Annotated in this window: 177 protein-coding genes, 3 tRNA genes and 1 pseudogene (1 of these 181 running past the window's edge); 132 read left to right on the top strand and 49 right to left on the bottom strand. The window is 65.5% G+C overall.

Features of this window, described 5'->3' with window-relative positions; translation table 11 throughout:
• The first annotated feature begins 420 nt into the window (after positions 1–420).
• The 3 genes from QX070_RS17855 to QX070_RS17845 all read left to right on the top strand — a co-directional run bounded on the left by QX070_RS17855 (position 421) and on the right by QX070_RS17845 (position 1,272).
• Positions 421–714: a BrnT family toxin gene (locus tag QX070_RS17855; RefSeq protein WP_315738306.1), complete on the top strand. Its 294-nt coding sequence runs from the start codon at positions 421–423 to the stop codon at positions 712–714.
• A 4-nt stretch (positions 715–718) separates the two neighbouring features.
• Positions 719–919: a hypothetical protein gene (locus QX070_RS17850; RefSeq protein WP_315738305.1), complete on the top strand. Its 201-nt coding sequence runs from the start codon at positions 719–721 to the stop codon at positions 917–919.
• Between the two features lie 200 nt (positions 920–1,119).
• On the top strand, positions 1,120–1,272 hold the full coding sequence (locus QX070_RS17845) for a hypothetical protein (protein ID WP_315738304.1): 153 nt from the start codon (positions 1,120–1,122) through the stop codon (positions 1,270–1,272).
• A gap of 267 nt (positions 1,273–1,539) precedes the next feature.
• On the opposite strand, the gene QX070_RS17840 is transcribed toward QX070_RS17845, so the two are convergent.
• Together QX070_RS17840 and QX070_RS17835 are read right to left on the bottom strand one after the other, a co-directional pair.
• Positions 1,540–2,448, bottom strand: a complete 909-nt coding sequence (locus tag QX070_RS17840) for an amino acid ABC transporter substrate-binding protein (RefSeq protein ID WP_315738303.1) — start codon at positions 2,446–2,448, stop codon at positions 1,540–1,542.
• 172 nt (positions 2,449–2,620) lie between these two features.
• Positions 2,621–3,520, bottom strand: coding sequence for a LysR family transcriptional regulator (locus QX070_RS17835; protein WP_315738302.1), 900 nt, complete (start codon positions 3,518–3,520; stop codon positions 2,621–2,623).
• A 129-nt stretch (positions 3,521–3,649) separates the two neighbouring features.
• Between QX070_RS17835 and QX070_RS17830 the strand changes: the two genes are divergently transcribed.
• Complete coding sequence (locus tag QX070_RS17830) at positions 3,650–4,282, top strand: RraA family protein (RefSeq protein ID WP_315738301.1); 633 nt, start codon at positions 3,650–3,652, stop codon at positions 4,280–4,282.
• Between the two features lie 110 nt (positions 4,283–4,392).
• On the opposite strand, the gene QX070_RS17825 is transcribed toward QX070_RS17830, so the two are convergent.
• Positions 4,393–4,731, bottom strand: coding sequence for a hypothetical protein (locus QX070_RS17825; RefSeq protein WP_315738300.1), 339 nt, complete (start codon positions 4,729–4,731; stop codon positions 4,393–4,395).
• A gap of 318 nt (positions 4,732–5,049) precedes the next feature.
• On the opposite strand from QX070_RS17825, the gene QX070_RS17820 reads away from it, so the two are divergent.
• Entirely contained in the window at positions 5,050–5,244 is a 195-nt protein-coding gene (locus QX070_RS17820) for a hypothetical protein (RefSeq protein ID WP_315738299.1), read from the top strand.
• 329 nt (positions 5,245–5,573) lie between these two features.
• Here QX070_RS17820 and QX070_RS17815 read toward each other — a convergent pair whose 3' ends face one another.
• The 3 genes from QX070_RS17815 to QX070_RS17805 form a co-directional block, all read right to left on the bottom strand.
• A complete protein-coding gene (locus QX070_RS17815; protein WP_315738298.1) occupies positions 5,574–6,857 on the bottom strand; it encodes an O-acetylhomoserine aminocarboxypropyltransferase in 1,284 nt (427 codons plus the stop codon).
• A gap of 226 nt (positions 6,858–7,083) precedes the next feature.
• The gene (locus QX070_RS17810) at positions 7,084–7,668 is read right to left on the bottom strand and encodes a CoA-binding protein (RefSeq protein ID WP_315738297.1); all 585 of its coding nucleotides are present in this window, start codon (positions 7,666–7,668) and stop codon (positions 7,084–7,086) included.
• Positions 7,669–7,985: 317 nt separating this feature from the next.
• Positions 7,986–8,807: an enoyl-CoA hydratase gene (locus tag QX070_RS17805; protein WP_315738296.1), complete on the bottom strand. Its 822-nt coding sequence runs from the start codon at positions 8,805–8,807 to the stop codon at positions 7,986–7,988.
• 84 nt (positions 8,808–8,891) lie between these two features.
• Between QX070_RS17805 and QX070_RS17800 the strand changes: the two genes are divergently transcribed.
• The 3 genes from QX070_RS17800 to rpsI all read left to right on the top strand — a co-directional run bounded on the left by QX070_RS17800 (position 8,892) and on the right by rpsI (position 10,427).
• Complete coding sequence (locus QX070_RS17800) at positions 8,892–9,320, top strand: PaaI family thioesterase (protein WP_315738295.1); 429 nt, start codon at positions 8,892–8,894, stop codon at positions 9,318–9,320.
• Positions 9,321–9,478: 158 nt separating this feature from the next.
• Positions 9,479–9,943, top strand: coding sequence for a 50S ribosomal protein L13 (rplM, locus tag QX070_RS17795; protein ID WP_315711511.1), 465 nt, complete (start codon positions 9,479–9,481; stop codon positions 9,941–9,943).
• A gap of 1 nt (position 9,944) precedes the next feature.
• On the top strand, positions 9,945–10,427 hold the full coding sequence (rpsI, locus tag QX070_RS17790; RefSeq protein WP_172109671.1) for a 30S ribosomal protein S9: 483 nt from the start codon (positions 9,945–9,947) through the stop codon (positions 10,425–10,427).
• Between the two features lie 95 nt (positions 10,428–10,522).
• Here rpsI and QX070_RS17785 read toward each other — a convergent pair whose 3' ends face one another.
• A complete protein-coding gene (locus QX070_RS17785; protein WP_315738294.1) occupies positions 10,523–12,622 on the bottom strand; it encodes a LamG-like jellyroll fold domain-containing protein in 2,100 nt (699 codons plus the stop codon).
• A 390-nt stretch (positions 12,623–13,012) separates the two neighbouring features.
• Here QX070_RS17785 and QX070_RS17780 point away from each other — a divergent pair, with 390 nt between their 5' ends.
• From QX070_RS17780 to QX070_RS17765, 4 genes are all read left to right on the top strand, one after another.
• Complete coding sequence (locus tag QX070_RS17780) at positions 13,013–14,230, top strand: GGDEF domain-containing protein (RefSeq protein ID WP_315738293.1); 1,218 nt, start codon at positions 13,013–13,015, stop codon at positions 14,228–14,230.
• Between the two features lie 68 nt (positions 14,231–14,298).
• Positions 14,299–14,601 (top strand): antibiotic biosynthesis monooxygenase family protein, encoded by a 303-nt coding sequence (locus tag QX070_RS17775; protein ID WP_315711517.1) that lies wholly within the window; start codon positions 14,299–14,301, stop codon positions 14,599–14,601.
• 35 nt (positions 14,602–14,636) lie between these two features.
• On the top strand, positions 14,637–15,185 hold the full coding sequence (locus tag QX070_RS17770) for a phosphohydrolase (RefSeq protein ID WP_315738292.1): 549 nt from the start codon (positions 14,637–14,639) through the stop codon (positions 15,183–15,185).
• Between the two features lie 161 nt (positions 15,186–15,346).
• On the top strand, positions 15,347–16,516 hold the full coding sequence (locus tag QX070_RS17765) for a M20 aminoacylase family protein (RefSeq protein ID WP_315738291.1): 1,170 nt from the start codon (positions 15,347–15,349) through the stop codon (positions 16,514–16,516).
• A gap of 18 nt (positions 16,517–16,534) precedes the next feature.
• On the opposite strand, the gene QX070_RS17760 is transcribed toward QX070_RS17765, so the two are convergent.
• Positions 16,535–17,683 carry an AI-2E family transporter gene (locus tag QX070_RS17760; protein ID WP_315738290.1) on the bottom strand — a complete coding sequence of 383 codons (1,149 nt, stop codon included), beginning with the start codon at positions 17,681–17,683 and terminating at the stop codon, positions 16,535–16,537.
• A gap of 234 nt (positions 17,684–17,917) precedes the next feature.
• Here QX070_RS17760 and QX070_RS17755 point away from each other — a divergent pair, with 234 nt between their 5' ends.
• From QX070_RS17755 to QX070_RS17745, 3 genes are all read left to right on the top strand, one after another.
• Positions 17,918–18,688, top strand: a complete 771-nt coding sequence (locus QX070_RS17755) for a gamma-glutamyl-gamma-aminobutyrate hydrolase family protein (RefSeq protein ID WP_315738289.1) — start codon at positions 17,918–17,920, stop codon at positions 18,686–18,688.
• A gap of 83 nt (positions 18,689–18,771) precedes the next feature.
• Positions 18,772–19,380 (top strand): hypothetical protein, encoded by a 609-nt coding sequence (locus tag QX070_RS17750; protein WP_315738288.1) that lies wholly within the window; start codon positions 18,772–18,774, stop codon positions 19,378–19,380.
• Positions 19,381–19,414: 34 nt separating this feature from the next.
• Positions 19,415–20,014: a hypothetical protein gene (locus QX070_RS17745; protein WP_315738321.1), complete on the top strand. Its 600-nt coding sequence runs from the start codon at positions 19,415–19,417 to the stop codon at positions 20,012–20,014.
• Positions 20,015–20,440: 426 nt separating this feature from the next.
• On the opposite strand, the gene QX070_RS17740 is transcribed toward QX070_RS17745, so the two are convergent.
• The 3 genes from QX070_RS17740 to QX070_RS17730 form a co-directional block, all read right to left on the bottom strand.
• Entirely contained in the window at positions 20,441–20,833 is a 393-nt protein-coding gene (locus QX070_RS17740; protein ID WP_315738287.1) for a hypothetical protein, read from the bottom strand.
• A 219-nt stretch (positions 20,834–21,052) separates the two neighbouring features.
• Positions 21,053–22,462: a type I glutamate--ammonia ligase gene (gene glnA / locus QX070_RS17735; protein WP_315738286.1), complete on the bottom strand. Its 1,410-nt coding sequence runs from the start codon at positions 22,460–22,462 to the stop codon at positions 21,053–21,055.
• 222 nt (positions 22,463–22,684) lie between these two features.
• The gene (locus tag QX070_RS17730) at positions 22,685–23,023 is read right to left on the bottom strand and encodes a P-II family nitrogen regulator (RefSeq protein WP_009027873.1); all 339 of its coding nucleotides are present in this window, start codon (positions 23,021–23,023) and stop codon (positions 22,685–22,687) included.
• A gap of 539 nt (positions 23,024–23,562) precedes the next feature.
• On the opposite strand from QX070_RS17730, the gene QX070_RS17725 reads away from it, so the two are divergent.
• Entirely contained in the window at positions 23,563–25,062 is a 1,500-nt protein-coding gene (locus QX070_RS17725; RefSeq protein ID WP_315738285.1) for an NAD(P)H-hydrate dehydratase, read from the top strand.
• Between the two features lie 10 nt (positions 25,063–25,072).
• On the opposite strand, the gene QX070_RS17720 is transcribed toward QX070_RS17725, so the two are convergent.
• A complete protein-coding gene (locus QX070_RS17720) occupies positions 25,073–26,065 on the bottom strand; it encodes a zinc-dependent alcohol dehydrogenase family protein (RefSeq protein WP_315738284.1) in 993 nt (330 codons plus the stop codon).
• A 104-nt stretch (positions 26,066–26,169) separates the two neighbouring features.
• On the opposite strand from QX070_RS17720, the gene QX070_RS17715 reads away from it, so the two are divergent.
• Positions 26,170–27,030: a LysR family transcriptional regulator gene (locus tag QX070_RS17715; RefSeq protein WP_315738283.1), complete on the top strand. Its 861-nt coding sequence runs from the start codon at positions 26,170–26,172 to the stop codon at positions 27,028–27,030.
• Between the two features lie 14 nt (positions 27,031–27,044).
• Here the strand turns inward: QX070_RS17715 and QX070_RS17710 are convergent, their stop codons facing one another.
• On the bottom strand, positions 27,045–28,127 hold the full coding sequence (locus tag QX070_RS17710) for an enolase C-terminal domain-like protein (protein WP_315738282.1): 1,083 nt from the start codon (positions 28,125–28,127) through the stop codon (positions 27,045–27,047).
• Between the two features lie 27 nt (positions 28,128–28,154).
• Positions 28,155–29,459 (bottom strand): multicopper oxidase family protein, encoded by a 1,305-nt coding sequence (locus QX070_RS17705; RefSeq protein WP_315738320.1) that lies wholly within the window; start codon positions 29,457–29,459, stop codon positions 28,155–28,157.
• Between the two features lie 174 nt (positions 29,460–29,633).
• Between QX070_RS17705 and QX070_RS17700 the strand changes: the two genes are divergently transcribed.
• The 7 genes from QX070_RS17700 (at position 29,634) to QX070_RS17670 (ending at position 37,733) form a co-directional block, all read left to right on the top strand.
• Positions 29,634–29,718, top strand: a tRNA-Leu gene (locus tag QX070_RS17700).
• A gap of 171 nt (positions 29,719–29,889) precedes the next feature.
• Entirely contained in the window at positions 29,890–31,248 is a 1,359-nt protein-coding gene (gene tig, locus QX070_RS17695; RefSeq protein ID WP_315738281.1) for a trigger factor, read from the top strand.
• A 298-nt stretch (positions 31,249–31,546) separates the two neighbouring features.
• Positions 31,547–32,179, top strand: a complete 633-nt coding sequence (locus QX070_RS17690) for an ATP-dependent Clp protease proteolytic subunit (RefSeq protein WP_315738280.1) — start codon at positions 31,547–31,549, stop codon at positions 32,177–32,179.
• A gap of 443 nt (positions 32,180–32,622) precedes the next feature.
• The gene (gene clpX, locus QX070_RS17685; protein ID WP_012044595.1) at positions 32,623–33,897 is read left to right on the top strand and encodes an ATP-dependent Clp protease ATP-binding subunit ClpX; all 1,275 of its coding nucleotides are present in this window, start codon (positions 32,623–32,625) and stop codon (positions 33,895–33,897) included.
• A 327-nt stretch (positions 33,898–34,224) separates the two neighbouring features.
• Complete coding sequence (lon, locus tag QX070_RS17680; RefSeq protein WP_315738279.1) at positions 34,225–36,648, top strand: endopeptidase La; 2,424 nt, start codon at positions 34,225–34,227, stop codon at positions 36,646–36,648.
• A gap of 185 nt (positions 36,649–36,833) precedes the next feature.
• Positions 36,834–36,910 (top strand) — tRNA-Val (locus tag QX070_RS17675).
• 337 nt (positions 36,911–37,247) lie between these two features.
• On the top strand, positions 37,248–37,733 hold the full coding sequence (locus QX070_RS17670) for a cyclic nucleotide-binding domain-containing protein (RefSeq protein WP_315738278.1): 486 nt from the start codon (positions 37,248–37,250) through the stop codon (positions 37,731–37,733).
• Here QX070_RS17670 and QX070_RS17665 read toward each other — a convergent pair.
• Positions 37,672–38,499: a metallophosphoesterase gene (locus QX070_RS17665; protein WP_315738277.1), complete on the bottom strand. Its 828-nt coding sequence runs from the start codon at positions 38,497–38,499 to the stop codon at positions 37,672–37,674. The genes QX070_RS17670 and QX070_RS17665 overlap by 62 nt on opposite strands.
• A gap of 206 nt (positions 38,500–38,705) precedes the next feature.
• On the opposite strand from QX070_RS17665, the gene QX070_RS17660 reads away from it, so the two are divergent.
• Complete coding sequence (locus QX070_RS17660) at positions 38,706–39,308, top strand: hypothetical protein (RefSeq protein ID WP_315738276.1); 603 nt, start codon at positions 38,706–38,708, stop codon at positions 39,306–39,308.
• A 64-nt stretch (positions 39,309–39,372) separates the two neighbouring features.
• Positions 39,373–40,230, top strand: a complete 858-nt coding sequence (locus QX070_RS17655; RefSeq protein WP_315738275.1) for a class I SAM-dependent methyltransferase — start codon at positions 39,373–39,375, stop codon at positions 40,228–40,230.
• A gap of 6 nt (positions 40,231–40,236) precedes the next feature.
• Here the strand turns inward: QX070_RS17655 and pepT are convergent, their stop codons facing one another.
• Entirely contained in the window at positions 40,237–41,493 is a 1,257-nt protein-coding gene (pepT, locus tag QX070_RS17650; protein ID WP_315738274.1) for a peptidase T, read from the bottom strand.
• A gap of 475 nt (positions 41,494–41,968) precedes the next feature.
• Here pepT and QX070_RS17645 point away from each other — a divergent pair.
• Positions 41,969–42,045 (top strand) — tRNA-Asp (locus QX070_RS17645).
• 190 nt (positions 42,046–42,235) lie between these two features.
• On the opposite strand, the gene QX070_RS17640 is transcribed toward QX070_RS17645, so the two are convergent.
• A complete protein-coding gene (locus QX070_RS17640) occupies positions 42,236–42,433 on the bottom strand; it encodes a hypothetical protein (protein ID WP_315738273.1) in 198 nt (65 codons plus the stop codon).
• Positions 42,434–43,042: 609 nt separating this feature from the next.
• On the opposite strand from QX070_RS17640, the gene QX070_RS17635 reads away from it, so the two are divergent.
• From QX070_RS17635 to mtnK, 21 genes are all read left to right on the top strand, one after another.
• Complete coding sequence (locus tag QX070_RS17635) at positions 43,043–43,408, top strand: NADH-quinone oxidoreductase subunit A (RefSeq protein WP_008964559.1); 366 nt, start codon at positions 43,043–43,045, stop codon at positions 43,406–43,408.
• Entirely contained in the window at positions 43,405–43,989 is a 585-nt protein-coding gene (locus QX070_RS17630; RefSeq protein ID WP_284418856.1) for a NuoB/complex I 20 kDa subunit family protein, read from the top strand. The genes QX070_RS17635 and QX070_RS17630 overlap by 4 nt, the downstream gene beginning before the upstream one ends.
• An 11-nt stretch (positions 43,990–44,000) precedes the next feature.
• Positions 44,001–44,606: an NADH-quinone oxidoreductase subunit C gene (locus tag QX070_RS17625; protein ID WP_315738272.1), complete on the top strand. Its 606-nt coding sequence runs from the start codon at positions 44,001–44,003 to the stop codon at positions 44,604–44,606.
• A gap of 14 nt (positions 44,607–44,620) precedes the next feature.
• Positions 44,621–45,817, top strand: a complete 1,197-nt coding sequence (locus QX070_RS17620; RefSeq protein ID WP_315711546.1) for an NADH-quinone oxidoreductase subunit D — start codon at positions 44,621–44,623, stop codon at positions 45,815–45,817.
• Positions 45,817–46,776 (top strand): FkbM family methyltransferase, encoded by a 960-nt coding sequence (locus tag QX070_RS17615; protein ID WP_315738271.1) that lies wholly within the window; start codon positions 45,817–45,819, stop codon positions 46,774–46,776. Before QX070_RS17620 ends, QX070_RS17615 begins: the two co-directional genes overlap by 1 nt.
• A 14-nt stretch (positions 46,777–46,790) precedes the next feature.
• A complete protein-coding gene (gene nuoE / locus QX070_RS17610; protein WP_315738270.1) occupies positions 46,791–47,402 on the top strand; it encodes an NADH-quinone oxidoreductase subunit NuoE in 612 nt (203 codons plus the stop codon).
• On the top strand, positions 47,399–47,614 hold the full coding sequence (locus tag QX070_RS17605; RefSeq protein WP_315711550.1) for a hypothetical protein: 216 nt from the start codon (positions 47,399–47,401) through the stop codon (positions 47,612–47,614). The genes nuoE and QX070_RS17605 overlap by 4 nt, the downstream gene beginning before the upstream one ends.
• Positions 47,615–47,636: 22 nt before the next feature.
• Positions 47,637–48,962, top strand: coding sequence for an NADH-quinone oxidoreductase subunit NuoF (nuoF, locus tag QX070_RS17600; protein WP_315738269.1), 1,326 nt, complete (start codon positions 47,637–47,639; stop codon positions 48,960–48,962).
• Positions 48,963–49,065: 103 nt separating this feature from the next.
• Positions 49,066–51,135: an NADH-quinone oxidoreductase subunit NuoG gene (gene nuoG, locus QX070_RS17595; RefSeq protein WP_315738268.1), complete on the top strand. Its 2,070-nt coding sequence runs from the start codon at positions 49,066–49,068 to the stop codon at positions 51,133–51,135.
• A gap of 10 nt (positions 51,136–51,145) precedes the next feature.
• Positions 51,146–52,216 carry an NADH-quinone oxidoreductase subunit NuoH gene (gene nuoH / locus QX070_RS17590; protein ID WP_315738267.1) on the top strand — a complete coding sequence of 357 codons (1,071 nt, stop codon included), beginning with the start codon at positions 51,146–51,148 and terminating at the stop codon, positions 52,214–52,216.
• Between the two features lie 7 nt (positions 52,217–52,223).
• Positions 52,224–52,712: an NADH-quinone oxidoreductase subunit NuoI gene (gene nuoI, locus QX070_RS17585; RefSeq protein ID WP_006611003.1), complete on the top strand. Its 489-nt coding sequence runs from the start codon at positions 52,224–52,226 to the stop codon at positions 52,710–52,712.
• 9 nt (positions 52,713–52,721) lie between these two features.
• Complete coding sequence (locus QX070_RS17580; RefSeq protein WP_315738266.1) at positions 52,722–53,360, top strand: NADH-quinone oxidoreductase subunit J; 639 nt, start codon at positions 52,722–52,724, stop codon at positions 53,358–53,360.
• A complete protein-coding gene (gene nuoK / locus QX070_RS17575) occupies positions 53,357–53,665 on the top strand; it encodes an NADH-quinone oxidoreductase subunit NuoK (RefSeq protein ID WP_284418728.1) in 309 nt (102 codons plus the stop codon). The genes QX070_RS17580 and nuoK overlap by 4 nt, the downstream gene beginning before the upstream one ends.
• A gap of 65 nt (positions 53,666–53,730) precedes the next feature.
• Positions 53,731–55,803, top strand: coding sequence for an NADH-quinone oxidoreductase subunit L (nuoL, locus tag QX070_RS17570; RefSeq protein WP_315738265.1), 2,073 nt, complete (start codon positions 53,731–53,733; stop codon positions 55,801–55,803).
• On the top strand, positions 55,800–57,308 hold the full coding sequence (locus QX070_RS17565) for an NADH-quinone oxidoreductase subunit M (RefSeq protein ID WP_315738264.1): 1,509 nt from the start codon (positions 55,800–55,802) through the stop codon (positions 57,306–57,308). Before nuoL ends, QX070_RS17565 begins: the two co-directional genes overlap by 4 nt.
• A 29-nt stretch (positions 57,309–57,337) precedes the next feature.
• Positions 57,338–58,765 carry an NADH-quinone oxidoreductase subunit NuoN gene (gene nuoN / locus QX070_RS17560; RefSeq protein WP_315738263.1) on the top strand — a complete coding sequence of 476 codons (1,428 nt, stop codon included), beginning with the start codon at positions 57,338–57,340 and terminating at the stop codon, positions 58,763–58,765.
• On the top strand, positions 58,766–59,569 hold the full coding sequence (locus QX070_RS17555; RefSeq protein ID WP_315738262.1) for a biotin--[acetyl-CoA-carboxylase] ligase: 804 nt from the start codon (positions 58,766–58,768) through the stop codon (positions 59,567–59,569).
• The gene (locus QX070_RS17550; protein ID WP_315738261.1) at positions 59,570–61,240 is read left to right on the top strand and encodes a ribonuclease J; all 1,671 of its coding nucleotides are present in this window, start codon (positions 59,570–59,572) and stop codon (positions 61,238–61,240) included. It abuts the gene before it with no gap.
• A 45-nt stretch (positions 61,241–61,285) separates the two neighbouring features.
• Positions 61,286–61,690 (top strand): methylmalonyl-CoA epimerase, encoded by a 405-nt coding sequence (gene mce, locus QX070_RS17545; protein WP_315738260.1) that lies wholly within the window; start codon positions 61,286–61,288, stop codon positions 61,688–61,690.
• Positions 61,691–61,705: 15 nt separating this feature from the next.
• On the top strand, positions 61,706–61,981 hold the full coding sequence (locus QX070_RS17540) for a DUF1467 family protein (RefSeq protein WP_315738259.1): 276 nt from the start codon (positions 61,706–61,708) through the stop codon (positions 61,979–61,981).
• Positions 61,982–62,083: 102 nt separating this feature from the next.
• Positions 62,084–63,385, top strand: coding sequence for an S-methyl-5-thioribose kinase (gene mtnK, locus QX070_RS17535; protein ID WP_315738258.1), 1,302 nt, complete (start codon positions 62,084–62,086; stop codon positions 63,383–63,385).
• A 231-nt stretch (positions 63,386–63,616) separates the two neighbouring features.
• On the opposite strand, the gene QX070_RS17530 is transcribed toward mtnK, so the two are convergent.
• The 3 genes from QX070_RS17530 to QX070_RS17520 are packed head-to-tail and all read right to left on the bottom strand — an operon-like array spanning position 63,617 to position 67,204.
• Positions 63,617–64,654: an ABC transporter permease gene (locus QX070_RS17530; protein WP_315738257.1), complete on the bottom strand. Its 1,038-nt coding sequence runs from the start codon at positions 64,652–64,654 to the stop codon at positions 63,617–63,619.
• A 10-nt stretch (positions 64,655–64,664) separates the two neighbouring features.
• Positions 64,665–66,170, bottom strand: coding sequence for a sugar ABC transporter ATP-binding protein (locus QX070_RS17525; protein ID WP_315738256.1), 1,506 nt, complete (start codon positions 66,168–66,170; stop codon positions 64,665–64,667).
• Between the two features lie 11 nt (positions 66,171–66,181).
• Positions 66,182–67,204: a sugar ABC transporter substrate-binding protein gene (locus tag QX070_RS17520; RefSeq protein WP_315738255.1), complete on the bottom strand. Its 1,023-nt coding sequence runs from the start codon at positions 67,202–67,204 to the stop codon at positions 66,182–66,184.
• Between the two features lie 37 nt (positions 67,205–67,241).
• Between QX070_RS17520 and QX070_RS17515 the strand changes: the two genes are divergently transcribed.
• The 10 genes from QX070_RS17515 (at position 67,242) to QX070_RS17470 (ending at position 78,151) form a co-directional block, all read left to right on the top strand.
• Positions 67,242–68,246 carry a metallophosphoesterase family protein gene (locus QX070_RS17515; protein WP_315738254.1) on the top strand — a complete coding sequence of 335 codons (1,005 nt, stop codon included), beginning with the start codon at positions 67,242–67,244 and terminating at the stop codon, positions 68,244–68,246.
• A gap of 533 nt (positions 68,247–68,779) precedes the next feature.
• A complete protein-coding gene (locus tag QX070_RS17510) occupies positions 68,780–69,145 on the top strand; it encodes a DUF2946 family protein (RefSeq protein ID WP_315738253.1) in 366 nt (121 codons plus the stop codon).
• 138 nt (positions 69,146–69,283) lie between these two features.
• Positions 69,284–69,802 carry a copper chaperone PCu(A)C gene (locus QX070_RS17505; RefSeq protein ID WP_315738252.1) on the top strand — a complete coding sequence of 173 codons (519 nt, stop codon included), beginning with the start codon at positions 69,284–69,286 and terminating at the stop codon, positions 69,800–69,802.
• A gap of 39 nt (positions 69,803–69,841) precedes the next feature.
• Positions 69,842–70,309: a DUF2946 family protein gene (locus QX070_RS17500; RefSeq protein WP_315738251.1), complete on the top strand. Its 468-nt coding sequence runs from the start codon at positions 69,842–69,844 to the stop codon at positions 70,307–70,309.
• A gap of 91 nt (positions 70,310–70,400) precedes the next feature.
• Complete coding sequence (locus tag QX070_RS17495) at positions 70,401–72,791, top strand: TonB-dependent receptor family protein (protein ID WP_315738250.1); 2,391 nt, start codon at positions 70,401–70,403, stop codon at positions 72,789–72,791.
• Positions 72,792–72,799: 8 nt separating this feature from the next.
• On the top strand, positions 72,800–74,026 hold the full coding sequence (locus QX070_RS17490; protein WP_315738249.1) for a sialidase family protein: 1,227 nt from the start codon (positions 72,800–72,802) through the stop codon (positions 74,024–74,026).
• Positions 74,023–74,520: a TlpA disulfide reductase family protein gene (locus tag QX070_RS17485; protein WP_315738248.1), complete on the top strand. Its 498-nt coding sequence runs from the start codon at positions 74,023–74,025 to the stop codon at positions 74,518–74,520. Before QX070_RS17490 ends, QX070_RS17485 begins: the two co-directional genes overlap by 4 nt.
• Before the next feature lie 209 nt (positions 74,521–74,729).
• Entirely contained in the window at positions 74,730–76,064 is a 1,335-nt protein-coding gene (gene proS, locus QX070_RS17480; RefSeq protein ID WP_315738247.1) for a proline--tRNA ligase, read from the top strand.
• Positions 76,065–76,158: 94 nt separating this feature from the next.
• Positions 76,159–77,442: a lipoprotein-releasing ABC transporter permease subunit gene (locus QX070_RS17475; RefSeq protein WP_315711581.1), complete on the top strand. Its 1,284-nt coding sequence runs from the start codon at positions 76,159–76,161 to the stop codon at positions 77,440–77,442.
• Between the two features lie 7 nt (positions 77,443–77,449).
• Positions 77,450–78,151 (top strand): ABC transporter ATP-binding protein, encoded by a 702-nt coding sequence (locus QX070_RS17470; protein WP_315738246.1) that lies wholly within the window; start codon positions 77,450–77,452, stop codon positions 78,149–78,151.
• A 12-nt stretch (positions 78,152–78,163) separates the two neighbouring features.
• On the opposite strand, the gene QX070_RS17465 is transcribed toward QX070_RS17470, so the two are convergent.
• On the bottom strand, positions 78,164–79,243 hold the full coding sequence (locus QX070_RS17465; protein WP_315738245.1) for a zinc-binding alcohol dehydrogenase family protein: 1,080 nt from the start codon (positions 79,241–79,243) through the stop codon (positions 78,164–78,166).
• Positions 79,244–79,381: 138 nt separating this feature from the next.
• On the opposite strand from QX070_RS17465, the gene QX070_RS17460 reads away from it, so the two are divergent.
• Entirely contained in the window at positions 79,382–80,152 is a 771-nt protein-coding gene (locus QX070_RS17460; RefSeq protein ID WP_315738244.1) for a helix-turn-helix transcriptional regulator, read from the top strand.
• 250 nt (positions 80,153–80,402) lie between these two features.
• On the opposite strand, the gene QX070_RS17455 is transcribed toward QX070_RS17460, so the two are convergent.
• Entirely contained in the window at positions 80,403–80,540 is a 138-nt protein-coding gene (locus tag QX070_RS17455) for a hypothetical protein (RefSeq protein ID WP_315738243.1), read from the bottom strand.
• Positions 80,541–80,597: 57 nt separating this feature from the next.
• On the opposite strand from QX070_RS17455, the gene QX070_RS17450 reads away from it, so the two are divergent.
• Positions 80,598–81,371 carry an outer membrane protein gene (locus tag QX070_RS17450; RefSeq protein WP_315711586.1) on the top strand — a complete coding sequence of 258 codons (774 nt, stop codon included), beginning with the start codon at positions 80,598–80,600 and terminating at the stop codon, positions 81,369–81,371.
• Between the two features lie 107 nt (positions 81,372–81,478).
• Here the strand turns inward: QX070_RS17450 and QX070_RS17445 are convergent, their stop codons facing one another.
• On the bottom strand, positions 81,479–81,814 hold the full coding sequence (locus tag QX070_RS17445; RefSeq protein WP_315738242.1) for a DUF3551 domain-containing protein: 336 nt from the start codon (positions 81,812–81,814) through the stop codon (positions 81,479–81,481).
• Positions 81,815–82,083: 269 nt separating this feature from the next.
• Here QX070_RS17445 and QX070_RS17440 point away from each other — a divergent pair, with 269 nt between their 5' ends.
• The 20 genes from QX070_RS17440 to lpxB all read left to right on the top strand — a co-directional run bounded on the left by QX070_RS17440 (position 82,084) and on the right by lpxB (position 107,364).
• Entirely contained in the window at positions 82,084–82,797 is a 714-nt protein-coding gene (locus QX070_RS17440) for an outer membrane protein (protein WP_315738241.1), read from the top strand.
• A 464-nt stretch (positions 82,798–83,261) separates the two neighbouring features.
• Entirely contained in the window at positions 83,262–86,792 is a 3,531-nt protein-coding gene (gene dnaE, locus QX070_RS17435) for a DNA polymerase III subunit alpha (protein WP_315738240.1), read from the top strand.
• Positions 86,793–86,962: 170 nt separating this feature from the next.
• Entirely contained in the window at positions 86,963–89,272 is a 2,310-nt protein-coding gene (locus tag QX070_RS17430) for a caspase domain-containing protein (RefSeq protein ID WP_315738239.1), read from the top strand.
• A gap of 180 nt (positions 89,273–89,452) precedes the next feature.
• Positions 89,453–90,745, top strand: coding sequence for a serine protease (locus QX070_RS17425; RefSeq protein ID WP_315738238.1), 1,293 nt, complete (start codon positions 89,453–89,455; stop codon positions 90,743–90,745).
• Positions 90,742–91,704, top strand: coding sequence for an FHA domain-containing protein (locus QX070_RS17420; protein ID WP_315738237.1), 963 nt, complete (start codon positions 90,742–90,744; stop codon positions 91,702–91,704). The genes QX070_RS17425 and QX070_RS17420 overlap by 4 nt, the downstream gene beginning before the upstream one ends.
• 226 nt (positions 91,705–91,930) lie before the next feature.
• A complete protein-coding gene (locus tag QX070_RS17415; protein WP_315738236.1) occupies positions 91,931–92,314 on the top strand; it encodes a hypothetical protein in 384 nt (127 codons plus the stop codon).
• A gap of 154 nt (positions 92,315–92,468) precedes the next feature.
• Positions 92,469–93,461, top strand: coding sequence for a 30S ribosomal protein S2 (locus tag QX070_RS17410; protein WP_315738235.1), 993 nt, complete (start codon positions 92,469–92,471; stop codon positions 93,459–93,461).
• A 128-nt stretch (positions 93,462–93,589) separates the two neighbouring features.
• A complete protein-coding gene (gene tsf, locus QX070_RS17405) occupies positions 93,590–94,513 on the top strand; it encodes a translation elongation factor Ts (RefSeq protein ID WP_315711597.1) in 924 nt (307 codons plus the stop codon).
• 72 nt (positions 94,514–94,585) lie between these two features.
• Positions 94,586–95,302: a UMP kinase gene (gene pyrH, locus QX070_RS17400; RefSeq protein ID WP_315738234.1), complete on the top strand. Its 717-nt coding sequence runs from the start codon at positions 94,586–94,588 to the stop codon at positions 95,300–95,302.
• A 159-nt stretch (positions 95,303–95,461) separates the two neighbouring features.
• Positions 95,462–96,025: a ribosome recycling factor gene (gene frr / locus QX070_RS17395; protein ID WP_315738233.1), complete on the top strand. Its 564-nt coding sequence runs from the start codon at positions 95,462–95,464 to the stop codon at positions 96,023–96,025.
• Positions 96,026–96,037: 12 nt separating this feature from the next.
• Positions 96,038–96,796, top strand: a complete 759-nt coding sequence (locus QX070_RS17390; RefSeq protein WP_315738232.1) for an isoprenyl transferase — start codon at positions 96,038–96,040, stop codon at positions 96,794–96,796.
• Positions 96,793–97,659 carry a phosphatidate cytidylyltransferase gene (locus QX070_RS17385; protein WP_315738231.1) on the top strand — a complete coding sequence of 289 codons (867 nt, stop codon included), beginning with the start codon at positions 96,793–96,795 and terminating at the stop codon, positions 97,657–97,659. The genes QX070_RS17390 and QX070_RS17385 overlap by 4 nt, the downstream gene beginning before the upstream one ends.
• A gap of 40 nt (positions 97,660–97,699) precedes the next feature.
• A complete protein-coding gene (gene dxr / locus QX070_RS17380) occupies positions 97,700–98,923 on the top strand; it encodes a 1-deoxy-D-xylulose-5-phosphate reductoisomerase (RefSeq protein WP_315738230.1) in 1,224 nt (407 codons plus the stop codon).
• Positions 98,924–98,962: 39 nt separating this feature from the next.
• Complete coding sequence (gene rseP, locus QX070_RS17375) at positions 98,963–100,114, top strand: RIP metalloprotease RseP (protein ID WP_315738229.1); 1,152 nt, start codon at positions 98,963–98,965, stop codon at positions 100,112–100,114.
• 174 nt (positions 100,115–100,288) lie between these two features.
• Positions 100,289–102,835 (top strand): outer membrane protein assembly factor BamA, encoded by a 2,547-nt coding sequence (gene bamA, locus QX070_RS17370; protein ID WP_315738228.1) that lies wholly within the window; start codon positions 100,289–100,291, stop codon positions 102,833–102,835.
• 117 nt (positions 102,836–102,952) lie between these two features.
• Positions 102,953–104,020 carry a UDP-3-O-(3-hydroxymyristoyl)glucosamine N-acyltransferase gene (gene lpxD, locus QX070_RS17365; RefSeq protein ID WP_315738227.1) on the top strand — a complete coding sequence of 356 codons (1,068 nt, stop codon included), beginning with the start codon at positions 102,953–102,955 and terminating at the stop codon, positions 104,018–104,020.
• Positions 104,020–104,478, top strand: coding sequence for a 3-hydroxyacyl-ACP dehydratase FabZ (fabZ, locus tag QX070_RS17360; RefSeq protein WP_284418776.1), 459 nt, complete (start codon positions 104,020–104,022; stop codon positions 104,476–104,478). Before lpxD ends, fabZ begins: the two co-directional genes overlap by 1 nt.
• A gap of 29 nt (positions 104,479–104,507) precedes the next feature.
• A complete protein-coding gene (gene lpxA / locus QX070_RS17355; protein WP_315738226.1) occupies positions 104,508–105,317 on the top strand; it encodes an acyl-ACP--UDP-N-acetylglucosamine O-acyltransferase in 810 nt (269 codons plus the stop codon).
• A gap of 5 nt (positions 105,318–105,322) precedes the next feature.
• On the top strand, positions 105,323–106,180 hold the full coding sequence (locus QX070_RS17350; RefSeq protein WP_315738319.1) for an LpxI family protein: 858 nt from the start codon (positions 105,323–105,325) through the stop codon (positions 106,178–106,180).
• Between the two features lie 26 nt (positions 106,181–106,206).
• On the top strand, positions 106,207–107,364 hold the full coding sequence (gene lpxB, locus QX070_RS17345; protein WP_315738225.1) for a lipid-A-disaccharide synthase: 1,158 nt from the start codon (positions 106,207–106,209) through the stop codon (positions 107,362–107,364).
• On the opposite strand, the gene QX070_RS17340 is transcribed toward lpxB, so the two are convergent.
• Positions 107,365–108,603 carry a GAF domain-containing sensor histidine kinase gene (locus QX070_RS17340; protein WP_315738224.1) on the bottom strand — a complete coding sequence of 413 codons (1,239 nt, stop codon included), beginning with the start codon at positions 108,601–108,603 and terminating at the stop codon, positions 107,365–107,367. It abuts the gene before it with no gap.
• A 169-nt stretch (positions 108,604–108,772) separates the two neighbouring features.
• On the opposite strand from QX070_RS17340, the gene QX070_RS17335 reads away from it, so the two are divergent.
• Positions 108,773–109,105 carry a response regulator gene (locus tag QX070_RS17335; RefSeq protein ID WP_315738223.1) on the top strand — a complete coding sequence of 111 codons (333 nt, stop codon included), beginning with the start codon at positions 108,773–108,775 and terminating at the stop codon, positions 109,103–109,105.
• A 120-nt stretch (positions 109,106–109,225) separates the two neighbouring features.
• Here the strand turns inward: QX070_RS17335 and gltA are convergent, their stop codons facing one another.
• Positions 109,226–110,530 carry a citrate synthase gene (gene gltA / locus QX070_RS17330; protein WP_315738222.1) on the bottom strand — a complete coding sequence of 435 codons (1,305 nt, stop codon included), beginning with the start codon at positions 110,528–110,530 and terminating at the stop codon, positions 109,226–109,228.
• Positions 110,531–110,833: 303 nt separating this feature from the next.
• Positions 110,834–112,258, bottom strand: coding sequence for a glutamate--tRNA ligase (gene gltX, locus QX070_RS17325; RefSeq protein WP_315738221.1), 1,425 nt, complete (start codon positions 112,256–112,258; stop codon positions 110,834–110,836).
• A gap of 136 nt (positions 112,259–112,394) precedes the next feature.
• Here gltX and QX070_RS17320 point away from each other — a divergent pair, with 136 nt between their 5' ends.
• Positions 112,395–114,083 (top strand): glutamine--tRNA ligase/YqeY domain fusion protein, encoded by a 1,689-nt coding sequence (locus QX070_RS17320; RefSeq protein WP_315738220.1) that lies wholly within the window; start codon positions 112,395–112,397, stop codon positions 114,081–114,083.
• A 21-nt stretch (positions 114,084–114,104) separates the two neighbouring features.
• Here the strand turns inward: QX070_RS17320 and QX070_RS17315 are convergent, their stop codons facing one another.
• Positions 114,105–114,317 (bottom strand): hypothetical protein, encoded by a 213-nt coding sequence (locus QX070_RS17315; protein ID WP_315738219.1) that lies wholly within the window; start codon positions 114,315–114,317, stop codon positions 114,105–114,107.
• Between the two features lie 139 nt (positions 114,318–114,456).
• Between QX070_RS17315 and QX070_RS17310 the strand changes: the two genes are divergently transcribed.
• Positions 114,457–116,748, top strand: a complete 2,292-nt coding sequence (locus tag QX070_RS17310; RefSeq protein WP_315738218.1) for a ComEC/Rec2 family competence protein — start codon at positions 114,457–114,459, stop codon at positions 116,746–116,748.
• On the opposite strand, the gene QX070_RS17305 is transcribed toward QX070_RS17310, so the two are convergent.
• From QX070_RS17305 to QX070_RS17285, 5 genes are all read right to left on the bottom strand, one after another.
• Positions 116,703–116,921, bottom strand: a complete 219-nt coding sequence (locus QX070_RS17305) for a hypothetical protein (protein WP_409998063.1) — start codon at positions 116,919–116,921, stop codon at positions 116,703–116,705. The two genes, QX070_RS17310 and QX070_RS17305, sit on opposite strands and share 46 nt — an antisense overlap.
• 223 nt (positions 116,922–117,144) lie before the next feature.
• Entirely contained in the window at positions 117,145–117,585 is a 441-nt protein-coding gene (locus QX070_RS17300) for a hypothetical protein (protein WP_315738216.1), read from the bottom strand.
• A 258-nt stretch (positions 117,586–117,843) separates the two neighbouring features.
• The gene (lexA, locus tag QX070_RS17295; protein WP_172109545.1) at positions 117,844–118,542 is read right to left on the bottom strand and encodes a transcriptional repressor LexA; all 699 of its coding nucleotides are present in this window, start codon (positions 118,540–118,542) and stop codon (positions 117,844–117,846) included.
• Between the two features lie 206 nt (positions 118,543–118,748).
• Positions 118,749–119,960, bottom strand: a complete 1,212-nt coding sequence (glp, locus tag QX070_RS17290) for a gephyrin-like molybdotransferase Glp (RefSeq protein WP_315738215.1) — start codon at positions 119,958–119,960, stop codon at positions 118,749–118,751.
• A 232-nt stretch (positions 119,961–120,192) separates the two neighbouring features.
• On the bottom strand, positions 120,193–121,146 hold the full coding sequence (locus QX070_RS17285; protein ID WP_315738214.1) for a LysR family transcriptional regulator: 954 nt from the start codon (positions 121,144–121,146) through the stop codon (positions 120,193–120,195).
• Between the two features lie 84 nt (positions 121,147–121,230).
• On the opposite strand from QX070_RS17285, the gene QX070_RS17280 reads away from it, so the two are divergent.
• Positions 121,231–122,163, top strand: a complete 933-nt coding sequence (locus QX070_RS17280; RefSeq protein ID WP_315738213.1) for an MBL fold metallo-hydrolase — start codon at positions 121,231–121,233, stop codon at positions 122,161–122,163.
• Positions 122,164–122,175: 12 nt separating this feature from the next.
• Positions 122,176–123,165 (top strand): alpha/beta hydrolase, encoded by a 990-nt coding sequence (locus QX070_RS17275; RefSeq protein ID WP_315738212.1) that lies wholly within the window; start codon positions 122,176–122,178, stop codon positions 123,163–123,165.
• 26 nt (positions 123,166–123,191) lie between these two features.
• Here the strand turns inward: QX070_RS17275 and QX070_RS17270 are convergent, their stop codons facing one another.
• The 3 genes from QX070_RS17270 to QX070_RS17260 form a co-directional block, all read right to left on the bottom strand.
• Positions 123,192–123,851: a hypothetical protein gene (locus QX070_RS17270; protein ID WP_315738318.1), complete on the bottom strand. Its 660-nt coding sequence runs from the start codon at positions 123,849–123,851 to the stop codon at positions 123,192–123,194.
• Positions 123,852–124,595: 744 nt separating this feature from the next.
• Positions 124,596–125,225, bottom strand: a complete 630-nt coding sequence (locus QX070_RS17265) for an HAD family phosphatase (RefSeq protein WP_315738211.1) — start codon at positions 125,223–125,225, stop codon at positions 124,596–124,598.
• 45 nt (positions 125,226–125,270) lie between these two features.
• Positions 125,271–126,407 (bottom strand): alpha-hydroxy acid oxidase, encoded by a 1,137-nt coding sequence (locus tag QX070_RS17260; protein ID WP_315738210.1) that lies wholly within the window; start codon positions 126,405–126,407, stop codon positions 125,271–125,273.
• 420 nt (positions 126,408–126,827) lie between these two features.
• Here QX070_RS17260 and QX070_RS17255 point away from each other — a divergent pair, with 420 nt between their 5' ends.
• Positions 126,828–128,162, top strand: a complete 1,335-nt coding sequence (locus tag QX070_RS17255) for a S41 family peptidase (RefSeq protein ID WP_315738209.1) — start codon at positions 126,828–126,830, stop codon at positions 128,160–128,162.
• A gap of 241 nt (positions 128,163–128,403) precedes the next feature.
• Here the strand turns inward: QX070_RS17255 and QX070_RS17250 are convergent, their stop codons facing one another.
• The 5 genes from QX070_RS17250 to QX070_RS17230 form a co-directional block, all read right to left on the bottom strand.
• A complete protein-coding gene (locus tag QX070_RS17250) occupies positions 128,404–131,115 on the bottom strand; it encodes an EAL domain-containing protein (RefSeq protein WP_315738208.1) in 2,712 nt (903 codons plus the stop codon).
• 152 nt (positions 131,116–131,267) lie between these two features.
• Positions 131,268–131,762 (bottom strand): cyclic pyranopterin monophosphate synthase MoaC, encoded by a 495-nt coding sequence (gene moaC, locus QX070_RS17245; protein WP_315738207.1) that lies wholly within the window; start codon positions 131,760–131,762, stop codon positions 131,268–131,270.
• A gap of 2 nt (positions 131,763–131,764) precedes the next feature.
• Positions 131,765–132,583: an indole-3-glycerol phosphate synthase TrpC gene (gene trpC, locus QX070_RS17240; protein ID WP_315738206.1), complete on the bottom strand. Its 819-nt coding sequence runs from the start codon at positions 132,581–132,583 to the stop codon at positions 131,765–131,767.
• 15 nt (positions 132,584–132,598) lie between these two features.
• Complete coding sequence (trpD, locus tag QX070_RS17235) at positions 132,599–133,612, bottom strand: anthranilate phosphoribosyltransferase (RefSeq protein ID WP_315738205.1); 1,014 nt, start codon at positions 133,610–133,612, stop codon at positions 132,599–132,601.
• Between the two features lie 20 nt (positions 133,613–133,632).
• Positions 133,633–135,546, bottom strand: coding sequence for a peptidylprolyl isomerase (locus tag QX070_RS17230; RefSeq protein ID WP_315738204.1), 1,914 nt, complete (start codon positions 135,544–135,546; stop codon positions 133,633–133,635).
• Between the two features lie 222 nt (positions 135,547–135,768).
• Here QX070_RS17230 and tpiA point away from each other — a divergent pair, with 222 nt between their 5' ends.
• Complete coding sequence (tpiA, locus tag QX070_RS17225; RefSeq protein WP_315738203.1) at positions 135,769–136,521, top strand: triose-phosphate isomerase; 753 nt, start codon at positions 135,769–135,771, stop codon at positions 136,519–136,521.
• 32 nt (positions 136,522–136,553) lie between these two features.
• Here the strand turns inward: tpiA and QX070_RS17220 are convergent, their stop codons facing one another.
• Together QX070_RS17220 and QX070_RS17215 are read right to left on the bottom strand one after the other, a co-directional pair.
• Positions 136,554–137,081 (bottom strand): GNAT family N-acetyltransferase, encoded by a 528-nt coding sequence (locus tag QX070_RS17220; RefSeq protein ID WP_315738202.1) that lies wholly within the window; start codon positions 137,079–137,081, stop codon positions 136,554–136,556.
• 2 nt (positions 137,082–137,083) lie between these two features.
• Positions 137,084–137,650 carry an XRE family transcriptional regulator gene (locus QX070_RS17215; RefSeq protein ID WP_315738201.1) on the bottom strand — a complete coding sequence of 189 codons (567 nt, stop codon included), beginning with the start codon at positions 137,648–137,650 and terminating at the stop codon, positions 137,084–137,086.
• A gap of 210 nt (positions 137,651–137,860) precedes the next feature.
• Between QX070_RS17215 and secG the strand changes: the two genes are divergently transcribed.
• The 7 genes and pseudogenes from secG to QX070_RS17180 all read left to right on the top strand — a co-directional run bounded on the left by secG (position 137,861) and on the right by QX070_RS17180 (position 145,406).
• Positions 137,861–138,244, top strand: a complete 384-nt coding sequence (secG, locus tag QX070_RS17210; RefSeq protein WP_315738200.1) for a preprotein translocase subunit SecG — start codon at positions 137,861–137,863, stop codon at positions 138,242–138,244.
• Between the two features lie 167 nt (positions 138,245–138,411).
• Positions 138,412–140,043 (top strand): CTP synthase, encoded by a 1,632-nt coding sequence (locus tag QX070_RS17205; protein WP_315738199.1) that lies wholly within the window; start codon positions 138,412–138,414, stop codon positions 140,041–140,043.
• 81 nt (positions 140,044–140,124) lie between these two features.
• Positions 140,125–140,451, top strand: coding sequence for an NIPSNAP family protein (locus QX070_RS17200; protein ID WP_315738198.1), 327 nt, complete (start codon positions 140,125–140,127; stop codon positions 140,449–140,451).
• 117 nt (positions 140,452–140,568) lie between these two features.
• Positions 140,569–141,435, top strand: coding sequence for a 3-deoxy-8-phosphooctulonate synthase (gene kdsA, locus QX070_RS17195; protein WP_315738197.1), 867 nt, complete (start codon positions 140,569–140,571; stop codon positions 141,433–141,435).
• A pseudogene (locus QX070_RS17190) lies at positions 141,435–142,646 on the top strand (MFS transporter). Before kdsA ends, QX070_RS17190 begins: the two are co-directional and overlap by 1 nt.
• A gap of 908 nt (positions 142,647–143,554) precedes the next feature.
• Positions 143,555–143,836 carry a YrhB domain-containing protein gene (locus tag QX070_RS17185; RefSeq protein ID WP_315738196.1) on the top strand — a complete coding sequence of 94 codons (282 nt, stop codon included), beginning with the start codon at positions 143,555–143,557 and terminating at the stop codon, positions 143,834–143,836.
• A 994-nt stretch (positions 143,837–144,830) separates the two neighbouring features.
• Positions 144,831–145,406 (top strand): hypothetical protein, encoded by a 576-nt coding sequence (locus QX070_RS17180; RefSeq protein ID WP_315738195.1) that lies wholly within the window; start codon positions 144,831–144,833, stop codon positions 145,404–145,406.
• A gap of 22 nt (positions 145,407–145,428) precedes the next feature.
• On the opposite strand, the gene QX070_RS17175 is transcribed toward QX070_RS17180, so the two are convergent.
• The gene (locus tag QX070_RS17175) at positions 145,429–145,734 is read right to left on the bottom strand and encodes a hypothetical protein (protein ID WP_315738194.1); all 306 of its coding nucleotides are present in this window, start codon (positions 145,732–145,734) and stop codon (positions 145,429–145,431) included.
• Between the two features lie 28 nt (positions 145,735–145,762).
• Positions 145,763–146,239, bottom strand: coding sequence for a preQ(1) synthase (gene queF / locus QX070_RS17170; protein ID WP_315738193.1), 477 nt, complete (start codon positions 146,237–146,239; stop codon positions 145,763–145,765).
• Between the two features lie 158 nt (positions 146,240–146,397).
• Here queF and eno point away from each other — a divergent pair, with 158 nt between their 5' ends.
• The 32 genes from eno to QX070_RS17010 all read left to right on the top strand — a co-directional run bounded on the left by eno (position 146,398) and on the right by QX070_RS17010 (position 178,372).
• Complete coding sequence (gene eno / locus QX070_RS17165) at positions 146,398–147,681, top strand: phosphopyruvate hydratase (RefSeq protein ID WP_315738192.1); 1,284 nt, start codon at positions 146,398–146,400, stop codon at positions 147,679–147,681.
• 39 nt (positions 147,682–147,720) lie between these two features.
• The gene (locus QX070_RS17160) at positions 147,721–148,863 is read left to right on the top strand and encodes a zinc-binding dehydrogenase (protein WP_315738191.1); all 1,143 of its coding nucleotides are present in this window, start codon (positions 147,721–147,723) and stop codon (positions 148,861–148,863) included.
• Positions 148,864–148,982: 119 nt separating this feature from the next.
• Complete coding sequence (locus QX070_RS17155) at positions 148,983–149,978, top strand: MBL fold metallo-hydrolase (protein WP_315738190.1); 996 nt, start codon at positions 148,983–148,985, stop codon at positions 149,976–149,978.
• 264 nt (positions 149,979–150,242) lie between these two features.
• Positions 150,243–151,412, top strand: a complete 1,170-nt coding sequence (locus tag QX070_RS17150; RefSeq protein WP_315738189.1) for a serine hydrolase — start codon at positions 150,243–150,245, stop codon at positions 151,410–151,412.
• Positions 151,413–151,560: 148 nt separating this feature from the next.
• Positions 151,561–152,118 carry an NADPH-dependent FMN reductase gene (locus QX070_RS17145; RefSeq protein ID WP_315738188.1) on the top strand — a complete coding sequence of 186 codons (558 nt, stop codon included), beginning with the start codon at positions 151,561–151,563 and terminating at the stop codon, positions 152,116–152,118.
• Positions 152,119–152,264: 146 nt separating this feature from the next.
• The gene (locus QX070_RS17140; RefSeq protein WP_315738187.1) at positions 152,265–153,056 is read left to right on the top strand and encodes an aldolase; all 792 of its coding nucleotides are present in this window, start codon (positions 152,265–152,267) and stop codon (positions 153,054–153,056) included.
• 64 nt (positions 153,057–153,120) lie between these two features.
• Positions 153,121–153,438, top strand: a complete 318-nt coding sequence (locus QX070_RS17135) for a septum formation initiator family protein (protein ID WP_315738186.1) — start codon at positions 153,121–153,123, stop codon at positions 153,436–153,438.
• Positions 153,439–153,636: 198 nt separating this feature from the next.
• Positions 153,637–154,659, top strand: a complete 1,023-nt coding sequence (gene pdhA, locus QX070_RS17130) for a pyruvate dehydrogenase (acetyl-transferring) E1 component subunit alpha (protein WP_315738185.1) — start codon at positions 153,637–153,639, stop codon at positions 154,657–154,659.
• A 29-nt stretch (positions 154,660–154,688) separates the two neighbouring features.
• The gene (locus QX070_RS17125; protein WP_315738184.1) at positions 154,689–156,086 is read left to right on the top strand and encodes a pyruvate dehydrogenase complex E1 component subunit beta; all 1,398 of its coding nucleotides are present in this window, start codon (positions 154,689–154,691) and stop codon (positions 156,084–156,086) included.
• 12 nt (positions 156,087–156,098) lie between these two features.
• Complete coding sequence (locus QX070_RS17120; RefSeq protein ID WP_315738183.1) at positions 156,099–156,404, top strand: DUF5076 domain-containing protein; 306 nt, start codon at positions 156,099–156,101, stop codon at positions 156,402–156,404.
• A gap of 2 nt (positions 156,405–156,406) precedes the next feature.
• Positions 156,407–157,762, top strand: a complete 1,356-nt coding sequence (locus QX070_RS17115; protein WP_315738182.1) for a pyruvate dehydrogenase complex dihydrolipoamide acetyltransferase — start codon at positions 156,407–156,409, stop codon at positions 157,760–157,762.
• A 39-nt stretch (positions 157,763–157,801) separates the two neighbouring features.
• On the top strand, positions 157,802–158,041 hold the full coding sequence (locus QX070_RS17110; protein WP_315738181.1) for a hypothetical protein: 240 nt from the start codon (positions 157,802–157,804) through the stop codon (positions 158,039–158,041).
• 32 nt (positions 158,042–158,073) lie between these two features.
• Positions 158,074–159,495, top strand: a complete 1,422-nt coding sequence (gene lpdA, locus QX070_RS17105) for a dihydrolipoyl dehydrogenase (protein WP_315738180.1) — start codon at positions 158,074–158,076, stop codon at positions 159,493–159,495.
• Between the two features lie 137 nt (positions 159,496–159,632).
• On the top strand, positions 159,633–160,874 hold the full coding sequence (locus tag QX070_RS17100; protein ID WP_315738179.1) for a threonine synthase: 1,242 nt from the start codon (positions 159,633–159,635) through the stop codon (positions 160,872–160,874).
• A 91-nt stretch (positions 160,875–160,965) separates the two neighbouring features.
• A complete protein-coding gene (locus tag QX070_RS17095) occupies positions 160,966–161,937 on the top strand; it encodes a tripartite tricarboxylate transporter substrate binding protein BugD (protein WP_315738178.1) in 972 nt (323 codons plus the stop codon).
• Between the two features lie 234 nt (positions 161,938–162,171).
• Positions 162,172–163,896, top strand: a complete 1,725-nt coding sequence (gene ilvD / locus QX070_RS17090) for a dihydroxy-acid dehydratase (RefSeq protein WP_315738177.1) — start codon at positions 162,172–162,174, stop codon at positions 163,894–163,896.
• 103 nt (positions 163,897–163,999) lie between these two features.
• On the top strand, positions 164,000–164,716 hold the full coding sequence (locus QX070_RS17085) for a tetratricopeptide repeat protein (protein WP_409997702.1): 717 nt from the start codon (positions 164,000–164,002) through the stop codon (positions 164,714–164,716).
• Positions 164,717–164,757: 41 nt separating this feature from the next.
• A complete protein-coding gene (locus QX070_RS17080; protein ID WP_315738175.1) occupies positions 164,758–165,234 on the top strand; it encodes a GNAT family N-acetyltransferase in 477 nt (158 codons plus the stop codon).
• A gap of 199 nt (positions 165,235–165,433) precedes the next feature.
• Positions 165,434–166,483 (top strand): substrate-binding domain-containing protein, encoded by a 1,050-nt coding sequence (locus QX070_RS17075; RefSeq protein WP_315738174.1) that lies wholly within the window; start codon positions 165,434–165,436, stop codon positions 166,481–166,483.
• Between the two features lie 99 nt (positions 166,484–166,582).
• A complete protein-coding gene (locus QX070_RS17070; protein WP_315738173.1) occupies positions 166,583–167,821 on the top strand; it encodes an ABC transporter substrate-binding protein in 1,239 nt (412 codons plus the stop codon).
• A gap of 65 nt (positions 167,822–167,886) precedes the next feature.
• On the top strand, positions 167,887–168,753 hold the full coding sequence (locus tag QX070_RS17065; protein WP_315738172.1) for an ABC transporter permease subunit: 867 nt from the start codon (positions 167,887–167,889) through the stop codon (positions 168,751–168,753).
• Positions 168,753–169,802 (top strand): branched-chain amino acid ABC transporter permease, encoded by a 1,050-nt coding sequence (locus QX070_RS17060; RefSeq protein ID WP_315738171.1) that lies wholly within the window; start codon positions 168,753–168,755, stop codon positions 169,800–169,802. Before QX070_RS17065 ends, QX070_RS17060 begins: the two co-directional genes overlap by 1 nt.
• A 1-nt stretch (position 169,803) precedes the next feature.
• Positions 169,804–170,532 carry an ATP-binding cassette domain-containing protein gene (locus tag QX070_RS17055; RefSeq protein ID WP_315738170.1) on the top strand — a complete coding sequence of 243 codons (729 nt, stop codon included), beginning with the start codon at positions 169,804–169,806 and terminating at the stop codon, positions 170,530–170,532.
• Positions 170,529–171,230: an ABC transporter ATP-binding protein gene (locus QX070_RS17050; protein WP_315738169.1), complete on the top strand. Its 702-nt coding sequence runs from the start codon at positions 170,529–170,531 to the stop codon at positions 171,228–171,230. The genes QX070_RS17055 and QX070_RS17050 overlap by 4 nt, the downstream gene beginning before the upstream one ends.
• Before the next feature lie 83 nt (positions 171,231–171,313).
• Positions 171,314–172,828: an amidase gene (locus QX070_RS17045; RefSeq protein WP_315738168.1), complete on the top strand. Its 1,515-nt coding sequence runs from the start codon at positions 171,314–171,316 to the stop codon at positions 172,826–172,828.
• Positions 172,828–173,130, top strand: a complete 303-nt coding sequence (locus QX070_RS17040) for a putative quinol monooxygenase (RefSeq protein ID WP_315738167.1) — start codon at positions 172,828–172,830, stop codon at positions 173,128–173,130. The genes QX070_RS17045 and QX070_RS17040 overlap by 1 nt, the downstream gene beginning before the upstream one ends.
• A gap of 218 nt (positions 173,131–173,348) precedes the next feature.
• Positions 173,349–173,798, top strand: coding sequence for an urease accessory protein UreE (gene ureE, locus QX070_RS17035; protein WP_315738166.1), 450 nt, complete (start codon positions 173,349–173,351; stop codon positions 173,796–173,798).
• Entirely contained in the window at positions 173,791–174,468 is a 678-nt protein-coding gene (locus QX070_RS17030; protein ID WP_315738165.1) for an urease accessory protein UreF, read from the top strand. The genes ureE and QX070_RS17030 overlap by 8 nt, the downstream gene beginning before the upstream one ends.
• Before the next feature lie 11 nt (positions 174,469–174,479).
• Complete coding sequence (ureB, locus tag QX070_RS17025) at positions 174,480–175,178, top strand: urease subunit beta (RefSeq protein ID WP_315738164.1); 699 nt, start codon at positions 174,480–174,482, stop codon at positions 175,176–175,178.
• A 4-nt stretch (positions 175,179–175,182) separates the two neighbouring features.
• Positions 175,183–176,889, top strand: coding sequence for an urease subunit alpha (gene ureC, locus QX070_RS17020; RefSeq protein WP_315738163.1), 1,707 nt, complete (start codon positions 175,183–175,185; stop codon positions 176,887–176,889).
• Positions 176,886–177,530 (top strand): urease accessory protein UreG, encoded by a 645-nt coding sequence (ureG, locus tag QX070_RS17015; RefSeq protein WP_315738162.1) that lies wholly within the window; start codon positions 176,886–176,888, stop codon positions 177,528–177,530. Before ureC ends, ureG begins: the two co-directional genes overlap by 4 nt.
• Positions 177,527–178,372, top strand: coding sequence for an urease accessory protein UreD (locus QX070_RS17010; RefSeq protein WP_315738161.1), 846 nt, complete (start codon positions 177,527–177,529; stop codon positions 178,370–178,372). Before ureG ends, QX070_RS17010 begins: the two co-directional genes overlap by 4 nt.
• On the opposite strand, the gene bla is transcribed toward QX070_RS17010, so the two are convergent.
• The 4 genes from bla to styA all read right to left on the bottom strand — a co-directional run bounded on the left by bla (position 178,327) and on the right by styA (position 182,225).
• Positions 178,327–179,190, bottom strand: coding sequence for a class A beta-lactamase (gene bla, locus QX070_RS17005; RefSeq protein ID WP_409997697.1), 864 nt, complete (start codon positions 179,188–179,190; stop codon positions 178,327–178,329). The two genes, QX070_RS17010 and bla, sit on opposite strands and share 46 nt — an antisense overlap.
• A gap of 21 nt (positions 179,191–179,211) precedes the next feature.
• Positions 179,212–180,003 (bottom strand): exodeoxyribonuclease III, encoded by a 792-nt coding sequence (gene xth, locus QX070_RS17000; protein WP_315738159.1) that lies wholly within the window; start codon positions 180,001–180,003, stop codon positions 179,212–179,214.
• 430 nt (positions 180,004–180,433) lie between these two features.
• Positions 180,434–180,961, bottom strand: a complete 528-nt coding sequence (locus QX070_RS16995) for a flavin reductase family protein (RefSeq protein WP_315738158.1) — start codon at positions 180,959–180,961, stop codon at positions 180,434–180,436.
• A 16-nt stretch (positions 180,962–180,977) separates the two neighbouring features.
• Positions 180,978–182,225: a styrene monooxygenase subunit StyA gene (styA, locus tag QX070_RS16990; RefSeq protein WP_315738157.1), complete on the bottom strand. Its 1,248-nt coding sequence runs from the start codon at positions 182,223–182,225 to the stop codon at positions 180,978–180,980.
• A 95-nt stretch (positions 182,226–182,320) separates the two neighbouring features.
• Here styA and QX070_RS16985 point away from each other — a divergent pair, with 95 nt between their 5' ends.
• The 3 genes from QX070_RS16985 (at position 182,321) to QX070_RS16975 (ending at position 187,311) form a co-directional block, all read left to right on the top strand.
• A complete protein-coding gene (locus QX070_RS16985) occupies positions 182,321–183,226 on the top strand; it encodes a LysR family transcriptional regulator (RefSeq protein ID WP_315738156.1) in 906 nt (301 codons plus the stop codon).
• A 267-nt stretch (positions 183,227–183,493) separates the two neighbouring features.
• The gene (locus QX070_RS16980) at positions 183,494–184,234 is read left to right on the top strand and encodes a metallophosphoesterase family protein (protein WP_315738155.1); all 741 of its coding nucleotides are present in this window, start codon (positions 183,494–183,496) and stop codon (positions 184,232–184,234) included.
• A 761-nt stretch (positions 184,235–184,995) separates the two neighbouring features.
• The gene (locus tag QX070_RS16975) at positions 184,996–187,311 is read left to right on the top strand and encodes an ATP-binding protein (RefSeq protein WP_315738154.1); all 2,316 of its coding nucleotides are present in this window, start codon (positions 184,996–184,998) and stop codon (positions 187,309–187,311) included.
• 15 nt (positions 187,312–187,326) lie between these two features.
• Here QX070_RS16975 and erpA read toward each other — a convergent pair whose 3' ends face one another.
• Positions 187,327–187,668, bottom strand: coding sequence for an iron-sulfur cluster insertion protein ErpA (gene erpA, locus QX070_RS16970; RefSeq protein ID WP_315711699.1), 342 nt, complete (start codon positions 187,666–187,668; stop codon positions 187,327–187,329).
• Between the two features lie 110 nt (positions 187,669–187,778).
• Between erpA and QX070_RS16965 the strand changes: the two genes are divergently transcribed.
• From QX070_RS16965 to QX070_RS16955, 3 genes are all read left to right on the top strand, one after another.
• On the top strand, positions 187,779–188,945 hold the full coding sequence (locus QX070_RS16965) for a deoxyguanosinetriphosphate triphosphohydrolase (protein WP_315738153.1): 1,167 nt from the start codon (positions 187,779–187,781) through the stop codon (positions 188,943–188,945).
• An 8-nt stretch (positions 188,946–188,953) separates the two neighbouring features.
• The gene (gene argS, locus QX070_RS16960; RefSeq protein ID WP_315738152.1) at positions 188,954–190,750 is read left to right on the top strand and encodes an arginine--tRNA ligase; all 1,797 of its coding nucleotides are present in this window, start codon (positions 188,954–188,956) and stop codon (positions 190,748–190,750) included.
• A 95-nt stretch (positions 190,751–190,845) separates the two neighbouring features.
• On the top strand, positions 190,846–191,709 hold the 5' portion of the coding sequence (locus tag QX070_RS16955; protein WP_315738151.1) for an SPOR domain-containing protein. Its footprint extends 672 nt past the window's final position; only the first 864 of its 1,536 coding nucleotides appear in the window; its start codon is at positions 190,846–190,848; the stop codon falls past the right edge of the window.

Below are 191,709 nucleotides of genomic sequence, written 5' to 3'. Positions count from 1 at the left end.
GCCCCGCGTTGACCGTTTCTTTCGAATGCCCATCGCAACCTCCTCATCGAGTGTTGCGACGACCAATTGAATCCACCACCCGGCCTTCCCCGCGCGATGGTTTTAACGCTTATACGCGATCTCCCCGGGGACCGGGCTGTCTTGCCCCCGTCATCTCGCGCGATGCGTTGAGCACCGACACGAGACTTAGCGCCAGCGTCGGGGCGCCAGGACCACGCGACTTCGCCGTCCGTGACGGATCGCTCGTCCGCGCGAACTTTCGTCCGCGCACGGCCCGCCACGTCCACCGCATTCCTGCCCTACGCAACTGGACGATCCGGAAGCGCCCCTCGGCCGGACAGGAACAAAAAGAGAACATAAACTGATTTGCGTCGTTTGGCAAGCGTGGCGTGTCGCGGACATCGCCGGGTGGGGCGGACCATGCAATTCGAGTTCGATTGGGATCCGGCCAAGGCAGAGAGCAATCTGCGCAAGCATGGCGTTGCCTTTGAGCGGGCGATGAGCATCTTCAGCGATCCGTTGGCGCTCTCGCGTCTCGATGACGGATCTGGCGCAGGCGAGGAACGATGGGTTACGATGGGACGCAATATTGCGCACGAGCTACTGCTGGTCGTGCATACGTACACGGAGCTATCGGCAGACCGCGCAGCGATCCGCATCATTTCTGTCCGTCGCCCGACCCGGCGCGAAATCCGCTCCTACGAGAATGGGTGATCCGATGAAGGATGAATACGATTTCTCGAACGCCGAACGCGGCAAGTTCTTTCGCAAGGGCGCGCGAATGCTGCCTCCGGTGCATCTCGAGCCTGATGTGCTCGATCACCTGACCGGGCTGGCCAGCGCGCGGGGCGTATCGTTGACCGAATTGGTCAACACGCTTCTCAAGGAGGATATTGAGCGGATCGAGGCTGCGAAATAGCTCTTTGGGAGCTTCTGCGAGCACCTCGTGATGCCTTCGCGACCAGACTTCCGCGACACGGTTCGGGCGCGCGCGGACCGTGATCCGGCGTTCGCGAGGCGTTGTTCCAGGAAGCCGTGAGTGCGCTGCTGCGCGGAGAGGCCGATGACGGCCGCGCCGGCCTGCGTGCGTAAATCGACGCAACGATCGGCTTCGAGGCGTTGAGCAACGCGCTCGGGCGGCCGTCGAAGAGCCTGATGCGCATGTTAGGGCCATCCGGCAATCCCACGGCCGAGAACCTGCTTGGCGTGATCGGCGTGTTGCAGGCAGAGACAGGCGTGCAGCTCGACGTGCGCGTCGTGGCCGCGGAGTGAGTTACTGGCGCGCGGATCAACAAGATCACAGCTGCTCTCAACCAATGAAGAACGAATACGACTTCTCGAACGCCGAGTGCGGCTCGTCGTTGGACGAACTGGTCGCGACGCTCCTCAAGGAGGAGATCGCGCGGATCAAGGCGGCGAAATAGATATCAGGAGCGCCGCCGCCGCTGATCTTGGCAATAGCCGAGGGCCGTCCGTCGCAGGCGACTGCGGCGGATGAGGCTATCTCCGCCGTTGCTGTTGGCACGGATATCGCGAGCTTCAATCGGGCGCATACGCGTCCGGGTCGGGACTGCTGCTGGGCGACTTGAACGCGGCGCGTAAGGGGGCCGGCATCGGGTAGTTGAAGTTGATCCCGGTCGGCGGCACGGGTGACTCGAACCACTTCTTGTAGAGCGCCTCGATGGCGGGGCTCTGATAGAGCTCGGCCGTGACGCGATCGGCGATGGCCTTGAACGGCGCATCGTCCTTGCGCAGCATGATGCCGAAAGGTTCGGGCTTGGAGAATGCGTCGCTGCTGATCATGTACGCCGCCGGGTCCTTCGACCGCGCGATGGCGACCGCGAGCTGGACGTCATCGAGCACATAGGCCTGAGCCCGGTCGGTCTCCAGCATCAGGAACGCTTCGGCCTGGTCCTTGGCCGGCACGATGTTGATGCCGAGCTTGCGTTCGACATTGACCTTGTTCAGCTGTGCGATGTTGGTCGATCCAGCGATCGCGACGGCCGTCTTTCCCCTGAGGTCGTCGATCGTCTGGAGCGAGAGCGACTTCTTGGCCGCAAAGCGTGTGGCGCTGAGAAAGTGCGTATTGGCAAAGGTCACGAGTTTCTGGCGTTCGGCGTTGTTGGTAGTGGAGGCGCACAAGAGGTCGATCGTGCCATTCGTCATCAGCGGTATGCGATTGGATGACGTCACCGGAACGGTTTCGATCGTGAGGTTAGGAAGCCCAAGCTCCTTTTTGACCGCATCCGCGATCCGGGCGCAGATGTCGAGCGCGTAGCCCACCGGCTTCTGGTTGCCGTCGAGATAGCTGAACGGCACCGACGATTCCTGGAAGCCGATCGATATCCTGTTCGTCTCCTTGACCTTCTGGAGCGTGCCCGTCAGTTCCTCGGCGCCGGCGGCGTTTGCAGCGAGCGCTGCCGTCAGCAGAAGTCCCCAAATGCGCATCAAAGCCTCTCCTCGCAGCAATCCTCTTTGCGCGTGCAGCGTTGCACGCGCAGCGGCGATGCAGCCTCGCTGCGTCCGGCCTGGATGAAAAGGGATAAAACCGCCTTCTTTCTCATTCCTGGAGGTGATGGATCGCCGCGCCGGGCGTCGTCGCCGGGTTCACCTGCCCTGTCTAACCTTCGAGTTGACGGCCGAAATCGCAGGTCTGGCGCGCCAGATCCGCTACGGCGGCCGCGAAGGCCGAGGGTCTGTCGTTGCGATACATGGCCGCATAGGGCACGGCCGGCAGCGTCGGCTTGACCGGCAGGATGACCAGCTTCTTCTGCTCGAAGAGAGGACGAAAACAGCGTTGCGGAAGATAGCTGATGCCGAGGCCGGCCACGGCGAGCCCGACCAGCGCAGTCAGATTGTCGACCGAGATGGCGCGCTTGAAGGAGACGCCGTTGGCCGCGAGCCATTTGTTGACGAAGAGGCCGGAGCCCGAGCGACGGCCCTGCATCAGAATCGTATGATGACCAAGCTCGTCGAAATCGAGGCTCCGGCGCGTTCTGACCAGGCCGGGGCGCGCCGTCCACACGTTCTGCACTTCGGCAAGCCGCAGCGACGTCACCTCCGGGTCAGAGAAGACGTCCGGGATGACGACGAGATCGAGGCTGCCCTCGATCAGCCGATCGTAGAGGCTTCGGGAGGTTTCGACTTCAGGCTCGATCATCACCGCCGGATGGGCTTCGCGAATGGCCGAAACCAGACGCGGCAGCCATGTCAGCGCTGACAGCTCCGTCGCCCCAAGCCGCAGACGGCGCGCCGGTGACTGCCGGCCGTCCTTCAACTCCAGGATCTGGTCCTGCAACGCCAACATCTGTCGGCCAAGAGCAAGGATCTGCTCGCCACGTTCGGTCAGACGAGCCCCGCGCTGGCTGCGATCGAACAGCGGAACGCGCGCTGAGGCCTCGAGCTCCTGGATGCGCTTCGAGATCGCCGATTGCGTCGTGTTCAGCTTGGCTGCGGCGCGTTCGAACGTGCCGAGCTCCGCGATCCAGTTCAAAGCTTCTAGCTGCTTCAGGGTGACCATGTTCGCATTCAAAAAAGAGATGGATCGATATCTCCATTTATCGGTTTTCTGAATTCAAGACGAGTCCTACACCGCCGAGGCGGGGCGCCATCGAGCGACGCTCTGGACTGTGCAAGACGGGGAGCGAGAATGGGTGAGGGACAAGCGCAGCCTGGTGCGCCGATCGATGCGGCGGTCGTCGCCGCGTTCAAGAGCGTTTCCACGGCCGTGATCAGCGACAACCTTCAGCGGTTGCCTGGTGCAGCCAGTCTACGGCCATTCTATACGGGCTCGCCGATGGCCGGGATCGCGCTGACCGTGAATACGGCGCCGGGGGATAATCTCTTCATTCATCGCGCGCTCGATCTTATTACGCCTGGCGACGTCCTCGTCGTCAATGGCGGCGGCAACGAGACGCGGGCATTGGTCGGCGAGATCATCGCCGCCATCGCGAGGGAACGCGGCGCGGCCGGGATTGTCGTCGACGGTGCGATCAGGGATTCCGGCGTGCTGATGAATTCCGACTTCCCCGTGTTCGCGCGTGCGGTCAATCACCGTGGCCCCTACAAGAACGGTCCGGGTACGATCAACGTGCCGGTGTCGATTGGCGGCATGATCGTCACGCCAGGCGATATCGTGGTTGCCGACGCCGACGGAGTGGTCGCTTTCGCGCCGGCGATCGCATCCGAACTGCTCGAGTCCGCCCGCGCGCAGGAGCAGCGTGAAGCCGAAATCCTGGCGAGCATCCGCGCGGGGCGCTATGGCGGTGCCTACGCAAAATAGGCGTCTATTGCGGTCATCCGTACGAGCCTTGGCGGTATGCGGACCTCGTCCTTGTCGTCCCGGATGTCGTTTCGCTCATCCGGGCTACTTGCATGCCAACGGCACCCCGCTCAGCAATACCCATACACGCCGCAGGCATAAGGCAGGCGGAACATGTAGTTGGTGTAGCCTTCGCCGCCGTAATAGGGGCCCTGGTAGTCGTAGGAGAAGGCGCGGCCGTAATAGCCGGGCAGCTCCTGGCGGCCGAACAGCAGCGGCGTCGAGGGCCACATCGGGGAGATCAGCGAGTCCTGGTCCCTGACGACGACGACCGTCGGCGGCGGCGCTCTCACGGCGCGGCGGGCCTTGATGTGCACGATCTTGTCGTGGACGGCCGGCAGGTCGGCTGCGAGCACGACGCCGTTCGCCGCGATGGCCGCCAGCAGCATCATGATCACCAACGTTCGCATCCTGCTCTCCTCGACTTCTGTTCGGGTGGCGTCGGCGCTTCGCGATACATCCACCGCTGCTTTCACGCGGGTCCGGAAGGCGATTCCACGGGCGGCAGGATGAGCCGGGTATGGTTAACGAAATCCTTCCGGCATCCGACAGTTGGCTGCAATCATCCGTAGAAGGACGGGCATTTTCAGCTTTTGTTAAGTTCTGCGGGTGCAAGCTTACTGCTGCCGGCGATTTTGAAGGTCGGCCGAATGCAGCCCGGCCGCTGCGTCCGGGCGCGAAAATCTCTGCTGCATTTCATCAGAGTCTCAGACCAGAAGGTTTCGAGCATGTCGGTGATCATGTTTTCGGCGTCGGCGCGCCAAAATCTCCAATCACGGACCGGCTCAGTCAACGCTGAACTCGCTGCCATCGACGAGGGCGCCGCAGGACTGCAGGCGCTGTCGGCAAGCCGGCTGATCGCGGCCTCCGCGCTGCCTCTGGCCCGCCAGATGCACGCGCGCCTGTTGCAGCTGATGAGATGATCACCTGGAGTTAACGAGGGCGCGGTCCGAGAAGCCGGCAACGGCCCGGCCGTGGGACGAAGGAGAGCGCGGAAGCCCAGGGGGCCGCCCGCGCTCTCTTTGTTTTCGGGGCCGCTTGCTGTCTCAGCCGTCAGTTACTCGTCATGCGCGGGCTTGTCCCGCCTGCGGGGCCGAAGCCCCTTCGGCGCGGCGACGGCCCGCGCATCCACGTCGTCATTGCCGGGGCGAAGACGTGGATGGCCGGGACAAGCCCGGCCATGACGTGGTGAGAGATGCGCTCGTCACGCCGCACGCCGATGCGCGGCGCGATCCGTAGAGCGAAACGCGCCTTACGCGCTCAGCGCCTGCTCGAGGTCGGCGATCAGGTCTTCCTTGTCCTCGATGCCGACGGAGATGCGGACGATGTCGGGGCCGGCGCCGGCCTTGATCTTGGCGGCGTCGTCGAGCTGGCTGTGCGTGGTCGAGGCCGGGTGGATCACCAGCGAGCGGGTGTCGCCGACATTGGCGAGATGCGAGAACAGCTTCAGGTTCGACACCAGCTTGACGCCGGCGTCGTAGCCGCCCTTGAGCGAGAAGGTGAACACGGCGCCGGCGCCCTTCGGGCAGTATTTGCGCGCCAGCGTATAATACTTGTCCTCGGGCAGGCCGGCGTAGTTCACCGAGGCGACCGCCGGATGGCGGTTGAGAAATTCTGCGACCGCCTTGGCGTTGTCGCAATGCTTCTGCATGCGCAGCGGCAGGGTCTCGATGCCGGTCAGGATCATGAAGGCGTTGAACGGCGACAGCGCCGGTCCGAGATCACGCAAGCCCAGCACGCGGCAGGCGATGGCGAAGGCGAAATTGCCGAACGTCTCGTGGAGCCGGATGCCGTGATATTCGGGTCGCGGCTGCGTCAGCATCGGATATTTGTCGCCGCTGCCGGCCCAGTCGAAGGTGCCGGCATCGACGATGACACCGCCGATCGAGTTGCCGTGGCCGCCCAAGAACTTGGTCAGCGAGTGCAGCACGATGTCGGCGCCGTGATCGATCGGGCGGATCAGATAGGGCGAGGCCAGCGTGTTGTCGACGATCAGCGGCACGCCCGCCTTGCGCGCCACCTGCGCGACCGCCTCGATGTCGGTGATGGTGCCGCCGGGATTGGCGATCGACTCGATGAATACAGCCTTGGTGCGTGGGCTCACCGCCGCCTCGAAGCTCGCGACGTCATCGGTGTCGGCCCACACCACGTTCCAGCCAAAGCTCTTGAACGCATGCGTGAACTGGTTGATCGAGCCGCCATAGAGTTTTCGCGCGGCGATGAACTCGTCGCCGGGGGACAGCAGCTGCTGCAGCGCCACGACCTGCGCGGCATGGCCAGAGGCCACGGCCAGCGCGGCGGTGCCGCCCTCGAGAGCTGCGACGCGCTCCTCGAGCACGGCGTTGGTGGGGTTGCCGATGCGGGTATAGATGTTGCCGAACGCCTGCAGCCCGAACAGCGAGGCGGCGTGGTCGGCATCGTTGAACACGAACGACGTGGTCTGATAGATCGGCGTCGCCCGCGCGCCGGTGGTGGGATCAGGCTGGGCGCCGGCGTGAACGGCGAGGGTGGCAAATCCCGGGGCACGGTCGGTCATGATGTTTCCTCTTGGCTTGATCCCTCGCGCAGCGGCGCCGGCTGATGCAGGGATCGATGATGGGAGACGGTGTCGATAGCGCGCCGTCGTGCGCCTCCGCGTCATCCCGGCGGAGGACATTTGCCACCGGGCAAGATGCCGTCAAGGCTGGCGGCGATAATCAGTCGGATTTGAAATGCGTTGCTGTGTCGCGCCGTCGTCGCGACACGATCCTTTCGCAGATGCGTCAGGAGGGATCGCTTCTGTCCTTCGCGGCGCGGTCGGCCGCTGCCGTCGTGCCGCCGCCGACGCTGGTGCGGTTTAGCGACAGCCGCATGCCCTGGGTCGGGATCGGCGCGCGCTTGGCGCTGATGGTGCGCGAGTTGACACCCATCCAGGAGATCTCCGACGACAGCCGGCCATATTCGATCTTGGGGCAGCGATTCATGACGACCTTCAGCCCAGCGGCCTCGGCCTTTTCGGCCGCCGCATCGTCACGCGCGCCGAGCTGCATCCAGATCACCTTCGGCAAGGGCTGCAGCTTCAGCGCCTCGTCGACCACGGGCATGATGTGCTGCGAGCTGCGGAAGATGTCGACCATGTCGATGGGACGGCCGATGTCGGCGAGCGAGGCGACGAACGGCCGGCCCATCAGGCTCTTGCCGACATGGCCGGGATTGACCGGGATCATGTCGTAGCCGCGCTGCACCAGATATTTGAAGGCGAAGAAGCTCGGCCTGATCTCGGACGGCGAGGCGCCGACCATCGCGATGACCTTCACGCCGTTGAGGATGCCGCGGATGTAGTCGTCGGGATAGGTGTCGTGATTCATGGGGGCACGTTTCTATTAGTTATATCGGGCATCGTCATTCCGGGGCGCCCGAAGGGCGAACCCGGAATCCCGAGCTGAGTTCAGCAATCTCGAGATTCCGGGTTCGATGCTTCGCATCGCCCCGGAATGACGAAGTTATTGATGCCGTCATTGCGAGGGAGCCAACGGGTCCGCGCGAACGCGCGGCCCGATGACAGGCTCCGCGACGAAGCAATCCAGGGGCTCGGGTGGAACTCTGGATTGCGTCCGCCTTCGCCTTGCAGGCTTCGGCCGACACGCCGCTGCGCTCGCAATGACGGAGGAGAGAGCGGCGGGCGTCACTCATCCCGCCAGGTCGGAGTCCGCTTCTCGATGAAGGCGCCGATGCCTTCTTCCGCGTCGCGGGCGAGCATGTTCTGCGTCATCACCTCTGCCGCATAACGATAGGCGTCGGCAAGGCTCATCTCAGCCTGGCGGTAGAATGCTTCCTTGCCGAGCTTGATTGTATAGGCGGATTTGCGCGCCACTTGTTGTGCCAGCGCAATCGCCGCGTCGCGTTCCGTTCCGGCTGCGACCACGCGGTTGACGAGGCCGATGTCGCGGGCGCGTTCCGCCGGAACCGGCTCGCCGGTCAGCAGCATCTCCATCGCCTGCTTGCGGGGCACGTTGCGCGACAAGGCCACCATCGGCGTCGAGCAGAACAGGCCGATGTCGACGCCGGGCGTCGCGAACGACGCGCGCTCGGAGGCGACGGCGAGATCGCAGCTGGCGACCAGCTGGCAGCCGGCTGCGGTGGCGATGCCCTGCACGGAGGCGACGACGGGTTTCGGCAGATGCACGATGGCCTGCATCATCGCGCTGCAGGCGTTCATGAGCTTGGCGAAGAAGGCGCGGCCGCGATCGGCATCGCTGCGACGGGCGGTGAGCTCCTTGAGGTCATGGCCGGCGCAGAACGCCGGGCCGTTGGCCGCGATCACCACGGCGCGCACGGCCTTGTCGGCACCGATCTCGGCCAGGGCCTGATGCAGCTCCGCGATCAGCGGCTCCGACAGGCTGTTACGCTGCGCCGGGCGGTTCAGCGTCAGCACGACAACGGGGCCGACCATCTCGCGCATAAGGATCGGCGCGTCGGCAGCATTGGCGAGGGCAGGGGCGGACATTGCGATTTCCGGTTGGCGATTTCCGTTTGGGCGCTGGATCGCGGCTAATGTAACAGAAGGCAACGCGACAGAGCAGGGGGAGACATGACGGCGAAGATGAGCATCGCGGAACTCGAAGCGTTCCTGCACGCGGAATTTCCCCAGGCCTTCCGCACCGGCGGCGACATCAGCATCGAGAGCGCCGACGGCCGGAGCTGCCGGATGCGCCAGCGCTTCAACGAGCGCATGCTGCGTCCCGGCGGCACGGTCTCCGGGCCCACCCTGATGGCGCTGGCCGACTTCGCGATGTACGTGGTGCTGCTGTCGGCGATCGGCCCGGTCGGTCTTGCCGTGACCACGAATCTCAACATCAACTTCCTGCGCAAGGGCGCGGCCGGCGCCGACGTGCTGGCCGAGGCGCGGCTGCTCAAGCTCGGCAAGCGGCTGGCGGTCGGCGAAGTCACGCTATTGTCAGGGGAATCGCCTGATCCGATCGCCCACGTCACGGCCACCTATTCCATTCCGAATGCGTGAGGTTTTCGAGGGTATTATTGCACCATATTTATAACCTCATGTTTTCGTTGGCGTAATTTTGCGCCGATGGCGTTGACGAATGCGGGGCGCTTCTCTAGAAGCTGCGACCAGTCCGGCGCGTCATCCGCGCCGCATTCTCCCTGTCACGGATATCTCTCATGAAAACCTTTTCGGCAAAGCCGGCCGAGGTCCAGAAGAAGTGGGTCGTGATCGACGCCAAGGGTCTGGTCGTCGGCCGTCTCGCTACGCTGGTCGCCATGCGGCTGCGCGGCAAGCACCTCCCGATCTACACGCCGCACGTCGACTGCGGCGACAACGTCATCATCGTCAATGCCGCGCACGCCGTCCTGACCGGCCGCAAGCGCGAGCAGAAGGTGTACTACAAGCACACCGGCTATGTCGGTCACGTCAAGGAGCGCACCGCGCGCCAGATCCTCGAGGGTCGCTTCCCCGAGCGCGTGATCGAGAAGGCCATCGAGCGCATGATCCCGCGCGGGCCGCTCGGCCGCGTGCAGATGGGCAATCTGCGTGTCTATGGCGGACCCGATCATCCGCACGAGGCGCAGAACCCCGAGAAGATCGACATCGCCAAGTTGAACCGCAAGAACACGAGGGCCGCATAAGATGGCCGAAAGCATCCAGTCTCTCGATCAGCTGTCGCAGCTCAAGGGCGCCGTCACGGCTCCGGACGCTCCGAAGTATGAGAAGAAGGTCGACAAGTTCGGCCGCGCCTATGCCACCGGCAAGCGCAAGGACGCGGTCGCCCGCGTCTGGATCAAGCCGGGCTCCGGCAAGGTCACCGTCAACACCCGCGACATCGAGGTCTACTTCGCTCGTCCGGTGCTGCGCATGATGATCGAGCAGCCGATGGTCGTCGCCGCCCGCAAGGGCCAGTACGACGTGATCTGCACGGTCGCCGGCGGCGGCCTGTCCGGCCAGGCCGGTGCGGTCCGTCACGGCCTGTCCAAGGCGCTGACGAATTTCGAGCCGGAGCTGCGCGGCGTCCTCAAGAAGGGCGGCTTCCTGACCCGCGACTCGCGCGTCGTCGAGCGTAAGAAGTACGGCAAGGCCAAGGCCCGCCGCTCCTTCCAGTTCTCGAAGCGCTGATCTCCTGGCTCCGGCTCCGTCCGGATCCATCAGCTTCAAATACGAACGGGCGCCCTCGCGGGCGCCCGTTTTGCTTTGCGTGAAGCCTGTGCGGATCAGGCGCTGGCGCGGCGCGCCGTCAGCCATTGGTTCGGTGCCAGCGGCTTCGACACCACGCGGACCTCGCCGATGCTGCCGATGAAGCCGTCCGCCGGTGAGCGATCCCACCAGCCGCAGCCGAGTGCCCAGGGCTGGCTCGCCGCAACGCTCGCGAGGCCGTTGCCGCCGATGACGCTGCGCACGACCGGCGCGCCCTCGATGTAGAGCACGGTCGAATTGTCCTTGGGATCGTTGACGATCGCGAGGTGGTACCAGGTGTTCAGCATGATCTCGCCGGACCAGTCGGTCTGCGGCTGCTGGGTCGAACTCGACGGCACGATCTCCCACTGCACCTCGCGCAGGTTCGAGATCGCAAACAGGATCGGCGGCGATTCCGGGTCGCCGCCGGCATAGCCGGGCAGCCAGCCGCGGTTGCCGAAGCGGGTGAGGATGTTGCACCAGGCGTGGTCGCTGGCTTTCCAGTTCGGATCGATCTTGATGAAGGCTTCGACGGTATAGCCGGATGCGAACGTTGCCGCGTTGATCGGCGCGTTGGCCGCGGTCGTGAACCAGCTGAAGCGGCCGGCGCCCTGCTTGGTCGTGTTGAGGAACTGCATGCTGCCCGGCGCCGAGGACAGGCGATGCTTGTCGGCGGTGAAGGCGACGTCAGCGACCTGGGCGGCGCCCGTGAGCGAGGCGCGCTGCATCGGGTTGGCGGCGGTGAGGTCCGGCAGTGCAGTGCCGGCGGCCACCGCCTTGCCGATCGCCGACGAGGCGATCCGCCAATGCGCAACCGTCTCGGCGATCAGCGGATAGTCCTGCTCGTTCGCCGGCGGCACCACCACCGGCTCGGGTGCCTCGGTGTAGTTGGCGTAGAGATCCTGCTTGACGCGCGGCAGGATCGGCGTGCCGGCGAAGGCCGGCAGATGGCAGAAATTGGTGAAGCGGGCGAAGCGGCGGCGGAAGTCGATGGGAATGGTGAACTCGTGATTGTCCTCGGTCAGCCAGGCGCGGTCGAACTGCTTGAGGCTGTCCTTCGGCTTCGCGACCACCCACGGTGAGAACGAGGCGACATCGATCTTGTTGCGGGTGAAGTCGAACTCGTAGAGCCGCATCAGGCCGTTGCCGCCCTGATAGGCCATCTGATAGTCGACCACCATCTGGTGGACCGGATTGTGGAAGTCGTTGATCTTCGTCAGCAGCGCGCCGCCATGATAGTGGCCGTTGAGGGTCATGAAGATCTGGTCGTTGCTGCGGATCAGCTTGTCCCAGAGATACTGGCCGTAGGCGACCTCAAGCGGGCTCGTGCCGTCATTGGCGATGTTGAGCAACTGGTGATTGGCGAGGATGACCGGCAGCATCGGATGGCGCGCGATCATGCTGCGCGCCCAGGCGATGGCATCATCCGAGGCGCGCCAGGACAGCGACAGCACCATGAAGCTGACGCCACAGGCGTGGAACACATGCGCCTCGTGCCAGCCGCTCGGATGCCGCTCCAGGAAGGTCCGCTGCTTCGCCGCGCGGCTGGTCGGAAACCATGAGAGATAGGGCTCGGATGAACCGCGCTGCGCATCGGTGCCCACGCTCTGGCTTGCCGCGCTTTCGAACTCCAGCGCCGACAGTACGTCGTGATTGCCGGCGAGCACCGAATAGGGCCGGCCGGCGTTCTCGAGCAGCTTCATCGCGGCGTCGGCGACCGCCCATTGCTGCGGATGCTTGGACTGGTCGACGACGTCGCCGAGATGGATGGTGAACGGGATGTGATACTTCGCGGCGTTGTCGACGATGAACTGCGTCTGCGCCGGATAGGGCGTGCTGCCATATTGGCGCTGATAGGACTGGCCTTCCTCGGACGTCGCATAGCGCGAGTAGAACTGCGTATCGGGGAGGACGGCGAGCGCGAAGCTGGTGGTGACGTGATGGTGGTGATGATGCATGCGCCAATGCGCGTGCGCCGCCTGGCCGGGCAGCAGGCTGGCGCCGAGGCCGAGCGCCGAAACGCCCATCGCGTTGCGCAGCAGCGTGCGGCGGTCCACGCCCTGCACCGGCTCCGGACCGCGCGACGGATGATGGCCTGCGGCCGGCTTGTTGTTCGATGAATCGTCGTCGAAAGACATCGTCGTCCCCACCTCGAGCGGCGGATCGCGCCGCGGTCGGGACGTGTTAGGGAGAGATGATCTCAAATTTGAGAAGGTTTCTTATCGTTTCGATGAGTGTTCGCCGCAGGACGGGAAACCATTGATTCCGCACGCGGGGGCGCACAACTATCAATGAAGGGGTGTGTGCCGTGTGCAATCTGGGCGGGCGGTCGCGCGGATTGCCTCGGCATTTTTGAATCCTGTTTGCAGATTTCTTGCGCAGCAATTTGTTGACGAGTTGCGCCGGGCTTTTCGAGAAAACTTGGCATCCCAGGCAAACCTCTTTCCAACAAACCGCCCGCTAGGTTGATCGCGATAAGGCCGCGCTAACCCTGAATTCCCGCGCCGCCGCAGCAACCGAGGTGATCGATGGCGCTTGATAGCATGACGCTCGACATCGTAGCGACCATGGTCGCGGCGCTGCTTGGCGCCATGTTGCTCCATTTCGGTCGACAGGAGAACACGCCGGCGCTGCGCTGGTGGGGGGCGGCCTATATTCTCGGCGCCGTCGCGATCGCGCTGTGGACGTTGATCGGCGAGCTCTATGGTGAGGTGGTGTCGCTGTTCCTGAGCTCCATCGGTCTGATCGCCACCGCCATGGTGTGGAATGCCGCGCGCGTGTTCCACGGCAAGCCGCCGAGCGTGCTTGGGCTCGTGCTCGGCGCGACGGTCTGGATCGCCAGCGGCATGCTGCTCGATGCGTCGGCGCAGGCGCTGCGGCTGACGATCGGCGCCGCGATCGTCGTGATCTACGCCATGCTGACCGCGGCCGAGCTGTGGCAGGAGCGGCGGCGGACCTTGCACAAGCGCTGGCCGGCGCTGATCGTGCCGGTGATGCACGGCTTCGTCCTGATGCTGCCGATCCTGCTCGGCAACATGCTGCGCGATTCCGACGGCGCCTTCGCCGCGGCCTGGGTCACGATCTTCTCGATCGAGCTCGTGCTCTATGCGGTCGGCACCGTGTTCGTGATCTTCATGCTGGTGTCCGAGCGCATCGTCAGCGCCCACAAGCGTGCGGCGACCACCGACCCGCTGACGGGCCTGCTCAACCGCCGCGGCTTTGCCGAGTCCTCCGCGCAGCTCATCGAGCGCGAGGCGCGCGAGCAGCGCCCAGTCAGCGTGCTGATCTTCGACATCGATCATTTCAAGTCGATCAACGACCGCTTCGGCCACGCCGAGGGCGACGAGGTCCTGAAGCTGTTCGCAAACGTCGTGGTCAACAATCTGCGCCTCACCGATCTCTCGGGGCGGATCGGTGGCGAGGAGTTCGCAGCACTTTTGCCCTGTTCGATCGAAGAGGCCATGGTCGCCGCCGAGCGTGTCCGTGAGGCGTTCGCGGCCTCCGGCGTGGTGTGCGAGGACAAGCCGGTCGACACCACCGTCAGCATCGGTGTCGCCGGCGGGCCGGGCGGGACCGATCTCGACGTGCTGCTCGCGGCCGCCGATACCGCCCTCTACAAGGCCAAGCGTTCCGGGCGCAACCGGGTCGAAGCGTCGGCGGAGCTGCCACTGTCGCTCGACCGCTACCGCCGCCAGCGCGCCGCTGCCAGCCTACCGCAGTCGGGACAGGCGGTGTTGTCCAGCTGAGGCGCGGCTTTCGCTCTCCCGAGGTCTGGGCTAGACAAGCGGCCCACACCAGGGGAGGCCGACAGAACATGATCACGGAAATCGCCCAGATCGACGTCAAGCCGGGCACGGAGAAGGATTTCGAGGCCGCGGTCGCGAAAGCACGCGCTGCTTTCGGCCGCTCCAAGGGCTTTCACGGCTTCGAGCTGCACAAATCGATCGAGAAGCCGCAGCGCTACCGCCTGATGGTGAAGTGGGAGACGCTCGAAAACCACACGGTCGATTTCCGCGGCTCGGAGAACTTCACCGAATGGCGCGGCCTGGTCGGGCAGTATTTTGCCAATCCTCCGGATGTCGAGCACACCGAGACGGTGCTGACTTCGGCCGGCTGAGGCCGCGCCAGCGCTGCTCGCCGCGGAACACCATCATGACGCATGACGATCTGGTCGAAGCCTACGCTGCCGCCGGACGGCACTACCATGATCTTCGCCACGTCCGGGACTGCCTGGCCCAGCTCGATCGCGTCGCGGATCTCAGCGTCCGCGACCGCGAGATCCTGACCCTCGCGATCTGGTGGCACGACGTCGTGTATGATCCCACGCGCTCCGACAATGAGGAGCAGAGCGCCATCCTTGCCGAGCGTCACGTCGCGCCCGAGCTGCGCGACGAGGTCGGACGCCTGATCCCGCTGACCCGGACGCACGACGTCGCGCCCGGCGATCGGCTGGGCGCGCTGCTCGTCTCGATCGATCTCGCCATTCTCGGCACCGATGAGGCCGGCTACGACGCCTATGCGGATGCGATCCGGCGCGAATATGCGCACGTGCCGGACGACGCCTACCGCGCCGGGCGCGCGGCCGTGCTGGAGCGGTTCGCGGGGCGCCCCGTGATCTATCCGGATGCGGGCTTTGCCGCTGCCCTCGACCAGAAGGCGCGGGCCAACCTCGCGCGCGAGCTGAGCGATCTTCGATCATAGGCAGGATCAGCTCAGGCATTTCGAGCGGCCGCATCGCTGCGGCAATGCAGCCTGCGCAGCATCGCATGAGCGAATGTGGCTTGTCTTTTGCTGCGGCTCGACATGCAATGAGATGACATGCGCGTCGCCATGGCGTGCTCCTCATTTTCTGGAACTCCGTCATGCCGATCATCAACCGCGCCGCCGAGCTGGCGGAAGACGCCAAGGTCTGGCGCCGCGATTTCCACCAGCATCCCGAGCTGCTCTACGAGGTGCATCGGACGGCCGCGCGTGTCGCCGAGCTGCTGGCCTCGTTCGGTGTCGACGAGGTCGTCAGCGGTATCGGCAGGACCGGCGTCGTCGGCGTCATCCGCGGGCGCGAGCCGTCGCAGCGTGTGATCGGCCTGCGTGCCGACATGGACGCGCTGCCGCTGCAGGAGATCAGCGACATCCCGCACAAGTCCACGATTCCGGGCCGGATGCACGCCTGCGGCCATGACGGCCACACCGCGATGCTGCTGGGCGCGGCGCGCTATCTCGCCGAGACGCGCAACTTCGCCGGCACGGCCATCGTCATCTTTCAGCCGGCCGAGGAGGGCGGGGCCGGTGGCCGTGCCATGGTCGAGGACGGCCTGATGGAGCGCTTCGGCATCGAGGAGGTCTACGGCCTGCACAACGCGCCGGGCCTGCCGCTCGGAACGGTCGCGACGCGCACCGGCGCCGTGATGGCCGCCGCCGACACCTTCGAGGTGCGCCTGAAGGGCCTCGGCGGCCATGCCGCGCGGCCGAACAAATGCGTCGATCCGATCATCGCCGGCGCGCAGATCGTGACCGCGCTGCAGACGATCGTGGCGCGCAACGTCGATCCGGTCGAAAGCGCGGTGCTGTCGATCACGCGCTTTCACGCGGGGACGACCGCCGACAACATCATTCCGCAGACCGCAATCATCGGCGGCACCGTGCGCACGCTCGACGAGGACATCCGCCGCTTGATGGACGAGCGCTTCAAGGGCCTCGTGACGGCGCTCGCGAGCGGGATGGGCGTCGAGGCGGAGATCGACTATGAATGGGGCTATCCGGTCGTCATCAATCACGCGGAGCAGACCGCGTTCGCAGCCGACGTGGCGCGCAGCGTCGTCGGGCCGGAAAAGGTCATCACCGATATGCCGCCCCGGCTCGGCGGCGAGGATTTCGCCTACATGCTGCAGGCGCGGCCCGGCGCGTTCGTCTTCATGGGCATCGGCGATGGGGCCGGCGTGCATCACCCCGAGTATGATTTCAACGACGACGTGATCCCGCACGGGATCAGCTATTGGGCCAAGCTCGTCGAGACCGCGATGCCCGCCGGCTGACCGGGCTCTGACCGGGCCTCAGATCGCGGCCGCGGCGTCCTCGGTGCGGCGGTCGCTCTTGAAATAGTCGATCATGACCTTGGCGATCGCCATCAGCGGCAGCGCCAGGGTCAGGCCCCAGACGCCGAACACGATGCCGAGCAGGATCTGGAACGCAAACAGCGTGGCCGGCGGGATGTCCAGCGCCTGGCGCTGGATCAGCGGCGTCAGCACGTAGCTCTCCATCGCGTGCACGCCGAGGAACAGCACGAAGGCGCTGACCGCCGCGACCCAGCCGGAGGCAAGGCTCGCCAGCACCACGATGACGCCGGCGATGATCGCGCCAACGGTCGGAATGAACGCCAACAGGCCGGCCTGGATCCCGAGGATGAACGAGCTCTGCACGCCGATGATGGCGAGGCCGATCCAGGTGACGAGGAAGACCGCGAACATCGTCGTGATCTGGGCGATCAGCCAGCGCTCCAGCGTGTAGCTGATGCGGTCCACGATCACGGTGGCCTGGTCGCGGTACTTCGCCGGCGCCAGGAAAAGCAATCCGCTGCGGTAGACGGCCGGCTGGGCCGCGAAGGCGAGTCCCAGGAACAGGACGATGAAGAAGTTGCCGACGGCGCTGACGGTGCCCAGCAGCAGCTTGAAGGTCTGGCTGACGATGGCGCCGCCGGAGGAGGCCAGCGCGCTCGGCGAGGGCAGGCCGCCCGGCAGGCCATGGGACGGCGTCTGGGTCGGTGTGGTCGAGCCGCCGTCAGGAGCTGATGTGGCCGTGCTCGCGGCGTTGAAGTCGAAGAAGCTGGTGTCGATGCCGTTGCGGTCGAGGAAGCCCTTGATGTTGCCGAGCTGCGACTTGATCGTATCGCTCAGCACCTTGGCCTGGTCCGCGATGGTGGTGCCGCCGAGGAAGACGATGCCGACGAGCACGGCCGCGAGCGCCAAGCAGACGATGACGAGCCGCGCCGGATGCGGCCAGGGCAGCACGCGGCCGAGCAGGCTGGTCATCGCGTTGAGCGCAACGCCGAGCAGCATGCCCGCGAACAGCAGGAAGATCGCAGCCGCGTAATACCAGGTGAAGGCCATGCCGGCCATGAACAGGGCTACCCCGATGCCGCCCACGGCAATGGCCCAGGCCAGGTCGCTGCGGGCCTGGAGGCGTGGGTCGGCGGGGGCGGTCATGAGGCATCCTCTGTGCTGATCGGCCCCCACACATTGGCGAAAACGGCTGGCGGATCAAGCGCAGGCTTGGGGAAGTGGGGCGCTGCAGGACGCTTGCGGGGGTGTCCGGAATTGGCATTGGGGACCCGCGTGGCCATATGTTGATCCTGCCGTGCGACGCAGGCATGATTTGTGCCTGCCGGACTGGCGGATGCGGCAGCCGAAGGCCGGACAAAAGGGAGAGAAACGAAAGCAATGAAACGTCCGGTGGTCGGCGTGATCGGCAACAGCCATCGCGTCGAGAATAGGTTCACCGTGCAGATGGTGGGCGAGCGCAACCTGAGCGCCGTGGCCGAGGTCGCGGGCGCGCTGCCGCTGATGTTTGCCGGCGTTCCCGAGATCACCGACATCGCCGCGCTGCTCGATGTCGTCGATGGCGTGGTGCTGACCGGCGCCCGCGCCAATGTGCATCCGACCCGCTTCAATACCGAGCCGAGCCTCAAGCACGAGCCCTACGACATCCACCGCGACGAGGTCGCGCTGCAGTTGTCGGAGGCCTGCGTCTCCAGAGGCATCCCGCTGTTTGGCATCTGCCGCGGCCTGCAGGAGATGAACGTCGCCTTCGGCGGCTCGCTGCATCCGGAGATCCGCGAGATTCCCGGCCGCATGAACCATCGCATGCCCCGGCTGGAGAATGGTGAGATCCATCCCGATCCGACCGTCATCTTCGCCGATCGCCACGAGGTCAAGCTGACGCCGGGCGGCGCCTTCGCCGGCATCCTCGGCTGCGACATTATCAAGGTCAATTCGCTGCATGGTCAAGGCATCCTGGAGCCGGGCGACCGCGTCGTGATCGAGGGCATCGCCGAGGACGGCACCATCGAGGCCATTCGCATCGCCGACGCGCCGAGCTTTGCGCTGGGCGTGCAATGGCACGCCGAATATGACCCGCAGAAGAACCCGATCAATCGCAAGCTATTCGAGGCGTTTGGGGCGGCGGTGAGGAAGCGGCAACTGTCCTCCTGAAGGCCGGGACTGAACCGGATTTCCGGCGCGGCAGACGAAGCTGCAGAGACGCCTCATCGTGAGCTCGTCACAAGGAAGCCCGGATGCGCCACGTCCTGACTGCTGCAGCTCTGCTCCTCGCCGCTCCGGCCTTCGCCCAGACCGCGCTGCCCATTGAAGGACCGATCACCTGCACGCTGCCCGTGGCGGCGACCGACACCGTGAAGAGTCTCAAGCAGCGCTACGGCGATGAGGCCGTGGTTCAGGATCTCCCCGGCGCCGAAGGCGAGACCTATAAGGGCCTCGTGCTGTTTCCGCGGGCGCTGGACCGGCGCATCGATGTCGCCTTCATCGACGACAAGATCGCGACGGTGTCCGGGCTGACCTTGCGCGACACGGCCAAGACCAGCCGCTGGAGCGTTGTGGGCATCACCATCGGCGCGAGCCTCGCCGCGGTCCAGAAGGCCAACGGCAAGCCGTTCGTCGTCTCAGGCTTCGGCTGGGACTATGGCGGCTTCGTCACCGACTTCAAGAACGGCGCGCTGGGACGCATCCTGCCGGGCGGCTGCTCGGTCACCGTGCGCTTCGGCAGGGACAAGGACCCACCGCGAGCGCTCTCGGGCGATGGCGTGAAGGTGTCGTCCGACAATCCGGCGCTCGTCAAATTCGCGCCCGTCGTCACGGAGATCGGCATCAATTTCGCCGCGAAGTGATGGCTTCATAGTCGCAGGACTGACCGGGATGAGCATGCGCCGAACGAGCTTGTTGTTGATGCTTCTGGCTGCGCCGGCGTGGGCACAGACCGCGCCGCCTGCCGATGGGCCGATCACCTGCACCTCGCCGGTGTCGGTCACGGACTCCGCCAAGAGCCTGATGCAGCGCTACGGCCAGGAGGCGGTGACAGACGACCAGTTGTTCACCGGGGTGGAGGACATCACTTATCAAGGCGTCGTGCTGTCGCCAAAAGCGCCGGACCGGCGTATCGAGATCGGCTTTGCTGACGAGACGATGCAGCGGGTGTCACGTCTCACCTTGATCGACTCCAAGACGAGTCACTGGAATGTTGCCGGCGTGACGCTCGGCTCGACCTTGGCCGAGGTGCAGAAGATCAATGGCAGGCCGTTTCTGATCCGCGAGTTCTTCACCGATGGTGGCGGCTTCGTTGTCGACTGGAAAGGCGGCACGCTGAGCCGTCCTTTGCCGGGTGGATGCTCCGTCAGCGTTCGCTTCGGCAGTGACGACCACGAGGGAAATCCGATCGGTGATCGCATCGCATCCGACAAGGCGGAGTTGTGCAAATGGGGACCGGTGGTCGAGCAGATCGTGGTGAGCTTTCCCGAGAAATAGCGGCTGAGTTGCGCCCTCGGGCCTCATGGTTCGAGACGGCGCGCGCACTTCTGTCGGATGATCTCATTGACTCACGGGCGCTCCTCACCACGAGGAGAAACCGCGGCCTTGCGCGCGACCTCCATCTCCTCATCCTTAAGGAGCTTGGCGATAGCCAAGCGTCTCGAAGGACGAGTCCCGTTGGATCATCGCAGATGAGCAGCCACCAACAAAAGGCGCCCGGTGAAGGGCGCTGGGGGCAGGGGTGGTGCGGCAAGATCTCCATCAGGAAAGCTTGCCGCATTTCTCGATAGCCACGACAACGCAGCGCTCGTCAATGGGCGCCGGTCGCAGGCGCGTCCGGCGGATTCTCCGAGAGTGGCCGTCTCCTACGGCCAAGCCCAATCCGTACAGCTCGTCCCGCGCGTGGCGAGAGCGCGGCTGCGATCAGGGCTTTGCGAGATGCCAGGCGTTGTTCAGGAAGCCGTCGCCTGTGATGTCGCCGGGCTTCTGATCCTTGGCGAAGGTGTAGAGCGGCTTGCCCTTGTAAGCCCACTGCCTGGAGCCGTCGTCCCGGGTGATGATGGTGTAGTTGGCGTCGGCCTTGTCGCTGGCTTCGGCTTTCAGGACCGGCCAGTTGGTCGCGCAGGGACCGTTGCAGGCTGATTTGCCGTCGACGTCCTTGTCGAACGTGTAGAGCGTCATGCCCTTGTTGTCGGTGAGGATGTCGCCCTTCGTGCTGCTGCCGCTCTTGGTTGGAGGCGCCGCGCTGGCGGACGAGATCGCCGCGAGTGAGATTGCGGCGGTCAGGAAGAGGCGCGAGATCGAAAGCTTGGTCATTCGAAATCTCCCAATGCATGTGGATCACAGGGATAGAAACTCATTCCGGCCCGATCTATTCCTTGCGCCTGTCCCTATTCGTCATTGGGCGGAATGTCGTACCGCCGTTCTGGCGCTCATGCCGGCCTTGGCATTCGCCAGCACGGCACTGCGACACCAACGAAAAGGGCGCCCCGCAAGGGGCGCCCTGGTGTCGTCATCCGCCGATCTTATCGGGCCTTAGCCCGAGTAGTACATGTCGAACTCGACCGGGTGCGGGGTCATTTCGAAGCGCTCGACCTCGGTCATCTTCAGCGCGATGTAGCTGTCGATGAAGTCGTCGTCGAACACGCCGCCGGCCTTCAGGAAGGCGCGGTCCTTGTCGAGGTTCTCGAGCGCCTCACGGAGCGAGCCGCAGACGGTCGGGATCTGCTTCAGCTCTTCCTTCGGCAGGTCGTAGAGGTCCTTGTCCATCGCCGGGCCCGGATCGAGCTTGTTCTTGATGCCGTCGAGACCGGCCATCAGCATCGCGGCAAAGCCGAGATAGGGGTTGGCGAGCGGATCGGGGAAACGGACCTCGACGCGCTTGGCCTTCGGCGAGGAGGTGTAGGGGATGCGGCAGGACGCCGAGCGGTTGCGCGCGGAGTAGGCGAGCAGCACCGGCGCCTCATAGCCCGGGACCAGACGCTTGTAGGAGTTGGTCGACGGGTTGGTGAAGGCGTTGATGGCCTTGGCGTGCTTGATGATGCCGGCGATGTAGGACAGGCAGGTCTCCGACAGGTCGGAATACTTGTTGCCCGCGAACACCGGCTTGCCGTCCTTCCAGATCGACTGGTGGACGTGCATGCCCGAACCGTTGTCGCCATAGACCGGCTTCGGCATGAAGGTGGCGGTCTTGCCGTAGATGTGCGCGACCTGGTGGATGCAGTACTTGTAGATCTGCATCTGGTCGGCCATCAGGGTCAGCGTGTCGAACTTCATGCCGAGCTCGTGCTGGGCGGAAGCGACCTCGTGGTGGTGCTTCTCGACCTTGACGCCCATGCGGGCCATGGCGCCGAGCATCTCCGAGCGCATGTCCTGCACCGAGTCCTGCGGCGGCACCGGGAAGTAGCCGGCCTTGGTGCGGATGCGGTGGCCGAGATTGCCGCCCTCATACTCGGTGTCGGAATTGGTCGGCAGCTCCGAGGAGTCGAGGCGGAAGCCGGTGTTGTAGGGCGAGGAGCTGTAGCGCACGTCGTCGAACACGAAGAACTCGGCTTCGGGACCGACGAACACGCTGTCGCCCACGCCCATCGACTTCACCATCGCCTCGGCCTTCTTGGCGATGCCGCGGGGATCACGGTTGTACGGCTCGCCGGTGGTCGGCTCGAGCACGTCGCAGGTGATGATCATGGTCGTTTCGGCGAAGAACGGATCGATCGTCGCGGTCACCGGGTCGGGCATCAGGCACATGTCGGATTCATTGATCGCCTTCCAGCCGGCGATCGAGGAGCCGTCGAACATCGTGCCTTCGGCAAAAATGTCTTCGTCGATCATGCTGACGTCGAAGGTGACGTGCTGCCACTTGCCCCGCGGGTCGGTGAAGCGGAGGTCGACGTATTTGACGTCGTTGTCTTTGATTGCTTTCAAGACGTCCTTGGCGGTCTTCATGAATACCCCTCTTGGCTTATAACGTCACGGCCCGGCGCGGGACGGCGTCCGCGGGTCATGCTCCATAGCCTCGTGCGGGGGCCAAGACAACATCGGAAACGGCAAAACGGCCGCGTGCAAGCGCCTCGCAGAGGACACTTGAGCTGCCGTAGGGGCTGCTGGCGCAGCAAACGTTCCGTGCGGGGCCTGGAGCGGACGGTCCGTTCCAGGCCTGCGGTCGGGCTAGATCGCGTCCAGTCCGGATTCTCCGGTTCGGATGCGGATGGCTTCCTCGATGTTGGACACGAAGATCTTGCCGTCGCCGATGCGGCCGGTCTGGGCGGCGCGGCGGATCGCCTCGATCGCGCGCTCGACCAGATCGTCGCCAATCACGATCTCGATCTTCACCTTGGGCAGGAAATCGACAATGTATTCGGCGCCCCGGTAGAGCTCGGCATGGCCTTTTTGCCGGCCGAAACCCTTCGCTTCGGTGACGGTGATGCCCTGAAGTCCCACTTCCTGAAGCGCCTCCTTCACCTCGTCGAGCTTGAACGGCTTGATGATGGCTTCGATCTTCTTCACTGAGCGCCTCCCGGGCATTCCGCTATAAACAACAGGTGGGTCATCGTCAGGCTGCGCGCACGCGCAGGTCGTTCGATCATTTCGTTACCGGGCCCGACACTCTCCGGCGGAGGCCCGGTGATTGACTGCCCGACTTGCCCCGTGCCGAAGTGGCTCCACAAAAGCAGGGTCTATGCCAAGTCGTTAACGGGCCCAAATCGAGCCGATAATCAGGCATTTCACGAGCACCCGACGATTCCCTCAAGGAACGTCTAGAATACCGGAGCCTTGAGATTAGGCAAACAGATCAAACGTTGTGCAGGTCTTGACGGCGGAGGCGGGCGCTGTCCGAAATGCCCAGGGAAAAGGCGACGTGCCGGGTTTCGTCGCGCCTTGCCAGATGTGCAGCGCCCTTGGAAGTTGCGGGCCGGCGCGGCAATAGGAAGCGCGGGATTCGCGCGCACCGGCTCCGAGGAACGGGGCGCCGACGTCCCCTGCGAGGCCATGGGGACGACATCAGGCTGCCGGCGCAAGACGGCGGCTGGAGACGAGAGCGGTTTATGGAAATCTTGACCACGAGCGAAATGGAGCGCGCCGACCGGCTGACGATCGCGGCCGGCACGCCGGGCTTTTCGCTGATGCTGAGTGCCGGACAGGCGGTGGCCGAGGCGGCCATGGACCTGGTCGAGACCGGGCCGATCGTGGTCGTGTGCGGGCCAGGCAACAATGGCGGCGACGGCTTCGTTGCCGCGGCCGAGCTCGCCGCGCAGGGCAGGGACGTGTCGGTCATCCTGATGTGCGAGCGCGACGCGCTGCATGGCGATGCGGCCTCCGCCGCCAAGGGCTGGAAGTTTCCGGTGCTGCCGTTCACGCCGCAGGCGATCGGCAAGCCGGCGCTGATCATCGACGCGCTATTCGGCGCCGGTCTTAGCCGGCCCGTCACCGGCGAGCCCCATGACGTCATCGCAGCGATCAACGGCAACGGCGCGCCGGTGCTCGCTGTCGACCTGCCGAGCGGCATCAACGGCACCACGGCTGCGGTGATGGGCATTGCGGTCCGCGCCACCGAGACGGTGACCTTCTTCCGCAAGAAGCCAGCGCACCTGCTGCTGCCGGGCCGCCAGCATTGCGGGCACGTCCGGCTCGCCGACATCGGCATCGATCCCCAGGTGCTCGCCGAGATCAGGCCGCAGGCCTTCGAGAACGAACCCGAACTCTGGCAGGGCCGCTTTCCCGTGCCTGTTATCGACGGCCACAAATACGCGCGTGGCCATGTGCTCGCGATGTCCGGCGACGTCGCCGCGACAGGCGCGGCGCGGATGGCCGCGCGCGCCGCGTTGCGGGCCGGCGCCGGTCTGGTCACGCTGGCCTCGCCGCGCGATGCGCTCGCGGTCAATGCGGCAGCGCTGACGGCGGTGATGGTGCGCGCCGCCGACACCGCGATCGAGTTCGGCGAGCTGCTCGGCGACAAGCGTTACAACACCTGCATCATCGGGCCCGGAACGGGCGTCAATGAGCGCACGCGCGACCTCGTCTTCACCGCGCTGTCGGCGCAGCGTCATCTCGTGCTCGATGCCGACGCATTGACGAGCTTCGCCGATGCGCCAGAGCGGCTGTTCGAGCAGATCAGGGCGATGGCCGAGGCGCAGATCGTGCTGACGCCGCACGAGGGCGAATTCCCGCGCCTGTTCTCGGATCTCAGCAACAAGCATCCCGGCCGCTCCAAGCTGGAGCGCGTCCGCGCGGCTGCCGCGCGCTGTGGCGCCGTGGTGCTGCTGAAGGGCGCCGACACGACGGTGGCCGCGCCCGACGGCCGCGCCGCCATCGCCGCCAATGCGCCGCCCTGGCTCGCCACCGCCGGTGCCGGCGACGTGCTCGCCGGCATCATCGCAGGGCTGCTCGCACAGGGCGTGCCGGCGTTCGAAGCCGCCACCATCGGCGTCTGGATGCATGGCGAGGCCGGCAACGAGGCCGGCCCCGGCCTGATCGCGGAGGATCTCACCGAGACCCTGCCGGCCGTGTTCAGGCGCCTCTTCGACCGGTTCGGCGTCGACTACTGATGCCGCGCCGTCACTCGAGCTCGACGACGATCTTGCCGGTCGCGCCGCCCGCGAGCGCGGCATAGGCGGCGTCGACCTCGGAGCGTGAGAAGCGGCGCTCGTCCATGCGTGGTGCGAGGTGACCCGCGTCCGCGAGCTTGGCGGCCTGGGCGAGGATGAAGCCGTGATGCTCGCGGCCTTCACCGGTCAACAGCGGCAACAGCGTGAACACGCCCGAATAGCTGGCAGCCTTGAATGACAGGGGCGCCAGCGCATGACTGCCCCAGCCGAGGGCGCTCACGACATGGCCGAAGCGGGCGACCGCATGGAACGAGGCGTCGAGCGCCGCACCGCCAGCGGTATCATAGACGACGTCGAAGCCGCGTCCGGCCGCATACTCTCGGACATACTGATCGACGCTCGTCGTGTGACGGTCGATCGGGGTGACGCCGAGCGCGCTGAGTTCCGCGCGCCGTTCGGCCGAGGCGACCACGAACACCTCGGCGCCGCGCGCCCGTGCAAGCTGTGCCGCGACACGTCCCACGCCGCCGCCACCCTGGACCAGAACCGTCTGGCCGCGGCTTACGGCGGCGCGGTCGACCAGTCCTTCCCAGGCCGTGATGGTGATCAGGGGCAGGGCGGCGGCCTCGCGCATGCCGAGCCGCGTCGGCTTGTGCGCAATCAGCCGGGCATCGACGGCGGCGAATTCGGCGAGCGATCCCTGGATGCCGCCGACACCGCCGGTCATGCCGTAGACCTCGTCGCCGGCCTTGAAGCCGGTGACGCCGGAGCCGACCCGCTCCACCGTTCCCGCGAGATCGATGCCGAGCACGGCGGGCAGAGGATGCCTCGCATGCGCAGCTTTGCCTGCGCGAATCTTCAAGTCGAGCGGATTGAGACCGCTGGCCGCGACGCGGACCAGCACCTCGCCCGGGCCGGGACTGGGGCGCGGCACCTCAGCGATCCGAAACGGCCCGTCCACCTCGTCCAAGACCACGGCGCGCATCGATTGATTGAAGGCCATCACAACACCTCGTTGCTGTTGGGTCTTGTGTGGCGACGTCGAAAGTGTTTGGAAATGGCCTTATTTGATATTGTCTCATTCAAAAATGAATGGGTGGTGCCGAGATGGATTGGAGCGATCTGCAGGTCTTCCTGGCAGTTGCGCGCGAGGGCACCCTGGGCGCCGCCGGCCGGCGGATCGGGCAGAGCCAGCCGACGGTCGGCCGTCGGTTGCGGGCGCTGGAGCGGAGTGTCGGCCAGACGCTGTTCCAGCGCACGACCACGGGTTTCGTCCTGACCGATGAAGGCGCCATGGTCCTGGCCCACGCCGAGCGGATCGAGGAGGAGACGCTTTCGATCGGGCGCAACCTCGGCGGCGGCGATCAGGGCCTCGACGGCACCCTGCGCATCGCCTGCTCGGACTGGTTCGGCCTGCACATGCTGTCGCCGGTGGTCGCGGAGTTCGCGCAATCGCATCCCCGCGTCATGGTCGAGATGTTGACGGATGCGCGGGTCTACAGCCTGGCACGGCGCGAGGCCGACATTGCCTTCCGGATCGCGTCGTTCGACGAGCCCGACGTGATCGTGCGCCGGCTCACCCACATCCGCTACGGCGTCTATCTCCAGACCGGTCGGCCGCAGCCTCGTCCCGGCGATGGCGAAGGCCACGACCTGATCACGATGGACAGCGGTTTTGGCGGGATGCCCGACGCGGTCTGGCTCTCACGCGTGCTGCCGGGGGCACGCGTCGGCATCCGAAGCAACAGCCGCGACGTTCAGGCGCGCCTGTGCGCGCTCGGCCGCGGCGTCGCCGTGCTGCCACGTCCGCTCGGCGATGCCACCCCCGGCATTTCCCGCATCGACCTCGGCGAAGAGCCGCCGGGACGCGATACGTTCGTCGGCTACCACCGCGATCTCAAGCGGCTGGCGCGGCTGCGCGCCCTGCTCGATCTCGTTGTGGCGCGCTTCGCCCGCGACACAATGTGAGCGCGGGCGCGCCGTCACGTCACCTGATACGTCGCGACCGCGCTCTCGTTCCAGGCGAGGCCGAGACCCGGACCTCGCGCGGTCACCTTGCCGTCGATGACCTGCAGCGGCTCGGCGAGGATGGCGCCGGCAAAGTCCAGCACCTCGAGCCAATGCGCGGTCGGCGTCACCGCCAGCACATGCGCGCTCGCTTCTGGCAGGATGTGGCTCGACATCGGGATCGAGGCCGCATCGGCTTGCCCGGCGACGTTGAGCCAGCCGGTGATGCCGCCGACCTTCATCAAATCGGGCATGATGAAGTCGGAGGCGCCGGTGGCGATCGCCTCGGCAAAGCCGCGCGGAAACCACCAGTTCTCGCCGGCCTGGATCGGGATCTCCGAGCGCTCGCGCACCCGGGCATGGCCGGAGAGGTTTTCCTGCGGCACCGGCTCCTCGATCCAGGTCAGGTCGTAGGCAGCAAGGCGCGTGATTCTGCGCGTGGCTTCAGTGGGATCGAGCGACTGGTTGAAGTCGAGCATCAGCGCCATGTCCGGGCCGAGCAGGGCGCGCAGGCCCTTGATCATCGCTTCGTCGGTCGCGAGATCGCCATGACCGCCCTTGGTCTTGATGGCGCGGAAACCGTGCTCGTCGCGCGCGGCGCGCAAGGTGCGCTCGTCGTCCTTGGCATCGAGCACGCCATAGCTGTCATAGGCCGGAATCGGTCGCGCGGTGCCGCCGAGCAGCTCGACCACGGGCTTGCCCGCGAGCTGACCGAGCGCATCCCAGAACGCCATGTCGAGACCTGAGACGGCCATGCCGACGAGGCCCTGCCAGCCGAGCAGGCGGAATTTGGCGTCCATAAGTTTCATCAGATCGAACGGGACCAGGGCTTGGCCTTTGAGCTCGCGGCCGATCTCCTCGACCAGATGCAGCAGCGGTTTCAACGCGAGCTTGGTGTAAGCGAACAGGTAGGAATGGCCGGTAACCCCCTGATCGGTTGCGACGTCGATCAGCACCAGCGGTCCGGAGTCGATGATGCCGAACGCGTTGCGCAAGGGGCGCTTCATGGGCGTGATCACGGCGCGTGCCGTGATCCCGGTGATGGCGGCAGTGGTCATGGGGACTGTTCCCTCAGGGTCGTTTCCTCACCGGATCTCATACCACCGCAGCAGGCGCGGCGCCGCCCAGTTGGTCGCCGTGCTCTCGACCAGGAATCGGCCTGATTGCTCGGCAAGGAATGCAATGCGCTGGGTCTGGCCGGCCTCCAGCGCCAGCGTGTCGAGCCAATAGGGCTTCCAGCCATCGTCGAGCCGGTCGAGCAACCGGAACGGCTGGCCATGAAGGTGGACCACATGGGTGCCGGCGCTCTTGTTTGCCAATGCCAGCACGACCGCTTGGCCGGCCTTGGCCTGGAAGGTGGGGGCGCCGGCGGCGTTGAACGCGGCGGGCGGTTGCCAGCCGGCGCCGTCGAGCGTGAGCTCGGCCCGAGCGGCGGTCCTCAGGTCCAGCTTGTCCGGCAAACCGTTCGAAGGCAAAGGCGGCGCCGGCGGCAACGGGGCGGCACGGAGCGGCGGCTCGCTGGACGCCACCAGCCGGGCGAGGGGACGCGGATTGCTGCCGTCGTGCAGCAGCACGGCCAGCGTTGTCTTGGCGGCGGGCATGTCGAGGAAGACGTCGGTGCGGCCGCCGGGCGGCAGCACCACCGCGCCGTTTCGAGCCAGGAAAGGCTCGGCCGGCTGGCCGTCGATGGCCATCACGCGGACGGCGTCGAGGTCGGCGATTTTGATCGCGATCAGAGCGCGTTGACAGCCATTGATGAACCTCAACCTGACCCGCGCATGGGTTCGCAGCGCGATCTCCGGCTGGATGTGCCCGTTGACGGTGTAGATGAGCTCGGTGTCTTGCGCTTCGGCTCCTGGCGCAACCGCGGTGCCGTCCGCCTTGAGCCTGAAATCCTCGACCAGGAAAATTTCGTCGCGGTCGACAGTTACCGTCGCGGCTTCGTCGACGATGACAGGGAGCGGCCGGATCGGCACGGCGTCGGCGAGCAGCCGCAGGTCGAGCAGGCCGGTCCCGGCGCGCGACGCCAAGGCTGGAATGGTGGCCCGGCCGCCGGGGCCGATCTCCGGCTGCGCCAGCAGCGGGGCGGGCAAAGTGAGGCCGCGGCTGGACAGCGCGGCCGGGATCGAAAGGCCATTCGAAAGGTCCAGATCGAGCGCCGTGCCGCGTGCGAGCCGGATCACCGGAGCCGGTGCAGCCAACCGCCATAGCGGGCTCGGTGAACGTCCCGGGCTCAGCGCGAGAGATTCGCCGCGAGCGTCCAAGGAAACCGAGATCCGGCCAGCGGCCGGAGCCGGGCGGGCAAACGAGGCCGCGCCGGCTGCGGCGAGGCCGCCGAGCAGGGCACGGCGGCTGAGCCCCTCGGACGGTTCCGTCATGCGACAAAACATCGTGCGATGAGGGGGATGCGGATCATGTTGTTTTCCCTTATCTGTGGGTGCGACACGGTCGATCGGCCTGCCGGTGGTGCTTTCGACAGCCCATTTTTTTGCTGCGGACGGTTTCGTGCGTGGTATAAGCCGCGCCGCCCGCGGCACCGCGGCCGGGCTATCGATGCAGTTCACGCGGGCGTGGCGGAACTGGTAGACGCGCTGGATTTAGGTTCCAGTGACGAAAGTTGTGGGGGTTCGAGTCCCTCCGCCCGCACCAAGCGCTTCTCCGGCGTTTGCCCCAAGTTTTACCGGCAGACCCGCCCTCTCGGACAGAGAAGCGGGGCCGCCGATCCCACCGGCGCAAAGCCTTTGCCGCGCGTCGTCCACAATTGAGTCAGATGTGTCCGGATCGCAAGGGTTCGGACCGAAGCGGAAGAAGATTGACGCCATGCAGGTCACAGAAACCTTGTCGGAAGGCTTGAAGCACGAGTTCCAGATCAGCGTTCCCGCGGCGGATCTCGACGCCAAGGCGGATGCCAAGCTGGTCGATCTCAAGGACAAGGTCCGCATCAACGGCTTCCGCCCCGGCAAGGTGCCGGTGGCGCATCTGAAGAAGATCTATGGCAAGTCGGTCATGGCCGAGACCATCGACCAGACCATCCGCGACACCAACACGCAGATCTTCACCGAGCGCGGGTTCCGCCTCGCCACCGAGCCGAAGGTGACGATGCCGACGGAGGAGGCCGAGGTCGAGAAGATCCTCGCTGGCCAGTCCGACCTGACCTACACCGTGGCCGTCGAGGTCGTGCCGACGATTGCGCTCGCCGACTTCAAGACCTTCTCGGTCGAGAAGCCCGTGGCCGACATCACCGACGCCGATGTCGACGAGGCGATCAAGCGCTTGGCCGATGCCAACCGCAGCTACGCCGCGAAGGCGGAGGGCGCGAAGGCCGAGAGCGGCGACCGGGTGAAGATCAACTTCAAGGGCACGATCGATGGCGTCGCCTTCGAGGGCGGCACCGGCGAGGGCATCGATGTCGTGATCGGCTCGAACACCTTCATTCCCGGCTTCGAGGACCAACTGATCGGTATCGGCGTCGGTGAGACCCGCACGCTCAAGGTGACGTTCCCGACCAACTATCTCAACAACGAGCTCGCGGGGAAGGCCGCGGAGTTCGAGACCACGGCGACCGCGGTCGAGGCTCCGGAGGACAAGGTGGTGGACGATGAGTTCGCCAAGACGCTCGGCCTCGAGTCGCTCGACAAGCTGAAGCAACTGATGCGCGACCGCCTCGCCGGCGAGTTCAGCCAGGCGACCCGCCAGCGTGTCAAGCGCGCGCTGCTCGACCGTCTCGACGAGACCCACAAATTCGATGCGCCGCCGTCGCTGATCGACGAGGAGTTCAACCTGATGTGGAACTCGGTCAAGGCCGAGATGGACTCCAGCGGCAAGACCTTCGCCGACGAGAACACCACCGAGGACAAGGCGAAGGAGGAGTACCGCACCATCGCCGACCGCCGCGTCCGTCTCGGCCTCGTGCTGTCGGAGATCGGCGAGAAGAACAAGATCACCGTGACCGACGACGAGGTCGGCCGCGCCGTGATGGAGCGCGCGCGCTCGATGCCGGGCCGCGAGAAGGAGGTCTGGGACTTCTATCGCAACAACCCGCAGGCGCTCGCGCAGCTGCGCGCGCCGATCTACGAGGACAAGGTCGTCGACTTCATCCTCGAGCTCGCCAACGTGACCGAGAAGAAGGTCTCCAAGGACGAGCTGTTCAAGGACGACGACAGCGACAAGGCGGCCTGAACAGGTCGCCCATCGTAGGGTTCGCGACATGAGCGCGTGATTAAGGTTGACCGGCGAAAGCGCCGGTCGGCCCGGTTCAGGCGCTGGCCGCCGCCGCGGGAATCAGCTTGAACAGCGCAATGACCTTGCTCGCGGCTGGCCAGGGGACCCGGTCTTGTCACCGGCGAATTGGTCCATATCTGTGAGCTCGGTCTTGAAGTTCTGCATCACGGGACACCTGTCCGTCGCTGCTCGTTGAAATGAGCCTCACCTGCGGCGGCCGGTCGTCTCAACTGCTGGTCCAACCCTTGGGTGATTCATGCGCGATCCCGTCGAAACCTATATGAACCTTGTGCCCATGGTGGTCGAACAGACCAACCGCGGTGAGCGCGCCTACGACATCTTCTCGCGCCTCCTGAAGGAGCGCATCATCTTCGTGACCGGTCCGGTGGAGGACGGCATGGCGACCCTGATCGTCGCGCAGCTCCTGTTCCTCGAGGCCGAGAACCCGAAGAAGGAAATCGCGATGTACATCAACTCGCCCGGTGGCGTGGTGACGTCGGGCCTCGCGATCTACGACACGATGCAGTTCATCCGTCCGGCGGTGTCGACGCTGTGCACCGGCCAGGCGGCTTCGATGGGCTCGCTGCTGCTCTGTGCCGGCCACAAGGACATGCGCTTCTCGCTGCCGAACTCGCGCATCATGGTGCATCAGCCGTCCGGCGGGTTCCAGGGCCAGGCGACCGACATCATGCTGCACGCCCAGGAGATCCTGAACCTGAAGAAGCGGCTGAACGAGATCTACGTCAAGCACACCGGCCAGTCTTACAAGGCGATCGAGGACGCCCTGGAGCGCGACAAATTCCTCACGGCGGAAGCGGCCCAGGAGTTCGGCCTGATCGACAAGGTTCTCGACAAGCGGCCGGAAGATCCGGCGGCGATGGGCAAGTGAGCCGTCCGTGATCGAGGCGGGGTCCGATTGACGGGCCTCGGAACGCAACAGCATCGCCTTTGCCGGCTCGGGCCGGCAAAGGTACCAAGGTGGGGTCCCAAAAGGGCCGCAACCCTGCCGTGCGGCCGGCAAATAGGCGTGGCAAACACGCAACGCTTCGCTGATTTCGCGTGTTCTTACCGTGTCAAGCCCCAAAATCACGGTAATGTCACGGTCTAGGGTCTGTGCTCCGATTAGCGAATTCTTGATAGTCGGATGACAGCATGATTGGCTAGAGTGTCCAGTTATGGATCGTGGGGGATTCGCGTAGGTCGTCGGTGCACGACGGGTGAAGAACAAGGTGTTAATTTTGGTACGAAATTTGCTCTTTCACCAGTCTGGTCCGGCCCGTGCCGGATCGGAACGAACGAGCGGACAAGAGCGAACCGCGGACGGAGACAGGAATGAGTAAGGTCGGCACGAGCGACTCGAAGAACACGCTATATTGCTCGTTCTGCGGCAAGAGCCAGCACGAAGTCCGCAAACTGATCGCAGGTCCAACCGTCTTCATCTGCGACGAGTGCGTCGAACTCTGCATGGACATCATCCGCGAGGAGAACAAGTCCTCGCTGGTGAAGTCGCGCGACGGGATTCCGACCCCGAAGGAGATCTGCAAGGTCCTGGACGATTACGTCATCGGCCAGAACCATGCGAAGAAGGTGCTCTCGGTCGCCGTCCACAACCACTACAAGCGGCTGAACCATCAGACCAAGCACTCGGACGTCGAGCTCGCGAAGTCGAACATCCTGCTGATCGGTCCGACCGGCTCGGGCAAGACGTTGCTCGCCCAGACGCTCGCCCGCATCCTGGACGTGCCGTTCACGATGGCGGATGCGACGACCCTGACCGAGGCCGGCTATGTCGGTGAGGACGTCGAGAACATCATCCTGAAGCTCTTGCAGGCGGCCGACTACAATGTCGAGCGCGCGCAGCGTGGCATTGTCTACATCGACGAGATCGACAAGATCAGTCGCAAGTCGGACAATCCGTCGATCACCCGCGACGTGTCGGGCGAGGGCGTCCAGCAGGCGCTGCTCAAGATCATGGAGGGCACGGTTGCGTCGGTTCCGCCGCAGGGCGGCCGCAAGCACCCGCAGCAGGAGTTCCTGCAGGTCGACACCACCAACATCCTCTTCATCTGCGGTGGTGCGTTCTCCGGACTGGAGAAGATCATCTCGGCGCGCGGCCGGTCGACCTCGATCGGCTTCGCCGCCCAGGTTCTGGCGCCGGAAGACCGCCGTACCGGCGAGATCTTCCGTCACGTCGAGCCTGAGGATCTCCTGAAGTACGGCCTGATCCCCGAGTTCGTCGGCCGTCTGCCGGTCGTGGCGACGCTCGAGGATCTCGACGAGAACTCGCTGAAGAAGATCCTGACCGAGCCCAAGAACGCGCTGGTGAAGCAGTATCAGCGGCTGTTCGAGATGGAGAACATCGAGCTCACCTTCGCCGACGAGGCGCTGGGCGCAGTGGCGCGCAAGGCCATCGAACGCAAGACCGGCGCGCGTGGCCTGCGGTCGATCCTCGAGAGCATCCTGCTCGAGACGATGTTCGACCTGCCGGGTCTCGAGGGCGTCGAGGAAGTGGTCATCTCGCGCGAAGTGGTCGAGGGCACGGCCCGTCCGCTCTACATCTACGCCGATCGGTCCGATCGTGCGGTGGAAAGCAGCGCCAGCGCGTGAGGCGCGCTGGCACGAGAGACAGAAGACCTCGATTTGTTAGATCGGCGATCGCTGCGGACATCATGTCCGCGGCATCGCAGCGTTTCAGCGTCCCGCCGCGTAAAGCCATTTTTGGCGGGTGTTTACCGATACTTGACACCCCCCGGGTCGATAGCCACCTAATGTCGCGTGGCGATACAAATCTCAATCCCGGGATTCGCCTCAACAACGATCCGAAACAAGCGGGCGATATCGACGCGTCAGTGATGTCCGGATCAGATCGCACCTTGTGGCGGTTGCGCACGATGGCGGACTGCGTGCAAGGGGGCTAAACAAAAGGAACAGGCCATGACGACCCCCAAACCCCGGCCGACCATCGTCTACGGCGAGAGCCACGCCTATCCGGTTCTGCCGCTCCGCGACATCGTCGTCTTCCCGCACAACATCGTTCCGCTGTTCGTCGGCCGCGAGAAATCCATCCGCGCGCTCGAAGAGGTGATGAAGAACGACGCGCTGGTGATGCTGGCGACGCAGAAGAACGCGTCCGACGATGATCCAGCTGCGGATGCTATCTACGAGACCGGGACGCTCGCCAGCGTGCTGCAGCTCCTCAAGCTGCCCGACGGCACTGTGAAGGTGCTGGTCGAGGGCCTGGAGCGCGCGCGCGTCGAGAAGTACACCGATCGTGCCGACTACTACGAAGCCACTGCCGTTGCGCTCGAGGATACCGACGCGAAGTCGGTCGAGGCCGAAGCGCTCGGGCGGTCCGTCGTGTCGGACTTCGAAAGCTACGTGAAGCTGAACAAGAAGATCTCCGCCGAAGTCGTCGGCGTCGTTCAGTCGATCACCGATTTCGGCAAGCTGGCCGACACCGTCGCCTCGCATCTCGCCGTCAAGATCGCCGATCGCCAGGGCATCCTGGAGACGCTGTCCGTCACCACGCGCCTGGAGAAGGTGCTGGGCCTGATGGAGAGCGAGATCTCGGTGCTGCAGGTCGAGAAGCGCATCCGCTCGCGCGTCAAGCGCCAGATGGAGAAGACCCAGCGCGAGTACTACCTGAATGAGCAGATGAAGGCCATTCAGAAGGAGCTGGGTGACGAGGACGGCCGCGACGAGCTCGCCGATCTGGAAGAGCGCATCAACAAGACCAAGCTCTCCAAGGAAGCGCGAGAGAAGGCGCAGCACGAGCTGAAGAAGCTGCGCCAGATGTCGCCGATGTCTGCGGAAGCGACCGTCGTGCGCAACTATCTGGATTGGCTGCTGTCGATCCCGTGGAACAAGAAGTCCAAGGTGAAGAAGGATCTGGAGGCCGCGCAGGCGGTTCTGGATGCGGATCACTATGGGCTGGAGAAGGTCAAGGATCGCATCGTCGAGTACCTGGCGGTGCAGTCGCGCGCCAACAAGCTGACCGGCCCGATCCTGTGCCTGGTCGGACCTCCCGGCGTCGGCAAGACCTCGCTCGGCAAGTCGATCGCGAAGGCCACCGGCCGCGAGTTCGTTCGCGTGTCTCTGGGCGGCGTGCGCGACGAGGCGGAGATCCGCGGTCATCGCCGGACCTATATCGGTTCGATGCCCGGCAAGATCATCCAGTCGATGCGCAAGGCCAAGACCTCGAACCCGCTCTTCCTGTTGGACGAGATCGACAAGATGGGCTCGGACTTCCGGGGTGACCCGTCGTCGGCGCTGCTGGAGGTTCTGGACCCCGAGCAGAACACGACGTTCAACGACCACTATCTGGAGGTCGACTACGACCTGTCGAACGTGATGTTCATCACGACCGCGAATACGCTGAATATTCCCGGCCCGCTGATGGACCGCATGGAGATCATCCGCATCGCGGGCTACACCGAGACCGAAAAGCTCGAGATCGCCCGCAAGCATCTGATCCCGTCCGCGCTGTCGAAGCACGGCCTGGATTCGAAGGAGTGGTCGATCGACGATGACGCGCTGCTGCTCGTGATCCGGCGCTACACCCGCGAGGCGGGCGTGCGTAACCTGGAGCGTGAGATTTCCACACTGGCCCGCAAGGCCGTGAAGGAGCTCATGATGTCCAAGAAGAAGTCGGTGAAGGTCACCGAGAAGGCCGTCGAGGAATTCTTGGGTGTGCCGAAGTATCGCTTCGGTGAGATCGAGAGCGACGATCAGGTCGGGATCGTGACGGGCCTGGCCTGGACCGATGTCGGTGGCGAGCTGCTGACGATCGAAGGCGTCATGATGCCCGGCAAGGGCAAGATGACGGTGACGGGCAATCTGCGCGACGTCATGAAGGAGTCGATCTCGGCGGCGGCGTCCTACGTCCGCTCGCGGGCGATCGTCTACGGCATCGAGCCGCCGATGTTCGACCGCCGCGACATCCACGTCCACGTTCCGGAGGGGGCGACCCCGAAGGACGGTCCGTCGGCGGGCGTCGCGATGGCAACCGCAATCATCTCGGTCATGACGGGCATTCCGATCCGTCACGACGTGGCGATGACCGGTGAGATCACCTTGCGTGGTCGCGTGCTGCCGATCGGCGGTCTGAAGGAGAAGCTGCTGGCTGCGGCCCGCGGCGGCATCAAGACGGTGCTGATCCCCGAGGACAACGCCAAGGATCTCACGGAGATCTCCGATGCGATCAAGGGCGGCATGGACATCATCCCGGTGTCCCGTCTCGACGACGTCGTCGCCCGGGCCCTGGTCCGCAAGCCGGTGCCGATCGTCTGGGAAGAGGACACCAAGGTGCCGGTGAAGGCCGACGGCGACGAAGCCGCCGGCGGCCTGACCGCCCACTGAGGTCCGAACTGATCCAAGGAAACGGCGCCCGTAAGGGCGCCGTTTTCGTTTGGGAGATCGAACCACTGACCCTTCGAGCGTGCGTGGTCTGCTCCCACCGTTCCCGCTGCGGCGGTTTCTCGCTGCCGCCGCGTGGTTCCGGCGTTGATTGAGGATCGGGCAGGGGGTAAAGAAGCGCGACGTGAGGGCGGCTAGCTCAGCTGGTTAGAGCATCTCGTTTACACCGAGAGGGTCGGGAGTTCGAATCTCTCGCCGCCTACCATTAGCATCCGCTGGGACGCACCCTCGCAATGGTGACGCTGCTATTGTCGTGCGCGTCGATTTTCCAAGCTGATGGCGATGCTCTCCAGAAGCGCGTTTGTGCGTCGGGTTTCATCGATCTGCTGCTCTCGTAGAGCTGAGCCACCTTGCCATCGAGCCTCGGCGGCTGAGCCAAACCCACGTCCCGATCACGATGATGGCGCCGCCGAGTGCTCAATTCGGACAGGGGTTTAAAATCCTTTGCGACAGCTGGTGCGAAGCGCCCGGACGATTTCGCGTGGCGATGAACCGTTCTTCGGCTAGCTTGGCGCGCGGAGTGAAACATCGCGGGCGAACCGATGACCGACTTCCTGCGCCACTGCACCGGCGGACATGAGCGCGCCATTCCGGCGGCCACCATGCTGCTCGAGGAGGGGCACAGCACCGGGCATCTCTACATCCTGCTCGAGGGGCGGCTGGAGGTGATCAAGGCCGGCGCCACGGTGGCGGTCGTGTCGGAGCCGGGCGCGCTGTTCGGTGAAATGTCGCTGCTGCTTGAGCAGCCGCACACGGCGACCGTGCGCGCCGCGGCGGATTGCCTGATCTACGAAATTCCCGACGCTCGGCGCTTCCTGGCTGAAAATCCCGAGGCGACGCTCGCGATCGCGCGCATGCTGGCGCAGCGCCTGAACGTCGCCAACAGCTATCTCGCCGACCTCAAGCGGCAATATGCCGGCCATGGCACCCATCTGGCGATGGTCGGCGACGTGCTGCAGAGCATGATCAACCTGCCGCCGCAGCAGGTTTCGCCAGGAACGGATCTGGAATCCGATCCACGACTCTGAGCCAGTCCGGCGCCGCCGTCACGGGCTGGGCCGGGCGTTGCAGCGGACCGGCGAGATCGACCCATTCGGCTTGCCCCGCCGCCAGCCAGAAGGCGCGCCCTTCATCGGTGTCGAGCACCATGTAGGCCGGCGGTCGCCCGGGCTGCCGTCCGGTGTTGAAGACCCAAGTCTCACCGACGCGATCGAGCCAGGAGCCGTCCTTGATGAACGGCGACTGGTGCACGTGGCCGGAGATCACCATTGCCGGGCGGTGCCGCGCGATGAAGCCTTCGAGCTCGGTGTCGCCGAAGAAGCGTTTGCCGCCCCAGCTCACCGGCGAGTTGGCCGGCGGCGCATGATGCACCCAGATCCAGCGGGCTGCGTCGCGCGTCGCGGCGGCATCGAGCTGGCGTCCGATCGCGGCCTTGACCAGCGGACCGTCCCACCATGGGCAAAGCGAGAACAGCGTATCGCCGATCAGGACGTCATCGCCGTCGGCCGCGATGCCGAGCTCGCGGACCGTCCCGATCCAGGCCGCGATCTTCTCGCCATCCGGGCTGCGCTCCTCCAGGTCATGATTGCCCGAGCAGATCATGACCCGCGTCTTGGCCGCCAGGAGCACGAGATATGTCTTCACGACCACGATCTGGGCGCGAATGTCGACGATCGAGGCGAGATCGAGCGCATCGCCGGCGAACACCACCGCATCAAAATGATCGGCAGCCGCCACCAGCCAGTCGAACTGCGGCAGCGAGTAATGAAGATCGGCAACGATGAGAGTGCGCATGTGGCTCCTGACGCGCCTGATCGAAGCAAGAGCGAGACCAGAACCAGCGAGACCAGAGGCTGTCCCGCTATTGCATTGCACTGCTGCGCTCGCCAGCAGGTCCGCGCGCATCTATCGATCCCTCGCCCGCGGCGGTATGATGGGGCCGTTTTTCAGCCGCGGCTGCCAATTGCGAGTGTCCCATGTCTCGTCGTCCGCGACCGCCCATGACTGTTTCCTTCGTCCGCACCGGCGAGCGCCGCTACGCGGTGCGCGCGACGCTCGGTGATGGACGCGCCCTCGAAATGAGCCCGGCGCCTGGCTTCGATCCCTGGATGCCGCATGATCTGCAACACTTCATCGTCGAAAAGCATCTCGGGATCGACGGCGCCGTGTTCGGGCGGCTCGCGGCCGGCGGCACGGCCGGGACTTTTCATTTGGTCCCGCATGCGACCTCGTCCCGCGAGACCGCGCGGCTGCGTCGCAGGCATGAGGCCAGGGACCAGCGCCTGATGCCGGAACGCAGCGAGGACTATGCCCGCTCCGAGCGCGCCACCTATGTGTGCTGGCAGGACTGGCTGCAGCAGGCTGACGATCCGGCGCTGCGGGCGCGCGGGGCCGAGATGGCGCCGTCGGCGCGCAGCCTGCTGGCTGGGATGTCAGCGGAGGAGCGCGCGGTCTACACGCCGGTGCGGCGCGACGCCATCCGACAGGAGTTCGCGCGGCTGAGCCGACGTTGGAGCGCTCTCGCCGTCGGCGAAAGTCTCTCCGAACCGTGGTCAGAACCGGCCCACTTTCTTCCGCGAGCGCATCGCGGCCTCGTGCCTTGACAGGACAGGCGGCTGCATGCGCCATGCCGGCTCTTGCGATGACCTCAATCAGACAGGGCACATCATGCAATTGCCGGCAGGGGACGAGCGCAACGCCGACCAGATCGCCTATTGGAACGGGCCGGGCGGCCAGCGCTGGTCCGATCGCCAGGAGGCGCAGGACATCCTGCTCGCACCGGTGTCGCAGATCCTGATCGACCGCATCGCGGCCAAGCCGGGTGATCGTGTGCTCGATATCGGCTGCGGTTGTGGCGGCCTGTCGATCGCGCTGGCCGGGCAGGTGGCGCCCGGCGGGCATGTGCTCGGGGTCGACATTTCCGCCCCGATGCTGGAGCGGGCGCGCGCGGTGGCGCCGGCCGGGCTTCCCGCCGAGTTCGTGCTGGCCGACGCGACCGTGCATCCGTTCGCGCCGGCGAGCTTCGATCTGCTGGTGTCGCGGTTCGGCGTGATGTTCTTCGCCGATCCGGTGGCGTCGTTCGCCAACATCCGCCGCGCGCTGAAGCCGGGCGGCCGGGTCGTATTCGCCTGCTGGCGCGAGCCGAAAGCCAATCCCTGGATGATCGCGCCGCTGCAGGCGGTCTATCGCCACGTCCCGAAGCTGCCAGAGATGGCGCCCGACGATCCCGGTCCATTTGCCTTCGCATCGGAAGCGCGGGTGACGCGCATCCTGGGCGAGGCCGGCTTCAGCGACGTCGCGCTGGAGGCACATGCGCTGTCGCTCGACGTCGCGATCGGCAAGGGGCTCGATGCGGCCGTACAATCGGCCTTCGAGATCGGCCCCGCCAGCCGCGCGCTGGAGGGGCATCCCCAGGAGACGCGCGATGCGGCGCGGCAGTCGGTTCGCGAGCTGCTGACGCAGTATGTACGCGGCGACAGCGTGACGCTCGCCGGCTCGATCTGGCTGGTGACGGCGCGCGCCTGACGGCGCTCAGGACTGCTCTTCCCAGATCATCGCCAGATGGACGATGGTCTGCACCGCCTTCTCCATGTCCTGGACGCTGACCCATTCGAGACGCGAGTGGAAGGCATGCTCGCCGGCGAAGATGTTGGGGCAGGGCAGGCCCATGAACGACAGCCGCGAACCATCGGTCCCGCCGCGGATCGATGTCCTGACCGGCGTCAGGCCGGCGCGGCGGATCGCCTCCTCGGCATAGGTCACGATCTCCGGATGCAGATCGATGACCTCCTTCATGTTGCGGTATTGCTGCCGAACCTCCATCCGGTAGCTCGAGCGCGGATAGTCCTTCAGGACGTCCCTGACGATGTCCTCGAGCAGCGCTTCCTTCTGCCGCAAGCCCTGCTCGCTGAAATCGCGCACGATGAAATCGAGCCGCGCCTGTTCGAGCGCGCCGGAGATCCCGACCGGATGCAGGAAGCCTTCCTTGCCCTCCGTCGTTTCCGGCGAGCAGCTATCCTTCGGGAGCCGCTCGATGATCGCAGATGCGATCTTGATGGCATGCTCCATCTTGCCCTTGGCAAAGCCGGGATGGGCGCTGACACCGTTGATGAGGATGGTGGCACCGTCGGCGGAGAAGGTCTCGTCCTCGATGTTGCCGGCGGTCTCGCCATCCATCGTGTAGCCGAAATCGGCGCCGAGCTTCTTCAGGTCGACCCGGTCGACGCCGCGGCCGATCTCCTCGTCCGGCGTGAACAGGATCTTGATGGTGCCGTGCTTGATCTGCGGATGGCTGATCAGGAACTGCGCCGCGTCCATGATCTCGGCGATGCCGGCCTTGTTGTCGGCCCCCAGCAGCGTGGTACCGTCCGTGGTGACGATGTCGTTGCCGATCTGGTCCCTCAACGCCGGATGCTCGGCGGCACGGATGATCTGGCTCGGGTCCTTAGGCAGCACGATGTCGCCGCCCTGGTAGTTGCGCACGATCTGCGGCTTCACGTCGGCTCCGGAGCAGTCGGGCGACGTGTCCATGTGCGAGCAGAAGCAGATCACCGGCACGGCCTTGTCGGTGGTGGCCGGGATGGTCGCATAGACGTAGCCGTGGTCGTCCAGATGGGCGTCCGAGAGGCCCATCGCCTGCAGCTCGGCTGCGAGCAACCGGCCGAGATTCTTCTGTTTGAGCGTCGAAGGGCAGGTCGGCGATGTCGGGTCCGACTGGGTGTCGATCACGACATAGCGGAGCAGACGCTCGGTGACGGAGTGGGTGTAGCTGCGAAGCGGATCGGACATGTGCACCACAAGGACAGGAGAGGGAACAATATGTTACCGTATGCATCGGTATACTAATATATCAGTTATTGCATGCCAGATACCAGGGTTCATCAGGCTATCAGTGGTTCCCCCGATCAAAGCGCATCCGCCGGCTCCTTTGCTGCGGAATGCGACGTCGCGACCCGCTGTGATCGGTACCGCCCGCCGGCGGCTGAATTGCGCGCTCCTGCGCGCGCATGGGACCTAAAGGATACCCAGTCCGGCGATTCGAAACTCATCTTCCTTTGCGGCCGTGCCGTTGCGGTCCCGAAGAAAAAAGACGGATCATCGACTTGGCCCATCATCATGCGCGATTTACGGCGGATGCCCGACGCCACTGAGAGAGACCGCGATTGACCGCTCATCAAGGACTTCGCACAGCTATCGGTTCATTGTCCTTGACTTCGAAACATCGCCCCTTTAAGTCGCACTCCTCCGCGGATTTCGCGATCACGCGGGAGTAGCTCAGTTGGTTAGAGCGCCGGCCTGTCACGCCGGAGGTCGCGGGTTCGAGCCCCGTCTCTCGCGCCATGTTTTCAATGGCTTAGCTTTCGATTTGATCCTTTGGCCGCCGCAAGCCGTGCGACCGCGTGATCTCTCCCCGGCCACCACCTGACGCTTCGCCGAACTGCAGGCGCTCCGTCGCTAATCTTTCCGATCGGGCACGAAAAAGGCCACCCAGCGGGTGGCCTGCGACCGCTGTCAGCAGCGGACCGACGGCTCAGCGCACCATCGAGTCGCTGGAACTCGTCACGGTCACAGGCTTGCCGGCCTTCACGACGTGCGATGCCGTCTGGCTGTAGTCCACATTGGCGCGGGTCGCGATACCGAAAGCGGTTACCGCGATGCCTGCGATCAGGGCAACGACGACGATCTTCAGGTGAGTCGATCGGTCTGCGGAATGCAGCGAGTGGTTCATGTCAGCCTCCCGGCGTCTCAGAGCGCCACTTTGTTGCCTGGACATGTACCTCCGCTTTGTTTCGATCCGGTTTCTTCGTTTCCTCAAAATGGTTTCATCGGTTGCAGTCGGAGCGCCGGCAATCGGGAGTATGCGGCCGGAGCCCGTGATCGGCACCCATGCCGGCATCGGCGGTGACCACGGCCGCGCCGGCCGCCGCAGGTGATCTTGATCCGGCGGCCCTTCGTGACCATCTGACGTGATAACGGACGCCTATCGGGTGACGGTCCAGTCGCCTTGCTTGGATCGCTCGATCGAACGCTGATCCGCATCTGTCTCCGACCCCGCCCAGCCTGCGCACGACGGCGTGCGTGCTCGCGATCGCTGATCACCTCAGCATCCCGCGCCGGTCCGTGCGACACCGTAATGCTGCGGGTCTGCAATGCGGCTCCTGCACGCGTCATCCGTGGCGCCGTGGCTCGGTGTGTCCAGGTTTCCGCAATGTGGGGAGGGATGACACCGGCGAGACGGCTTGTCTTGCGCGGCTTGGTGCGCTGCGCTAAGGCTTCGACCAATTCCAATGCAACGAATCTGCGGTTTGCACCGAAACCGCAGAGGAAAGTGGCGCCGATGACCGGCATCCTCCAGAACTATCTCCCCCTCGTCGTGTTCATAGGTGTCGCAGCCATCATCGGGGTGGTTCTGCTGATCGCGCCCTTCCTGGTCGCCTACCAGCAGCCCGATCCCGAGAAGCTCTCCGCGTACGAATGCGGCTTCAATGCGTTCGACGACGCGCGCATGAAGTTCGACGTCCGCTTCTATCTGGTGGCCATCCTTTTCATCATCTTCGACCTCGAAGTCGCCTTCCTGTTCCCCTGGGCAGTGGCATTCGGCAAGCTCGGCGCGGCCGGCTTCTGGTCGATGCTGGTGTTCCTGGCCGTGCTGACGGTCGGGTTTGCCTACGAATGGAAGAAAGGCGCGCTTGAATGGGATTGAGCCCGACCACGTCCTCGACCGGTCCGGTGATCGCACCGGCCCCGAAGGGCATTCTCGATCCCGCGACCGGCAGGCCGATCGGTGCCAACGACCCGTACTTCCTCGAGGTCAGGCACGAACTGTCGGACAAGGGATTCTTCGTTGCCACCGCTGACGATCTCATCACCTGGGCCCGCACCGGCTCCCTGATGTGGATGACGTTCGGCCTGGCCTGCTGCGCCGTCGAGATGATGCAGGTGTCGATGCCGCGCTACGACGTCGAGCGCTTCGGCTTCGCGCCGCGCGCCTCGCCGCGCCAGTCGGACGTGATGATCGTCGCCGGCACCCTGACCAACAAGATGGCGCCGGCGCTGCGCAAGGTCTACGACCAGATGCCGGAGCCGCGCTACGTCATCTCGATGGGGTCGTGCGCCAATGGCGGCGGCTACTATCACTATTCCTATTCGGTGGTCCGCGGCTGCGACCGCATCGTTCCCATTGATATCTATGTGCCCGGCTGTCCGCCGACCGCGGAAGCGCTGCTGTACGGTGTTCTGCTGCTGCAGAAGAAGATCCGGCGCACCGGCACCATCGAACGCTGAAGGTTTTCGTTATGGACGACGGCAGGCTCGACGCCCTTGGGCAGACGATCGTGAGCGCGCTTCCGGGCGCGGCGATCGGCCATTCGGTCGCTTTCAATCAGCTCACGGTGAACGTGGAGCCGGGTCGGATCGTCGAGGTTGTGAAGTATCTGCGTGATGATCCGGCTCTCCGGTTCGTCAACATCACCGACATCACCGCGGTCGACTACCCGGAGCGCGCCAAGCGCTTCGATGTCGTCTACCACTTCCTGTCTCCGACCCTGAACGCACGGATCCGGCTCAAGGCCGAGGCCGACGAGACGACGCAGGTGCCGTCGCTGATCGACGTCTTCCCGGGGGCGGATTGGTTCGAGCGCGAGGCCTATGACCTCTACGGCGTGATCTTCGTCGGTCACCCCGACATGCGCCGCCTGCTGACGGATTACGGCTTCGACGGCCACCCGCTGCGCAAGGACTTCCCCACCACCGGCTTCGTCGAGGTGCGCTACGACGACCAGGAGAAGCGGGTGATCTACGAGCCTGTCAGGCTCAACCAGGAATTCCGCAAGTTCGATTTCCTGTCGCCCTGGGAAGGCGCGGACTATCCGCTGCCCGGCGACGAGAAAGCGACGAAGTGAGTGGGAGCGCGAGCATGAACGAGCAGAGCCCGGCACTCCGCAACTTCACGATCAACTTTGGCCCGCAGCATCCGGCGGCGCACGGTGTGCTGCGCCTTGTGCTGGAGCTGGACGGTGAGGTGGTCGAGCGCGTCGATCCGCATATCGGCCTTCTGCATCGCGGCACCGAGAAGCTGATCGAGACCAAGACCTACATGCAGGCGATGCCCTATTTCGATCGGCTCGACTACGTCGCGCCGATGAACCAGGAGCATGCCTTCTGCCTCGCCGCCGAGCGCCTGCTCGGCATCGAGGTGCCGCGCCGCGGCCAACTGATCCGCGTGCTCTACTCCGAGATCGGACGGCTGCTGTCGCATTTGCTCAACGTCACCACCCAGGCGATGGACGTCGGCGCGCTGACCCCGCCGCTGTGGGGCTTCGAGGAGCGCGAGAAGCTGATGGTGTTCTATGAGCGGGCCTCCGGCTCGCGCATGCACGCCAACTACTTCCGCATCGGTGGCGTCCACCAGGACCTGCCGCCGAAGCTGATCGACGACATCGACGCATTCTGCGATCCGTTCCTGAAGGTGGTCGACGATCTCGACCGGCTTCTCACCGGCAACCGCATCTTCAAGCAGCGTAACGTCGACATCGGCGTCGTGACCCTGAAGCAGGCCTGGGAGTGGGGCTTCTCCGGCGTGATGGTGCGCGGCTCGGGCGCGGCCTGGGACCTGCGCAAGTCGCAGCCCTACGATGTCTATGCCGAGATGGAGTTCGACGTTCCGATCGGCAAGAACGGCGACTGCTACGACCGCTATCTGATCCGCATGGAAGAGATGCGCCAGTCGGTGCGTATCATGAAGCAGTGCATCCAGAAGCTGCGCGCACCGGACGGGCAGGGCCCGGTGATGATCACCGACAACAAGATCGCGCCGCCGCGCCGCGGTGAGATGAAGCGCTCGATGGAAGCGCTGATCCACCACTTCAAGCTCTATACCGAGGGCGTGCACGTCCCCGCGGGTGAGATCTATGCGGCGGTCGAGGCGCCGAAGGGCGAGTTCGGCGTCTATCTTGTCGCCGACGGCACCAACAAGCCCTACAAGTGCAAGATCCGCGCGCCGGGCTTCGCGCATCTGCAGGCGATGGATTTCATCTGCCGCGGCCATCTGCTCGCCGACGTCTCGGCCATTCTCGGCTCGCTCGACATCGTGTTCGGAGAGGTGGACCGCTGATGGGCCATGCGCCGATCCAGTTCGATCGTGCTTCCGGAGCGCTCGAAGGAGCGAACCTCTGGGAGCGCACGGCTGCATTGGCGCTGTCGACCGGCTCGAAGATCTCGTCGCATTTCTCGCATCGCGGCTACAATCGCTGCGCCAACCTGCTGCGCTTGGCGCTGCCCGAGCGCGACATCGCGGTGAAGCTCAACCCGGACGCCGTGTTCGAGTTCCCCTATGGCGACGGCTACTGGAGCAAGCTTCTCAACCGCGACTATCACTATGAGGACGAGCTCGAGCTCCTGTTCCTCGGCACTGTCGATGTCGACTACACCTTCATCGATGGCGGGGCCAATTACGGCTACTGGTCGGTGCTGGTGTCGAGCACGCCCTACGGCTCGCACAAGGCGATCGCGATCGAGCCGTCCTCGGCGAACTTCGCCAAGCTTGCGAACAATGCGCAGATCAACGGCGGCCGCTTCGAAGTGATGAAGTGCGCCATCGGCGAACGCCGCGGCGTCGCGCATCTCACCGGTACCAAGCACGAGGCCTTCAGTATCGCCGGCGACAGCGCTGGCGGTGAGCAGGTGCCAGTGATGGCGCTCGACGATCTCATCGACGACGGCAACGTCGCCGCTTCCGGCAAGTACCTGATCAAGCTCGACGTCGAGGGCGTCGAGATCGAGGCGATCAAGGGTGGGGCGCGGCTGCTTGCGACCGACAGCATGGTCCTGTGCGAGGAGCACGGCCAGGATCGCAATCATACGGTGTCGCGCTACATCCTCGATGAAACGCCGATGCAACTGATGGTCTACGACCCCGCGAGCGGCCGCTTCGAGATCGTGACCGAGCTGTCGATCCTCGACCGCATCAAGGCGTCCGCTCACGTCGGCTATAACGTGTTCGGAACTGCAAGTGCCTTCTGGCAGAATCGCGTCGCAGCGCTCAATGCAAGTGCCGCGCGCCGCATGCAATGAAAGACTGAAGAGCCATGTCCGTCCGCCGTCTTGCCCCGAAGGAAGTCCAGCCCGCGAGCTTTGCGTTCACGGAGGAAAACCTCGCCTTCGCCAAGGCTCAGATCGCGAAATACCCGGAAGGCCGGCAGGCCTCGGCGGTGATCGCGATCCTGTGGCGCGCGCAGGAGCAGAACGAGGGCTGGGTGTCCGAAGCTGCGATCCGCGTCGTCGCTGACATGCTAGGCATGCCCTACATCCGCGTGCTCGAGGTCGCGACTTTCTACACCATGTTCCAGCTGCAGCCGGTCGGCAAGAAGGCGCACGTGCAGGTCTGCGGCACCACGCCGTGCCGGCTGCGCGGCGCCGAGGAACTGATCGAGGTCTGCAAGCACCGCATTCATCACGACCCCTTCCATCTGTCGAAGGATGGCGGCTTCAGCTGGGAAGAGGTCGAGTGCCTGGGCGCCTGCGTGAATGCGCCGATGGTGCAGGTCTGGAAGGACACGTATGAGGACCTGACGCCGGAGAGCTTCGGCAAGGTGCTCGACGGCTTCGCGACCGGCAACCTGCCGACGCCTGGTCCGCAGAACGGCCGCCAGTTCTCGGCGCCCGCCGGCGGTCCGACCACGTTGAAGGAAAAGACATGAGCCGCAACCGCACCCGCGTTGCGGCCCTGACCGAAGAGGGCGCCGCGATGAAGAACTGGCGCTACGTGGCACTGCATACGCTCGCAGCCGCCGCTTTCATTTTCGTGCTGCAGCGGTTCGCGCTCAATGCGACGCTGGAGTCCAGTCTGCTGTGGGCCTTGGTGTTCGGCGGCTGCGCCGCCTTCATCGCCACCATGCAGTCGAACCGCTGACATCCGAGGAAGCCGTCTGATCATGCTCGACGACAAGGACCGCATCTTCACCAACCTCTATGGCCTGCATGATTGGGGCCTCGAAGGCGCACGCCGGCGCGGCAGCTGGGATGGCACCAAGGCGCTGATCGAAAAAGGTCGCGACTGGATCATTAACGAGATGAAGGCCTCCGGCCTGCGCGGCCGCGGCGGCGCCGGCTTCCCGACCGGCCTGAAATGGTCGTTCATGCCGAAGGAATCGACCGACGGCCGGCCGAGCTACCTCGTGGTCAACGCCGACGAGTCCGAGCCCGGCACCTGCAAGGATCGCGAGATCATGCGGCATGATCCGCATCATCTCGTCGAGGGCTGTCTGCTCGCCAGCTTCGCGATGAATGCGCATGCCTGCTACATCTATGTGCGCGGCGAGTTCATCCGCGAGCGCGAGCGGCTGCAGGCGGCGATCGATCAGGCCTATGAGGCCAACCTGATCGGCAAGAACAACATCCATGGCTGGCCGTTCGATGTCTACGTCGCCCACGGCGCCGGCGCCTATATCTGCGGCGAGGAGACCGCGCTGCTGGAGAGCCTCGAGGGCAAGAAGGGCCAGCCGCGGCTGAAGCCGCCATTCCCGGCCAATGTCGGCCTCTATGGCTGCCCGACCACGGTCAACAACGTCGAGTCGATCGCGGTGGCGCCGACCATCCTGCGCCGCGGTGCGGCGTGGTTTGCCGGCATCGGCCGTCCGAACAATGTCGGCACAAAACTGTTCTGCATCTCCGGTCACGTCGAGCGGCCCTGCAACGTCGAAGAGGCGATGGGCATCCCGTTCCGCGAGCTGATCGAGAAGCATTGCGGCGGCATCCGTGGCGGCTGGGATAATCTGAAGGCGGTGATTCCGGGCGGCTCGTCGGTGCGCATGGTGCCGGCCGATCAGATCATCGACACGCCGATGGATTTCGACAGCCTGTCGAAGCTGCGCTCCGGTCTCGGCACCGCCGCCGTGATCGTGATGGACAAATCGACCGACCTGATCCGGGCGATCGCGCGCATCTCCTATTTCTACAAGCATGAGAGCTGCGGCCAGTGCACGCCGTGCCGCGAGGGCACCGGCTGGATGTGGCGCGTGCTGACCCGCATGGCCGAGGGCCGGGCGCACAAGCGCGAGATCGACATGCTGCTCGAGGTCACGAAGCAGATCGAGGGGCACACGATCTGTGCGCTGGGTGACGCCGCGGCGTGGCCGATCCAGGGCCTGATCACGCATTTCCGTCACGAGATCGAGGCGCGGATCGACCAGTATTCGCACAAGGCCGATGTTGACGACGTCGGCGTGCGCGATCCCGCGCACATGGTGGCGGCGGAGTAGGCGATGGCAGGCCGACCTGCCAGCAAGGTTTTCCTTCGCGCCTGTCGCGCCTTCACGGTGCGCGACGGCGCGGTGGCTCGTGGTTTGAGAGAGATGTGAGGCAATGACCAAGATCATCATCGATGGCAAAGAGATCGATGTGCCGCCGGAGTACACGCTGCTGCAGGCGTGCGAGGCGGCAGGCGCCGAGATCCCGCGCTTCTGCTATCATGAGCGGCTGTCGATCGCCGGCAACTGCCGGATGTGCCTCGTCGAGGTGAAGGGCGGACCGAAACCGGTCGCGAGCTGCGCCTGGGGCGTGCGCGATTGCCGGCCGGGCCCGAAGGGCGAGCCGCCGGAAATTTCGACCCGGTCGCCGATGGTCAAGAAGGCACGCGAAGGCGTGATGGAATTCCTTCTGATCAACCATCCGCTCGACTGCCCGATCTGCGACCAGGGCGGCGAGTGCGACCTGCAAGACCAGGCGATGGGCTATGGTGTCGACACCAGCCGCTTCGCCGAGAACAAGCGCGCGGTCGAGGACAAGTATCTCGGCGCGCTGGTCAAGACCTCGATGAACCGCTGCATCCAGTGCACGCGCTGCGTCCGCTTCTCGGCGGAGGTCTGCGGCGTGCCGGAGATGGGCGCGATCGGCCGTGGCGAGGACATGGAGATCACGACCTATCTCGAGCAGGCGCTGAGCTCGGAGCTGCAGGGCAATCTGGTCGACATCTGCCCGGTGGGCGCGCTGACCTCCAAGCCTTATGCGTTTGCGGCGCGTCCCTGGGAGCTCGGCAAGACGCAGTCGATCGACGTGATGGACGGCGTCGGTTCGGCGATCCGCGTCGACACCCGCGGCCGCGAGGTCATGCGCATCCTGCCGCGCATCAATGACTCCGTGAACGAGGAGTGGATCTCCGACAAGACGCGTCATGTCGTCGACGGCCTGCGCACGCAGCGGCTTGACCGTCCTTATGTTCGCGAGGATGGCAAGCTCCGCGCTGCATCCTGGCCGGAAGCGTTCAAGGCGATCGCGACCAAGCTGTCGCGCATCGATGGCAAGCGCGTCGGCGCCATCGCCGGCGATCTCGCCGCAGTCGAGGAGATGTACGCGCTCAAGGATCTGCTCGCAAAGCTCGGCTCGACCAACGTCGCGGTGCAGGGCGGTGACAGCTTCGATGCCAAGCTCGGCCGTGCGTCCTACCTGTTCAATCCGACCATCGCCGGCATCGAGCAGGCCGACGCGATCCTGATCGTCGGTGCCAATCCGCGCAAGGAAGCGGCTGTGCTCAACGCCCGCATCCGCAAGCGTTGGCGCTCCGGTCAGCTCAAGGTCGGCGTCGTCGGTCCCAAGGCCGATCTGACCTATGCGTACGAGCACATCGGCGCTGGCACCGACTCCCTGAGCGACGTCGCTGCCGGCAAGCATTCGTTCGCGACCACCTTCCGTAACGCCAAGAACCCGATCGTGCTGGTCGGCGCCGGCGCCGCAGCGCGCCACGACGGTGCGGCGATCCTGTCGCTGGCCGCCAAGATCGCGATGGACGTCAACGCCGTGCGCGACGACTGGAACGGTTTTGCCGTGCTGCACAATACGGCGTCGCGGGTCGGCGCCCTCGACATCGGCTTCAACGGCACCGGCCTCACGGCCGCGCAGATGACGACGTTCGGCACCATGGACGTGATGGTCCTGCTCGGCGCCGACGAGGTCGAGGTGCCCGAGGGCGTGTTCGTCGTCTACATCGGCACCCATGGCGACCGCGGCGCGCATCGCGCCGACGTCATCCTGCCGGGGGCGGCCTATACCGAGAAGTCGGGCCTCTACGTCAACACCGAGGGCCGAGTGCAGATGGCCGGCCGGGCGTCGTTCCCGCCGGGCGAGGCACGCGAGGACTGGGCGATCATCCGCGCGCTGTCCGACGTGCTCGGCAAGAAGCTTGGCTACGACTCGCTGGCCGCTCTGCGCGCTGCGATCATCAAGGCCGTGCCGCATCTTGGCCGCATCGACCAGATCGAGGCGGGCAAGATCGCCGACATCAAGACCCTGGCGGGCAAGGGCGGCAACCTTGAGAAGGCGCCGTTCAAGCCGCTGATCGACGACTTCTATCTCACCAACCCGATCGCGCGCGCATCGGCGGTCATGGCGGAATGCTCCCGCCTGGCCTCCGGGCAGATGCTGACGGCAGCGGAGTGAGCGTGACCTGATGGCTGATTTCTTTGCAAGCTCGTTCTGGACCGGCTTCCTCTGGCCGCTGATCGTCATGGTCGCGCAGAGCGTCCTGCTTCTGGTCGTGCTGCTGGTCGCGATTGCCTACATCCTGCTGGCCGACCGCAAGATCTGGGCGGCGGTGCAGATCCGCCGGGGTCCCAACGTGGTCGGGCCCTGGGGCCTGTTTCAGTCCTTCGCCGACCTGCTGAAGTTCGTGCTCAAGGAGCCGATCATTCCGGCCGGCGCCAACAAGGGCGTGTTCCTGCTGGCGCCGCTGGTCTCCTGCGTTTTGGCGCTGGCGGCCTGGGCGGTGATCCCGACCAATCTCGGCTGGGCGATCGCCGACATCAATGTCGGCATCCTCTTCATCTTCGCGATCTCGTCGCTGTCGATCTACGGCATCATCATGGCCGGCTGGTCGTCGAACTCGAAGTACCCGTTCCTGGCGGCGCTGCGCTCGGCGGCACAGATGGTGTCCTACGAGGTCTCGATCGGCTTCGTCATCATCACCGTGCTGCTCTGCGCCGGCACCCTGAACCTCTCGGCGGTGGTCGAGGCGCAGCATGCGCGCGGTCTCGCCAGCCTGATCGGCCTGCCGCAGCTGACGATCCTGAACTGGTACGTCTGGCCGCTGTTCCCGATGTTCGTCGTGTTCTACGTCTCGGCGCTGGCCGAGACCAACCGTCCGCCGTTCGATCTGGTGGAGGCGGAATCGGAACTCGTCGCCGGCTTCATGGTGGAATACGGCTCGACGCCGTACCTGCTGTTCATGCTCGGCGAGTATGTCGCGATCACCACGATGTGCGCGCTGGCGACGATCCTGTTTCTGGGCGGCTGGCTGCCGCCGATCGACCTGCCGCCGTTCAACTGGGTGCCGGGCGTCATCTGGTTCTCGCTCAAGCTGTTCTTCATGTTCTTCCTGATCGCGATGGCGAAAGCGATCGTGCCGCGTTACCGCTACGACCAGTTGATGCGTCTGGGCTGGAAAGTCTTCCTGCCGCTGTCGCTGGCCATGGTGGTGATCGTCGCGGGCGTGCTGCACTTCGCCGGCATCGCGCCGAAATGAGGCTGTCATGAACATTTCCGCCACCGCACGGTCGCTGCTGCTGCAGGAGTTCGTCTCCGCGTTCTTCCTCGCGATGCGTTACTTCTTTCAGCCCAAGCCGACCCTGAACTATCCGTTCGAGAAGGGCCCGATCTCGCCGCGCTTCCGCGGCGAGCACGCGCTGCGCCGCTATCCCAATGGCGAGGAGCGCTGCATTGCCTGCAAGCTCTGCGAGGCCGTCTGCCCTGCGCAGGCGATTACGATCGAGGCCGGCCCGCGTCGCAACGACGGCACCCGCCGCACGGTGCGCTACGACATCGACATGGTGAAATGCATCTATTGCGGCCTCTGCCAGGAGGCCTGTCCGGTCGACGCCATCGTCGAAGGACCGAACTTCGAGTTCGCGACCGAGACCCGCGAGGAGCTCTACTATGACAAGGCCAAGCTGCTCGCGAACGGCGACCGCTGGGAGCGCGAGATCTCCAAAGCCATCGCGCTCGACGCGCCGTACCGCTGAGGCCGTCCGATGATCCTTCCTGCGCTCTTCTTCTACCTGTTCGCGGCGGTCTGCGTGGCCTCCGCGGTGATGGTGATCGTCTCGAAGAACCCCGTTCATTCGGTGCTCTATCTGATCCTCGCCTTCGTCAACGCCTCCGGCCTGTTCGTGCTGATGGGAGCCGAATTCCTGGCGATGATCCTGGTCGTCGTCTATGTCGGCGCGGTCGCGGTGCTGTTCCTGTTCGTGATCATGATGCTCGACGTCGACTTCACGGAGCTCCGCGAGGGCTTCCTGCAGTACATGCCGATTGGCCTCGTCATCGGCGGCATCTTCCTGTTCGAGCTGCTGCTGACGGTGTCGTATTGGGTCATCAACCCGACGGCGCCGAAGGCGATCACCGCGGCGATCCCGACCAACGTCACCAACACCGAGGCGCTCGGCCTCGTGCTCTATACGAAATACATCCATTACTTCCAGCTGTCGGGCATGATCCTGCTGGTGGCGATGATCGGCGCGATCGTGCTGACCCTGCGCCACAAGGCGAGCGTCAAGCGCCAGGACATCAACGTCCAGAACGCGCGCACGCCCGAGATGGCGATGGCCGTCCGCAAGGTTGCGGTCGGGCAGGGGCTGCAGGATACGGACGCCGCGGAGTGGGTGAAATGACCATCGGACTGGGACATTACCTCGCCGTCGCCGCGATGCTGTTCACGCTCGGCATCCTCGGCATCTTCCTGAACCGCAAGAACATCATCGTCATCCTGATGTCGATCGAGCTGATCCTGCTCGCGGTGAACATCAACCTGGTGGCGTTCTCCACCTTCCTCGGCGACATCGTAGGGCAGGTGTTCGCGCTGCTGGTTCTGACCGTTGCGGCGGCGGAAGCCGCGATCGGCCTCGCCGTGCTGGTGGTCTACTTCCGCAACCGCGGCTCGATTGCGGTTGAAGACGTCAATCTGATGAAGGGCTAAGGGCGCATGATCCGCACAGATGGGGGCCGGCTTGCCGGCAAGGTCATGCGTAAGGGGACGGGCGAATGATCCAGGCCATTGTCTTTCTGCCGCTGCTCGGCGCGATCCTGGCCGGCCTGATCGCGCTGCTGGGGGCGCATGGACGCCATCCGAGCGGCGATGTGGTTGAGCATCATCACGACGACGACCATCACCACGGCGCCGCCGACGCGCAGGCACATGACGATCACGGTCATGGGCACGATGACCATCATGTCGCCGAGCCGCCCGCGGCCGGCACCTGGGCCGCGCAGGTGATCACGACGGCGCTGTTGTTCGTGTCGGCTGGCCTATCCTGGGCGATGCTGATCAGCGTCGGCTTCATGCATCATGAGGCCGGGGTCAAGGAGCTGCTGCCCTGGATCAATTCCGGCGAGCTGCAGGTCTCCTGGGCGCTGCGCGTCGATACGCTGACGGCGGTGATGCTCGTCGTCGTGACCAGCGTGTCCTCGCTCGTGCATCTCTATTCGATCGGCTACATGGACGAGGATCCGAACCGTCCGCGCTTCTTCGCCTATCTCAGCCTGTTCACCTTCGCGATGCTGATGCTGGTGACGGCGAACAACCTCGTGCAGCTGTTCTTCGGCTGGGAGGGCGTCGGTCTCGCCAGCTACCTGCTGATCGGCTTCTGGTTCCAGAAGCCGTCGGCCAACGCTGCCGCCATCAAGGCCTTCGTCGTCAACCGCGTCGGCGATTTCGGCTTCGCGCTCGGCATCTTCGCCGTGTTCCTGCTGGCGAAGTCGACCGACTTCGAAACCATCTTCGCCGCAGCGCCAAGCTTCGCCGGCAAGACCATCAACTTCCTCGGCTGGAATGCCGACGCGCTGACGCTGACCTGCCTGCTGCTGTTCATGGGTGCGATGGGCAAGTCGGCGCAGTTCCTGCTGCACACCTGGCTGCCGGACGCGATGGAAGGTCCGACCCCGGTCTCGGCGCTGATCCACGCCGCGACCATGGTCACCGCCGGCGTGTTCATGGTGGCGCGCCTGTCGCCGCTGTTCGAGCTCGCGCCCAATGCGCAGGCCGTGGTGATGTTCTTCGGCGCCACAACCGCGTTCTTCGCCGCGACCGTCGGCCTCGTGCAGAACGACATCAAGCGCATCGTCGCGTACTCGACCTGCTCACAGCTCGGCTACATGTTCGTGGCGATGGGAGCAGGGGCCTACTCGGTCGGCATGTTCCACCTGTTCACGCACGCCTTCTTCAAGGCGTTGCTGTTCTTAGGGTCAGGCTCGGTGATCTACGCGATGCACCACGAGCAGGACATCCGCAACATGGGCGGCCTGTGGCGCAAGATCCCATACACCTTCGCGGTGATGACGGTCGGCACCCTGGCGCTCACCGGCTTCCCCGGCTTCGCAGGCTTCTTCTCCAAGGACGCGATCATCGAGGCTGCGTACGCCGCACACAATCCGTTTGCGACCTACGCGTATTTCCTCACCATTGTCGCCGCCGGCCTGACCTCGTTCTATTCCTGGCGCCTGGTGTTCAAGACCTTCTTCGGCACGCCGCACGACCAGCACCACTACGATGCCGCACATGAGAGCCCGATCTGGATGCTGATCCCGATCGGCGTGCTCGCGGCAGGCTCGATCCTGGCCGGCCTCCCGTTCAAGGGCGTGTTCACCGATCCCCATGGTGTCGAGCACTTCTTCGGCGAGTCGCTGAAGATGAACCCGCACATCCTGGAGGACATGGAGCATATGCCGTTCTGGCTCGCTCAACTGCCGTTCATCATGATGGTGCTGGGCTTTGCGGTCTCCTACTTCTTCTACATTAGTCGTCCGGACATCCCGGAGGAGCTGGCGGCCCAGCAGCCGCTGCTCTACAAGTTCCTGCTCAACAAGTGGTACTTCGACGAGCTGTATGACGTGATCTTCGTCCGTCCTGCGAAGTGGCTCGGCCGCTTCCTCTGGAAGAAGGGCGACGGCTTCGTCATCGACGGGTTCGGTCCGGATGGTGTCTCGGCGCGGGTGCTCGACATCACGCGCAACGTCGTCAAGATCCAGACCGGATATCTCTATCATTATGCCTTTGCCATGCTGATCGGCGTCGCCGGCCTGATCACCTGGTTCATGTTCATGGGGGGCCAGCAATGACCACCTGGCCAATTCTCTCTGTCGTCACCTTCCTGCCCATCGTCGGCGCGCTGCTGATCTATCTGGTGCGCGGCGACGACGAGGCGGCCCGGCGCAACGCGCGCTGGATCGCGCTGTGGACCACGCTGATCACCTTCGCGGTGTCGGTGATCCTGGTGCTGCGCTTCGATCCGGCACAGACCGACTTCCAATTCGTCGAGAAGTCGAACTGGCTGGCGGCCGGCATCAGCTATCACATGGGCGTCGACGGCATCTCGCTGCCGTTCGTGATCCTGACCACCGCTTTGATGCCGTTCTGCATCATCGCGAGCTGGAAGTCGGTCACCAACCGGCTGCGCGAATACATGATGGCGTTCCTGATCCTGGAAACGCTGATGGTTGGCACGTTCTCCGCGCTCGACCTCGTTCTGTTCTATCTGTTCTTCGAGGGCGGCCTGATTCCGATGTTCCTGATCATCGGGGTCTGGGGCGGTCCGCGCCGGGTCTACGCCTCGTTCAAGTTCTTCCTCTACACGCTGCTTGGCTCGGTGCTGATGCTGCTCGCCATCATGGCGCTGTACTGGAACGCCGGCACGACCGACATTCCGACCTTGATGCATACGGCGGTGCCGCGCTCCTTGCAGACCTGGGCATGGCTTGCCTTCTTCGCCTCCTTCGCGGTGAAGATGCCGATGTGGCCGGTTCACACCTGGCTGCCGGATGCGCACGTCGAGGCGCCCACCGCGGGCTCGGTGATTCTCGCCGCGATCCTGCTGAAGATGGGCGGCTACGGCTTCCTGCGCTTCTCGCTGCCGATGTTTCCGCTGGCGTCGCACGACTTCGCGCCGCTGGTCTTTACGCTCTCGGCGATCGCGATCATCTACACCTCGCTGGTCGCGCTGATGCAGGAGGACATCAAGAAGCTCATTGCCTATTCGTCGGTGGCGCATATGGGCTTCGTCACGATGGGCATCTTCGCCGGCACCATGCAGGGCGTGGCCGGGGGCGTGTTCCAGATGATCTCCCACGGCATCGTCTCGGGCGCGCTGTTCCTCTGCGTCGGTATCGTCTACGACCGGATGCACACCCGCGAGATCGCGGCCTATGGCGGCCTCGTCAACCGGATGCCGGTCTATGCGCTGGTGTTCATGGTGTTCACCATGGCCAATGTCGGCCTGCCCGGCACCTCCGGCTTCGTCGGCGAGTTCATGACCCTGCTCGGCACTTTCAAGGTGTCGATCCCGACCGCGTTCTTCGCGACCTTCGGCGTCATCCTCTCGGCGGCCTACGCGCTGTGGCTCTACCGCAAGGTGGTGTTCGGTGCGCTGACCAAGCCGTCGCTGGCCAGCATCAAGGATCTCACCCTGCGTGAGGGCGTGATCCTGTTTCCGCTGGTGGCGCTGACCATCCTGTTCGGCGTTTATCCGAAGCCGATCCTCGATATGTCGGCGGCGTCGGTGCAGCAGCTCGTCAACAACTACAATACCGCCGTGACGGCCGTGAAGGCCGCCGCGCTGCTCCAATGATGAGACCTTGAGGGGTCGGGACACAGACGATGATCGAGAATCTTGGGCCTCAGCTTTGGGTGGTGTTGCCGGAGCTGCTGTTGGCCGTGGGGGCCATGGCGCTGTTGATGCTGGGCGCGTTTCGCGGACAGGGGACGACGGGGCTCGTCACCTGGCTGGCGGTCGCTCTGCTGATCGTGGTCGGCATCCTGGTGCTCGGGCAGCCGGGCGGCCAGGCGTTCGGCGGCAGCTTCATCGCTGACAGCTACGCGCGCTTCCTGAAGATCCTAGCGCTGATCGGCTCGATCGCGACGCTGATCATGTCGGTCGAATTCCTGTCGGCGCCGGACCGCCGCATCTTCGAATATGCGATCCTGGTGCTGCTCTCGACCTTGGGCATGCTGGTGCTGATCTCGGCCGGCGACCTGATCACGCTCTACCTCGGTCTCGAGCTGATGTCGCTCGCGCTCTACGTTGTCGCGGCCAGCCATCGTGACAACGTCAAGTCGACAGAGGCTGGCCTGAAGTACTTCGTGCTGGGCGCGCTGTCCTCCGGCATGCTGCTGTACGGTGCATCGCTCATCTACGGCTTTACCGGAACGGTGAGCTTTGCCGGGATCGCGGCGGCCACGAAGGCCGGCAGCGTCGGCATCATATTTGGCCTGGTGTTCCTGTTTGCCGGCATGTGCTTCAAGATCTCGGCGGTGCCGTTCCACATGTGGACGCCGGACGTCTATGAAGGCGCGCCGACGCCGGTGACGGCGTTCTTCGCCTCCGCGCCCAAGGTGGCGGCGATGGCCGTGTTCGCGCGCGTCGCGCTGACCGCATTCCCCGCCATCACCTTCCAATGGCAGCAGATCATCGTGTTCGTCTCGATCGCCTCGATGGCGCTCGGCTCGTTCGCCGCGATCGGCCAGACCAACATCAAGCGCCTGATGGCCTATTCGTCGATCGGCCACATGGGCTTCGCGCTGGTCGGTCTCGCCGCCGGTACGGTCGAGGGCGCGCAGGGCGTGCTGACCTACATCGCGATCTACGTCGCGATGACGCTCGGCTCCTTCGCCGTGATCATGGCGATCAAGCGCAACGGCCAGTCGTTCGAGAAGATCAGCGATTTTTCGGGACTTTCGCGCACCAATCCGCTGCTCGCCTTCTTCTTCGCGATGCTGCTGTTCTCGCTGGCCGGCGTTCCTCCGCTCGCGGGCTTCTTCGCCAAATGGTACGTGTTCGTCGCCGCGATCAAGGGCGGGCTGTTCACACTGTCGGTGATCGGCGTCCTTACCAGCGTGGTCGGCGCCTACTATTATCTGCTGATCGTCAAGACGATGTATTTCGACGAGCCGCTGCCGACGCTCGATCCCGTCAGGATCGAGCTGCGCACCGTGCTCGCGATCTCCGGCATCTTCAACATCCTGTTCTTCGCCTATCCCGGCCCGCTCGTCAGCGCGGCCGCGGCCGCGGCGAAATCGCTGTTCTAGATGACGTTTGCGCTAGGGTCCCAGGCCGCCAAGGCTGGCTACGGACTCGTCACGTTCGACCAGACCGGCTCGACCAATGTCGAGGCGCTGAAGTCAGCCCGAGAGGGCGGCAGGGCGCCATGCTGGTTCGTCACATCGGAGCAGACGGCCGGGCGCGGCCGGCGCCAGCGTCCGTGGATCGCCCCGCGTGGCAATCTGGCCTCGAGCGTGCTGGAAGTGCTGAACGTGGCTCCTGCGATCGCAGCCACACTCGGCTTTGCCGCAGGCCTCTCCATCGAGAGCGCGTTGCGCCAGGTGAGCATCGAGGCTGCGCTGCGGTCCGGAGCACACGCGTCATTTGCGCTGAAATGGCCGAACGACGTTCTCGCTGACGGCCGCAAGATCGTCGGCATGCTGCTCGAGGCGGAGCAGGTGGCTGGCGGATTGGCGGTGGTTGTCGGCATCGGAACCAACGTGGTGGCGGCGCCGCCGGATACCCCGACTCCGGCGGTATCGTTGGCGGACCTCGGCATCCAGGTGACCGCCGAGGATCTGTTCTCGGCGCTGTCGGATGCCTGGGTCGAATATTTCGGCATCTGGAACGAGGGGCGGGGCTTCGGTGATATCCGCAGGCTCTGGCTGGAGCGGGCGGCAGGCCTCGGCCAGCCGGTCGCCATCAGGTCCGGACATGCTATCATCGAGGGGATTTTCGACACGATCGACGAACAGGGTTGTATGCTGGTGCGGACCGCGGAGGGACGATTGGAGCCGATCACGGCCGGTGATGTTCATTTCGGCTCGGTCGCATCCAAAGGAGCGGTCTAGATGGCACGTCCCGACGAACTGACATTTGCGCCGCTCGGAGGTGTCGGCGAGATCGGCATGAACCTGTCGATCTACGGGCTCGGCAATCGCCACCAGCGCTCGTGGCTCGCGATCGATCTTGGCGTCTCCTTCGGCGATGAGGAGCATCTGCCGGGCATCGACCTGATCATGCCCGACGTCGCCTTCCTGGAGAAGGAGCGCAACAACCTGGTCGGCCTCGTGCTGACCCACGCGCATGAGGACCATTTCGGCGCCATCATCGATCTGTGGCCGCGGCTGAAATGCCCGATCTACGCGACCAAGTTCAGCGCCGCGCTGTTCGAGGCCAAGTGTGAGGCTGAGCGCCTCCCGGCCAAGATCCCGGTCAAGGTGATCCCCTCCGGCGGCCGCGTCGACATCGGTCCTTTCAACGTCGAGTTCATTCCGGTCGCGCATTCGATCCCTGAATCGCACGCGCTGGCGATCCACACCGAGGTCGGCACCGTCCTGCACACCGGTGACTGGAAGATCGATCCGACGCCGGTGTTGGGCGCGCCGACGGATGAGAAGCGGCTGCGCGAGCTCGGCGACGCCGGACTTCTCGCCTTGATCGGGGATTCCACCAACGCGGTGCGCGAGGGACGCTCGCCGTCGGAGGCCGAGGTTGCCAAGACGATTACGACCCTGGTCAAGGAGGCGCGCGGCCGCGTGGCCGTGACCACCTTCGCCTCCAACGTCGCGCGTATCCGCGCCGTCGCCGAAGCGGCGCGCGCGGCCGAGCGCGAGGTCGTCATCGTCGGCCGCGCCATGGAGCGCGTGGTCCAGGTCGCGCGCGAGACCGGTTATCTCGATGGCGTGCAGAACTTCCGCGGCATGGACCTCTACGGGCACTTTCCGGCCGACAAGGTGCTGGCGCTGTGCACGGGCAGCCAGGGCGAGCCGCGCGCCGCGCTCTCGCGCATCGCCAATGACGATCATCCGCTGGTCACCTTGAACAAGGGCGACACTGTCATCTTCTCGTCGCGCACCATCCCCGGCAACGAGAAGGCGGTCGGCGCCGTCATCAACGGGCTGGTGCAGCAGGGTATCGAGATCATCACCGACCGCAATCATCTGGTTCATGTCTCCGGCCATCCGCGCCGCGACGAGCTGCGCGACATGATCGCGTGGACGCGGCCGCAGCTCCTGATCCCCGTCCATGGCGAGGCGCTGCATCTCCACGAGCATGCGAGGCTGGCGCGCGCCTGCGGCGTGCCCAAGGTGATCACCTGCCGCAACGGCGATCTCGTCAAGCTCGGTCCCGGCGATCCCGGAATCATCGACCAGCTGCCGGCAGGGCGCCTCTACAAGGACGGCAGCATCGTCGAGGATTCGAAGTCGCGCGCCGTGGTCGAGCGTCGCAAGATGGCCTTTGCCGGCTGCATCTTCGTGGCGCTCGCCATCACCGAGAAGGGCGAGCTGGCCGACGATCCGGAAGTCGACATGGTCGGCATCCCCGAGAAGAATGCGGCGGGCGAGGAGATGGACGACATCGTCTTCGATGCTGTCGTCTCGACCTTCGAAGGTCTGCCGCGGGCGCGTCGGCGCGATCCGGACGCAGCGGCAGAATCCGTGCGGCGGGCGGTGCGTTCGGCGGTCAATGAGCAATGGGGCAAGAAGCCGATCTGTCTGGTTCACGTCCTGGAAGTCTGACGCAGGCCGATCAAACGGCGGTTCAAAAGAAAAGTGGAGGATGTCATGCTGGGCCGGCTCAACCACGTCGCCATCGCGGTCAAGGACGCCGAAAAGGCCGCCAAGATCTACGGCGCGGCGTTCGGCGCCGAGATATCCCCAGCCGTCCCGTTGCCTGAGCACGGCGTGATCACCGTGTTCGTGACCCTGCCCAATACCAAGATCGAGTTCATTCAGCCGCTGGGCGAAGCGTCGCCGATCGCGAAGTTTCTCGAGCGCAATGCGGATGGCGGCATCCATCACGTCTGCTACGAGGTGGCCGACATCATCGCCTCGCGCGACACGCTGATCAAGGAGGGCGCCCGCGTGCTCGGCGACGGCCAGCCGAAGATCGGCGCCCATGGCAAGCCGGTGCTGTTCCTGCATCCGAAGGATTTTTCCGGCGCGCTCGTCGAGATCGAGCAGGCCTGAGGCAGCGGGGCGATCATGGCCTATACGATCTCTACCTGGCTCGCGATCTACTTCGTGCTGTGGTGGGTCATGCTGTTCGTGACCCTGCCGTTCGGCGTGCGCAGCCAGCACGAGACGGGCGGCGGCTCGCCCGGCACCGATCCCGGGGCGCCGACCATCAGCCTGATGGGACGCCGCCTGATCTGGACGACGCTGCTGTCGGCGGTCGTGTTCGGCCTGGCACTCGTGGCCTATCAGGCCGGGTATCTCAGCATCGAGCGACTGTCGCGGCTGATGGGGATTCCGTTCTAGCTGCCGCTCGCATCGCACAACGTTCTCTCGAAGCCGATGCGCGGACGCGCGTCGGCTTTTTTGCTATAGGAGGTCAAAACAAGTTCGATAGGGAGGTTGCGCGTGACGACATCGGCCGAGGCCCGGAACGGGACGCCATCGGGCTATCGCATTCTGAACGAGACTGATCTTCGAAACTATCTCGCGGGGATCCCTTCAGTTGCAGGGCAACTCGGCGGACCGGCCGAGCGCTGGTCGATCACCGAGGTCGGCGATGGCAACCTCAATCTCGTCTTCATCGTCAAGGGATCGTCCGGCGGACTCGCGGTGAAGCAGGCGCTGCCTTACGTGCGGCTGGTCGGCGAGAGCTGGCCGCTGCCGCTGTCACGCGCCCACTATGAGCATCTGGCGCTGACGCATCAGAACCGCCTTGCCCCGGGCCTCGTGCCGGCCATCGTTCATCATGATCCGGCGCTGGCGCTGACGGCGATGGAGCTGCTGGAGCCGCACATCATCATGCGCAAGGGGCTGGTCGCGGGCACGATCTATGCGGCCTTCGTCGATCACATCACGACCTTCATGGCGCGGACGCTGTTCTTCTCGTCCGACCTCGCGCTGTCTGCCGCCGCGAAGAAGGAGGCGATCGCGAGCTTTGCCGGCAATCATGCGCTGTGCAAGATCACGGAGGACCTGATCTTCACCGATCCCTATCGGATCGCTGAGCAGAACCGCTGGACCTCACCATGGCTCGACGCGACCGCGGCCGACATTCGTGCCGATCTCGATCTTCATGTCGCGGTCTCCCGGCTGAAGCTGAAGTTCTTGTCGAGCGCCGAGGCGCTGATCCATGGCGACCTGCACACCGGATCGATCATGGTCACTGAGACTGAGACCCGGGTGATCGATCCGGAATTCGCCTTCTACGGCCCGATGGGCTTCGACGTCGGTGCTGTCCTGGCCAACTTGTTGATGGCCTATTTTGCGTCGGCCGGACACGAGCGCGCGCCCGCCGACAGGGCGGCATTCGAGGGCTGGGTGCTGATCACCGTGGACCAGGTGTGGAGCGCGTTCGCGGGCAAGTTCCTGGCGCTGTGGCGCAGCGAGGCCATCGGCGATGCCTATCCGCTCTCGCTGTTTCCCGGTGAAGCAGGAACTGCGCGGCTTGAGGCCGAACGTCAGGCCTTCATGGCGCGCCTGTTCCAGGATGCCGTCGGATTTGCAGCCGCGAAGATCATCCGTCGTATTCTCGGCCTGGCGCACAACATCGATTTCGAGCTGATCGAGGATGAGAAGCGGCGCGCGACCTGCGAGGCGCGGGCATTGCGCTTGGCCCGAACGCTGATGGTGGAGACGGCATCGTTCACGTCGATCGAGGCCGTGACACGCGCCGCGCGCGAGCTGCGTCACTGGCAGCCTGGTTTTTGATTCACGGGGTCAACGTCATTGCGAGGAGCAAAGCGACGAAGCAATCCAGAATCTTCGCAAGCCTCTGGAATGCTTCGCTTCGCTCGCAATGACGGAAACAGATGCGTAGGGTGGGCAAAGGCACACGGCGACGGTCTGTCGTCGTTTGCACTGTCAGATCGCGCCGTGCCCACCATGTCTCACGTGCCACGTAGCTCGATGGTGGGCACGCGACCGCCCTACGACACACGCTCAATCCGCCGCCTTGGCGCGCAGCCGCTGCGCGTAGACGTTGATCACCAGCGCGGCGAGCAGGATCAGGCCGCGGATCAGAATCTTCAGGAAGCTGTCGATGTTGACGTGGTCGAGGCCGTTGTTGAGCACGCCGAGCACGAACAGGCCGACGATGGTGTTGCCGATGCCGCCGCGGCCGCCGAACAGGCTGGTGCCGCCGACCACAACGGCGGCGATCGAATCCAGCAGGTAGGTGTCGAACTCGTTCTGCTGCGCGCTGCCGAAATGCGCCACGCCGAGCATGCCGCCGATCCCCGAGCAGACGGCCGAGATCACCATGACGCTGCCGAGGATCAGCTTGACGTTCAGCCCCGAATATTCCGCCGCCTCGCGGTTGCCGCCGACCATGTAGACGTAGCGGCCGAACCGCGTGTAGGTCAGCACGAGGTGACCGAGCAACAGCATCAGGGCGGCCACGATCACGATCCAGGGCACGCCCGCGACGGAGCCGGAGCCGAGCGTCGTGATGATGGGCGGCACCTTGTAGGCGATCTGGCCGCGCACCAGCATGGCCGAAATGCCTGCGGCGATCTGCATCATCGCGAGCGTCATGATGAAGGAGGGAATGCCGATCACGGTCAGGCCGAAGGCGTTGACCACGCCAAGCAGCGCGCACAGCGCCAGCGCGAGCAGGATGGCGGCAAAGCCGGGCATCGGCAAATTGGCGATGTTGACGTAGGACTCCTGCAAGGTGAAATAGGCCACCGCGATGCCGGTCACGTTCGCGATGGCAGCGATCGACAGGTCGATCTCGGCGCACAGGATCACGAAGGTCAGTCCGACCGCGATGATGCCGGTCACCGACACCTGGGTCAGGATGTTGCCGACATTGTCGAGCGTGGCGAAGGATGGACTCGCGATTGCGAAGAACGCGGTGAGGAAGATCAGCGTCAGGAATGGCGCGATGTTGCGCATCTGCGAGCGCAGCAGCGCTGCGACCCCGCCGGCGCGTCGCGGTTGCGCCTCCGGCATCGGAACGGTCTCGCCATGCGCCATGACAATCTCCCTACGCCGCCTCGAGCAGACGGTCTTTGCTGATGGTCTCGCCGGCGAATTCGCGCACGACCTCGCCGCGCTTGAGCACGATGACGCGATCGGCCAGTGACAGGACAGTCTCCGGCTCCGTCGAGAGCACGATGACGGCAATGCCCTGGTCGCGCAGTTTCCGCACGATCTGGATCACGTCGCTCTTGGCGCCAACATCCATGCCGCGGGTCGGCTCGCACAGCACCAGGAGCCGGGGCGGGTGGCTGAGCCATTTGGCCAGCGCGACCTTCTGCTGGTTGCCGCCCGAGAGCAGGCCAAGGTCGATCTCGACGTCGGCGGGACGGATCTGCAACTGCTCGACCTGGCGCTTCGCGAGCGCGCGCTCGCGCGCCGGCTTCAGCAGCACCGCGTTGATCCGGTCGAGGATGCTGATCGAGACGTTCTTGTAGACGGGCTCCTGCAGGAACAGCATGTCGCGGCGGCTCTCGGGCACGAAGGCGATGCCGGCGCGGCGCGCATCCGCCGTGCTCTTGAAGCGGTTGCGCTCGCCCGAGACGCGCAGCTCGCCGGCGTCGGGCGCGAGCTTGCCGAATAGGATCCGCGCCAGCTCGAGCTGGCCGCAGCCCATGAAGCCGTAGATGCCGAGCACCTCTCCGGCATGCACCGAAAATGAGACGCGCTTCAAGTTGCGCGCCAGCGACAGGCCCGCGGCCTCGACCACCACCGGCTTGTCGGCCGGCGGCGCGGGCAGGGTGATGTCGTGGGTGTAGCTGTCCTCCAGCGCATCGCGGCCCTTGCCGATCATGGCCTCGATCAGCGCCGCCTTGCTGGTATCGGCCGCACGTGTCTCCATGATCTTGCGACCGTTGCGGAAGACGGTCACCTCATCGGAGATGAGCAGAATGTCTTCGATGAAGTGCGAGATGAAGATGATTCCGGTGCCCTGCTCGCGTAGCGCGCGCAAGGTCGCGAACAGCCGTTCGACCTCGGGCGGTGACAGCGCCGAGGTCGGCTCGTCCAGGATGATGATGCGCGCGCCTGAGAACAGCACACGCGCGATCTCGATCAGTTGCTGCAGTCCGATCGGGAGATCGCCGAGCCGGCTCATCGGATCGGCGTCGATCCCGAGCTTCTTGAGCTGTTCGGCGGCCTCGCGCGCCATCCGGCGCCACTGCACGATACCGAGGGCATTGGTCGGCTGGTTGCCGAGAAACACGTTCTCGGCAACCGTGAGATCAGGTGCGACGCTGAGCTCCTGATGCACCATGGCGATGCCGGCCGCACGGGCGTCCCGCACGGAGTTGAAATGAACCTCGCGGCCGTCGAGCAGGAAACGGCCGGAGAAGCCGGTGTGCACGCCGGCGATGATCTTCATCAGCGTGCTCTTGCCGGCGCCGTTCTCCCCGACGAGACCATGGATCTCGCCGGGGCGAAGCGTGAAGTCGACGCCGCGCAACGCGGTGACGCCGCCGAACGACTTGGTGATGTCCTGCAATTCCAGAAGAGGCGGGCGGCTGTTCGACATGGGGAGGGACTTCAGATCAGGAAGTGATCCTCCATCCATTGCATGCCGGCGGCATTGGCCTTGGTCACGACGGGCCCATCGGTGATGACGTGCTTCGGAATGCCCTGGCCGCTCTTCTCGCCGGCGGTGACCGCGGCGACGCCTGCGACGATCGCGCCGCCATGAATACGGCAGGACGGATTGCGGACGGTCGCGAACATGCGGCCCTCGCTGACCGCCTGGATCGCCGGCGGCATGGCGTCGACGCCGCCGATCAGGATGTTGGTGCGGTTGCGCGCCTTCATGATGTTGTAGGCGGCGAGCGCCATGTCGTCATTGTGGAAGAACGCCGCGTCGATCTGCGGGTATTTGGTGAGATAGGTCTCCCACAGCCGTGCCGCCTTCGACACGTCCCAGTCGGCCGGCTGCGTGTCCAGCACCTCGATGTTCGGGAACTGTTTGATCACCGAATTGAAGCCCTTGGCGCGGCCCTGCGCGCCGGTGTGGCCGAGCGCGCCCTGCGTCATGATGATCTTGCCCTTGCCGCCCATCGCAGTCGCCAGAGCCTGCGTGACCGATGCGCCCATGAACTCATTGTCGGGCGCCAGGAACGAGTGCACATTGATCTGATCCAGCGGCGCGATCAGCGTGTCCATGTCGATCACGGGAATGCCGGCATCGATCATCTTCTGCACCGGCTGGGTCAGGGTTCCGATGCCGAACGCCTGGATGGCGACGAAATCCCACTTCTGCGACGCCATGTTGTCGATCGCGGCGCGCTGCTTCACCGCATCGAGCTGACCGTCGAACCAGGTGACCTCGACATTGAGCAGCTTGCCCCACCATTCCGCAGCCTGCTTGCCCTGGGCGCACCAGGTCGCCTGCAGGCCGGCATTGGAGAAGGCCGCCTTGAGGGGCTTTTCGGAGCGGCCCATCTCGGCGGCCATCGCCGGATTGATGCCGAAGCCGGCGAGAAGGGCCGCCGCAGAGCCCGCGGCCGTCGCCGCCTGGAGAAGATCGCGCCTCGTCGTGGACGTTCTTTTAGTGCCGGACATCCCGTGCTCCCTGTCCCATCGTTGTCCGGCGGCGTCATTGATCGCGCCGCCGAGAACAGCAGTGTTTCACAACCCCATTGATCACGCCACAGCCGGATGTTGTGCGTTGCACCGAGCGACTATCGCGGCGCACGCGCGATGTCAGAAAACCGTGATGTGCTCGTGGTACGCGGCAGCGCAGCTTGGGAGAGAGCCTTTGGCCACGACACGCATTGCCGTGATCGCCGACATCCATCACGGCCGGGATACACCAACGAAGCGGGGATCGGCGGCGCTGCAATTGCTCGAGCGCTTCGTCACGGAGGTGAACGCCGAAAACATCGATGCGGTCATCGATCTCGGCGACCGGATTTCTGACGAAGATCCCGAGCGCGATCGTCTGCTGCAAAGCGATGTCGCGATGTGTTTTGCAAAGCTTGCGCCGACGCATCATCACGTCAGCGGCAATCATGATGTCGCATTGCTCAGTCTCGCCGACAATGAAGCGATCATGGATCGTCCGAGCGGGTCGCGCGCCCTGATCATCGGCGATGTCAGGTGCGTGTTCTGGCAACCCGACGTGACTCTCACGCCGACGCGCGGCCTTCGCCTCTCCGCAGGCGATCTCGACGCGCTGGTCGAACTGCTCGCGCAGGATGATCGTCCAACCTTGCTCGTCAGCCACGTGCCATTGTCAGGGCATGCTCAGATCGGCAACTACTACTTCGAAGCCAATCAGGGACACGCGGCCTATGCCGAGACCGACGCAATCCGCACGGCCATCGCGAACGCGCCGTGCCCGATCGTCGCGCTCGCCGGCCATGTTCATTGGAATACCCTGACGACGGTCGATGGCACACCGCATCTGACCTTGCAGTCGTTGACCGAGACGTTCATCTCGGGCGATCCGGCCGAGGCGGCGGGCATTCTCGCGATCGATGATGGTGTGCTGCGCTGGACCGTGACCGGCCGCGAGCCGCTGTCGGTGACACTGCCCTGGCCAGCGGCCAAGGCGCGGTGGCGTGCTCCATTGGCGCGCTTTGCGACGGCTGCGGTGGCCTGATGTGATTGCGTGTTCAGGCGGCGTTCATCCGGCCCGCGATACCGTTAACGGGAAATATTGTGGCGCGCTGCGACGACTGCAAAAAAATAGAGCAGGGCAGCGGGCCCTGCTCGGAAATTGTGTCGACCCTTTAGATATCCCGCAAGTTCAGATTTGATCTTGTTAAGCGGGGTGACGCTGCTTGTTGCGCGCCAGGGCTCCTCCCGAGACTTGGACCACCAGACTTCCGCAAGCGTTAGCCTGAGGCCCAAATTCGTAGACGATCTTTTTGCGTTTGTCATCCTTTTCGGCAACGATTGTTCAAAATTCGCGCACTCTCTGAAATGATCGGTAAGTGCTTGCAATTGACGAGTTTTATTTTCGTGTTTTCTCGTGATGGGTGCTGAATTACCGTGAAAGCGGCCAGCCCATCGGTTGCGACGGGATTGTTCTTAATCAACGACCGCTGGCGAAATGTGCCGACTGTGCCTTGCGCGACCTCGACTCCTGGCGTTCGCTCGGGCACAAGAATTCAGTTCATTTGGCAGGCTTTGATGCGGCAGCGGCTGCAGGCGTTTCTCCCGATCATGCTGATCGCACTGATGGTGCAGATCCTGGCGCCGATCGGTGCTGCCTGGGCGGCGGCTTCAGCCGCGGCTGATCCGCTGCGCGGCCTCGAAATCTGCCACAGCCAGTCTGGTTCCCAGTTGGTGGACGATGAGTCGCCGGCGAAGCCCGCGCTCCACGGCTGTTCGCTGTGCTGCCTGGCGCAGCCGGTCACGCTGGATGGGCCGGAGCTGTCCGCCATCGCCACGCCGCAACGGGAATCGGGCGAGGTCGTGTGGCGCGCCGGTGATCCGGCCGGCCGGATCACCAAGGCCTTCTCGAACGCGCAGGCAAGGGCTCCGCCCGCAGCGTGACGCGCTGGCTGCTGTGCGGCCCTTATCTCCCAAATCGCATAACCACCGTGCGTTGTCTGCTCGGCCGTAACTGGCGCGCGGACACGTGCCAATCGATCGAGCTGCCGGCGCATTGCCGCCAAGAAAAGGATAACCGACATGACCTTCCTCGGACGCTCTCTGCTTGCATTCGCTCTCCTGTTGGGAGGATCTTCTGCCGCCTTCGCCGCGGATGTGAAGGCCGGTGACCTCGTCATCACCCAGCCATGGAGCCGCGCCACGCCGGGCGGCGCCAAGACGGGCGCCGGCTATCTGACCATCGAGAACAAGGGCAGCGCGCCGGACCGCCTCGTCGCAGTGACGGGCGACGTCGCCGGGCGAGTCGAGATTCACGAGATGGCTGTCACCAACGGCGTCATGACCATGCGTCCGCTGGATAAGGGACTCACGATCGAGCCGGGCAAGACCGTCGCGCTGGCGCCGGGCGGCTATCACCTGATGCTGATGGATCTGAAGAGCCCGCTGAAGCAGGGCGACAAGCTGCCGGTCACGCTGGAGTTCGAGAAGGCCGGCAAGGTCGCCGTGACGCTCGAGGTGCAGGCGGTCGGCGCCAAGGGGCCGGGCGGCGAGGGCGGCAGCATGATGAAGCAGCACGATCATTCCGGCATGAAGATGTAGGCCGGGCGCACTGCGACTCCGACGGAGAGGCCGGCCTCGATGCAACGGGTGGTGAACGCTGTCATGATAGCCGGTTCGCTCGCGAGCCGGCTGGTGGCGGTCGGCCGTGCTCGGGGGCCTGCCGCCCGCTTCCGTCGAAAGCTCGGCCGATATCTGCCGGTCGCCCTGCTAGCAGTGCTGTTGCAGGTGCTGGCGCCAGTGGCGGCGTCCGCCATGACGGCTGTGACGATCGCGAAGGCCGATCCGTTCGGCGGGGCGGTGATCTGTCATGCCGAGACGGATGCGGCGCCATCGAATGGCGATACCGACCGCACCGCCTGCGGCCTCGACTGCGTCATGTGCTGCGTGCTGCACGCCGCCGCGGCGCTCGACGCGCCGCCCGCGCCATTCGATGCGGCTCCGCTGCGTCTGACGGCATCCATTGTCTGGACTGCGCGCGAGCTCCGCCTCGTTCATTTGCTCGCCCGGGCACAGGCGCAACCAAGAGGACCTCCCTTCCTTTCCTGAGCACAGAAATCGTCATCGGCGCCGCAGCAGCGCGCCAATCCGTTCTGAACCAGGAAGACCGGCCGTGCAGCCGGCATCGGGGAAGTCAAACATGTTCCGTCGTCATGCCCTTGGTGGTGTGAGCGTGCTCGCCCTGCAGCTCATGCTGCTGCAATCGGCCACGATCGCGCGCGCCGAGACCGAGAAGGAATTGCCGTCCGTCACCGTCGACGCGCCGCGCGCCGCGCCACAACGGGCCGTGCGCAAGCCGATCGCGCAGGCAACATCCGTCCGCACTCACGTGCCGAAGCCGCCTGCCGCATCCGTGGCCAGCAGCTCCGGGCAGGGAGGAGCCGTGTCCGACCCAGCCTCGGGTGCCGGCGCCGCTCGCAGCCAGCTCAGCCAGTCGCCGTCCGGCCAGACCGCGACCACGATCGACCGCAGCCGCTACGATGACCGGCCTGCGTTTTCCGTCGGCGACATCCTACGCGAAAGCCCCGGCGTCTCGCTCAAGCAGGGCAACGGACCGCGCGATCTCGGCATCTCGATCCGCGGCTCCAATGCCCGCAACGGCTTCGGCATCCGCAACATCGCGCTGTTCGAGGATGGCTTTCCCGTCACGCAGCCGGACGGGCTGTCGCGCAGCGACCTGATCGATCCCCACGCCTACGGTGCGGTCGACGTGATCCGCGGGCCGTCCTCGGCGCTCTACGGCAACTATGCGACCGGAGGCGCGATCAATTTCCGCACCCGCCCGGGCGGCAGCATCGACGGCGCGGAGATCGGCAGCGAAGGCGGCAGCTTCGGCTATCTCAGCAACTACATGACGTTCGGCAAGAAGGTCGGCAATTTCGAGGGCTCGCTGTTCACCAGCGACGTCCGCGGCGACGGCTATCTCGGCAACAGCTGGTTCAACACCCAGACCGTCAACTTTCTAGGCACCTACAAGGCGACGCCGGACGACCGCTTCACAGTCAAGATCATCAACAACGACCTGGTCACGCGGCTGCCAATCCGATACACGCTGAGCCAATACTATCAAAACCCGTATCAGCAGGGCTGCACCACCTGGGCCTCCAGGGCAGCCGGCTGCGCGGCTGTTGGGCTCAACAAGAACGGCCTCAATACGCTCGGCGGGGTGGACCAGGAGACCGCGCTGCAAGCCGGGCTCGGCCGTAACGACCGCCGCACCATCGTGGGCGGGCGCTGGGAGCACGACTTCGACAACAACACGAGCTGGCGCAATCAGTTCGTGTTCGACGACCGCAACATCAGCCAGCCGACCGGCTCGACCAGCGCGATCGGCGATTATCCGTCCTACAACTACATGAGCGACATCACCAGGCGGGGTGAGATCTTCGGGCTGGAATCGACCGCCTTCTTCGGCGCATTCTACAACACGCTGACCGCATCCGGAGATACGCGCTTCGTCGTGCCCGGCGGCAACGCGGCGCTCGGCGGCCTCTCGGCCAACACCTGGAGCGAGACCACCAACTACGGCCTGCGGGCGCGCGAGGAGCTCAAGCTGACAGCGGCACTGACGGCGGTGGCCGGTCTCGGCTGGGAGCGTACCCATCTGCGCGGCGTGAACACCGCCTATACCTACGGCGCGACGACAACGACGACGATCACGACGGCGGACCGGCAGTTCGACAATCTCGCTCCCGAGCTGGCGCTGCTCTACCGCGTGAACAGCGACTGGCTGCTGCGCGCCCGCGTTGCCACCGGCTATGGCACGCCGCAGGTCTCGAACCTGTTCGTGTTGCCAACCGGCGATTTCGGCAACAACACCCAACTGAAGTCGCAGACCAATCTGGGCTACGACGTGGGTTTCGACTGGACGCCGAACCGGTCTCTGACCCTCAGCGCGACGGGCTTCTACGAGTTCTTCCGCAACGAGATCGTCACCCAGGCCGTCACGGGGACGCAGAACACCTCCTACACCTTCAACGCACCGCGCTCGGAGCATCGCGGCGTCGAATTGGCGGCCGATTGGCGGTTCCTGCCGGGCTGGCGGTTCACCACTGCCTACACCTACCTCGACCAAGTCTACACTGAATATACCGAGAACCTTGCGGGCGGCTCGAAGCTGTTCAGCTTCAACCGCGTTGGCAACAAGATTCCCGGCATCTCGCCGAACGAGCTGACCGCACGGCTCGGATACGATCACCATAGCGGGAGGCTCGCGGGGCTTGGTGCCTTCGTCGAGGTCCAGTGGAAGGATTCCTTCTATATGGACAACGCCAATCTGCTGAAGGCACCGGGCTATGAGCTCGTCAATCTGAACGTCCACTACAAGACCGAGCTTGCCTCGGATACGTTCAAGTCGATGAACGTCTTCTTCGAGGTCCGCAATGTGTTCGACCGCACCTACATCGCCTCCGCAAACAACCTGCAGAATACGGTGACGGGCGCCGGCGTGCAGGGACTGGCGGGCACCGGGACGATCTACGCCGGCTCACCGCGCGCCTTTTTGGCCGGCATGAAGGTGGCATTCCGATGAGGACCGAAATGACAAGGATCGCACAGCTTCGGAGCGGGCTCGTCGGGCTGGCGATCGCCATGCTTTGTCCGCTCACCGTCCAAGCCCAGATGGCGCACCAGCATGGGGCGGAGGCAGCATGCGAGGGCACTGAGCTCCGATGCGCAACCAAGGTGACGCCGTTCTTCGCTGGCGACGGCAAGCTCTGGCTCGTTTGGATGGCCGGAGGACGGATCTCGGTGGCGAGCTCGTCCGACGGCGGGAAAACGTATTCCGCCACCGTGCCGGTCACCGAGCAGCAGCTCAACCTTGACTGGGGGCCCGATGCTCGGCCGAAGCTGGTGGTCGATGGCAAGGGCGCGGTTGCGGTCGCGTTCTCGATTTTCCGCGACCAAGCCTTCAACGGGCAGGTGCTGTACTCCAGGTCGGAGGACGGCGGCAAAAGCTTCGCGGCACTCCGTCCCATCACGTCGAACAACGAAAGCCAACGCTTCGAGGCGCTGGCGCTGGACCAGGACGGCACCGTCTTCGTGGCGTGGCTCGACAAGCGCAACCGGGCGCCGGCGAAGGCCGCCGGGCGTTCCTATGAGGGCGCAGGGCTGTTCTTCTCGTCGTCGCGCGATGGCGGTGCCACCTACGCCGAAGCGACGCTCGCCCAGGACAACACCTGCGAATGTTGCCGGCTCGGGCTTGCGTTCGCGGGGCCGGGTCGTCCGGTCGTGATGTTCCGCAACATTTTCGATGGCAGCGTGCGCGACCATGCCGTGATCACGTTCAGTGATCTCGGCACGCCCGGCGAGGTCTACCGGGTCAGCACCGACGATTGGCAGATCAAGGCCTGCCCGCATCAAGGGCCGAGCCTGGCCGTGGCGCCGACCGGCACCTATCACGTCGCCTGGTTCACCAACGGCAAGGCTCGCAAGGGGCTGTTCTATGCGTATTCGCGCGACGGTGGCCGAACGTTCTCGGAGCCCATGGCCGTCGGTCGGGCCGATCGCAATCCCACGCGGCCCTACGTGCTCGCGACCCAAGACGCCACGACGCTGGTGTGGAAGGAGTTCGACGGCGAGCGGACCACGGTGATGGGAATGCAATCGCGGGACGATGGCGAGACGTGGTCGAAGCCGCGCGCCCTTGCCAGCACGGACAATGCGTCGGATCATCCGCTGCTGGTCGCCCGTGGCAAGCAGATCTTCCTGTCCTGGATGACCAAGTCGGACGGCTATCGGTTGCAGCCGATCGGAGATGAGTCATGAAACGCGCATTCGCTGCCCTTGCGATCTTTGGCCTCGTCGCCTTGACCGCGTCGAGCACCGCAGCTCCATCATCGCTGAAACCGTTCGAGCGCGGCACCTGGCGCGAGGTGCTGCGGGCCCATGCGGGTCGTCCGACCCTGATCCATTTCTGGGGCGTCACCTGCGGCCCCTGCAAGATCGAGCTGCCGCAGCTCGGCAAGTTCATGTTTGATCATCCCGAGATCGACGTGGTCACGGTCAGCGCCGACCTCGTGCCCAATCTGAATGCCGCGACCCAGGCCATGCTGGACAAGGCCGGTCTCTCCACGGCGGAGAACTTCATTTTCGCCGACGGCTATGTGGAGCGCCTCCGGTTCGAGATCGATCCGTCCTGGCAGGGCGACATTCCGCGCACGATGCTCGTGACCCGCGAGGGCGTCGTCTCGACCATCGAAGGCAGCGCCGAGATCAGCGATCTCGACAAATGGTCCTCGGAGCAGGGACGGTCGCGCTAGGACGGTCCGGGCGAGGGGATCAAGGCTGGCCGCGCCGCGGCCAGCCTTGAGATGGCGCCGCGGCGGGGTTCATCCTCCACTTCAGGGAAACCGGTAAATTGATTGGGAATCCGGCGGCTTAGCCGCTTTTTCTCAAACCCAGCCTTGTGTTTTGCCGCCTGATCCGGTTTGACTGCGCCAGCCCGAACCGAATCTCGAAGGCCTCACCCATGCGTCTGTCGCGGTTTTTCCTGCCCATTCTGAAAGAAAATCCGAAGGAAGCCGAGATCGTCTCGCACCGGTTGATGCTGCGCGCTGGCATGCTGCGGCAGGAGGCGGCGGGGATCTATGCCTGGCTGCCGCTGGGCTTCAAGGTGCTGAAGAAGATCGAGCAGATCGTGCGCGAGGAGCAGAACCGCGCCGGCGCGCTGGAACTGCTGATGCCGACATTGCAACTCGCCGATCTCTGGCGCGAGAGCGGCCGCTACGATGCCTACGGTCCGGAGATGCTGCGCATCAGCGACCGCCACAAGCGTGAGTTGTTGTACGGGCCGACCAACGAGGAAATGATCACGGAGATCTTCCGTGCCTATGTGAAGTCCTACCGTAACCTGCCGCTCAATCTCTATCATATCCAATGGAAATTCCGCGACGAGCAGCGTCCCCGCTTCGGCGTGATGCGCGGCCGCGAATTCCTGATGAAGGACGCCTATTCGTTCGACCTCGACGAAGCCGGCGCGCGGCGCGCCTACAACAAGATGTTCGTCGCCTATCTGCGCACCTTCGCGCGGATGGGCCTGAAGGGCATCCCGATGCGCGCCGAGACCGGTCCGATCGGGGGCGATCTCAGCCATGAGTTCATCGTGCTCGCGGAGACCGGTGAATCCGGCGTCTACTGCGACCGCAATGTGCTCGACCTGCCGATCCCTCCGGCCTCCGTCGATTATGACGGCGACCTGACGCCGATCATCAAGCAATGGACGTCGCTCTATGCGGCGACCGAGGACGTCCATGACGCCGCCCGCTTCGAAGCCGAGGTGCCGGCTGAGCGGCGGGTCCATACCCGCGGCATCGAGGTCGGCCAGATCTTCTATTTCGGCACCAAATATTCCGAGCCGATGAAGGCGCTGGTCGCGGGCCCCGACGGGGCGGAGGTGGCCATCCACGGCGGCTCCTATGGAGTCGGCGTGTCACGGCTGGCTGGTGCGATCATCGAGGCCTGCCACGACGACGCCGGCATCAGATGGCCGGAGGAGGTCGCTCCGTTCCGCGCCGTGATCCTCAACCTGAAGCAGGGCGGCTCCGACACAGATGCTGCCTGCGAGCAGCTCTATCGCGATCTCCTCGCCAAGGGGGTCGACGTGCTCTACGACGACACCGAGCAGCGTGCCGGCGGCAAGTTCGCCACGGCCGACCTCATCGGCATCCCCTGGCAGATCATGGTCGGCCCCAAGGGCCTTGCCGAGGGCAAGGTTGAGGTGAAGACCCGCAGCGACGGCGCCCGCCAGATGATGTCCCCCGCGGACGTCGTGGCACGGCTCGGCGGCGGAACATTGGCTGGCTGAGACGCGCGTTCGATCATCGGATTATCCACCGGGGCTGCCCGTCCCTTCAGGCCAATCCGGCCACATTCGGCCCGAATCATGGGATGATCGCACAATGGATGACGCCATGACCGAACCGGTGCAGACCACCACCCCCTTCGCTCCCTTCGAGTGGATGCTGTCGGGGCGCTATTTGCGTGCGCGCCGCCGGGAGGGGTTCATCTCCGTCATCGCCGGGTTCTCCTTCCTCGGCATCATGCTCGGCGTCGCCACCCTGATCATCGTGATGGCGGTGATGAATGGCTTCCGCAAGGAGCTGCTCGACAAGATCCTCGGTCTGAACGGGCATCTGCTGGTGCAGCCGCTGGAGTCGCCGCTCACCGACTGGAAGGACGTCTCCGAGCGGATCGCGCAGGTGCAGGGCATCCGCCTTGCCGCGCCGGTGGTTGACGGACAGGGTCTGGGCTCGTCGCCATTCAATGCGTCAGGCGTGTTCATCCGCGGCATTCGCGCGCAGGACCTCACTAACCTGACCTCGATCGCCAAGAACATCAAGCAGGGCTCGCTGGAAGGTTTCGACGAGGGGCAGGGCGTGGCGATCGGGCGCCGGCTCGCGGACCAGCTGTCGCTGCATGCCGGCGACAGCATCACCCTGGTCGCCCCGAAGGGCGCCGTGACGCCGATGGGCACCACGCCGCGCATCAAGCCCTACAAGATCGCGGCGGTGTTCGAGATCGGGATGTCGGAATACGACGCCAGCTTCGTCTTCATGCCGCTGGCCGAAGCGCAGGCCTATTTCAATCGCAACAACGACGTCACCGCGATCGAGATCTTCACCAGCAATCCCGACAAGGTGGAGGAGTTTCGCAAGACGGTGACCGAGGCGGCCGGCCGACCCATCTTTCTCGTCGACTGGCGCCAGCGCAACTCGACCTTCTTCAATGCGCTGCAGGTCGAGCGTAACGTGATGTTCCTGATCCTGACCTTGATCGTCCTGGTCGCGGCGCTCAACATCGTTTCGGGACTGATCATGCTGGTCAAGGACAAGGGCCAGGACATCGCCGTGCTGCGCACCATGGGGGCTTCGCAGGGGGCGATCATGCGGATATTCCTGATCACCGGCGCCTCGATCGGGGTGGTCGGCACGCTCACCGGATTCGTCGTCGGCCTCCTGATCTCGATGAATATCGATTCGATCAGGAAGTTTCTGTCCTGGCTGACGAGCACCGATCTGTTTCCCAATGAGCTCTATTTCCTGTCGAAGCTGCCGGCTGAGATCGATGCCGGCGAGACCGCGGCCGTTCTGATCATGGCCTTGACCCTGTCTTTCCTGGCTACGCTCTATCCATCATGGCGCGCGGCCCGATTAGACCCGGTCGAAGCGCTTCGCTACGAGTGAGGCGCTGATGGAAGAGCAGGGGGCAGAGGATGTGCCGGTCGTTTATCTCCACGAGATCAAGCGGCGATACATGCAGGGCGAGCAGCAGCTGACCATCCTGGACGGCGCCAAGCTGGCGTTGTGGGCTGGGCAGTCGGTGGCGCTGGTGGCGCCCTCGGGCTCGGGCAAGTCGACATTGCTGCACATCGCGGGCCTCCTCGAGAGCCCCGACGAGGGCGAGGTCTATGTCGGGGGCGTGCCGACGTCGCAGCTGACCGACATCGAGCGCACCCAGATGCGCAGGACCGATATCGGTTTCGTCTACCAGTCGCACCGGCTGCTGCCGGAGTTCACGGCGCTGGAGAACGTGATGCTGCCGCAGATGATCCGCGGCCTCAAGCGGTCGGAGACCGTGAAGCGGGCGACCGAGATCCTGGCCTATCTCGGGCTCGGCGAGCGCATCAAGCACCGTCCGGCCGAGCTCTCCGGCGGCGAGCAGCAACGCGTGGCGATCGCGCGTGCGGTCGCCAATGCGCCGCGTGCGCTGCTGGCGGACGAGCCGACCGGCAATCTCGATCCTGGCACCGCCGATCACGTCTTTCACGCGCTGATGCAGCTCGTGAAGGCCACGCGGGTCGCGATGCTGATCGCGACCCACAACATGGAGCTGGCCGGCCGCATGGACCGGCGCGTCTCCATCGTCGGCGGCAAGGTCGTCGAGCTCGACTGAGTCCGGCCGCAGTCAGGGCCTGATCACCGTCATCTTGAACGGCTTGCGATGGGCGGCGGCATGGGCGACCGCGTCGTTGGCATGATCGAGGTCGAAACAGGTCGGCTCGAACTGCGCAAGGTCGAGCAGCCCGGCCCTGATCAGCTCCACCATCCTGACCGTCGCGCTTGGCGGGTACATCCAGACGCCGTGGATCGTGACGCACTCGCGCATGATCCAGGGATAGGGCAGCTCGAGCCCGGCTCCGCCCAGCATCCCGACGCCGCCCATCAGCACCACGCGCCCATAGGGACGCACGGTCATCACGGCTGATCGCACGACCCTGGCCGAGACCGACGGCGGCATGATGTCGAGCACGCAGTCGATCGGGCGCGGCGCCGCGCGCTTCATGCGTGCGATGTCCTCGCTCTCGTCGCCAGAGAGTCTGACCGGGCGGACGCGGGGGCCGAACCGGCGCTGAAGCTCTGCCAGCATGACCTCGTTGCGGCCGGGCGCCACGACCGCAGCGGCGCCCATGGCAAGCGCCACCGCGACCGCGGCGCTGCCGAACCTGCCGGTGGCGCCGCTGACCAGGACGGTCTCGCCCGCTTGCAGAATGGCGGCAAGAAAGCCGCCATAGGGCACGAGCAGGGTGCCGAGCGCGCACCAGCGCGCAGCGTCATCAGTGTCGATGGCCCCGATCGGCTTGGCGTTCTCCGTCGGCACGCGCATCCGTTCGGCAAACGAGCCGTGCCGGAAATATTGTTGCAGCCTCAGCCCGCCCGGTCCGCGCGCGCTCAAGCCCTGCAGGGTGATGTCGGGGGCGAAGGCTGCGTCACGCGAGCGCACGGTTGGATCGCAGAACACCCAGTCGCCGATGGCGAGATGCGTCGCGTCGGGGCCGAGGGCGCTGACCCGGCCGACCCCTCCGGTGCCGGGGATCACCGGCAGGTCCAGCAGGTACTTCCGTTCGCCGCTGAACACTTCATTCGCATAGGACAGCACGCCGGCCGCGGCGATGTCGACGATGATTTCGCCGGTGCCGAGCACGGGGTCTTCGACATGCTCGATCTCGAGCGGCGATCCAAATCGTTTGAGCACGGCGGCCTTCATGGTCCTTCTCCATTTTCGCGGTGGCGAGGCTCCAGCCTGCCGGTCTATGCTCCGCGCAGGAAGGCCTGGTATTATCCTGGGATTAGGCAAGCCCACGCTGGCCACACCTCCCGCGGACGACCATGAGGGATCCAGCACATGAGTGATCCGCGACATGCCGAGCTCGGCAACTTCCTGCGCTCGCGGCGCGAGAAGCTGACGCCGCAAGCGGTCGGACTCGCGGCCGGGCGGCGGCGACGCACCGCAGGGCTGCGACGGGAGGAAGTGGCCGAGCTCGCTGGCATCGGCGTCGACTGGTACATCCGAATCGAGCAGGGCCGGGCCGTGAAGCCGTCCTCCTCGACCATCGATGCGCTGGCGCGCGCCCTGCGCCTGAGCCGAACCGAGCATGCTCATCTCAAGGCGCTGGTGCGCGATCCTGCGCGCAAGCCGTTCGTGCGCGAGCAAGTGCCGGTCCGGCTGCGCGAGCTCGTGCAGAGTCTGAACCAGCCGGCCTACATCTCAGGACGACGATGGGATGTGCTGGCCTGGAATGCCGCGGCGGACGAGATCTTCGGCTTCTCTCAACTCGCCGACGATGAGCGCAACACGTTGGTGCTGATGCTGTGCAAGCCCGGCGTGCGCCGGCTGTTCGGCGCGCAATGGAAGGAGCTGGCGCAACGCATGGTCGCGCAGTTTCGCGCGACCTACGATCTGTGGGCGGGCGATCCCGCTTTCGTCGATCTGATCGCGCGGCTGCGGCGCGGCAGCCGCGAGTTCGACGGCCTGTGGGCGGCGCACGACGTCAATGCGCTTGCTGCCGGCGAGAAGCTGCTCGAGCATCCGAAGAAGGGCCGCGTGAGGCTGCGATACGCGACCTTCCAGTCCAATGACGATCCCGCGCTGAAATTGGCGATCTACTACACGTGATGACGATGCCGCTCGGGACGAGCGTGCGTTCAGCATGGGCTGGGAAGCACCACACATTCGTCCGCTTTGCGCATGATGATGCTACGCATTCGCAAGACTCGTCGTGCTGCCCTGAAGAATTCACGACTGAGACGTGACAGGGTTCGTTCCGTGACCGGGAGTTTCCCGATCACGATTTTGCCGTCGCGCGTATTGTGGCCATGGATGGACGCCGGCCACGACTCCTCCTTACATCTTATTAGTTGTTTGTTCATGTTGCGGGCAAAGCCTTGGAAAACAGGCCTTTGCGCCCAATCCCATAAAAGCCGGAAAGAATGGTTCTGATCTGCACATCGGTTGATGTCGGCGGAGCGAATGCGGGTGGCAGGATCGCTTCGTCGCGCTGCATGTTTTTCGCACGAAACCAGAGGGCCTGGGGACTTTGGGACAGAAGCTACGGAGTTCGATGATGAAGACGCTTTTCGGCGCAACGGTGGGGCTCGGCGCAATCGCCGCGGCGACGTCTGCATTCGCAGCTGATCTTCCAATGAAGAAGGGGCCGTACACCAAGGCGCCGCCCGCCGTCGTGGCGACGGTGTATGACTGGAGCGGCTTCTATGTCGGCTTCAACGCCGGCGGAGGTTCCAGTCGGGATTGCTGGAATCTGGTTTCGAACGCCGGTGTGGCGGTGAACCCGGCAGCCAACCGCGAAGGCTGCTCCGGCGGCGGCGGCGCGGCCGTCGGCGGCCAGGTCGGCTACCGCTATCAGATGGCCAATTGGGTGTTCGGCGTCGAGGCGCAGGGCGACTGGGCCAACTTCAAGGGCACGAATCGCAACCTGATTCTTCCCAATGTCAGCGACCGTTCACGCACCAACGGCTTCGGCCTGTTCACCGGCCAGGTCGGCTATGCCTTCGACAACATTCTCGGCTATATCAAGGGCGGTGCCGCGGTCGTCGGCGATCGCTACGACACCTTCACCACGGGCACCAACGTGATGCTCGATCGCGCCAACACCACGCGTTGGGGTGGCACGATCGGTGCCGGCCTCGAATATGGCTTCGCGCCGAACTGGTCGGTCGGCGTCGAGTACGACCACATCTTCCTGGGCAACAAGAACCTGAACTTCGTCGCCGCGGCCGGCGCGCCCGCGATGACTCATCGCATCAAGCAGGATGTCGACATCGGGCTCGTGAAGCTGAACTACAAGTTCGGTCCGGGTTTCGGGATGATGCGCTGACGCAACGACATCTTCGATTGCTTCGGTTCGTCGGAGCCACGGCTTCGACGAACCTTCGATGGTATGGCCTGAGACGATAGCTCGCTGCGTCGAAGGTGGGGGACGGGTCAGTCCTCTTCGAACACGAATGGGTTGGGGAACGGCGCGTAGGGATTTGGCGCCGGCGGACGCGGCTTGATCCGTTGCCTGTGCGGATACGGATAGGGCGTCGCGCGCGGGTCATTGCTGACGCCGGCGAAATAGGGATTCGCGATGCAGTTCAGCAGGCGTCCCGACGCCGTCGCCTGGCATTGCGCGTAAGTGTCGAAGGTGCAGTGGCTCAAGCCCGGAAACTCATCACCCTGCAGACAGAACGCATGCCTGACACCGACGGCGTGAGCCGGCGCATGGGTTGCGACCACGAGGCCGGCTGCAGCCAGGGCCGCAAATAAAACCTCACGCATCAACGATCTCCCTTCATCCCTTGATGACCAGAACGCGCGCGCTTCATGGCGAAGCACCGGCGCGACGGCCCTCACGCGTGTGTAGTCGGTCGGCCCTCGATTGCAAGCTGGAAAGTTCCATCAACACACTGTGATTAAAGATTAATTTCCCAATATGTCTCGTGGCCTTTCAGCAGCGAGCTGTGACCGAGCGGCTACAGCAATTGTGGCGCAGATCGTTAAGAGATGCGGCTGGCCTGGGGGCCAAATGAGACGAGACTGGACCTGTGATGAAGAAACTTCTGTTGACGACGACGGCGCTCGTGGTGCTGGCCTCGCCGGCGCTTGCCGCGGATCTCGCTGCGCGTCCCTACACGAAGGCACCGCCGCCGGTGATGGCTGCGATCTATGACTGGAGCGGCTTCTACATCGGCGTGAACGGTGGCGGCGGCTGGAGCGAGAACACCTGGGATCTGGTCGGCGGCGGCCGCGAGGGTTCGCATGATGCATCCGGCGGCACCGTCGGTGGCCAGGTCGGCTATCGCTGGCAGATGGGCCAGATCGTGTTCGGCGTCGAGGCGCAGGGCAATTGGGCCGACCTCACCGGCGACAATCAGAGCGCGCTGTTCGGAACGCGTAACCGCACCAAGACCGATGCGTTCGGCCTGTTCACCGGCCAGGTCGGCTACGCCATCAACAACGTGCTGCTCTACGCCAAGGGCGGCGCGGCCGTGATCAGCAACAAGTACACGATCACCAACGCGGCGACCGGCGCGTTCCTCGCCTCCAACGACGACACGCGCTGGGGCGGCGTGGTCGGTGCCGGCCTCGAATACGGCTTCGCGCCGAACTGGTCGCTGGGCGTCGAGTACGACCATCTGTTCATGGATCGCCAGACCGTCAGCTTCGGCGCGCTCGGCTCCGACAGCATCAAGCAGGACGTCGATCTGTTCACCGCCCGCCTGAACTACCGCTTCGGCGGCCCGATCGCGACGCGGTACTGAGTCGATCCGCGCACGATCGGCGGATGCAAAGCCCCGGCGTTCGCGCCGGGGCTTCTTGTTTGTGGGCCGGATTAACCATCTGCGGCGCGGGCGCGGCAACGGGTCGATCAGCGCGCTTGACCTGAGAACAGAAAAGGAACATTGTTCTTCATATGTTCTGACTCAGGGAGGTCCCGATGCTGAAGGTTTTCGTTCAAGAAGCCGCCGCGCTGGCGTCGATCACGCTGTTCGTCGGCATGATCGCGCTCTGGGCGCAAATCATTCCACAGCTTTAGTTTTCCGAGCGCAGCGACTGGGGACAAGGCAGGCGAGGGCGCCGGACTCGCCGGAGGGCCTCCGATATGATGCGGAGCGAGTCGGTCGGGCGATAGGGCATGGCGCCGGGTCGTGACCCGAGCAAGCCCGGAAGCCGGCCCGACACCGTGATCGATCTCGGAAAAGCCCCAGGAAGTTGCAAAGCGAGCATGTCCAGCGCCGGATTCGTCCATCTCCACGTTCACTCCGCCTATTCGCTGCTGAAGGGCTCGATCAAGATCGGCAAGCTCGGCGAACTCGCCAAGGCCGATCGCCAGCCCGCGCTGGCGCTGACCGACACCGACAACATGTTCGGTGCGCTCGAATTCTCCGACAAGATGGCGAGCTATGGCATCCAGCCGATCGCCGGCTGCGAGCTCGCTATCGATTTCGGCGACATGGACCCGAATGCCCGCAATGCCGGTGCGGTCGCGCAGCCCTCGCGAATCGTCCTGCTCGCCGCACGCGAGGAGGGCTACCGCCACCTGATGCGGCTGAACTCGCGCGCCTTCCTGGACACGCCGACGCATCAGGCGCCGCACATCAAGTTCGAGTGGCTGAACGAGGGTGTCGATGGTCTGATTGCGCTCACCGGCGGGCCCGATGGGCCGATCTCGCTCGCGATCCAGCACGACATGGCGGCACTTGCGACGCAGCGCTGCGAGCGGCTGGCAAGCCTGTTCGGCGACCGCCTCTACATCGAGCTGCAGCGCCACGGGGTCGACCGCGAGCGCCGCGTCGAAGGCGGCCTGATCGATATCGCCTATGGCAAGGGCCTGCCGCTGGTCGCGACCAACGAGCCGTATTTCGCGACCGCCGACGACTACGAGGCGCATGATGCGCTGCTGTGCATCGCCGGCGGCCATCTGGTCGCCGACACCGAGCGCGTGCAGCTGACGCCGGATCACCGCTTCAAGACCCGTGCCGAGATGGCGGTGCTGTTCGCCGACCTTCCGGAGGCCTTGGCCTCGACGGTCGAGATCGCCGAGCGCTGTTCGTACCGGCCGCGGACGCGCAAGCCGATCCTGCCGTTTTTCACGGTCGGCGCCGGCACCGGCAGCGATGCCGTGGACGCCGCGAGCGCCGAGGCCGCCGAGCTGAAGCGACAGGCGGAGGAGGGGTTGGAGCGGCGCCTCAAGGTGCACGGCATGGCGCCGGGCATGACCGAGGAGGACTATCAGAAGCGGCTCGCCTTCGAGCTCGACGTCATCATGCGCATGAAGTACGCGGGCTACTTCCTGATCGTGTCGGACTTCATCAAATGGGCCAAGGCGCACGGCATTCCGGTCGGGCCGGGTCGCGGCTCCGGCGCAGGCTCGCTGGTCGCCTGGGTGCTGACCATCACCGATCTCGACCCGATGCGGTTCGCGCTGCTGTTCGAGCGCTTCCTCAATCCCGAGCGCGTGTCGATGCCGGACTTCGACATCGACTTCTGCCAGGACCGCCGCGGCGAGGTGATCTCCTACGTGCAGCAGCGCTACGGCCGCGACCAGGTGGCGCAGATCATCACCTTCGGCACCCTGCAGGCGCGCGGCGTGCTGCGCGACGTCGGCCGCGTGCTGCAGATGCCCTACGGCCAGGTCGACAAGCTGACCAAGCTGGTGCCGCAGAACCCGGCCGCGCCGGTGACGCTCGCCGCCGCGATCGAGGGCGAGCCGAAGCTGCAGGCGTTCCGCGACGAGGATCCGGTGGTGGCCCGCGCCTTCGATATCGCGATGCGCCTCGAAGGCCTGACGCGACACGCCTCGACCCACGCTGCCGGCATCGTCATCGGCGACCGGCCGCTGAGCGAGCTGGTGCCGATGTATCGCGATCCGAAATCGGACATGCCGGTCACCCAGTTCAACATGAAGTGGGTCGAGCCCGCCGGCCTCGTCAAGTTCGACTTCCTCGGCCTGAAGACGCTGACCGTGCTCGACGTCGCCGTGAAGCTTCTGAAGCAGCGCGACGTCCACGTCGATCTCGCGACTCTGCCGATCGACGACGCGCCGAGCTATCAGATGCTGGCGCGGGGCGACGTGGTCGGCGTGTTCCAGGTTGAAAGCCAGGGCATGCGGCGGGCGCTGATCGACATGCGCCCGGACCGCTTCGAGGACATCATCGCGCTGGTGGCGCTGTATCGTCCCGGTCCGATGGCCAACATCCCGACCTACTGCGCCCGCAAGCACGGCGAGGAGGAGCCGGAATATCTGCACCCGATCCTGGAGCCGATCCTGAAGGAGACCTTCGGCGTCATCATCTACCAGGAGCAGGTGATGCAGGTCGCGCAGCAGATGTCCGGCTATTCGCTCGGCGAAGCCGACCTCCTGCGCCGCGCCATGGGCAAGAAGATCCGCGCCGAGATGGACAAGCAGCGCGTCCGCTTCGTCGAGGGCGCCACCCAGAACGGCGTGCCGAAGGACCAGGCGGACACGATCTTCGACCTGCTCGCCAAGTTCGCCGACTACGGCTTCAACAAGTCGCACGCGGCCGCCTACGCGCTGGTGTCCTACCACACCGCCTACATGAAGGCGCATTATCCGGTGGAGTTCATCGCGGCGTCGATGACGCTCGATCTCAACAACACCGACAAGCTCTCGGAATTTCGTACCGAGGCGCAGCGCCTGGGCATCAAGGTCGAGCCGCCGTCGATCAATCGCTCGGGCCCGACCTTCGAGGTCAGCGGCAACACCATCTTCTACGCGTTGGCGGCCCTAAAGGGCGTCGGTCCGCAGGCGATCGAGATGATCGTGGAGGCCCGCAACAAGGGCGGGCCGTTCACCTCGCTCGCCGACTTCGCCTCCCGCGTCAATCCGCGCGCGATCAACAAGCGCATCATCGAGACGCTGGCTGCGGCCGGTGCGTTCGACGTGCTCGACAAGAACCGCGCGCGCGTGTTCGCCGGCGCCGACGCCATCGTCGCCGCCTGCCAGCGCGCGCACGAGGCCGCGACCTCGGGCCAGAACGACATGTTCGGCAACGCCGCCGACGCGCCCGCGATCATCCTGCCCAACATCGAGAACTGGCTGCCGGCCGAGCGTCTGCGGCGCGAATATGATGCGATCGGCTTCTTCCTGTCGGGCCATCCGCTCGACGACTACGCCGCGGCGCTGAAGCGCCTGCGCGTCCAGAGCTGGGCCGAGTTCTCGCGCGCGGTGAAGACCGGCGCGACCGCGGGCAAGGTCGCCGCCACCGTGGTGTCGCGCATGGAGCGGCGCACCAAGACCGGCAACAAGATGGGCATCATGGGCCTGTCGGATCCGACAGGCCATTTCGAGGCGGTGCTGTTCTCCGAAGGCCTTGCACAATATCGCGACGTGCTCGAGCCGGGCGCGGCGGTGCTGCTTCAGCTCGGCGCCGAGCTGCAGGGCGAGGATGTGCGCGCGCGCGTGCTCCATGCCGAGCCGCTCGATGATGCCGCCGCCAAGACGCAGCGTGGCCTGCGCATCTTCCTGCGCGACACCAAGCCGCTCGACTCCATCGTCAAGCGCCTGCAGGGGCCGGAAGGTGCCGCGGCCAACGGCAACGGGGCCATCGCCAAGAGTGCCGCGCCGCCGTCGGCGCCCCGCACCGCCGCAGGCGAAGGCGAGGTGTCGCTGGTCATGATGCTGGACCTCGAAACCGAGGTGGAGATGAAGCTGCCGGGGCGCTTCAAGGTTTCGCCACAAATCGCAGGTGCCATCAAGGCGGTGACCGGCGTGGTCGACGTGCAGCAGCTATAATCGGGGCGATCGTTCCGCTGGAACGGCTGCGTTCGGCGATCTTGCTGGTCGAACAGGGGGACGAGGAACAAAAAAGCTGCGCGTGGGCTGTACGGACATGCCTCCGTTCAACCGCGGTTCAGCCATTCTCCCGCTGAATCCGCGGCGGGTGCCTCGAAGGGGCTTGAACCATGCGCTTGACCAAGATCACCGCGAAGATCGTCCTGAGTGTCTCGCTCTGCCTACTCGCCTTGGCGGGCTTGCCGCGGCTTGCTGCAGCGCAGCAGCCCGGCGCCGAAAAGCGCATCGCCTTGGTGATCGGCAACGGGGCCTATGCCAAGGGTCCGCTGGCCACGGCGGCCAACGATGCTGGCCTGATTGCGCAGACGCTGCAGGCGGCGGGCTTCGACGTGGTGGGCGCCCGCGACCTCGATGCCGACACGCTGCGCAAGAGCTTTCGCGATTTCATTCACAAGGCCCAGTCAGCCGACACCAACACCGTCGCGATGGTCTATCTCGCCGGCTACGGCATGCAGCTCGCCGGCGAGAACTATTTTCTTCCCGTCGACGCCAACATCGGCAGCGACGTCGACATTCCGACCGAGGGCCTGCGCCTCAGCGACTACATCCGCCAGCTTGCGGCGACGCCGGTGAAGGCCAGCGTCGTGGTGCTCGATGCCGCGCGTCAGCAGCCCTTCATTGCCGGCGGCCCGGCGATCGCCGGCGGCCTGGCGCTGGTCGAGCCCGATGCCAACATGCTGATCGCCTTCAATGCGGCGCCGGGCACGATCGCGCCGAACGAGACCGGCGCCTATGGCATCTACGCGCGCTCGCTCGCCGAGATGATCCGCACCGGCGGCCTGTCGCTGCCGGAGGTGTTCGATAGGCTGCGGCTGCGCGTCAACGAGGAGACCAAGGGCGCGCAGGTGCCGTGGGATGCGCAGAAGATCCAGGCCGCCTTCACCTTCTTCGAGCGGGCGCCGGACGCGCCGGCCACGCCGGATTCGCCCGAGCAGACCGCGGCGCTGCGCTCGCGCCCGATCCGCGAACTGCCGGTGCAGGAGGCCTATGCCGCCGCGCTGGAGCGCGACACGCTGCAGGGCTATGAGGATTTCATCGCCGCCTATCCGAGCGATCCGCTGGCGCGGCGTGTGCGCGCCCTGGTCGCCGCTCGCCGCGAGGCGCTGACCTGGCGGCGGACGTTTCGCACCGACAGCCCGGAAGCCTATTGGTCCTATCTGAAGCGCTATCCCTATGGCGCGCATGCCGAGGACGCCCGGCGGCGGCTGGCGATGTTGTCGGCAGCGCCGGCGCCGCCGCCGACCTTCGCGATGATCGAATATGACGTGCCGCCGCCGCCGCTCGACGAGGTGATCTATGTCGAACGTCCGGTGCTGCTGTTCTCGGATCCCGAATTCGATTTCGTGCCGCCGCCCCCGCCGCCGGTCTACATCCTGCCGCCGCCTCCGCCGGAGTTCGTGGAGCTGCCGCCGCCGTTCGCGCCGGTCGGCCTGTTCATCCTGCCGCGGCCGGTGTTCGTGCCGATCCCGGTCTATGTCCGGCCGCCGGCTTTCGTTGCGCCGCCGCCGAACAACATCATCTACCAGAACATCCACAACACCGCGGTCATCAACACCGTGATCAATCGTCCCGCACCTGCCGGTCCGATGTCCACCGGTCCCGCTGCGACAACCCAGCCGGCCGTGGCGCCGGCGCCGGCATTGCCGCCCGCGGTAATGCAGCGCGCGACCCTGATCCAGCAGGGCAAGGTGCCGCCGCCCGCACCGGTCGCCAATCCTGCCGCGCGACCCGCCGGACCGGGCGGACCGTTGCCTGCTGGCGTTCCGCAGGCTGCGCTTCCAAATCAGGCCGGCCGGCCGGGGCAGGGCCCGCCAAACGCGAATGCGCTTCCGGTGCCGGGCCAACGTGGCGCGCCGGGGCTTCCCGCTGCGGTGCAGACGCCTGCGATCCGGCCGGACATGCGGGCGAACCGCACGCCGCCCGGCGTACCCGCCGCGCCTCCCGCGGCGGTGGCTCCTCGCCCGGTTGCGCCGGCGGCCATTCCACACGCACCGGACGCGCGACCGCGGCTGCAGCCGGCCGTGCCCGACCAGATCCAGCATCGCGCAGCGCCGCCGACGGCTGCGCGGCCGAGTCCGCCGCCGCCACGGCCGCCGGCTGCGCCCGTGCTTCGAGCGGCGCCGGCGCGGCCCGCGCCGCCGCCTGTGATGCGCCCAGCTCCTCCGCCACAAATGGCCCGGCCGGCGCCGTCCCCGATGGCCCGGCCCGCTCCGCCGCCGATGATGCGGCCGGCTCCGCCGCCGCCAATGGCGCGTCCGAGCCCGCCGCCGCAGATGGCACGTCCAAGCCCGCCGCCGGTGGCCGCGATGGCGCGGCCCGCCGCACCGCCGCCGATGGCAAGACCGGCAGCACCACCGCCGCGACCTGCTCCGCCGCAGGCCCCGGGCAAGCGGTGTCCACCGAACGTGCCGCATTGCTGAGCCGGCCGGCGCAGCCGCGGCGCGCTGGTTGCATCGCAGGCCCGTTTTCGATATTGGCCGGACCGCCGGATTGATCGATCGTGGGCGCGCGACGTCGGCAGTCGACGACGTGTTGCGGGGGCACCATTGATATCAGCGTTTGTTGGCGCCGTGCGCGCGCTGCTGTGGCGAGGCGCGATCATGGCAACTCTTGGCAGTGCTGGGGTTGCGGGCGTCCCGTCCTATGCCAATGCGCAGGCGCTGCCGGGCGCCGAAGCCGTCTATGCCTCGGCGCCGCCGCGCCTGCTTCAGATCCGCACGCTCGTGGCCGATGCCGGTCGCCAGACCTCGACCGGTTCCGGCTTCCTGGTCTCCGCCGACGGGCTCGCGGTCACGAACTATCACGTCGTGTCGGACGCCGCGCTCGAGCCGAAGACCTACCGGCTCGAATATACGGGAGCCGATGGCACACAAGGCGGCGTGACGCTGCTCGCCGTCGACCTGCCCAACGATCTCGCGCTCGTTCGCGTCGACAAGCAGAACGCGCCATTCTTCTCCTTCGACAAGGCCGCGCTCGACGGCAGCCTGCCGAAAGGCGAGCGGCTGTATTCGCTCGGCAACCCGCTCGATCTCGGCTTCACCATCATCGAGGGCACCTATAACGGTCTCGTCGAGCACAGCTACAACGATCACATCCATTTCACCGGCGCGCTCAATCCCGGCATGAGCGGCGGGCCGGCGGTCAATGCGCAAGGCCAGGTGGTGGGCGTCAACGTCGCCACCCGCCGCGGCGGCCAGCTCATCAGCTTCCTGGTGCCGGCGCGCTTCGCCGCCGCGCTGCTGGCGCGCGGTCAGGATGCCAGGCCGGCGGCGGCCGATCTGCGCAAGGACGTGGTCGCGCAGCTCACCAGCTGGCGCGGAGCGCTCTACAAATCCTTGGGCGAGGAGGGCTTCCGCGACCGCGTATTTGGGTCCTATCAGGCGCCGGAGACGCGCGCGGGCTGGTTCGAATGCTGGGCGAGCACGAATGCCAGCGCGTCGCCGAAGCCGCGCGCCAGCATCAATTCGACCAGTTGCAAGGCCGAGGCGAGCGTGTATGTCGCCTCCGACCTCAACACCGGCGTGGTCGAGGTCAGCCACTCCTACGCGAAATCGATCGACCTCAATCAATTCCAGTTCGCGACCGTGCTGACGCAACTGGCGCAGCCGCGGCTGACCATGGGTGGCTCGTTCCGCAAATGGTACACGCCGCAGCATTGCCATGCGGATTTCGTCGGCGTCGCGCCGGCGGCCGCTCATCCGCCGCTGCGCGTATTGTGGTGCGCGCAAGGCTATCGCGAGTTCGACGGCCTCTACGACGTCGTGCTGGTCGCGGTCACGCAGGACCACGCCGACGAGGCGCTGGTGTCGCGGCTGAACCTGCAAGCGATCGCCTACGACGACGCCTTGCGCCTCGGCAAGAGCTTCCTTGAACGCCTGCAGGTCGCACGATGATCTGGATCGAGATCCTCTCCAAGCATCGCGACGTCGCCGGCCGCTTCCGCGTCGATGCCACCGAGATCAGCATCGGCCGTGGCTATGACAATCACGTCATCCTTGACGATCCCTATGTCGCCGCGCGCCATGTGCGGATTTTCCGTGACGGCGAGGGGCGCCTCGTCGCCGAGGATCTCGGCAGCGCCAACGGTCTCTTTCTCGATCGCGGCAAGAGCCGGAAGCCGCAGCTCGTCCTCGATGGCATCAAGCCGATCCGGATCGGCCAGACACTGCTCCGGATCCGCGACGCCGGCCATGCCGTCGAGCCGGAGCGGCTCGCGGGCTCCGAACGCGGGGCGTTGCCGATCATCGCGGCGATCGCGCTCGGCGTCGTCCTGCTCGCGATCAATGCGCTGATGACCTGGTTTGCGCAGACCACCGAGGCGCATCTGTCCGATTATCTCGTGCCGACCCTCACCATGATCGGGGTCGTCGTTGCCTGGGTCGGCGTCTGGGCGCTGCTGGCGCGGCTGTTTTCCGGTCGCTCGCATTTTCTGCGCCACCTCCTGATCGCGCAGGCGGGTCTGATCGCATTCTGGATCTACAGCGAGTTCGCCCAGATTGCCTCGTTCGCCCTGACCTGGACGGCCGTCTTCACCTACGGCTATGTCGTGTCGTGGATCGTTCTGGCGGCGACATGCTTCCTGCATCTGCGCGAGGTCGGGCGCACCCACATGCTCGCCAAGGGCATGGTAGTCGGGCTGCTGCTCGTGGTCGCGATCGCGGTTCAGACCGTGCAGCGGTCGGAGGCGCTGGCGAATTCCGGCCGTCCCAATGTCAGCCACGTGCTGATGCCGCCGTCCTTGCGCCTGGTTCCAGTACAGGACGAGCAGGTCTTCTCCGACGACGCTGCGCGGCTGAGGGCAAAGCTCGACGCCGATCGGGCCGCGCTGACGCCGGCCGGTGTGGAGCGCTGAGCACAGTTCCACCGTCTTTGCTCCAGCAGATTGAAAGTTCCCCGGTTCCCATCATAGCCTCTATCCGGGTTTTTACGGGGAGAGGGCAATGAACAGGCGGGCGCTGCTGGGATTGGGGGCGGCACTTCTGGTATCAGGGTGCCTAACAGGCAAAGAAGGCACCGAGTATGCGGTGGTGTCACAGAAGATTGGGGCGCCGCGTCCCGGACACTCCCGCATCGTCATCATGAGTTTGAAGGATGCCTGGCTCGACAGGACCACTTGCGACGCCAAGGTCGATGGCGTCGCGCTGAGCCGCCTGATCCCCGGTACCTACGTCTATCTCGACCGGCCGGCCGGTCCGCACCACCTCGTCGCCACCCAGACCCTGTTCCCGGGCGACTCGGTGCTCGATTTCAATACCGAACCGGGGCGGACCTATTTCTTCTCGATCAGGCCCAGCGATCGGTCCAGGGCCATGCAGGGCGGCGGCATGGCATTTGGCCTGCTGGGCATGGGCGTGATGGCGGCGGCCTCGTCGGGCGCCGACAACAAGGGCCCGGTCGACTTCGTTCCGCTCCAGGAAGGGCAGGCGAGGGCGGCGCTGGCGGAGCTTCTGCAGGCCGAATAGGCCCATTTTCCTTGCGTTGCGCCAAAATCCGGCTATATAGCGCGCCATCTCACACGGAAACTTGGCTCTCCTAGAGGGCGTCCGGTGGCAAGCCGGGCCTTAACGGTCTGTCTTTGCTCACGCGTTTCCGGAGGAATCAACCGGAGAATATCCAATGGCGCTACCTGAATTCACGATGCGCCAGCTGCTCGAAGCTGGCGTGCACTTTGGTCACCAGTCTCACCGCTGGAATCCGAAAATGGCCGATTTCATTTTCGGAGCCCGCAACAACATCCACATCATCGATCTCGCCCAGACCGTGCCGCTGCTGCACACGGCGCTGCAGGCTGTCAGCGACACCGTCGCCAAGGGCGGCCGCATCCTGTTCGTCGGCACCAAGCGCCAGGCGCAGGACAACGTGGCCGATGCGGCCAAGCGTTGCGCGCAGTATTTCGTCAATTCGCGCTGGCTCGGCGGTACGCTGACCAACTGGAAGACGATCTCGGCCTCGATCAAGCGCCTGCGTCATCTCGACGAGGTGCTGTCCTCTGGCGAAGCCAACTCCTACACCAAGAAGGAGCGGCTGACCCTGCAGCGCGAGCGCGACAAGCTCGATCGCTCGCTCGGCGGCATCAAGGACATGGGCGGTCTGCCCGACATGATCTTCGTGATCGACACCAACAAGGAAGACATCGCGATCCAGGAGGCCCAGCGCCTCAAGATCCCGGTTGCCGCGATCGTCGATACCAATTGCGACCCGAAGGGCATCACCTATGTCGTGCCGGGCAATGACGATGCGGGCCGTGCGATCTCGCTGTATTGCGACCTGATCGCGCGTGCCGCGATCGACGGCATCTCGCGGGCGCAGGGCGAGCTCGGGATCGACGTCGGGGCTTCCGCCGCCCCGCTGGAGGAAGAGCTTCCGGCAGCGTCGGTCGCCTCGAAGTTCCAGGGGCTGCCCGGTCCGCGTGGCACCGCCGACGATCTCAAGAAGCTCACCGGCGTTTCGGGGGCCGTCGAGAAGAAGCTGAACGACCTCGGCATCTTCCACTACTGGCAGCTCGCCGAGCTCGATCACGACACGGCACACCAGATCGGCGAAGAAGTGGGTCTGCCGAGCCGGGCCGATGCCTGGGTTGCCCAGGCCAAGTCGCTCGCCGACGCCTAAGACGACGCATGAGAATCTGGCCGGCGTCTCACGCCGGCCATCGCGACTGAGATAGGTTTTTCCTGGCAGCGGGCGGCGACCAGCCATCCGCTGCGTCGCGCTTTGGACAGGCAAAAGGACGTTCAACAATGGCTAACATCACCGCAGCGATGGTGAAGGACCTGCGCGAGTCGACCGGCGCGGGCATGATGGACTGCAAGGCCGCGCTCACCGAGAACGGCGGCGACATGCAGGCCGCGCAGGATTGGCTGCGCAAGAAAGGCCTGTCGAAGGCCGCCAAGAAGGCCGGTCGCGTTGCGGCCGAGGGCCTGATCGGCGCGCTGACCTCGGGCAAGAAGGGCGTGGTCGTCGAGGTCAACTCCGAGACCGACTTCGTCGCCCGCAACGAGCACTTCCAGGGCCTGGTCAAGATGATCGCCCAGGTCGCGCTCGACGTCGGTGCCGACGTGGAGAAGATCAAGGCCGCCAAGGTGGGCAGCATCACGGTCGAGGCCGCGATTGCCGATTCGATCGCCACCATCGGTGAGAACCAGACGCTGCGGCGTGCGGCTTCGCTCGAAGTGAGCCAGGGCGTCGTGTCGAGCTACGTCCATGGCGCCGTCATCGAGGGTGCCGGCAAGCTCGGCGTGATCGTGGCGCTGGAGTCGCCCGGCAAGACCGACGAGCTCGCCGTACTCGGCCGCCAGCTCGCGATGCATGTCGCCGCGGCCAATCCGCAGGCGATCGATGCGGCCGGTCTCGATCCGGAACTCGTCAAGCGCGAGAAGGACGTGCTCGCCGACAAATATCGCCAGCAGGGCAAGCCGGAAAACGTGATCGAGAAGATCGTCGAGTCCGGCCTGAAGACCTACTACAAGGAAGTCACCCTGCTCGAGCAGGCCTTCATCCACGACAGCGGCAAGTCCGTCGCGCAGGCGCTGAAGGAAGCCGAAGGCAAGGTCGGTGGTCCGATCAAGGTCGCCGGTTTCGTCCGCTATGCCCTCGGCGAGGGCATCGAGAAGGAAGAGACCGACTTCGCTGCCGAAGTCGCCGCCGCCAGCGGCAAGAAGTAACGACTGAACCTGGTTCGATCCGGCGCATGCGTGCGCCGGATCCCAACGCGCGAGACAGGGAAGCATTGGCACATGGCTGAGCCGGTCTATCGTCGCGTCGTGGTCAAGCTGTCCGGCGAATATCTCGCGGGCCCTCATTCCTTCGGCATCGACCAGCCGACCATCGACCGCATCGCCGACGACCTCATTGCGGCTCAGAAGCTGGGCGTCGAGATTGCCGTCGTCGTGGGCGGCGGCAACATGGTGCGCGGGGTCGAGGTCTCGTCGCAGGGCGTATCGCGCCCGACCGGCGACACGATGGGCATGCTCGCGACCGTCATGAACTGCCTGGCGCTCGAAGCCGCGATTCAGCGCAAGGGTACCCCGGCGCAGGCGCTCTCGGCCTTCGTGATGCCGGAGGTTTGCGAGCTGTTCACGCGCGCTGCAGCGCACAAGTCGCTGGCCGAAGGGCGCATCGTGGTGCTCGGGGGCGGCACCGGCAATCCCTATTTCACCACCGATACCACCGCCGTGTTGCGGGCGGCCGAGATCGGCGCGCAGGCCGTGCTGAAGGCCACCAATGTCGACGGCGTCTATAGTGCCGATCCCAAGAAGGATCCGGCCGCCAAGCGCTTCGACCGTCTGACCCATTCGCAGGCCATCGAGGGCGGCTACAAGGTCATGGACGCGACTGCATTCGCGCTTGCCCGGGAAACATCGCTGCCTATCATTGTCTTCTCCATTGCCGAACCCGGCTCGATCGGTGCGATGCTGCGGGGCGAAGGGCGCGGCACCATCGTCGCGGGGTGAGCCCGGCACCGTCGGCGGCCGGTGTTGGACCGATCCCCAGCCTGCGGTAGAAGCGTAAGCGAAACAGGAATTCGTCCGGGAGTTGCGCGAGTCCGGCCGCTGGCCCTCCAAGGCCCGGCAGAACGGCCGCAGCGACCGGGTTGCAGAAAGGAAAGCGTGATGTCCACGGGCAATTTCGATCTCAACGAACTGAAGCGCCGCATGCAGGGCGCGACCCAGGCGCTGAAGCACGAGCTCGGCGGCCTGCGCACCGGCCGCGCCTCGGCGTCGATGGTGGAGCCGGTCCAGGTCGAAGCCTATGGCTCGCACATGCCGCTCAACCAGCTCGCCACCGTCTCCGTGCCCGAACCGCGTCTGCTGTCGGTGCAGGTCTGGGACAAATCGATGGTGAAGGCGGTCGAGAAGGCGATCGTGGATTCCAATCTCGGCCTGTCGCCGGCGACCGAAGGTCAGGTGATCCGGCTTCGCATTCCCGAGCTCAACCAGGAGCGCCGCAAGGAGCTGGTGAAGGTCGCGCACAAATATGCCGAGGCCGCGCGCGTCGCTGTCCGCCATGTCCGCCGCGACGGTCTCGATACCCTCAAGAAGCTCGAGAAGAATCACGAGATGTCCGAGGACGATCAGGAGCGCCTCGCTGCCGACGTGCAGAAGGCGACCGACAGCGTGATTTCGGAGATCGACCAGCTGCTGGCGGCGAAGGAAAAGGAAATCCTCACCGTCTGAAGGATGTTTTTGATGTCCAATGCCGCGGCCCCCGTGACGGAGGCGCCGGAACGCTCCGACGGCCCGGCCCACGTTGCCATCATCATGGATGGCAACGGCCGCTGGGCTGCGGCGCGCGGGCTGCCGCGCGCGGAAGGGCATCGCCGCGGCGTGGAGGCGTTGCGCCGCGTGGTGCGCGCGGCGCCCGAGCTCGGCATTCGCTATCTCACCATCTTCTCGTTCTCGTCCGAGAACTGGTCGCGCCCGGCGAGCGAGATCGGCGACCTGTTCGGCCTGCTGCGCCGCTTCATCCGCAATGATCTTGCCACGCTTCATCGCGATGGCGTTCGGGTCCGGGTGATTGGCGAGCGCGATGGGCTGGAGCCCGATATCTGCGCGCTCCTGAGCGAAGCCGAGGAGCTGACCCGGGGCAACACCAAGCTGACGCTGGTGCTGGCGTTCAACTACGGCTCGCGCCAGGAGATCGCGCGCGCGGCCCAGCTTCTGGCGCGCGAGGTCGCCGAGGGCCGGCGCGATCCGTCCTCGATCGATGCCGACGCGATCGGTGCCCATCTCGATGCGCCCGATGTTCCCGATCCCGATCTCATCATCCGCACCAGCGGCGAGCAGCGGCTGTCGAACTTCCTGATGTGGCAGGCGGCCTATAGCGAGCTGGTGTTCGTGCCGATCCATTGGCCCGATTTCGACAAGGCCGCACTCGAAGGCGCCATCGCCGAGTTCGGCCGGCGTGAACGCCGCTTCGGCGGCCTCGTGGCGAAAACCGCCTCGTGACCAAACCGGACACCGCAGCCGTGGGAGACGCCGGCGGGCAGCCGAAGCGGGCTGCGCCCAGCAATCTGGTGATGCGGGTTGCGGCGGCGCTGGTGCTGGTGCCGCTGGCGCTCGGCGCCGCCTATGCCGGCGGCGTATTCTGGACCGCACTGGTCACGGTGGTCGCGGTCGGCCTGTATCTCGAATGGCTGATGGTGGTGGGCGAGGTCCGCAAGGCCAGCGTCGGCACGGCCGGAGCCCTGGCCATCGGCGTTGCCGGCATTTGCTGCGCATTCGGCCTGATCGACTTCGCCGTCGTCGTGCTCGCCCTTGGCCTCGTCGTGGTCACGGCGCTGGCTGATGCGGGACGCCGCGCCTGGGCGGCCGCCGGCTTCGCCTACGCCGCCGCTGCCGAGCTCGGCTCGGTGCTGGTGCGCTTCGATGCCGCCGAGGGATGGCATGCGCTGGTGCTGGTGTTTCTGGTCGTGTGGGCCAGCGACATCGGCGGCTACGTTGCGGGCCGCAGCATCGGCGGGCCGAAGCTCGCGCCGCGGATCAGCCCGAACAAGACCTGGGCCGGCGCGATCGGCGGCTTCGCGGCCAGCCTTGCTGCCGCGGCCGGCTGGTCGTTGGCGGGCGCCGGCGGACTGGTGACGATTCTCGTGCTGGCAGCAGTGCTGTCGGTGGTCTCGCAGCTCGGCGACCTGCTCGAATCTGCGGTGAAGCGGCACTTCGGGGTCAAGGACTCCAGTCACATCATTCCCGGCCATGGCGGCCTAATGGATCGCCTGGACGGCTATGTCGCGGCAATCGTTGTCGCCGCATTGCTCGGTTTGCTGCGCGGCGGCCTCGATGGCGTCGGCCGCGGTCTTCTGGTTTGGTGACCGGCAGCGCTGCTGATCGGTCGAGATGCTTGGTGAGAACATGAGCGCAGTGCCATTGCGGAACAACAAGGCCGGTCTCGCGGAGGTGCGCAGCGTCACCGTGCTCGGCGCCACCGGCTCGATCGGCGATTCGACCATGGATCTCGTGCGCGGCGCGCCGGAGCGCTACCGGGTCGAGGCGCTGACCGGCAACAGCAACGTCCAGGGCCTGGTGAAGCTGGCCCGGGAGTTCAGCCCGCGCTTCGTCGCGGTGGCCGATCCGGCGGGGCTCGATGAGCTGCGTGACGCACTGGCGGGCACCGGGATCGAATGCGGGGCAGGGGAGAGCGCCATCATCGAGGCGGCAGCCCGTCCCGCCGACTGGGTCATGGCCGCCGTCTCCGGCGCCGCCGGCCTCAAGCCGGCGCTGGCCGCGGTGGACCGCGGCGCGACCGTGGCGCTCGCCAACAAGGAATGCCTGGTCTGTGCCGGCGACTTCTTCATGGAGCGGGCCGCCCGGGCCGGCGCCTGCATCCTGCCGGCCGATTCGGAACACAACGCGCTGTTCCAGGCGCTGTCCTCGGGCAATCGCGAGGAGCTGGTGCGGGTGATCATCACCGCCTCCGGCGGTCCGTTCCGCACCTGGGCGGCTGATGACATCGAGCAGGCGACCTTGGCCCAGGCGCTGAAGCATCCGAACTGGAGCATGGGCCAGAAGATCACGATCGATTCGGCCTCGATGATGAACAAGGGCCTCGAGGTGATCGAGGCGTCCTACCTGTTCGCGCTGTCGCCCGACGAGATCGACGTCCTGGTCCACCCGCAGTCCATCGTCCATGGCATGGTCGAGTTCTCGGATCGCTCGGTGGTGGCGCAGCTCGGCGCGCCCGACATGCGCATTCCGATCGCCCACTGCCTTGGCTGGCCGGAGCGTATCAAGGGCCCGTCGGCCCGGCTCGATCTCGCCAAGATCGGCACCCTGACTTTCGAGGCGCCGGACTTCGAGCGGTTCCCCGGTCTGCGGCTGGCCTACGATTCGCTGCGCACCGGGCGCGGCGCGACGACCGTGTTCAATGCGGCCAACGAAGTCGCCGTCGCGGCCTTCATCGCTGGTCATATCCGGTTCGGTGCTATTGCCCGACTGGTCGAGGCAACCCTCGAAGCGTGGACCCGATCGGGTAATCTGGCACCGTTGACCTCAGCGGACGACGCCATCGCCATTGACCATGACGCGCGAAAAAGGGCCTCCGGCCTCTTGCCTCAAATCGCCGCAAAAGCATCTTAAAGGGTTGGACGGGCCACTGGCCCATCGGGAAGGTCATCGATGTCGGAATTTTTCCACCATATCTTCAATACGTTGAGCCATGGCCTTCTCGGCTACATCGTCCCGTTCCTGTTCGTGCTGACGATCGTGGTGTTCTTCCATGAGCTCGGCCATTTCCTGATCGCGCGCTGGGCCGGCGTGAAGGTGTTGACGTTTTCGCTCGGATTTGGCCCAGAACTGATCGGTTTCAACGACCGCCACAACACCCGCTGGAAGATCTCGGCGATCCCGCTCGGCGGCTACGTGAAGTTCTTCGGCGACGAATCCGAGGCCTCGACGCCGTCGGCCGAGGCGCTCGCCAAGATGACGGCCGAGGAGCGCGCCGACAGCTTCCACCACAAGACCGTCGGCCAGCGCGCTGCGATCGTCGCGGCCGGCCCGATCGCCAACTTCATTCTGGCGGTCATCATCTTCGCCGGCATGGCGCTGTATTTCGGCAAGCCGAACACGACCCCGCGGGTCGATGCGGTGCAGCCGGACAGCGTCGCAGCCGCCGCCGGCTTCAAGGACGGTGACGTCATCGCCGCCATCGATGGCCGCGCGATCGAGACCTTCGCCGACATGCAGCGGGTCGTCTCGGTCAGCGCCGGCACGGAATTGTCCTTCCTGATCAAGCGTGACGGCACGGAACTCACCCTGAAGGCGACGCCGGCGCTGAAGGAGGTCAAGGACCTGTTCGGCAACAGCCACCGGATCGGCGTGCTCGGCATCCAATACAACGCCAAGCCGGACGAATCGCGGTCGATCCCGGTCGGGTTCCTCGAATCGATCAAGATCGGCTTCGAGCAGGTCTGGTTCATCATCTCCACGACCTTCAAGTTCATCGCCTCGCTGTTCGCGGGCGCCGGGAGTGCCGGCGACGTCGGTGGACCGATCCGAATCGCACAACTCTCGGGGCAGGCGGCCAGCCTCGGCTTCCAGTTTGTTGTGCAACTGTGCGCGACGCTTTCGGTCTCGATCGGGCTCCTGAACCTGTTCCCGGTTCCGCTGCTCGATGGCGGGCACCTGTTGTTCTATGGGGTCGAGGCCGTCCGCGGCCGGCCGCTGTCCGAGCGGGCGCAGGAGATGGGGTTCCGAATCGGCCTCGGGCTGGTCCTCATGCTCATGGTCTTTGCAACCTATAACGATATCCTTCACCTCGCCGGGTCCTGAGCGCGGCTTTTTTACGACGTGGCCGTTGGGCAACGTTTTGAAACGAATTTGAAAATTCAGAGAGATCCGGCGTTTGCCGTCGGGTCCAAATTGGCTACAAGCGAACGACAAATGGGAATCTGTCGGGTTCGTAGGGGTACGGAACCGGCAACGGAATATAAGGGCGCGTAGCGCATGAAGTTCGGATTGCGGGTGCGGGGGGGCTTGGCGGCCGCCTTTATCATGTTCGCCGGACCGGTGGCTTTGCCGCTGGCGAGCGTGGTTCTTTCGTCGCCAGCTGCGGCTCAGACGGTCAACTCGATCGAAGTGGTCGGTAACCGCCGCGTCGAGCTGGAGACCATCCGCTCGTACTTCAAGCCGGGCCCCGGCGGGACGCTCGACGCCGGCCGGGTCGACGACGGCCTCAAGGCGCTGATCGAGACCGGCCTGTTCTCCGACGTGAAGATCAATCGCCAGGGTGGGCGCCTGATCGTCACGGTCGTCGAGAACCCGGTGATCGGCCGCGTCGCGTTCGAGGGCAACAAGAAGGTCAAGGACGAGCAGCTCCAGGCGGAAGTGCAGTCGAAGCCGCGTGGCACGCTGTCGCGCCCGATGGTGCAGTCCGACGCCCAGCGCATCGCGGAGATCTACCGCCGCTCGGGCCGTTACGACGTGCGCGTCACGCCGGAAATGATCGAGCAGCCGAACAACCGCGTCGACCTGATCTTCACGGTCGAGGAAGGTGCCAAGACCGGCGTGAAGTCGATCGAGTTCGTCGGCAACAACGCCTTCTCGTCCTATCGCCTCAAGGACGTCATCAAGACCCGCGAGACCAACCTCCTGAGCTTCCTCGGCTCGGGCGACGTCTACGATCCGGACCGTGTCGAGGCCGACCGCGACCTCATTCGCCGCTTCTACCTGAAGAATGGCTATGCCGACGTACAGGTCGTGGCCGCGCTCAGCGAGTACGATCCGGAGCGCAAGGGCTTCCTCGTGACCTTCAAGATCGAGGAAGGCCAGCAGTACCGGGTCGGTTCGGTCGACTTCCAGTCGTCGATCGCAACGCTCGACGCCACCACGCTGCGCGGCTATTCGCGCGTCAGCGTCGGTTCGCTCTACAACGTCGAGAACATCGAGAAGTCGGTCGAGGAGATGCAGATCGAGGCCTCGCGGCGCGGCTACGCGTTCGCGGTGGTCCGTCCGCGCGGCGATCGCAACTTCGAGGCCCACACCGTGTCGGTCGTGTTCGCCGTCGACGAGGGCCCGCGCACCTATATCGAGCGCATCAACATTCGCGGCAACACCCGCACCCGTGACTACGTCATTCGCCGCGAGTTCGACATCTCCGAGGGCGACGCCTACAATCGCGCCCTGGTCGACCGTGCCGAGCGCCGCCTGAAGAACCTCGACTTCTTCAAGGACGTGAAGATCGTGACCGAGCCGGGCTCTTCGAGCGACCGCGTGGTCCTGAACGTCATCCTGGAAGAGAAGTCGACCGGCGACTTCTCGATCTCCGGCGGTTATTCGACCACAGACGGTGCGCTTGCCGAGGTCTCGATCTCCGAGCGCAACTTCCTCGGCCGCGGCCTGTTCGCCAAGGCGTCGGTGACGTACGGCCAGTTCGCGCGCGGCTACTCGCTGTCCTTCGTCGAGCCGTATCTGCTCGACTACCGGGTCGCGCTCGGCCTCGACCTCTACCAGCGCCAGCAGCTCGCCAACAACTTCATCTCCTACGGCACCAAGACGCTCGGCTTCAGCCCGCGCCTCGGCTTCCAGCTGCGTGAGGATCTGTCGCTGCAGCTGCGCTATTCGATCTACCGCCAGGAGATCTCACTGCCGGCGACGCTGTCGGACTGTAACAACTTGGCCGCCGGCACCCTGATCGGCAACCGCTTCGTTCCGTTCAACCCGACCCCGGCCTTCATCAACGCTAATGGCGGCGTCGATCCGACCGGCAATAACGGCCTGGGCTGCTTCGCCAATGGCGAGGCGTCGCTGCCGGTCCGTCAGGAGCTGGCGAAGGGCGCAACGCTGACCTCGGCGCTCGGCTACACGCTGAATTACAACACGCTCGACAACAATAAGAACCCGACCGACGGCCTGCTGGTCGACTTCAAGCAGGACTTCGCGGGCGTCGGCGGCGACGTGTCGTACCTGAAGACCGCGTTCGATGCGAAGTACTTCACCCCGCTGGTGTCGGACATCGTCAGCATCGTTCACCTCCAGGGCGGCATCCTGAACAAGATCGGCAATACGCAGCTGCGCATGCTCGATCACTTCCAGATGGGTCCGAACCTGGTGCGCGGCTTCGCTCCGAACGGCATTGGTCCGCGCGATATCAATCCGTTCGGCACGCAGGACGCGCTGGGCGGCACCAAGTACTGGGGCGCTTCGCTCGAACTGCAGATGCCGTTCTGGTTCCTGCCCAAGGAGACGGGCCTGAAGGGTGCCGTTTACGCCGACGCTGGCGGCCTGTGGGGCTATCAGGGGCCGACGTCCTGGGCTGCGACAGGCGAGGTTAATACCCCCGGCTGTATCAAGCCGACGCGCAACCCGAACAACGCCGGCACCTGCCTTGGTCTGCAGTTCGATGACCAGAACAAGGTTCGGACCTCGGTCGGCGTGGGTCTGGTGTGGGCGTCGCCGTTCGGTCCGCTGCGCTTCGACTACGCGATCCCGCTCACCAAGGGTCAGTTCGACCGGACGCAGGAATTCCGGTTCGGCGGCGGTACCTCGTTCTGAGCCTGGGCCGATCGAATCCGGGTTGGCATCGACCAACCTCGCCGGTGTAAGAAATGGGAGCTCGGTTCCGGGACACCGGAGCCGGGCTCTGACTTTTTGTCTTGAGAGTACGACGGAATGGCCCAGCCGACCTTCTTCCAATCGCCGCCGCCCACGACCCTGGCGGCGATCGCCGCCGCCGCCAAGGCCACCCTGGTCGACCCATCCCGCGGCGAGCAGGTCGTCAAGGGACTGGCGTCGCTCGACGAGGCCGGTCCGATGCATCTGGCATTCTTCGACAACCTCAAATACGCCGACCAGCTCGCCGGGACCAAAGCGGGCGCCTGCCTGGTCAGTCCGCGATTCGAGGCGCGCGTGCCGTCCCATGTCGCAGTGCTCCGCGCCAATCAGCCGTTCCGCGCCTTCGTGCTGCTCGCGCGTGAGTTCCATGCCGACGCACTGCGGCCGCAGCCCTGGTTCGGCGACGACGGAATCTCGCCCCAAGCCATCATCGATCCCACCGCGCGACTGGAGGACGGCGTCATCGTCGAGCCGCTGGCGGTGATCGGCGCCCATGTCGAGATCGGCTCGGGGACGATCGTTGGCGCGGGTGCCGTGATCGGCCCCCACGTCAAGATCGGTCGCGACTGCAATGTCGGCGCCCGCACCGTCATCCAGTGCGCGCTGATCGGCAATGACGTTCTGATCCATCCCGGCTGCAGCATCGGCCAGGACGGCTACGGCTTCATCTTCTTCGGCGCGGACGGGCACACCAAGGTGCCGCAGACCGGGCGGGTTCTGATCCAGAACCATGTCGAGGTCGGCGCCGGCACGACGATCGACCGGGGCAGCCTGCGCGACACGGTCATCGGCGAAGGCACCAAGATCGACAACCAGGTGCAGATTGGCCACAATGTCACAATCGGGCGGCATTGCCTGCTGGCGGCCCAGATCGGGCTGGCAGGAAGTCTCACGATCGGCGACAACGTCGCGCTCGGGGCGAAGGTTGGCATCAACAATCACCTGACGATCGGCGATGGTGCGCAGGTGACCGCGATGAGCGGCGTCAAGGACGACATTCCGCCGAACGGCCGGTGGGGCGGTTTCTTCGCCAAGCCGACCAAGCAGTGGTTCCGCGAGATCGTTGCGGTGGAACGGCTGGTGCGGGATTCGACCGCGACGAACAGGGACGAGGGACGGGAGTGATGGAGGAGTCACCCATCAGGTTTGCGGACGTCGACATCAACGAGATTCTCAAGACGCTACCGCACCGTTATCCATTTCTCCTGATCGACCGCGTGAAGAACATCCGGGCCGACTACAGCGGCATCGGCGTCAAGAACGTGTCGATCGGCGAGCCCTGCTTCCAGGGGCACTTTCCGGAGCGGCCGGTCTATCCGGGCGTGCTGATGATCGAGGGCATGGCCCAGACCGCCGGCGTGATCGGCATCAAGTCGGTCGAGGGCACGGAAAAGCCGCGCGCGGTGTATTTCCTCACCATCGACAAGTGCAAGTTCCGCAAGCCGGTGCTGCCGGGCCAGACCATCGAGTACCACATGCGCTCGATCGGCCGGCGCAAGACGATGTGGTGGTTCCACGGCGATGCCAAGGTCGACGGCGTCGTCGTCGCCGAGGCCGATGTCGGCGCGATGCTGACCGACTGACAGGCTGGTAGAAAGTTGATTGCGTCGACATGAGCAAGATTGATCCCACCGCACGCGTCGAGGATGGCGCCGTCATCGGTGAGGGGACCGTGATCGGTCCTTACTGCATCGTCGGCCCCAACGTCGTGATCGGGTCGAACTGCAGACTGATCAGCCACGTCCAGATCATGGGCCACACCACGCTCGGCGATGACAACGTGATCTCGCCCTTCGTCGTGCTCGGCGGCGCGCCGCAGGATCTCAGCTATCGCGGCGAGCCGCATCGGCTTGAGATCGGCTCCGGCTGCACCTTCCGCGAAGGCGTGACGATGAACATCGGCACCACCAAGGGCGGCGGCCTGACCAAGGTCGGCAATTCCGGGTTCTTCATGAACAATGCCCATGTCGCCCACGATTGCGTCGTCGGCGACAACGTGATCTTCGCGACCTCGGCCACACTCGGCGGCCATGTCGAGGTCGGCGATTCCGTCTACATCGGCGGTCTCTCGGCGGTGCATCAGTTCACCCGCATCGGCCATGGCGTGATGGTCGGCGGCGTCTGCGGCGTGCGCGGGGATATCATTCCGTATGGTCTGGTCAACGGCCAGTATGCCGCGCTCGAAGGCCTCAACGTGATCGGCATGAAGCGCCGCAAGTTCACCCGCGAGCGCCTCGCCACGGTGCGTGCCTTCTACCAGAAGCTGTTCCACGGTCCCGGCGTGTTCGCCGACCGCCTTGCGGCGGTGCGGCCGCTCGCTGGTGAGGATCCTGCCATTGCCGAGATCCTCGCCTTCATCGACGGCGGTCGACATCGCGCCTTGTGCCTGCCCGAGATCGGCAGGCCGACGATCGAGCCTTGAGCGCGATGGGGACGCCGGCCGCCGAGACCACGCCGCCGATCGGCATGATCGCCGCGGGCGGGGTGCTGCCCTTTGCGGTCGCCGACGAGATCGTCGCGCGCGGCCGGACGCCGGTGCTGTTCGCCCTGAAGGGCATCTGCGATCCGAAGCCGCTGGCGCGCTTCCGGCATCACTGGATCGGCCTCGGCCAGCTCGGCAACGCCCTGAAGCTGCTCAAGGCCGAGGGTGTCCGTGACCTGATGTTCATCGGCAATCTCGTTCGTCCGGCGGTGTCGGAGATCCGTTTCGACTGGGGCACGCTGCGCGAGCTGCCCTACATCTGGTCGGCCTTTCGTGGCGGCGACGATCATCTGCTGTCCGGCGTTGGCCGCATCTTCGAGCGCCACGGCTTTCACATGATCGGCGTCAAGGACGTCGCCCCCAATCTGCTTGTGCCCGAAGGGCGGCTGACGCGGAGCGGGCCCAACGATCTGGTGACCGGTGACATCGCCAAGGGGCTCGCCGTGCTGCGCGCGATGGCGCCGTTCGATGTCGGGCAGGCGGTGGTCGTGATCGACGGCCACGTCGTTGCGCTCGAGGACATCGAGGGCACCGACGGGCTGCTGGCCCGCGTGGCGCGGCTGCGTGCCGATCGCCGTATTCGTGCTGCGGCCGGGCGCGGCGTGCTGGTGAAGGCGCCCAAGGCCGGCCAGGATCTTCGCTACGACCTGCCGACCATCGGCCCGCGCACCGTCGAGGGGCTTTCAGCCGCGGGTCTCGCCGGAGTCGCCGTCGCGGCCGCCTATACGCTGCTCGCCGATCCCCAGGAGACAGTGGCTGCCGCCGATCGGGCAGGCGTGTTCATCACGGGCGTCACTGCGTGACGGCGCGGCCTCTGGCAGGCGCGGCCATGCGCAGGATCTGCCTGGTCGCGACCGAAGAGTCCGGGGATCGCCTCGGCGCCAGCCTGATGAAGGTGCTGCGCCAGCGGCTCGGCGACGGCGTCGAATTCTCCGGCGTCGGCGGCCGCGGCATGACACGCGAGGGGCTCGCCTCGCTGTTTCCGATCGAGGAGCTCTCGATCGTCGGCTTCGCGGCGGTGCTGAAGCAACTGCCCAAGATCCTCCGCCTGATCCGCGGCACGGTTGACGCGATCGTTGCGGCCCAGCCCGACGTGCTCGTCATCATCGACAGTCCCGACTTCACCCAGCGCGTGGCGAAGCGGGTTCACGCGCGCGATCCCGAGATTCCGATCGTGAACTACGTCGCACCGACCGTATGGGCGTGGCGTCCGGGCCGGGCGGGCGCGATGCGCGGCTACGTCGATCACGTGCTGGGCTTGCTGCCGTTCGAGCCGGAGGCGTTCCGAAGGCTCAATGGTCCGCCCTGCACCTATGTCGGCCATCCCCTGATCGAGCAGCTCGCCAGCCTGCGCCCCAATGCGGCAGAGCAGGCGCGCCGAGATGCCGACCCTCCCGTTCTGCTGGTGCTTCCTGGCAGCCGGCGCAGTGAGGTCGCTCGCCACATCGCCGTGTTCGGCGAGACATTGGCGCGGCTGCGCGCCCAAAACCTGGCCTTCGAAGCCGTGCTACCCACCACCCCGCATCTCGAAGCCGCGGTGCGGGCCGGAGTCGCAAACTGGCCGCTCGTTCCGGAGATCGTCACGGGCGAGGCCGAGAAGCGGGCAGCCTTCAGGCGCGCGCGCGCCGCGCTCGCCAAGTCCGGCACGGTAACCCTGGAGCTCGCGCTGTCCGGCGTGCCGATGGTGACCGCGTATCGCGTCGGCGAGATCGAGGCGTTCATTCTCCGGCGAGTCGTCAACGTGCAATCGGTCATTCTCGCCAATCTCGTGATCGGCGAGAACGTCATTCCGGAGTTCCTTCAGGAAGCCTGCACGGCCGACAATCTCGCGCCCGTTCTCGCCGATCTCCTGGGCGACGGTCCGATACGAGCGCGCCAGGTCGAGGCATTCGATCGCCTCGACGCGATCATGTCCACGGGCGCGGCCTCGCCGAGCGTGCGCGCGGCCGACATCGTGCTGGCGACGATGCGCAGCGGGCGGCGCTGATCAGGCCTGAAGCGGCATCTTGAATTCGAAGGTCGTTCTGTCCTCGGTCGAGGTGGCCTGCAGCGTGCCGTCATGCGCTCGCGCAATCTCGGAAGCGATGTAGAGTCCAAGCCCGAGACCATGCTGGCTTGGACGCTCGCCGCGCATATAGGGCTTGAACAGATTCTGCATCGCCTTGTCCGAGATCGGCGGCCCGTGATTGGTGACATCCAGCACGAAACAGCCCTCGCTCGTCGTTGCGGAGACCTGGATCGGCTTGTCCTTGTCGCCGTAGGAGATGGCATTGCCGAGCAGGTTCGAGAACAATTGCCCGATCTTGCTACGGTCGCATTTGACCGGCTCCGCGATGTCGATGTGGGTCTCGATCTCATGGTCGGGCCAGGCCAGCCGGATCTCGGAGACGACCTGCTCGATCACCGGCGCCAGCGGTTGCCGCGCGTCGGGCTTGATCGTCAGGCCGCCGCCGAGGCGCCCCCGGGCGAAATCCATGATGTTGTCGACCAGTCCGGCCATGCGCATGACTGATTTCTGAATCATGGAAATGATCTCGGGCGCTCTGGCGCTGTCCTGGTTGCGCAGCAGCACGCGCATTCCGGCGTCGATCGAGGCCAGCGGATTGCGGAGGTCATGGCCGAGAACGCCGATGAATTGCTCTCTCAGCTCGGCGGTCCGGCGCTCGTCGAGCAGATTGGCCTCGGTGATCTTGAGCCGTTGCTCGATCGAAAACCTGCTCTTCTCGCTGAGGCCGAGGCTGGCCTGACTGAGCGCGAAGCGCTGATGAAGCTCCAGCTGGGCCGCGATCAACTCCCCGAACAGCTGAAACGTGCTGACGATTTCGGGCCGGTCCAGCTCGCGCGGCGCTGGATCGATCGTACACAGGGTGCCCCAGATGGTCCCGTCGGACAGGGTGATCGGAGCGGAGATGTAGCTGCGAAAGCCGTAGAGCTTTGGCGTCGGGTGATCGCGAAACATGTGATCCGTCTCGACGTCACCGATGACGACAGCTTCGCCTCGCTCCCGGACCTCGCTGCAGATCGTCGTCTTGACGCGCAGCTCGCCGCCCTCTTTCAGGCCGAAATTGATGTCGTCGCGGACCGCACAACAGACCCATCGATCCGAGGTCACGCGCGCGACCGCAACGAATCCCATCCCGGTGATCCTGCTCACCGAGTCCAGAATTTTGGGAACGGCGTCAAGCTGCTGGACAGCATCGACGTCCGGGTTGGGATTGGTCGTCATCGTATGCTCGAGCTGGTCCCTGCTCCAGGATGCAAGTCGTGTCTTCAATTTGCACCGTTCAACGCATTGAGCCCCGGAACGTTCGCCGGAACAAAATGATCGTCGTGCGATTGAATGAGATTGGACAGGAGACAGAGTGTCCCGCGGTCGGCTCACAAGAAAGACAGTTTTGGTCGTTGAGGACGAGGGGCTGATCCGCGCCAACGCTGTCGACATGATCAGAGACCTCGGTTTCGAAGTCATCGAGGCCGTTGACGCCGATCAGGCCATTTCGCTTCTCGAACGATGTGACCGCATATCGGTGGTCTTCACGGACGTCCAAATGCCGGGGTCGATGGATGGCCTGCGGCTGGTCGCCGTCATCAGGGACCGCTGGCCCCCGGTTGCGCTCCTGGTGACGTCAGGTCAGGTGACCCCTTCGGAATTGCCGTCGGGCGCGCGCTTCCTTGCCAAGCCATATGGGGCCGAGCAGCTCAGGTCTCATCTCGAGGCGCTGGCCTGATGCACTCCCGACTGGTGCCGCGAGTTAGAAAGGTGCTCAGAAAGGTGCGACCTCACGAACGAAACGGCGCCGTCGGGATCGACGGCGCCGTTCGAGAGCGGATTTGCGCTGCGGTGCGGCTCAGCCGCGCTTGTCCATGTCGACATAGTTGCGCGTCGTGACGCCGGTGTAGAGCTGGCGCGGACGGCCGATCTTCTGTTGCGGATCCTCGATCATCTCGCTCCACTGGCTGATCCAGCCGACGGTGCGGGCGACGGCGAACAGCACCGTGAACATCGACACCGGGAAGCCCATCGCCTTCAGGGTGATGCCCGAGTAGAAGTCGACGTTCGGATAGAGCTTGCGCTCGATGAAGTACTGATCGCTGAGCGCGATCTTCTCGAGCTCCATCGCGACCTTGAGCATCTGATCGTCGGCGTGGCCCGTCTCCTTGAGCACCGCGTGACACATCTTCTGCATGATCTTGGCGCGCGGGTCGTAGTTCTTGTAGACGCGATGGCCGAAGCCCATCAGGCGCACGTCGCTGTTCTTGTCCTTCACCTTGGCGATGAAGTCCGGAATCTTGTCGACGGTGCCGATCTCGGCCAGCATGTTCAGCGCGGCCTCGTTGGCGCCGCCGTGTGCCGGACCCCACAGGCAGGCGATGCCGGCGGCGATGCAGGCAAACGGGTTGGCGCCCGAGGAGCCGGCGATGCGCACCGTCGAGGTCGAGGCGTTCTGCTCGTGATCGGCGTGCAGGATGAAGATCTTGTCGAGCGCGTCGGCGAGAACCGGGTTCGGCTTGTACTCCTCGCACGGCACCGCGAAGCACATGTTCAGGAAGTTCTCGGCGAAGGAGAGCGAGTTCTTCGGATAAACGAAGGGCTGGCCGATGGTGTATTTGTAGGCCATCGCCGCCAGGGTCGGGATCTTCGCGATCATCCGCATCGACGCGATCATGCGCTGCTTCGGATCGTTGATGTCGGTGGAGTCGTGGTAGAACGCGGCGAGCGCGCCGACCGAAGCGACCATGACCGCCATCGGATGCGCGTCACGGCGGAAGCCGTGGAAGAAGCGCGACATCTGCTCGTGCACCATCGTGTGATGGGTCACGCGATAGTCGAAATCCTGCTTCTGGGCCTTGGTCGGAAGCTCCCCGTACAGCAGCAGATAGCAGGTTTCCAGGAAGTCGCCCTTCTCGGCGAGCTGCTCGATCGGGTAGCCGCGGTATTCCAGGACGCCGGCGTCGCCGTCGATATAGGTGATCTTGGACTGGCAGCTGCCGGTCGAGGTGAAGCCCGGGTCATAGGTGAACATCCCGGTCTGGGCGTAGAGCTTGCCGATGTCGATGACGTCGGGACCCACGGTGCCGCTCAGGATCGGAAGATCGAAATTCTTGTTGCCGACGGTGAGGGTCGCGGTCTTGCTTGCGGATTTTGCGTCCATCGTTTGTCCCCGATGAGATCGTTAGGCTTGGCCCTTGTTCTTTTTGAGAGATGGCAGGGCAGGTGGACTTTATCTAGTGCGGTGGCTTTGACATTCGCGTCACTGTCGCTGCCAACAGCTTAAGCGAAGGTCAAATCCGAAACCGTACTGGAATCTTATATTTACTAGTGTCCTTCGGCCCTAACATCCGTCAACGAGCCCGCCGCAACGTGTGAAGGATGTCCGAGCCGGGAAAACCAGTGGGTGCCGCGCAAATGCGTATCGTATTGCCCTGTGCGCTGCAAGATGGGGAGCAATGCGACCTTATGAGGTGGTCTGGTCCTCCAGACGGCCCAAGGATTCATCACGCCCCAGGATCGCCAGAACGTCGAAAATACCGGGTGAGGTGGTTCGGCCGGTGAGCGCCGCGCGCAGCGGCTGCGCCACCGCGCCCAGCTTGAGGTTGTTGGCTTCAGCAAACGCACGCAGCGCGGCTTCCGTGGCCGGTCCGCTCCAGGACTCGACAGCGGCCAGCGCCTCATGCAGCCGGCCGATCAAAGCACGGCTGTCCGGCGTCAGCAGGGCGGCGGCCTTGGCGTCGATCGGAAGCGGCCGGTCGGCAAAGATGAAGGCGGCGCCGTCGATCAGCTCCAAGAGCGTCTTGGCGCGCTCCTTGAGGCTGGGCATCGCCTGGGCGAGCTGCGCGCGCGTGGCGTCGTTGAGCTTGGCCTTGAGAGCCGCGCCGTTCGGCACGTAATTCAGCACGTCCTCGAACTGGCGCACCAGCGCCGCATCGTCGCTGTGGCGGATATAGTGGCCGTTGAGGTTCTCGAGCTTGGCGAAGTCGAACCGCGCCGCCGAGCGGCCGATCGCCGGCAGGTCGAACGCCTTGATCATCTCCTCGGTGGAGAAGATCTCCTGGTCGCCATGGCTCCAGCCGAGCCGCACCAGGTAATTGCGCAGTGCCGACGGCAAATATCCCATCGCACGGTAGGCGTCGACGCCGAGCGCACCGTGGCGCTTCGACAGCTTCGAGCCGTCCGGCCCGTGAATCAGCGGGATGTGCGACATCGACGGCACCGTCCAGCCGAGCGCATCGTAGATCTGCTTCTGGCGCGCGGCGTTGATCAGATGGTCGTCGCCGCGGATGACGTGGGTGACGCCCATGTCGTGGTCGTCCACGACCACCGCCAGCATGTAGGTCGGATTGCCATCGCCTCGCAGCAGCACGAGGTCGTCGAGGTTCTCATTCTGCCAGACCACGCGGCCCTGCACCTGATCCTCGATCACGGTCTCGCCGGTCAGCGGCGCGCGCAGCCGGATCGTCGGCTTGACGCCTTCGGGCGCCTCCTTGGGATCGCGGTCGCGCCACATGCCGTCGTAGAGCCGGGTGCGGCCTTCCGCGCGCGCCTTCTCGCGCATCGCGGCCAGCTCCTCGGCGGTAGCATAGCAGCGATACGCCATGCCGCTGGCGAGCAGTTGCTCGGCGACCTCGCGATGGCGCGCGGCGCGGCTATATTGGTAGATGACCTCGCCGTCCCAATCGAGCTCGAGCCATTTCAGGCCGTCCAGGATGGCGTCGATGGCCGCCGTGGTCGAGCGCTCACGGTCGGTGTCCTCGATCCGCAGCAGCATCTTGCCGCCGCGGCCCCGCGCATACAGCCAGTTGAACAGGGCCGTCCGGGCGCCTCCGATGTGGAGAAAGCCGGTCGGGGAGGGGGCAAAGCGCGTGACGATCGGGGAGGTCATGGGCGGCAGCACGAAATCCAGGCAGGGGCTATGAAGGGCGGGGGGTGTATAGCAGGCCTATCGCATAACTAAAGCCTTCCTTGGGGGAAGCGGATTTGGCAGATAGGCTGCCAAATTCCGGAGCAGGATATTCTTGATGACCACGACGACAGACACGGCGACGACGGCAGAGGCAGGGCGCGACTTCATCCGCGACATCGTCCAGGCCGATCTCGACAGCGGCAGGCACAAGACGGTCGTCACCCGGTTCCCGCCGGAGCCGAACGGCTACCTGCATATCGGCCATGCCAAGTCGATCGGTCTCAACTTCGGCATTGCCCAGGAGTTCGGCGGTCGCTGCAATCTGCGCTTCGATGACACCAATCCGACCAAGGAAGAGCAGGAATATATCGATTCCATCCAGGCCGACGTGCGCTGGCTCGGCTATGACTGGGGCGACAACCTGTTCTTCGCTTCGGATTATTTCGAGCGGCTCTACAATTGGGCGGAAGGGCTGATCAAGGCCGGGCTCGCCTATGTCGACGACCAGTCGCAGGAGGAGATCCGCCTGTCGCGCGGCACGCTCACCGAGCCCGGCAAGAACAGCCCGTTCCGCGACCGCACGGTCGAGGAGAATCTCGACCTGTTCCGGCGCATGAAGGCCGGCGAATTCCCGAACGGCGCGCGCGTGCTGCGCGCCAAGATCGACATGGCCGCCGGCAACATCAACCTGCGCGACCCCGTGCTGTACCGGATCATGCACGCCCATCACCCGCGCACCGGCGACGCCTGGAAGATCTATCCGAGCTACGACTACGCCCACGGGCAGTCGGACGCGATCGAGGGCGTGACGCACTCGATCTGCACGCTCGAGTTCGAGGACCACCGGCCGCTCTACGATTGGTTCCTGGACAAGCTGCCGGTGCCGTCGCATCCGCACCAGTACGAGTTCGCGCGGCTCAACCTGACCTACACGCTGCTGTCGAAGCGCGTGCTGACGCGGCTGGTGCAGGACGGCCATGTCTCCGGCTGGAACGATCCACGCATGCCCACCATCGCCGGCCTGAAGCGGCGCGGCGTGCCGCCGGCTGCGGTGCGCGAGTTCATCAAGCGCATCGGCATCGCCAAGGCCAACAGCATCGTCGATGTCGGCATGCTCGAATTCTGCATCCGCGAGGAGCTGAACCGCACGGCGCTGCGTCGGATGGCCGTGCTGCGGCCGCTGAAGGTAGTGATCGAGAATTATCCGGAAGGCCAGGTCGAGGAGCTCGAGGCGATCAACCACCCCGACGATCCCTCGGCCGGCACGCGCAGGATCGCCTTCGGCCGCGAGCTCTATATCGAGCAGGACGACTTCATGGAGAACCCGCCGAAGAAGTTCTTCCGGCTGTCGCCGGGCAACGAGGTGCGGCTGCGCTACGCCTATTTCATCAAGTGCCGCGACGTCATCAAGAACGACGCCGGCGAGATCGTCGAGCTGCGTTGCACCTATGATCCCGCGACCAAGGGCGGCAACGCGCCGGATGGACGCAAGGTCAAGGCGACGATGCACTGGCTGCCGGCTGCGCAGTCGCTGACAGCCGAGATTCGCATCTACAATCAGCTGTTCGCCAATCCAAGCCCCAATGCGGCCGACTTCACCGCCGATCTCAATCCCAACTCACTCGAGGTCCTGACCGACGCCCGCATCGAGCCGGCGATCGCCGAGAGCAATTCGGACGCGCCGATGCAATTCGAGCGCCAGGGCTACTTCGTCCGCGATCCGGATTCGACGCCCGACAAGCTCGTGTTCAACCGCACCATCGGCCTGCGCGACACCTTTGCGAAGGAGGTCGCGAAGGGATGAGATGGGGACCGCAGCCGCAGCTCAATTGATCGCTGCGAGGCCGGCCTCGGTCAGCGTTGGCACGCCATCGCTGACCTCGACCAGGCCGCGCTCCGCGAGGAGCGAGAGATCATCGTCGGCGACGGGGGAGAGCGTGAGCCGGTGGGCCTTGATGTCCCGCAACGTCCAGCGCAGGTGGATCGCCGTGTCGAGCGCGAGGTCGGCAAAGGGATCGTCATTGTCATGGTGGTCCATACCCGCATAAGCCCGTGCGGTGCCGAAAGTTCCAATGACGTTCCCGGCACCGGGATTGGATTCTCGTTCCGTTCCGCTAGTCGGATTCCCCGTGGTTTCGCTAGCCTCCATGCCCGTAAAGTAACGGGTGGTGTGGGCAATGGCGGAGCCGGTCAGGCCGCCGGGAGGGCGTCGCGGGCTCGCGGGCACGATGGCCGATGTCTGGCCGCCGCGCGGCGCGCTGGCCGGCGGCTGGCCCGCGATCGGGTCCGGCGCGTCGTCGGCATTCGCCGCCCGCCTGAAGAGCTGGGCGGTCGAGGAGGCCGGGGCGGGCCGGCTGCTGCCCTGGGTGCCGGTGGCGTTCGGGGCCGGCATCGCGCTGTACTTCACCGCCGATCACGAGCCGGTGCTCTGGATCGCCGCCACCACCGCGGCGCTGCTCTGCATCGTCGCCATCATGATGCGGCGGCATCGGATGTTTCCGGTTGCCGTGATGATCGCGGCGGCGGCGTGCGGCTTTGCCGCGGCGACCATCAAGACGGCGCGTGTCGCTCATCCAGTGCTGGCGCGGCCGTTGTATTCGGTGGCGCTGTCCGGCTTCGTCGAGGCGCGCGACATCCGCGAGCGCAGCGATCGGATCGTGCTGCGCGTCACCGCGATGGAGAGCCCGCGCAACGCCGCCACGATCGCGCGCGTGCGGCTCGCGGTGCGTAAGGGCACGGCGCCCGAGGTCGGCAGCTTCGTGCAGCTCAAGGCGCGGCTGCTGCCGCCGATGGCCCCGGTGCGGCCGGGATCCTACGACTTCGCGCGCGACATGTTCTTCCAGGGCATCGGCGCCTCCGGCTTCGTGATGGGCGCGATCACGACGGCGACGCCGCCGCAGGCCGCCGGCTTCGGCCTGGGCTATGCGGCGGCCATGCAGGGCCTGCGCGATGCGATCGACGCACGCATCCGCGCCCGCCTGACGGGCGATGAGCGCGCCATCGCCACCGCGCTGCTGACCGGCCGGCGCGACGCCATCACGCCCGATGTCAACGATGCGATGTTCGTCTCCGGCCTCGGCCACGTGCTGTCGATCTCCGGCTATCACATGGCCGTCGTCGCCGGCGTCGTGTTCTTCGCCGTGCGCGCGCTGCTTGCGCTGATCCCCGGCCTCACTATCAGCCATCCGATCAAGAAATGGGCGGCCGCGGCGGCGCTGGTCGCGGCGGCGTTCTACCTGCTGCTGTCGGGCGCGGAGGTCGCGACGCAGAGATCGTTCTTCATGACGGCCGTGGTGCTGATCGCGGTCATGGTCGATCGCCGCGCCGTCACCTTCCGCACGCTCGCGGTCGCGGCGATGATCGTGCTGATCGCGGCACCCGAAGCGCTGGTGCATCCGAGCTTCCAGATGTCGTTCGCGGCGACGCTCGGCCTGGTCGCGCTGGTGCAGTTCGGCCTGCCCAAACTGTTTGCGAGGCCGGACAGCTCCACGACGCAGCGCATCGCGCTGTGGGGCGGCCGCGAGCTCGCGATGCTGCTGCTGGCCTCGCTGATCGCGGGGCTTGCGACCACGCCCTATGCCGCGTTCCACTTCCATCGCGTCACGCCCTATGGCGTGCTCGCCAATCTCGCGGCGATGCCGGTGGTTTCGGTGCTGGTGATGCCCGCCGGACTGCTTGGCCTGCTGGCGGCGCCGTTCGGGCTCGACGGTCCCTGGTGGACGCTGATGGGCCTCGGCATCGACTGGATGATCGCGGTGACGCGCTGGGTGGCGGCGCTGCCTGGTGCGGTCGGGCGCATCCCGGGCTTCGGCATCGGTCCGCTGATCCTGGCCAGCCTCGGCGTCATCCTGATCGGCCTGCTGCGCACACCGCTGCGCTGGTCGGGCGCCGTCGGGCTCGTGGTGGCCACCGCGTGGGCCGCCACGACGCCGCTGCCCGACGTCCTGATCGCCGGCGACGGGCGCGCGGTGGCGGTGCGCGGCAGTGACGGACGTCTGCATGTGATGCGCACCGGCAAGGACGTGTTCGCCACCAAGGAGTGGCTCGCGGCCGACGCCGATGCCCGGCTGCCGGCGGATTCATCGCTCGCCGATGGCGTCTCCTGCGACGAGGCGGGCTGCGTGGTCACGATGGCCGACGGCCGATTCGCCGCCTTGACCCTGCGCACCGAGGCGCTCGACGATGATTGCGCCCGTGCAGCGCTGATCGTCACCGCGCGCGCCGCGCCGTCATCCTGCGCGGCGGCCGTCATCGATCGCCAGCGCCTGCAGCAGCAGGGCGCCTTGATGCTGGTGCAGCGGGGCACCGGCTTCTCCGTCACGCCGGTGCGCGCCGGCGGCACCGACCGCCCGTGGTGGCCGGCGCCCGCCGAGGCCGGCGAGTTCGACACGACGCTGACGCCGCGTGCGCCGGTGTCGCGGCTTCAGGACGCGACGCCGCCGGAGACGGAGCAGGGCGAGCAGGATTGAGCGCCGGACAGCTCGAACGTGCTGAGATGATACAACGTGCTGAGATGATACTCGGTGTCGTCGGGTCCATCGAACAGCGAGGGACCTTCGACCAGCGTGAACGCAGCGCCCGGATATCGTTGCCAGACGGCGATGTCATCAACCGTGACCGTTAGCCATCCGAACGGAAGCATGTAGCGGCCGGGCTCGGTGATCCGGTCGGCCTTGTTCCAATCGATCTTGTTGACCGCGGCGGCAAGCTCCCCCGGCACACAATGCCGGCCGAGGGATGTCGTTCCTATTCGATGCGATGCCGGAGCGTGAGGTTCGCCCGAAAGGACCTTGCGCTTGCAGAAACCAAATCTCCCCCGGCCGAAAGCTCGCTCATGACCGAGAGAAATGCGGACGCGCAGGCGCTCAGGTGATGCTGATGCGGCGAATCGGTGTGGCCTGCGAAGCCGGAACGTCCTCCGCCACGCCCGGGCGGCGCTCGGCCGGCTGCTTGCTGACCGGCAATTGCAGCACGGTGACGCGCTGGCCCTCGCAGAGCTGGGTCACCAGCACGTGGCGGCCGTCGGCGAATTCGATCGCGTCGTGATGGCGATCGGGGATGTGCGTCTCGATGCTGTTGAACTTCGCGACGCGCTCGCGGATCGTCCGGGTCCAGAGCCAGCGGCTGTCGTAGCGGACGTCCTCGACAAATGCCAACTCGGTGCCGGGCAGCATGCAGACTGCGACGGTCGGCTCGCTCTCGAGGGCGAAGCCGCGGGTGGCGGTGCCGCGAAACGTCGTCGAGATCAACGTCTCGCCGACCTTGGCGGGACGGGACGCAACCGCATGGAGGCTGTAGTCACACATCGGATCGCTCCTCGTTGAGAGATAGCCGACCCACGCTCCCCCCGGACAGGCGCAGGCCTCTATCAGAGTGGACATCGAGGAGATGTTAGCGCGCGCTTCACGGCAATTCTGCGCTGATCTGCACCGCGTGCGCCCGCGGGCGATCACAAGCGTTTGAGCGTGCCGCGCTGCACATCCTGAGGTGCATTCGCGCGTGACCAATTTCGATCGGCGGAGAAGCGCGTGCGCTCGCCGCCGATCGACCGATCGCGTCCGCGATCAGTATTTGCGATACAGCCCGACCAGCTTGCCTTGGATCTTCACCCGGTTGGGCGGCAGGATGCGCACCTCGTAGGCGGTGTTGGCCGGCTCCAGCGCGATCGATGCGCCGCGGCGGCGGAAGCGCTTCAACGTCGCTTCCTCATCGTCGATCAGCGCTACCACGATGTCGCCGGTGTCGGCGGTCTCGTTGCGCTGGATCAGCGCCATGTCGCCGTCGAGGATGCCGGCATCGACCATGGAGTCGCCGCGCACCTCGAGCGCATAGTGATCGCCGTTGCCGAGCATGTCGGCGGGCACGCTGATGGTGTGGCTGCGCGTCTGTAGCGCCTCGATCGGGGTACCGGCGGCGATGCGGCCCATCACCGGCACCGCGACGGGGCGCTCGCCATCGTCCAGCGCGGGAGTGCTGGTGCGCACCTTGCCGAGATTGCCCTCGATCACCGATGGGGTGAAGCCGCGGCGGTTGTTGGCGGCCTGTGACAGCTCGGGCAGCTTGATCACCTCGATCGCGCGGGCGCGGTTGGGCAGCCGGCGGATGAAGCCGCGCTCCTCGAGCGCCGTGATCAGGCGATGAATGCCGGACTTCGAGCGCAGATCGAGCGCATCCTTCATCTCGTCGAAGGACGGCGGCACGCCGGCTTCCTTGAGCCGCTCGTTGATGAACCGCAGAAGTTCGTACTGTTTGCGCGTCAGCATCTCGACCTGGTCCCCAGTTTGTTGTCGTCCGAGTCCAGGAGCTGCGCCTTGAGCACAAACCGGCTGAGAGCGCCTTGGAGTCGGACCATCATCGCGTCGCCCGCAACATACTAAAAACAAATCATGAACGGACACTATATGTTCGATGTGTGTTCCGCAATCCTTAAATTGTAGTGAACGGACCGGGCTTTGCCGGGGGAAACGGCCTAGCTCGGCAGGCGCAGGATCTCGCACGGGCTGCCGGCGGCGGCCTTCGGCGCAAACGCCCGCCGGATCACCAGCGCCTGCGAGAGCGCGAGATTGCCGAGCAGCGACGAATCCTGCTGGGTCACCGGCGTTGCGATCAGGGTGCCGTCGGCGCGCTCCTCGAGCTGCGCCCGCAGATAGTCCTCGCGCGAATCGTTGGCCCCGAGTTCGCGGCCGAGCAGGGCGGTCTCGCGTGGCATGCGAGCTTCGTCGCGGCCGAGCAGCCGCCGAATCAGCGGCACCAGGAACAGGATGGCGCAGACATAGGACGACACCGGATTGCCGGGCAGTCCGATCACCCTCATGTCGCCGAGCCGTCCGTGCATCATCGGCTTGCCCGGCCGCATCGCGATCTTCCAGAACGCCATCTCGACGCCCTCGGCTTCGAGCGCCTGCTTGACGAGGTCGTGATCGCCGACCGAGGCGCCGCCGGTCGTGATCAGGATGTCGGCCTTGGCCTCGCGCGCCCGCCGGATCCCGGCGATCGTGGCCTCCATCGTATCCGCGGCGATGCCGAGATCGATCGGTGTCGCGCCCTCGCTGCGCACCAGCGCCCGCAGGGCGTAGCCGTTGGAATAGACGATCTGGCCCGGGCCGGGCGTCGAGCCAGGCATCACGAGCTCGTCGCCGGTGGCGAGCAGCGCCACCTTCGGCCGGCGCCGCACCGGCAGTGCCGGATGATTCATGCTGGCCGCCAGCGACAGGTCGCGGTCGCTGAGCCGGCGGCCCGCCTTCAGCAGCACCATGCCCTCATGAAAGTCGACGCCGGCGGGCCGGATGTGCCGGCCCTTGATCGCGGCCTCGGTGATCACGACGTGGCCATCTTCGGCGATCGTGTCCTCCTGGATCACCACCGCGTCGGCGCCCTCAGGGACAACGCCACCAGTGAAGATGCGCGCCGCCTCGCCGGGTCCGACCACGCGATCGAACGGCCGCCCCGCCGCGACCTCGCCGATCACCCTCAGCCGCACCTTGGCCTGGGCTGCGTCCGCCGCGCGCACGGCGTAGCCGTCCATCGCCGACATCGCCTCGGGCGGCTGCGTCCGCAGCGCCGCGAGGTCGCGGGCCAGGATGCGGTGATGGGCCTCGTCCAGCGTCACCAGCTCCTCGGCCAGCGGCTCCGCGCCGGCGAGCACGGCGGACAACGCATCAGACACCGGCATCAGGGCCATGAGAGTTCCTTCGGATGGAGACGGCAGATCGAATGAGTCGCCTTCTAACCGAACGCGCACGGCTCGGCCAAGGGCTCAGGCCGCTTCCTGCCTTCTGATCGTCTGATGTTGGCCGCGTCCGGGCCGCTGCCTCACGACCGCGCGAGAAACCCTGCAATCAGTGCGCAGAAGGTCGACCGCAGTGCCAAGGCGTTGGCCGATGCGCCGTTCCGGTTAGCTCCCGCCCCGCGTTCTATCCAGCAGCTGCGCGACAGGCGGCGCGCTCGGTCGTGTGCAGGATATCCGCCACCATGTTCCGCAGCCAGACCGATGCTGCATCACGATCGAGCTGCAGCGGCCAGACCATCGAGACGGCCGGCAGCCGCAGCTTCAACGGCGCGGGACAGAGCGTCAGCCCAAATCGCGGCCCGTAGAGCTTTGCCATCCTGGTCGGTATCGTCGTGATCACCGGTGATGCGGCGACCGTCGCCAGCACGCTGAGGAATTCCGAGGAGGCCGAGACCACGTTGAGCTCGGTCCCGATCTCATCCAGCGCCGCCTCCAGACAGCCCTGCAGGCTGTTGGTCAGCGTCACCAGCGCGTGCGGAAGCGACAGATAGTCGGCGAGGCTGATCGGTGTTTTCATCGCGATGCGCTTTGGATTGTAGACGCAGCTCAGCGCCTGCTCGAACAGGAGCTGGGATCTGTGCCGCTGTGCGACGGCGTCGAAGCAGCCGACCGCGACATCCAAGGCTCCGTCGTCGAGCAGGCGATGCACTTCGTTACGCTCGGTCGGCCGGCTGAGAAGCCGCACGCCGGGCGCCGTTCGACGGAGCACCGCGGTGAGCTCGGGGATCAGCAGCAGCTCGACCTCACTTGAAAATCCCAGGCGGATGGTGCGCTGCTCGGTCGCCGGGTCGAACTCCGGTGCGGCATGCAGCGCTGCCTGCATCTGCCCCAGCGCCGCCCGAACCGGCCCGGCGAGCACCGCAGCCTTTGGCGTCGGCTGCATGACGGCGCCGACGCGGACGAACAGCTCGTCCTGCAGCAGCACGCGAAGCGTCGACAGCGTATGGCTCATCGCAGGCTGACCCACCTTGAGGCGTGCGGCCGCGCGCGTCACGCTGCGCTCCTGCATGAGCGCGTCGAACGCGACCAGCAGATTGAGGTCGAAGGAGCGAAGATCGAAGTGATCGATGGACTGCATGAGCTGGATCGATTTGAGGAATGTATGACCTAGTCCTAGATCTCGGCCCAGACAAGACCACCGTTCGGATCGAGGCGGCCAGACATGCAGGACATCACGACCTATCGCGTCGGAGACGCCACCATCACGAGGATCTTCGAGATCGGCCTCGATGCGGTCGAGGGAGAGTTTTTGTTTCCGGGCGTAGAAGCAGACAGCATCGTTCGGGAACGAGGCCAGGTGGGGCCGGGATCGGTCGATCCGCACACGGGATCGTTGCGCCTGAGCATCCATAGCTGGCTGGTGCGGACGCCAGAGCGGGTGGTCCTGATCGACACGGCCACCGGCAATGACAAGGAGCGGCCCGGCGCAGCAGTTCTGCATCGCTTGAACGAGCCGTTTCTCGACCGGCTGCGGGCGGCCGGCGTCGCCCCTGGCGATGTCGATCTCGTCCTGATGACGCATCTGCACGCGGATCATGTGGGGTGGAATACGCAGCTTGCCGATGGCCGTTGGATGCCGGTGTTTCCCAACGCCCAGCACATCTTCTCAGGCCGCGAGCGCGCCTATGTCGCCGCACTCTCGGCCGGCAACGGCTCGGACGCCGCAATCAGAGACGCAGCTGGGCTTGGCCCAATGCTGCATCCACCGATGCCTGGGGTCTACGAAGACAGCGTGCTGCCGATCGTCGAGGCCGGCCTCGCGCGCGAGATCACGGTCGATGGCAGCGAGGTCGTCGACGGCTTCCGTTTTCTGCCGAGCCCCGGTCACAGCATCGATCACGCCTGCATCAGCTTCAGCTCACGTGGCGAGCGCGCGCTGTTCTGGGGCGACGTGATGCATCATCCGCTGCAGGTCGCGCGTCCGGACTGGAACTCGGTCTATTGCGAATTCCCGGATGCGGCGCGGACCTCACGCCGATGGGCGATGAACCATGCCGCCGAGACCGGCTCCCTCGTGCTCACGACCCACTTCGCCGAGTCCTCGGCCGGGCGGATCAGCCGCGACGGCGACCGGTTCGCGTGGCACTTCGCCTGATCCGAGGTGACCATGACCGAGAACGCAACGTCCTCCTCGCGCATCGTTTCCGAGCGCCGCCTGATCGAAGGCCCGGTGTCCGATGTACAGCTTCAGCTCATCAACAAGCGCCGGCATGACGTGCAACGGTTCTCGGCCGAGCGCACGCTGGCGATGATGCACGGCGCCACCTTTTCATCCGCCAGCCTGTTCGACGTCGCGGTTGGTGGCGCCTCCTTCATGGATGTCCTGGCGCAGGCCGGCTACGATGTCTGGGCCGTCGATGCGCGCAGCTATGGCGGCTCCAGCCGGCCGCCGGAGATGTCGCGGGCGGCCGAGGAGGGATCTCCATTGGTCAATGCGCGGACCGCCGTGGACGATTTCGGCGCGGCGGTGGACTTCATCTGCCGGCATCGCGACGTCCCGCGCGCCAACGTGCTCGGCATGTCCTGGGGCGCCACCGTCGCGGGCATGTTCGCGAGCGCGGCGAGCGCGAAGCTCGAGAAGCTGATCCTGGTAACGCCGCTCTGGCTGTCCAGCGAGCCGCTGCGCATCGACGCCGGCGGACCGCTCGGCGCCTATCGGATCGTCAGCCCGCGCGCGTTCGAGGCTGCGTGGCGCGGCGCCGCTCCGGAGCAGGCGCGGGACAAGCTGATTCCGGACGGCTGGTTCGAGTCCTGGGCGGAGGCGACGCTCGCGACCGATCCGGACTCGCCGTACCCCGGCGCGATCCGTGCGCCTTCGGGCGCGGTGCAGGACGTGCGCGAGCATTGGACCGTGGACCAGCCGATCTACGATCCCAGCACGATCAACTGCCCTGTTCTCGTGCTCTCGGCGGAATGGGATGTGGACGTCCGCTTCGACGTGGCGCACGACCTGTTCGTTCGTCTCGTGAGCGCGCCGTACAAGCGCCTGGTCGAGATCGGGCAGGGCACGCACATGATCCTGATGGAGCGAAATCGACGGCAGGCGTTCGATGCGGTGATCGGATTTCTGGACGAGCGCGTCGTGCCGGCGCGTTGATCGTCGCGCGGACGGCCTGCACCGCGTTAGAGCGGATGCCGAATCCAGACATTCGGCTCGACATAGGCGGCATGGTCGTGCTCGACCGACGCGAGCACGGGCACGAGAGCAGCGGGGACCTCGATCTCACCCGAGCGATCGAAGGTCACGCCGGTCCATTGCGACCACTCGGCGAGCGTGCCGACGATGGTCATCGAGCACGGCGCGATCTTGACGATCTCGCCACCGATGCCGAGGTGCGTGCGCAGCCAGGAATCGACCAATCGGCCGTCTTCGCGCCGCTGATCGAGATAGGCGCGCATCGGCGTCCGCGGCGCCAGATGTTTCTGGTTCGGCCGCACCGGCGCGTACAGCTCGGCAAAACCTTTGGCGCGTGCGCAGCCTTTCAGAGCCGCGAGCATGGCGAGCGAGCTGCCGGGCACGCGCGCCTTCGGCAGCAGCGCAATCTCCAGCGCGCTCATCGTCGTCGGCCGCCGTCCCAGCAGGCGGTCCTCGTGACCCCAGCGGATCACCTCGTCCCAGCCCGCATCCGGCAGCGTGCGGCGGCCCTCGATGCCGAAGGTGAAGGGGACGGCGAAGGCGCGCCCGACCACCTCGTCACCGGCGAGCGCCACGTAGGCGCAGTCCGCATATTGGTCGAACACTGGCGGATCATAGTACAACGTCGCCGTCCGGTCCTGCCGCATGAACTCCGGCCAGATGGCATCCAGCTCGGGCGAGAACACGCGCGGGATCAGGTCGGGCCGATCACGCAAACAGATGATGTCGAGGGGCATTCGGTTCTTCCGGGCCGCGGGGGCGTGCAGAGCGGACAGCTTAGGCGGTCGGGCCGTCTGCGACCAGCGGATGTGGCGGGAGACGGGCCGGATCGCTCCCTTGCCGGCGGTCGAATTTAGGATTCGCTTTTTCGGAAAAGTCTGCTATGCTGATTTGGTCCCGTGCTCGACAGGAGGGGCGCTTCGCGATCGTCACGGACGTGGAGCGCGGGATGCGGTGGCCGCGACGTGCCGCAGCGTGCTCGGATGGCACGCGGACGAACGGCATGGCGCGGACGTGAAGTCGCGTGGTCCTGGCATCCCGAAGCTGATGCCAAGCCGGCGGGTGATGATGATCCCGACGGCGACGGTGGCCAACAAGCCGGGCACCGGGGAGATCGCGTATAAACGTGAAGACCATCGCGCAGGGAATGCCGGATGTCGGCTGGACCTGTGGTGACTGCCGCCTGCTTTTTTTCTGCAGGCGGGCCATGGGTTGCGGCCAGCAGCCCGGCATTCCCTGCGCCCTCCGATTGGAGGAGGGGGAGATGAGAGCAGCAAAGCTCGGGCACATCGTGTCGCGAGAACAATCTTGCATGAGTGGGCACCGTCATTGCGAGCGCAGCCCTTCAGAACGTCACGCCGCTGGCCATGACGCACCCTTGCGCGATGCGATCAAATCCCGAGCGCCTCCAGCGCCGCGGCGATGTCGGCCGTCGAGCGCACCAGCACCGCCTGCAGCCCGCTGGCCCGCGCGCCGTCGATGTTTTCAGCGAGATCGTCGAAGAATACGATGCGCTCGGCGGGCACGCCGATCGCATCGACCACATGCGCGTAGGCCTCGGCATCCGGCTTTCGCAGGCCGATCGACGACGACAGGAAGATCTCGCGAAAGTGACCAAGCAGGTCGGCGTAGCGCGGCGAGAAGTGATCGATGTGCGGCTGGTTGGTGTTGGAGAAGGCATAGAGCGGCAGTTTCTCCGCCGCGCGTGCGAGCAGCGGGGCGATGCCGGGCATCGGACCGACGAAGATCGCGTTCCAGCCCTCGAGAAACTGCGCGTCGGTGATGTCGATGCCGAGCTGCCGGCGCAGGTTGGCGAAGAAGTCGGCGTCGGAGACCGTGCCGCGCTCATGGCCGTGGTAGATCTCGTCGCGCACGAAGCGCGCGGCGAGATGCTCCGGCGCGCAGCCGGCATGCGCGGCCCAGCGCGAGACGACCTGGACGAAATCGATGTCGATGACGACGCGGCCGAGATCGAACAGCAGCGCGTCGGCGTCGCCGGGGCGGAGAGCGGAGGAGGGCATGGAGGGGGGCGTCGATGGCTGGCGTTGAACGGAAGGGCCTCCGCCTCAATAACGGTAGGGCTCGATGTCGACCAGCGGAAACGCGCTGACGACGCTCGGCTGGTTGGTGGCGGTTGCCGGATGCAGGTAGGAGCCGTTGAGCTCGGCGAACGAGGTGACGCCGAGCAGGCCGAGCGCGCGGATGACCTCGTCCTCCAGCAGCTCGAGCATGCGCAGGATGCCGTCCTCGCCGGCCGCGGCGAGCGCCCAGCATTGCAGCCGGCCGATGCCGACGAGGTCGGCGCCGGAGGCGATCGCCTTGACGATGTCGGTGCCGCGGCAGAAGCCGCCGTCGACCATGATCTTTGCCCGGCTCTTCACGGCGGCGACGATCTCCGGCAGCACTTGCATGGCTCCGCGGCCATGGTCGAGCTGGCGGCCGCCATGGTTGGAGACGTAGATCCAGTCGACGCCGTGATCGACCGCAATCTGCGCGTCCTCGGCGGTCGCGATGCCCTTGATGATCAGCGGCAGCTTGAACTTGTCCTTGATCAGCTTGACGGTGTGCCAGCTCAGCGCCTTCTGGTGGTCGCCGCCGGTCGCGCGCAGCCGGCTTTCGCGGACGTAGCGCTTGGCGATGTCGCGCTCGCGCCGGCTGTAATGGGCGGTGTCGACGGTCAGGCAGAACGCGGTGTAGCTGTTGGCGACCGCCCGGCTCACATAGTCCTCGACGAAGGCGTCGTCGCCGCGGACATAGAGCTGGAAGATTCGCAGCGCGTCGGGCGCGGCCTCGGCGGTCTTCTCCAGCCCGGGTTCCGACACCGAGCTCAGCATGTGCGCCGCTCCGAATCGGCCCGCCCCACGGGCCACGCTGGCCGCCCCTGCCGGATCGAAGATTTCGAGCGCACCGACCGGGGCCATGACCACCGGCAGGCGCAGCTTGCGTCCGAAAGTTTCGACCGAGGCATCGACCCTGGACACGTCGCGCAGCACGCGCGGACGGAACGCGATCTCGTCGAGCGCCATCCGGTTCCGACGCAGCGTGGTCTCGGTTTCGGCCCCGCCGATGATGTAGTCCCAGGCGTTCTGGTTGAGCTGGGCGCGCGCCTTGCGGATGAGCTCGTGCAGGTTCTGGAACTTCTCGTCGCTCGAGCCGAGTTCGACGTTCCGCCACCCGGCCTCGATCGGGGTCCGTTGGTTCATGTTTGCCTCCCAGCGACTGTCATGCTTGCGGTTTTGCCGCGGAGCATTGCCCATCGAGCGGGCCGGGAGCAAGCCATTCCGAACTCGAGCTTCCCGGGCGCGCGCAGGGAGCGGCGCCCCGCAGGCCCAGGCCATCAAATCGCGGCGTGGTACACGGCTCGTCGAATTGTGATCATGGGTGTCCGTGAAAGACGGGGTATGTTCAGCCGGGCCCAGCGCCGGCGCAGCCTTGAGCTTGATTTCAGCCTGTGAACGTCCATTTCGGATGCGAGCGCCGGCGGTCGGGCCCCGGTACGGCGGCGCAATATCGGCCTTGAAGAAACCGGAAATGTGGTGTGTGTTCGCAACACAAATCGCGCCGGCGATGCGTGCGGACCATTTGATCGGCCGGCCATCCAACAAACGCTCGGGAAGCAAACAATGCGGAAAAACTGGCTGTTCTTGGCGGGCACGATGACCGGCGTCGGGCTGACCCTGATGGTCACGGGTCCCGACGGCGCGCAACTCGTTGCCAAGGCCAAGGCCGCGGCCGGCATGGCCGACACCTATTCGCAGCTCAATCTGTTCGGCGCGGTGTTCGAGCGTGTTCGCGCCGACTATGTCGAGAAGCCGAGCGATCCCGCGCTGATCGAAGGCGCCATCAACGGCATGGTGTCCTCGCTCGATCCGCATTCGCGCTACATGAACGACAAGTCCTGGCGCGACATGCAGGAGACCACGTCCGGCGAGTTCGGCGGACTCGGTCTCGAGGTCACCATGGAGGAGGGCCTGGTCAAGGTCGTCGCGCCGATCGATGACACGCCCGCGTCCAAGGCCGGCGTTCTCTCGGGCGATCTCATCGCCAAGATCGACGGCGAGGCGGTGCAGGGACTGACGCTCGAGCAGGCCGTCGCCAAGATGAAGGGCGGCGTCAACACCAAGACCAAGCTTACCATCATGCGCAAGGGCAAGGACGCACCGCTCGACGTTACGCTGACGCGCGAGATCATCAAGGTGCGCCCGGTCCGCTATCACACCGAAGGCGGCGACATCGGCTATATCCGCATCACATCCTTCAACGAGCAGACCACCGAGAGCCTGCGCAAGGCCGTCGCCAGCATCTCCAAGGACATTCCGCAGGAGAAGCTCGCCGGCTATGTGGTCGACCTGCGCAACAATCCGGGCGGCCTGCTCGATCAGGCGGTGTCGGTCTCCAGCACGTTCCTCTCGCGAGGCGAAGTGGTTTCGACCCGCGGCCGCAATCCTGAGGAGACGCAGCGCTTCACCGCACGCGGCGGCGATCTCACCAAGGGCAAGCCGCTCGTGGTGCTGATCAATGGCGGCTCGGCCTCGGCATCGGAGATCGTGGCGGGCGCGCTGCACGATCACAAGCGTGCAACCCTGGTCGGCACGCGCTCGTTCGGCAAGGGTTCCGTGCAGACCATCATTCCGCTCGGCGCCGGCAATGGCGCGCTGGCGCTGACCACGGCGCGCTACTACACGCCCTCCGGCCGCTCGATCCAGGCGCAGGGCATCGCGCCGGACATCGAGGTCAAGCAGGACGTGCCGGACGAGCTGAAGGATCGCGGCGATCTCAAGGGTGAGGCCGGCATGCGCGGCCATCTCTCGGCGCCCGACGGCACCGAGCAGACCGGCTCGCAGTCCTACGTTCCGCCGGACGAGAAGGACGACAAGGCGCTGCACGCCGCCTTCAACGTGCTGCGCGGCGTCACCGTGAATGCCGACGTCCGTGCCAAGGCGGCGGTGCCGAACTGATCTTCAGGGTGGCGCCTTGCGGCGCCCGATGCTCACACCCGAGGGGGCGGCCCTGAGGCCGTCCCGCCGTGGTTTTCGACCAGCGTGTACAAGCGGACACGGAGTATGTCCGTCTGTGTCCCGTAGATCATGGCGGAGCCGTGGACTTCAAGCGGCGGACGGGACGACTGGTTGGTAGGGTTTGAGTTTGGCTTGTGGAAAAGCCTCAAATTGCAACGGTATTTATCGGTTCGGAACTGGCTCACGCGGCGTTGGGGCGCGAATGGCGGCCGGTTGAGGGATTGGCGCGCTGCGCGGCGAACAATTGCCCCACGTCGGCTGCGGGCTTCGGAGGGCTGAACAGATAGCCCTGCATCTCCGAGCAGCCGAGCCGCTTCAGCACCTGGCGCTGCGCCTCGGTCTCGACGCCCTCGGCGGTCGTCGACATCTTGCGGATGGCGGCGATGTTGACCACGGCCTGGACGATCGCCGCGGAGCCTTCACTCTCGGTGATGTCCTGGACGAAGCAGCGGTCGATCTTGATCTTGTCGAACGGAATGCGCTGGAGGTAGCTGAGGCTCGAATAGCCGGTGCCGAAATCGTCGAGCGCGATACGGACGCCGAGCGCGCGCAACTGGTGCAGGGTGTCGAGCGCGTCGTCGTCGCGGATCAGCACCGCTTCCGTGATCTCGAGCTCCAGCCGATGCGGCGGCAGGCCGGAGGTCGCAAGCGCATTCGCGACCTTGAGCGCCAGGGTGCCGCTCTTGAACTGCACCGGCGAGACGTTGACGGCGAGCCGGATGTCGTCCGGCCAGCTCACAGCCTCGGTACAGGCGACCTGAAGGACGCGTTCGCCGAGCAGGTTGATGAGGCCCGTGTCCTCGGCGATCGGAATGAACTCGGCCGGCGAGACGGTGCCGCGGGTCGGATGCTTCCAGCGCACCAGCGCCTCGCAGCCGACGATGCGGTCGTCCTGCAGGCTCAGACAAGGCTGGTAGTAGACCTCGAGCCGATCGTCGGCGATGGCCTGGCGCAGGTCGACCTCGAGCTGGTGGCGCGCCTTGACCTGGGCGTCCATCTCGGGCTCGAAGAAGCGCCAGGTGCGCCGTCCCGCGGCCTTGGCGGCGTACATCGCCAGATCGGCATTCTTCATGATCTGGTCGAGATCGGTGCCGTGCTCGGGGATCAGCGCCACGCCGATCGAGGCGTCGGCGGTGAGCTGATGGCCGAGGCAGTAGCGCGGGGCGCGGATCGCGCTGAGAATATCCTCGATCAGCTGTTCGACGTCCTCGCGGTTGCGGATGGCCGTCTGAACCACGGCGAACTCGTCGCCGCCGAGGCGGGCGACGAATCCCGTGGTGCCGACACAGGTGCTCAGGCTCGCCGCGACGGATTTCAACAGCTCGTCGCCGACGAGGTGGCCGAGCGAATCGTTGACGCCCTTGAACTCGTCGATGTCGATGTAGTGCAGCGCGAGGCGCCGGCCTTGGGGGACGCCGGTCAGCTCCTCCTTGAGGCGCTCGTGAAACAGGGTGCGGTTCGGCAGATCCGTCAGGGCATCATAGTGCGCCAGATGCGTGATCTGCTCCTCGGACCGTTTGCGCTCGGTAATGTCCTCGTGGGTGGCGAGCCAGCCGCCGCCCGCGATCGGCTCGTTGACGATCTGGATCCAGCGACCGTCCGTGGTCTCGATGATCTGCGAGGTCTTGCGGCCGATGTCGCGCAGCACCGCATCGGCATATTCGCCGTCGTCGCCCGCGAGCGAGCCGGTCGCCTTGCGGTGCGCGATCAACTCGCGGAACGTGCAGCCTGGTTTCACGACGTCGGCAGACAGGCCGTACATGTCGACGTAGCGCTGGTTGCTGATGACCAGGCGCTCCGATGCGTCGAACAGCAGGAGGCCCTGGGTCATGTTGTTGACGGCCTTGTCGAGCCGTTCCTTCTCCAGCGTCAAGCGGCGGCTGGAGGCGTCGTGGTCGCTGATCAACCGGCGCACCACGACGTAGAGCATGCCGGCGATCAGCAGCACCGAGGTCACGCCGACGGCGATCAGGAAGCGCATCTGCTCGCGCCAGTCGGCGAGCGCCGCCGAGACCGTCGTCGTCGCGGTCACGATCAAGGGATAGCTCGTCAGCCGGTGCGACGCGCCGATGCGGTGCTCGCCGTCGACGGGGCTGCTGAAAATGCCCGTGGTGTTGCCATCGCCGGCCAGGATCTGGCGGAAGATCGGCGCGCTCTTGTAGTTCTGGTTCTGCATGCCCTCGTGGCGTGGATGGCGGGCCAGAAGGGTTCCGTCGCGATGCATCATCGAGATCGCCGCGTCGGGCCCGAGCGCGACGGAGGCGAAGAACCGCTCGACATTGATGGGTTCGAGGCTGCGGCCGATGATGCCCAGGAACTCGCCGTTGGGACTGGTCAGCTTCAGGGCGATGACCGCGACATATGTGCCGGTGATCCGGCCCACGACCGGTTCGATCAGCAATTGCGGCGCGGTCGGATCGGCTTTCAGCCGCTTGAAAAAGGTGCGATCGGCAATATTGACGGGCGGCACCGGCCAGGTCGCTCCGGAGTTGATCAGGTTGCCGTCGGAGTCGAAGATGTTCAGACCGCCGACATAGGTCACCGCGCTCAGCTTGTCCTTCAGCATGGCATTGACGGCGGCGCTTCCCATCTGCTCCTTGAAGCGGGCGCCGGTGTCGATATGGTTCTGTCGGACGTAGTTGGCGAGATCGCGCTGGATCGCGCCGAGATCCTCCATCTGCTGATCGAAATGACGCGCCAGTAGAAGGACGGTGTTCTCCAGCTCGCGCGTCGCGCTGTTCAGCGCGCGTTCCCGGAAACTGTCGGCCATGATGGTCGTGCCGATCGCGATGGCTGCAATCAGCACGAGGCCTCCGCCGACCAGCCAGCGGATCGGTCCACCGCGGTCGGTCGAAGCTCTGAGGGCATTCCGTGGACTAGCGTTGGTCGTCATCGGTCCTGAATACGCTTGCGATAGGCGCTTCGGGATGGAACCGCTACGATGTCCCTCCCACAACCATTGCTATAGGCCCGCTATGGAAGTGAGGTTAGGAAGTTGAGTTAGCGAACAATTAATTCGAAGTTGTATTTGGTTTTCCAATACCTTCAGGCGCGATAATGCCCGGACTTGCCGCCGATCTTCTCGGTCAAACGGATACCTTCGATGCGCACGCCGCGCTCGGCGGCCTTGATCATGTCGTAGATCGTCAGGCAGGTGACGGACACGGCCGTCAGGGCTTCCATCTCGACGCCGGTCGGCCCGGTGACCTTGACGGTTGCACTGACGATGCAGCCGGGCAGCGCAGCGTCGGGGGTGATGTCGACGGTGACCTTGGAGAGCGCCAGCGGGTGGCACAGCGGAATGAGCTCGGATGTGCGCTTGGCGGCCATGATGCCGGCAATGCGGGCCGTGCCGAGTACGTCGCCCTTCTTGGCGTTGCCGGAGATGATGAGCTCGAGCGTCGCGGGACTCATCACCACGCGGCCTTCGGCTGTTGCCGTGCGCTCCGTTGCAGCCTTGTCCGACACGTCGACCATGCGGGCCTCGCCACGAGCATCGATGTGGGTGAGGGCGGGAGCGCCGGGTGACTTGTCGGACATGGTCACTCAGCCGCGCTGGCGGAGGCGGCATCGCGCGCGAGCAACGCGCGGGTCGCCGCCGTGACGTCCGCCTGCCGCATCAGGCTCTCGCCGACCAGGAAGGTCTGGATGCCGACGCGCGCCAGGCGCGCGAGATCGGCCGGCGTGAAGATGCCGCTCTCGCCGACCAGCAGACGCTCCTTCGGGACCAGCGGCGCCAGCGTCTCGGAGGTCGCCAGCGTGGTCTCGAAGGTGCGCAGGTTGCGGTTGTTGATGCCGATCATCGGCGAGCGCAGCTTCAGCGCGCGATCGAGCTCGGCGCGATCATGGATCTCGATCAGCACATCCATGCCGTGGGCGAGCGCGGCGGCCTCGATCTCCGCAGCCGCGGCGTCATCGAGCGCGGCCATGATGATCAGGATGCAGTCGGCGCCATGAGCGCGAGCCTCGACCACCTGATAGGTGTCGAACATGAAGTCCTTGCGCAGCACGGGCAGGGCGGTCGCGGCGCGTGCGGCGACCATGAAGTCCAGATGGCCCTGGAACGACGGCGTGTCGGTCAGCACCGAGAGGCAGGCCGCGCCGCCGGCCTCATAGGCCCTGGCGAGAACAGGCGGATCGAAATCGGCGCGGATCAACCCCTTCGACGGCGAAGCCTTCTTCACCTCCGCGATCAGCGCGTAGTCGCGGTTCGCATGCTTGGCTCGGATCGCCGCGACGAAGCCGCGCGGCGCTGAGGCATCACGCGCTCGCGCCTCGAGATCCGACAGCGGGCACGCCCGCTTGGCGGCCGCGATCTCCTCGCGCTTATAGGCTTCGATCTTGGCCAGGATATCCGACATGGCGCGCTCCGCAGATCAGTCGTTCGAGACGTCGATCAGCTGCTTCAGCCGCGCTGCTGCGGCGCCGCTGTCGAGCGAATCCCGGCCGATTGCGACGCCTTCCTTCAGCGTCTTGGCGCGGCCGGAGACAACCAGCGCCGCCGCGGCGTTCAGCAGGGCCACATCGCGATAGGGACTCGGCAGGCCATCGAGCACACTCTGCAGCGCCACGGCGTTGGCCGCCGCGTCACCGCCCTTCAGACCATCGCTGCCGCACAGGCCAAGCCCGGCCTCCTCGGGCGAGACCTCGAAGGTACGGATATGGCCGTTCTCCAGGGCGGCGACGAAGGTCGGGCCGGTCAAGGTGATCTCGTCGAGCCCGTCGGAGCCGTGCACGACCCAGGCGGCTTCCGAGCCAAGATTCTTCAGCACCTGTGCCAACGGCTCCACCCATTGCCGCGAGAACACGCCGACCATCTGGCGCCTGACGCCGGCCGGATTGGACAGGGGACCGAGCAGATTGAAGATCGTGCGAGTGGCGAGCTCGACCCGGGTCGGACCGACGTTCTTCATCGCCGGATGATGCGCGGGCGCAAACATGAAGCCGATGCCGGCCTCACGCACGCAGCGCCCGACCTGGTCGGGCTTCAGATCGATCTTGACGCCGAGCGCGGCGAGCACGTCGGCCGCGCCCGAGCGCGACGACAGCGCGCGGTTGCCGTGCTTGGCGACCGGCACGCCGGCGCCGGCCACGATGAAGGAGGCGCAGGTCGAGACGTTGACCGAGCCAGAGCCGTCACCGCCGGTGCCGACGATGTCGACCGCGCTCGCTGGCGCGTCGACGCGCAGCATCTTCGCCCGCATCACGCTGACGGCGCCGGTGATCTCCTCGACCGTCTCGCCGCGCACGCGCAGCGCCATCAGCAGCGCGCCCATCTGCGACGGCGTCGCCTCGCCCGACATCATGCTGTCGAAGGCGGACGCCGCCTCCTCGCGGGACAGCGGCGCGCCGGTCGCCACCTTGCCAATGATCGACTTGAGATCGTCCATCGCGTGCCCCTAGCGATCCGTCATTGGTTGCTGCTGCCGCCGCCGACCACCTGGGCCACGGCAGCCTCGTTGATCGTCGTCCCGATGTCCTTCTCGAGCTTCATGACATAGGCCGTGCCCTGCTCGTCGGCGAGCGCGCGCTGCAACTGGTCCTTCAGCTTCTTGGTGTCTTCGGACGCGAGGTCGACCTTCGGCTCGATGATGTCGGTGACACGAAACACAATCCACTGCCGGCCGCCATCAGCCTCGGTCTGACCGACGCCGTCCTTCGCCGTGCGGAATGCGGCGGTGATCGCTCCGGTGGGGACGCCGGGAACCGAGGCGTCGCGCTTGAACGCGCTGGCCGTCTCGACCTTCACGCCGAGCGATGCCGCCTCGTCGGCGAGCTTGCCGCCCTCGTTGAGCTTCTTGACCAGTTCGGTGGCCTTCGCGCGCAGCTTGGCTGCGACCTCGTCGTCGCGCCAGCGCGCGGCGACCTGATCCTTGACCTCGTCGAGGGGGCGATCGCGCGGCGGGGTGATGCCGAGAACCTCGAACCAGACATAGCCGCCGCGGAACGAGATCGGCTCGTTGTCGACACCGACGTCGCTGTTGAAGGCCTGCGCAACGACATCCAGGCCAAGCGGGATGTTCGAAACGGGCTGGCCGTTAGGTTGCTTGCCGGACCTGTCGACCGCTTCGAGCGTGACGGCATTGAGACCGAGCTTCTTGGCGGCCTCTGACACGCTGGCGCCACCGCCGCGCTCGTCTTCCATCTTGTCGCGAAGATTGGCGACTTGCGACTTGGCGCGGTCGGCTGCGATCTCTTTCTTGATGTCGGCAGCGACGCTCTCATATTCCGGCTGTTGGCCCGGCTGAATCGCGCTGACCTTGATCAGCGCCACGTTGAACGCGCCCTTGACCGGCTGGCTGACCTCGCCGGTCGGCAGCGAGAAGGCGGTATCGGCAACGACAGGGTCGAGAATCGCCGATTTCGTCACCAGACCGAGATCGAGATCGGCTGGGTTGAGGTTGCGCTCCTTGGCGAGCTCGTCGAACGTGACTTCACCCGCGGCGATCCGGGCGCGCGCCGCTTGTGCCTCCTCCATGGTGGAGAAGGTCATCTGCTGGACTTGGCGCTTCTCCGGCGTGCCCATCAGCGCCTTGCGCTGGTCGAACAGCTTCCTGGCGTCCTCGTCAGATACGTCGGTCCACTTGCCGATCTCTTCGGGCGTCACCACGACGAAGGAGATCTTGCGATATTCCGGCGCCTTGAACTGGGCTTTGTGCTCTTCGAAATAGGACGCGAGAACCTCGGGCGAGGGCGCATCGATGGTGCCGGCCTGCGCCGCGTCGAGCTTGATGTAATCGATCGAGCGCTGCTCGTTCTGGAAGCGGCCGAGCGCCTCGAGCATCGTGCTGGACGGCTCCAGCCCGGCCGCGATCGTGCCGGTGATCTGCCGCCGCAGCGACTGTCGGCGCTGGTCAGCCAGATAGCGCTGCTCGGTGAAGCCGAAATTGCGGATGATGGCCTGGAAACGCTGCGGGTCGAACGCCCCGTTCGGGCCCTTGAAGTTGGGATCGCTGAGGATCACCCGCATGGTCTCCGCATCGGACTGGGCGAGACCGAGACGGCGGGCCTGCTCGTCGAGGGCGGCTTCCGCAATCGTCTGCTGCAGAACGGAGCGGTCGAGCCCGAACATGCGGGCCTGCTCGGTGGTCAGCGGACGGCCGAGCTGGCGGCCGATCTGCTGCAGCCGGTCGGTATAGATCTGCCGGAACTCGTTGACCGAGATCTCCGTGCGTCCCACGGTTGCAGCCGTCGACTGCCCGAAGCCGCGGAAGATGTCGGCGATGCCCCAGATGCCGAAACTGACGATCAAAACGCCCATGACCACCGCCATGATGGTCTTGCCGAGCCAGTTTGATGAGGCCTTGCGTAATCCTCGAAGCATGGGTCCAGTCTGTCTGCAGGAAAAAGGATGAAGAGGCCGCGCCTTAAAGCAGATTCCGCAAAAGGCCGTCACCGAGTTGAAACGGCTTATAAAGAGGCCGCCGCCCGGTCGCAACCTCGGCCCTGAGGCCGATTGAAGCGGTGGGAAGACGGCTCCCGCTCTGGTGCTCGTCGAAGGGCTCTGCTAGCCGATGTCCGTCACAACATTTGCTGGAATCCCGCCATGACCGACCGCATCCGGCCGCTGATCGCCGGCAACTGGAAAATGAACGGCCTGAAGGCCTCGACCGCCGAGTTCGACGCAATGCTGGCCGGAGCCGCCGAGGTCACCGGCAAGGCCGATCTGCTGGTCTGTCCGCCCGCCACTCTGGTGGCAGGCTTTGCCGAGAGGGCACGCGGCACCCACGCGATCGCGGTCGGGGCCCAGGATTGCCACCCCAAGGCGTCGGGAGCCCATACCGGGGACATCTCGGCGGAGATGCTGGCCGATGCCGGCGCCAGCGCCATCATCGTCGGCCATTCCGAACGGCGCGCCGATCATGGCGAAACCGATGTTGTGGTGCACCAGAAGACTGAGGCGGTGTGGCGCGCCGGATTGGTCGCGATCGTTTGCGTAGGCGAGACCCTGCAGCGCGATGCCGGGCAAACGCTCGACATCCTGCGCGGCCAGCTCAACCTCAGTCTGCCGCAGGGCTCACGGGCCGACAACCTGGTCGTGGCCTATGAGCCGGTCTGGGCGATCGGCACCGGCCTGACCCCGACCGCCAAGGATGTCGAGCAGATTCATGCCTTTATCAGAGAGCTGCTGATCGATCGCTTCAAGCAGGAGGGAGCGCGGACGCGCATCCTCTATGGCGGCTCGGTGAAGCCCTCCAATGCGGCCGAGCTGATGGCGGTCGCGAATGTCAACGGCGCGCTGGTCGGCGGCGCCAGCCTGAAAGCCTCGGACTTTCTCGCCATTGCGAAGGGCTGTTGAGAAGCGACGTGAGCGAAAACGCGCCAGGCGTTTCAGTCCGCCTGTTCGATTCGCTTCCAATAGATCTTCGTGCCGGTGAGGCCGCCATGCGGCTTCAAGGCATAGTCCGGAATGGTTCCGCTCAGCTGGAAGCCGACGCTTTCATAGAGCTGTGAGGCGCCCCCATCCTCGGCGGTATCGAGGACCAGCATCGTCCGCCCATGCGCGCGGGCGAGGTTTTCGGCCGCGCAGAGCAGCGCGGTCGCGATTCCGCGTTTGCGGTGGCTGATGCGCGTCATCATCTTTGCGATCTCGGCGCGGTGCGGCTGGTTTGGCGGCAGCTTCAGCTGCAGCGTCACGGTCGCGATCACATCCTCTCCATCTAAGGCGCCAAGAACGGCTCGTTCGCCGCGCGCCGCGGCCGACAGCGATTCCCGCCAGAACGCGTCGGCATCCTCCTCGCGAAGCGGGTGCATGAAGCTGACCGAGCCACCATGGGCGACCGTTTCGATCAGCATTGCGCGAAGCGCAGCCCGGATTGCCGGCGTATCGGACAGGGCCGCGATTCGGGGCGGGGACATTCTCAACTCCTGGCAAGGGCGACGACGTAGACGCAGGGCGCGTCGGTCTCATTGGCAAAGGTGGTGTCGATCGGTGGGCCGAAGCCGAGGCAGTCGCCCGGCCCGAGCACGTGGCGTTCCGCGCCTTCCGTGATGGTCAATTGCCCGCTCTGAACCCAGAGGAGCTGGCGGATGTGGATGTAGGAGGAGGCCGGCAAGGTTACGCTGCGGTGCGCCGGCATCTCGACGGTCACCAATTCGATCGGATGATCCGGCCTGAGAAAGACCTGGCGCCTGACGTAGCCCGTGTCCGGGTCGCGCCAGACCGGCTGCTCGGCGGCCTTGGACAGGCGCTCCGACTGGGCTTCGGCGCGGAGCATCAGGCCGGCCAGCGTGAGATCGAACGCGCTCGCGAGCTTGACCAGAATGACCGCGGTCGGGCTGACCTCGGCGCGCTCGATCTTGCTGATGGTGGCCTTCGACACGCCCGAGCGTTCGGCGAGGTCGGCCAGCGACCACCCACGGCCGTCCCGTTCCAGCAGCAGGCGACGGGCGAGCCTCTGGCTGAAGTCGTCTATTATTTGATCCATTCGTCTCTAATAGTGGATATTGAAGCGGCCGGCAAGTGTCGACCCGGAGGGCGACGTCGGCGCTTGTGCGAAGCGCGGTTGGGATTATCTGCGGGGTGGCGTTGCTCGACATGATCGTGTAACACCGCGCAAATTTCCGAATAGCCCGCGAAGCTCTCGCGATCCCGGCCCCCGGTCGGGGCCTGCGAGGGCTTGTGACGGAAGGTCACCATGCAGACTGTCTTGATCGTCATCCACCTCATGATTGTCGCCGTCCTGATCGGTACGGTGCTGTTGCAGAAATCCGAGGGCGGTGGCCTTGGCATGGGCGGCGGCGCCGGTTTCATGTCGAGCCGCGGCACGGCCAACCTGCTAACGCGCACGACCGCGATCCTGGCACTCCTCTTCTTCCTCACCAGCCTGGCGCTGACTTGGCTCGCGGGTCTGGATCGCAAGCCGACCTCGATTCTCAACAACCTGCCGGGGCAGACCCAGTCAGGCGGAGCGACCCCAGTGGCGCCGACCGCGGGCGGCGTGCTCGACCAGCTCAAGAAGGCCGACGAGCAGCAGGCACCCGCGGCTCCGGCTGCGCCGCAGGCCCCGCAGTCGCAATAACGCGGGCAAGCCATGCAGGAACGCAATTGGCGTCCTGCGTCATGAGGCGGTCTCAAGTACCTGAGACCATTAATATTTTGAAGTAACCCACAGGCCCGCGACAGCGTTGCGGGCTGCAAGCGATTCGTTTTGGCGAATCGAGCGCGCGGCATTAAAGGTAGGGTCCCATGGCGCGGTACATCTTCATCACCGGCGGCGTGGTTTCCTCGCTCGGAAAGGGTCTGGCTTCAGCCGCGTTAGGCGCGCTGCTGCAGGCCCGCGGCTACAAGGTCCGGCTTCGCAAGCTCGACCCCTATCTCAACCTCGATCCCGGCACGATGTCGCCGTATCAGCACGGCGAAGTGTTCGTGACCGATGACGGTGCCGAGACCGATCTCGATCTCGGTCATTACGAACGCTTTACCGGCCGGCCGGCGACCAAGGCCGACAACATCACCACGGGCCGGATCTATCAGGACATCCTGACCAAGGAGCGGCGCGGCGACTATCTCGGCGCGACCATCCAGGTCGTCCCGCACGTGACGAATGCGATCAAGGATTTCGTCCTGTCCGGGAATGACGAGTACGATTTCGTGCTGGTCGAGATCGGCGGCACCGTCGGCGACATCGAGGGCCTGCCGTTCTTCGAAGCGATCCGGCAGCTCGGCAACGAGCTGCCGCGCCATCACGCGATCTATATCCATCTCACGCTGCTGCCTTACATTCCGAGCGCCGGCGAGTTGAAGACCAAGCCGACGCAGCATTCGGTCAAGGAGCTGCGCTCGATCGGCATCCAGCCGGACATCCTGCTGTGCCGCACCGACCGCCCGATCCCGAAGGAGGAACGGCGCAAGCTCGGCCTGTTCTGCAACGTGCGCGAAAGCGCCGTCATCGAGGCGCGCGACGTCGACAACATCTATGCCGTGCCGGAGGCCTATCATGCCGCCGGCCTCGACGACGAAGTGCTGGCCGCGTTCGGCATCGAGCTGCGGGTGCCGCCGGCGCTGGCGAGCTGGCACACGATCAACGAGCGCGTCCGCAATCCGGAAGGCGACGTCACGATCGCGATCGTCGGCAAGTACACGGGCATGAAGGATGCCTATAAGTCGCTGATCGAGGCGCTCTCTCACGGCGGGATCGCCAACAAGGTCCGCGTCAAGCTCGACTGGATCGAGAGCGAGGTGTTCGAGAACGAAGACCCGGCGCCATTCCTCGAGCACGTCAACGGCATCCTGGTGCCCGGCGGCTTCGGCCAGCGCGGCGCCGAGGGTAAGATCCGCGCGGCGCGGTTCGCGCGGGAGCGTGACGTGCCGTATTTCGGCATCTGCTTCGGCATGCAGATGGCGGTGATCGAGGCGGCGCGCAATCTCGTCGGCATCACCGAGGCCAACTCGACCGAGTTCGGTCCGACGCCGGAGCCGCTCGTCGGCCTGATGACGGAATGGCTGCGCGGCAACGAGCTGGAGAAGCGCTCCAAGAGCGGCGATCTCGGCGGCACGATGCGGCTCGGCGCCTATCCTGCGGCGCTCAAGCGCGGCAGCCGCGTCTCCGAGGTCTATGGCGGTGCCACCGAGATCTCCGAGCGCCATCGCCACCGCTACGAGGTCAACACCGCCTACAAGGACCGGCTCGAGCAGCACGGTCTGAAGTTCTCCGGCCTGTCGCCGGACGGCGTGCTGCCGGAGATCGTGGAATATGAGGACCATCCCTGGTTCATCGGCGTCCAGTTCCACCCCGAGCTGAAATCGCGGCCATTCGAGCCGCATCCGCTGTTTGCGTCCTTCATCCAGGCGGCGATGGTGCAGTCGCGGCTGGTCTGACGACCGTCTTTGACGGTGTGGCCGAATATTGCGAGAACGCTCCCTGATCACACGATCCAACGACAGATCAGGGAGTGACCAATGATCTACGAGAGCCGCATCTATCGCTGCATTCCAGGCCGGCTGCCGGCGCTGCTGAAGCGCTTCGAGACCACGACGCTGAAGCTGTGGGAGAAGCATGGCATCCGCCCGGTCGGCTTCTTCACGACGCTGATCGGCGAATCCAACCAGGAGCTGACCTATTTCCTGGCCTGGGAATCGCTCGCCGAGCGCGAGACCAAATGGACTGCGTTCATGACCAATCCCGATTGGATCGCGGCGCGCGCCAAGAGCGAGGAGGACGGCCAGATCGTCGCCAACATCACCAGCCAGTTCCTGGTACCGACCGCGTTCTCGGCCTTGAAATAGAAGCCGGAGAGGGGCGGGGATGACCGATCCCCGCAACCCTGCTATTCGCGGGCACAGGCCGGGTTGATCCGGACGCCAGCGCTGGGCATGGTCGCGCACTCTCAAGAGGATGATGTCGTGAACGCTTCGATCTCTGCTGCGCCGGTCGTCTCGGTCGGCTCCATCAGCTTCGGCAATACCCTGCCGCTCGCCGTCATCGCCGGCCCCTGCCAACTCGAGAGCCGCGCCCATGCGCTCGAGGTCGCCTCGGCGCTGAAGGAGATCGCGACGCGGCTGAACATCGGGCTCGTCTACAAGACCTCGTTCGACAAGGCCAACCGCAGCAGCGGCTCGGCTGCGCGCGGCCTCGGGCTTTCGCAGTCGCTGCCGATCTTCGCCGAGATCCGCGCGTCGCTCGGCCTGCCCGTGCTGACTGACGTCCACGATGCGAGTCAGTGCGCCGAGGTGGCGCAGGCGGTCGACGTGCTGCAGATCCCGGCCTTCCTGTGCCGGCAGACTGACCTGCTGCTCGCGGCCGCCGCGACCGGCAAGGTCGTCAACGTCAAGAAGGGCCAATTCCTGGCGCCATGGGACATGGCCAATGTGGTCGCCAAGATCACGGGCTCCGGCAATCGCAACGTGCTGGTCACCGAGCGCGGCGTCTCGTTCGGCTACAACACGCTGGTCTCCGACATGCGCGCGCTGCCGATCATGGCGCGCACGACCGGCGCGCCCGTCATCTTCGATGCCACGCATTCGGTGCAGCAGCCGGGCGGGAAGGGCACCTCGTCGGGCGGCGAGCGCGAATTCGTGCCGGTGCTGGCGCGGGCGGCGGTGGCGGTCGGCGTGGCCGGCGTCTTCATCGAGACGCATCCGGATCCCGATCATGCGCCCTCCGACGGGCCGAACATGGTCCCGCTCGCGCAGTTCGAGGGTCTGCTGCGAACGCTGATGGCGTTCGACCAGCTCGCAAAGGGGCAGGCGACGACCGGCCTCGCGCGCTGATGCACCAGCCCGTGGCCCGGCCCTCCGAGCAGCGCTTTCCTCCGGCCGTGAACATCATCGCGCTGGCGGGCTTCTCGGCGGCGCTGTCGACGCGGGCGCTCGATCCGGTGCTGCCGCATGTCGCCGAGGATTTTTCGATCAGCATCACGACTGCGGCCGGGATCGCGGCCGGCTATGCGCTGATCTATGCCCTGATCCAGCCGGCGATCGGCGCCGCCGCCGATCTGTTCGGCAAGGCGCGGCTGATGACGCTGTGCCTCGCATTGCTCGGTGTCGCCAGCATCCTCGGCGCGCTCGCCACCTCGTTTCCGCTGCTGTTCGCCTCGCGCATTCTTGCCGGCATCGCCTCTGGCGGCGTGTTTCCGGTGGCGCTCGGGCTGACCAGCGATCTCGTTGCACCCGACAAGCGGTAGGTCGCGATCGGCCGCACGCTCGCGGGCTCGATGGCGGGCAACCTGCTCGGCGCGACGGCATCCGGCATCATCGGCGATTTCATCGGCTGGCGTGGCGTGCTCGCGATCCTCGGCGCGCTCGGGCTGATCGCCTCCTTTGCGGTGGCGGCAGGCTTTCGCGGCGCCAAGGTCACGCATGCGCCGACCACCGATCTCGCCGCGCTGAGGAAGGGCTACCGCACCATCTTCACCAACCCCAATTCGCGCTTCTGCTTCTCGGCGGTGTTCGTCGAAGGCTGCTGCGTGTTCGGGCTGTTTCCGTTCATCGCCTCGTTCCTGTTCGATCTCGGCGAGACCTCGCTGTCGATCGCGGGCATCGTCATCGCAGGCTTCGCGGTCGGCGGGCTGTTCTACACGTTCACGGTGTCGAACTTCCTGCCGCGGCTCGGCGTCAAGGGCATGATGATCACGGGCGCTGCCCTGGTCGGGCTGCAGCTCGCCGCGCTCGCCTTCGGCCCGGGCTGGAAGCTGCAGTTCGGCTGCATGCTGCTGATGGGCTGGGGCTTCTACATGATCCATGGCTGCCTGCAGGTGTTCGCCAGCGAGCTGTCGATCGGGGCGCGCGCGACCGCGATGTCGCTGCACTCGTTCTTCTTCTTCATGGGCCAGACGGTCGGCCCGATCGCCTATGGCTTCGGCCTGGTCCATGGCGGCAAGCAGCCGACGCTGCTGATCGCCGCCATCATGATGGTCGTGCTCGGCTTCGCCTGCGCCGCGCTGCTGCGGCAGCGGCCGCCGGCGGATGCAGCGGCGACGTGACGGCGCGCTCGTTTGCGAGCCGGCCATCCTTTCCTCGCTGTTGATGCTGATGCTGCGCGCCTCTGACATGGCGTGTTGCTGTCGTTGACACGGACGCACCGCCCCGATCTCGCGGCGCATCGGCGTCCGAGCTTTGCCTTTGAGAGTGCCCTTTTCCGAGAAGAGGGCACGGGGAATGCCGGGAGCTGGCCGCCCCCATGGCCCGCCAGCGAGAAAAAATGCTGGCGGCAGGAACCACAGGTTCAGCCGAGACATCCCGGCATTCCCCGCGCGATGGTTGGGCGGCTTATACGTACTCTCCCCGGGGACCGGGCTGTCTTGCCCCCGTGACCGGCGGATCATCATCACCGCCAGCGTAGCCTCAGCGTCGGGAGGCCAGGACCATACGATTTCGCCGGCGCATCAGGCTCGTTCGTCCGCATGAGTGATCACGCTGCGAACCCGACACGCCCACCGCATCCCGCCTCAACGTCCGTGACGACCGCGAAGCGCCCCTCTGATCGAGACGGGATGGTGATAGTCAATCACAAATTCCGATAAAGCGAAAGTGGAATATTTTTAGCGGGATGTCTGAGAGCGGTGATCGGCTTGAAAGCGCGGCACAAACTGGCTTTCGGGGCAGCGGTTTGATGGTTGCGTCGACTGAGAAGGTCGAACGGGAGCGTGCCCGTCGGGCGACTCAGTGGCCATAGGCTCGCGGGCGGGAGAAGATTCATTCAGTGGTGCGGTACAGGGCTGAGACCCAGGAAGGCCTGCTCAACTGAAAAGTACCAAGCCAAATAGATGAGTATCAGTGAGGCCACACAGGCGCAGGCTACCTTTTCCCGAAACACTGTCTGACTTGTTCGTAATGCCCACAACGAGCGGGTATAAGTCTGCCAGTTTGTATGGTGTTTGAGGACTCACGGATGGTTTCTTTCGACGAAGCGAGAGAGTTGGCCGCCAGACACGTCGCGGAACTGGAGCAAGTGGCTGGATGCGAGTTGGTGGTTCTTGAAGAGGCCACGAAAAATGTGGAGCAAGGATGGGTCTTCTTTTATGACTCAAAGTTGCATCAAGAGACGGACGAGTTTCAGTATTCGCTTGCCGGAAACGCTCCCATCTTCATAGATCGGGACGGCAAGCTCCGAAATTTGCCTACCTACCTGTCGTGGCAGGAAGGGCTGAAGCTGGTGCTTGCAGAAAATTGAGACGGGTTTGATCGTCGCTCTAGAAGAGAACTGCCGGAAATACGTCTTTGCTCCTGCCAAATCTTCTTGCAGGATGGCGGAATGACAACCGAAGGTTGTTTCTCCGCCGATATCTCGCCCAGCAATGCAGACGCTGCCGCATGCGTTCGTGCAATCCTGGCCGCCGTCTGCCCCCTGGCGGCCGAGTACTATGCCCTACAGGTAAGCCCCTGGGCGTCACCGGTGAGATCGCCGAGTTCGCCGCCGCAGAATGCCTCGGTCTTGGCGCGTACCGCTGGGTATGACGCCGTTCGCCAAAGTCCGAACGGACCCGTTCGTATCCAGATCAAGGGCCGCGCCTGCACCGGGAATGCAAACCGAGGCCAGCGGATCGGGCGCATCGAGCTCGACTCCGCCTGCGACGTGGCTCTACTGGTGCTACGAAATACGGTGACATTGCACTAAATGCCCCGGAGCGGCGGATTGTGAATTAAGTGCACTGTCACCATAATCCTGGGATTGTGAATTAAGTGCACTGTCACCGTAATCCCGTAATCCCATACGATTTCGCCGGCGCATCAGGACCGCTCGTCCGCATGAGTGATCACGCTGCGACCCCGACACGCCCACCGCATCCCGCCTCAACGTCCGTGACGACCGCGAAGCGCCCCTCTGATCGAGACGGGACGGGAGCAATCAATCACGAATTCCGATAAAGCGAAAGAAGAATGTTTTTCGCGGAAGATCTGGACAGGGGTGATCGCCCTGAGCGGACAACAAAATTCAGTTTTGAGGCGCAGGAGGTTCAGCAGTCGAAATCGATGGCGAAGGGCCTCGCCTGATAGCAACCATGCCCGACGGGCGACTCGCCGCCACGGACGGTCATTGATGCGGGACTTTGCATGCGCTGCGCCGCAAATGCGTGCGCCGGCCAATACAACCTGAAGGTATTTTGACTTGTGTTTCTGATTTGTTCTATCTAATATTCTTGGCGGTGAGTGAAGGGAGAACGACGGTGAAGCGGGCGGGGCATTTGTTGCTGTATGTCGCGATCGTTGCGGGCGGTTTCCATCAGGCGCTGGCGCAGCCCTCGGCCAAGTCCGAGAGCCCACGCGTTGCTGCGACGGCGCCTGCCAAGATCCTGCTCAGCGCCCACAGGGGCGATGCGACCATTCTGACCATCTCCGACCAGGATAGCGACACCGCCGCGGTGACGTTCCGGATCGAGCTCGACGACGCGATCGAGAGCTGCCTGCGCGAGCCGCCGCCTGACGACAGCAAGCCGGCGGAAGTGGCGCGTTGCGCCAAGCAGGTCATGGATCTCAACGCCGGCAAACAGACCAAGCGGCGGGCGATGTGCTCCAAGAACACGGTTTATACCGAGTTCGGCAACTACTCGCTGGTCGGCACCGGGGAGCCTCAGTCGAGCGGCGAAGGAAAGAAGATGATCCGCACCAACTGGAAGGATCATCGCAACGAGCAGATCGTCGACAACAGCACGGCGGCGAGGACGGACGCAATGCTGAGTACGTTTCAGATCCTGTGTCCATCCGCCTACAAGGCGAAGTTCGACGGCTACTACGCGTATTGAGGCAGGAGCGCGCGATCGGCGACTACCAGTCGAGGTTGGCCGAGCGGCACGTCTCGCAGACGCTCACATCGTCCTTCCGGGAAAGCGGACGACGGCAGCGGTGGCACGTGCCTTCCGTCAGCGTTACATGCAGCGTCAGAGCTTTGGCTTCCCTCATCGAGAAGCCAAACTGGGCGACGAGCAGTTTGTGGCCCTCAATCTGGCTGCGGCGGATTTCGGCTGCAATTCTCGCCTTGTCCGTTGCTGACAGCGAAGGCGGCCACGTGACGGTTGTGGTGCACTTGGGACAGAACACCGACAGGCGGGCATATTCGACTGCGCCGTTCACGACCGCACCTTCCGCTTCTCGATCGTCATCACCCCCGCCCGCGATACGGCGCCACGCCCTGGTCCGGCACCCACAGGCCCTTCGGCAGCTTGCCCGTTTGCCAGAACACGTCGATCGGGATGCCGCCGCGAGGGTACCAGTAGCCGCCGATGCGCAGCCATTTGGGCTTGATCTCTGACGCCAGGCGCTTGCCGATCGCGACGGTGCAGTCCTCGTGGAAGGCGCCGTGGTTGCGGAAGCTCGCGAGGTACAGCTTGAGCGACTTGGATTCGACCAGCCAGGGACCGGGGGCGTAGTCGATGACGATATGGGCGAAGTCCGGCTGACCGGTCACGGGGCAGAGCGAGGTGAACTCGGGCACCGTGAAGCGGGCCAGGTAATCCGTGTCCTTCTGCGGATTGGGAACGCGGTCGAGCTTGGCCGCGTCCGGACTGTCGGGCGTCGCCACCTCGCGGCCAAGCTGAAGGCCGGCGGATGTCAGGGATGGGTTGGATTTTTTCGCCATGTGTCGTGTCACCTGCCGCAGAGGCGCCCCTTTAGCCAATCGGAGCGCCCACGTCATCCGCTTCGTGATTTCCGCGTCAGGTGGCCTTTTCGCCCCCGTGACCTTGCGGTAGAAGCAGCGCAACAACGTCCACCCAGAAACGCCCGCGAGAGGACCTCATGACCGCCATCGTCGACATCATCGGCCGCGAAATCCTGGACAGCCGTGGCAATCCCACGGTCGAGGTCGACGTCGTGCTGGAGGACGGCTCGGTCGGCCGCGCCGCCGTGCCGTCCGGCGCCTCCACCGGCGCCCACGAGGCGGTCGAGCTGCGCGACGGCGACAAGCACCGCTATCTCGGCAAGGGCGTGCTGAAGGCCGTCGAGGCCATCAACGACGAGGTCTATGAGGCCTTGAGCGACATGTCGGTGCAGGACCAGGTCCAGATCGACCAGATCCTGATCGAGCTCGACGGCACCGAGAACAAGAGCCGGATCGGCGCCAACGCCATTCTCGGCGTCTCGCTCGCCTGCGCCAAGGCGGCGGCGATCTCCTACGACATGCCGCTGTATCGCTATGTCGGCGGCACCTCGGCCCGCACCCTGCCGGTGCCGATGATGAACATCGTCAATGGCGGCGTGCACGCCGACAACCCGATCGACTTCCAGGAATTCATGATCATGCCGGTGGGCGCGCCGAGCTTCGCCGAGGCGTTGCGCTGCGGCTCGGAGATCTTCCACACGCTCAAGGCCGAGCTGAAGAAGGCGGGCCACAACACCAATGTCGGCGACGAGGGCGGCTTCGCGCCGAACCTGCCGTCGGCGGACGCCGCGCTCGACTTCGTCATGAGCGCGATCGGCAAGGCCGGCTATACCGCGGGCGAGGACGTCATGCTGGCGCTCGACTGCGCGGCGACCGAGTTCTTCAAGGACGGCAAGTATGTCTACGAGGGCGAGAACAAGTCGCGCTCGCGCTCCGAGCAGGCCAAGTATCTTGCGGATCTGGTCGCCCGCTACCCGATCGCCTCGATCGAGGACGGCATGTCCGAGGACGACATGGACGGCTGGAAGGAGCTGACCGACCTGATCGGCCACAAGTGCCAGCTCGTCGGCGACGACCTGTTCGTCACCAACGTCAACCGTCTCGCCGACGGCATCCGCAACGGGCGCGCCAATTCGATCCTGATCAAGGTCAACCAGATCGGCACGCTGACGGAGACGCTGGCCGCGGTCGAGATGGCCTACAAGGCCGGCTACACCGCCGTGATGTCGCACCGCTCCGGCGAGACCGAGGATTCCACGATCGCCGATCTCGCGGTCGCCACCAATTGCGGGCAGATCAAGACCGGCTCGCTGGCGCGCGCCGACCGCACCGCCAAGTACAACCAGCTGCTGCGCATCGAGCAGGAGCTGGATGCGCAGGCCAAGTATGCGGGCAGGGCGGCGCTGAAGGCGCTGGCCTGAGTCTGGACTAAGCTAACCAAAGAAAAAAGGGAGGCACGCATGGGTGTCGAGACACAGGGCCTGCAACTGCGGACCCTGATCAGGCGCAGCGGCGAGCTCGAGCTCTCGCTGGTCGACGTGCCGACCCCCGAGCCGGGGCCGGACGAGGTGGTGGTGCGGATCGAGGCGGCGCCGATCAATCCGTCCGATCTGGGCCTCCTCGTCGGCGCGGCCGATCTGTCGACCCTGCAGGCGTCCGGCACCACGGACCGCCCCGTGGTCACCGCCAAGGTGCCGGAGGCGGGTATGCGGGCGATGGCCGGCCGGCTCGATGAGTCGCTGCCGATCGGCAATGAGGGCGCGGGCGTGGTGGTCAAGACCGGCTCCTCGGACGCCGCCAAGGCGCTGATGGGCCGCACCGTCGCGGCCATCGGCGGGGCGATGTACAGCCAGTATCGCTGCCTGAAGGTCTCCGAATGCCTGCCGCTGCCGGCCGGCACCACGCCGGCCGAGGGCGCCTCCTGCTTCGTCAACCCGCTGACGTCGCTCGGCATGACCGAGACGATGCGGCGCGAGGGCCACACCGCGCTGGTGCATACCGCGGCCGCGTCCAACCTCGGGCAGATGCTCAACAAGATCTGCCTCAAGGACGGCATCCCGCTCGTCAACATCGTGCGCAGCGCTGATCAGGCCGAGCTGTTGCGCGGCATCGGCGCGAAATACATCGTGGATTCGACGGCGCCGACTTTCATGGACGACCTGATCGCGGCGCTGGTCGAGACCGGCGCGACCATCGCGTTCGATGCGATCGGCGGCGGCAAGCTCGCGGGCCAGATCCTCAACGCGATGGAAGCCGCGATCAACAAGTCCGGCAAGCATCCCTACAGCCGCTATGGCTCGAACGTGCACAAGCAGGTCTACATCTACGGCAGCCTGGACACGCGCCCGACCGAGATCACGCGCGGCTTCGGCATGACCTGGAGCGTCGGCGGCTGGCTGCTGTTTCCGTTCCTGATGAAGATCGGCAAGGCGGATACCGAGCGGCTGCGCCAGCGCGTCGTCGATGAGCTGAAGACGACCTTTGCGAGCCACTACACCAAGGTCGTTTCCTTGTCCGAGGCGCTCGATCCGGCCAACCTCGCCGTGTACGCCAAACGGGCCACCGGCGAAAAATTCCTCATCGACCCCAGCAAAGATAAGTGACCTAACGTCGCTCCTCGGACGTTGCTGACGGGCTTGCGTTTGGCCCGCATGCGGAGACAATCCGCCCCGTTTGTCTGGGGGCGGTGTCAGCCGCATGGAGCACTGAGGAGAGATTTGTCATGACCCTATTGGATCGCCGTCGATTTCTGGCCGGCGCGGCCCTCGCCGGAGCTGCAACCGCTTTGCCGCCGCTGGCCGGACAGGCACGCGCAGCGGTTGCACCCGCCGGCGCGCAGGCGCCCGGCTTCTATCGCTACAAGGTCGGCGACTATGAATGCACCTCCGTCAATGACGGCGCGCGCACCTTCCCGATGCCCGACACGTTCGTCGTCAACACGGCGAAGGACGACGCGCTCGCGGCTGCCGAAAGCGCCTACATGCCGAAGGGCATGATCACGATCCCCTTCAATCCGCAGCTGATCAACACCGGCTCCAAGCTGGTCCTGATCGACACCGGCAACGGCGCTGGCGCCTTCGAGGCCAGCAAGGGCGCGGTTGGCCGCACGCTGCAGAACCTCGCTGCCGCCGGCGTCGATCCGAAGAGCATTGACGTCGTCGTGCTCTCCCACATGCATGGCGACCACATCAACGGCCTCAAGCTCGCCGACGGCTCGCTGGCGTTCCCGAACGCCGAGCTGAAGGTGCCGGCCAAGGAGTGGGCGTTCTGGGCCAGCGACGAGAATGCCGCCAAGGCGCAGACCGACTTGATGAAGGGCAATTTCGCCAACTTCAAGAAGGTGTTCGGTGGGCTCGAGAGCAAGGTCACCCAGTACGAGTGGGACAAGGAGGTCGCGCCCGGCATCACCGCGCTCGGCACGCCCGGTCACACGCCGGGCCACACCTCGTTCGCCGTCGCCTCGGGCAATGCCAGGGTCCTGATCCAGGCCGACGTCACCAACGTCCCCGAGCTGTTCCTGCGCAACCCGGACTGGCACGTGATGTTCGACACCGATGCAGCGATGGCGCAGGAGACGCGGCACAAGTTCTACGACATGGCCGCCGCCGAGAAGGCCAAGGTGATCGGCTTCCACTTCTCGTTCCCCTCGGTGGGCTATGTCGAGAAGGACGGCGCCAAGTACCGGCTGATTCCGGCGCCGTGGAATCCGGTGATCTGAGCAGGGACCGCGAATTCGTCGCCGTCATTGCGAGCCAACGGGTCCGCGCGAACGCGCGGCCCGATGACAGGCTCCGCGAAGCAATCCAGGGCTCGGTTGGGACTCTGGATTGCTTCGTCGCTTCGCTCCTCGCAATGACGGAGAAGAGAGAAGGGGGGCCGCCTTCGGGCGGCCTGCTCGTTTTTGCATATGCGAAATGTCGGGCTTTCCGCGGCTCGCGCGAGCGCCTATGTCGAACCTCCCGGGATGTCCGCAGGGCCTTGCATGTCGACCGATCTCTCAACCTCCAGCGCCGATCTTTCCAACTGGCGCTCCGCGCCGTTCAGCCGCTGGGCCTTCCACAACATCCGGTCGATCCTGCCGGTCGCCGACATCGAGAGCGCGCCCGGCAGCGCGTGGCCGCTGCCGGCAAGTCCGATCTCCTTCGATCAGTTCAGCCTGCGGCTGCCGAAGGGCGGCACGCTCGACCTCGACGGCTTCCTGAAAGCGACGGCGACGGACGGGCTCCTGATCCTCCACGACGGCCGCATCGTGTTCGAGCACTATGACGGCGGCACCGACCGCGACACGCCGCACATCCTGATGTCCGCGACCAAATCGATCACCGGGCTGATGGCCGGCATCCTGGCCGGCCGCGGCGAGCTCGACGTCGACGCCGAGGTCACGCGCTACGTGCCGGAAGTGGCAGCCACCGCCTATCGCGGCGCCACGATCCGACAGCTCCTCGACATGCGGGCCGGCATCATCTTCGACGCCGCCGGCCTGCAGGCCTATGCCGACGCCGCGGGCTGGGAGCCGGTCGCACCTCGCACGACGCCGAACCTGCATGAATTCTATGAGACGATGCGCGCGCAGGCGATTCCGCATGGCGGCACCTTCAGCTACGTCTCCGCCAACACCGATCTGCTCGGCTGGGCGATCGAGCGCGCCACCGGCCGCAGCTTCGCGAGCCTGGTCAGCATCTTGCTATGGAAGCCGATGGGGGCGAGCGGCGAGGCCTTCATCACGCTCGACCGCAAGGGCGCGCCGCGCTGCACCGGCGGGTTCTGCGCCACGCTGCGCGACGTTGCGCGGCTCGGCCAGCTCGTGCTGTCAGGCGGCCGGCGCGGCTCGCACACGATCATCCCCGAAGCCTGGCTCGACGACATCAGGCACAATGGCGACGCCCAGGCGTGGCGCGACGGGCAGTGGCGCGACAGCTTTGCCGCCATCAGCCGCAACATGCATTATCGCAGCGGCTGGTACGTCATCAACGACCAGCCGCAGCTCATGTTCGCGATGGGCATTCACGGCCAGAACCTGTTCGTCGATACGTCCAACGACATCGTGATCGCCAAGGTCTCGTCATGGGCGCAGCCGGTCGACGGACAGGCCATCTGGCTGACGCGTCAGGCGGTGGCGGAATTCACCCGTCATCTCAAAGAGACCGGTTGAGCCCGAGGGAAGCGGCAGGCGGGCGGGGTCATCGAGCGCCTCTTGCGATGAAGCGCAGTGTTTCGCGGGATCCGGTTTCATGCACTTGCATGTTCCTGCCGGAGCGCTTTAAGTGCCCCTCACACGCCGCTCCTCAAAGGATCTCCCCATGCCTGCACCCTATTCGATCGTCGCCCTCGTCGGCAGTCTCCGCAAGGAGAGCTTCACGCTCAAGATCGCCAAAGCCCTGGCCAAGCTGGCGCCGGTCAGCCTGAAGATCGACGTCACCACGCTCAACGGCCTGTCGTTCTTCAACCAGGATCTCGAAGCCAATCCGCCGGCCGACTGGCTCGCCCTGCGCGACAAGCTGAAGGCCTCGAACGGCGTGCTCATCTTGACGCCCGAATACAACCGCTCGATTCCCGGCGTGCTGAAGAATGCGATCGACATCGCCTCGCGCCCCTATGGGCAGAGCTCGTTCCTGGGCAAGCCGGTCGGTCTCATCGCCAACTCGCCGGGTGCGCTCGGCGGCGTCGCGGCGGCCAAGCACCTGCAGAACGTCATGCCGGGCATCTCGGGTCCGGTCATGGGGCAGCCGGAAATCTACCTGAATGGGGTCGGCGACGCCTTCGACGCCCAGGGCGAGTTGGTCAAGGACTCGCTCAAGACGGTGCTGCAGCAATATCTGGAGGCGTTCGCCGCCTTCGTGGCCAAGCAGAACGGCTGACCAGGGTCGTCGCCGTGCGTCCGCCCGTGCGGCGGTCGCCAACTGCATGACGGGTATGATGCGGGCAGGGCGTTGACGCGCCTTGCCCGATCCGTTTCAAGGCAATGCCGGACCTGCGCAAGGATGCGCATTGCCAAGGAAGCACGATGGCCCATTCGTTCACACCCGCGTCGTCGGCGAAGCCCGGCCCGAACCAGCCGGATCTCGACTCGGAGGCCGTCTGGCAGGCGCGGATCGACCTTGCGGCCTGTTTCCGGATGGCGGCGCGGCACGGGCTCGAGGAGGGCATCTGCAACCACTTCTCGGCGCTGGTGCCCGGCTATGACGACCTCTTCATCGTCAATCCCTACGGCTATGCCTTTCGTGAGCTGACCGCCTCGAAGCTGTTGGTTTGCGATTTCGACGGCAACGTCATTGCCGGCGACGGCCGCCCGGAGGCGACCGCATTCTATATCCACGCCCGCATCCACAAGGCGCTGCCGCGCGCCAAGGTCGCGTTCCATACGCATATGCCGTATGCCACCGCGCTCTCGATGACCGAAGGCGATCCGCTGATCTTCGCCGGGCAGACGGCGCTGAAATTCTATGGACGAACCGCCGTCGACGCGAACTACAACGGGCTGGCGCTCGACGCGCGCGAGGGGGACCGCATCGCCGGGGCTGTCGGTGATGCCGACATCGTCTTCATGAAGCATCACGGCGTCATGGTCCTGGCGCCGACCATCGCCGAAGCCTGGGACGATCTCTATTATCTCGAGCGCGCCTGCCAGGTTCAATGCCTGGCGCTGTCGACCGGGCGCAAGGTGGTGCCGGTGGCGCCCGACATCGCCGAGGCCGCCTATCGCCAGATGCGGGAGGGGGATGCGGAATCGGCGCGGCTGCATCTCGAAGCGATCAAGCGGACGCTCGACGCCGAGGAGCCCGCCTATCGGGCTTGAGCGCGTAGCGGGGCGGGGGCTCAGGGTTAGCGCTTCCTTAACCGGGGCGCCGCATTCTCGGGCCATGGTCTCCCGCGCGCGCCTCAAATCCTTCCTGACCGGGCTAGCCCTCTACACGATGGCGGCCGCCATCATCGGCTATTTCGGCATCAACGCCTATACCGGCCGGTACGGCCTGACCGCGCGTCAGGAGCTCGACCAGGAGATCATTGCGCTCACCTCCGAGCTCGCCCGGTTGAAGCAGGAGCGGGCGGAGGGTGAGAAGCGCGTATTGCTGCTGCGCTCCGACCGGGTCGATCCCGACATGCTCGATGAACGCGCCCGTTTTCAGCTCGGCTATGCCAACCCGCGTGATCTGATCCGGATCAATCGGCCGCAGTGACGCGTGTCCCTTCGCCGCGGTGCCTAAACTTTAGCAGGCCGTGGCGTCAGGAATTTCAAAAACGCGCTCATCAGCATTCGTTTATTTCGCGCTCGTTTGCAGTGCGGCAAAGCAAAATGAACCGCAATTCACGCAGTCCTTTTACGTGCCTTGGAGTTGAGCTAGAGAGAGCTACTTTTTCTCTCATCCGGAATTGCCATGGCCGCACCCAAGAAGACCGCCGCAAAGGAACAAGGGCAGGACAGAGACAACGGCCCGCCGCCGGAATTCACCAGAGAACAGGAATTGGCCGCGCTGCGCGACATGCTGCTGATCCGTCGCTTTGAGGAGAAGGCGGGTCAGCTTTATGGCATGGGTGCGATCGGCGGTTTCTGTCACCTCTACATCGGGCAGGAGGCTGTGGTCGTCGGCATGCAGATGGCGCTGAAGCCGGGCGATCAGGTCATCACCGGCTATCGCGATCACGGCCACATGCTAGCGACCGGGATGGATGCCAAGGGCGTCATGGCCGAACTCACCGGGCGCCGCGGCGGCTACTCCAAGGGCAAGGGCGGCTCCATGCACATGTTCAGCATGGAGAAGAATTTCTTCGGCGGCCACGGCATCGTCGGTGCGCAGGTGTCGCTCGGGACGGGCCTCGCGCTCGCCAACCGGTACCGCGGCAACGACTCGGTCAGCGTCGCCTATTTCGGCGACGGCGCGGCAAATCAGGGGCAGGTCTATGAGAGCTTCAACATGGCGGAGCTCTGGAAGCTGCCGGTGATCTACGTCATCGAGAACAACCGCTATGCGATGGGCACGGCCGTGTCGCGCGCCTCGGCGCAGACCGACTTCTCCAAGCGCGGCATCTCCTTCAACATCCCGGGCGAGCAGGTCGACGGCATGGACGTCCGCGCCGTGAAGGCTGCCGGTGAGAAGGCCGTCGCGTGGTGCCGCGAGGGCAAGGGCCCGTACATTCTGGAAATGCAGACCTATCGCTATCGCGGCCACTCGATGTCCGACCCGGCCAAGTATCGCACCCGCGAGGAAGTCGAGAAGGTGCGTCACGACCAGGACCCGATCGAGCAGGTGCGCAACCGCCTGCTGGCGGCCAAGGTCACCGAGCAGGATCTCAAGGCGATCGACGCCGACGTGCGCAAGATCGTCAACGAGGCCGCCGATTTCGCCCAGGCCGATCCCGAGCCGGATGTCGCCGAGCTCTACACCGACGTTTACCGTTAAGCGCAGACGCTGTTTTGTCCGGAGCTGATATGCCAATTCAAGTTTTGATGCCTGCGCTGTCGCCCACGATGGAGAAGGGCAATCTCTCCAAATGGCTGAAAAAGGAAGGCGAGGCGATCAAGTCGGGTGACGTGATCGCCGAGATCGAGACCGACAAGGCCACGATGGAGGTCGAGGCGACCGACGAGGGCACGCTCGGCAAGATCCTGATCCCCGAAGGCACCGCCGACGTCGCGGTCAATACGCCGATCGCGACCATCCTCGCGGACGGTGAGACCGCGGCCGATCTCGGCAAGGCCGCATCACCTGCGGCCGAGACGAAGGCTGCGCAATCGGCGCCGCCGTCCGAGCCTGCCGCAGCCACGCCGGCCGCGCCCGCGCCGACCGGCGTGGCTGCGCCGCAGAGCATCGCTCAGCCCGATCCCGAGGTGCCCGCCGGCACCGAGATGGTCACGCAGACCATCCGCGAGGCGCTGCGCGACGCGATGGCCGAGGAGATGCGCCGCGACGGCGACGTCTTCATCATGGGCGAGGAGGTCGCCGAATATCAGGGCGCCTACAAGGTCACCCAGGGCCTGCTGCAGGAGTTCGGCGCCCGCCGCGTGATGGACACGCCGATCACCGAGCACGGCTTCGCCGGCATCGGTGTCGGTGCCGCGATGGCCGGCCTGAAGCCGATCGTCGAGTTCATGACCTTCAACTTCGCCATGCAGGCGATCGACCAGATCATCAACTCGGCGGCCAAGACCTTGTACATGTCCGGCGGCCAGATGGGCTGCTCGATCGTGTTCCGCGGCCCGAACGGCGCGGCGGCGCGCGTTGCCGCCCAGCACAGCCAGGACTACTCGTCCTGGTACTCGCACGTGCCCGGTCTGAAGGTGGTCGCGCCGTATTCGGCGGCCGACGCCAAGGGCCTGCTGAAGGCCGCGATCCGTGATCCGAACCCGGTGATCTTCCTCGAGAACGAGGTGCTGTACGGTCATTCCGGCGAGGTCCCGAAGCTCGACGACTACGTGATCCCGATCGGCAAGGCGCGCATCGCGCGCGCCGGAAAGGACGTGACGATCATCGCGTGGTCGAACGGCATGACCTATGCGCTCAAGGCCGCCGACGAGCTCGCCAAGGAGGGCATCGAGGCCGAGGTGATCGACCTGCGCACCCTGCGCCCGATGGATACGGAGACCATCGTCGCCTCGGTCAAGAAGACCGGCCGCGCCGTCACGGTGGAAGAGGGGTGGGCGCAGAGCGGCGTCGGTGCCGAGATTGCCGCGCGCATCATGGAGCACGCCTTCGACTATCTCGATGCGCCGGTCGTCCGCGTGTCCGGCAAGGACGTGCCGATGCCGTATGCGGCCAACCTCGAGAAGCTCGCGCTGCCGTCGGCGGCGGAGGTCGTGCAGGCCGCCAAATCCGTCTGCTACCGCTAAGGGAAAGCCCAGATGGCCGGACCCAAGGAGCAGCCATTGCCGCCGGACGTCATCGACCGCGAGGACGCCACCGAAGTGTTGCGCGCCTTCGTGCTCGATGGCGGGCTCTCGATCGCCTTCCAGCGCGCCTTCGAGGAGCCCGACGTGTGGGGGCTGCTCCTGGTCGACGTCGCCCGCCATGCTGCGCGCGCCTATGCGCGCGAGAGCGATTATTCCGAAGACGAGGCGCTGCAGCGCATCGTCGAGATGTTCGAAGCCGAGCTGGCTCGGCCGACCGACACGGGCACCACCAGCCCCAGGTCGAAACAAGGTCACTGATCATGCCGATCAACATTCTCATGCCCGCGCTGTCGCCGACGATGGAGAAGGGCAACCTTGCTCGTTGGCTCAAGAAGGAAGGCGACCAGGTCAAGTCCGGCGAGGTCATCGCCGAGATCGAGACCGACAAGGCCACGATGGAAGTCGAGGCGGTCGACGAAGGTACGCTCGCCAAGATCCTGGTGCCGGAAGGCACGCAGGACGTTCCGGTCAACGACGTGATCGCGGTGCTCGCTGGCGAGGGCGAGGACGTCAAGGCGGCCGGCAGCGCGCCGGCGGCAGCAGCTCCGAAGGCCGAAGCCAAGCCGACGGCATCTGCGGCGCCCGCCGCGACGCCTGCGCCTGCCGCTGCGTCCGCGCCCAAGCCGGCCGCGGCTCCTGCGCCCGCCGCGCCTGCGGCTGCGCTCCAGGTCAACGGCCACGCCCGCATCTTCTCCTCGCCGCTGGCACGGCGGCTCGCCAAGGATGCCGGCATCGATCTCGCCCGCATCACCGGCACCGGCCCGCATGGCCGCGTGGTCGCGCGTGACGTCGAGGAGGCGAAATCGGGCAAGGGCCTCAAGGCCGCGCCGTCAGCCGCAACCGCCGCGGCAGGCGCCCCCGCGCTCGCGCCCTCGATGTCGGACAAGCAGATCCTGGCGCTGTTCGAGCCGGGCTCCTACGAGGTCATCCCGCATGATGGCATGCGCCGCACCATCGCGCAGCGCCTGACCGCATCCGTGCAGAACGTCCCGCACTTCTACCTGACGATCGACTGCGACATCGGCAAGCTCTTGGCCGCGCGCGAGGAGATCAATGCGGCGGCGCCGAAGGACAAGGAGAAGAAGCCGCTCTACAAGCTGTCGGTCAACGACTTCGTCATCAAGGCGATGGCGGTGGCGCTGCAGAAGATCCCGAACTGCAACGTCAGCTGGACCGAAGGCGGCATGGTCAAGCACAAGCATTCCGACGTCGGCGTCGCCGTGGCGATGCCGGGGGGCCTGATCACGCCGATCATCCGCAAGGCCGAGACCAAGACGCTTTCGGCCATCTCCGGCGAGATGAAGGATTTTGCCGCACGCGCCCGCTCGCGCAAGCTGAAGCCGGAGGAATATCAGGGCGGCACCACGGCGGTGTCCAACCTCGGCATGTACGGCATCAACCATTTCACCGCCGTGATCAATCCGCCGCATGCGACGATCCTCGCGGTCGGCACCTCGGAGGAGCGGCCCGTGGTGCGCAACGGCAAGATCGAGATCGCGAGCATGATGAGCGTGACCCTGTCGTGCGACCATCGCGCCATCGACGGCGCGCTCGGCGCCGAGCTGATCGGCGCCTTCAAGCAGCTGATCGAGAATCCCGTGATGATGATGGTGTGATGTTGCTTTCCGGAGCGGGATGGCAAACGGGGCCAGCGCATGCGGATCAGAACGCGGTGGCCCTGGATCACGGCACTGGTAAGCGTCGCGCTGCTCGCCAACCCGCTCGGGATCGACGTCATCCATTCTGCTTTCTTCTCCGGCGAGGCGCTGTCGCGCGGCATCTGGGCGCCAATCGTGCTCGCCGGATTCGCGATCTGCGCTGTGCTGATGCTGCTGGAGGCAATTATTCGAGCCTTGATCTGGCGACGTTCCGTCGGCAGCACCACGACCATCTGATTTCCAACTGCTTCAGTTGAATGGGAGCCGTAATGGCCGACACATCCTTCGACGTCATCATCATCGGCTCCGGCCCGGGCGGCTACGTCGCCGCAATCCGCGCAGCCCAACTCGGGTTCAAGACCGCGATCATCGAGAAGTCCTACCTCGGTGGTATCTGCCTGAACTGGGGCTGCATCCCGACCAAGGCGCTCTTACGCTCGGCCGAGATCTATCACTACATGCAGCACGCCAAGGATTACGGCCTCTCTGCCGAGAAGATCTCCTACGATCCGAAGGCGGTGGTGCAGCGCTCGCGCGGCGTCTCCAAGCGGCTGAACGACGGCGTCGGCTTCCTGATGAAGAAGAACAAGGTCCAGGTGATCTGGGGGCGCGCCGCGATCGATGCGCCCGGCAAGATCACGGTGACCAAGTCGGATGTCGAGGCGCCCAAGGGCGCGCTCGGCGAGGGGACCTATCAGGCCAAGCATATCATCGTCGCGACAGGCGCGCGGCCGCGCGTGCTGCCGGGCCTCGAGCCGGACAAGAAGCTGATCTGGACCTATTTCGAGGCGATGGTGCCGGACAAGATGCCGAAGTCGCTGCTGGTCGTCGGCTCCGGCGCGATCGGCATCGAGTTCGCCTCGTTCTTCCGCACCATGGGCTCCGAGGTCACCGTGGTCGAGGTGCTGCCGCAGATTCTCCCCGTGGAGGACGCCGAGATCGCCGGCATCGCGCGCAAGCAGCTGGAGAAGCAGGGCCTCAAGATCATGACGGGGGCCAAGGTCACCAAGCTCGACAAGAAGAGCGACAGCGTGGTGGCGACGATCGACGACGGCAAGGGCAAGACCGAGTCGGTCGAGTTCGATCGCGTGATCTCGGCGGTCGGTGTGGTCGGCAACATCGAGAATCTCGGCCTGGAGAAGCTGGGCGTGAAGACCGATCGCGGCTGCATCGTGATCGACGGCTACGGCAAGACCAACGTGCCCGGCCTCTACGCGATCGGCGACGTCGCTGGCCCCCCGATGCTGGCGCACAAGGCCGAGCACGAGGGCGTCGTCTGCATCGAGGCGATCAAGGGCCTGCATCCGCATCCGATGGACAAGAACCTCATTCCCGGCTGCACCTATTGCCATCCTCAGGTCGCCTCCGTCGGGCTCACCGAGGCCAAGGCCAAGGAGCAGGGCCGCGACATCCGCGTCGGCCGCTTCCCCTTCGTCGGCAATGGCAAGGCGATCGCGCTCGGCGAGGACCAGGGTCTGGTCAAGGTGATCTTCGACAAGAAGACGGGACAGCTGATCGGCGCCCACATGGTCGGCGCCGAGGTCACCGAGCTGATCCAGGGCTATGTCGTGGCAATGAACCTCGAAACGACAGAGGAAGAGCTGATGCACACGGTGTTCCCGCATCCGACGCTGTCGGAGATGATGAAGGAAGCCGTGCTCGACGCCTACGGCCGCGTGCTGAACATGTAGTCGCGTTTCCCGTCGTCATGCGCGGGCTTGACCCGCGCATCCATCGCGCTTCTGGAACGTTCGCGAAGAGGATGGATTGCCGGGTCAAGCCCGGCAATGACGGATGCAACCAGACGGGCCAACCTGAAAGTCCTGCCGTGAAATCCAGCGACAATCTCACTATCGAACGCCCGACCTTCGTCACCCACCTCGAATGCGCGATGGAGGGCGATCATTATCCGGCGGACCAGGTCCACAACCTGTCCAAGGCCGGCAAGCCGCTCCTGGTGCGCTACGATCTCGCCGGCGTGAAGCAGGCGCTCACCAAGGACGCGCTCGCGCAGCGTCCGGCCGACATGTGGCGCTATCGCGAGCTGCTGCCGGTGCGCAAATGCCAGGACATCGTCAGCCTCGGCGAGGTGATGACGCCGCTGATCAATCTGCCCAAGCTGTCGAAGAAGCTCGGCGGCGGCGAGATCATCGTGAAGGATGAGGGCCGGCTGCCGACCGGCTCGTTCAAGGCGCGCGGCCTGGTGATGGCGGTGTCGATGGGCAAGGCACTCGGCATCAGGCACATGGCGATGCCGACCAACGGCAATGCCGGTGCTGCGCTCGCGGCTTATGCGACCTCCTGCGGCATCAAGACCACGATCTTCTGCCCGGCCGATACGCCGGAGGTAAACGTCAGCGAGATCGAGCTGCAGGGCGCGACCGTCTATCGCGTCAACGGGCTGATCGACGATTGCGGCAAGATCGTCGGCGAGGGCAAGGCCAAGGTCGGCTGGTTCGATACCTCGACCCTGAAGGAGCCCTATCGCATCGAGGGCAAGAAGACGATGGGCCTGGAGCTCGCCGAGCAGCTCGGCTGGGACGTGCCCGACGTGATCTTCTATCCGACCGGCGGCGGCACCGGCCTGATCGGCATGTGGAAGGCGTTCGACGAATTGGAGAAGATCGGCTTCATCGGCTCGAAGCGCCCGCGCATGGTGGCGGTGCAGGCCTCCGGCTGCGCGCCGATGGTGCGCGCCTTCGAGCAGGGCGTCGAGCATGCGACGCGCTGGGAGGATGCCCACACCATCGCGTCCGGCATCCGTGTGCCCCAGGCGGTCGGTGATTTCCTTATCCTGCGCGCCGTGCGCGAGAGCAAAGGTTTCGCCATCGCGGTCGATGACGAGAAGATTTCATCTGCGCTCAGCGAAGTCGCGCGCGAGGAGGGGCTGCTGTTGTGCCCGGAAGGCGCGGCGACCTATGCCGCCTACAAGCAGAGCCTAGCCGACGGACGCGTGACGAAAAACGATCGCGTCATGCTGTTCAATTGCGCGACAGGACTTAAATATCCGCTGCCGCCGGTCACCCGGACGCTCGATCGTCACCAGCCGATCGACTTCGGGCAGTTCTAACTAACAAAACAGCACCGCGGCCTCGAGCACATGCTCCGGCGCAGACGCATTCGCGTCTGTGACCGGCGCGTGCGACACAAGGGAGGACGTGATGCGACGAGCTCTTTGCGCCGTGCTGTTTGCGTGCCTGGCTCTGGCGGTGCCAGCGCGCGCCGACACCTACCCCTCGCGCGCGATCACCGTGATCGTGCCGTTCGCCGCCGGCGGCCCATCGGATGCGATGATGCGCATCCTCGCCGAACACATGAAACGGACGCTCGGCCAGCCCGTGCTGGTCGAGAACGTGACCGGCGCGGGCGGCTCGATCGGCGTGGGACGCGCGGTGCGCTCGAAGCCCGACGGCTACACCGTGAGCTTCGGCCATCTCGGCACCCACGTCGCGAACGGCGCCGTCTACCGGCTTGGCTATGACCTCGACGCCGATCTCGAGCCGGTCGTGCTGCTGCCGAGCAATCCGATGATCATCGTCAGCAGGAACAACATCCCGGCCAAAACGCTGCCGGAGTTTCTCGCCTGGGTGACGTCGCAGCCGAACCCCGTATCGGCCGGCACGGCGGGCAACGGCTCCGGCAGCCACATCGCAGGCCTCTATTTCGAGCAGGTCACCGGCCTCAAGCTGCAATACGTGCCCTATCGCGGCACGGGGCCGGCGATGAACGATCTCGTCGCCGGCCAGATCGATCTGATCGTCGACCAGACCTCCAATGCCATCAACCAGGTCCGCGCCGGCACGATCCGCGCCTACGCCGTCACGGACGCCAAGCGCCTCGATTCCGCGCCCGAGATCCCGACCACCGATGAAGCCGGCCTGCCGGGCTTCCACATGACCCTGTGGTCTGGACTCTGGCTCCCGAAGGGCGTCAGCAAGGAGATCGTCGACACGCTCAATGCGGCCGCCGTGGCTGCGCTGGATGAGCCGGATGTGAAAAATCAGTTGAAAAACCTGGGGTTGCAGATGCCGGCGGCGGACCAGCGCAGTCCGGCCGCCCTTGGAACCCTGCAGCGCGCCGAGATCCATAAATGGTGGCCGATGATCCGAGCCTCCGGGGTGGTGCCCGAGTAGCTTTCGCTCTCCATGCTAACCGCGGATGGTTGCGTGTCGGCCACGAATGTTGCGACGTTGCCACAGTTTACGAAGTTTTGGTAACAATCTCCGGCGCTCCGCAAACGCGCCGCTTTTTAGCCACACCTGGTCGTGAAATACTTTGATCAGAACATAACCAGTGCGTGTGAGGCTGCCGAAAATCCATTTCTAGGATTTTAGCGTTCTCCTCAGCACCGGGAGGCCAGAACAGCGATGGACGCGAAGACCGACATCAAGCGCAGGCTGCCCAGCCGTCATGTGACGGAAGGGCCCGAGCGTGCGCCGCATCGGTCTTATCTCTACGCGATGGGCCTGACCACGGCCCAGATCCACCAGCCCTTTGTCGGCGTCGCCTCGTGCTGGAACGAGGCCGCGCCCTGCAACATCGCGCTGATGCGGCAGGCCCAGGCGGTCAAGAAGGGCGTGGCGCATGCGGGCGGCACGCCGCGCGAATTCTGCACCATCACCGTGACCGACGGCATCGCGATGGGCCATGACGGCATGCGCTCGTCGCTGCCGTCGCGCGAGGCGATCGCCGATTCCGTCGAGCTGACGATTCGCGGCCATTCCTACGATGCGCTGGTCGGGCTCGCCGGCTGCGACAAATCGCTGCCGGGCATGATGATGGCGATGGTCCGGCTCAACGTGCCTTCGATCTTCATCTATGGCGGCTCGATTCTGCCGGGCAATTTTCGCGGCCAGCAGGTCACGGTGCAGGACATGTTCGAGGCCGTCGGCAAGCATTCGGTGGGTGCGATGTCGGACGAGGACCTCGACGAGCTCGAGCGCGTCGCCTGTCCATCGGCCGGCGCCTGCGGCGCCCAGTTCACGGCCAATACGATGGCGACGGTCTCTGAGGCGATCGGGCTGGCGCTGCCTTATTCGGCCGGCGCCCCGGCGCCTTACGAAATCCGCGATTCGTTCTGCATGACGGCTGGCGAACAGGTCATGGAGCTGATCGCCGCCAATATCCGCCCGCGCGACATCGTCACGCGAAAATCCCTGGAGAATGCCGCTGCGGTTGTGGCGGCGTCCGGCGGGTCGACCAATGCTGCGCTGCATCTACCTGCGATTGCACACGAGGCGGGCATCAAGTTCGACTTATTCGACGTCGCCGAAATCTTCAAAAAGACACCTTATATCGCGGATTTGAAGCCGGGTGGCCGCTATGTCGCCAAAGACATGTTCGAGGCTGGTGGCATTCCGCTCTTGATGAAGACGTTGCTCGACCATGGCTATTTGAACGGCGACTGCCTCACAGTCACCGGCCGGACGATCGCCGAAAACCTCAAAGGCGTGAAGTGGAATCCGCACCAGGACGTGGTGATGCCGGCCGACCAGCCGATCACTGCAACCGGGGGTGTCGTCGGTCTGAAAGGCAATCTCGCGCCGGAGGGCGCGATCGTGAAAGTCGCGGGCATGTCGAACTTGAAATTCTCTGGGCCGGCCCGCTGCTTTGATCGGGAAGAGGACGCCTTTGACGCCGTCCAGAAGCGCACCTATCGCGAAGGCGAGGTGATCGTCATTCGCTACGAGGGGCCGCGCGGCGGTCCGGGCATGCGGGAGATGCTGCAGACGACGGCGGCGCTGACCGGGCAGGGCATGGGCGGCAAGATCGCGCTCATCACCGATGGCCGGTTCTCGGGCGCGACCCGCGGCTTCTGCATCGGCCACATCGGACCAGAGGCGGCGGTCGGCGGAACGATCGCTCTGGTCGAGGATGGCGACATCATCGAGATCGACGCCGAGGCGGGTATCCTTAACGTGAAGTTGAGCGATGCCGAGCTGGCGACACGCAAGACCAAGTGGACGCCGCGTGAGACGCATCACACGTCAGGTGCACTTTGGAAATATGCCCAGCAGGTGGGGCCGGCCGTGGCGGGCGCCGTGACTCACCCAGGTGGTGCGCAAGAGAAGTATTGCTATGCGGACATCTGATCGGATCATTTTCGCATTGATGCTGGGGGTTGCCCCGCTCGCGTTGCCGACGCCATCGTTCGCGTTCGATGGCGCTCCGGTCAACCAGGAGCCGGCGATCCCCGTGGCTGGAGCTCAGGCCGGCGCCGGCGCGCTGCGCAAGGCGTTGCCTGCGACCACGTCCTCCACGTCGCCCACGCAGTCGCTGACGGCGCTGCAATACGCGGCGGAGGAAGGTCACCCGGTTGCGCAGTTCAAGCTCGGCCGCATGTATGCGGCTGGCGATGGCGTTGCGCGGGATGACATGCGCGCCTTCGACTATTTCAGCCGCATCGCCAATGCGCATGCGGAGGACAGTCCGTCGGCGCCGCAGGCGCAGATCGTCGCCAATGCCTTTGTCGCGCTTGGCCGCTATTACCTGAGCGGCATCCCCAACACGAAGGTGAAGGCCGATCCGGATCGCGCGCGGGAGATGTTCTCCTATGCGGCGTCCTACTTCGGCAATGCCGACGCCCAATACGACCTGGCGCGGATGTACCTGAAGACGGCGGATGCCTCGCGCGACGACTTCCGCTATGGCGCGCGCTGGCTTGGCCTCGCCGCGCAGAAGGGCCAGCATCAGGCCCAGGCGCTGCTCGGCCAGATGCTGTTCAACGGCGACCGGCTGCCGCGCCAGCCGGCGCGCGGCCTGATGTGGCTCACCTTGGCGCGCGACAGCGCCGGTGCGGACGAAGCCTGGATCAAGGAGAGCTACAACCGCGCCTTCGCCAAGGCCTCCGACGATGACCGCGCCTCGGCGCTGCAGATGCTCGAGAGCTGGGTGCAGGGCAAGCGCGAGTAGCAGGAGCGCATCGCGTTCCCTCCGTTCGAGAGAGGGATTGAATGGTCATTCGCGATGCGACACCGGAAGACGCAACGGCGGCCTGCGAGATGCTGCGGGCATCCATCATCCAACTGTGCGTGGCTGATCACCGCGGCGATCCCGACATCCTTGGCCGCTGGCTCGCCAACAAGACGCCGGACAACGTCGCGACCTGGGCCGACGGGCAAGGCCGGTCGCTGTTGGTGGCGGTCGAGGAGGGGGCGATTCTCGCCGTCGGCGGGCTCGCGCACCCCGGCGAGATCACGGCCAACTACGTGTCGCCGCAGGCGCGCTTTCGTGGAATCAGTTCGGCGCTGTTGGCGGAGCTGGAGCGCCGGGCGATGGCACTGGGCGCCCGCGACGTCGCGCTGCTCAGCACCGAAACGGCGCACCGATTCTATCTTGCCCGCGGCTACGCCGATGTCGGCGTGCCCGCCGGCAAGTTCGGCACCGCGGCCTCCTATCCAATGAGCAAGACGCTCGCCACCGCGCCGTGAGTCGCGGGCCACGGTGAGACATCAAGGCCACGGCAGCGGCTGCCCAAGGAGTGGGCGATGACGCGCCGATGTTTTGACCAGCGTCAGGTTCCAGAACCAAAATCGGCGATCTTTGGTACACGAACGACCCCGATGACGCCAAAACGCGCTTGGCACGATTCGTGAGTGCAATTCCTCTGCAACAGCAGAGGCGGCACGTTTGCGCAGCGTTCGGATCGGCCTGATCATTCCTCAGCGCGGCTCGGCAGGGTTGTGGGCGCCCTCCGCCGAAGCCTGCGGGCGGCTGGCCGTGACCGAGCTCAACCAGGCCGCCGGCATCCGCCGCCGACAGGTCGAGCTGATCGTCATCGACGCCGGCGCGACCGCCGCCAGCGCGGGCCGGGCTGCGGTCGAGGCGGTCGACGAACTCGCCGTCGACGGCCTCGTCGGCATGATGCCGAGCTACGCGCGCGATCCTGTCGCGCAAGCCGCGCGCGGCCGCGTGCCGTTCGTCTACACGCCCCAGTTCGAAGGTCTGTCGGCGAACAGCGACGTGATGACCACGGGCGAGACCGCCGGCGAATTGCTGGGGCCGGCGGTGCAGTGGCTCTCGGAGGTCAAGCGCGCCCGGCGGTTCTTCCTCTGCGGCAACGACTACATCTGGCCGCGCTCGTCGCTGCAGATCGCCAAGCGGCTGATCGCGCGCTTCGGCGGCACGGTGACCGGCGAATGCTACGTGCCGGTCGGCATCCACGATTACGACGAGATGCTCGACCGCATCAAGACGACGCGCAGCGACGTGGTGCTGCCGGTCTTTCTCGGCTTCGACTGCATCGCCTTCAGCCGCGCCTTCTGCGCCGCCGGCCTCAGCCGCCACGTTCTGCGATTCTCGTCCGCCTTCGACGAGACCATCGTTTACGGACTCGACAGCGGCGAGACCGAGAACGTCTACGTGGCGTCGAGCTATTTCGCCTCGCTGCGGTCGCGCAACAACGGCGCGTTCCTCGAGCGCTACTACACGGCATTCGGCGACAATCCGCCGCCGCCCAACGGCTACGGCGAATCCTGCTACGAAGGGATTCACGCGCTCGCCGCGCTGATCGAGCGTGCCGAGAGCTTCGACGCCCGCAACCTCAGGCGCTTCTACGGACGCACGCTGCAGCGGCGCACGGCGCGCGGCAACGAGGCGCAGCCGGTGGTTGGCGGACGCCACCCGATCCATCTCGCCGAGCTGGACGGCTACGACTTCGCGGTCGTCGCGTCGCGCTAGCGCGCAGGGCGTTTCCTAAAAACACTTGCCTTTTCAAATATTGTCATTTTAAACTTATCGCGGATCATGAACCGGCATCATCAACCCATGGGGACCTTTATGACTCTCTCCCGACGTCGTTTCCTGCAACGCTCGGCCATCGCGACCTCGACATTGATCGCGGCACCCGCCGTGCTGCGCTCGGGTGCGCTCGCGGCCGAGAACCCGATCACGGTCGGCAGCCTGCACGACCAGTCCGGTCCTATCGGCACCTCCGGCACGCCGATGGTCTATGCGCTGCAGCTTGCCGTTGAGGAGATCAATGCCGCGGGCGGCCTGCTCGGACGTCCCTTAAAGGTGATCCACTACGACACCCAGTCCAACATCCAGATGTACTCGCAATACGCCCAGCAGTTGGCGGTGAAGGACAAGGTCGACGTCGTTCACGGCGGCATCACCTCGGCCTCGCGCGAGGCGATCCGGCCGACCTTCGACCGCTTCAAGGTGCTGTACTTCTACAATACGCTGTACGAAGGCGGCGTCTGCGACCGCAACACCTTCTGCACCGGCACGACGCCGGCGCAGACCGTGGAGAAGCTTGTGCCGAGCGCGATGAAGAAGTCCGGCAAGAAGGCCTACATCATCGCGGCCGACTACAATTACGGTCAGATCACCGCGAAGTGGATGACCAAATACTGCAAGGACAATGGCGGCGAGATCCTCTCGACCGACTTCTTCCCGCTCGACGTCACCAATTTCGGCTCCACCATCTCGAAGATCCAGGCGGCCAAGCCCGACCTCATCCTGTCGGCGCTGGTCGGCGGCAACCACACGGCGTTCTACCGGCAGTGGACCGCGGCCGGCATGAAGGGGAAGATCCCGATCGCCTCGACCACCTTCGGCCTCGTCAACGAGCCCTCGACGCTCGATGCCGCCGAGAGCGACGCCATCATCGGCGCCTACGGCTATTTCGAGGAACTCACCACGCCGGCCTCCAAGAGCTTCGTCGAGAAGATCAAGAAGGCGCATCCGGATTCGCCTTATATCAGCGAGCTCGCCTCGTGCACCTATGAAGGCGTGATGCTCTGGGCCGAGGGCGTCAAGAAGGCCGGCAGCATCGACCGGATGAAGGTGATCGAGGCGCTCGAAAGCGGCCTCGTCTTCGATGGTCCGAGCGGCAAGGTCTCGCTGGACAAGCCGACGCATCACACGGTCCGCAATGCGTTCCTTGCCGAGGTGAAGGAACGCAAATGGTCGGTGCTGGAAACCTACACCGACGCCAAGCCGGCCGACACCGCTGGTGTCTGCGACCTCGTCAAGAACCCGAACGACGTCAAGCAGTACATCATCAATCTCTGACGCCTGCCGGGTCCCGCCATCCGGCGGGACCCGGTTTCATTGGACTGCCCTGAAAGACCTGACGCATGGCGATCTACGTCATCCTCGCGCTCGACGTCCTCAATGGAATCTCCTCGCTGTTCCTGCTGTGCCTGGGACTGGCGATCATCTTCGGCATGATGAAGATCATCAATCTCGCCCATGGCGAGTTCATCATGTTGGGGGCCTATGCGACGGTGATCTCCGCCAATGCCGGGGTGAACATCTGGATCGCGATGCTGATCATCGCGCCGTTGTTCGTCGGCATCGTCGGCCTCGTCATCGAGCGCTGCCTGATCCGCTTTCTCTATGGCCGCCTCGTCGATTCGATGCTCGCGACCTGGGGCCTCAGCCTCCTGATCATCGGGATCGTCACGACGATCTATGGCAACACCCAGCAGGGCGTGCCGACGCCGCTCGGCGGCTTCTCGATCGGATCCTACCAGTCGAGCTACTACACGCTGTTCCTTGCGTTGATGGCGGCCGTCATGATGGCGATCATCTACGGCGTGATGCGCTACACCCGCTTCGGCCTGGTGGCCCGCGCGACGATGCAGAACCCGGCGATGGCGGCCACGCTCGGCGTCAATCCGGCCCGCGTCTACATGAGCACCTTCGCGCTCGGCGCGGCCGTGACGGGCCTCGCCGGCGGCCTGCTGGCGCCGGTGTCAGGCATCACCCCGGTGATGGGCGGTGCCTATGTCGCAAAAGCCTTCATGACCGTGGTCGGGGGCGGCGCGGCGATCCTCTCCGGCACGCTGTCCGCGGCAAGCCTGTTCGGCTCGGTCAACCAGATCGGCGCCTACTTCACCACGCCTGTCTATGGCGAGGTCATCGTCTTCACCACCGCGATCGTGCTGATCCGCTTGCTGCCGCAGGGCATCTCCGGGCGCTTCTTCAAGGGGAACCTGTGATGCCCAAGCACTCCCGTCTTGCGGGCCAGATGGGTGCGATCGTCCTTGCCATCGTGGCGATTGCGATCGTGCCGAGCGTGATCGAGCTGTTCGCCCTGATGCAGCTGACGCTGTTTGCCGCGATGTCGGTGCTGGCGCTGAGCCTCGCCTTCATCTGGGGCTATGGCGGCATCCTGTCGTTCGGGCAGACCGCGTTCTTCGGGCTCGGCGGCTATGCCTATGCCATCGCGGCCATCAATTTCCAGGATTCGACGCCTGCGATCCTGCTGGCCATCGTGATTCCGGCGCTGTTCGCAGCGATCCTCGGCTACTTCATCTTCTTCGGCCGCATCTCCGACGTCTATCTCGGCGTCATCACGCTCACGGTCACCCTGATCCTGTTCAACTCGGTCAACTCGACCTCGGGCGATGCCTACAAGATCGGCAAGGCGCTGCTCGGCGGCTTCAACGGCATGCCGGCGGTGCCGACCTTCAACATGCCGTTCGATCCGTCGACCGTGCTGTCGCCGGAGCAGTCGTGGTGGACGACAGCCTATGTGCTGCTTGGCGTGTTCCTGCTGCTGCGGCTGCTGCTGGCGCTGCCGGCCGGGCGCGTCATCGTCGCGGTGCGTGAGAACGAGGTGCGGGCCTCGCTGCTCGGCTATGACCCGCGGCTCGTGAAGTGCCTGACCTTCATCCTCGGCGGCGCGATTGCCGGTCTTGCCGGCGCGCTCTACGTCAACTGGGGCGCCTTTGTCAGCCCCACCATCTTCAGCCTGTCGCTGTCGGCCGAGATCATCATCTGGATCACCGTCGGCGGTCTCGGCACCTTGCTCGGTCCGATCATCGGCTGCGTCGTGATCGAATACATCGTCGCCTATATCGGCTCGCAGCAGCTCTTGAACTCCAACCTCGTGCTCGGCGGCGTGCTGGTGATCTTCGTGCTGCTGCTGCCAAAGGGCATGGTGCCGACCGCCCGCGATCTCGTGATGCGGCTGATGCCGGACAGGAAGACCAACGGTCCCCCGATGCAGCCAGCTGCGGCGCCGCATCCCGCAGGAGCCGAATGACATGGCGGATCTGGTTCCTCTGCTCAAGGCCGAGCACCTGACGATGCGCTTCGGCGGCGTGGTCGCCAATGACAACATCACCTTCACGCTTCAGGAGATGGAGCTGCGCTGCCTGATCGGCCCGAACGGCGCCGGCAAGAGCACGTTCTTCAAGACGCTGACCGGACAACTGGTGCCCACGTCGGGCAGCATCGCATTCCGCGGCATGCCGATCGCGGGCAAGCTGTCGCACGAGATCGCGCGCATGGGCATCGGCATCAAGACCCAGGTGCCGAATGTGTTCAACGGCCTGTCGGTGCGCGAGAACATCTGGATGGCGGTACGCCGCAAGGCGACGCCGCGCCAGCAGGGTCCGGCGGTCAATGCCGTGCTCGAGATGATCCGGCTGACCGACTACGCCGACAGCATCGTCGCGACCCTGTCGCACGGCCAGCGGCAATGGGTCGAGATCGGCATGGTGCTCGCCGCCGAGCCTGAGCTGATCCTGCTCGACGAGCCCGCGGCGGGCATGACCGACGAAGAGACCTTCCATACCGCGGCGATCATCCGCGAGATCAACCAGACCCGCGCGATCGTCGTGGTCGAGCACGACATGGAGTTCATCAAGCAGATCGCCAAGCGCGTCACCGTCTTCCACCAGGGCCGGGTGCTGGTCGAGGACACCGTCGACAAGGTGCTCGCCGACCAGCGCGTGCGCGACGTCTATCTCGGCAAGAAGGTGGCGGCATGAGCATGCTTCTCGAGGTCAAGGGTCTCAAATCCGGCTATGGCCGGATCCCGATCCTGTTCGGCATCGACATGTCCGTGGCCGACGGCGAGTACCTCGGCATCCTCGGCCATAACGGCATGGGCAAGACCACGGCGCTGCGCACCTTGATGGGGCATCTGCCGACCACCGACGGCTCGGTCGTGTTCGCGGGCAAGACCATCACCCATCTCAAGCCGCATGAGCGGTCCAGGCTCGGCATCGGCCTGGTGCCGCAGGGCCGCGAGATCTTCCCGGACCTGTCGGTGCTGGAAAATCTGCGCATGGGGCTCGCATCGGCGCCCAAGGAGGATCGCGGCGTCATCGACATGGTGCTGCAGGACTTTCCGCGGCTGGTGCGGCTGCTCGACCGCCGCGGCGGCGCGTTGTCCGGCGGCGAGCAACAATTGCTGGCGCTGGCGCGCTGCCTCTGCACCAAGCCGAAGCTGATCCTGTTGGACGAACCGACCGAAGGCATCCAGCCATCGATCATCGAGGAGATCATCGAGACCCTGCTGGCGCTGAAGTCGCGCTGGAAGATGTCTTTGATCGTCGTCGAGCAGAACCTCGAATTCATCACGTCGTTGTCGGATCGCATCCTGCACATCCAGAAGGGACGCATTACCGAGGAACTCGACCGTGAGACTCTGCTGGCCCGGGAAGGTCAGATGGTCCCGAGCTAGAAGCTACCGGCGCGCTGCGCCGGCCCATTGAACTGACAATTTGCTGTCTCTGCCCAGCTTGTCCTCACAAGAAAGGATGACTCATGTCCATCAAACGCCCGAATGCCGAGGAAGTCGCCGATCTCGCCGCCAGCCTGCACATGAACATGACGGTCGAGGAGGCCGCCGAATATCTGTCGCTGATGGGCGGCATGTTCGATCAGTACGACATCATCGATGAGCTGCCGAACCCGCTGCCGCCGGTGAAATATCCGCGCACGCCCGGCGCCAAGCCGCCGGCAAAGGAGAACAAGTACAACGCCTGGGCGATCAAGACCGAGGTGAAGGGCGCAGGCTCCGGCAAGCTCGCTGGCCGCACCGTCGTGCTGAAGGACAACGTCGCGCTCGCCGGCGTTCCGATGATGAATGGCTCGACCACGCTGGAAGGGTTCATTCCGGCGGCGGACGCCACCATCGTCTCCCGCATCCTCGATGCCGGCGGCACCATCGTCGGCAAGGCGGTGTGCGAGCACTTCTGCCTGTCCGGCGGCAGCCACACCTCCAATCCCGCGCCGGTGCACAATCCCTGGAAAATGGGCTATTCGGCCGGCGGCTCGTCGTCGGGCAGCGCGGCGCTGGTGGCGGCGGGCGAGGTCGATATGTCGATCGGCGGCGACCAGGGCGGCTCGATCCGTATCCCCGCGTCGTATTGCGGCATCTACGGCATGAAGGCGACCCACGGCCTCGTGCCCTACACCGGCGTGATGCCGATCGAGTCGACGATCGACCATACCGGGCCGATGACCAAGTCGGTGGCCGACAATGCGCTGCTGCTCGAAGTGCTGGCCGGTGCCGACGGGCTCGATCCCCGGCAATATGCGCCCAAGGTTTCAGCCTACACCGAGTCGCTCGGCAAGGGCGTCAAGGGGCTCAAGATCGGCGTGCTCAAGGAAGGTTTCAGCGCGCCGAACATGGAAGAGGGCGTGATCTCCAAGGTCAAGGCCGGCGCGGAGCGCTTCGCCAAGCTCGGCGCCTCGGTGTCCGAGGTCTCGATCCCCGAACACATGCATGCGCTGGCGGCGTGGAATCCGATCACGCTCGAAGGCTTCCTGGTGCAGATGATGCTCGGCAATGGCATGGGCTTCAACTGGAAGGGGCTCTACGACGTCGGTCTGCTCGACGCGCATTCCGGCTGGCGCACGCGCGCCGACGATCTGTCGGTGACGTTGAAGTTGACCATGCTGGTCGGGCAGTGGGGCCTCGAGCACTATCGCGGCCGCTACTACGCGAAGTCGCGCAACATCGCGATCCAGGCCAAGGCGGCCTATGATGCCATGTTCGGCTCCTATGACCTGTTGCTGATGCCGACCTTGCCCTGCGTCGCGACGCCGATCCCGGCCAAGGACGCGCCGCTCGCCGAGGTCGTGCAGCGCGCCTTCGAGATGACCGCGACGACGAGCCCGTTCGACGTCACAGGTCATCCGGCGATGACCCTGCCGTGCGGCCTCTCGGACGGACTGCCGGTCGGCCTGATGCTGATCGGCAAGGACTATGGCGAGTCCACCATCTACCAGGCGGCGAGCGCATTCGAGGCGGACGGCGACTGGAAGGAGTTCTGATGATCACCATCACCGCGGTCATCAGGGCCAAGGCGGGACATGAGGCCACGATGCGCGACGCTCTCGTCGCCGTCGCGGCCCATGTCGCGGAGAGCGAGCCGGAGACGATCGGGTTCTTCATCTCGCAGAGCGAGACCGAGCCCGGTCTGTTCACGACCTACGAGCGCTTCGCTGACAAGGCCGCGATGGACCGCCACAACGGCTCCGCCGCGGTGGCGACCTTCTTCGGCATCGCCGAGCCGATCCTCGACGGCCAGGTCATTCTCGTGACCTCGCAGGAGGTCTCGGCGACGCTGCGGTAGCGCGGAGGTACTTCAGCAAACCAATCGTCCTTCGAGACGCCCGCCTTGCGGCGGGCTCCTCAGGACGATGATGGTGGCTGTGGCGGGAGAAAACTCACAGCGAAGCTAACCCACCGCGAAACTCTCAACCCTCATGGTGAGGAGCCCGCCACTTGGCGGGCGTCTCGAACCATGAGGCCCCAATGCCGAGAACTGACGAACAAAGAGGACCAACGCCGATGCTCCGCCTGCACGGCATCATAGGACGCGCCGACGACAGGGCCTATGCCCGGCAACTGCACGCCCTTGAACATCGCGGCGGCATCGAGCTGTTGTTCGTGCCGCCCGCCGATGCCGGCCGCAAGCGCTTCCGCCTGACGACTGATCGCGGCACCGATTGCGCGGTCAGCCTCGATCGCGACGAGGATCTGATCGACGGCGCGCTGCTCTATCTGGAATCCGATCGCGCCATCATCGCTCGTTTCGGCGAGCAGAAAGTCTGGCGCCTCACGCCGCGCGATCCGGCCAGCGCGCTCAAGCTCGGCTGGCACGCCGGCAACCTGCATTGGCGGGTTCGCTTCGAAGACGATCATCTGATCGTGCTGCTCGATGCCCCGCTCGACACCTATCGCGCCCGCGTACAGCCGCTGCTCGATGCCGGCGAGGTCGTGGAGCGCGACCATGTTTGACCGCGGCGAGGCGCTCGCGCTGCTGCAGCTCGGCGACAGCGCTTTTCCTGCCGGCGGCTTTGCATTCTCCTGGGGCATCGAAGGCCTCGCCGCCGACGGCCTGTTGTCCGGTCCCGCCGACCTCGACGGCGTCATTGCCGATCACCTTGCGCAGCGCTGGGCAAGCATGGATCGCATCCTGCTGCGAAGAGCATGGCATGCGAACGACATCGCCGCGATCGCCGCCGTGGATCGCCTTGCCGAGGCAACCACACCGTCGGCCGAGATGCGCGAGGGATCGCGGCGCGCGGGCAGGGCGCTGCTCGGCGTCTGGGTCAAGCTCGCCGGTCCCTTGTCGGTCGCCTATCGCGCCCAGGTCTCGACCGATGTGCGTCTCGGCCATCTGCCTGTCGTGCAGGCCGTCACCGGCCGCGATGCCGGTCTCGGCCTTGCCGCCGCCGAGCTCGTCTCCGGCTGGACGCTCATCACCGGTCTCGTCAGCGCCGCCGTGCGGCTCGGCCTGATCGGCCACATCGAGTCGCAGCGCAGCCTCGCGCTTGCCCGCGCACGGCTCGGCGATCTGCTCAACGACACACCCGACGACGACCCCATGCCGTCGAGCTTTACGCACTTCATCGACATCGCCGTGTCGCGCGGTCCACTGCGGCACGTGCGCATGTTCACGACCTGAGAGGTATCGCCATGATGAACCTGTCGCCGACCGAGATGGATCGTCTCGTGATCTTCAACGCCGCGCAGATGGCGCGGCGCAATCGCTTGCTCGGCATCAGGCTCAGCCATCCCGAGGCGGTGGCCTACATCACCGACGAGGTGATGACCGCCGCGCGCCGCAATCTGCCCTATGCCGAGATCCGCGACATGGCCGGACGGCTGCTCACGACCGACGACGTCGAGCCCGGCGTCGCCCAGATGATTCCGATGCTGTATGTCGAGCTGATGTTCGCCGAGGGCACCAAGGTGATGGCGCTGTTCGAGCCGATCCAGCCGGCGGAGGGCGCCGTCGCCGATGACATCGTGCCAGGCGAGATCATCGAAGGCTCCGGCGACATCGAAATGTTCACCACGCTGCCGGCGGTCACGCTCGACGTCGTCAACACCGGCGACCGCGACATCCAGGTGCGCAGCCATACCCATTTCTTCGAGGTCAACCGCGCACTGTTGTTCGATCGTGCCGCCGCCTGGGGCATGAAGATCGATCGTCCGGCTGGACTCGGCGTCCGCTTCGAGCCGGGCGTCACCAAATCGGTACGCCTCGTGCCGATCACCGGCGACCGGATCGTGCGCGGCCAGGCCGGGCTCGTCAACGGCCCGCTCGATGCGGCCGGCGCGCGCGAAGCCGCGTTGAAGCTCGCGCAGTCGCGCGGCTACCTGGGAGCCTGAGATCATGGCCACGCTGACCCGCCGCGCCTATGCCGAGCTCTACGGTCCGACCAAGGGCGATCTCGTCAGGCTCGCCGACACCAGCCTGCTCGCCGAGATCGAGCACGACTACACCATCTACGGTCATGAGCTTTTGGTCGGCGCCGGCAAGAATTTGCGCGACGGCGAGGCCATCGCCGGCCATCGCACCTGTCAACACAAGGTGCTCGACGTCGTCATCAAGAACGCCACCATCATCGATGCCGTCGCCGGCATCGTGAAGGCCGACATCGGCATTCGCGACGGCCGCATCGTCGGCATCGGCAAGGCCGGCAACCCCGACGTGATGCCGGACGTGCATCCGGACATGGTGGTGGGACACACCACCGCGCCGATCGCCGGCGGCCCGTTCATCGTCACTGCGGGCGCGATCGAATCCCACGCGCATCTGATCTCGCCAGAACAATCCGATCATGCCCTGGCCGGCGGCACCACGACCCTGGTTGGCAACGGCTCGGGGCCTGTCTTCGACGTCGGCAGCGGCTCGGGGCCGAACTTCGGCCATTTCCTCAAATCGATCGAGTTCTCGCCGCTGAACTACGCGCTGTTCGGCCGCGGCGGCTCCAACCCCGAAGCGGTCGAGGAGGCGGTCGCGGCCGGCGGCATGTCCGTCAAGATCCACGAGGATTTCGGCGCCGCGCCCGACGTGATCGACAAGAGCCTGATCGCCGCCGACCGCAACGATTTCGCCGTCCATCTGCATACCGACTCGATCAATGAATACGGCTTCTGCGAGGACACGATGGCCGCGGTCGATGGCCGCACCATCCACATGTACCACGTCGAGGGCGCCGGCGGCGGCCATGCGCCCGACCTGCTCAAGGTCGTGTCCTGGCCCAACGTGATCCCGTCCTCGACCAATCCGACCAATCCCTACACCTCGTATGGGATGGAGGAGGGCGTACCGATGACGATGATCTGTCATCAGCTCAACTACAACGCCCCCGAGGACGTCATGTTCGGCGAGGCGCGGGTGCGCGCGCAGTCGATGGCGGCGGAGGATTTCCTGCACGACATGGGCGCGATCTCGATCTTCGGCACCGACACGCAGGGGATGGGCCGGCTCGCCGAGAACGTCGCCAAATGCTGGCAGCTCGCCAGCGTGATGAAGGACCGCATCGGCCGGCTGCCGGAGGAGACGACCGCGCGCGCCGACAATGAGCGCATCAAGCGCTACGTCGCCAAGCTCACCATCAATCCCGCTGTTGCCGTCGGCATCGATCATGTCGTCGGCTCGATCGAGGTGGGCAAGATGGCCGATCTGGTGCTGTGGCCGCGCGCCTCGTTCGGCCTCAAGCCCTACATGGTGATCAAGAACGGCTTCCCGGTGTGGGCGGCGATGGGCGACGGCAATGGCAGCCTCGGCCTGTCGGAGCCGATGATCCAGAAGCGGATGTGGGGCGCGCTCGGTGCTGCGCCCCAGCGGCTCGGCGTGAACTTCATGTCGAAGCTCGCGGTCGAGGCCGACATCCGCCGCAAGCTCGGGCTGGGCCGCGAGACCGTGCAGATCAAGAATGTCCGTCGCCTGCGCAAGACCGACATGATCAGAAACGCGGCGATGCCGCATGTCGAGGTCGATCCGCAGACGTTCGAGGTGCGCGCCGACGGCAAGCTGCTGATGTGCCCGCCGGCCACCACGGTGCCGCTCGCAAGGAGGTTCATGCTGCGATGAGCCGGCTCGCTCTCACCCGCGTCGATCAGCCCATGACCGCGGCGCGCGTCGGCATCGGCGGCCCCGTCGGCTCCGGCAAGACGGCGCTGGTCGAGCGCCTGATCCCGGCGCTGCAGGCGCGCGGCATCGACATCGCGGTCATCACCAACGATCTCGTCACCGCCGAGGATGCCGAGCGCGTCCGCCGCTCCGGCCTGATCGATCCCGAACGAGTCTCGGCGGTCGAGGCCGGCGCCTGTCCGCACACCGTGATCCGCGAGGACCCGACGCTCAACATCGAGGCCGCCGACGAATTGGAGCGGCGCTTTCCCGGCGTCGAGCTGATCCTGCTGGAGAGCGGCGGCGACAACCTCGCTTCGACGTTCTCGCGCGACCTCACCGATTTCTGGATGTTCGTGATCGACGTCGCCGGCGGCGACGACATCCCGCGCAAGCGCGGTCCCGGCGTGATCCGCGCCGATCTGCTCGTCATCAACAAGGTCGATCTCGCCCCGCATGTCGGCGTCGATCTCGCCCGCATGCAGCGCGAGGCAACGGAAGTCCGCGGCGGCCGGCCGGTGCTGCTGACCAACTGCCGGCGCGGCGAGGGCATCGAGGCGATCGTCGACCTGCTCGAGCGCGAGGTGCTGTTCCGCACGTGAGCGCTTCAGCCCCAGAGCCGCCGCGGCTCGATCTCTCCTTCGTTCGCCGCGGCGGCCGTACGGTGATCGATCGCCGGTTGTTCGCCTGGCCGTTCGTGTTGACGCGCAGCTTCCATACCGATGCCGAGCGGCCTGATCTCCTCAGCGTGATCCTGCAGACCGGCAGTGGCGCGGTGCATGGCGAGGACCGGCTGACGCAACGCTTCACGCTTGGCCCGGGTGCGGCGGCCTGCTTGACGACGCAGGGCGCAACGTCAGTGCATCGCGCCGAGCCGGGCGCGCGGGCGGTGGAGCAGGTGCTGCTGCGCGTCGCGGCCGGCGCGTCGCTCGACTACCGACCCGAGCCGCGCATCCTGTTTCCCGAGGCGGCCTTGTGCCAAGTGCTCGACCTGGACTGCGCCGCCGATGCATCGGCGCTCGTGACCGACGCCTTCACGATGCATGACCCGGACGGGCAGGGGCGCTTGTTCCGCGAGCTCGACTCCACGCTCGTCGTGCGCCGGACGGGCGAGGAGCCGCTCCTGATCGACCGCATGCAGCTGCGCGATCCCGATGTCGCCGTCTTCAAGGGCCATCGCGCGTTCGGCTCGGCCGTGCTGATGCTGCCGCCGACGCACGATCTCACCGCGCTCCGCCAGCGTCTCGCCGATGCGCTGTCCTGCATCGGCGCCCTCTACGCTGCGGCGAGCCTGCTGCCGGATAGCGCCGGTCTCGGCGTGCGCCTCGCCGGCCGCGAGATGCGCCAGCTGCGCACCGGATTCGACGCGATCGCCGCGATCTATCGCGAGGCGGCGGCTCAGGCCCCGAGCGTGCTGGCGACGGCTCGGCCGACCGCCGCGTGAACCGCGTTGCGCTTGTCGTCGCTGGCCTTGGTCTCCGTGAGATAGCTCGTCACGATCACCGGAGCGCGTCCCGTCGGCCAGATCACCGCAACGTCGTTGCTGCTGCCGCGCTCACCCGCGCCGGTCTTGTCGCCGATGCGCCATTCGCCGGGCAGGCCGGCGCGCAGCTTGGCACCACCCGTCTTGCAGGCGATCAGCCAGCCGTTCAGGACGTCGCGCGACGCGGTTGACAGGGCATTGCCGGTCGTCAGCTTCGCCAAGGTCTGCGCCATCGCCGCCGGCGTCGTGGTGTCCCTGGGATCGCCCGGCACGCTTTCATTGAGCTCGGGCTCGATGCGGTCGAGCCGGGTGATGGCGTCGCCGAAGCCGCGGATGGCGCGGGTCAGTCCGGTCGGACCGCCGAGCGACGCCAGCAGCAGGTTCGCCGCGGTGTTGTCGCTCAGCGTCACCGTGGCCTCGCACAGCTCGCCGATCGAGAGGCCCGACGTGCCGACATGCAGCTTGGTGACCGGCGCATAGGACAGGATGTCTCCTTGCGCGATCGGAATGCGGCGCGCCAGCTGCTCGGCGCCGGCATCGACCTTGGTCAGGATAGCGGCCGCCAGCACCGCCTTGAAGGTGCTGCACATCGGGAACCGCTCGTCGAGCCGGTGGCCGCTCAGGGCGCCGCTCGCGGTGTCCAGCAGCGCGACGCCGAGCCGCCCGACGCTGTCGGCCTCGATGCCCGCAATTGTCTCTTGGAGGTCGGCTGCGAGCGCGGGTTTCACCAGCAGGGGCACGAGCGCGAGCGGAAACAATTGCCGCCGTGAGTAACGCATCACGGGAACCGTCCTTGAACTCTACGCCGTCTCGAGATCGAAATCGGCCCATACCGGCACGTGGTCGGACGGCTTCTCCCAGGCGCGGACATAACTGTCGATGCCGACCTCGACCAGCCGGTCGCTGGCCTGCGGCGACAGCAGCAGATGATCGATTCGGATCCCCATGTTCTTCTGCCAGGCGCCCGCCTGATAGTCCCAGAACGTGTATTGCCCGGGCGCATCGGTCACCGCGCGCAGCGCGTCCGTGAGCCCGAGGCCGAGCAGCGCCTGGAAGCTCTCGCGCGTCTGCGGGCGGAACAGCGCGTCCTCGACCCAGGCTTCCGGATTGGAGACATCGGCCGCCGTGGGGATGACGTTGAAGTCGCCTGCGAGGATCAGCGGCTCCTCGGTCTTCAGCCGTTCACGCGCATAGTCACGAAGCCGCGACATCCATTTGAGCTTGTAGGGATATTTTTCCGTGTTCGGCGGATTGCCGTTGGGCAGATAGAGGCAGGCGATGCGGACGACGCCGTGCTTCAGGCTGACCACGCCTTCCAGGAAGCGCGCATGCACATCCTCGGCATCCCCATCGAGCCCGGACTTGGTCTCGTCGAACGGCAGCTTCGACAACAGCGCCACGCCGTTGAAGGTCTTCTGGCCGTGCGTCACCACGTTGTAGCCGAGCGCCTCGATCTCCAGCCTGGGGAATGCGTCATCGGTGCACTTGATCTCCTGCAGGCAGACGATGTCCGGCGCGCACTCCTTCAGCCAGGTGAGGAGGTGATCGATCCGCTGTCGGACCGAATTGACGTTCCAGGTGGCGATGCGCATGGCCTGAGGTTCCCGGGGGAAGGAGAAACGGCCCCGGTTAGATCAAGCCGCGACCACCCCGGTCAAGGCGAATGGCGTGGAATCACAGGCTGAACGAGCGCCGCTAGCTGACGACGCGCGCAACTCCTGTGGACCACCGGCCGCAGGGCTGGCGCCTGCGGTGCCGATCCATTTGACGGCGAGGCGGGGTGGGCGGTAAAATTTAGGTTCGATCGTCACGTGGCCGCGCTCCGGTCATCCTGGAGCCGCCACAACGGGGGGCATCGACCCCGGACCGATCGGCGGTTGAGCCTCACGACTGTGCCGGACCCGCAGTCTTCAATGTGACGATGTTTGGCTCACTAAGTCGTCCCGGCGAACCGCATCAGACTTCCGTCGACTGGTGGGGTGGGCAAAAGGCGCGCAGCGCCGTGCCCACCGCGCCACGCGGTCAAATGCTCCATCCCTCCGCCGGATACGCCCGCGCATCGCCCGGCAAGATCTCCGCACCCAAGCCGTTGCGGAAGCGGTTGGCGTAGAACGCGAGCGGCAGGCCGTCCCTGTGCCGGCACCAGCGGACCTCGCCGATGAACAGCGTGTGGTCAGCGATCTCGACCGTGCTGACGACCTCGCAGCCGAACTGCGCGATGGCCTGCGGCAGCAGGAAGAACCCGTCGCGCGCGTCAAGCGCTGGTGCTCCTTGGGCCAGCGGGGTGCCGGCGAAATGCCGGCATATCGCGACGTCATCGGCCGCGAGCACATTGACCGCATAGCGACGTGTCGTGCTCACCGCCTGCCACGTCCGGCCGCGCTTCAGCGACACCAGCACCGTCGGAGGCTGCGTCGAGACCGTGGTGAAGCTGTTGGCGGTCATGCCGACCGCCGCGCCGTCTTCGCCGCTGCTGGTCACCACGGTCACACCGGTCGAGAACCGCGACGCGGCCGCGCGAAAACTGGCCGGGTCCGGCTGATGGCTCATCGGCTTCTCTCCGCCATCACGCTGCAAGCTTTGCTCGGTCATCGATCCAGGCATGAATCCGCCGCTCGCTCGCCAGCCGGTCCCATTGCCGCTCCGGATAGTTGAAATTGTCGGTGAACTCGTCGCAGAGCCCGCGATCCTGCGCCATGGTGAAGATCAGCCGCCCCATCGCCTCCGACGGCGGCTGTAGCATCAGGTTGGTCCAGCGCGCGGCGGCGAGTACGCGGTTCTCGCGCGCTCGATCGACCGTCTCGACGAAGCGGTCGTCGAACGCCACCGCCTCGGTGATCGCCTTGCCAAGCTCGAACGCGGCATAGGAGGCCATGTTGGCACCCTGGCCCATCATCGGATCGACCACGGAATGCACGTCGCCGAGCGCGATCGCGATCTTGCCGTCGTCGAAGCTGACCGAGGAGCGCCGCACGGTCGGCACCACGGCGCCCTGCAAGAGGTCCAGCGGCTGCAGATCGAAGCGGTGCGTGTCGATCCGGTTGTAGGTGTGCGGATGGTGCTTCTCCAGCTTGTCGAGCAGCGTCCGCCGGAAGCCCGAGGGATCGGCGTCGTAGTTGAGCGACACCAGCTCGGCCATGTCGCCGCCGGGAATGTTCTCCATCAGCAGCGCCGTCTTCATGCCGCCGAAGGTGAGCGTCGGGATCACGATCATCTCGCCATGCCCCGGCGAGACCGATAGCGTCACGCCGCGCGGATCGTCGCCGTCGGGGCTGCCGTGGTCGACGCCGTCATACAGGCCGACGCAGAGCAGGCGCTGCGGCTGGTTGTAGGGCGACAGCTCCGGCCGGTGGCTGAACATCCGCCCCAGCGCGCCCTTGCCGGTCGATACCACCAGCAGGTCGAAGCGCGCCACCAGCGCCGGAATGTCGTCGTCCTGAATGCTGGCATATTCGATCGCGCCGCCGCGATCCTCGAAATCCTTCATCAGCGCCGGCAAATAGATCCGATAGTCGACGGCCCGGCTCGGCTGCTTGAACGCGCCGCGGAAGAGCAGGGGGCTGCCCGGAAAATTGAAGAAGTGATCATGGTGGTGATAGACGACATCAGGATCGTCCCAATGGTTCACGCCGAGCTCGTTCTCGCGTGCGACCGTGACGCCGTGGTGCGCCACCGTGTTCATCAGCCGCGTTGCAGCATACTGCTCGGGCTCGCGGTCGGTCAGGACCGTCGCCCGGACGCCATGCTTTTGCAGATAGAGCGCGAGATGCAGCCCGCCGATGCCGGCTCCGACAATGCCAATCGACTTCTCCATGGTCTCCCTCCGTTTCATTTTTTGAGAGGCTAGACCAGGCCGCCTCCTGACGTATACGGAATGAGGAGAATAAAACTCATTCCGGGGAGGAATGGATGGACCGGATCGACGCGCTGCAGACCTTCATCCGCGTCATGGAGGCCGGCAGCTTCACCCAGGCCGCGGCCGATCTCGGCTTGGGACAACCGGCGATCACCAAGCGCATCGCGCTCTTGGAGGAGCAGTTCGGCTGCCGCCTGTTCGTCCGCACCACGCGCAAGCTGCGTCCGACCACCGAGGCCGATCGCGTCCTCAAGCTCGCCAAGGACATCGTCACCTTGTTCGAGAGCGCGGGCATGCCGTCGCCGCGCCGTGTCGGCGCTCCCTCCGGGACCTTGCGGATGACGGTGCCGACCTCGTTCGGCCGCTTCTTCTTCGCCGACATCTTCGCCGAGTACGGCCGACGCTATCCCGAGGTGCGGCTCGACATCCGCTTCACCGAGCAGTTCGTCGACCTCGTCGAGACCGGGACCGAGCTCGCCATCCGCATTGGCGTGCTCAGCTCGAGCTCGCTGGTCGCGCGGCGCGTCGGCACCGTGAAGCGGCTGCTGGTCGCGGCGCCCACGCTGCTCGCCCGGCACCGTCAGCCGCGGCTGCCGAACGATCTGCGCGAGCTCCCCTGCGTGACCTATTCGCGGTTGTCGCCAAAGAACGAATGGAGCTTCGAGTCCGAGACCGGCCGCCACGTCGTCGGCATCATGCCATCGCTCACGTGCGACGACGCCGACATCATGACCCTGGCCGCGCTGGAAGGGCTCGGCGCTGCCGTGCTGCCGGACTGGTGCGCGGTGGAGCATATCGCGTCGGGCAAGCTGATCCACTTGCTGCCCGACTACGACGTCCCGTCGCTGCCGCTCCACGTCGTCTATCCCGATCCGCAATGGATGTCGCATAGGGCGCGTCTGTTTCGCGACCTGATCATCGAGCGCGCCGATGTGTTCGCGATCAATGCGCCGCAATGAGAGAATCGTAGGGTGGGCAAAGGCGCACAGCGACGCGCCAGCGTCGCGAGCACCGTGCCCACCGTTCCACAACATGATCGCGATGGTGGGCACGCGCCGCCTTCGGCGCCGCTTTGCCCACCCTACGTTTGCGCCGTCATTGCGAGCGAAGCGAAGTAATCCAGAGTTCCTGGGTCGCCCTGGGTTGCTTCGCTTCGCTCGCAATGACGATCATGCTATTGCTCTGTCTCAAGTGATCACTACGAATTGCGACGCGAGGAAACGACAATGCGACTGGCCGTGATTTCCGATGTGCATGGCAATCTTCCGGCACTGGAGGCCGTGCTCGCCGACATCGCGACCCGCAGCGTCGATGCCACCGTCAATCTCGGCGACTGCGTCACCAGCCCGCTATGGCCGCAGGAAACCTTCGAGCTGCTGCAGTCGCTGGCGCTGCCGACGGTGCGCGGCAATCATGACCGCTGGATCGAGGAATGGCCGGAGGAGAAGCTGTCGCCGGCCGGCCGCTTCGCGCGTGCGGCGCTCACGCCTGAGCAGCGACGCCAGTTGCATGCCTTGCCGGCGCGGATCGCGTTGGAGCAGGGCATTCTTGCCGTCCACGGCACGCCGGATGACGACAGCACCTGCCTCCTCGAAGAGATGCTCGACGACGGCCGCTACATCTCGGCGCGTCGCGACGTGCTGGCCGCGCGTCTCGTCAATCTCGGCGGCGCCACGCTGGTGCTGTGTGGCCACAGCCATCGGCAGGCGATGGTGCAGGTACCGCGCGGTCCCCTGGTGGTCAATCCCGGCAGCGTCGGCTGCCCCGTATTCGGCGACATCCCCGTCGCTGCCCAGCTCGAATATCGCTCGCCGCACGCGCGCTATGCCGTTCTGACGGAGCGGCGCGGACATTGGCAGGCGGAGTTGTTCGCGCTCACCTACGACTGGGATCGCGCCGCGGCGCGCGCCATGGAGAACGGGTTTCCGCGTTGGGCCAGCGCCTACGCATCCGGCGCGGTGATCTGAGGGATCGGTCCGAGCGCGGCGCGACACTGGCCCTCGCGCGTGCCCGTCGGGCAAATCGGTGGCGCGGCCTTGTGTATTCTTCGAGCGTCAGCCGGTGCGGCCGGCGTCGAATCCGTCTGCGCGCCGAAAGGATTTTCGTCAGTCGCTTCAAGCTGATTTGCCCTGTCCAGTCCCGCGTCGAAAAATTTCGTTGTTTCTTTTTATCAGAAATCGTGCTTCATTCAGGTCGTCCCGCCCCGGCACGAGGGGCGTATCGCGATCGTCACGACACGCGGGGCGGGATGCGACGGGCGCTGTGGACTGCAGCATGGCTGATGCCGTGCGGACGAACAGTCCTGGCGCACGCCGAAATCGCATGGTCCTGGTCTCCCGATGCTGAGGCCAAGCCGGTGGGGACGATGATCCGCCGGTCACGGGGGCAATCAAGCCGGTCCCCGGGGAGAGTGCGTATAAGGCGTAGAGCCGTCGCGCAGGGAATGCCGGTTGACCGGCTGGACCTGTGGTGACTGCCGCCTGCTTTTTTTCTGCAGGCGGGCCATGGGTTGCGGCCAGCACCCGGCATTCCCTGCGCCCTCGACCTCAACGAGGGTGAAATCGACGATCATGACTCGGGCATATCGTGCCGCGAGAACGACGAGTTGCATCCAGCCCTGTCAGCGCGCGCGTTCGGAGCTTCCGTAATTCTACGGGCGGGACAATTAACGCGGCTGAAGCAGCCGGTCAGGCATGGCAAGGGATCACAAGGAAGGTTCTGCGCGCTCATGAATTGGCCTGGGGATCCCACGCGCTCGAAGCGAACGGCCGGTGGCAGCCCGCTGGGTGCCTTCTTCCTTTGGATCGGCGGCTTCGGCGCCATCGAAGGTCTCGACGATGAAGCGCTGACCGAGCGCGATCGCCGGCGCATCCGGGCGCAGCAGGTCGATGCCGTCGCGCGCCTCGTCCCCGTGACCATCGGCATCAATTTCGCCAACGCGGCGATCATTCTCGGCGTGTTCTGGAACACCGTCTCCAATCTCTTCCTCATCGCGTGGGGCGCCGCGATCGCCGTGGCCGGCGGCATGGCGCTGCGCGGCTGGTGGCGCGCGCGCAAGTCGCGGCCGCAGGAGGCGTCCGAACGCGCCATCTCCCGGATGACGCTGCAGGCGTTTTTCTTGGCGACCATCTGGGGATCGCTGCCGCTGATCGTGATGCCGCAGGTCGATCCGCATCTGCAGATCATCGTGGGCTCGCTGATGACCGGGATGATCTCCGGTGGCGCGTTCGCGATGTCGAGCGTGCCGCGGGCCGGCCTCGCCTACACCTGGACCCTGATGCTCGCCTCGGTGGGGTCGCTGTTTCTGTGCGGCGGCGCGACCTATCTCGTGCTCGTCGTGTTCCTGCTGCTCTACACCTCGTTCATGGTGCGTCACCTGGTGTCGCACGGCAACGTGTTCCTGGAGAACCTGAAGGCGCAGATCCGGCATGAGCGCCAGAACGAGACGATCTCGCTGCTGCTGAAGGAATTCCAGGAGAACGCCGCGAGCTGGCTGTGGCAGACCGATGCCGAGGGCCGTCTGATCGACGCGCCGCAGCGCTTCGCCGACGTGGCGCAGCTTCCGCTCGATCAGCTCAAGGGCGAGCGGCTGATCGATACGCTGAAATATCTCTGCCCAACGGATACGGCGACGCTTTCGACTCTCGCCGACCGCATGGCAAAGCGGCTGTCGATCCCGGAGATCCTGATCCATGTCGTGGTCGCGGGCGGCGAGCGCCGCCGCTGGGCGCTGACGGCGCGGCCGGCGCGCGACCATGAGGGCAAGTTCGCGGGCTATCGCGGCTTCGGCCGCGACGTCACCGAGCGCTGGCGGGCCGAGCAGGCGGAGGCCGAGAGCCGTGCCAAGTCCGACTTCCTGGCGATGATGAGCCACGAGATCCGCACGCCCATGAACGGCGTGCTCGGGCTCGCCTCGACCCTGCTGGAGACAAAGCTCGACGATGAGCAGCGCCACGCGGTCATGACGATCCGCGAGTCCGGCGACAATCTGCAGCGCATCCTCAACGACATCCTCGATCTGTCCAAGCTCAATGCCGGCAAGCTCGAATTCGAGACGGTGGATTTTTCGCCGGCAGCCCTGGTCGAGGCGGTCACCGCCATCATGGGGGTCAATGCGAAATCGAAGAGCCTGCTGGTCAACGCGGACATCGATCCGAAGCTGCCGCCGGCTCTGAAGGGCGACGTGGCGCGCATTCGCCAGGTCCTGATCAATCTTGCATCGAACGCGGTGAAGTTCACCGAGCGCGGCGGCGTCACCATTGCCGTAGCCTGCCGCACGCGGGACGATCACAAGGCGACGATCGAGTGGCGCGTCTCCGACACCGGCATGGGCATTCCCGCCGATCGCGTCGGCAAGCTGTTCACGGATTTCGCCCAGGCCGATGCGTCGATCAATCGCCGCTTCGGCGGCACCGGGCTGGGGCTCGCGATCTCCCGGCGCATCATCGAGCAGATGGGCGGATCGATTGCGGTGTCGTCGGTACAGGGCGAAGGCTCGACCTTCCGCTTCAGCCTGACCCTGCCGTGGAGCGACAAGCAGGTGTCCGATCAGCGCGGCGACCGCGTCGGCGCCGGCGACCTCAAGGCGCGGATCGGGGCGCTCGGCCGTCCCTTGCGGGTCCTGATCGCCGAGGACGACGCCACCAACCGCATGGTGGTGTCGAAGATGCTGCAGGAGTTCGCGGTCGAGAAATGCACCGTTCCGGATGGCTTGCAGGCGGTGAAGGCGGCGGACGAACAGGAATTCGATCTGGTGCTGATGGACGTCCGCATGCCCGAGATGGATGGCATCACTGCGACCCGGACCATCCGGGCGAGGGGCGGGCGGCTCGCCGAGCTCCCGATCATCGCGCTCACGGCCAACGCCTTCCCGGACGACATCAAGCAGTGCCGCGAGGCCGGCATGACCGACTTTCTGGCCAAGCCGTTGCGCAAGCCGGCCATGGTGGCGGCGATGCTGAAGGCAATCGGAACGCCCGCACCGAGCCTTGAAGGGCCAACGCTTGCGCCGTCCGACGGCCCTGCCGTTACCGCGGAGGTCTGACCGATACGACGGAGGCTAGACCGAGAAGCTGGTGCCGCAGCCGCAGGAGGCGGTGGCGTTGGGATTATTGACCCGGAACGAGGCGCCCATCAGGTCGTCGACGAAATCGACCTCCGAGCCGGCGAGGAACGGCACCGAGGCCGGATCGACCAGCACCACCGCGCGATCGCGCTCGATGACGAGATCGTCGTCCGCCTTGGCGCGGTCGATGTCGAACTTGTACTGGAAGCCGGAGCAGCCACCGCCTTCGACCGAGATGCGCAGCATCGCGCCGGCGCTCTCCTTGCCGAGGATCTCTCCGATGCGGCGGGCGGCGCGTTCGCTGATGGTGACGGGGCCGGTCGAGGCATCAGTCATGGCAATGGGTCTCCGGGAGGCGCGTCATGCCCTATTCATTTGGTGCCGGGCACTCCCCATAGTTAAGTGGGCTCCGCTGAGGAATCAAACCGCAAAAGGAACAATCGCCCGTGTCGGTCGGAATGGCTGCCCCCCGCGCTCCCTATTCCTGCGATCCCGATCGCAGCCGGGGCCGCCTGTTCGCCGAGCCGCCGTCCCGCACCCGCAGCCCCTTTCGCCGCGATTGCGACCGCGTGATCCATTCGACCGCCTTCCGACGGCTCAAGCACAAGACCCAGGTGTTCGTCTTCCACGAAGGCGACCACTACCGCACCCGTCTGACCCATTCTTTGGAAGTCGCCCAGATCGCCCGCGCGCTCGCCCGCCAGTTCGGCCTCGACGAGGACCTGACGGAGACGCTGGCCCTGGCGCATGATCTCGGCCATCCGCCGTTCGGCCATGCCGGCGAGCGCGCGCTGAACCGCTGCATGGCGGACCATGGCGGCTTCGACCACAATGCCCAGACATTGCGCATCGTCACGTCGTTCGAGCAGCGCTACCCGGATTTCGACGGTCTCAACCTGACCTGGGAATCGCTCGAGGGCATCGTCAAGCACAACGGGCCGTTGCAGGCGCCGATCCCGCCGGGAATTACCGAGTTCAACGCCCGGTTCGACCTGGAGCTGTGGAGCTATGCGTCGCTCGAGGCCCAGGTCGCGGCGCTGGCGGACGACATCGCCTATGATGCCCACGACATCGACGACGGGCTGCGCGCCGGCCTGTTCACGGTCGACGACCTCAAGGAGATTCCGCTGCTCGCGGCGATGATCGCCGAGATCGACCGCCAATATCCGGCGCTCGATCCGATCCGGCGCGGCGCCGAGCTGGTGCGCGAGCTGATCTCTTACCTGATCGCAGCCGTGGCGGCTGAGACCGAGCGCCGGATCGCGCGGGCGCAGCCGATGTCGCCTCACGACATCAGGCGGCACAGCGGGCCGCTGGTGGCATTTCCGGCCGATGTGGCCGAGCACGAGGCGACCATCAAAGGGTTTCTCTGGCAGCGGATGTACCGTCATGAGCGGGTGATGCGGGTGATGCGCGATGCCGAGCGCATCGTCGCCGACCTGTACGGCCGCTACCATGAGGACGGTTCGACGCTGCCCGCGGGCTGGCTGGACGGTTGCGAGGGCGAGGGCGATCGGGCTCGCCGCATCGGCCACTTTATCGCCGGAATGACGGACCGTTTCGCCTTAACGGAGCACCACCGGCTTTTTGACTCGACTCCGGATTTGCGTTAGGCGGCGGCATGGTCGAACAAGCTTCCACCCCTTACCTTTTTGCCGACATGCTCGCGCGTGTCCACGCCATCTGCGCCGCGCTCGCCAAGCACGGCGGCTGGCCCGAGGGCATCGATTTTTCGCGCGTGGTGGTCGAGCCGCCGCGCGATCCGAGCCATGGCGACATGGCCACCAATGCCGCGATGGTGCTCGCCAAGGAGGCGAAGGCCAAGCCGCGCGATCTCGCCGAGCAGATCGCCGAACGTCTGCGGGCCGACGAACTCGTCGCCAAGGTCGACGTCGCCGGTCCCGGCTTTATCAATCTGACGCTTCAGCCGGTGGTCTGGGCGCAAGCGCTCAGCACGATCCTGCGCGAAGGCGCCGCCTACGGGCGCGTCGCGCCGGTGCCCGGCGCGCCGAAGGTGAACGTCGAGTACGTGTCGGCCAATCCGACCGGGCCGATGCATGTCGGACACTGCCGCGGCGCCGTGTTCGGCGATGCGCTATGCAGCCTGCTGCAGTTCGCCGGGCGCGACGTCACGCGCGAGTACTACATCAACGACGCCGGCGCGCAGGTCGACGTACTCGCACGCTCCGCCTTCCTCAGATATCGCGAGGCGCTCGGCGAGGATATCGGCGCGATTCCGGATGGGCTCTATCCCGGCGACTATCTCAAGCCGGTCGGGCAGGCGCTCGCGAGCGAGTACGGCGACAAGCTCAAGGCGCTCGCTGAGACCGAGTGGCTGCCGATCGTACGCGACAAGGCGATCGCGATGATGATGGGCGAGATCAAGGACGATCTCGCCGCGTTGAACATCCGTCATGACGTCTTTTTCTCGGAGCGCTCGCTGATCGCCGGCGCGACCAACAAGGTTGCTGACACGATCGAGTTCCTGCGCGAGCGGGGCGACGTGTATGAAGGCCGTCTGCCGCCGCCTAAGGGCGCGCCGGTGGAGGATTGGGAGGATCGCGAGCAGCTCCTGTTCCGCGCCACCGCCTATGGCGACGACGTCGATCGTCCACTGATCAAGTCGGACGGCAGCTACACCTATTTCGCCTCCGACATTGCCAACCACCGGCACAAGTTCGAGCGCGGCTTCGCCGACCTGATCGACGTATTCGGCGCTGATCACGGCGGCTACATCAAGCGCATGCAGGCGGCGGTGAAGGCCGTCACGGCTGCGCAGGCAGTGCTCGACGTCAAGGTCGTGCAGCTCGTCAAGCTGTTGCGCAATGGCGAGCCGGTGAAGATGTCGAAGCGCTCCGGCGACTTCGTCACCTTGCGGGAAGTTGTTGATGAAGTGGGGCGCGATGCGGTCCGTTTCATGATGCTCTACCGCAAGAACGACGCCGTGCTCGATTTCGACCTTGCCAAGGTGATCGAGCAGTCGCGCGACAATCCCGTGTTCTACGTCCAGTACGGCCACGCGCGAGGGCATTCGATCTTCCGCAATGCCAGGGAAAGCCTGCCCGAATTGCCGGAGGCGGAGGGCGCGCGACTCGCGTTCCTGGCGCAGGCGAATCTCGAAAAACTATCCGACCCGGCTGAACACGACCTCTTGAAACGGCTGGCGCTGTACCCACGTACGGTTGAGAGCGCGGCCGTAGCGCATGAGCCGCACCGGATCGCCTTCTACCTATATGAACTTGCAAGCGAATTTCACGCCCTCTGGACGCGGGGGCGGGATTTGCCCTATTTACGCTTCATTATCGATGATGATGCAGAATTGACCAAGGCACGTTTGGCCATGGTTCAGGGCGTCGTCTCGGTTCTGGCGTCGGGACTTGCGATCTTGGGCGTTAATGCTCCTGATGCAATGCGCTGATTGGGGGAAACACACGACTTCAGTTGGGGGCCTCAATCTGGCAGGGTCCGCCTTAGGACGCATATGCGGCTCACCCGCAGGGACGCTTCATCACGATGGCTGATCGTTACCAGGACAGACCCTTTCCCGCTGATGGTTTTGGCCGTGGTGGAAACCAGCAGGCCGATGCCGATCCGCTCGCCGAACTCGCTCGCCTGATCGGGCAGAACGATCCTTTTGCCGCGTCGGGCCGGGCAACTCCTCAACCTCAGTCGCGTCCGATGGTGCGCCCCGCCGCGCCCGCGCCAGAACAGCCGGTTCCCGGCATGCCTCCTGCCGGCGCTCCGGCCTGGATGCAACGTGCCCAGCCTGCCGCCGCCAATCCCTTCGCCGACATCGGCCGCGAGCCGGCGCCGGCACCGCCGGCCTTTCCGGCGGGCTATCAGGATCCGCGCGGCCAGCCGGGCTTCCCGGACCAGGATTTCGCGCCCGCGCCCCGGCAGCAGCAGGGTTATCCGAACGCGGAGTTCGCCGACCAGCTGTCCAAGCTCGACTACAGCGTCGGGGAGTCGCGCCACGGGTTCGCCGAGAACGACCGCGACTACAACCGCGACAACGGCTTCGATGACAACGAGCCGGACTCCTCGCGCTATGACGATGCGCTGTTCGGGCAGATGGGCTCGGGACAGCAGGGGTTTCAGGGCGACAACGATTTCCAGGACGGCCAATACGGCTATCAGGACGGCTACGACGAGGGCGAGGAAGAGGAGCGGCCGCGGCGGCGCAGCGGCATGAGCACCGTGCTCGCGGTGTTGACCCTTGCAGTGGTCGGCACCGGCGGCGCCTACGGCTACAAGACCTACATCTCGTCCGGCCGCACTGGCGAGCCGCCGATCATTCGCGCCGACAACAGTCCGACCAAGATCATGGCCCAGCAGGATCCGACGCCGAAGGTGCCGGATCGCCTGCTCGGCAATGAT

It is taken from the genome of Bradyrhizobium sp. SZCCHNR1093, from assembly GCF_032381175.1.
Lineage (GTDB): Bacteria > Pseudomonadota > Alphaproteobacteria > Rhizobiales > Xanthobacteraceae > Bradyrhizobium.
This window is presented reverse-complemented; position numbering and strand designations above follow the sequence as displayed.

Bases quoted from the DNA above. Each gene is read 5' to 3' on its own strand.
- lpxA (WP_315738226.1), top strand. From the start codon at position 104,508: ATGAGCAAGATTGATCCCACCGCACGCGTCGAGGATGGCGCCGTCATC.
- QX070_RS17110 (WP_315738181.1), top strand. From the start codon at position 157,802: ATGCGGATCAGAACGCGGTGGCCCTGGATCACGGCACTGGTAAGCGTC.
- proS (WP_315738247.1), top strand. From the start codon at position 74,730: ATGCGTCTGTCGCGGTTTTTCCTGCCCATTCTGAAAGAAAATCCGAAG.
- QX070_RS17505 (WP_315738252.1), top strand. From the start codon at position 69,284: ATGACCTTCCTCGGACGCTCTCTGCTTGCATTCGCTCTCCTGTTGGGA.
- QX070_RS17715 (WP_315738283.1), top strand. From the start codon at position 26,170: ATGGATTGGAGCGATCTGCAGGTCTTCCTGGCAGTTGCGCGCGAGGGC.
- QX070_RS17150 (WP_315738189.1), top strand. From the start codon at position 150,243: ATGTCGACCGATCTCTCAACCTCCAGCGCCGATCTTTCCAACTGGCGC.
- dxr (WP_315738230.1), top strand. From the start codon at position 97,700: ATGAGCGCAGTGCCATTGCGGAACAACAAGGCCGGTCTCGCGGAGGTG.
- QX070_RS17655 (WP_315738275.1), top strand. From the start codon at position 39,373: ATGCAATTGCCGGCAGGGGACGAGCGCAACGCCGACCAGATCGCCTAT.
- QX070_RS17445 (WP_315738242.1), bottom strand. From the start codon at position 81,814: ATGCGTGAGGTTTTATTTGCGGCCCTGGCTGCAGCCGGCCTCGTGGTC.
- moaC (WP_315738207.1), bottom strand. From the start codon at position 131,762: ATGTCCGACAAGTCACCCGGCGCTCCCGCCCTCACCCACATCGATGCT.
- QX070_RS17665 (WP_315738277.1), bottom strand. From the start codon at position 38,499: ATGCGCACTCTCATCGTTGCCGATCTTCATTACTCGCTGCCGCAGTTC.
- QX070_RS17415 (WP_315738236.1), top strand. From the start codon at position 91,931: ATGAGTTTGAAGGATGCCTGGCTCGACAGGACCACTTGCGACGCCAAG.
- QX070_RS17460 (WP_315738244.1), top strand. From the start codon at position 79,382: ATGAGTGATCCGCGACATGCCGAGCTCGGCAACTTCCTGCGCTCGCGG.
- QX070_RS17510 (WP_315738253.1), top strand. From the start codon at position 68,780: ATGCGGCAGCGGCTGCAGGCGTTTCTCCCGATCATGCTGATCGCACTG.
- glnA (WP_315738286.1), bottom strand. From the start codon at position 22,462: ATGAAGACCGCCAAGGACGTCTTGAAAGCAATCAAAGACAACGACGTC.
- QX070_RS17300 (WP_315738216.1), bottom strand. From the start codon at position 117,585: ATGTGTGACTACAGCCTCCATGCGGTTGCGTCCCGTCCCGCCAAGGTC.
- gltA (WP_315738222.1), bottom strand. From the start codon at position 110,530: ATGGACGCAAAATCCGCAAGCAAGACCGCGACCCTCACCGTCGGCAAC.
- QX070_RS17825 (WP_315738300.1), bottom strand. From the start codon at position 4,731: ATGCGAACGTTGGTGATCATGATGCTGCTGGCGGCCATCGCGGCGAAC.
- QX070_RS16980 (WP_315738155.1), top strand. From the start codon at position 183,494: ATGCGACTGGCCGTGATTTCCGATGTGCATGGCAATCTTCCGGCACTG.
- QX070_RS17725 (WP_315738285.1), top strand. From the start codon at position 23,563: ATGGAAATCTTGACCACGAGCGAAATGGAGCGCGCCGACCGGCTGACG.
- QX070_RS17840 (WP_315738303.1), bottom strand. From the start codon at position 2,448: ATGCGCATTTGGGGACTTCTGCTGACGGCAGCGCTCGCTGCAAACGCC.
- tpiA (WP_315738203.1), top strand. From the start codon at position 135,769: ATGACCGACCGCATCCGGCCGCTGATCGCCGGCAACTGGAAAATGAAC.
- QX070_RS17185 (WP_315738196.1), top strand. From the start codon at position 143,555: ATGGTTTCTTTCGACGAAGCGAGAGAGTTGGCCGCCAGACACGTCGCG.
- QX070_RS17340 (WP_315738224.1), bottom strand. From the start codon at position 108,603: ATGACGACCAATCCCAACCCGGACGTCGATGCTGTCCAGCAGCTTGAC.
- QX070_RS17065 (WP_315738172.1), top strand. From the start codon at position 167,887: ATGGCGATCTACGTCATCCTCGCGCTCGACGTCCTCAATGGAATCTCC.
- QX070_RS17120 (WP_315738183.1), top strand. From the start codon at position 156,099: ATGGCCGGACCCAAGGAGCAGCCATTGCCGCCGGACGTCATCGACCGC.
- QX070_RS17565 (WP_315738264.1), top strand. From the start codon at position 55,800: ATGACCACCTGGCCAATTCTCTCTGTCGTCACCTTCCTGCCCATCGTC.
- xth (WP_315738159.1), bottom strand. From the start codon at position 180,003: ATGCGCATCGCCACCTGGAACGTCAATTCGGTCCGACAGCGGATCGAT.
- QX070_RS17780 (WP_315738293.1), top strand. From the start codon at position 13,013: ATGGCGCTTGATAGCATGACGCTCGACATCGTAGCGACCATGGTCGCG.
- QX070_RS17615 (WP_315738271.1), top strand. From the start codon at position 45,817: ATGGGCCATGCGCCGATCCAGTTCGATCGTGCTTCCGGAGCGCTCGAA.
- QX070_RS17115 (WP_315738182.1), top strand. From the start codon at position 156,407: ATGCCGATCAACATTCTCATGCCCGCGCTGTCGCCGACGATGGAGAAG.
- QX070_RS17540 (WP_315738259.1), top strand. From the start codon at position 61,706: ATGGCCTATACGATCTCTACCTGGCTCGCGATCTACTTCGTGCTGTGG.
- QX070_RS17550 (WP_315738261.1), top strand. From the start codon at position 59,570: ATGGCACGTCCCGACGAACTGACATTTGCGCCGCTCGGAGGTGTCGGC.
- glp (WP_315738215.1), bottom strand. From the start codon at position 119,960: ATGGCCCTGATGCCGGTGTCTGATGCGTTGTCCGCCGTGCTCGCCGGC.
- argS (WP_315738152.1), top strand. From the start codon at position 188,954: ATGGTCGAACAAGCTTCCACCCCTTACCTTTTTGCCGACATGCTCGCG.
- dnaE (WP_315738240.1), top strand. From the start codon at position 83,262: ATGTCCAGCGCCGGATTCGTCCATCTCCACGTTCACTCCGCCTATTCG.
- QX070_RS17350 (WP_315738319.1), top strand. From the start codon at position 105,323: ATGGGGACGCCGGCCGCCGAGACCACGCCGCCGATCGGCATGATCGCC.
- QX070_RS17520 (WP_315738255.1), bottom strand. From the start codon at position 67,204: ATGTCCGGCACTAAAAGAACGTCCACGACGAGGCGCGATCTTCTCCAG.
- fabZ (WP_284418776.1), top strand. From the start codon at position 104,020: ATGGAGGAGTCACCCATCAGGTTTGCGGACGTCGACATCAACGAGATT.
- QX070_RS17765 (WP_315738291.1), top strand. From the start codon at position 15,347: ATGCCGATCATCAACCGCGCCGCCGAGCTGGCGGAAGACGCCAAGGTC.
- QX070_RS17580 (WP_315738266.1), top strand. From the start codon at position 52,722: ATGATCCTTCCTGCGCTCTTCTTCTACCTGTTCGCGGCGGTCTGCGTG.
- nuoG (WP_315738268.1), top strand. From the start codon at position 49,066: ATGACCAAGATCATCATCGATGGCAAAGAGATCGATGTGCCGCCGGAG.
- QX070_RS17055 (WP_315738170.1), top strand. From the start codon at position 169,804: ATGGCGGATCTGGTTCCTCTGCTCAAGGCCGAGCACCTGACGATGCGC.
- lpxD (WP_315738227.1), top strand. From the start codon at position 102,953: ATGGCCCAGCCGACCTTCTTCCAATCGCCGCCGCCCACGACCCTGGCG.
- QX070_RS17285 (WP_315738214.1), bottom strand. From the start codon at position 121,146: ATGCAGTCCATCGATCACTTCGATCTTCGCTCCTTCGACCTCAATCTG.
- QX070_RS17155 (WP_315738190.1), top strand. From the start codon at position 148,983: ATGACCCTATTGGATCGCCGTCGATTTCTGGCCGGCGCGGCCCTCGCC.
- QX070_RS17710 (WP_315738282.1), bottom strand. From the start codon at position 28,127: ATGACCACTGCCGCCATCACCGGGATCACGGCACGCGCCGTGATCACG.
- QX070_RS17490 (WP_315738249.1), top strand. From the start codon at position 72,800: ATGACAAGGATCGCACAGCTTCGGAGCGGGCTCGTCGGGCTGGCGATC.
- QX070_RS17775 (WP_315711517.1), top strand. From the start codon at position 14,299: ATGATCACGGAAATCGCCCAGATCGACGTCAAGCCGGGCACGGAGAAG.
- styA (WP_315738157.1), bottom strand. From the start codon at position 182,225: ATGGAGAAGTCGATTGGCATTGTCGGAGCCGGCATCGGCGGGCTGCAT.
- QX070_RS17320 (WP_315738220.1), top strand. From the start codon at position 112,395: ATGACCACGACGACAGACACGGCGACGACGGCAGAGGCAGGGCGCGAC.
- QX070_RS17810 (WP_315738297.1), bottom strand. From the start codon at position 7,668: ATGAATCACGACACCTATCCCGACGACTACATCCGCGGCATCCTCAAC.
- QX070_RS17410 (WP_315738235.1), top strand. From the start codon at position 92,469: ATGGCGCTACCTGAATTCACGATGCGCCAGCTGCTCGAAGCTGGCGTG.
- QX070_RS17470 (WP_315738246.1), top strand. From the start codon at position 77,450: ATGGAAGAGCAGGGGGCAGAGGATGTGCCGGTCGTTTATCTCCACGAG.
- lon (WP_315738279.1), top strand. From the start codon at position 34,225: ATGACGACCCCCAAACCCCGGCCGACCATCGTCTACGGCGAGAGCCAC.
- QX070_RS17095 (WP_315738178.1), top strand. From the start codon at position 160,966: ATGCGACGAGCTCTTTGCGCCGTGCTGTTTGCGTGCCTGGCTCTGGCG.
- QX070_RS17785 (WP_315738294.1), bottom strand. From the start codon at position 12,622: ATGTCTTTCGACGACGATTCATCGAACAACAAGCCGGCCGCAGGCCAT.
- QX070_RS17450 (WP_315711586.1), top strand. From the start codon at position 80,598: ATGATGAAGACGCTTTTCGGCGCAACGGTGGGGCTCGGCGCAATCGCC.
- erpA (WP_315711699.1), bottom strand. From the start codon at position 187,668: ATGACTGATGCCTCGACCGGCCCCGTCACCATCAGCGAACGCGCCGCC.
- QX070_RS17800 (WP_315738295.1), top strand. From the start codon at position 8,892: ATGACGGCGAAGATGAGCATCGCGGAACTCGAAGCGTTCCTGCACGCG.
- QX070_RS17555 (WP_315738262.1), top strand. From the start codon at position 58,766: ATGACGTTTGCGCTAGGGTCCCAGGCCGCCAAGGCTGGCTACGGACTC.
- queF (WP_315738193.1), bottom strand. From the start codon at position 146,239: ATGGCGAAAAAATCCAACCCATCCCTGACATCCGCCGGCCTTCAGCTT.
- QX070_RS17850 (WP_315738305.1), top strand. From the start codon at position 719: ATGAAGGATGAATACGATTTCTCGAACGCCGAACGCGGCAAGTTCTTT.
- QX070_RS17215 (WP_315738201.1), bottom strand. From the start codon at position 137,650: ATGGATCAAATAATAGACGACTTCAGCCAGAGGCTCGCCCGTCGCCTG.
- QX070_RS17500 (WP_315738251.1), top strand. From the start codon at position 69,842: ATGCAACGGGTGGTGAACGCTGTCATGATAGCCGGTTCGCTCGCGAGC.
- QX070_RS17220 (WP_315738202.1), bottom strand. From the start codon at position 137,081: ATGTCCCCGCCCCGAATCGCGGCCCTGTCCGATACGCCGGCAATCCGG.
- QX070_RS17670 (WP_315738278.1), top strand. From the start codon at position 37,248: ATGACCGACTTCCTGCGCCACTGCACCGGCGGACATGAGCGCGCCATT.
- QX070_RS17135 (WP_315738186.1), top strand. From the start codon at position 153,121: ATGGTCTCCCGCGCGCGCCTCAAATCCTTCCTGACCGGGCTAGCCCTC.
- clpX (WP_012044595.1), top strand. From the start codon at position 32,623: ATGAGTAAGGTCGGCACGAGCGACTCGAAGAACACGCTATATTGCTCG.
- bamA (WP_315738228.1), top strand. From the start codon at position 100,289: ATGAAGTTCGGATTGCGGGTGCGGGGGGGCTTGGCGGCCGCCTTTATC.
- QX070_RS17430 (WP_315738239.1), top strand. From the start codon at position 86,963: ATGCGCTTGACCAAGATCACCGCGAAGATCGTCCTGAGTGTCTCGCTC.
- QX070_RS17080 (WP_315738175.1), top strand. From the start codon at position 164,758: ATGGTCATTCGCGATGCGACACCGGAAGACGCAACGGCGGCCTGCGAG.
- QX070_RS17045 (WP_315738168.1), top strand. From the start codon at position 171,314: ATGTCCATCAAACGCCCGAATGCCGAGGAAGTCGCCGATCTCGCCGCC.
- QX070_RS17280 (WP_315738213.1), top strand. From the start codon at position 121,231: ATGCAGGACATCACGACCTATCGCGTCGGAGACGCCACCATCACGAGG.
- rseP (WP_315738229.1), top strand. From the start codon at position 98,963: ATGTCGGAATTTTTCCACCATATCTTCAATACGTTGAGCCATGGCCTT.
- QX070_RS17745 (WP_315738321.1), top strand. From the start codon at position 19,415: ATGCGCCGAACGAGCTTGTTGTTGATGCTTCTGGCTGCGCCGGCGTGG.
- QX070_RS17815 (WP_315738298.1), bottom strand. From the start codon at position 6,857: ATGACCGACCGTGCCCCGGGATTTGCCACCCTCGCCGTTCACGCCGGC.
- pyrH (WP_315738234.1), top strand. From the start codon at position 94,586: ATGGCTGAGCCGGTCTATCGTCGCGTCGTGGTCAAGCTGTCCGGCGAA.
- QX070_RS17390 (WP_315738232.1), top strand. From the start codon at position 96,038: ATGTCCAATGCCGCGGCCCCCGTGACGGAGGCGCCGGAACGCTCCGAC.
- QX070_RS17260 (WP_315738210.1), bottom strand. From the start codon at position 126,407: ATGAACCAACGGACCCCGATCGAGGCCGGGTGGCGGAACGTCGAACTC.
- QX070_RS17805 (WP_315738296.1), bottom strand. From the start codon at position 8,807: ATGTCCGCCCCTGCCCTCGCCAATGCTGCCGACGCGCCGATCCTTATG.
- gltX (WP_315738221.1), bottom strand. From the start codon at position 112,258: ATGACCTCCCCGATCGTCACGCGCTTTGCCCCCTCCCCGACCGGCTTT.
- QX070_RS17270 (WP_315738318.1), bottom strand. From the start codon at position 123,851: ATGCGGCAGGACCGGACGGCGACGTTGTACTATGATCCGCCAGTGTTC.
- nuoK (WP_284418728.1), top strand. From the start codon at position 53,357: ATGACCATCGGACTGGGACATTACCTCGCCGTCGCCGCGATGCTGTTC.
- QX070_RS17440 (WP_315738241.1), top strand. From the start codon at position 82,084: ATGAAGAAACTTCTGTTGACGACGACGGCGCTCGTGGTGCTGGCCTCG.
- QX070_RS17275 (WP_315738212.1), top strand. From the start codon at position 122,176: ATGACCGAGAACGCAACGTCCTCCTCGCGCATCGTTTCCGAGCGCCGC.
- QX070_RS17145 (WP_315738188.1), top strand. From the start codon at position 151,561: ATGCCTGCACCCTATTCGATCGTCGCCCTCGTCGGCAGTCTCCGCAAG.
- QX070_RS17455 (WP_315738243.1), bottom strand. From the start codon at position 80,540: ATGCAGCGCGACGAAGCGATCCTGCCACCCGCATTCGCTCCGCCGACA.
- trpD (WP_315738205.1), bottom strand. From the start codon at position 133,612: ATGGACGATCTCAAGTCGATCATTGGCAAGGTGGCGACCGGCGCGCCG.
- QX070_RS17420 (WP_315738237.1), top strand. From the start codon at position 90,742: ATGATCTGGATCGAGATCCTCTCCAAGCATCGCGACGTCGCCGGCCGC.
- QX070_RS17315 (WP_315738219.1), bottom strand. From the start codon at position 114,317: ATGGACCACCATGACAATGACGATCCCTTTGCCGACCTCGCGCTCGAC.
- QX070_RS17140 (WP_315738187.1), top strand. From the start codon at position 152,265: ATGGCCCATTCGTTCACACCCGCGTCGTCGGCGAAGCCCGGCCCGAAC.
- QX070_RS17755 (WP_315738289.1), top strand. From the start codon at position 17,918: ATGAAACGTCCGGTGGTCGGCGTGATCGGCAACAGCCATCGCGTCGAG.
- QX070_RS17770 (WP_315738292.1), top strand. From the start codon at position 14,637: ATGACGCATGACGATCTGGTCGAAGCCTACGCTGCCGCCGGACGGCAC.
- trpC (WP_315738206.1), bottom strand. From the start codon at position 132,583: ATGTCGGATATCCTGGCCAAGATCGAAGCCTATAAGCGCGAGGAGATC.
- QX070_RS17625 (WP_315738272.1), top strand. From the start codon at position 44,001: ATGGACGACGGCAGGCTCGACGCCCTTGGGCAGACGATCGTGAGCGCG.
- QX070_RS17620 (WP_315711546.1), top strand. From the start codon at position 44,621: ATGAACGAGCAGAGCCCGGCACTCCGCAACTTCACGATCAACTTTGGC.
- rpsI (WP_172109671.1), top strand. From the start codon at position 9,945: ATGGCCGAAAGCATCCAGTCTCTCGATCAGCTGTCGCAGCTCAAGGGC.
- ilvD (WP_315738177.1), top strand. From the start codon at position 162,172: ATGGACGCGAAGACCGACATCAAGCGCAGGCTGCCCAGCCGTCATGTG.
- QX070_RS17040 (WP_315738167.1), top strand. From the start codon at position 172,828: ATGATCACCATCACCGCGGTCATCAGGGCCAAGGCGGGACATGAGGCC.
- nuoH (WP_315738267.1), top strand. From the start codon at position 51,146: ATGGCTGATTTCTTTGCAAGCTCGTTCTGGACCGGCTTCCTCTGGCCG.
- QX070_RS17465 (WP_315738245.1), bottom strand. From the start codon at position 79,243: ATGAAGGCCGCCGTGCTCAAACGATTTGGATCGCCGCTCGAGATCGAG.
- QX070_RS17530 (WP_315738257.1), bottom strand. From the start codon at position 64,654: ATGGCGCATGGCGAGACCGTTCCGATGCCGGAGGCGCAACCGCGACGC.
- ureG (WP_315738162.1), top strand. From the start codon at position 176,886: ATGAGCCGGCTCGCTCTCACCCGCGTCGATCAGCCCATGACCGCGGCG.
- ureE (WP_315738166.1), top strand. From the start codon at position 173,349: ATGCTCCGCCTGCACGGCATCATAGGACGCGCCGACGACAGGGCCTAT.
- QX070_RS17160 (WP_315738191.1), top strand. From the start codon at position 147,721: ATGGGTGTCGAGACACAGGGCCTGCAACTGCGGACCCTGATCAGGCGC.
- eno (WP_315738192.1), top strand. From the start codon at position 146,398: ATGACCGCCATCGTCGACATCATCGGCCGCGAAATCCTGGACAGCCGT.
- QX070_RS17305 (WP_409998063.1), bottom strand. From the start codon at position 116,921: ATGCTTCCGTTCGGATGGCTAACGGTCACGGTTGATGACATCGCCGTC.
- QX070_RS17125 (WP_315738184.1), top strand. From the start codon at position 154,689: ATGCCAATTCAAGTTTTGATGCCTGCGCTGTCGCCCACGATGGAGAAG.
- ureB (WP_315738164.1), top strand. From the start codon at position 174,480: ATGATGAACCTGTCGCCGACCGAGATGGATCGTCTCGTGATCTTCAAC.
- nuoF (WP_315738269.1), top strand. From the start codon at position 47,637: ATGCTCGACGACAAGGACCGCATCTTCACCAACCTCTATGGCCTGCAT.
- tig (WP_315738281.1), top strand. From the start codon at position 29,890: ATGCAGGTCACAGAAACCTTGTCGGAAGGCTTGAAGCACGAGTTCCAG.
- secG (WP_315738200.1), top strand. From the start codon at position 137,861: ATGCAGACTGTCTTGATCGTCATCCACCTCATGATTGTCGCCGTCCTG.
- QX070_RS17830 (WP_315738301.1), top strand. From the start codon at position 3,650: ATGGGTGAGGGACAAGCGCAGCCTGGTGCGCCGATCGATGCGGCGGTC.
- lexA (WP_172109545.1), bottom strand. From the start codon at position 118,542: ATGCTGACGCGCAAACAGTACGAACTTCTGCGGTTCATCAACGAGCGG.
- QX070_RS17425 (WP_315738238.1), top strand. From the start codon at position 89,453: ATGGCAACTCTTGGCAGTGCTGGGGTTGCGGGCGTCCCGTCCTATGCC.
- QX070_RS17030 (WP_315738165.1), top strand. From the start codon at position 173,791: ATGTTTGACCGCGGCGAGGCGCTCGCGCTGCTGCAGCTCGGCGACAGC.
- QX070_RS16995 (WP_315738158.1), bottom strand. From the start codon at position 180,961: ATGAGCCATCAGCCGGACCCGGCCAGTTTTCGCGCGGCCGCGTCGCGG.
- QX070_RS17310 (WP_315738218.1), top strand. From the start codon at position 114,457: ATGGCGGAGCCGGTCAGGCCGCCGGGAGGGCGTCGCGGGCTCGCGGGC.
- QX070_RS17060 (WP_315738171.1), top strand. From the start codon at position 168,753: ATGCCCAAGCACTCCCGTCTTGCGGGCCAGATGGGTGCGATCGTCCTT.
- nuoE (WP_315738270.1), top strand. From the start codon at position 46,791: ATGTCCGTCCGCCGTCTTGCCCCGAAGGAAGTCCAGCCCGCGAGCTTT.
- QX070_RS17705 (WP_315738320.1), bottom strand. From the start codon at position 29,459: ATGTTTTGTCGCATGACGGAACCGTCCGAGGGGCTCAGCCGCCGTGCC.
- QX070_RS17495 (WP_315738250.1), top strand. From the start codon at position 70,401: ATGTTCCGTCGTCATGCCCTTGGTGGTGTGAGCGTGCTCGCCCTGCAG.
- lpdA (WP_315738180.1), top strand. From the start codon at position 158,074: ATGGCCGACACATCCTTCGACGTCATCATCATCGGCTCCGGCCCGGGC.
- QX070_RS17265 (WP_315738211.1), bottom strand. From the start codon at position 125,225: ATGCCCTCCTCCGCTCTCCGCCCCGGCGACGCCGACGCGCTGCTGTTC.
- QX070_RS17740 (WP_315738287.1), bottom strand. From the start codon at position 20,833: ATGACCAAGCTTTCGATCTCGCGCCTCTTCCTGACCGCCGCAATCTCA.
- QX070_RS17050 (WP_315738169.1), top strand. From the start codon at position 170,529: ATGAGCATGCTTCTCGAGGTCAAGGGTCTCAAATCCGGCTATGGCCGG.
- QX070_RS16985 (WP_315738156.1), top strand. From the start codon at position 182,321: ATGGACCGGATCGACGCGCTGCAGACCTTCATCCGCGTCATGGAGGCC.
- QX070_RS17255 (WP_315738209.1), top strand. From the start codon at position 126,828: ATGCGGAAAAACTGGCTGTTCTTGGCGGGCACGATGACCGGCGTCGGG.
- QX070_RS17640 (WP_315738273.1), bottom strand. From the start codon at position 42,433: ATGAACCACTCGCTGCATTCCGCAGACCGATCGACTCACCTGAAGATC.
- rplM (WP_315711511.1), top strand. From the start codon at position 9,479: ATGAAAACCTTTTCGGCAAAGCCGGCCGAGGTCCAGAAGAAGTGGGTC.
- nuoL (WP_315738265.1), top strand. From the start codon at position 53,731: ATGATCCAGGCCATTGTCTTTCTGCCGCTGCTCGGCGCGATCCTGGCC.
- QX070_RS17660 (WP_315738276.1), top strand. From the start codon at position 38,706: ATGACTGTTTCCTTCGTCCGCACCGGCGAGCGCCGCTACGCGGTGCGC.
- QX070_RS17760 (WP_315738290.1), bottom strand. From the start codon at position 17,683: ATGACCGCCCCCGCCGACCCACGCCTCCAGGCCCGCAGCGACCTGGCC.
- QX070_RS17475 (WP_315711581.1), top strand. From the start codon at position 76,159: ATGGATGACGCCATGACCGAACCGGTGCAGACCACCACCCCCTTCGCT.
- QX070_RS17200 (WP_315738198.1), top strand. From the start codon at position 140,125: ATGATCTACGAGAGCCGCATCTATCGCTGCATTCCAGGCCGGCTGCCG.
- frr (WP_315738233.1), top strand. From the start codon at position 95,462: ATGTCCACGGGCAATTTCGATCTCAACGAACTGAAGCGCCGCATGCAG.
- QX070_RS17485 (WP_315738248.1), top strand. From the start codon at position 74,023: ATGAAACGCGCATTCGCTGCCCTTGCGATCTTTGGCCTCGTCGCCTTG.
- QX070_RS17605 (WP_315711550.1), top strand. From the start codon at position 47,399: ATGAGCCGCAACCGCACCCGCGTTGCGGCCCTGACCGAAGAGGGCGCC.
- QX070_RS17690 (WP_315738280.1), top strand. From the start codon at position 31,547: ATGCGCGATCCCGTCGAAACCTATATGAACCTTGTGCCCATGGTGGTC.
- QX070_RS17250 (WP_315738208.1), bottom strand. From the start codon at position 131,115: ATGACGACCAACGCTAGTCCACGGAATGCCCTCAGAGCTTCGACCGAC.
- lpxB (WP_315738225.1), top strand. From the start codon at position 106,207: ATGCGCAGGATCTGCCTGGTCGCGACCGAAGAGTCCGGGGATCGCCTC.
- QX070_RS17835 (WP_315738302.1), bottom strand. From the start codon at position 3,520: ATGGTCACCCTGAAGCAGCTAGAAGCTTTGAACTGGATCGCGGAGCTC.
- QX070_RS17230 (WP_315738204.1), bottom strand. From the start codon at position 135,546: ATGCTTCGAGGATTACGCAAGGCCTCATCAAACTGGCTCGGCAAGACC.
- QX070_RS17635 (WP_008964559.1), top strand. From the start codon at position 43,043: ATGACCGGCATCCTCCAGAACTATCTCCCCCTCGTCGTGTTCATAGGT.
- tsf (WP_315711597.1), top strand. From the start codon at position 93,590: ATGGCTAACATCACCGCAGCGATGGTGAAGGACCTGCGCGAGTCGACC.
- mce (WP_315738260.1), top strand. From the start codon at position 61,286: ATGCTGGGCCGGCTCAACCACGTCGCCATCGCGGTCAAGGACGCCGAA.
- QX070_RS17855 (WP_315738306.1), top strand. From the start codon at position 421: ATGCAATTCGAGTTCGATTGGGATCCGGCCAAGGCAGAGAGCAATCTG.
- QX070_RS17205 (WP_315738199.1), top strand. From the start codon at position 138,412: ATGGCGCGGTACATCTTCATCACCGGCGGCGTGGTTTCCTCGCTCGGA.
- QX070_RS17070 (WP_315738173.1), top strand. From the start codon at position 166,583: ATGACTCTCTCCCGACGTCGTTTCCTGCAACGCTCGGCCATCGCGACC.
- nuoI (WP_006611003.1), top strand. From the start codon at position 52,224: ATGAACATTTCCGCCACCGCACGGTCGCTGCTGCTGCAGGAGTTCGTC.
- bla (WP_409997697.1), bottom strand. From the start codon at position 179,190: ATGCGTTACTCACGGCGGCAATTGTTTCCGCTCGCGCTCGTGCCCCTG.
- QX070_RS16975 (WP_315738154.1), top strand. From the start codon at position 184,996: ATGAATTGGCCTGGGGATCCCACGCGCTCGAAGCGAACGGCCGGTGGC.
- QX070_RS17525 (WP_315738256.1), bottom strand. From the start codon at position 66,170: ATGTCGAACAGCCGCCCGCCTCTTCTGGAATTGCAGGACATCACCAAG.
- QX070_RS17720 (WP_315738284.1), bottom strand. From the start codon at position 26,065: ATGGCCTTCAATCAATCGATGCGCGCCGTGGTCTTGGACGAGGTGGAC.
- ureC (WP_315738163.1), top strand. From the start codon at position 175,183: ATGGCCACGCTGACCCGCCGCGCCTATGCCGAGCTCTACGGTCCGACC.
- pdhA (WP_315738185.1), top strand. From the start codon at position 153,637: ATGGCCGCACCCAAGAAGACCGCCGCAAAGGAACAAGGGCAGGACAGA.
- QX070_RS17820 (WP_315738299.1), top strand. From the start codon at position 5,050: ATGTCGGTGATCATGTTTTCGGCGTCGGCGCGCCAAAATCTCCAATCA.
- QX070_RS17750 (WP_315738288.1), top strand. From the start codon at position 18,772: ATGCGCCACGTCCTGACTGCTGCAGCTCTGCTCCTCGCCGCTCCGGCC.
- nuoN (WP_315738263.1), top strand. From the start codon at position 57,338: ATGATCGAGAATCTTGGGCCTCAGCTTTGGGTGGTGTTGCCGGAGCTG.
- pepT (WP_315738274.1), bottom strand. From the start codon at position 41,493: ATGTCCGATCCGCTTCGCAGCTACACCCACTCCGTCACCGAGCGTCTG.